The sequence below is a fragment of the Jongsikchunia kroppenstedtii DSM 45133 genome, assembly GCF_000380485.1.
GTDB lineage: Bacteria > Actinomycetota > Actinomycetes > Mycobacteriales > Mycobacteriaceae > Jongsikchunia > Jongsikchunia kroppenstedtii.
Genome location: NZ_AQYG01000050.1, coordinates 171352 through 402037, shown reverse-complemented (window position 1 = coordinate 402037; position 230686 = coordinate 171352). Strand labels below are relative to the sequence as shown.

Sequence of the window (230686 nt, the reverse complement as noted above, 5' to 3'; positions counted from 1 at the left end):
GGAGATGACCGTCACGATCGTCGTCTCCGTGGGTCCGTAGCAGTTGAGGAAACGCCGCCCGGCCGACCACCGATCCACCAGCTCGCGGCCGAAGGATTCGCCGCCGACGGCGAGACACTTCAGGTGCGGCAGCTCGCGCGGCCCGGCCGACGCCAACGCCGCGGGGGTCACGAATGCATGTGTGACGGCGTGCTCGCCGAGGAACTCGACCAGCTCGTCACCGCCGTAGATCGTCGGCGGCGCGATCACCATCGTGGCGCCGGCGTCGAGCGCAAGCAGCAGTTCGAGCATCGCGGCGTCGAAACTCGGCGACGCGAAATGCAAAGTGCGGCTGTCGCTCTCGACTTGGTACCGAGCGGTCTGTGCCGATGCGAACGCCGCCAGACCGCGGTGGCTGACCGCGACGCCCTTCGGCAGGCCGGTGGTTCCGGAGGTGTAGATCACGTACGCGCATGAATCCGGCAGGCGCGGGTTCGCGGGTTCGGTCGAGACGGCGGCCGCCGTGCCCGACAGCTCGTCGGTGCGGACCCACCAGAGATCTCGTGGCCGGGCATCGAAGAGTTCTCCGGTGGTGATGCCCAGTACGGCGCCCGAGTCGGACAGCATGTGTGCGACGCGATCGGCGGGCAACCGCGGGTCGATCGGCAGCATGGCCGCGCCCGCCTTCGCGATCGCCCAGGTGGCGATCACCGACTCGATGGAGCGGTCGATCGCAACCGCGATCACCGATTCGGGCCCGAGGTCATACCCGGCCAGAGCTGCCGCCCAGCGATCGGCGAGTTCGCTTGCGTCCCGGTAGGAGAGCTGACGGTCGCCATCGTCCAGGGCGATGGCGTTCGGTCGGGCGGCGACCGTGTCGTCGATCAGATCGGCGAGGTGCCGCGGCGCCGTCTGTTCGGCCGATCCCGTGCCGTCGCCGGCGAGGCTGTCGATCTGCAGTTCGCCGATCGTGACCGTGGGATCGGCGACGACCTGCTCGGCAAGCGCGACGAACCGGTCGGCGAGGTCGGCGACTCGGCGAGGGCTGAATCGCGAGGTGTCATAGATGAAGCGCGCGACCCCGGAGCGAACGCGCAGCTCCAGGTCGAAACGCGGGCCGCCCGCCTCGACCGGCAGGACTTCCGACTCGATCCCGTCGAGTTCAAGCGCGCCGGTGTCGGCGATGTCGAGATCGTCGACCGTCAACGCGATCTGAAATATCGGATGGCCCCCGGTGCGGGCCGGGCGCAACGCCGCCACGAGCCGCTCGAAGGGCAGGTCGGCGTGTGCCAGGGCCGCTAGGTCGGCATCGCGGACGGTGCTGAGGAGATCGACGAACCGGGCACCGGAAGCGACCGGAGTGCGCAGCGGTACCGAGTTGACGAACATGCCGACGAGTTCGGCCAGCCGGGGGTCACCGCGCCCGGCCACCGGAGTGCCGATGATCAGATCGGATCGGCGCGCGCCGAAATGGGCGGCCGGATCGGCGTGCAGGCGATGCAGCAGTGCGGCCACCATGGCATGGACCGCCATGAACTCGGTGTTGCCCAGGCCGTCGTGGTCGCGCAGCGCGGCACGCAGGGCCGGGTCGAACGGGACCTCTACGAACCCGGCCGTCGGGACCGCCTCCGCCGCGTCGACCACGTCTGCGGCGAGGATCGGGGCGCCGTCGACGCCCTCCAGCTCGGTGTGCCACCACTGCGTGAGCTCGTCGATCCGGCGCTCCGGACCGTCCGCATCCAGGCCGAGTGATGTTGCCTGCCAACGCAGATAGTCCCGATACGACACAGGGAGCGGGCTAGCCTGCGGCTCCCGTCCGCCGCTCAGGTCGGCGTACGCGGAGGCGATATCGCGCGCGAGTGGACCCAGCGACCAGCCGTCCGCGGCAATGTGGTGGATCACGATGGTGAGCCGGTGCTCGACGGGGGCCTCGCCGGCGTTCGCGGGCTCGATGCGATGCAGCCGCGCACGCAGGGGCAAATCGTTCGTCAGGTCGAACGGGGCTGCCGCACACCGGGCGACGGTGTCGGCCCAATCGGCGTCCGCAATGGGCTCCGGGTGCAGGTCGATGCCGTCGAACCCCGAGACATGCTGCGGCGCAATCACGTCCAGTACCGGACGGCCGCTGCGGGCCGGATACCGGGTGCGCAGCGGTTCATGGCGTTCCACCGCGTGGGCGAGCGCGCCGCCGAGAGCCGCTGTGTCGAGATCGCCGCACAGCCGCAGGGCGAACGCGATGTGATAGCCGCCGGCGGCGGAACCGTCGCCACTGTCGTCGAATTGGTTGAGGAACCACAGCTGCTGCTGCGCGGGGCCGGGTTGTACTTCTGCATCCGGCTCGTGGGTCAGGGCGACGAGCGGTTGGTCATCCCCGGCTGCGGATGACAGCCGCGCGAGCGCGACGACGCGGGCATCGTCGAACAGATCGCGGACGGCGATCCGCCGATCGAATCGCTGTTCCAGTCGACCGACGAGTTGCGTTGCCAGCAACGAGTTGCCGCCGAGGTCGAAGAAATCGTGTTCGCGCCCGATGCCGTCGACGTCGATCGCGAGAAGTTCGGCGAAGTCGGCCGCGATCGCTCGCTCGATATCGGTGCGCGGAGCGACATACCCTGCGGGACCGGTCATGTCGGGTTCGGCGGCCGGCAACGCCCGCATATCGACCTTCCCGATCGGAGTCGTCGGTATCCGATCGAGGACGACCACCGCGGACGGGACCAGGTACCGGGGCAGCCGGTCGGCCAGCCGGTCGCGAAGCTCGCCCACCAGGTCGGCGCCGGCCGCGACGCTGTCGGCAGCGGTGATGTAGGAGACCAGCCGGGCCGCCTCGCCGTCACCGTCGACGACGGTGATCACATCGCGCACCGAGTCATCGGTGGCGATGGCGGCGTTCACCTCGCCGAGCTCGATCCGGTGCCCGCGAACCTTCGCCTGGTGGTCCGCACGCCCGCGGAACTCGAGGGTGTGATCGATCCGCCAGCGCACGAGATCGCCTGTGCGGTACATGCGCTCGCCAGGCTCGCCGTACGGGTTGGCGATGAAGCGCTTCGACGTGAGCGGCCGGACTCCGTGATAGCCGCGTGCCAGATGCGGTCCGCTCAGGTACAGCTCACCGATGGCGCCGGGAGCGACCGGTCGCAGGCGTTCGTCGAGCACCATCGCCGACACTCCGCGTATCGGCCGACCGATCGTCACGGTGTCGTGCGGGCTGATGTCCTGCGACATCGTGGCGACCACCGTGGCCTCGGTGGGCCCGTATGCGTTGATCAGGCGCCGCCCGGCGGACCATCGCCGCACTGCCTCCGCATTCGGATGCTCGCCGCCGATGACCAGGGTGCAGAGATCGGGGAGGTCGTCGGGCTCCATGGTGGTGAGCAGCGACGGCGTCAGAAAGGCGTGCGAGACCCGGGCGTTCGCCATCAGGTCCGCGAGCTCGCGCCCGCCGACGACTCCGGGCGGCGCGATGTGCATCGTGGCGGCGGCCCCGACGGCCATCAACATCTCGAGGATCGAGGCGTCGAAGCTTGGCGAGGCCAGATGCAGGGTCGCGCTGTCCGGGGTGAGCCGCAGGCGCGACACCTCTTCGGCCGCGAAATCGCCGAGTCCCCGGTGGCTGACGACCACGCCCTTGGGCACCCCGGTGGTTCCGGAGGTGTAGATGAGATACGCGGGCTGGTCCACAGCAACGGGCAGCCGCCGATCGCGGTCGGTGATCGGCGCGGTGGAGTTGCGTTCCAGCCGGGCCGTCGTCGCCTCGTCGTCGATCACGACGCAGCTCACCGGACCTTCGTCTTCCGGGGACACGTGCGGGCGCGATGCTCGGTCGGTGACCAGCAGCCGCGCGCCGGAGTCGGACAGCATGAACTCGATCCTGGGACGCGGATAGGCCGGATCGACCGGCACCCACGCGGCCCCGGACTTGACGATCGACCACACCGCGATGCTCCAGTCGATCCCGCGTGGAAGGCCGACTGCCACAAAGGCTTCGGGACCGGCGCCGGCCTCGATCAGCAGCCGCGCAAACCGGTTGGTCGCGGCGTCGAACTCGCGGTAGGTCAGCATGCGGCCGGTCTCCGGGCAGACGATTGCCGGTCGGTCCGGGCGGGCCGCGACGGCGGCCGCGAGCAGCTGTTCCAGGTGTTCGACGGGTCGATGGCCCGGTCCGACGGCGGGCACCAGATCCAGGCGTTCATGCGGGGCCAGCACCGACGCGTCGCCGACCGCGACCTCCGGATCGGCACCCACGATCTCACACAGGCGGACCAGCCGAGACGCGAGTGAAGCCACGGTCTCCCTGTCGAAAAGAGCGGTGGTGTAACCGATCTCGATTTCGATGCCGGCATCGGATGGCTCGCGGAAGGTGAACTCGAGATCGAACTTGGCGGTGCCGGTCGGGATCGGCGCAGCCGTCGCGGCGAGGCCCGCGAAGTCCAGGTCGACTCGGGGCGAATTCTCCAGAGCGACAGTCACATCGAAGTAGGGCTGGCCGCTGCCGCTGCGCGGCGGATTGAGCTCACCGACCAGTCGGTCGAACGGCACGTCGGCGTGATCGAAGGCCGCCAGATCCGTCTCCCGAACGCGGCCGAGTAGGTCGGCGAACGACGACCACTTGTCCACTGTCGTGCGCAGGGCGAGCGTGTTGACGAACATTCCGACCATGTGGTCGAGCCGGTCGTCACCTCGCCCGGACACCGGCGTGCCCACCACGATGTCATCGGACTGAGACATGTTGCGCAGCAGCGCCGCCACGGCTGCGTGCAGGACCATGAAGAGGCTCGACCCGCGCTGCTCGGCGAGACGGATCAACTGGTCGGCAGTGTCTGCGGCGATCCGCGTGCGCACCGACGAACCGGAGTGGTCAGACGGGGAGCGCGGGCGGTCATAGGGGAGTTCGATTCCGGCGGGCGCGTCGGCGAGGACTTTCGACCAGTAGTCGATCTGTTGTGCAGCACCGGAATCCGGCTGCTCCAGCCATGCGGCGCGTTCCGCGCTGATCTGGCGATAGCCCGCGGGCAACTCGCTCCAGTGCGGCTCGTCGCCGTCCCGGCGCGCCCGATAGGCGGCCCCGAGATCGTGGGCCAGGGGCGCCAGTGACCACCCGTCGGCGGCGAGATGGTGGATCACCACCACCAGGGTGTGATCGTCGGCGCCGTGACGCAGCAGCTGTGCGCGAATCGGCAGCTCGCGTTCCAGGTCGAAGGGCAGGCGCGCATACTGGCGGACCGCATCGGGGTCGAAGTCGGAGGCGTGCACGGTCGGCAACGCAATGAGGTCGGCCGCCGGCGATTCCACGTGCTGACAGGCGATTCCGGACACCCGGGTCACCCGAGTGCGCAGCGGTTCATGCCGGGCGACGACGTCGGCCAGCGCCGCCCCGAGCGCGACATCATCGAGCTCGCCGAGCAGTCGCACGCTGAACGGCATGGTGTAACTGGTCGCGGTCGTCGAGTCCACTTGCGCGGCAAGCCACAAGCGGTGTTGGGCGGGAGAGAGCGGCACCGGCCCGTCGACGGTGACGGTCGGGGCAGGCGCGGCCTGCGGCATCGCGTCATCGGTGACGCCCAGCCGTCGAAGAGCGTCGACGATAGCGGCGATATCCGTTGCGTCGAAGATCGCTCGGATGCCCAACCGGCAGCCGGTGGCCGCGGACAGCCGCGCCGCGATCCGGGTGGCTGCCAACGAATTCCCGCCGACGTCGAAGAATCCGGCCGACATCGACAACTCGGAGAGTTCGAGTATCGACTGAACGGTCGTGTGTACGAGCTTCTCCAGCGGAGTCTCCGGGTGCACGTGCTGTTCGCAACCGAAGACCGGTTCGGGCAGCGCGCGCCGATCGAGCTTGCCGTTCGCCGTGATCGGCAGTTCGTCGGAGAACATCACGACGGTCGGAATCATGTGTGCCGGAAGCGAGTTGGACAGCTCGGCACGCAGGTCGCGATCGGACAGGCTGCGGTCGCCCGTGACATGACCGATCACGATGGTGTCGGCGACGAGATCGGTGCGCGCCACCGCCGCCGCACCTCGGACCCCGGGGAGGGCGGCCAAAGCGGATTCGATCTCGCCCAGCTCCACCCGCTGTCCCCGGATCTTGATCTGAGTGTCGTCGCGGCCCAGATACTCGAGTTCCCCGTCGGCACGGCGACGCACCAGATCGCCGGTGCGGTAGAGCCGACCGCCCCCACCGCCGGGGTCGGCAATGAATTTTCCGGCGGTGAGGTCGGCCCGCCCGCGGTATCCGCGGGCCAGCTGGATGCCGCCCAGATACAGTTCGCCGACCGCCCCGATCGGCACCGGTGACAGCGACCGATCCAGGACGTGGAGGCGGGTGTTCCAGACCGGACGTCCGATCGGTATCACCGAATCGGTTGGGCGGCAGTCATTATGGAAAGTGACGTCGATGGCGGCCTCGGTCGGGCCGTACAGGTTGTGTACGGCGGCCGAAGTGATCGCCGCCGCCCTGGCGACTGTGCTCGGAGTGAGGGCCTCGCCGCTGGCGAAGATCATCCGAAGCGAGTCGAGCGCGATCGCGGTGGCGTCGTCGGCGGAGAGTACGTCCGCGAAAGCGGACAGCATCGACGGCACGAAATGCGTCGCGGTCACGCCGTGCGTCTCGATGACCTCGCGCAGGTACCAGGGATCGCGGTGGCCGTCGGGGCGTGCCACCACCAGGGTGGCACCGGCGGTCAACGGCCAGAAGTACTCCCACACGGACACGTCGAACGTGCCGGGAGTCTTCTGCAGCACCCGGTCCTCCGGGCTCAGCCCATAGGTCTCCTGCATCCAGCGCAGGCGATTGACGATCGCCCGGTGCGTGATCTGGACACCCTTGGGCCGGCCGGTGGAACCGGAGGTGAACAGCAGGTAGGCGGCCTGATCGGGGTGCGTCGTGAGCGCGCCGGCGAGTGGCGATGCGGCGGCGTCGGATAGCTCCGGCATGGTCGCGGTCACCACGCCCGGCAGCTCGGAATCCGGCTCGACGATGACGAGTGCCGGCCGGGCGGTGTCGAGAATGTGCGCCAGTCGGTCTTCCGGCTCCGCGGCGTCGATGGGTACGAATGCCGCCCCGGCGCGGATCACCGCATGGAGTGCGACGACCTGGTCTGTACCGCGCGGGAGCGCCACTCCGACAACTGATTCCGGCCCGACTCCCCGCGTGCGGAGACCATCTGCGACCGCCGCGGTGCGCTCGCGGAAGTCGGCGTAGCTCAACGGGTGACCGGCCGGGTCGACGATCGCGGTCTTTTCCGGGAAGCGCGCGGCCGCGTCCGTCAGCAGGTCCGTCAGGGTGAGTTCGCGGGAGTCGACCTCCGGTCCGGCTGAAAACTCTTGGAGTGCAGAGAATTCGGCGTCCGAGACAAGTCGGATATCGGCGAGGGAGCGGTCCGGGTCGGCATCGACCAGCCGGGTGAGGAAGTCGATGAGCCGCATGTGATGCATGTCGATCTCGGCGGGATCGTAGACCCGTGGGTTGGCCTCGAGGTCGAGCCGCATCTGCCCGGAGAGTGCGTCGTACACGTTCACCGAGGCGTCCTCGACCGGGCCCGTCGACAGCACATTCAGTTCGCCGCGCAATGCACCGAAGTCGATGTGTTCGAAGAACAGCATCACGTTGACCATCGGTCCGAAGAATCCGCGCCGGCCGGTCATCGAACCCAGGAGATCGGTCGCGATCTCTTCGTGCCGGTATCGCTGATGCCGAACGGCGCCCTTGATCTCGCGGTTGACCGTGCACACCAGGTCGCGGATCGACACGGTCGCGTCAGGTCGGCCGAACGCGGCCCGAATCGGCAGCACGTTCGAGGTCAATCCGGCCGAACTCCGCAGGATCGCCGAGTCGCGGACGGCCACGGGCAGACTGACCATCGCGTCCGGCACGTCGTTCAGCCGGGCGAGATACGCAGCGACGGTCGCCGTGATCACCGACGCCGGGCGGACGCCCAATGCCTCCGCCATCGCCCGGATCCCGGCGGCCACCTCGGTGTCGAGGACCGCCGACCGGACCGTGGCGACGGGTGCGGCGGCGTCGCAGTTGGGCGAGAACGAGGTCGGCTGGGGGCCGGTGGACTCGGAGCAGCCGTCGGTCAGGCGGGCGGCCCAGTACTCCCGATCCTCGGCGAACCGGGAAGAGTCGCGGTAGGCCCGGTCGATCTCCGCGATCTCCGCGATCGTGGCCACCGCGGCACCAGGGACTTCGGTGGCGCCGGTGATGGCGGTGTAGCGCTGCGCGACGCGCACCATCATGTACATCGCCGCGTAGCCGTCGAAGGCCAGGTGATGGCCCCAGCAGTACCAGATGGTGTGGTCCGGACCGAGACGCAGCAGATAGGTCTCCAGCAACGGATCGGCGAACAGGTCCACCGTGCGCGCCCGATGCTCATCGATCCAGGCCAGTGCGGCGGCCCGGGGATCGTCGGCGTCGGAGAAGTCACGCCGACCGAGTTCGATCCGGCGATCGCGGTCCACCAGCACGCGGGGCTCGGTGTCGTCCTCGGGTTTCACCAGCCGCAGCAGCCCGGATTCGGTCTCGTCGGCGGTGTCGGCCACGGCCCGGTCCATCACCGTCGGGTCGACTGCGGCGTGGAACTCGACGAAAGCGGCAACCGACATCGGCACCTCGGGGTCGAGTAGCTGCGCGTAGTAAATACCTCGCTGCGCCGCGGTCAGCGGTAAGGCCGAGGCCTCGGTGGTCGTGAGAGCGACGTCGTACGTGGTCACGCGGTCCTCCTTGCGATCTGCGATATAGGCACTTCGTGTGGGAGGCAGCTGCGGATGGGTCCGGTCAGAATTCCGCGGACAGAATTTCCCGAGAAAGATTTCCCCGGTCGGCCGAGCCAGAAACATGTCCCGTCCAGCGGTATGGTGTCGCGTCGCGCGCGCGAGCAAAAGTTGATAATGAACAGTTATGAGCTATCCGAATCCATTCCGCGACTGGGGAGACTGGGGTTCGAAACGTGTGCTGGACCCACTGACCTGGCTGTGGTCATCGAGTGCGAGCGCTACCAGCTCACTCACGGCGGGGCCGGCCGGCGCCTACCGGGCGCTGCTCAACAAGCTGGGCGATCGGCTGGTCGGCCGGCGCCTCAACATCAATACGGGCTCGGGTGAGATCGCGCTGACCATCACGAAATTCGAGTCCGACTTCGACATGCGTGGCCTGTCGGTCGGACAGCTCAACGAGATCCGTGTCTCGGCATCCGACATATCTTGGAAGGGAACGCATTTCGAGCGGGCGTCGGTGGTCGTGCACAACGTCCACATCAAGCCGACCACGCCGCCGAAACTGATCGCCGCGCCGATCGAGATCGAGGGGGAGACCACCCCGGAGGGACTCGCCGCCCTGCTGCGCGACGCCGCGCCGCGCGTGCAGTCGGATGTGGACGAGAACAGCGTGGCGAGCCTGCAGCTGACGGCCCGCCCGAGTCTGGGACATATCGAGGTGGACGCTCAGACCGATGGGTCGAGCCTGCGGATCAGGCCGCGCGCGGTGGTCGTGCGCAAGACGCGGCTGAGCCTGCCGAAACGTACTCCCGCCTACCGGCTTCCACTACCCACGCTGCCGGGCAAGCTCGAACTGACCTCCGTCGACTTCGGCCCGAATTCGGTGCAGCTCTCGGGCCGGCTGCCCGAGTGGCAGCTCGAGATGCCGCGCCGCCGCATCGACGACGTGATGGACCAATTGAGCGGCGTCGGAAAGAACTTGAACCTGCGCTGGTTCGGCTAGCGGTTCGGCCGGCCGCGGATTCGGGCGCGGTTCCGGATCGTCGGCGCACTCATTTCACGACTGACTTCACGGCCGCACTCACCTCACGACGACGGCCGCCACAGCTTTCGCTGCGGCGGCCGTTCGCCGTTCGGGTCGGTCGACCGGGTTAGGCCGTGCCGGATGCCGCCTTGGGCGTCGCCTTCTTGGCCGCGGCCTTATTCGCGGGCGCCCTCTTCTTCGGCTCCTCGATTTCGTCGGCGGCCGCCGACGTCTCGGCAGCAGCGGCCGGGGTCTCGTCCGTGGCTCCCGGTGCCAGCTTGCCCAGCTCGGCCAGCATCTCGGGGAGATGGTCCGCGATGTCGTACGCCTCTGAGATGTGGTCGGAGCAGGCGAGGACGCAGATCGTCATCTCGTTCTCATAGCTCCAGCCGGTGAAGTTCAGGCCCATCGGGAACACCAGGGGGCCCGTCGAGATCAGCTGTTCGATCGGCGCGCCGCCGAGGTAGAGCTGCTTGGGCCCACGCATGTTGGAGGCGATGAGGCTGAACATCGGGCGCTTGGACACCCGGGCTCCGGCGATCGGCAGCACGCGGGAGTACACCCAGAACAGCGGCCAGTACTCCATCCAGTCGTGCTGCAGCGACTCGTCGCGCTCGGCCTGGACCTCCCGCGCGGTGCGGGTGCCGTCGGCGATCGCCTGCAGCCGCTCGACGGGGTCGGCGATGTGGGTGGCGAACTCGACGTTCCAGCGGGCCACATGATTGCCCCACTCGACCTCGGTGTCCTTGGGGCGCATCGAGACCGGCACGACCGCGGTCAACGCGTCGTCGCTGAGTTTGCCATGGCTCTGCAGGTACTCGCGGAGCGCGCCGGCGCAGAGCGACAGGAAGACGTCGTTCACGGTGACGCCGAAAGCCTTTGCGACCCTCTTGATCTCGTTGACGTCGACGCGCCGGTAGGCGAAGGTCCGGCCGGCCGTCAGCGGGTCGTTGAACGGCATCGCCGGCGCGGTGAACGCCTCGGCATAACCGGGCTTGCCGGACTTCTGGCGCGCGCGGATGACGCTGGTGACATGTGCGGTCCGGCCCAGCAGGCTCGGGAACCTTCCCCAGGAGGTCAGCTGAACGCGACCCACCTGCGGCAACCAGGTGGTGGCGGCCGGCCGCTGCTCGTCCTCCGGCGCCGGGCACGCCGCCGGCAGCGGGGCGTCCGGATCGGCGCTGTAGATGTTCTCCAGCAGGCGCACCGAGGCGCCGCCGTCGGCGACGGCGTGGTGGATCTTGAGCACCAGCGCGACCTTGCCGTCGGCGAGACCCTCGACGTACCAGATCTGCCAGGCCGGACGGTCTCGATCGAGCGGTACCTCGAAGAGTTCACCGATCGTGGCGGCCAGCTGCTCGTCGCCGCCCGGTGCCGCCGCCGTGGTGCGGTGCACGTGATAGTTCATGTCGAGGCGGGGACGCGACACCCACCACGGCCGCCCGACGCCGGCGCGCGGTGACAGCAGCTGCCACTGCATCGGCTCGACCCGCGCGGCCCAGGCCTGCACCACTTCCTTGAAGCGATCGAAGTCGAACGGCTCGCTGACCTTCTTGGGATCGAGCACCACGGCCTTGACCGTGTGCTGCGGTTGGACCGCACTCTCCCATGCCAGGAAGCTGTTGTCTTCGCCCTTTAGCCGACGCATCTTTCCCCCTCGGGTACTTCGTCCACAGGAGAGTGGACCATATGTGATTGAGTTCACTATGCATGGCGCCTGTGAGGTATTCGACGACCCTTCCCGGCTAGTGGGATCGCGCGGACCGAGCCCTGTGGGCGGCTCGTACGGTCTGCTGCCATGAAGGAATCCATTTCGCGGGTGCGCACTGTCCGATGAGCGACTCCGATGCGATGAAGCGCGAGGTCGCCGGGCGGATGACCGAGGCTTTCGCCTCGATCGCCGCCGGTGACGGTGACGCCGCCGATGTTCGGGCCCGACTCAAGGCCAGCCGACGTCCCGCCAAGCCGGTGCCGGTGGCCGGCGTCGAGGACCGGACCATCCCGGGGCCCGCGGGCGAGATCCCGGTGCGCATCTACCGGCCGCGCGGCGCCGAGCAGGGGCCCCAGGGTCTGCCGGTGCTGGTGTACTTCCACGGCGGCGGGTTCGTGCTGTGCGACCTCGACTCGCATGATTCCTGCTGCCGGCGTCTGGCGAATGGTGTTGGCGCGATTGTCATCTCGGTCGACTATCGGCTCGCCCCGGAGCATCCGTTCCCGGCGGCCGTCGAGGACGCCTGGGCGGCGGTCGAGTGGGTGGCTCGCTGCGCGGCCGAGTTCGGCGGCGATCCCGCACAGCTGGTGGTCGCGGGCGACAGCGCAGGCGGCAATCTCACCGCGGTGGTGGCGATGATGGCGCGCGATCGCGGCGGCCCCGCCATCGCCTTCCAGGTGCTCATCTACCCGGTGGTGGACCAGCGTCGCAAGAAGTCGGTGACGTCCAGTCCGCATACCAAGAGCGGGGTGCTCACCGGGTCGCACATGTACTGGTTCACCAAGCAGTACCTCGGCGACAGCGGCGAGAATGCCAACGTGCTGGCGTCGCCGATCGTCGGAGACCTCACCGGTCTGCCTGACGGCCACGTGGTGACCGGCGCCCTCGACCCCCTCTGCGACGAGGGCGAGGAGTACGCCCAGATGCTCGTGGCCGGCGGCGCCCACGTGACGACGCGGCGCTACGACAAGGGATTCCACGGCTTCTTCAATCTCGCCGATCATCTGCCGGAGGCGGAGAAGGCCAACGAGGAAGTGTGTGTTGTCATCCACGACGCGCTGACCGCGAAGGCGTCGGCATGACGGCCTGACCAGAGCAGCATTGATCGGTTCGATCGACCGGACGAACAGATTCAGGATTGAGGGGATCACGGTGTCTGTACCTGCTAGCAACCCGGAATGGACCGGCGGCGACCCGTTGCCGGCGGCACCCACGGGCACCGTGCTGCCACCGCTCACCGCGATGCAGCGATTCCGACTGGCACCGCAGATCGCGCTCGATGACACCGTGCTGGCGATCATGCGCTGGTTCCCGGCGAAGCTGCCGGACGAGGCCACGCCGGAACGTCTCGCTGCCGAAATGGCCGAGGCGGCAGCGCTTTTCCAGGAGCAGGGCTGGCTCGCCGATCCGGTCTCCTATCACCGGACACCGCCGCCGCTGACCGATGACGAGCTGGTCGGCTGGCGCAAGCGACCCGGTCTGTGGGGCCACGAGACGGTCGCGTTCGAGTCTGGTTTCGCGCCGCGTCCCATCGAGCCGGGCGTGAACCGTTGGCGCAACGACAAATACAACGCCACCGTCCCGCTGCGGGTGCTGCGCGGCGATCCGAACGCGCCCTGGGTGGTCTGCCTGCACGGGTTCGGGATGGGATCCTCGCGGCAGGATCTGAGCGCCCTGCGCGCGACCGTCATGCACAAGAAACTCGGGCTGAACGTCGTGCTGCCCACGTCGCCGCTGCACGGCTCGCGCAACGCGAAGGGCGACGGGCAGCTGCTGACGCTGGATCTGTCGGCCATGCTGCACGGCGTCACCCAGGCGGTGTGGGAGATCCGCCGGATCATCGGTTGGATCCGGGCGAATTCCGCCGCTCCGGTGGGCGTCTACGGCGTATCGCTCGGCGGGTTCCTGTCGACGCTGATCTCCGCTCTCGAACCGGTGGACGTCGTCGCCGCGGCGATCCCGTTCGTCGACCCGCTCGGGTTGCTGGAACACCACGGTCCGCCGGACGAGTATCGCGGCGTGATCGCGAGCGCGGACGCGCGGAGCGTCTACCGCGTCATCGCGCCGCTGGTGCTGCCCACCGCTGTCGCCCGCGACCGGCGATCGCTGCTCGCTGCGCGCGCCGACCGGCTGATCCCGCGCCAGCAGTCGGTGGCGCTCGGCGAGGCGTGGCGCGACGGGACGGTGCAGTGGTTCAACAGCGCGCACGCGGGCTTCACCTGGTCGCGAGCGGGCAAGGAGGCGCTCGCCGATCGGCTGCGCGCCACCCTGCTGGCCGGCCCGAACTGATCGTCGCGGCGGTCGGACCGAAGGCGGCAGTGGCGCGTGTCATATCCTGACGCCGACCGACACAGGAACTCCGATGCGACGGGGCAGGGTATGAGCAAGCGTGTGTTTCTCACCGGCGGTGCGGCAGGCATCGGCCGGGCGACCGCAATTCGATTGGTGAACAAGGGTTTCGACGTCATCGTCACCGACGTCGACACCGCCGGGTTGGAAGCGCTCGCCGCCTCGATCGACCCGAATGCGCCGGGCCGGCTGACCATCGACCGCCTCGACGTCACCGATGCCCAGCAGTGGAGCGAGGTGCTCGCCCGGCATTGCCCCGACGGCCGGCTCGACGTGCTGGTCAACAATGCGGGCGTGCTCTGGTCGGGCAAGTTCGAAGAGATCGATATCGCCAAGCATCAGCGCATCGTCCACATCAACGTCACCGGCACCGCCAATGGCTGCCACCAGGCGTTCGCCTACCTGAAGAACACCGAAGGCTCGCAGGTCATCAACCTCTGCTCGGCGTCGGCGCTCTACGGTCAGCCCGAACTGGCCAGCTACTCGGCCTCCAAATTCGCGGTCCGCGGTCTCACCGAGGCGCTGAACCTGGAGTGGCGCCGGCACGGCATCAAGGTGCAGGCGCTGTGGCCGCTGTTCGTTGCGACGGCGATGACCGACGGCATGGACATCGGATCGACCCGGCGCCTCGGCGTCCACCTGACCCCCGACGATGTGGCCAGGGCCGTGGGTTATGCGATCAAGTTCCGCTGGATCCCGGTCCGCGTGCATATCGCGGTCGGTGTGCCGTTCCACATCCTGTCGTGGCTGGGCGCGATCTCGCCGTCGTGGCTCAAGCGCACCTTCGTCTGGGCGGCCACCGGCGTCGGATAGTCGGCCAGCCGGTCGCGGGCGGCCGGATCCAGCCGTGTGCCGCTAGCTTTCCCCGTCGTCATCGGACGCGTCTGCGGTGGGTCGCTCGGCTCGCTGCAGCGTCGCGAGCGCGCGGTGCTCCTGTGCGGTCGCGGCCCGGCGCTGTTCGACTGCGAGTTCCTGCTCCAGCGGCGGGTCGGGACGCAGCAGCCCGCCGCTGCCGGGTCGCCCGGCCGCGCCGAGTTTGTTCATCCGTTTCGGCACCGCGGCGCCCTGATACGGCAGCGGCACCGGGTGGTCGTGGCTGTCTGCGGGGCCGAGCGGCTGGTGTATTTCGATGTATTCACCGTGCGGCCGCCGGGTGATGATCCCGGTCTCGATGCCGTGTTCCAGCGTGGCTCGATCGCTGCGCTGCAGTGCCAGGGCCCAGCGGTATGCGATGAAGTAGACCAGGGGTGGCAGCACCAGACAGCCGATGCGGCCGATCCAGGTCATCGCGTTGAGCGAGACATGGAACTTCAGCGCGATGGTGTCGTTCATGCAGGACAACGTGAGCACCAGATATAGCGCGAGCCCGGCCGCCCCGACTGCGGTGCGCACCGGCACATCGCGGGGTCGCTGTAGAAGATTATGGTGCGCAACGTCTTTCGTGAGCCTCCGTTCGATGAACGGCCAGGCGAACATTGTGGCGAACACCACCGAGATGATCAGCACGCCCCAGAAGACCGCGGGGATCATGTAGGCGTTGCCGAAGTAGACCTCCCAGTCGGGCACGAGCCGCAGCAAACCATCGGTCCACATCAGATAGAAGTCCGGCGGCGCGCCGGCGGATACGTTGGCCGTGCTGTACGGCCCCAGCGCCCACACCGGATTGATCTGGAACAGACCGGCCATCACCGCCAGCACGCCGAACACGATGGCGAAGAAGGCGCCGCTCTTGAGCGCGAACACGGGAACGATCCGCTGGCCCACCACGTTTCGCTCGGTCCGCCCGACGCCGGGGAACTGCGTGTGCTTCTGGTACCAGACCAGGGCGAGGTGCGCGCCGATGAGCGCCAGGATGATTCCGGGAAACAGCAGGATATGGATGATGTAGAGCCGCGGTATCACCACCTGGCCCGGGAAGTCGCCGCCGAACAGCGTCCAATGCAGCCAGGTGCCGATAACGGGGATGCTCATCATGCCTTGGGTCAGCGCCCGTAACCCGGTGCCCGACAAGAGATCATCGGGGAGCGTGTAGCCGGTGAACCCCTCGAACATCGCGAGGATCAGCAGTGTCACGCCGATGAGCCAGTTGGCTTCGCGGGGCCGGCGGAACGCGCCGGTGAAGAATATTCGGAGCATGTGCAAGATGATCGAGGCCGCGAAAAGCAGTGCAGCCCAATGATGTATCTGCCGGATGACCAGGCCGCCGCGGACCTCGAAGCTGATGTCGAGCGCTGATTCGTAGGCCCGGCTCATCGACACGCCGTTGAGCGGTTGATACGCGCCGTGGTACGTGACCTCGGCCATCGACGGGTCGAAGAACAGGCTCAGATAGATGCCGGACAGCAGCAGCACGATGAAGCTGTACAGCGCGATCTCGCCCAGCAGGAACGACCAGTGGCTGGGGAACACCTTGTTGAGCTGTCGCCGCAGCCCGGCCGCGGCGTGGTAGCGCGCGTCGATCTGCGCGGCCTGTCGAGCCATGGTCGGACTCATCGAGACTCCTCTCGATCGGCACTACGGGTGGACGCGGTGGCGCAGGTACCGGCCGGCACGACGTCGAATCACTTTCGCAGCCGGTTGGCCTTGTTGCGGGGCATGGTCGACCAGCTACTGACCGCCGATGCGGAGATCTGGCGATCGACCGATGGTTCGCCCGACACGGCGGAGGAAGCCGCCGAGGCGCTGGCGTCGGCCGCGCGGCGGGCGGCGGACGATCGGACGGCGACCGCGGCCCGGTACGCGTTGTTTCTCGAGGCGATGCATCATCCGGAACTGGCGGACTCCGTCCGGTCGGGCAACGCCCAGGTGCTTGATTGGATGCGGAACCTGTTGTCCGGCTTGGGTATCGGTGAGGACGTGGACGCTGCGGCAGCGCAATCGGTCGCGCTGCTCGACGGCGTGATCGTGCAGTCGGTCGTCCGCGGGCAGGTGATTGACGCGCGCCGCGGCTTCGCGTCGCTGCTGCGCGGCTGGGCGGGCGTGAAATAACCGGCGGCCCAGGATGATGCAGTTCTACGCCGAGATCCATCACGCCTCCTCGATATCGTCGGCGACAGATCTACTACGAGCGATAGTACTCTTCTACTACGGTCGATAGTAGCTGTTTCGCAAAGGATTTCTTCGACCCTGCCGATCGTCGGCGTAGGTTGGGCACATGGCGCCGACTGTTTCCGTCGATATCTGGACCGACATCAACTGTCCGTTCTGCTATCTGGGTAAACGCCGCTTCGAGCAGGCGCTGGAGCAGTTCGAGCACCGCGACGCGGTGCGAGTCACCCACCACTCGTTCGAATTGGACCCGACGCTCGCGCCGGGGCACAGCGCGCAGGTGATCGATTGGATCGCAAGCAAATACGGGATGCCGCGCGAGCAGGCCGAGGCCAACGAGCGCAGCCTCGGGCTGCAGGCGGAAGCGGTCGGGCTCGGGTACGAGGTCGACGGACGCGACTACGGCAACAGCTTCGACATGCATCGGCTGCTGCACCTGGCGCTGGAGAAGGGCAAGCAGGACGCCGTCATCGATGCGCTCTATGCGGCGAATTTCGCTGCGCCGCAACCACTCTTCGGAGATCCTGATCGGTTGATCGCCGTGGTGACCGGGGCCGGGCTCGACGAGTCCGACGTGCGCCGCGTGCTCGATTCGGATGAATACGCCGATGCCGTCCGTGCGGATGAGCAGCGAGCGGCGGAGTTGGGGGCCGGCGGCGTGCCGTTCTTCGTACTGAACAACAAGTACGCGGTCTCCGGTGCGCAGCCGCCGGAATTGTTTGCTCAAGCGCTGCAGCAATGTTGGGACGACGCAGGTTAGTCGGCCGCGGTGCCCGATAATTTCTGATTGTCCGGTCGGGCATCGCATAATGTCCGCATGTCCAGACGTTGGTGGCCGGCCGTCCTGCTGGTCGCGGCATTCACCCTCACGGCGTGCATCGGCCAGGTCAGCCGCAGCGACTTCGACAAGGAGGTCGCCCGGCGCGGAAACGGAATGACCGACGCCCTCGTCGACCAGGCATTCGCCGCCTTCGCCAAGCAGTTCCCCGGCGGCCGGGTCGCCCAGCTCAGCGTCGGAAAGGGCTCGATGTCGGCGGCGGTCCCACTCCCCGGATCGACCGTCGATCTGGACGGCTACCGATTCGACTTCGGTGCGACCTCCTGGCGCCGTACCGCGCCCGTCCGGGTCAGCGGCACCGATGACATCACGGCGGAGCTGTTCGATCCGTTGGCCGTGTCGGGGCTGCGGCACCTGCGATCGCTGGTCGAGACGACGGTGGAGCGGTCGAGTCTGTCGGGCGCGGTGCCGACGAGCGCCTATGTCGACGATGCGGCGACGGCCGAGCGGCACATCCGGGTCACGGTCGACTCGGACCGTGGAAGTTACTCTGCGCAGTTCACGCTGGAGGGGGTGTTCGTCGATGGCGACCGGCACTAAGCGAATGGGTTTCGCGCTCGTGCTCGTGCTGCTGGTGCTCGGGTTCATCGACGCGATGTCGATCTGCATCATGCCGGCGATCTGGCCGGGCGAGCTCAAGCTCACCGCCCCGGTCTTCTGCAGCAAGTCGGAGCTCGGCGGCAGCTACACCCCCTACGCCGTCACCGACACCTATTCCACCGGTGACGGCACGGCCTTCAACTGGACGTTGTATTGCGTTGGGCCGCACGGCGAGACGAAGAACGCCGGCTACGGGCTCCCGATCGGGATGATCTTCCTGGCGCACGGTGTGATCCTGCTGGCCCTGCTCGCCGCCGTTGCGCTGTGGCGGCGCACCCGAACACTGGACCTGTCCCGACTGCGGCGGCGTCGGTCGCCGCAGCCGAAACCGCAGCGGTACTTCGTATTCGACAATCGGCCCAAGGACGACGCTCCCACGGGCGAGCCCTAGGCCGGTTGTCGAGAGCGGCGGTCTAGCGGCCGACCGCCGAGGCGACGCCGTACTTGGCGCGCAGCGCCTTCTTGTCGGGCTTGCCCAGCGCCGTCACCGGGATCTCGTCGGCGATGATGACCTGCTTGGGCGCCTGCACCGATCCCTTGCGCTCCTTGACGGCCGCGGTGACCTCGCTGGTGAGTTTCGCGACCGAGGCGTCGTCGGACGGCGCATCCGGACGCAGCACGACGACGGCCGTGATGGCCTCGCCCCACTTCTCGTCGGGGACGCCGATCACGCCGACCTGCGACACCCATTCATGCTCGGCCACAACGTCTTCCACCTCGCGCGGGAATACGTTGAAGCCGCCGGTGACGATCATGTCCTTGGTGCGGTCGACGATGAACCAGAAGCCGTCCTCGTCAGCGCGGGCGACGTCGCCGGTATGCAGCCAGCCGCCGCCGAAGGTCTCGTCGGTCTGCTCCTCCAGGCCGAGGTATCCGGCCGACAGCAGCGGGCCGGCGACACAGATCTCGCCGGGTTCGCCGGGTGCGACCGGCTGGCCGTCGTCGCCGACGAGCGCGGTGCGCAGGAAGGCCGACGGTCGGCCGCAGCTGGTCAGCCGCTCGGAGGTGTGGTCGGCCTTGCCGAGGTAGCTGATCACCATCGGGGCCTCGGACTGGCCGTAGAACTGCGCGAAGATCGGCCCGAAGCGGTCGATGGCCTCGGCCAGGCGAACCGGATTGATAGCCGCCGCACCGTAATACACGGTCTTGAGCGACGACAGGTCGCGCGTGCGCGAGTCCGGATGATCGAGCAGCGCGTAGATCATCGACGGCACCAGCATCATGGTGGAGATCTTCTGCTCCTCGATGGTGCGCAGCACGTCCGCGGCGTCGAACTTGGGCAGCACCACCATCTCGCCGCCCTTCATCAGGGTGGGCAGGAAGAAGGCGGAGCCGGCGTGCGACAGCGGGGTGCAGGCGAGGAAGCGCGGGTTCTCCGGCCACTCCCACTCGGCGAGCTGGATCTGCGTCATCGTCGCCATCGAGGCGGCGGTGCCGATCACGCCCTTCGGTCGGCCGGTGGTGCCGCCCGTGTAGGTGATCGAGGTGACGTGGTCGGGAGCCAGGTCGGCGACCTGCAGGGGACGCGGCTCGTACTTGGCGGCCTCGGCGATCAGGTCGACGGCCTGACCCGCGAGCGCGTCCGGCACCGGGCCGAGGGTGAGGATCTGGGTGAGGCAGTCGACCTTCTCCAGCAGCGCGGCCGCGCGTTCGACGAACATCGGCACCGGGTCGATGGTCAGGCTGCTGATGCCGGCATCGGCGAGCACGTAGGCGTGGTCGTCGAGCGACCCGAGCGGATGCAGCGCGGTCCGGCGCGCGCCGCTCAGCTGGCCGGCGCCGATGAGCAGCAGCACCTCGGGGCGGTTCAGCGCGAGCAGTGCCGACCCGCTGTCCGGGACGGTCAGCTTCTCCAGCGCCTGGGCGTATTGGCTGATCGAGGCGGCCATCTGCGCACCCGTCAGCGTCACGTCGCCCAGGTGCAGCACCGGTCGCTGGGCGTGCCGGGTGAGCGCCGCCGCGATCATGTGGCCGTTGTGGACGCCGGTGCGCAGCGGGTCGAACGGGGTGGTGGAGGCAATCTCGGTACGAGTGGACGCGGTGCTCATCGGCAGGCCTAACTGAATCAGGGGCAGAACTGGAACATGTTCTAGTTTCGTTTCAGTTCTGCCATTCCCCGGCCGGGGTGTCAAGCCCTGGCGGGCGAGCGCGGCCGCGTCAGGCCCCGCCGCCCTCCAGGATCTCGCGGATGCCTTCGAGATTCAGTTCCATCGCGGCGCGATGTTCGCCGAGGCGGCGTTCCAGAATGCGGGCTTCCTTGTCCGGCATCGTGGCGATCGCCATGCTCAGGCCGGACGGGCCGGGGCCGAGGCGCGCCCATTGCCGCAGGATGACGCCGCCCGTGGCCTCGTCGATCTCGAAGCCCCAGGTCGCGGGCGGTTCCGCGGCGGGATCGCCCTCGATCTGCCAGACGAGCCGGCGCTGCGGTTCGACCTCGACGATGCGGCTGGTGGTCGACCACTCCCCGATATGCGGGTTCTGGTTGTTGCCCTGGAAACGCGCGCCCACGGCGACCTCGGTCGCGCCGTCGAGCCACTGCACCGACTGCAGTTCTGGGGAGTACCGGGCCGGCAGGGTGATGTCGGTGATGAGATCCCACACCGCGGCGGGTGTCGCGTCGATCTTGATCGTGGCTTCGGTGGTCGGGGCATCACGCAGCAACATAGCCTCGAGGTTAGCTGGCGCCAGCGCAGCGACCGGCTGCGTTTGGCGAAGTCCTGCATACAAGAGCGGTAGTGCGGGACTCCGCCAACCTTGCCGGATCGTCCAGCTGATCACCAGCTAACGACCCAGCGCTACAGGAGGCGGAATGAAAGTCGGCGTGATGATCGAGCCCCGGCTGCCCGGCGCGGTCGAGTTCGCCCAGCGCGCGGAACAGGCGGGGGTCGACAGCCTGTGGGCGCCCGAGGTGTGGGGCTACGACGCGCTGACCGGCCTGGCCTACGTGGCGGCGAAGACCTCGTCGATCAAGCTGGGAACCTTTGTGGTGCAGCTGGGTTCGCGCAGTCCGGCACTGCTGGCGACGTCGGCGATGAGTCTGCAGGTGTTGTCCGGCGACCGCTTCCGGCTCGGCATCGGCGTGTCCGGCCCGCAGGTGATGGAGGGCTGGCACGGCGTCCGATTCACCAAACCGATCGCCACGACGCGCGAGACGATCGAGATCGTGCGGACGGTGACCCGCGGCGACCGACTCGTCCACGATGGCCAGGTGTATCAGCTGCCGCTGCCCGACGGGCCCGGTAAAGCGTTGCGCCCCATGATCGTCCCGGGCGAGCTGCCGATCTACGTGGCCGCGATGGGCCCGGCGAATCTGCGACTGACCGGGGCCGCGGCCGACGGCTGGCTGGGCAATACCTTCATGCCGGAAACACCCGAAGTGTTTCTCGACCCCATCGCGGAAGGAGCCCGGGAGGCGGGACGGTCGCTGAGTGATATCGACCTGGTGGCGCCGGTGGCGCTGGAGTTCGCCGATGACGCCGCCGGTGAAAAGGCGTTGGCGCGCAAGCACGCCGCGGGTTACGCGTTCACGATCGGCGCCATGGGCGCCGGCGGGTCGGCGAACTTCTACAACAACGCGTTCACCCGATCCGGGTACGGCGAGGCGATCGCGGAGGTGACCCGCCGCTGGCAGTCCGGCGACAAGGATGCCGCCCGCGCCGCGGTGCCGGACGACATCGGCCGGCGCACCAATCTGCTCGGGACCGACGAGATGATCGCGCGGCGGGTCGGGCTGCATGCCGACGCCGGCATCGGCACGCTGCTGATCAAGCTCGACGGTGACTTCGATGCGCAGCTGGCCGCGCTGCGGCGGCTGCTGGCCATCATCGGCTAGCGGCCGGGCCATTACCTGTCGGGTAATCGACGGGCGGCCGGCACCGGCCGACGATGGGTGCATGGACACCGTGAGCAGAGAGATCGGGAGCAGCGAGGCCGGCGGCAGCGAAGTGGCCGCCCCGCGCTGGCTGCACCGGGTGATGTGTTCGGATCGCGCCTGGTCGGCATCGTTCCTCGGCTGGGGATTCCTGTTCGCGCCGATCGTCATGGTGATCGCGCCGTACCGGCCGCTGGTGATCGCCATGTGGGTGGTGATCGCGATCGCGGCGGTGTGGCTGGCACTCGCCGGGGTGCTGATGGCGACCGGCCTCGCGATGACCCTGCGCTCGGGCCGCGAGCTGCCGGACCACTTCTGGCGCTCGATCATCGACTACCCGGCGGAGACGAGCGCGATCGGCGGGGCGAAGCGCTGGCGCTGAGCCGTTGCGGTTCGATGTGAGCCCCGCGGAGGTCGATTACCCTGCACCCCATGCTTCGCACCGGGATTCGTGGACTCGCCGTACTGCTGAGCGCCGGCGCGCTGGCCTTCGGCGTCGCCGGGTGCGGCGATAGCGGCGGGGGCCATGGGCAGGACGACACCGTCGGTTCGACAACGGCGCCGACGACGTCGGCCCAGCAGCAGACGCCTAGCGAGACCGCCGCGCCGAGCTATGCGGGCCCGACCGATCCGCCCGGCGTGGCCGCCCCGTTCATCGATCATGTGCAGTGGGTGCAGACGCCGCAGGGTCCGAGCCTGCAGGTGGTCCCGACGCCCAACGGGCGTGTGGCGCAGGCGTCCGCCGACATGGGCGAGGCCTGGGGCGAGGTCGTCAAGAAGGACCCGAAGGCGGACACGCCCGGCATGCAGGCCCAGTTCGACTGCCATTGGCGATTCGCGCGGATCGTCCAGCCGAACAAGCCGAGCTGGAATCTGGAGCCCTGGCGCCCGGTGGTCACCGATGACGAGATGATGATGTCGCAGTGCAACCCGGGCGGTCCCGAGATCTGACCGTCAGAGTTCGCGATCGAGTTCGGCGGCCAGGCGGGCCACCAGCTCGGCGGCGGGGCCGGTGGTGACCGCGCGCCAGTTGGTGCCGGCCCACAGGCTGGGGACCGCCGCCGAACCGGCCGCCATCGCGGCCCCGCGCAGGGGTTTCGTCAGATAGTGGATCTCCGGATACCCGGGTGGCGCATCTGCGTGATCGGCCGCGAATTCGTTGGCGAGGCCGCGGGCCGGTCGACCGGAGAACGCCCGTGTCACCACGGTGCCGGGGTACCGGCGATCCAGCAGTGCGGCGCGATGCGGTGCCGAGGTGCCGGCCTCGTCGGTGCACAGGAAGGCGGTGCCCAGTTGTGCGGCGGCGGCGCCGAGCCGGATGGCCGACGCGATCGCCGCTCCGTCCATGATGCCGCCGGCCGCGATCAGCGGAACCGATGTGACGGCGGTGATCTCGGCGAGCAGGACGGCGACCGGAGTCAGCGGCGCGCCGAACGGGTGCGCCGGATCGTCGTCGTGGATGCCGCGATGGCCGCCGGCCTCCGCGCCCTGCACGACCAGCAGATCGGCGCCGACGGCCGCCGCGGCCGTGGCCTCCTCGGCACTGGTCACGGTCACCGCGACGAGTGCGCCGCTGCCGGAGCGGATCGCGTCGACGTCGGCCGCGGTCGGGTTGCCGAAGGTGATGCTGACGGCGGCGGGGCGATGCCGGGCGACCACCTCGACCTTCTGCGCGTAGTCGTCGTCGGACCAGATCGGGTCGCCGAGCGTCGCGCCGAACTCGTCAGCCAGCGGTTGCAGTTGCCGTGCGTAGGCCGCGATGGCCCCGGGATCGCCGGTCTGCCGGGTCGGGTGAAACAGATTGGCGCCGTACGGAACTCCCAGCGCGTCGGCGTGATCCAGGAGTTCATCGAAGGCCGCCGGCGGCAGGTAGCCGCCGGGTACGAACCCGAGTCCGCCGGCCCGGCCCACCGCCTCGACCAGCGCCAGCGTCGACGGCCCGCCGGCCATCGGCGCGGCGATGATCGGTAGCCGCCAGGGAAACGCCCCGCTCACGCGTTGGGGTAGTACGCGTTGCCGGAATACATCGCGTCGCGTTCGCGAGTGCTCACGATTTCAGAGCCGAGCGGCATCAGCGATATCGGGATCATCTTGAAGTTGGCGATTCCGAAGGGGATTCCGATGATCGTCAGGCACAACGCAATTCCGCTGATGATGTGGCCGAAGGCCAGCCAGATGCCCGCGAAGATGACCCAAATGACGTTGCCGATCAGCGACATCGTGCCCGCGTTCGGGTGTCGCACCACTGTGCGGCCGAAGGGCCACAGGGCATAGAGCACGATGCGGAACGACGCGATGCCGAACGGGATGGTGATGATGAGGATGCAACAGATGATGCCGGCGACGATGTAGCCCAGCGCCATCCAGAAGCCGGACAGCACCAGCCAGATGATGTTCAGAATTGTGCGCATGCGTCGATTGTGCTCCCGCGGCCGTTGGCGCGCATCGACAATGACCTACCGTGAGGTCATGAGTACGGTGCGTTCGGCTGCGGGAAAATTGTTCGGCGACAGACTGGTGAAGTTCGGGCTCCAGCGTCCGCTCGCGATGAGTGATCTCACCGCGCGCGACCAGGCTGCGGATCGCCTGTCCGGCAAGAAGATTCTGGTGACCGGCGCGTCGTCGGGGATCGGGGAGGCCGCCGCGATCAAGCTCGCCGACCTCGGCGCGGAGCTCATTCTCGTCGCCCGCACGGCGGAGAACCTGCAGGTGGTGGTCGACCGGATCGCCGCGAGCGGCGGCCGGGCCCACGCGGTGACGGGCGACCTGTCCAGCGAGGACGACATCACCCGGCTGCTCGGCGTGATCACCGCCGAGTACGGGACGCCGGACGTGGTGGTGAACAACGCGGGCCGCAGCATTCGGCGCGGCGTGCTGGACTCGGTCGATCGGCTGCACGATTTCCAGCGGACGATGGCGCTCAACTACTTCGGCCCGGTGCAGCTGACGCTGGGCCTGCTGCCGGGGATGGTCGAGGCCGGGCATGGGCATTTCGTCAACGTGTCCACGTGGGGCGTCCCGGCGGGGTCGATGCCGAAGTTCTCGGCGTACGCCGCGTCCAAGGCGGCGATCTCGGCGTTCGGCCGGTCGATCGCGACCGAGCTGGCCGGCACCGGGGTGGACGTCACCACGGTGTACTTCCCGCTGATCCGCACGCCGATGATCGCGCCGACCGCCGACTACGACTCGCTGCCGGCGCTGTCGTCGGACGAGGCCGCGGACTGGATCGTGCACGCGATCGATCACCGGCCGGTCGACGTGATGCCGCGGTACGCGCGACTACTGCGCGGCGTCGGCGCCGCCGACTCGGGCTGGGCCGACGCTCTCACCGGCCGAACCGCGATCTGACATCCGGCCGGCCGTAGGCTTGAAAGGTGGACTTCACCGGCTTTCCCGCCAGCGCCCTGGACTTCTACGACGACCTCGAGGTCGACAACAGCAAGTCGTTCTGGGAGGCGCACAAGCGTGTGTACGCCGAGCAGGTGCGGGCGCCGATGGAGGCGCTGACCGAGGCGTTGGCCCGAGAATTCGGGGAGGCCAAGATCTTTCGGCCCTACCGCGACGTCCGGTTCGCCAAGGACAAGACGCCGTATAAGACGCATCAGGGCGCGTTCGTCGGTGTCGCGCCGGCGACCGGCTGGTACATCGAGGTGGCCGCCCCGGGCGTCCGGGTGGGCGGCGGCATGTACGAGGCGTCGGGCGAGCGGCTGGCCGCGCTGCGCGAGGCGATGGCCGACGAGAAGCGGGGCAAGAAACTGGCGCAGATCCTGCGCAAGCTGGAGCGCGAAGGCTTCGAGATCGACGGCGAGCGGCTCAAGACCGCACCCCGCGGCTACGAGAAGGACCACCCGCGTATCGAGCTGCTGCGGATGAAGACCGTGCTCGGCATGCGCTCGTACGGCTTCGAGCCGATCATTCACACCCCGGAGCTGCTCGATCAGGTGCGCGCCGATTGGCGCACGCTGCGGCCGCTGGTGAACTGGCTCGGCGACATCGTCGCCTGACGCTGCCGGACCTGCGCGGCGGCCGGTCTCGATGACACTTGTCATACCGGATCGGTGACATCCGACGTTCCCGACCGCCGCCCGCGACGCGCAGGGTGGATGCATGAACGAATTGGGTAATCGCACGAGAAACGACGCCCGGATCACCGCGCAGCCGACGGCCGCCGTCGAGATATCCGGACTCCGCAAGTCGTTCCGGTCGACCGCCGGAGCCGTGGTCGATGCGGTCCGCGGGATCACGCTGACCATCGAGCCGGGCGAGGTGGTGGCGATCCTCGGACCCAACGGTGCGGGCAAGACCACGACCATCGACATGCTGCTCGGGCTGTCGCGGCCGGACTCCGGCTCGGTGCGGTTGTACGGCGTCAGTCCGGAGCAGGCCGCGGCGGCGGGCCGGGTCGCCGCCGTCACCCAGACCGGCGGGCTGCTACCGGATTTCACCGTCAGCGAGTCGGCGCGAATCATCGCCTCGGCGTTCGGCGTGGTGGATCAGGTGCCGGACGCGCTGGCCGCGGCCGGAATCGCCGAGCTGGCGGACCGCAAGGTGTCCAAGTGCTCGGGCGGCGAGCAGCAGCGCCTGAAGTTCGCGCTGGCGCTGCTGCCGGACCCGGATCTGATCGTGCTCGACGAGCCCACCGCCGGAATGGATGTGGGCAGCCGGCGCGATTTCTGGGCGGCGATGCGCCGCGATGCCGAGCGCGGCCGCACGGTGCTGTTCGCCACGCATTACCTTGAGGAGGCCGATGCGTTCGCGGATCGGATCGTGATGATCGCGGACGGCCAGGTGGTCGCCGACGGTGACACCGCGCAGATCCGGGCCCGCGCGTGCGGCCGGGTCGTCTCGGCCGAGATGTCCGAAACCGATTTCAGCGCAGCGCTTTCCGCGGTCCCGGAGATCATGGATGCCGATCGCCGCGGCGGTCGGCACTACTTCACCGTCGCCGACTCGGACGCGCTGGTGCGATTCCTGTTGACCCGCACGCGGGCTCGGGAGATCGAGGTCGTCGCTCGCGGACTCGAGGACGCGTTCATCGCCCTCACCTCCGATGCCCAGGCGTCCGGCGCCCCCAATGTCCAGACCGCGAATTCGCATGTACAGAAGGAACTCTGATGACTGCCCTCACCTCGGCGGCGGCTCCCGCCGCCCACAGCTTCGCCGACTGTCTGCCGCGCGGCTTCAGCCGCACGTACGTCCGCCTCGACATCCGGCGAGTCGCGCGCAACCGCCGCGCCATGATCTTCACGCTGGCGATGCCGACCCTGATGTACGTCGTCTTCGGTGCGAGCCAGAGCTACGGCCACGAGAAGATCGGCAGCGCCAATGCGGCGGCCTACGTGATGATTCACATGGCCATCTACGGCGCGATCCTCGCGACCGCGTCCAACGGGGCCAGCGTCGCGCTCGAACAACAGGCGGGCTGGACCCGCACCCTGCGGCTCACTCCGATGTCGCCGGGCGCCTATGTACTCACCAAAGTCATTGTCGCCCTGTCGATCGCCGCGATGCCGGTGGTGCTCTTGTCGATCGTGGGCACGGCCTCGGGCGCCGACGCGCCGGCCGGGAACTGGATCGCGGCGGTGTTGCTGGGGTGGTTGGGCTCGTCGGTGTTCGCAGCCTTCGGACTGGCCGTGGGATCGGCACTGAGGGCGGAGGCCGCGATGCAGGTGCAGGGCGGTGTGCTCACGCTGCTGGCCTTCGCGGGCAATGTGTTCGTGCCGATGTCCGGCCACATGCTCACCTTCGCGCAGTTCACGCCGATGTACGGGGTGAACGCGCTGGCCACCTATCCGATCACCGGCGGCGCTACGGTACATGGGGACCATGCGTCGTTGCTCATCATCGTGGCCAACGTGCTGGTGTGGGCGGCGATCATGGTCGCCGCGGCCATGTACTTCTTCCGTCGAGGGACTGAACGTCAGTGACAACCGAGCCCAGCGCCACGCAGCGTTGTGTAGCCGAGAACGCCGATCCCGAGCGGGGCGGCGTTCTCGCCGAGTGGCTGCGCGGTGCCTGGCACGACCGGCGGTGGATATTCGCCGCGATCTGGCTCGTCTTTCTGATCTATCCCATTGCCTCCGTGGTCAAGTCGGATCATTCGTTGACCGCGAAGATCATCGGCCTCGTCCTCCTGGGACTCTTCGCGCTGACCTACACCGTCGTCTGCATGATGGCGATGTTCGGGCCCGAGTACGCCGGCCCGCGTCCGCGCCGGGTCGGAGCGTCGTTGCTGGGGACACTGGTCGTGATCGTGGCGGCGCTGGTCCCGGTGCTGCAGCAGGACGTCTTCGGGCTGGCTCCCTATCTGATGGCCTGCGCGGTGTTCGCGGTCCCGAACCTGTTTCGGGACGACGAGTCGACGCGATGGCGAGCCGGGCTCGTCGGCTACGGACTGGTGATCCTCATCGTCGGCTCGGCGTTGGTGATCCCGGAACTCGTGCCCGGTTGGTCGCTGGACAGCGGGACCGTCGCGACCCTGCTCGTCGTCGGCGTGGTGATGCCGGCGATGCGGGCGATGCAGATCCGCGAAACGCAGCGGGAGGAGCTGGCGCGCCGGCAGCGGGCGATCGACGAGCGGATGGCGGTGGTGGCCGAGCGCGAACGGGTGGCCCGGGACGTGCACGACGTGCTCGGACACTCGCTGACGGTGCTGACCGTGAAATCCGAACTGGCGGAGCGATTGGTGGATATCGACTCGGAACGCGCCAAGGCCGAGCTCGCCGACATGCAGCGGATCGCGCGGTCGGCGCTGAGCGAGGTGCGCGCCACGGTCGGCGGGCTGCGCGCGCCGAGCCTGGCCTCCGAACTGCTTGCCGCGCGGACGGCCCTGTCCGCGGCGCAGATCGATCCCGAGCTGCCGGTCGATGTCGAGGTGGTCGACGAAGACATGCAGCCGCTGTTCGCCTGGGTGCTGCGGGAGGCGGTCACGAATGTGGTGCGGCACAGCGGCGCGGCCCACTGCCGGGTCGTGCTGGAACGGCGCCGCATCAGCGTGGTGGACGACGGCAGCGGGTTCACCGGCAGCGTCGGCAACGGGCTGCGCGGCCTGATCGACCGGGTGCACGACGTCGGCGGGCGGCTCGATGTGGGTCCGGGGGAACCGGCCGGCACCCGATTGGTGGTGACCGGATGACCGAATCGATCCGACTACTGCTCGCCGACGAGGTCGTGGCGGCGGCCGCCGAATCGCGGGCGCAGGTTTGCCTGCTGGACATCGAGATGCCGGGCAAGGACGGTATCGCGGTGGCGGCCGACGTGAAAGCCGCGCTGCCACAGGTGCGTTCGCTCATCGTCACGACCTTCGGCCGGCCCGGCTATCTGCGCCGGGCGATCGATGCCGGGGCGTCGGGCTTCGTCGTCAAGGACACGCCGGCCGCCGAGCTGGCCGATGCGGTGCGCCGGGTCCATGCCAGGCTGCGGGTGATCGATCCGACGCTGGCCACCGAATCGTTGACCGACGGCCACAACCCGCTCACCGAGCGGGAGCGCGACGTGCTCCGTGCGGCGCTGTCCGGTGCGACGGTCGCGGTGATCGCCCAGGATGTGCATCTGTCGGCCGGGACGGTCCGCAACTACCTGTCCAGCGCGATCGGTAAGACGGGCGCGAGCACCCGGGCCGAGGCCGCACAGAAGGCGCACCAACGGGGATGGTTGTGATGCCGATCGGCGGCGGCCGCGGCCGAAGTAGCTCGCCCACCGGCTGCGTTTCGGCAGCAGGTCAAGACCTCCGCGCGGGAGGGGCGCCGGGCGAACCCGGGACCTCGGCGGCGGTGCCGGCGTTCCCTGCTAGATCGAGTTCGTAGGTCTGAGGTTGGCTCGCCGACCCCGACCATCGAGACCTGCTCGTCCTGTGGACCGAGGGCTACGCCCGTTCGCTGCTCGACCCCGGCGGACCGTGGGCGGACTTCGCTCGCCGCACCGTCATCGACTGGCTCGATGTTCTCGCCCACTGTCAGCCGGCCGCGTTTCGGCACACTGCCGCCGGCGAGCGGCAACGCACGGCCGTGCTCGCCCTGCTTCGCGGCGCGCTGCTCGATCTGCTCGCCACCGGCGACCGCGTTCGGGTCACCGCTGCGGTGCACGAAGGGGTCGCGGACCTGATCGAGACGGAACCGAAGTCGCGCCGTTGAGCGGCCCGACTCCCTATTCGGCGTCGCGCAGGTGCTGCTCGACGCGGTCAACCTTCGCCGCGAGCTGGCCGTCGTACCCCGGCCGGATATCGGCCTTGACCACCAGCGACACCCGTGGAGCGGTCTGGGCCAGCCGGTCGACGCAGGCCTTGATCACGGCCATTACCTCGTCCCAGTCGCCCTCGATGTTGGTGAACATCGAGTTGGTCTCGCAGGGCAGGCCGGAGGCGCGCACGATGGCCACCGCCTCGGCCACCGCGGCCGATACGCCGCCGTCGGGGCCTTCGTCGGTGCCGCCCATCGGGCTGATCGAGAACGCGGCAATCATGGCACCTCCGGATAGCTCTGGCTGTGCCGTCGAGTATCCGCGCTTTGCAGCTACTGGGCCAGGCTGCGCCCGCCGGACCCGAGCGAGGCCCGGATGAAGCCGGCGGCTTCGGCGATGGCCTGCCCGGCGGCTGTGCTGCCCGCCGACATCAGTTGGAAGACATGCCCCTGTCCGGGCCAGATCCTCAGTGTCACCGGGCCTCCCGCGGCGGTCATTTGCCGCGCCATCTCCCGCGCGTCGGCCGACATCATCTCCAGCTCGCCGGCGTGGATCAGCGTCGGCGGGATCGGCAGGTCGGGCGTGATGGGTATGGTCACTCGTGGATCGCTGTACGCCGCGTCCCCGACGTACCAGCCGACGATGCGTCTGGCCGCGGCCGCGGTGAAGAGCGGATCGCGGCGCACCTTCTCCTGTTCGGCGGACAGCGCGAAGCTCGGGTCGAGCAGCGGCGAGAAGAAGACGAGCGCGGCAGGCGGCGCGATCGAATCGATGTGATTGCAGCGCAACAGATCCAGGCCGAGATGGCCACCTGCGGAATCGCCGCCGACGACGATCGAACCGGGGGCGAACCCGGTCTCGAGCAGCCACCGGAAACCGGCGATCGCATCGTCGCCCGCGGCCGGGCAGTGGTTCTCCGGGCCGAGGCGGTAGCTGACGGCGAACGCGGGCAGACCCGTCAAATCGGAAAGCGTCGCCACCAGGGCGCGATGCGTGGCGGGTGAGCAGACGCTGTAGCCGCTGCCGTGGATGTAGTAGATCGCGCCGGAACCGAGTTCCGCTGCCGCTGAGGGTGATTGGATGCCGCGGGCGGTGAAGTCGGCGGCGACGGACGGGCCGAGCACCCATTCGCCGGGGACGGGGCTCTCTGTGTCCGGCCACCAGCGAGTGCCCGCGGGCACTGACATCGCCCGTGCCATCCCGCGATTCAGCAGCGGTCGCAGGCGTGGGATCGCGGCGCGCGACACCGGACCGAGGGCGGCGACGGCCGTCATTCCGCCCCGGGAGATGATCTCCGCGGCCATGGTCAGTACTCGGGTCGGCAGATCCATCTGCTTCCTCCCTGCCGGCGTCGTTGCCGGCTCTACTACCTCTCTAGCAGAGTCAGCTGCTGGTTCGTGGGACCCGACCCACGGCGCTGTAAAGGTCGCCGCGCGCCACCAGCGCGGTGACGGCGACGAGCGAGACACCGGCGACCGCGAGGATGCCGACGAGGACGAAGAGCTGCATGATCGCCGCCTCGGCCGGGCTCGCGCCGCCGAGCACCATGCCGACGAAGGCGCCGGGGATGGTGACGAGGCCGACGGTCCGGGTCTGGTCGAGGGAGGGGACCAGGGCGGTCGCCGCAGCCTCGCGGCAAACCTCCATGCGCGCCTCGTACTGGACGAACCCCAGTGACAGCGCCGCCTCCACCTCGCCGGCCCGGCCGAGCAGCTCGTCGTTGGCGCGGCGCCCGGTCAACGACGCGGTGTTCATCGCGTTGCCCATCAGGATCCCGGCGGTCGGGATGAGGGCGAGCCCGTTCGCCGGCAGCACTCCGGCCGGGATCAGCACCAGCACGAGCGCGATCGGGGCGGCGCAGACGGCGAGCGCGACGACGCCGATCGCGTGCAGCGTCGGGCGGGTGCGGGTGATCCGCGAGGTGGCGGTGATGGCGGCGATCGCCGCCATTAACACGATGAATCCGGCTGTGGCCCAGAGGTTGTGCACGACCAGGCCGATGATCAGGGCGAGCAGGGCCAGCTGCACGCCGCCGCGGGTGGACGCCCACAGCGCGGCCCAGTGATGACCGGTGCGGCCCAGCCACAGGACCACGGCGGCCGCGATGGCCAGCAGCACGATGGCGACCGCCAGCGCGGGTCCCAGGTGCAGCACGGTGCCCGTGGAATCGGCCGCGATCGGCGATGCGTGACGCACGCACCGACGTTACCGCTCGGCGCTCCCGTTCACCGCCCCTGAAAACCGGACCAGAGCGCCGCATGAACCCGGATATACCGGTCATCGGGTCGCCTCGGTCAGGTTTTCAGGGAATCATCGGTCGGATGAGCGCCAATCCCGATGCCGCCGAAGCGATCGACGCGGTCGGCCATACCGCGCTCGGGGTGGCGCGGGCTCGCGCGACCGAGTCGGCCCGGCCCGATGCCCTGTTCGATGATCCCTATGCCGTCGGCTTCGATCCCGGCGGTTTCGCCGCCGACGCAGGCCGACGTTCTCGGGATCCGGCCGCGGTGCGGCGGATGTACAACTGGATCGTCGCCCGCACAGTGTTCTTGGATGATCTGGTCGCCGGCGCGACCGTCGACCAGATCGTGCTGCTCGGGGCGGGGCTGGACACCCGGGCGCTGCGTCTGCCGCTGTCCGCGGAGACCGTCGTCTATGAGCTCGATCGCCGGCAGCTGTTCGACTACAAGGAGCCGATCCTGGCGGCGGACGGTGGTGGCCGACCTGACCGAGGACTGGCAGAAAGCATTGTGTGACAACGGCTTCGATCCGTCCCGTCCGTCCCTGTGGCTGGCCGAGGGATTGCTGGTCTACCTGGAGGCGGCCGACGCCGAGGCCGTGGTGGACGGCATCGACCGACTCTCCGCCCCGGGTTCGAGCGCCGCCTTCACCACCCGCAATCGTGCCGCGGTCGCGCGGACCTTTACGGCGGACGCCTATGCCGACGTGCGGCGGCTGTGGCGGTCGGCAATCAACGTGCAGGGATACCTCGAGGGGCGCGGCTGGTCGGTCGATGTCACCGATCCGGGTGATGTACTGCGCGAACACGACCGTGGTGAGGCCGCGGCGCAGATCGATCCGGTGATGCCGCCGCAGTTGATGGTTGCGCGCCGATAGGGCGGTTTATCCCGTTTGCCAGGTTTGCCTGTAGGGGCATTTCCGCAGTTCAGGCCTACGATTTCGGAATCCGATTTCGAGTTGGGGCGACTGCATGAGAAAATCTATCGATTGGCTTGGATCAGCGGGACACCCCCGCCGGATCGGGTCAGTTGAGTAGACCGGAAAGCAACGGTGCTGATGGTCCCGACTTCCGCGCACACAGCCCACACTGCGCAGCGGGGGGCATCGGTGTAGCACCTGGCCCCAACTCGTGCCCGGTCACGACCTGTCCGGCGCGCCCGCTGCTTGTGCGCGGTCAGCTGGCTGGGTGCGTCCTCGCGACGCGTTGCAAAAGGTGTGAAGAAATGAAGCAAGCCCCGGGCATGACCGGTCTCTACAACCCGGTTAATGAGCACGATTCCTGTGGTGTGGCCTTTGTGGTCGACATGCACGGTCGTCGCAGCCGCGACTTGGTGGACAAGGCGATCACCGCACTGGTGAACCTCGAGCACCGCGGCGCCGCCGGCGCCGAGCCGAATACCGGCGACGGTGCCGGAATCATGATTCAGGTTCCGGACCGGTTCCTGCGTGAGGTCGTCGACTTCACCCTGCCCGCCGAGGGCAGCTATGCCACCGGCATCGCCTTCCTGCCGCAGGGTTCCGAGGACGCCAAGCAGGCCTGCGCGTCGATCGAGAAGATCGTCGAGTCCGAGGGCCTGACCCTGCTGGGCTGGCGCGATGTCCCGGTCGACGACTCCTCGCTGGGCGCCCTCGCCCGCGACGCGATGCCGAACTTCCGTCAGGTCTTCATCTCCGGTGCCAGCGGCATGGAGCTCGAGCGCAAGGCGTTCGTCGTGCGCAAGCGGGTCGAGACCGAGCTCGGCACCAAGGGCGCCGGCCAGGACGGTCCGGGCCGCGAGACCGCGTACTTCCCGAGCCTGTCCGGCAAGACCTTCGTCTACAAGGGCATGCTGACGACCCCGCAGCTGCGCAGCTTCTACCTGGACCTGCAGGACGACCGGGTCGAGTCGGCGCTGGGCCTGGTGCACTCGCGCTTCTCCACCAACACGTTCCCGTCGTGGCCGCTGGCCCACCCGTTCCGGCGCGTCGCCCACAACGGCGAGATCAACACCGTCACCGGCAACGAGAACTGGATGCGGGCCCGCGAGGCGCTCATCGACACCAGCGTGTTCGGCGAGGGCACCGCGGACAAGATCTTCCCGGTCAACACCAAGGGCGCCTCGGACACCGCGCGTTTCGACGAGGTGCTCGAGCTGCTGCACCTGGGCGGCCGCAGCCTGCCGCATGCCGTGCTGATGATGATCCCCGAAGCGTGGGAGCGGCATGAGAGCATGCCGGACCACCTCAAGGCGTTCTACCAGTACCACTCGACCCTGATGGAGCCGTGGGACGGCCCGGCCTCGGTGGCCTTCACCGACGGCACCGTGGTCGGCGCGGTGCTCGACCGAAATGGTCTGCGCCCCAGCCGTATCTGGGTCACCAAGGACGGACTGGTCGTCATGGCCTCCGAGGTCGGTGTCCTGGGCATCGAGCCGTCGGAGATCGTCAGCCGCGTCCGGCTGCAGCCGGGCAAGATGTTCCTGGTCGACACCGAGCAGGGCCGCATCGTCAGCGACGACGAGATCAAGAACCAGCTCGCGAGCGAGCACCCGTACGCGGAGTGGCTGTCGGAGGGGCTGATCCGGCTCGCCGATCTGCCCGACCGCCCGCACGAGCACATGTCGCACAGCCGGGTCACCCTGCGTCAGCAGGTGTTCGGCTACACCACCGAGGAGCTCAGCGTCCTGGTGACGCCGATGGCGCGCACCGGCGCGGAGGCCATCGGCTCGATGGGTACCGACACCCCGATCGCGGTGCTGTCGAAGCGGCCGCGGATGCTGTTCGACTACTTCTCGCAGCTCTTCGCGCAGGTCACCAACCCGCCGCTGGACGCGATCCGCGAGGAGGTCGTCACCTCGATCGGTACGTCGATCGGCGCCGAGGCGGATCTGCTGAATCCGGGCCCGGAGTCGTGCCACCAGATCGAGCTGACCGGACCGATCCTGGACAACGATGAGCTGGCCAAGCTGATCCATATCAACGCCGACGGCAACCACCCGGAGTACAAGTCCGTGGTGATGCGCGGCCTGTACCCGGTCGCCGACGGCGGTGCGGGACTGCGCAAGGCCATCGACGAGATCCTCACCGAGGTGTCGGCGGCGATCGCCGGCGGCGCCCGGCTGGTCGTGCTGTCCGATCGCGAGTCGGACGAGAACCTGGCGCCGATCCCGTCGCTGCTGCTGACCTCCGCGGTGCACCATCACCTGGTCCGGGAGAAGACCCGCACCCAGGTCGGCCTGCTGGTCGAGGCGGGCGATGCCCGCGAGGTGCACCACATGGCGGCGCTGGTCGGCTTCGGCGCGGCCGCGATCAACCCGTACATGGCGTTCGAGTCGATCGAGGACATGAGCCTGCGCGGCGTGCTCGGCGAGGTCGATTTCGACACCGCGCGCAAGAACTACATCAAGGCGGCCGGCAAGGGCGTGCTGAAGGTGATGTCGAAGATGGGCATCTCCACCATCGCGTCATACACCGGTGCGCAGCTGTTCCAGGTCATCGGCCTGTCGCAGGAGCTCGTCGACGAGTACTTCACCGGTCTGCAGAGCCACCTCGGTGGTGTCGGCCTCGATGAGATCGCGGCCGACGTCGCCGCACGGCATGCGCTGGCGTTCAACGATCGGCCGAGCGAGTGGGCGCACCGCGAGCTCGAGGTCGGCGGCGAGTACCAGTGGCGCCGCGAGGGCGAGTACCACCTGTTCAACCCGGACACGGTCTTCAAGCTGCAGCACTCCACGCGCACCGGTCAGTACGACGTGTTTAAGGAGTACACGAAGCTGGTCGACGACCAGTCGAAGCAGCTGGCGGCCCTGCGCGGCCTGTTCGAGTTCAACTTCGGCGACCGCGACCCGATCCCGATCGAGAAGGTCGAGCCGGCGTCGAAGATCGTCAAGCGGTTCTCGACCGGCGCCATGAGCTTCGGCTCGATCTCGGCGGAGGCGCACGAGACGCTGGCGATCGCGATGAACCGTCTCGGCGGCCGGTCGAACTCCGGTGAGGGCGGCGAGGATCCGAACCGTTTCACCCCGGACGAGAACGGCGACTGGCGCCGCAGTGCCATCAAGCAGGTGGCGTCCGGCCGCTTCGGTGTGACCGCGCACTACCTGAGCAACTGCACCGACATCCAGATCAAGATGGCGCAGGGTGCCAAGCCGGGTGAGGGCGGCCAGCTGCCGCCGCACAAGGTGTACCCGTGGGTCGCCGAGGTCCGTGGCTCGACGCCGGGCGTCGGCCTGATCTCGCCGCCGCCGCACCACGACATCTACTCGATCGAAGACCTGGCGCAGCTGATCCACGACCTGAAGAACGCGAATCCGCAGGCTCGGATTCACGTGAAACTTGTCTCCGAGGTCGGCGTCGGCACGGTCGCCGCGGGTGTCTCCAAGGCGCACGCGGACGTCGTGCTGATCTCCGGTCACGACGGCGGCACCGGCGCGACGCCACTGACGTCCGAGAAGCATGCCGGCGCCCCTTGGGAATTGGGCCTGGCCGAGACGCAGCAGACGCTGCTGCTCAACGGTCTGCGCGACCGCATCGTGGTGCAGGTCGACGGTCAGCTCAAGACCGGCCGCGACGTCGTGGTCGCCGCACTGCTGGGCGCCGAGGAATTCGGTTTCGCCACTGCGCCTTTGGTGGTCTCCGGCTGTGTGATGATGCGCGTGTGCCACCTCGACACCTGCCCGGTGGGTGTGGCCACCCAGAACCCGGTGCTGCGTGAGCGGTTCACCGGCAAGCCGGAGTTCGTCGAGAACTTCTTCATGTTCATCGCCGAGGAAGTGCGAGAGTTGTTGGCGCGCCTGGGCTTCCGCACCCTGCAGGAGGCGGTCGGCCAGATCCAGATGCTCGACACCGGCAAGGCGTTGGCGCACTGGAAGAGCGCGAAGGCCGGCAAGCTCGATCTGTCGCCGATCCTGGCTCAGGTCGAATCGCCGTTCATGAACCAGGACCCGTACTGCTCGGGCACCCAGGATCATGGCCTCGACAAGGCGCTCGATCAGCAGCTGATCGTCGCCAGCCGCGAGGCGATCGACAATCGCGAGCCGGTGCGTTTCAACTCGGACATCACCAACGTGAACCGGACGGTCGGCACCATGCTCGGCCACGAGGTCACCAAGGCACATGGCGCGAATGGCCTGCCGCAGCACACGATCCAGATCGACTTCACCGGATCCGCCGGCAACAGCTTCGGTGCGTTCATGCCCAAGGGCATCACGCTCCGACTCGAAGGCGACGCCAACGACTATGTCGGAAAGGGCCTTTCGGGCGGCGAGATCGTCGTGCGGCCGCCCAAGGACGCCCCGGATGGCTTCGTCGCCGAGGACAACATCATCGCGGGCAATGTGATCGGCTTCGGTGCCACCGGCGGCAAGATCCTGCTGCGCGGCGGTGTCGGCGAGCGGTTCTGCGTCCGTAACTCGGGCGCCACCGCGGTGGTCGAGGGCGTGGGTGACCACGGTTGCGAGTACATGACCGGTGGCCGCGTGGTGGTCCTCGGCAAGACCGGACGCAACTTCGCGGCCGGCATGTCGGGCGGCATCGCCTACGTGTACGACCCGGAGGGGACCTTCGCGGCGAACCTGAACACCGAGCTGGTCGACATGGAGACCATCGATCTCGAGGACGCCGACTTCCTGTGGGCGATCGTGGGCGAGCACGCCAAGGAGACCGAATCGCCGGTGGCCGTGCGCATCCTGGCCGAATGGGCCACCGAACGGCAGAACTTCCGCAAGGTGATGCCGCGGGATTACAAGCGAGTGTTGCTGGCGATCGAGGTCGCCAAGGCCGAGGGCCGCAACGTGGACGAAGCGATCATGGAGGCCGCAAATGGGTGATCAGCGCGGATTTCTGAAGAACACCGAGCGTGAGCTGCCGCAGCGGCGGCCGGTCGACCTGCGGTTGATGGACTGGAAAGAGGTCTACGAGGACTTCGCCCACTCCACGCTGCAGACCCAGGCGAGCCGATGCATGGATTGCGGTATCCCGTTCTGCCACAACGGCTGCCCGCTCGGGAACCTGATCCCCGAGTGGAATGACCTGGTGTACAAGGGCCGCTGGGCCGACGGCATCGAGCGGCTGCACGCGACCAACAACTTCCCGGAGTTCACCGGGCGCCTGTGCCCGGCGCCGTGCGAGGCGTCGTGCGTGCTCGGCATCAACCAGCCGGCCGTGACCATCAAGCAGGTCGAGGTCGAGCTGATCGACAACGCCTTCGACGAGGGCTGGGTCAAGCCGGTCCTGCCGACGGTGAAGACCGGCAAGAAGGTCGCTGTCGTCGGTTCGGGCCCTGCGGGATTGGCTGCGGCACAGCAGCTCACGCGCGCCGGTCATGACGTCACCGTGTTCGAGCGGGCCGACCGAATCGGCGGTCTGCTGCGGTACGGCATCCCCGAATTCAAGATGGAGAAGTCGAATATCGACCGCCGTCTGGAACAGATGGAGGCCGAGGGCACTGTCTTCAAGGCGGGCGTGGACGTCGGCGTCGACATCACCGCCGAGCAGCTGCAGACCGATTTCGACGCGGTGGTGCTGGCCAACGGCGCAACCGCATGGCGCGACCTGCCGGTCCCGGGCCGCGAGCTCGACGGCATTCATCAGGCGATGGAGTTCCTGCCGTGGGCCAACAAGGCCGCGGCCGGCGACGACATCGTGGACGCCGAAGGCCTGCCGCCGCTGCATGCGCGCGGCAAGAAGGTCGTCATCATCGGCGGTGGCGACACCGGCGCCGACTGCCTGGGCACCTCGCTGCGTCAGGGCGCGGAGATCGTGCACCAGTTCGAGATCATGCCGCGTCCGCCGGACGAGCGCGCCGAGTCGACCCCGTGGCCGACCTATCCGCTGATGTACCGCGTGTCCTCGGCGCACGAAGAGGGCGGCGAGCGCGTGTACTCGGTCAATACCGAGGAGTTCGTCGGCGAGAACGGCAAGGTCACGGCGCTCAAGGCGCACGAGGTCAAGTTCGAGGGCGGCCGGTTCAACAAGGTCGAGGGAACCGACTTCGAGATCGAGACCGACCTGGTCCTGCTGGCGATGGGCTTCGTCGGCCCCGAGCGCGCCGGACTGCTGGACGGTCTCGGCGTCGAGTACAACGAGCGCGGCAACGTCAAGCGTGCTGACGACTTCCAGACCACCGTGCCGGGCGTGTTCGTCGCCGGCGACGCGGGTCGGGGTCAGTCGCTGATCGTCTGGGCGATCGCGGAGGGTCGCTCGGCGGCCGCCGGGGTCGACGAGTTCCTGACCGGAACCACCACACTGCCGTCGCCGATCGTGCCGACTCAAGCACCGCAACGGTAGCCGCATTTCCGGCGCCGGCTGTGATCTGCATCCGTCCGGTGGCTGACCTGGTGGTTCCTCGGTAGCCTCAGATCCGATAGGCGGGACCGGCATGCGGTCTCGCACAAGGCATCCCGTGAGACTGAGGAGATCCACAATGTCGTTGCGTCGCGCGCTGGCAGGCCTGGCGATCATGTCCTGTGCCGCAACCGGATTGGGTTTGGCGGCGGGAACCGCCGCCGCCGCGCCCGTACCCGGACCGGGCTGTGCGAGGGTGTTCGTCCTGGCGGTCCCGGGTACCTGGGACAACGGTCCCCGCAACGGCGCGGGCGTGCCCGGCATGCTGTCGCGGGCCACCGCCGGGCTCGGCGCGGGCAAGCACGTGATCGCGGTGAACTACAGCCAGTCCTTCTTTCCGTGGGACAACGGCGGCAAGGTCTACCCGAATTCGAAGGCCCAGGCGATCGATGTCGCCGAACGGTTGGGTGAGCAGGCATTGCAGCGCTGCCCAGGATCGAAGGTGGCGCTGATCGGTTACAGCCAGGGCGCCGACGCGGCCGGCGATCTGGCCGCGCGGATCGGTACCGGGCAGGACCGGATCCGTCCGCAGCAGGTTGCCGGCGTGGTGCTGGTGTCGGATCCGCGGCGCGGTCGCGGCGACCACCTGATCGGTCGGCCCCTCGGCGGCGAAGGCGTGGGCGGGCCGCGCCCGGGTGGCTTCGGCTGGGTGTCGAATCGGGTCAACACCATTTGCGACCCCAACGACATGTACTGCAATACGCCGCCGAACTACTACGTCACCAAGATCGCCGGTGCGCTCGCCGAGGGCGGGCAGAACCCCGCGCTGGCCGCGGGTGTGCTGAACCAGATGATCCTGCAGGGCGGCATCGGCAACGTCACCAATGAGCTGAGCGATGCCAAGGCACGTCAGCAGATCATGGAGTACAACGCGTTCGTCGAGGGTGGTGCGCATACCGACTACGGCGCCTACGAGGTGCGGCCGGGTGTGAGCGCGCTGGCATGGGCGCATGACTACCTGGCCGGGCTGAACTGACCGCTCGGTCGCACTGCCCACTGGTGAACTGCCTGGTCGACCGTCGATCGTTCGAATGATTTCAGCTCATGGTGTGTCGCGGGCTAACCATTGTGAGCGTCGCCACGATGATTTAAGTGGCGGCCCTACTCGCCGGTACATAAACTATCAATAATTGTGTTTGAGATTCTCATCAGGAAGTGATTGCAATGCGGTTGGCCGGTCGCGCGCAGTTAGCGCGTCCCGTCGTGCTCGGCGGCTATCTCTTCGGCACCGGTGGCTACCTCGCACACCGCCGGTTGGCACGCGCCCTGTGCGCGGATCAGGAGCGTCTGGTCACCACCGCCGACCTGGCCCGGTTCAAGAAGTAGCCGATCGTTCACCTGGCGCCGTCGAGGCGCGGTTTCGCGAGGGGGAACGGTAGCGTCTCCCGAATCGAGCGGCCGGTGATCATCATGATCACCCGGTCCACTCCGATCCCCAGTCCGCCTGTGGGCGGCATCGCATGCTCGAGCGCCTGCAGGAAGTCCTCGTCGAGTTCCATCGCCTCCGCATCGCCGCCGGCCGCCAGCAGCGATTGCGCCGTGAGCCGCTTGCGCTGTTCGATCGGGTCGGTCAGCTCGCTGTAGGCGGTGCCCAGCTCGAACCCCCAGGCCACCAGGTCCCACCGCTCGGCGAGCCCCGGGATGGTGCGGTGCTGGCGGGTCAGCGGTGACACCGACACGGGGAAGTCCTGATAGAAGGTCGGACGGGTGGTCTTCGACTCGACCAGATGCTCGTACATCTCCAGGACCAGATGCCCGGCGCCCCAGTCCTGCCGGAACGGGATGCGCGCCGCGGCCGACAGCCGCCGCAGCTCATCGCGCTCGCTGTCGGGCCGCACCTCCTCGCCGAGTGCTTCCGAGACGGCGTCGTGCACGGTCTTGACCGGCCACTCGCCCGAGATGTCCACCGGCTGCAGGCGGCCGTCGAGGTCGGGGCGCAGCACCACCGGCTCGCCATGCGCGGCGGTGGCGGCGGCCTGGATCATCTCTTGGGTGAGGATCCGCATCGTCTGGTAATCACCATGTGCCGCATACGCTTCCAGGCTGGTGAACTCGGGATTGTGGCTGAAGTCGACGCCCTCGTTGCGGAAATTGCGGCCGAGTTCGAAGACCCGCTCGACGCCGCCGACGCAGAGGCGCTTGAGATACAGCTCCGGCGCGATCCGCAGGTAGAGATCCAGGTTGTAGGCGTTGATGTGGGTCAGGAACGGCTGCGCGTTGGCGCCGCCGTGGATGCGCTGCAGGATGGGCGTCTCGACCTCGAGGAAGTCCTGTGCGGCAAGGTGATCGCGCATCGCCTTCACGGCCGCGCTGCGAATGCGCAGGGTCTCGCGCGACGATTCGTTGATCGCCAGGTCGACGTACCGCTGGCGCACCCGCGCCTCCGGGTCGGTGAGACCGCTCCACTTGTCCGGCAGCGGATGCAGGCATTTGCCCAGCATCCGCCAGTCGGTCGCCAGCACCGACTGTTCGCCGCGGCGGCTGCGCCCCATCGTGCCGGTGATCTCGACGAGGTCGCCCAGATCCACGCCGGCCGCGAAATCCGGTGCGTCCGAGGCGATATTCGCGGAGTCGAGCAGCACCTGGATCTCGCCGGACCAGTCGCGGACGACGGCGAAGATGACCTTGCCGAAGTCGCGCAGTCGCAACACCCGTCCCGCGATCCGGACATCGGTGCCGTCGACCGCCTCCGCGGCGGCGACGACCGAATGCGTGGGCGGCCGGGCCGGCGGATAGGGGTCGATGCCGGCGGCGATCAGCTCATCGACCTTGGCCAGCCGCACGCGCACTTGTTCCGGTCGCCGTGGCCCGGCGTCCACGATCGTCTTGTCCCGCGCCAACGACGTGACTAGCGCCGGGACATCCACGCCGGACGGGACGGCGGGCGCCACCCGGCTGCTGCGCGGCGGTCGGCCGAATCGGGGCAGTTTCACGAAGCCCTCGGTGAGCAGCGCGGCCATGCCGACGCGGGGGATGGCCCGCGAGTCCTCGTAGCAGAGGTAGCGCGGGCGCCACTCCGGCAGGAACTTCGCGTTGGACTTGTACAGCGATTCCATCTGGACGTATCGCGACATGAAGGTGAAGGCGCCGTGCATCAGCCGGATCGCCGGTCCGGCGCCGATCTGGTTGCCGTACTCGAAGATCTCGCGGAAGGCGGCGAAGTTCAGCGAGATCTCGGTGATACCGAATTCCTCTGAGCCCTCGGCGAATTCGGTCACCATCAGCTCGACGATGCCGTTGATGGAGCTGCGGTCGCGGCGCATCAGATCCAGCGAGGCGCCCGTCGGCCCCCACGGCACGAAGGACAGCATGCCGACGACATGCTCCTTGTCGGTGCCGGCATGCTGGACGGCCTCGACCAGGATGCAGTCGCCGTCGCGCGGATCGCCGAGGCGGCCCAGCGCCATCGCGAAGCCGCGTTCCTCCTCGGTGTCGCGCCAGTCGTCGGCCCGCTTGATCGCCGCGGCCATCTCCTCGGGCGACAGGTCGCGGTGGCGCCGGATCCGGGTGGTCATGTCGGCGCGGCGGCAGCGCATCACGGCCTGGCGCACCATCCGCATGTCCGGGCCGGAGAGGCTGTAGGCCCGCGCCTTGACGATCGCCTCGTCGCCGATGTTCAGGGTGATGAAGCCGGCGTCGGCGTAGACCTGCGCGCCGGCGGGGCTGACGCCCATCGCGCACGGCTGCCAGCCGTAGCGGTCGGCGACGGCGACCAGCTCGCGCACCGCGGCGCCCCAATGCTTCGGATCGCCGACCGGGTCGCCACCCGCCATGCAGGCCCCGACTTCGACGCGATAGGTGATGGCCGCCAACCCATTCGGCGCGAAGACGACGGCCTTGTCGCGCCGGGTCGAGAAGAACGCCAGCGAATCGTCGTCGCCGTAGCGGGCCACCAGCGCGCGCAGCAGCTCTTCGTCGGTGTCGGTGAGCGAGTTGTTCGACCGCTGCGAGCGCAGCAGCACCAGCGCCGCGGCGATCAGGGCGAGGGCGCCGAGCAGGCCCAGCAGCGAGTTGATGAATCCGTAGGTGTGGCGACCGTCGAAGGTGCGGGTATCGATGGCGGCGAAGGTGACGACGCGGCCGAAGGCGTAGAGGAGTCGTTCGGACGACCGCAGGGTGTGCGGCACCAGCTCGACCAGGCCCCAGCCGATCAGCGTGGCGATCGCGAGACCGCCGGCCAGGACCAGGCCGGCCTGCAGTACCGCCGCCCGTCGCACCTTGGTGTAGAACTGCCGATACGTGGCGATCAGATACAGCAGGACGAAGATCTGAACCGCCAGCCCCACATAGGTATTCGCCTTCTCGGTGAAGCTCAGCGCCGCGCCGTAGTTCTGTTCGGCGATGTAGTCGAACAGGTACAGCGCATTGGACAGGCCGAAGAGGATGACGTAGCCGACGAGCAGCCACCAGGCGATCCGCTTGCGGGCGGACAGCGCGATCGCCACGAAGGCCAGCACCAGTGCCCACGCGAAGCTCGTATCCGGTGCGAGGATGATGTAGTCGTTCAGGTAATCGCGCGGGACCTGCGTCAGATGCCGGAACCCGGCCGACACGCTGGACAGCAGCGAGACGGCCGCGACGATGCCCACGGCCACCGACACCCGGTGCGGTGCGTTCGCGAGCATCCGGCGCAGCCACTGCGGGACACGGTCCGACGCCGAGCGGGCCGCGGGTGCCGCGGCGGCGGGCGCATCCAGCTGAGTCATTGGTCGATTATCGAATATGCCGGGAATCTAGTGTGCGAGGTGATGACATTGCAGGACGTGCCGATCCGGGACGAGTCGATTCGACTGGGGCAGTTTCTCAAGCTGGCCAATCTGATCGACACCGGCGCCGACGCGAAGGCCGTCATCGGCGATGGCGAAGTGCATGTCAACGGCGACACCGAGACCCGTCGGGGTCGGCAGCTGCGGCCCGGCGACGTCGTCGAGATCGGCGGGATGACGGCCAGGGTCGTCGCCGACGCCCCGTAGGGCCCGCCCATCAGCTGTTTCACTCGACAGTAGGGTTGGCGCATGAGCGAGCGTCAGCGAGCGAATCATTCAACACAGCGCGCTTGTGCCTCATGCGCGCACGGAGCGAAGCGAGTACGTGCATGAGCGAGTTGTCTTTCACCGCCACAGCCGATCTGGTCGATGAGATCGGTGCGGACGTCCGCAGTTGCGATACCCAATTCCGGCAGATGGGCGGCCGCACCGAGTTCGTCGGCCGGGTCGTCACCGTCAAGTGCTTCCAGGACAACGCTTTGCTGAAGTCGGTCCTCGGCGAGCCCGGCGAGGGCCGGGTGCTGGTGATCGATGGCGACGGCTCGCTGCATACCGCGCTGGTCGGCGACATCATCGCCGAGCTGGGCCGGTCGAACGGCTGGGCCGGGATCGTCGCGCACGGAGCCGTCCGCGACTCGGCGGTGCTCCGGACCATGGAGATCGGCATCAAGGCGCTCGGCACCAATCCGCGTAAGTCCACCAAGACCGGGGCGGGCGAGCGCGATGTACCGGTCGAGATCGGCGGCATCGTCATCAACCCCGGCGACATTCTCTATAGCGACGATGACGGCATCGTGGTCGTCACCGAGGGCTGACCCCGCGGGGGAATCCGGAGGGGTGTCCTCCACCAATGTGTGAATTTCCGAACTAGAGGAACGCTCGCGTCAGCGGATCCGATACGGCTTTCTGAATCCACTGGAACGCCGCGGTGCCGCGTCACTCCCGAGATACGGCATCCGCGCGTTCCGGTGGGTTCTCCACTGTCAGTTGCTCCGAAGGGACTGCGCGACTGCCGAGACGCGGTCAGGCGTCTGAGTCGGCGTCGATCGTGAGGTCGGCAGTGTCGACGAAGATCAACAGTCCGTCGGCGGTGTGCACGGCCCACCGCTTGGGCCGCTCCAGATGCACCGTATGGGCCTCCGACTCGGTCTCCCGGTTGTCGCCGAAATCGTCGACGATGTGGCCCGCGACCTGGTCGTCGGTACCGGCGAAGACGGTCACGGGCTGGCCCACGGTCGGTTCCGCGGACGCAGACTGCGACGAGGTCGGGGTGAGGGTCTCAGTCATGGGATCGAGCTTTCTGGTCAAGGGGTCGCCCGCAATGGACGACGAACGGACACTACCCGAAAGATCCATCAACATGAACACAATTGGGTGACGCAAACCGTAATGTTCACTAATAAGTTTGACGATCCGGACCAAATGTAAATCAAGACGAACATCGTCGCATCAGGAGCATGACGGCGCTCACATGGCGGCCCTACCGGACTCGGAACCGCTCGCGATACTCGGTCGGGGTGATGCCGAGCGTGCGTCGAAAGGCGCGGGTGAGCGTTGAGGTCGTGCCGAAGCCGCATGCCGTGGCAACACGCGACAGCGTGTCGTCGCCGGCCTCCAGTCGCTGTCGCGCCGCCTCGACCCGAGCCTGCTCGACGTAGGCGGCCGGCGTCATCCCCAGTTCGTTCTTGAAGATCCGGGTGATCTGGCGGTCGGTGACGTGGGTTTGTTCGGCGAGCTCGCCGACCGTGAGCGGGTCGGTCAGGTGCTGCGCGATGTACAGCCGCAGATCATCGATGCGATGGCTCGTCGAGGCCGGCTCGATGGACACGCTGAATTGGCTTTGTCCGCCCGGCCGTTTGACGAACATGACGAGTTGCCGGGCCACGCGCGCGGCGAGCTCAGGTCCGAAGTCGTCGGCGACCAGCGCCAGCGAGAGGTCGAGACAGGCGGTCAGGCCGGCGCCTGTCCAGATGCGGTCGTCGCGGATGAAGATGGGATCGGCGTCGACCGTGATCTGCGGATGGTCGGAGGCCAGCTGCCGTGCGGTGGACCAGTGCGTGGTCGCGCGCTTGCCGTCGAGCAATCCGGCCGCCGCGAGGACGTGCGCTCCGACGCAGACCGAGGCCACCCGCCGGGCGCGTTCGGCGAGCAGTCGGACGCGCTCGACGACGCTCGGGTCGCAGACCGCGGTGACCGTGCGGTCGTCGCCCACCGTCACCGCGCCCGGGACGATCAGGGTGTCGACCGGCGCTCGGCTGACATCGTCGAACGTGACATCGGGCAGTATCCGCACCCCCGCCGATGTGGTGACCGGCGCGAGCGATTCGGCGGCGAGCACGACGCGATAGCCGGTCGGCTCGTCCATCTCGCGCTGCAGCAGCGCAAATACCTCGGGCGGCCCGGTGACGTCGAGCAGGTCGATGCGGTCGAACAGCGCGACGACGATCAGTCGCGATGGATTGGACAAGGGGGCCGCCTCTTATGAATGTCGGTATCTGCATGTTAGGCGTCATTGCGGACATTCGCTGGCGATCATAGCGTCGAAAGCGCACATCACCCGATGACGAGAGGCCTACTCATGACCCGCACGACCCTGCGCGAACTCAACGGATTCGATCCGTCCCCGGCGCTCCTCGCCGATGCGACGCTCATCCTGGTCGACTACCAGAACACCTATACGCGGGGCGTGATGGAGCTCGATGGCTGGAAGCCGGCGCTGACTGCGGCCGCCGAGCTGCTGGGGCGGGCACGCGCGGCCGGGGCGTCGGTCATCCACGTTGTCAACGACGGCGGCGACGGCACGCCGTATGACATCCGCGCCGATATCGGGGCCATTCATCCGGATGTGGCGCCGGCCGGCGGCGAGCCGGTGGTGGTCAAGACCGCACCCAACGGATTCGTGAACACCGACCTCGGCGATCGGGTCGATGCGGCGGGTCATGAGAACGTGATCATCGCCGGCTTCATGACGCATATGTGCGTGACCTTCACCGCCGAGGGCGCGTTCCTGCGCGGCAATCGCCCGACCGTGGTGGCCGACGCATGTGCCACCCGGGCGCTGTCGAGCGCGGCCGGGGACGTATCGGCGGAGAAGCTGCATGCCGGCGCCCTCGCAACGATCGCGGATCTGTACGGCGTGGTGGTCGCGGGGCAGGCGGACCTGACCTGACCCAGACGGCACGGGGTCGCGGGCGCGGTGAGTCCGCTTCGAGCAATCGCTAGACTGCCTACAGCCGCTTTTAGACAGGCCGTCAACAAGCGCTCAAGCCCCAACCCGCGACTCGGAGAGTTATCGATGCCCAAGCCGTCTGCCGCCGTATTCGACCGCCTGCGCGCCCTCGCCGCCATTGACGATCCGTCCGCCCGGGAGAGCCGCCCGGTCCTGGAGGCGTTCTCCGGAACCGAGATGACCACGATCCCGGTCGGCACCGCCGACGACGTGAAGGTCGCCTTCGAGCGGGCCCGCGCGGCGCAGAGCGAGTGGGCGCGCGTCTGGCCCAAGGAGCGGGCCGCGATCCTGCTGCGCTTCGCCGATCTCGTGTACCGCCACCGCAACGAGTTGATCGACGTGGTGCAGGCGGAGACCGGCAAGGCCCGGCACTACGCCCAGGAAGAGGTCCTGGACGTCGCGATGACCGCGCGGCATTACGCCAAGGCCGGTCCGAAGCTGTTGTCGGCCAAGCGGGTTCCCGGCATGATGCCGGTCGCCACCGACACCCGGGTGCGCTACCAGCCCAAGGGCGTCGTCGGCATCATCTCGCCCTGGAACTACCCGATCACGCTGACCGTCTCGGACGCCGTGCCGGCGCTGATGGCGGGCAACGCGGTGGTGCTCAAGCCGGACAGCCAGACGCCGTACTCGGCACTGGTCGCCGCCGAGCTGCTGTACCAGGCGGGGTTGCCCAAGCATCTCTACGCGGTGGTCCCCGGACCGGGATCGGTTGTGGGCCAGGAGATTCTGGCCAACGCCGACTATCTGATGTTCACCGGGTCGTCGGCCACCGGCGCATCGCTCGCCGAGAAGGCGGGCAAGCGGCTCATCGGCTTCTCGGCCGAGCTGGGCGGCAAGAACCCGATGATCGTCACCAAGACCGCCGACATCGACAAGGCGGTCGAGGGTGCGGCGCGCGGCGCGTACTCCAACTCCGGTCAGCTCTGCATCTCGATCGAGCGAATCTACGTGGAGCAGCCGGTCGCCGCCGAGTTCACCGAAAAGTTCGCCAAGCGGGTGCAGAACATGGTGCTGGGCAACACCTATGACTTCACCCCGGAGATGGGTTCGCTGGCCTCGGCCGCTCAGGTCGAGACCGTGCAGGCGCATGTCGACGACGCCGTCGCCAAGGGCGCGACCGTCCTTGCCGGCGGCAAGCGTCGAGAAGACCTGGGCCCCTTCTTCTTCGAGCCGACCGTGCTGTCGAATGTCAGCGAGGAGATGGACTGCTACGCCAACGAGACCTTCGGTCCGCTGGTGTCGATCTATCCGGTCGCCGATGCCGCCGAGGCCATCGCCCGCGCCAACGACACCGAATACGGTTTGAACGCCAGCATTTTCGCCAAGAACTCGGCGGAGGCGCGGCGCATCGCCGCGGAAGTCCGGTCGGGCACGGTGAACATCAACGAGGGCTACGGCGCCGCCTGGGGTTCGACCGCGGCTCCGATGGGCGGCATGGGCATCTCCGGCGTCGGCCGCCGGCACGGCAGCGAGGGCCTGCTCAAGTACACCGAATCGCAGACGATCGCGGCACAGCGCGGGCTCGGCCTGGCCGGCTCGCCGTTGCTGCCGTTCCTGCCCCGGCGCCTCTACGTGCGGCTGGTGCCGTACGTGGTGCGGCTCGTGCGGGTGTTCCCGGGACGGTAGGAGTTCAGGCGCGGCGGTGTCGCCGGCGCCGGATCAGCAGCCACGCGACCACCAGCAGCACGACGCCGGCGATCGCCTCGAGCGGTACCGGATTGATCGGGTCGCGATCGGACAGCGCTGTCGGCTCGACGCGGCGCAGCTGGGTGAAATGCGGCTGGTCCGGGGTGTCATCGGTGTCGTCGTCGGCCGAGATGCTGGCACCGACCAGCGGCGTCGGATCCGGCGGACCGACGGGCTTGCTGGCAGTCATGTGATCCTCCGTCGTCGTCGGCCCGGGTACATATCCATGATGCCCCTTCGGCGCCGCGTCATGCGTCGTGCCGCTGTCGGAGTTGCAGAATTCGCGGCATTCCCAGCGCGGGATGGGTGGGGCTAGGCGGCCGTGGTCGCCAGGGCCGCCGCGAGCCCCAGCACGACGGCCATCAGCAGCGTCTCGAGGACGGCGTGCCGGAGCGACTCGGCCTCGGTCGCCCGGTGGTCGGCGGCCCGCGGCACCCAGCGGCTGCGGTGGCGCCACGCGAGGCCGAGCAGCGCGATGAGGCCGACCAGTTTGGCGACCATCACCCGGCCGTACCCCGTGTCGACGATCGCGCCGACCGAGTCCAATTGCATTACCGCCACGATGATTCCGGACACGGTCAGGGCGCCGACCGCCCAGGGGGCGCGCCGAGAGAAGACGGGCAGCAGACGGGCCCAGTCGCGGCGGCCGCGGGCGACGAGCGCGATGGCGGCGAGCGAACCGCACCACCATGCCGCGGCGAGCGTGTGCACGGCGACGGCCACCGACCCGAAATCGTGCTGGCCGAGATGTCCGGTGACCGGTCCGACGCAGACCCCGACCGCGGTGACGGCGCCGGCGAGTTCGGGCCCGATCTGGATCGAGCGGGCACCGCCGAGCAGCTGGCTCCACGCCCAGAGCGCGGCCAGGACGGCGCATCCGGTGGCGACCAGCGACGGCAGGCCGTTGCCGCTGACGGTGAAGAAATCTGTGGTGCTGACGGCCGTCAACGATCGGTCGGCGCGCTCGGCCACCTCGATCCAGGAGGTGAGGAACGCTGCGATGGCCCACAGCATGGCGCCGATCGCGACGGGCCGGGCGATGGCGGCCGCCGATGCACCGGTCGTCGCCGGCAGCCATGCCAGGCCGAAGACCGCGATCCCGAACGCGACCGCAGCCCCGCCGGTCACCGCGGAGGCCTGCGGGCCGGCCGGGTGGGCGAGTGCCCAGCCCAGCCCGACGCCGAGCAGTGCGGCGGGTACCGCCGACCCGATCAGGACGCGCCAGATGCGTACGCGTGCAACCGGATCGGCGGAACCCGCGGTCATCGCCCTACTTGCGCTTCCGGCCGATCAGGACGGTGCCCGCGAGACCGCCGCCGAACACCAGTACGGCGACGATCGCGAACGGCCACCACGGGACGCCGGACGAGCCCGACTTGCCCGACGACACCTCCGGTCCCGGCGTTCCGGTCCCGGCCTGGGTCAGCGTGAACGACAGCTGACCCTGGACCGGATGTCCGTCGGCCGAGGTGACGCGCCAGTTGATGGTGTACTTCCCGGTCGGCCCGAGCGGGCGCACCGCCACCGACAGGTGGTCGCCGCTGACGTCCGGATCGCCCTGCTGCCAATAGTGCTTCTCATCGGGCCCGACGACATTGAGCACCGCGTAGTCGGACTGGATCGCCTCATTGAAGGTGAGCGTGATCCGTTGCGGGCCGGCGGTCAACGACGCGTTGTTCGCCGGGTCGGAGCCGATCAGGCGCGAATGCGCCGACGCCGGTCCGGCCAGCCCGGTGCCGCCGACCAGCAGCACCAGCAGACCGGCCGCGGCGATCAGGACGCGGCGGATCATGACTTGTCGCCACCCTTCTTCCGGGTCAGCAGGCTGCCGGCCGCGGCGCCCAGTCCGAGCGCGCCGATCACGATGCCGGCACCGCCCAGCCACCGCGCAGTGTCGTCCTGGCTGTCGGCGTGGTCGTTGGATCCGGTCGCCTCGTCGCTGGAGTCGCCGTGGTCGTTCCCGCCGGCGGACTTGGGCGCGAGCTTCACCGTCGGAGCCGGGTGCTCGGGCTCGTCCCCGTTCGCGGGTGTCGGCTGGTTCCAGTCGACGACGGTGCCGTCGGAGTACTTCTGCGCTGACGGCAGCGACATCTCCGGGCTCGACGGCAGCGGTCCGCCCGCGAGCTGGAACTGATCGAACTGGGCGGGCGGGATTCCCGGGGTGCCGGGCGCGGCCGTCCAGACGATCTGGACGACCTCGTCGCTCTGCGGGTCCTTCTGGACGGTGACGTTCCACCCCGGCTTGGCCTGCGGCATAGCGGATTTGAGATGCGGGATGGTGACGGTGAGCTCGGTGGTCGCGGCGTTGGTGTCGGACTCGTTGGGGACGTTCAGCGTGATCACGCCGTAGCCGCCCTGCTTGAGACCGTTGGCCGTGGCGGTCACGTGAGCGCTGGCGGCTCCGGAACCGAACAGGCAGCTGGTGCCCACGGCGGCCGCGGCGACGGAGACGACGCCGACGGTACGGGCACGACGAATGACGGTGTTGTTCAAGGTATTTCTTTTCTGCAGTAGGTGATACCAGCGCGTGGGCCGATCGGTCGCGCGCAGGCTGGCCCGGCGGCCGACGCGGCCGGGTTGGTGATGTCTCACTACTGCGGAAGCGGTGGACCGCGTAAACCGTTGCTGCCGACCAGGTCTCGCCCGGCAAGCGGAGGAAGCGCGGAGACGATCCGCACCGGATGCACGCCGGCGGGTCGCGGCAGGCGGCGCCGGCCGAGTGCCACCAGCACGGCGGTGACGATGTCGTAGAGGCGGTCGGCGGCGACGATCAGCAACGCGCACAACGGGATCGCCAGCGCGTGCAGTATCAGCATCGAGGCGTCGGAGTCATGCGACATGGGCATCTGGCTCGACGACGCCACCGTCAGCAGCAGGTGGTTGACGAGCGCGGCGGCGGTGAGCAGCAGTGCCATCGCGGGGAGCGAGCGCAGGCCACGGGCGATCAGCCCGGCCGCGAGGCCGCTGCCGGCGACGAGCACGATCCCGGCCGAGCCCGGTGCCATGCCGCTCGACAGCGCGTGGGCGGCGACGGCGAGCGTCGGCGTCGTCAGCGCGACGGCACCGGCGGCGACATCGCGATGAGCGCGCAGAGAACGGTTCATGGAACGGGCAGGGTCAGGCGCGCACCCCGCGGCGCGCGAGGAGATCGGCGTCGATCGCCGCCAGCTCGCGGCCGATCGCCTGATGGGCGGCGCGTCGGCGCGGGGCCGGCATCGTCTCGGAGCTCTGGACGGCTTCGCGCAGGTTGGTCAGGCGACCGCGCATCGCGTCGGCGAACGCGGCGGTTTCGGCGTCGGGATTGGTCTCGGTGAGCGTGGTCAGCGAGGTTTCGGTGCGGTCGATCCGCGCGGACAATCGGGCGCCGTATCCGTCGTAGCGCGCGACGTCGGCCGCCGCCAGACCGGAGCGATTGGCCTGGAAGTTGTCGAGCTGCTCGCGAGCGGCGGTGGCGGCGCGGTAGGCGACGGGAACCAGGACCGGCGACACCACCTTGGCCACCGACAGGTAGCGCTTGACGCGCTTGGTGTTCAGCAGGGTGCCGTCGGCGGCGGCCTGGGCGTTGAGCTGTGCGATCTGCAGGTTGGCCTTGTTGGTCTCGGCGGCCACCTTGGCGGCGCGCTTCTCCGACTTGTCCTGGGCTTTGCGGGCCTTGTTGGCCAGCGCGCGCTCCTGCCGCCGCGACTTGCGGAACTGCTTCTTCGCCGCCTGTGCGTCGAGCCGGGCGGCCAGTTCTGCCTTCGCGATCATCGCCTGGGCGTGGGCCTTCTTCTGCTCGGCCTCGACCTTCTTCTGCGCGCGGCTCTTGAACAGCCCCATCTGCCGAACCTCCATCGATGCCATCGGTGCCGCAGCCGGATCGATCCGGCCCGCGTTGCTCGGCCGTCGCAATCCGGCCAAGTCAATCCGGTCACGTGTTGTCACTGTGATGCGGTACAAGCATTGCATAGCGTGTCCGTAGCGGCCTCAGGTGTCGCAAGGTCCAGCGTCGCCGCCCAGCTGCGGACGGAAGGGGAGACTGCGCCCGTGAGTGCCACTGTTCTGGCCGCCCGTGACCTGTCGGGTTGCGAGCATCGCCTCGCGCTCGACCATGGCGTCGCGCCGGGCCAGAGCGGTCCGCCCGCGCCGGTGCCCGATCCGCCGAGCGTCCGGCGGCGCAAGGAGGCCGCGGCCATGCATCGGGCGCGGGTCCGCGAGACGCTGCGGGCGACGTTCGAGCCGGCAGGTTGGGCGACGATCGCCGACGGTCCGGCCGCTGATGCCGCCAAGGAGACGATGGCGGCGATCGAGTCGGGCACCGCATGGATCTGGAACGCGGTCCTGCCGAACGACGCCGGCGGTGGCCGGTCCGGCCGCAGCGAGCTGTTGATGGCGTCAGGTTCGGGATATCTGCCGATCATCGTCGTCAACCATCGGATCAGCACCCCCCGCGGCCCGGTCGTCGACCCGGCGCAGCAGGCCGTCGACGAGCAGCTGCCGGTCACCAGCCCCATCGATGCCTGGGCGCCCGCTCTCGACCCGACCCGCAAGCTGCGGAACTCGCGGCGCGACCAGCTGCGCCTGGCGCATCTGACCCGGATGCTGCAGGACCTCGGGGTGGCCGCGGTAGATCGGGACGCCGAGGCGGACGAGCCGGTGCTGGGCGCGGTGATCGGCCTGGACGCCGACTGCATGGTGGTGATCGATCTCAGCGCGCCCGGTCGTGCCCAGCCGGACTCGCCGTCGGTGCTCGCCGACTACGACGAGCGCTTCGCTCGGGCGCAGCAGGTCGCCGCCGGCGCCGCGCTGACCACCCCGAGCCGGGTGTCCGAATGCCGCAGCTGTCGCTGGTGGGAGCTGTGCGGTCCGGAGTTGGAGGCGCGGCATGACGTCAGCGTGGTGGTGTCGGGCGATCGCGCGGAGGCGCTGCGCGGCATCGGGATCGGGACCATCGATGACCTGGCCGCCTACGGGGGTCCGCCACCGGAGCGGTGGCCGACCCGCGGCGGGCAGGGGCCGCAGGCCGATCTCGACGACACGGTGATCATGGCCCGCGCCTGGCTGGCGAAGGTGCCGCTGGTGCGTCGGGTGCGGACGGTATCGATCCCGCGCGCAGACATCGAGATCGATGTCGACATGGAGAGTTTCGGCGAGGACGGCGCCTATCTGTGGGGCACCCTCCGGACCGACACGACGGCCGGCTCGGCGGCGGACGGCTATCGGCCGTTCGTCACCTGGGATCCGCTGCCCACCGACGACGAGGCGCGGTCGTTCGCCGAGTTCTGGGGCTGGCTGATGACCGAGCGACAGCTGGCGGCCGAATCGGGCAAGACCTTTGCCGCGTACTGCTATTCGCAGCAGGCGGAGAACCGCTGGCTGCTGGGCTCGGCGAAACGGTTCGTCGGGCGGCCGGGGATACCGCCGCTCGCCGAGGTCGAGCGATTCATCGCCTCCGACCAGTGGGTGGACGTCTTCGAATACGTCGGCCTGTCGTTCATCTGCCCGCATGGCAAGGGCCTCAAGCGCATCGCTCCGGCCGCGGGCTTCGCCTGGCGCGACGACGAGGCCGGGGGCGAGGCCTCGATGGACTGGTATCAGCTCGCCGTGGGCATGGCCGACGATGCAGGCATCGCCGCGGAGCCGGACCTCGCGCAGCGCACGCGGCTGCTCGAGTACAACGAAGACGACGTGCAGGCCACCAAGGTCCTGCGCGAATGGATGGATTCAGCTGCGGTGCAGCAGATTCCGTACTTCGAGGACCTCTAGGCCGCTCAGCGTCCGACCGCGCCGCGCAATGCCTCGACGAATGCGCCGCTGCCCAGGAGGGCCAGGGCCCCGAGGATCAGCAGGCCCGCAGGTGCGAGCCCGCGCAGCGCCTCGGCGCCGGAGCAACTCCCGTTGTCGGAGACTCCGAACAGGCAGGTGTGGTCGGTACTCGGCGCGATCTGCAGCGCCTGCGGCTGCGATGCGGGTGCGTGCTGCTGGGCGGTCACCGGCGCCGGCGGGCGCGCCGGATTCGCGTTCGGCGGCGCGGGCGCAGGACGTGGCGCCGGCGCGGAGTGTCCGCCGCCCGGCAGTGCCGCGCCGGTGCCGCCGCCACCGTTCGGTGCGGCGGGTGCGTTCGGGGCTGCCGGGGCGGCCGGCGCGGCCGGCCCGGGATTGCCCGGATTGGGCGCCGCGGGTGGGGGCAGCAGACCGGGCAGGAGGAAGGGCAGCACACCGATGCCGGCCGCGCCGAGACTTCCCGCGCCGAGACTTCCGGCGCCGAGGCTTCCGGCACCCAGACTTCCCGCGCCCAGACTTCCCGCGCCGAGACTTCCGGCACCCAGGCTTCCCGCGCCCGCACCGAGGCTTCCGGTGGCTCCTGCGCCGAGACTGCCGACGCCCGCGCCGAGACTTCCGGCTCCGGCGCCCAGGCTCCCGGCTCCGGCCCCGAGACTTCCGGCTCCAGCCCCGACACTTCCGGCTCCAGCCCCGAGGCTCCCGGAACCGGCCGCGGCGCTGCCGCTTCCCGCGCTCCCGGTTCCGGCGCTCCCGGTTCCGGCGCTGCCGCTACCAACGCTGCCGGCCCCGGCGCTGCCGGTTCCACCGTCCACCGGCGAGGCGGATGCCGCAGAAAAGCCGATCGACGCGGCCGCGAAGGTGATCAACAAAATGGGCAGGAACGCGTATAAAAGATTGCGACGCCGTGCCGCGGCGCGATGCGATGCAACTTGCTTACGCGGTCGGAGTTGCATGTCGTCCTTGTTGTCGGTGCTGGTGGTATCCGCCAAACCCGGAGTTGGGCGCGCGGGAGTACCGCAGTTGTGGGAACCTGCTGTGCAGTCTATGTGAGACGGTCTGTTAGTTGTTGTGCCTTGATTACGACAAAGGTCACCCGTATCATATAGCAAACAGTGTGCGAAGTAGTGAATAGATGCGGGTGTACTTGATCGAATCTGTCGTATATCGGCGGATGTAAGTCGCCAGTCGGGGCGGCACTGTGCTGAAGAGAGTTGGAGCTTATGACGGCGAGTGGTGACATGCCGAGTGACGGACCTACACAGATCGAGCCCGGGCTGTTTGCGCGCCGGCTCGAAGAGCTGTTCCGCACCGTTCCGGGGCCGAACGGCCGCGCATACAGTGCGAAGGCTATCGCGCAGCGGTCCACTGAGTTGGGCTTCCGGCTGGGCGAGTCGTATCTGAGCCAGTTGCGCTCCGGGAAGGCGAAGTCGCCGTCGTTCCGCACCGTCGAGGGCATTTCCGCCGCCTTCGGTGTCGACGTCCACTACTTCCTCGAGGATCGCGCTGCCCAGCGGACGCGCGACGAGATCGACATGATGCGGCTGCAGGCGGACACGAACGTGCAGCTCGCGGCGTTCCGGTTGGCCGGTTTGTCCAGTGATTCGGTCACCGTCGTGAACGAATTGATTAAGGTGTTGCGGGTACAGCAAGGTCTTCCGGCTGATCCGCCGGACCTGGCGGCCGGCGGAACGGCCGACTAGTCCGTCAGCAGGGGGTTTGCGTCATTCGTTCAGAGCGCGCACTCCGCAGCCTCACTCGTAAGGTTCTCGGGTCGTTGGACCTGGACCTTCCGCTGGACGCCGAACAGCTCTGCCAGCGGTTCGGCGAGCAGCGCGGTCGACCGATCAAGCTCATCGCGCATCCGTTGCCGGCGGGTATGCCCAACGGCGTCTGGCTGGTCGCCGAGGATGCGGACTATTTCTTCTATCAGGCCAACACCACTAAACTGCATCGCGATCAGATCGTCATTCACGAGTTCGGCCATTTGATCGCCGGTCATCAGATGATCGGCGAGGGCGGCATGGCTGCGCTCACGGCAGCCGCGGCCGGCGCCGTCGGTGACGAGGATGCTGCTGCCGCGATGCAACGAACCTGCTACGCAGACGAACGTGAATGGGAGGCGGAGATGCTCGCGTCACTCATCGGCGAATGGTCTTCGCGAGCCGAGCAGGGTGTCGGCACCTCGGCCAGCCACCAGGGGCTGCGCGGTCTGCAACGAGTGTTGGGCGGCCATGACGGCTGGTTGTAGGTTGCGCTGATGATCGGATTGATCAACGCGATCGCTCTCGTCCTGTTCGCCGTGGCCCTGTGCTGGCGAATCGATCGCCTGCGCCGTGAAAGTGGTGGGCTCCAGCCCATCGCGATGACCGTGTCGATCACGGCGATCACCCTGGCATTCGTTATCCAGGGATCGAAGGTCAAGCATTCGATCGATCGGCACGTGTTCAACGGCGCTGATCGGGCGCTGTTCTATACGCTGCTCGCGATCGGTGTCGCCGCGCTGATCGTGGTGTTGTTCTTCGGTTCGGCCGAATCGAGTCGGCAACGACGAGCCGGCATGGAGGCGGCGCCGCTGGTGATCGCGGTGGTCGGCCTCAACATCGCAATGCAGTTGACGCCCAGGCAGATACGCACCGTGAGCATCTCCGAATGGTCGGTGCAGAACGTCGGCTTCGCGCTGTTCTTCATCATCGGCGGCTGCTACCTGGTGTACGGCCTCGCGCAATGCGTCCTGTCGCTCTACCGCTATGTGCAGGTGGCAGATGGCTACCTGCGCCACACGCTCGCCGCGATGGCCCTGGGCCTCCTGCTGATCGGGTCGGGTTCGCTGGTGCAGACGGTGTTCGTGCTGTTGTCGGGAACCAGTACCGCCACGGTCCCGACGCTGTTGACGGTCGCGACCTATCTCACCGGCGCCGGCCTGGTCATGTTCTTCGCCGGTGTCATCTACCCGATGGCCCGCGCACGGTGGCTCAAGATGGCCGGCGATCGGCGGCATCGTCGGGACCTGCGAACGCTGGATCCGTTGTGGCGCACGGTGACCGAGACGATCCCCGCCGTCGTGCTGCCCGGCCGCGACGGCGACGACAGCGTCGGTGGCTCGGTCACGCTGCGCTACCAGCGCCGGGTGGTCGAGGTCCGCGATGCCCTCGTCCAGCTGAGCCCCCGTCTCCCCGCCGATTTCGAGCATCATGAGCCGGACGACCAGGTCGACTGGCTGCGTTATGCGCTGAACTACTACCGCGAGCACGGCAAGACCGAAGGCGCGGTGCACGAGGTGTTGCCCGGCGACGGCGAGGGGATCGACGGCGATGCCGCCCCATTGCTGCGGCTGTCGAAGGCGTTGGTCCAGAAGAAGACCGAACCCGTCGACCGCTGATCGGGCCGACGGGTTCGTCTGGTGTCTGGTGTCCGGTGGTTAGTCGGTGATCAGATGGGCGATCGGCAAGGCTGAGGGAGGCACGCGATAGTGCGGTCCTATGCGGGCCGACCGAAAACGCAGCCGATCGTCCATCCGGCGCCGACAAGCTCGTGATCAGCTGGGCGATCCGGCAAGGTTGACTAAGGCCTGCTAAGGCGTCTTTCCTTGCGGGCCTTGGTCATAACGCAGCCGGTCGTTCAGCTGGCGCGAGCTAGCGGGGGGCCATGCGGATGGCGCCGTCCATGCGGATCGTCTCGCCGTTGATGTAGTCGTGGCCGACGATGAATTCGGCCAGCTGCGCGTAGTCGTCCGGCTCGCCGAGGCGGGCCGGGAACGGGACCGACGCCTCGAGGGTCTTCTGGAACTCCTCGGTGATGCCGGCCATCATCGGGGTCTTGATGATTCCGGGCGCGATCGTGTTGACGCGCACGCCGATCCGGGCGAGATCACGCGCGGCGCTGATCGTCATCGCGTGCACGCCGCCCTTGGATGCGGAGTAGGCGATCTGGCCGATCTGGCCCTCGAACGCGGCGACCGATGCGGTGTTGATGATGACGCCGCGCTGGCCGTCGCTGTCGACGGCCTCCTGGCTCTGCATCAGGTTGGCGGCCAACCGCATCACGTTGAACGTGCCGATGAGGTTGATGGTGATGATCTTGGTGAACAGCTCCAGGTCGTGCGGGCCCTCCTTGGTGAGGATGCGTGACGCCCAGCCGACACCGGCGCAGTTGACCGCAACCCGCAGCGGCACACCGGAATCCGCGATCGTCTTGAGCGCCCCGGTCACCTCGTGCTCGCTGGACACATCCGCGGCGATGAGCGTCACGCCGGGGGTGGCGCCGGCCTTGTCGATGCTCGGCTGGAGATCGAGGCCGAAGACGGTGGCGCCGGCGGCGGCGAAACGAGCGGCGGTGGCGGCACCGAGGCCGGAGGCCGCACCGGTGACGAGGACTGCTGAACCTGAAATCTGCATGGCGGTGATCCTAGCCGCCGGGATTCGGCGTCCGTATCGACCGGACTACGGCGCGGGAGTCAGCTTGTCGGGGTCGTTGGTCTTCAGGTCGGTCGCCGGATCGGCGAGGGTATCGACGGCCCGGCGGCGATCGCGGCGAATGACCCAGGTGCCGACCGCGAGGATCGCCACGAGCGCGGTGACGGTGACCGCGATGAGCGGGGCACTCGCCCCCGCCAGCCCTTCGGCCAGGAGCCACGCCGCGAAGATCGCGAACAGGGCGGCGGCTCCGAGTGCGATCGCCCGCTCCGGCAGATGCTTGCCGAGGGTGGCGCCGACGACGATCGCCAGGGCATCGGCGGCGACCATGCCGACCGTGGATCCGATCCACACCCCGGCCCAGTCGTGATCGGCGGCCAGCGTGATGGTCGCGAGCATCGTCTTGTCGCCGAGCTCGGCCAGGAAGAACGACGAGATGACTGCCAACAGAACGGATTTCGAGACCCGGTCGGCGTGGCCGGATTCATCGTCGTCCAGCCGATCGCCGCGCAGTGTCCACAGCGCGAAGATCAGCATGGCGAGGCCGCCGACGATCGCCATGATGTCGCCAGGAATCGACAGACCCATGAAGTGGCCGACCACCACCGACACCAGATGGACGAGCGTGGTGGCGATGGTGATGCCGGCGAGCACCACCCACCAGCGGAACTTCAGGGCATAGGTCATCGCCATCAACTGCGATTTGTCCCCGAGTTCGGCGACGAAGATGACGCCGAAGCTGACGAGGAGGGCGGTGAGCATGCGTCAACGGTAAGCGCCCGCACCGGCTGCTTGCAACTGATAGCGAACCCTATTTGCGCAGGTAGGAGGCCCTATTTTGAGAGTTGGGGCTACCGAAATCGATAGCTGCAGGAGGCGTCGAAAAAGCGGCGGCCACCCGCTCGGGGTGACCGCCGCTTGAGGTTCGCGCGTGGCTGACGTCAGCCGGCGATGATCGTGTTCGACAAAGCCTTGGCGAAGCGCTCCTGCGCATCGGCCCAGTTGACGACGTTCCACCAGGCCTTGACGTAGTCCGGCTTCACGTTCTGGTAGTCGAGGTAGAAGGCGTGCTCCCACATGTCCAGCATGACGATCGGCACGAGGCCGACGGAGGTGTTGCCCGACTGGTCGGTCAGCTGCTGGATGACCAGGTTGCCGCCGATGGTGTCGTAGCCCAGGATGGCCCAGCCACTGCCCTGCAGGGTGGTGGCAGCCGCGGTGAAGTGTGCCTGGAACTTGTCGAAGCTGCCGAACTGGTCGTCGATCGCTGCGGCGAGGTCACCGGTCGGCTTGTCGCCACCGTTGGGCGACAGGTTCTTCCAGAAGATCGAGTGGTTGGTGTGGCCGCCCAGGTGGAACGCGAGGTTCGCCGAGAGCTGGTACACCTTGCCGGCGATGCTGCCGTCCTCACGCGCGGCGGCGAAGTTCTCCAGCGCGGTGTTGGCGCCCTTCACGTAGGTGGCGTGGTGCTTGTCGTGGTGCAGCTCCATGATTCGACCGGAGATGTGCGGCTCCAGCGCGGAGTAGTCGTAATCAAGATCGGGCAGCGTGTATTCAGCCACGGTGTTCCTCTCGCTTATTGCTAGTGGTTATTCGGGGTACATGATGCGCGTACGGTTCCACCCTTGCACTGCGCAATCGCGTTCTGCAACGGGGTCAGACAAACCGGCATCAACCTCGGTTGAGGTCTGCGGGAGCGGCCCGAGCGTCAGCTGAAGACGATGAGAGCGAGCACGACCAGCAGGACCACAACCGATACGGCGCACAGCGGGACGCTGCGGGTACTCGGCTCGGCCGCGGGAACGGACACCGGAATATCGGTCGTGCTGAATCCAACGCGGATGTACTCGTCGGCGTCGGTCGACGCCGTGTTGTTCGGAGCTGCCGTGCGGCGCGCCGCCTGTCGGCTCGTTGCCATTGCGCCTCCTCGGTCGTCTGGCACATCGTGCTCGCCGTGAGTGACACGCGTCACCCTGGCTGTGGTGCACATCATATGCGCTAGCTCACAGTCGGTTGATCTGGGCCCGATCCCAGCCGCCGAATCGGGCGTAGCATGGCCCCATGTCATGGTTTGACCAGCTGGTTTCCGGATCGAAGACGTCAATGATCGCACCCGCCGATGCGCTGCCGGGACGCAGCACTCCGCTTGCCGTGCCGAATAGACATTTCGTGAACGGCAATCCGATCAAACCGCCGTTCCCGGACGGGCTGCACTCGGTGGTGCTCGCCGGCGGCTGCTTCTGGGGCGTCGAGGAGATCTACTGGCAGCTGCCCGGGGTCTACACGACCGCGGTCGGGTACGTCGGGGGCTACACGCCGAATCCGACCTATGAAGAGGTTTGTACGGCCAAGACGGGTCACACCGAATCGGTGCTGGTGGTGTTCGACCCGGAGCAGATCACCTTCGACCAGGTGCTCAAGGTGTTCTGGGAGAACCACGATCCGACACAGGGGATGCGACAGGGCAACGACGTCGGGACCCAGTACCGGTCGGCGATCTTCGTGACCGACCCTGACGATCTGGCCGCCGCCAAGGCATCGGCCGAGCGATTCGCCGCGGTGCTGTCCGCCGAGAAGTATGGCGACATCACCACCGAGATCGACGAGTTGGGCGGTCGGCCGTTCTATTACGCCGAGGACTATCACCAGCAGTACCTGGCGAAGAATCCGAACGGGTATCGCTGCCACGCGTCGACCGGACTCCGCTACCCGGCGGCCGCGGCCGGCTGATGGTTTCGCGAATTATGTTCGCTCACAAGATGAATGGGATGAGCATCTTGGTGCGGTCCCGGTAGGCCGGATACGTGTCCGGGTGTTCGCGCACCATGATCCGCTCCTCGACCTTTCCGCTGTAGACGAAGTAGCAGCCGAGGCCCACCGCGATGACGAGGAGAATGAGGTTCACCGCGATCGCCGTGCCCACCAGTGCCAAGCAGATCCCGGAGTAGATCGGGTTGCGCACCAATCGATATGGGCCCGTGGTCACAAGTTCGTGGTCACGGAGCTTCACGCTCATCGGTGGGCCCCAGTTTCGGCCCAGGTACACCCGGGCCCATACCGCGAACGCCAGCCCGCACACCACCAGCGCGAGGCCGACGGCGCCCTGCAGCACGTTGTCGGCGTCGTGCACACGGCCATGCAGCAGCCGAACGAGCACGAAGCCGACGATGAGGACCCCGGCCCGCATGGCGAGTCCCGAACCGCCGCGCCGACCGCGCTTCGCGGTGAACACCACGCCGAGCCAGCCGGCCCAGAACACGATCCAGATGATGGCCAACGCGAGCCAGATGGATCGCATGTCGTGGACCTCCTCGCCACTATGATCGTCGGGTCCGACCGCCCGACCGCCACAGGAGTTCGATGAGTCCGAGATCGCTCCCGCGTAACTCCGCGGCGCAGCTGTATCGGGCGTTCTCGGACAACGCCGACGGCGACGTCACCCTGCGGCTGCTGAGGTCGCGTCACGCGGTTGTCTACCTGGCCATGATGGCCGCTCGGCTGGGAGATGGCCAGGTCGCGGGCGATCATCTGGCCGCGGGGCTGGAACAGGATCTGCGCGCACTGGCCGAGCATTGGACCACCCGCGGCTGGGAGGTGCCGACGCCCACCGAGCTGTTGGACCGCTGGGTCAAAGAAGGTTTCTGTGCCCGCACGATGGCGCCCGGACATGTCGGCGGCGACGCCGACCATGAGGCTCAGGTTGAGCGTTATCAGCTGACACGCGGGGCGACGCGCGCGATCGCGCAGGTGCAGTCGGTCCGCCAGGACCGCACCGTGGCCACCGAGACCGTGGTGTCGATGATGCTCGACCGGCTCTCCAATATCGCGGTCGCGATCAGCCCGGACGTGGCCGAGCACCTGCGGGATATCGACGAGAAGATCGCCGAGCTGAATCGGCGCCGGGAGCAGCTGGCCGCGGGCGCGCTGCCGACGGTCGACACCCGCGAGGTCCTCGACGACCTGCGCATGGTCACCTCGCTGGCCGAGCGCATGCCGGCCGATATCATCGGCTACGGCGAGAAGATGCGGGAGAACACCCGGATGCTGCTGACCCAGGGGCTGGACGGCAGTGACGGCGGCTACGCCGAGGCCCTCAATCGGATGTTCGACGGGCACGATGCGCTCGCGGAATCGCCGGAGGGGCGGTCGTTCGACGGCTTCTACACGCTGATCGCCGACCATCGGCTGCGCACTCAGCTCGAGGGGCATATCGCGCAGATCGTCTCCGGCATAGCCGATCTCCCCGACGACCTGGCGGACACGCTGACCGGATTCATCGACCGGATGTGGCACGAGGTGCAACTGGTCGACGAGGTGCGCGGGCAGGTGTACCGCCGCATCAACACCTTCGTGAAGGACGGCGACGTCCTGAACTACCGGGCGCTGCGCGCGCAGATCGCCGATGCGCAGAAGGCGGCGGTGGCCGCCTTCGAACATGCGCCGGCGGGTACCGACATGCGCATTCCGGTGCCGATGACCGCCGCGTCGTCGGGTTCGGTTGGGGCGCTGTCGTTTCACGACGGCATCGTGGAACTGCCCGAGGCCGTGGAGGACACCGCCGGAGAGTTCGCGATCGACCCCGCCGACCTGGTCGGCGTCGAATCCATCGACTGGCAGCGCCTCACCGATGCGGTCAACCGCGCCATCGGCTCGGGTGCGGTCGACCTGGCCGCGGCATTGGCGGAGATCGACAGCCCCCGCGCCGGCGACATCATCGGCGTCTGGTCGCTGGCGGCGAAATATGGTGTGGTCTTGGAGGATTCGCCGAAGGTCGCCGTATGGGCGACCACCAGCCGCGGCGTTCGTCAGGTGATGCTGCCCGATTGCCGGTTCACCGAGCCGATTCCGGGTCCGACCGCCAGCGCCGGCCGGACCGCCGTGCACCTGTTCGACGATCTGGAGGAGGTCCGATGACCGAGGTCAACGACGCGGCCGAGGCCGCCGGGCGCGGCGAGTCGGCGACGGCGGTGGACGCGAGCGCGGACGTCGAGGGTGCCGAGCTCTTCGGTGACGACGCCGTGACCGCGCCGCCGGTCGACCTGTCGCACTTCAGCTTCGACCAGGCACCCCCGGCCGGCGAGATTGCCGGCGACGCCGAGCTGCAGCCGCGTTTCGACGGCGACTCCGGGCAGCTGCCGGCGCCGGTCTGCTACGCGCTGCAGGAGCTGATCGCCGCGGCGCACGTGAGCGCCAAGTCGCGCAACTGGCGCACCATCGAGGTGCACGAGGAGATCATCCGGTCGCGGCTGTCGGAGCTGAATCTGCGACTGGAGATCAATCACGAACACCGGTTCGCCTTCACCCGGCAGGTCAGCGAGAACGATCCGCGGCAACGGAATGTGTTGCGCTCGGCCACATTGACGCTCGCGGCGTCGGTGCTGGCGCTGTTCCTGCGGCAGAAATACCTGACGTCGGTGGATGATTCGGCCGTCGTCGAGCGATCCGAGATGATCGATCACATGTTGACCTACAAGCCGGTCAGTGACACCGACGAGGCCGGGTTCATCAAGCGGATCGAGGCGGCGATCAATCAGCTCGAGGGCCGCAAGATCATCCGGCTGATTCCGGGTACCGACCGCTTCCAGGTGTACGGCGTCATCGCGGCGCTGCTGACGCCGGAGCAGGTCGACTCGTATACGGCTGCCTATCAGAAGCTTTCGGGTGATTACGTGGACCCGGAAGTCACCATGATCGACCTGGACGAGACCGCCGCGCCGGAGGCCGCCGCGGCCGCGGAGGATGTCGACGTGCCAGTGGAAGCGACGGCCCATGAGTGAATCCCTCCGCGCGCAGCGCGCAGACAAGCACCGCACGATCAACATCGGCCAGTACCGGCTGACCCGGTTGCAGCTGGTCAACTGGGGAACGTTCCACGGATACAAGGACTATGCGATCGACGAGCGCGGCGTCATGCTGACCGGGCCGTCGGGTTCGGGCAAGTCGTCGATGATGGACGGCCATTCGGTGGTGCTGCTGCCGACGTATGACCAGGTGTTCAACGCGTCGGCGGACCTGACGGCCAAGGGCGCGAAGAAGGCCGCGCGATCGATGGCTGACTACGTGCGCGGCGCGTGGGCCGAGAACGACGACCAGTACCAGCAGTCCCAGGTGCAGTACCTGCGCGGCGACGGTGCGACCTGGTCGGCGATCGCGGCCACCTACGACAACGGCGCCGGCAGCGTCACCACTGCGGTGGCGATCAAGTGGTTCCCGGCGGCCGGCACCGACGGCAGCTCGCTGCGCTCGTGGTACCAGTTGCATACCGGCGAATTCGATCTGCTCGAGCTGAATGGTTGGGCGGAAAGCGGTTTCGACATCCGCCGCTATCGCACGACTCATCCGGACGTCGACTGCTTCGATGTGCAGACGGCGTACTCGGAGGCCTTGCGCCGGCGGGTCGGGATCGGGTCGTCGTCGGCCGCCCTGTCGCTGATGGGCAAGGCCAAGGCGATGAAGAACGTCGGCGAGCTCAATCTCTTCATCCGCACCTACATGCTCGACCGGCCGGAGACCTTCGGCAAGGCCCAGCGGCTGGTCGAGAACTTCACCCAGCTCGACGAGGCGTATCAAGCTGCGGCGCGGGCGCATTCGCAGGAGAAGCTGCTGCGCCCGATCCCCGAGGCGTGGGAGGCGTTCTGCGGCGCCGAGCAGTCGACGACCCGGGCCGGCGCGCTGCTCGGTGCGCCGATGCGGGCGTTCATGCGCGAGCATCGGCTGACCCTGCTGCAGAACCGCCTCGACGAGATCGATGCGGATCGACTGCGTCTGGACAATGAGGTCGCTAACTGGGAGAACCTCGCGGACGAGCGGGAAGAACGGCATTCGTCGCTGCGTGATCAGCTGATCACCGAGAAGGGCGAGCTGACCGCGCTCGAATCGGAGCAGAAGTCGTTCGAGCAGCAGATGACCGCGCGGAACCGGGCGTACGAGCGCTATGCCGCGCTGGTGCATCGTCTCGGCGAGCAGACACCCGAGACGCAGGACGAATTCTCCGCATTGCGCTTGCGGGCACCGGAATTGGGCCGGGCGGCCGACAAGGCGGCCAAGGAGATGGGCGGCAAGGCGCATCTGGCCTTCACCGCGGAGTCCGATGCGCGCCGGAGCTATGAGGCGGTGGTCGAGGAGCTGAAGACCCTCGATGCGCGCCGCTCGCTGCTGCCGCGGGAGTCGCTGATGCAGCGCGACGTCATCGCCAATGCCACCGGAATCCCGTTGGCGGAGTTGCCGTTCGCCGCCGAGCTCATCGATGTGCGGGAGTCGGAGGCGTCGGTGTGGGCGGGCGCGGCTGAACGCATACTGCGCGGACTCGGCATGTCGGTGCTGGTGCCGGCCGATCGGCGTGACACGGTGGCGGAGTTCGTGAACAAGACGAATCTCGGTGGCGTGCTGGAGTACCGGATCTATTCGCCGACGGCGTCGGTGGAGTCCCCGGTGGCGGGCACGCTCGCGGAAAAGGTCGCGGTCGATCTGGAACATCCGGCTGGACGGTGGCTTTCGGGTGTCGTGGCGCGCACCGCCGATCATGTGTGCGTCGATTCGCCGCTGCAACTGAACGACCATGAGGTCGCGGTGACGCCCGCGGGCCTGGTCAAGTCGGGCCGGGACCGCTACCGCAAGGACGATCGGCGCTCGGTGTCCGACCGCACGCACTGGATCCTGGGCTCCAACACCGACGGCAAGCGGGAGGCGCTGGAGGCGTCGCAGGCGGCGCTGCGGCGCAGCTATGAAGAGTGTCGCCAGCGCAGCGCCGACGTCCGAGAGTTGTTGGATGACAATCGCGAACGCGTCAAGGCGGCCGAGGCGCTGGCCGGGTACACGTCCTGGGCCGAGCTCAACCACTGGTCGTCGCGGCGAGATGCCGAGGAGCTGAACCGCCGGATCGGACTGGTCCGCGAGGGCCGGGTCGATCTGGCCGATCTCGAGGAGCAGGTGGAGCTGGCGCGCACCGACTGGCGGGAGGCCGTCGCCCGGGTCGGCGCGTTGAACGATCAGCTCAAGCACATCGGCTCCGACTGGGACCGCTGGTTCGCCGAGTTCGAGCAGGTGAAGGCGGACGGCGCGAAGCTCGACGACGATGACCGGGATTATCTGGGAGGGATCCTCACGCAGGTACTGACCGACTCCGGCAAGGTGCTGACGCTCGACACCTACGGAGAGGTCCGCGCAGACCTCCGTGGTGCGCTGGAAAGCATTCAGGGCAAGGCGAATACCGAACGCGACGCCGCCGAGAGCCGCATCCTGCGGGCCGCGGACGCATTCCTGCGGGAGTGGCCGGAGGCGGGCACCGACCTATCGGCGACGGTCGACGCGGCGCCGGATTTCGTGACGCTGCATCAGAATCTGGTCGAACACGGGCTCGCGTCCACCGAGGGCCGATTCCGGCGACTCATCACCACGGATATCAGCCATTCGGTATCGAATCTGTACAAAGAGATCTCCGATACCAACCGGCGTATCTCCCAGGGCATCTCGGATGTGAACGTCGGCCTGGAGCGGGTCGACTTCAACGAGGGCACCTATCTGCAGATCGCCGCGGTGCACAATCCGACCGACGAGTCGGCGCAGTTCGGCAAGATCGTCGACGCGATGATCCGGGATGCGCCGGCCGCCAAGTCCGGCGACTCGGCGGTGCTGGCCCGCCAGTTCTATCGCATCCGGGATCTGGTGGCGCGCTTCACCGGAACCGACGCCGACAACCGGCGCTGGAGCGACAACGTGCTCGACGTCCGCAACAGCTACACCTTCTACGGCAAGGAGCTGGCCCGCGGCGCCGGCCTCGACGCGGCGCCGGTGCACACCTACCGCAACACCGCGACGAACTCCGGTGGCGAGCAGGAGAAGCTGGTCGCGTTCTGTCTGGCCGCGGCGCTGAGCTTCTCGCTCAGCCACGGGGTGGATTCGGTTGATTCGCAAGGTAACCGCGTCCATCACGACGAACTCGACCACCGGCCGCGGTTCGCCCCGCTGATGCTCGACGAGGCGTTCAGCAAGTCGGACGAGACGTTCAGCTCGCAGTCGCTGCAGGCCTTCGAGCAGTTCGGATTCCAGCTGATCATCGCGGCGCCGATCCGCATGGTCGGCATTGTTGAGCCGTTCATCGGCCAGGTGATCCTGGTGGACAAGAAGACCGACAAGGGCGGTGCGCGCTCGGACGCGCGGGCCGCGACGTTCGGCGAACTGGCCGAGGCACAGCGAGGCTGATTCGTGGCGGAAGGAATCGCTGGGGCGCAGCGCATCTCGATGCAGCAGTGGAATCGGACGCTGCTGCAGCGGCAGCATCTGCTGGCGCGGGCCGACGAGGACGCCATCGAAGTAGTCGACCGATCCGTCGGCCTGCAGGCCCAGGATCCACAGGCGCCGCACTACGCGCTGGCCGCGCGGATCGTCGACTATGACCCGGCCGAGGTCGATGAGCTGCTCGCCGGGCGCGAGGTGGTGCGGATGGCGAGCCTGCGCGGCACCGTGTTCCTGATGGATGCCGAGGACTCGCGCTGGATTCGGCCGGCCGTGCAGCCGGTCCTCGATCGGAGTGTGCGCAGCAATCATGTGCGCAAGCTGGTGACGGCGCAGCCAGAGGAGATCGTCGAGCACGCGCGGCAGCTGCTTTCGGGCGCGGAACTGTCGGTGAAAGAGCTGGGCGCCGCGCTGAGCGAACGCTGGCCCGACGAGTCGAGGGAGGGCCTGGTCGCCGTCGCTCGCTGCGGGCTGCTGCTGGTGCAGACGCCGCCGCGGGGTCTGTGGGGCCGCAGCGGCGGCGTGCAGTATGCGCTGCTCGACGACTGGGCCGGTTCGGTCGAGCCGGCGATTACCGGCACCGAGGCGGTGCAGGAGCTGATCCGCCTATATCTCAGGGGTTTTGGGCCGGCGAGTGCGGCCGGGGTCCAGACCTGGTGTGGACTGACCGGGCTGCGCCCGACTCTCGACGCGATGGTCGACGACTGGGAGCTGCAGACCTATGAGAGCCCGGACGGCGTGACGCTCTATGACCTGGAGGGGCTGAGCCTGGCCGACGGCGACGAACCGGCGCCACCCCGGCTGCTGGCGCCGTTCGACAATCTCGTTGTGGCGCAGGCGGATCGGGACCGGGTGATGGATGACGAGGTCTACCGGGCGCTGCAGACCCCGAACGGGTTGTCTCCCGGGTTCCTGCTGGTGGACGGGCGCGTCGTCGGCTCCTGGAAGCCGCAGCGGGACAAGGGCTCGCTGACCGTCGAGACCGACTATCTGCTGCCGTCATCGGTCGCGAACAAGAAGGCGGTCGACGGCGAGATCGAACGTCTTGTCGGCCTGCTGTCGGCCGGATAGGCTTGCGGCAGCGCTGGTCGCATAGCCACCCGAGTCGTCATGGCGCCACGCCCGGCAGCACGGCGTCAGCTACCGCGACGCGCTCGCCGCAGTTCGGCGTCGGGGAACCGGTGCCGAACGGACCGACGAGTTCGCGCGGCGAGTCCTGATCGAGGCGATCGAAGGCTGCGGGATCGGTCATTGGGCGGAGATCGGCGAGTGGGATGGCGCGGTGGCCGCGCCTGACCGCGCGACCTGAGAATGACCGTGGCCCAGACAACCGGGCAGGCATACGTAAAGGGTTGCCGCCCTTAATCGTTCGCCGGCGAGATCAGTGCTCCATAAGTCCAGCCGGAGATTTCGGATACGCGGCCACGCCAGTAGGTACCCGGTAGCTGTGCCTCGCCGGCCGGCGACCACACCCGGGCGTCCCGCAAGTGGATATAGACGGGGTCCGCGGCGTCGTTGCTGGTCGGGTACATACCCGACCAGTCATCGAACGCTGTCGCGAACGCAACTGCCGTCGCGTCGTTCTGGGGGATGTCGTCGCGGATCGATTCGAAGAACGCCTTGCCGGACACCACTGTTCCGGCGACAACCATCCCGGACAGGTGCAGGGTGATGCCGAACTCGATTCCGGCGTTGTTGGCCAGTCGGATAAGGGTCTGGAGTACCCAATCCGGTTCCGAGCTGTTCACTGTCGGGGCAGGTGCCGCGGCAGCGGGCGTAGTGGTGTCGTCAGCATGTTCGGACATAGAGACCTCCTCGTAGAGCGCTTGTCGTGTCGGCACAGTCCGCTACTCGCCCGACAACAACTTGCCGGTGCGGGGATTGCGATGGGTGATGCAGTACTCCCGGCCCATCGGATCAGCCATCACCGTCCAGTGCGGATAGTGCTTGACGACGATGGCGCCCCAGCCTTCGTGCCGCGTCACCTCATCCTCCGGATGTGTGCTCGCCAGGTCCAGGTGAGCGCCGATCTGGCCGGTCTCGACGCGCTGCAGGAGCAGGCGGAGCGTGATGTTGTTCGGATGATCGAGGCGACGGAATCCCGGCTCCCCGGCATCGTTCGCGGGCCACTGCGTCAGATCGGCCCAGAACGCGGTCTCGGTGTCGTAGGCGTGCCCGGGCACGTCGATGACCAGCTGGTCGATGATGCTGATGGTGTCGCCGGGCCAACGGATGGGCCGTGAACGCTCGTCCTGGCCATGCCATTCGGCCAGGCAGAAGGCGAATCCGGCGGGCGAGCGGAGGACCGCCAGGTCGGCGGTCGAGGTCTGCAGCTGCGCGCCGAGCTCCTGGGCGCGCGCGACGGCCGTGTCGAAGTCGTCGACGTGAAGATCCAGATGCACCCCGCCGGGGCCGTCCTGAACGCGCTGAACCATCAGGTGCGGGTCGCCGTTGAAGGGTTCCAGCGAGGCGAACTCGTTGTTCGGCCCGTAGGGCGGCGAGACGGTGCTGCCGGCGATCGCTCGCCAGAAAGTCACCTCGGTGCTGAACTGGTCGGCCGGGAAGTCCAGGAGAGCGCTGAGCCATCGGACTGCCATGCCCGCAAGTCTGGCACAGCCCTCAAAGGCGCCTCGCAGCATTCTTCAAGCGACCGAGGAGCCGACCGGCGAAGTTTGACAATGGACATTTCTATGAAGCACCGATCACCGATTGCAAAAAAGTGAGCTGCGTCACGATACGGCTGAGATGTGACTGTGAGTATCAGGCAACCCGAGCCGCAGAGTTATCCACAGATTGGTGGATATTCCCAGACGAACCGCCATCGGTGGGGTATTCGGCCTGTGGATGAGCCTGTGGAAACTGTGGACAAAGATGGACATTCTCGAATCTGAGCCACATGGTCAGTGACGGGCGTCACACGAATAGTGAACGATGCCCGAAGACGTTTTTCTATAGCAAAGTGATCGGCTTGTGGTGTAGATGTCGCGGCATCGTGAAGCGCGGTGGATAACTTGTGGATAACTTCGGTCGAGAAACGAACCGGCTGACCGACAACCCGACGGCCTTTCGCGTGGAACACTTAATGTATGCCGAACTCTGTGCCAGTCGATCAGTTGCCGGACGACTTCACCGCTGTCACTGATCGCGTCCTCCTTGACGTACGTGAAGACGACGAATGGGCGTCCGGACATGTCCCCGGGGCGCTGCACATTCCCCTGGGGGAGGTCCCGGCCCGGCTCGAGGAGATCGACCCGGACGCCGAACTCTATGTCATCTGTCATGGCGGCGGCCGCTCCGAGCGGGTGGTCCGCTATCTGGAGCAGGTCGGGTATGAGGGCGCGAATGTCGACGGCGGCATGATCGCCTGGATCGGCGCCTCCCGGACCGTCGTCACCGGGGCGTAGCGGGCGCTGTGAAGGACTACTGCCCCCACTGCCGCATCCAGGCGCCGCATCAGGACGGCCGTCCCGGCTGTCCGCGCTGCGGCGGCGCGTTGCTGTTGATCGGCGACGACGGCCGGGTCGTGCGCCCAGCCCCCGCCCCGGCCCCGCCCATCCCGCCGCGACCGGTCCCGGGCCCGCAGGTGCCGATGCCGGCCCGCGGCCCGATCCCGGTGATGCCGCCGCCTCCGCAACCGGCACCCGCTCGAGTGGCGCCCGCCCCGCCTCGACCACGGACCGGAGTGCCTCAGCAGCGTCGGCGCTTCGCCGTGCGCTGGATCGCGAGCCGCCCGCCGGAGGCGCGTCCGGAACCTCGTCGACCGCGGCGACCGGCCGCCGGCGCGACGCCGAGGTATACCGAGATTCCGCGTTGGGGGCTGACCCAGACATTCGAGCCCGCCGCACCGATGGCGCTCGCCGACCGGTTCCGTGCCGGCGAGCTCACGGCGATTCGCGTCGTCACCCGCCGGGTGCTGTGGGTGCTGGCCGGAGTGATGGGGGCGGCCGCCCTGACGGAGTTCTGGCTCTACGGCCTGCTGGTCTATAACCGCAGCAGCCCCGTCGGGGTCAGCTCCACTGTGGCGCAATGGTTTGCGGTGATCTTCGGCGCCTTGTCGGTGCTCGTGGTGGTGGCTGCGGCGATCGCCGTCGCCATCTGGCTGATCGCGCAGCGCGACGAGTCGTACCGGGCCGACGGTATGCGGGATCCGCGATCGGGTGCCCAATTGCTGATCGGCACGGTCGTACCAGTGGTGAACTGGTTCTGGCCGATGGCCTTCGCCCGAGAGCTGATCGACCGTCGGCCGGACCTGCCTGCCGACCGTGCGCGCCGACTGGTGTTCATCGGCGGCGGCGCGTGGGTGTTCCTCAACCTGTGGGCCATCGCCACCGTCACGATTCGCGTCAATGCGGATTCGCTGCAGTGGCAGGCGAATTCGGTGCTGATGACGGCCCTGTGCGACCTCGCCGTCGCAGGGATGGCGCTGCTGCTGGCGGAAGCCGTGCGCCGGCTGGCCGACGAAAAAGAGCAGGCGCAGCCAACGAAGCGCTGGCTGGTCGCCGCATGAACGGAGACCCGACGCCCGATCCCGGCCCCGATGAATCGGCCGGCGTGCGGCGTCGGGGCGGCCCGGGAGTGGTGGCCCACCGCGGCGCCTCGGCCGCATTGCCCGAGCACACGCTGGCCGCCTACGAGCTGGCGATCGAGCAGGGCGCGGACGGTCTGGAATGCGACGTCCGACTGACGAAGGACCAGCAGCTGGTCTGCGTGCACGACCGGACGATCGACCGCACCTCGACCGGAACCGGCGTGGTGAGCGAGATGACGTTGGCGCAGCTGCGCGAATTCGATTTCGGTAGTTGGCATTCGGCGGAAGTCTCGGCGCCGGTGCTGACGCTGGCCGAGTTGTTGACGCTGACGCTGGATCAGAAGCGCCGGCCCATCCGGCTGTTCATCGAGACCAAGCATCCGGTGCGGCAGGGCGGGCTGGTCGAGCAGCTGCTGCTCGCCGAGCTGCATCGCTTCGGGGTGGCCCAGCCGCCGTCGGCCGATCACAGCCGGGCAGTCGTGATCTCGTTCTCCACCTCGGGCGTGTGGCGCATCCGCCGCAACGCGCCGATGCTGCCGACCGTGCTTCTCGGCGACACCGCGCGATTGTTCGGTGGCAGCGCGGCGACGGCCGTCGGCGCGACCGGGATCGGACCGTCGATCGCGACCCTGCGCGAGCACCCCGATCTGGTCGACCGGGCGGCGGCGGCCGGCCGGGAGACCTACTGCTGGACGGTCGACGAGGCCGACGACGTGAGCCTGTGCACCGAACTGGGCGTCGGCTGGATCGCCACGAACCACCCGGATCGGGTGTACGCCCTGCTCAACCCGCCGGCCATCGGCGCCTGACCGGGCGGCACCGCCGGGCGGGAGCTGGGGCACGAACCGTGCGCGCATCCGCGTGTAACTTCTAGCGAATGGGAAAGAAGAGCAAGCGCGGCAGTGGACCCCGCCCGGGATCGAATCGGGCCGAGCGGATCGCCGAGCGCCGGGCGCGGGCCGAGCAGAGCGCGGCCCCGGCGCCGCGGCCGTTCGCCGGGCTGGCCGCCGAATGCGACCTGGTCGCGCTGCAGTCGTTCGTCCCGTCGGCGATCGCCGAGCTGCCGGACGCGCTCGACGGCCGCCGCATGCGGCTGGTGACTGTGCTGCCCGGCGCGGTGCCCGCCGTGGTCCGCGATGCCGACGGTTCGGTGCTGGGATCGGTTGCGCTGCAATACCAACCGGAGCCCGAGGACCTGGGGACCGCGTTGGCCGGGGCGATCGCCTGGGCGAGCAGCACCGACTCCGGTTCGGTTCTGGAGCGGTCGGACGATGCACCGGCCGCCGTGCTGACGGAAGTGCTCGATCCGGCTGCCGCGCTCGACATCGTCGTGCACGACGACTTCGACTGGTGGCTGGCGGACGGCGCCGAATCGAACCCGCAGCTGGAGCAGGTGATTGCGCAGGCGCGGGAGGCGATCATGCCGACCGCCAGGATCGCCGTGGACGCGCCGGGCGCACCCTGGTGGGTCGACGCCGGCGACCGCGCGCATCTGCGCTGGGTGCGACCCGAATCCGAAGACGACATGATGGTGGCGCTCGCGCGACTGTCCGCCGCGGGCGAGCTCACGCTGGGCGACGGATCGAAGTTCGCCGGATCGTTCCGCACTCACGGACTGCTGGTCCCGGTCTTCGACCTGGACAACGACATGCACCCGGACGAGTGGCAGGCGCCGGTCAGTGCGTTCGCTGCGCGACTGGCCGACGCCCTCGCCGACACGTCCGAACTGACTGCCGCACAACGCCGTTCACGCGACGGAATACGCGGAAGGCAGGTAACCCTCCGCTAGCCGGGCCCAGTTGCCGCCTGCCTGCGTTATCGGTCGGTCGACATAGCTTCGCTATTGTCGACCTCCCTCTGCCTTGGCACGCGACAACTGGATCTCCGGCTAGAGCCCCAGGGCTGCTAGAGATTGCAGGACTTCTAGAGGTTTCCGCCGGCTGCTGGTGGGGCTGTGGCGTCGTTCTTGGAGCCGGCCGGCGCGTTGATCTCGCGCGCGACGAAGTTCTCCAGATCGAACAGGTTGCCCTTGGAGCGCTCGGCGACCGTCTGCAGCGTGGTGATGTTGGCGACCTCCTCGACCTGCTCCTTGAGGAACCACTGCATGAACTGCTCGCCGAGGTAGTCGCCTTCGTCGCGGGCCGTCTTGGCGAGTGCGACGATCTGCTCGGTGACCTGCTGCTCCTGCTTGAGCGCCAGCTCGATCGGTCCGCGGTAGTCCTCGAACGAGGCCTCCGGTTGATCGATGCCGGGCAACTCCACCGAGATGTCGCGGTCGAGGAAGTACTGCACGATCATCATCGCGTGGTTGCGCTCTTCCACGGACTGCTTGTAGAAGTGCGCCGCGAGTTGTGGCAGATCCTCGTTGTCGTAGTAGGCGCCGAGGGCGATGTATTGCTGCGACGCCTGGAACTCATGACGGATCTGGTCATGCAGCAACTGATGGAACTTGGAACGGGGCGGTTGAGCAACCATGAAGGTAATCGTAGGACTCGATTGACCGTTATGCACCCAAGTGGAGGCTAACTGAAGAAAGCCTAACTTACTGCGCCGCCGGTGTTTTCGATCATTCCGGCCGGGATCTTCTGGTCGTGCGCGATGAGGTTGAAGAACTCAGTTGTGTTGTCTCCCCACGCAAGTGAGCTCCCGGCGTCGGTCTCCTCAGGGCCTGCGGTCGGCGCCGTGGTGGTGACCGGATTGCTGCGCAGCGCCCACGCCAGTCCGAGCAGATTCCAGATGTGGTCGTGCTTGTCGACCGTCAGTGTGCCCACCGCGCCGTTGGTGAACGGGATGATCCGGAACGGATTGAGGAGCGTCGACCAGCTGGTCGCCTTCGACATCAATGCGGATAGGAACTTCCGCTGGTTCACGACGCGGCCGAGATCCTGGTTGGCGAACGTGTGCCGACTGCGCACGAAGCCGAGGGCCTCCTTGCCGTTCAGCTTCTGGCAGCCCGGCTTCAGATTGATGCCGGCGGCCGGGTCGTCGATCGGCTGCGTGAGGCACATGTCGACGCCGCCGACCGCGTTGACCAGCTTGTCGAACCCGGCGAACCCGATCTCGGCGTAGTGATCGATATGCACCTTGGTGTTGGTCTCGATGGTCTGCACGAGCAGGTTCGGGCCGCCGTTGTTGAACGCGGCGTTGATCTTGTCCTGACCCTGCCCCGGGATCGGCACGTACAGGTCGCGCGGGATGGAGACGATCATCGCTTTGCCGCTGCGCGGGATGTGCATCAGCATGATGGTGTCGGTGCGCGCGCCGTCGCTGTCTCCGGTGGCGAGTTGCTCCTTCTGCGCCTCGGTGAGCCCGGCACGCGAATCAGTGCCCACCACAAGCCAATTGGTGCCCGGGGTGTCGCCGATGCGGCCCGCATACGAGGACAGCGCGTCGACCCGATGCAGCTTGCTGTCGTAGTAGAAGAACAGCCCGACGGCGACCAGCACCAGTACCAGGATCAGTACGAGCAGCGTCCGGAAGATCGGGAAGCGCTTGCGTCCGGGCCTGCGGCGGAAGCGGGATCCGCCCGGGGTCGGGGGAGCCGGTGGTGGTCCGCCCCGGCGCGACCCACCGCCCTGATAGCCGGGTTGCGGGCTGCGGGGCTGGTTCGCTCCGCGCGGGTACTCATAGCCGGGGCCGCGCGGACCGCCCGGCGGAATCGGCTGCGGCTGCTGCGGTGGTGCATAGCCGGCCGCCGGGCCGGCCGAGCGCCCCGGGGGCGGCGGTGGCGGTCCGGCCCGGCGGGTGTCTTCCGGCCGGGTGGTCTGCGACCAGGCGCGCTGCGCGTCACCCGGCGGCGGGCCCTGCGCGACCCGACGCGTCGGCACGTTCGGCCCGGGTCCCGGCGGGGCGCCAGGAGCGGGTCGACCGCGGCGCGGATCGCCGGGCGGCGGCTGGTCGACGGGGGGCATGAGATCCGACACTAGCCGAGCCAGCCGAGATGCGGCTTGAGCAGCGCATAACCGATGAATGCGACGCAATCGATGGTCGCGTGGCCGATCACCAGCGGCCAGATGCGGGCGGTGCGCTGGAAGTACCGGCCGTAGACCAGGCCCATCACGACATTGCCGAGTCCGCCGCCGAAGCCCTGGTACAGGTGGTAGCCGCCGCGCAGGATGGCCGCGGCCACCAGCGACCGGTTCTCACGCCAGTCGAGTTGTCGGAGCCGGGTGATCAGCCAGCAGACGACGAGTAGCTCCTCGGCCGCGGCGTTGGCCACCGCGGATACGAGCAGCACCGGCAGTCGCCACCAGGTGTCGGTGAGGTCGGACGGCACGACCTGCGCGTTGATGTTCAATGCCCGCGCCGCGACGTAGAGCCCCAGACCGGGCAGGCCGATGAGCGCCGCGAGCGTGAGCCCGGCGGGCACCTCCGACCGGGTGCGCAGCCGCCGGATGCCGAGCAGTGACAGCGGAATCTCGCTGCGCCACAGCAGATATACCGCCAGCGCGGCGATCGCGAAGAGGTGGACCGCCGACAGCAGCTGACTCAGCGCATCGATCACGCCGATCGTGCTGACCGACTCGTTGAGCGCGACCCGCTGACCGGCGATGCCGCCCGCCCGCAGCTGCGACTCGATCAGCGACAGCAACGAGCTGAGCGCCGACAGTCCGAAGGTCAGCAGCAGGACGATCGCGATCTCGATACCGATCGCCCGGCGCTGTCGCGGGTCGGTGACGACGGCGATCTGTGAGCCGGGCGAGCGCAGCCAATCGGTGACCCCGGAAAGGCGGGGGATCGAGCGGCTGCGGGAGGTCACCCGACGATCGTAGGAGTCGGCCGGGTCGCGCAAGTGGTTGTTATCTGTGCGTCAGCAGGCGCAGCGCCTGCGAGAGCTCGACGACGTCGTTGACCGGACGGTGGAATTCGAGGCGCGCATCGCTGTCTCCGGCGGGTCCCTCGATCCGCAGGTCGATGCCGCCGCGGTCGAGCCCGAGCGGCCGCACCCGGCCGGTGCGGGATTCCTCGGGCAGCTGCCGGGCCAGCTCGCCGACCAGATCGGCGTGGTCGGCGTCCAGGTGTGCCAGCCAGCCCGTCTCGTACGACCAGAACGGATCCGGTCCGGCGGCGGCGAGCTCGGCCGGGGTGACCAGCGAGGCGCCGCCGCGTCCGGCGACGACCACCGAGGAGAGGTTCAGTCGCACCAGGCTGTAGCCGTGTCCGAGGTCGAGCAGGCCGTCATGCGGATGCTCGGTGGCGATCTCGAGGGCCAGGTCGCGCTGCAGTTCGGCGGGCACGCAGTGCAGGGTGCCGCGCAGCCAGATCAGCGCCCGCACTGGCTCGCGCAGCTCGACCGGGGCCACGTCGGCCACCTCGACCATGGCCGGGATCCCCGAGCGGGCGATCTCCGGGTCGGCGGACTCCTGGGCGGCCAGCGCGGCGTGGCAGGAGTCGGGGGTGACGATGAACGCCTGCTCGTCGTACAGGTGAATGACACCCGCCGGAACGGGCGGGCAATCGCCGGTGCCGGCCGTGGTGGAGTCGAACGCGAGCGTGGCATCACCCGCGCGACGGCACGCCGAGTGCACCATCTCGGCGAACCGTCGACTGTGCGCATGGGTGTGCGTTGCGTGGACAGGGTGCATCGCGGGGACCTCCGGGATCGACTGCAAGGTTAAGCAAGGTAACCCTAACCTAACATCAATTGGCGACCTGTCAGCCGGTTTGGTGCACTACTGTTTGAAACCGTGCCGACCACCGCAGATACCGCAACAACCGCGCGGGACGGATTGGTAGTCGCCTACTTCGGACCGCAGGCCACGTTCACCGAGATGGCCCTGGACCGGATGCTCGCCGATCCGCCTCAGGCGCTCGCCGGTCGGTCGGTGACCAAGCTCAGTTGCAATTCGCCGCAGCACGCGATCGCCGCGGTTCGCGACGGCCGCGCGGACTACGCGTGTGTGCCCATCGAGAGCTCGGTCGAAGGCTCGATTCCGCGGACCCTCGATGCGCTGGTGGCCGGGTCGCGGGTGCAGATCTTCGCCGAGATCGGGTTGGACGTGGCCTTCACCGTCGCCGCCCGCGAATCGGCGCCGATGGACGGCGTCCGGACCCTGGCCGCGTTCCCGGTGGCGGCCGCCCAGGTGCGCGAATCGGTCGAGCGGCTGCTGCCCAACGCCGAATTCGTCACGGCGTCGTCGAATTCGGGTGCGGCCGTGATGGTCGCCGAGGGCGCCGCGGATGCCGCGGTGACGACGGCGGCGGCCGCGCAGCTGCACGGTCTGGTGACGCTGGCCGACTCGGTGGCCGACATCGACGACGCGCGCACCCGGTTCGTGTTGATCGGTCGGCCGGCGCCGCCGCCCGCTCGCACCGGCGCCGACTGCACGTCGGTGGTGTTCGACCTGTCGAACGTGCCGGGATCGCTGATGCGGGCGATGGACGAATTCGCCTCGCGCGGAATCGATCTCACTCGTATCGAATCGCGGCCGCGACGCGGCGCGATCGGTCGCTACTACTTCTACATCGATGCGGTCGGCCACCTCGACGACGCGGCCGTCGCCGAAGCGCTGGGCGCGCTGCATCGGCATGCGGCGGAGCTGCGATACCTGGGATCGTGGCCGGCCGAACGTGCAACGGGGAGCGCGCCGCCGGATCACGCGGCGAGCGACGAATGGCTGTCACGGGTGCGGGCAGGTCGGGGCTGATGCAGGAAGGGTGGAAGTGATTGTCCGGCAAGCTGATCCTGGTCCGTCACGGTGAGACCACGTCGAATGTGATCAAGCGCCTGGACACCGCGCTGCCGGGCGCCAGTCTGACCGATTTCGGTGCGCGGCAAGCGGTTCGCTTCGGTCTCGAACGACGATTGATGTCACCGGCGGCGCTGTATTCATCGGTCGCCCGACGGGCCCGACAGACGGCCGACCTGATCGGATCGACCTGGGGCATCGATGCCGACGTGGTCCACGGAGTCCACGAGGTCCAGGTCGGTCCGAGCCTGGAGGACGCCAACGACCGGGACGCGCACGCGGCATTCGGCGAAGTCATCCGGAAGTGGGTGGAAGGCGATGTCGAGGCGAGACTTCCTGGCGGAGAATCGCTTTCCGATGTGCATGCTCGCTACCTGCCGGTGATCGACGAACTCGCGGAGCGGCACCTGGTGGGCTCGAGCGGCGCCGAGGTGTATCTGGTCAGTCACGGTGCGGTGATGCGGATGATCGCGTCCCGGCTGACCGGGCTGACCATGGACTTCGGTGAGCGCGAACGGCTGTCGAATACCGGCACCATCGAGCTCGAGTACGCCGACGACGGCAGCTGGAACTGCCTGGTGTGGGGCAACCTCACGCCGCCGTTCGAACCGGCGACGGATATCGAGGAGACCCCCGCGGAAGAAATCGACCCCATGGGCTGACGCCGACTCGGAGTTGGCGATCAGATGGGCGAGCGGCCAGGCAGAAGGGGGCCCGGGATAGTGCAGTGCTATCCGGGCCGACTGATAACGCAGCCGGTCGTTCATCTGGCGCCAATTCAGCCCCAGCCGTTTTGATGGAGCCACTCGTCGGAGATGCCGAAGTGGTGCGCGATTTCGTGGACGACGGTGATCGTCACCTCGTCGGCCACCTGCTCCGTGCTGTCGCACATCTGCAGGATCGGGTCCCGGTAGATCGTGATCGTGTCCGGCAGCACGGCGGCGTAGTCGCTGGTGCGTTCGGTGAGCGCCACCCCGTGGTACAGGCCGAGCAGGTCGGGGTCGTGGGGATCGCTGGGTTCGATCAGCACCACGACATTCGACATCGCGTCGGTCAGCTCGGGCGGGATCGCATCCAGGGCGTCCCCCACGAGGTACTCGAATTCCTTGTCGGACAGCTGAACCGGCATCGGGTGTGTGTATGCGTTCGGTGATCAGCCCGGCAACGGAGCCTGGGTGTGCATCGGATTGCTGGTGACGCCCGGCGGCATCGGGACCGCCGGATTGAGCTCGCGGCCCGGCGGCGCCGTTGACGGCGGCACCGGCACCCGGCCGTTGATCAGCAGCAGGCCTTTGGCGGAATTCACCAGGGTGGCAAAGCCTTTGCCGTCGGGCAGGGCGACATAGCAGGAGACCTTGCGGGCGCCGGTGGCCCAGGTCGGCTCCGGGATGGTGGTCCACTGGACGTTGAGGGTCGTCTGCTTGAGGCGGTCCCTGTCGCCGAGGTAGGTATCGGTGAGGCCGGGGCAGGTCTGCTTCAGATAGTCCTGCTGCGCGGCCTCCGGCGGCCACGGAGCGTTGGCGCCGCCGAACTTCACGCCGAGATCGACCTGCGCGGTCACCTCCAGGGCGTGCGGTTCGGTGCAGTCCTTCACCGGTTCGGTCGCCTGCTTGGTGGTCGGGTCGATGCCGAGGCAGGTGCCGGCAGGCCACTGCTGCGACTGATCGAGGTCGGCGACGTTGCCGGTGAACAAGCCCGGATTCTCGCCGCGGAGCTGGACGCCGCAGTAGACGTCGCGGACGTCGGCGTTCCATTCGGCCTCGTTCGGATACAGCAGACCGACGACGAACCGGCCGTACTGCTGGTCGAGCGTTTTGCCGAGGTATTGATTGACCATCGCGGGGCAGGCCTGGTCGCGCAGCTGGGTCAGCTGCTCGGGCGTCGGCCGGTCGGCCTTCTTGTCGAACCAGCCCGCCTGCTCGGGTGGCAGGGTCTTGGTATCGATCGCGCCGGCCACCTCGAATCGGTGCGGGCTGGCGCAGGCGACCCGGCTGCGGTCATTGGAGTTGACATCAGGCCAGGTCAGGCAGTCGCCGCGCTTCGCGGTGGCGAAATCGTCGCGCTGCTCGGGATGCTGGTCGGACCCGATGAAGGTGCGGTCGACGGCGCCGGCGTCCTTGAAACCCCCGAGTGCGGCGACGATCGCGGCCGCGACGACGGCGCCGATGACGACAGCCGCGAGTGCGATGCGGATGGATCGGGCCGCCAGAACTGAATGGGCTCTCACCGTGCCCATAATGCCCGCCCGGGCCGTCGATGTGCCGACACCCCGCCAAATGCAGGGGCTTAGTAGTGTTTGGCGAGTGATTGACCTGAAGATCGTCCGCGAAGACCCGGAGCTGGTACGGACCAGCCAGCGCACCCGCGGCGAGGATCCGGCCCTGGTGGATGCGCTGCTGGCGGCGGATGCCGCGCGGCGAGCTGCGGTGCTGGAGGCCGACACCGCGCGGGCCGAGCAGAAGGCACTCGGCAAGCAGGTGGGCAAGGCCAGCGCCGAGGAGCGTCCGGCGCTCCTCGAGCGCGGCAAGGAACTCGCGGAGAAGGTGAAGATCGCGCATGCCGCGCAGACGGCGGCCGATGCCGAGCTGGACACCGCGCACCGGGCGATCAGCAACATCGTGCAGGCGGGTGCGCCCGCGGGCGGCGAGGACGACTACGTCGTGCTCGAACATGTCGGTACCCCGCCCGCCATCGACAACCCGAAGGATCATCTCGAACTAGGGGAGGCCCTCGGTCTGATCGACATGGAGCGCGGCGCCAAGGTCTCCGGCTCGCGCTTCTACTTCCTCACCGGCAACGGCGCGATGCTGCAGCTGGGCCTGCTGCAGCTGGCCGCACAGACGGCGGTGCGCAACGGCTTCACGATGATGATCCCACCGGTACTGGTGCGCCCGGAGGTCATGGGCGGTACCGGATTCCTCGGCCAGCACTCGGCGGAGGTCTACCATCTCGCCGACGACGACCTGTATCTCGTTGGTACGTCCGAGGTTCCGCTCGCCGGCTATCACATGGACGAGATCATCGAGCTGCAGTCCGGGCCGAAGCGCTACGCCGGCTGGTCGAGCTGCTTCCGCCGCGAGGCCGGCAGCTATGGCAAGGACACCCGCGGCATCATCCGGGTGCACCAGTTCGACAAGGTCGAGGCCTTCGTCTACTGCACGCCCGACGAGGCCGACGCCGAACACAAGCGATTGCTCGGCTGGCAGCAGGAGATGCTGGCGGCGATCGAGGTGCCGTATCGGGTGATCGACGTCGCCGGCGGCGATCTCGGATCGTCGGCGGCCCGCAAATTCGACTGCGAGGCATGGATTCCCACGCAGGACACCTACCGCGAGCTGACGTCGACGTCGAACTGCACCACGTTCCAGGCGCGCCGGCTGTCGGTGCGTTACCGGGCCGAGAACGGCAAGCCGGCGATCGCCGCGACGCTGAACGGCACCCTGGGCACCACGCGCTGGATCGCCGCGATCCTGGAGAACCACCAGCAACCCGACGGCAGCGTCCGCGTTCCCGCCGCGCTTGTGCCGTTCCTGGGCACCGAAGTCCTCGAGCCGCGCTGACGGCGGCGAGATGACACGGGGATAAGGCGGACATCGGGATGATCTGGGGGATCCTCACCGCCGTCGCCGCCAGCCTGGCGTACGGGACCTCGTCGGTTATGCAGGCCTACGGCGCCCGCACGTCGAAGTCGGCGGCGCTGGCCCGGGGCGAGGACGGCCTGGAAACCGGCAGCGGCGCACCCAGTCTGCGCTCGACGCTGCTCGCCGTCCTGACGGTGCCCTTCATCGTGGGCACCGTGCTCGACGTCGGGGGATTCGCCGGCAACGCGGTCTCGGCGCGACTGGCGCCGCTGTTCCTCTCCCAGACGATCATCAGCGCCAACCTGATCGTGACCGCGGTGCTCGGCATCTTCGTGCTGCAGATCCATCTGAAGAGCCGCGACTGGATCGCGATCACCACGGTCATTGTGGCGTTGTGCGCCTTGGGGATCGCCTCGAAGAGCGAGGGCACTGACCGCGGCTCGGACGCGTTCCACTGGGGCCTGCTGATCGCCGCGGTGCTGCTGTTCGGGGCGTCGATCGTCGCGATGCAGTGGCTGGGATCGAAGGCCGCGGTGTTCTGCGGCCTGGCGGCCGGCGTGCTGTTCGGCGCGGTGGCGATCGCAGTGCGGGTGATGCACGGCATCGACCCGTTCGACCTGGGCCAGCTGCTGACAGATCCGGCGACCTACGCGCTCGTCATCGCCGGCTGCGGTGGCTTCTACATGCATACCGTTGCCCTGCAACTGGGTTCGGTGAACGGCGCGACGGCGGCGCTGGTTGCGGGCGAGACGGTCGTGCCGGGGATCATCGGCGTGATCGCATTGGGGGACAAGGCGGTTCCCGGGCTGGAATGGCTGGCGATCGTCGGCTTCGTGCTGGCGGTCGTGGGTGCAGTCGCGGTCGCCGTGTTCGGTGCCGCAGAGCCCGAAGTCGAAACTGCGCGCTGAGCGTGCGGCCATCCGCCATCGGCGGTTCAGATCTCGCCTGGTGCGCGGTTTCAGCGCAGCGGCAGACCCGCTTCGAGGAACTTCAGCGCCTGCGAACGCCGTGCGTGGTCGGTCGACGTGTTGAGGCCGGAACCCATCATCGCTCCGACCACTGCGCCGGCGGTTACCCGCACCTCGAAGTCGTCGGCCGTCCGACCGGTTCGTTCGGCGAGCAGTGAGGCGAGCATTTCGATGGTGCGCTCGAGTTCGGAGAAGAGGGCGGAGCGCAACTCGGGGACGGTGAACAGCAGTTGCTGGCGTGTGACGTCGGTGGTCCAGTCGTCGTCGGCGACCTGTTGAAATGCATCATCGAGGGCAACCCGCACCGCCATCAGCGGCGGCATGTCGTCGGGTTGCGCGCGGATCGCCGCGACGAGGATCTCGTCGAGGTCGTCGGCGATCACGAGCATCTCTTTGGACGGGAAGTATCGAAAGAAAGTACGGGGTGAGATGTCGGCGGCGGCAGCGATATCGTCGACCGTCGTCTGCGAATACCCCTTATCGGTAAAGAGTTTCATCGCCCGCCGGCGGATTTTGTCACGAGTCCTACGCTTCTTGCTTTCGCGGAGTCCGCAGCCGGGGTCAGTTTCTGACATGCACCGATTCTGACTCATCGATGTCCGCATCGGGGTCGGCCGCCGACAACGTGACTGGTTCGTCGTCGGGGCGGGCCGGGCGACGCAGCATCAGTGGGCCGCCGACGGCCGCGAGCAGGCACACGGCTGCGCACACCCAGAGCATGGATGACATACCGTGCGCGAACGCCGTCTGCACGGTGTGGATCATGTCGCCCGACCCGCTGCGGTGGGCGACCGCCATACCCGGTCCGACGCCGTCGGTGATCGGCGGACGTCGGTATTGACCCAGGTCGGCGCGGTATCCGGCGATCATCACCGATCCGCAGATCGCGACGCCGATCGTGCCGCCGGCCTGGCGCATCGCCTGGATCAGCCCGGATCCGACGCCCGCCTTCTGCACGTCCAGCGCGTTCATCGCGACGTTCATGGTCGTCGGCATGGTGATGCCGAAGCCGAATCCGATGACGGCCAGCCAGGTCGCGATCACGCCGTAGGAGGTGCCGGCGTCGGTGAAGGTGCCGACCACCAGACCGATGGTGACCAGGCCGTAGCCGATGCCGGTCGCGATTCCCGCCGAGGTCCGCTCGATGAGCTTCTCTACGATCCGGGTGGCGACCACCATTCCGCCGATCATCGGCAGCAGCCGCAGGCCCGTCTCCAGCGCGCTGTGCCCCTGAACCGACTGGTAGAGCAGGGGCAGCGTGAACATCACGCCGAACAACGCGAAGTTGACCACTGTGGCGAGGGTGACGCCGCCGGTGAAACTGCGGTTGCGGAACAGCGTCAGATCGATCAGCGGGTGCGCGGCCCGGCGCTGCCATGCGATGAAGACGGCGAGCAGCACGACCGCGCCGGCGACGGCAGACAATCCGGTGGCGTTCGTCCAGCTCTTGTTGCCGAGCTGGATGAAGCCGTACGTGAGTGCGGCCAGACCGCCCGACGACAGCAGGACGCCGAGCAGATCGATGGGCCGCGGTTCGTCCGAGCGTGACTCGGGAACCAGCAGGGCCACGGCGATGATTCCGGCGATGATCATCGGAACGTTGATCAAGAACACCGATCCCCACCAGAAGTGCTCGAGCAGCCAGCCGCCGATGATCGGACCGAGCGGCATCCCGAGACCCATCGCGGTGATCCAGATGGTCATCGCCCGGGTGCGCGCGGCGGGTTCCGGAAACAGGATCGGCAGGACGGCCATCGACAGCGGCATCATGGCCGCGGCACCGACGCCCAGTACGGCTCGCGCCGCGATCAGGTTCCCGGCATCGGGCGCGAATGCGCACCAGGCCGACGCGGCGCCGAACACGACGAGCGCGGCGAGCAGTACTCGTTTGCGGCCGAGGCGGTCGCCCAGCGCGCCGGCGGGAAGCAGTAGCGCGGCGAGGACCAGCGTGTACGCCGTGCTGAACCATTGCAGCTGGGCGTTGGACGCGTGGAGATCACCCGACAGCGTGGGTAACGCGACGATGAGGACCGTGGTGTCCAGGCCGATGGTGAGCATCGCGAAGGCGATGGCAGCCAGTGCAAACCAACTGCGTCGGGTGTGAGCCGTTGTTTCCATAAGTGACAGACTGTGCCATATGGCAGAGACTGTCAACAGCTGACCGGCGGTATGCCCGGTATGCGTCGTTACGTTGTCCTCGGCGGCGCATTTGTCCGGGTGAGCCGTTGCTCGTGCAGTGATGGCGGGTGGTTGAGTGCTCGTCCCGGTATCGGTATCAGGAGTGCTCGCTCAGCGCGGCCCGAGTACGCGCCTGGACCGCGAGGCCGGCCGCGATCATCGGCTCGGTCGACCGCAGGCTGCGACACAACACGAAAGCGCCTTCGAGGCTCGTCAGGCAGCTTAGGGCCAGGCTGCGGCAGACGTCGTCGGGCAGCCCGGTCTGGCCGAACCACTGCGTCAGCCCGTCGATCCAGCTCGAGAAGACCGTCTCGGTGGCGCTGCGGAGCCGCTCGTTGGTGCTGGCCACCTCCAGTGCGATGGTTTCGATGGAGCAGGCTTCGGCGTAGTCCGTCTCCTCGAGAAGCCTTGCTGCCGAGTTGAATACATCGGGAATCTCGGCCGGGATGTCGGTGACGTCGGCCAGCTGCTGCCCGACGAACAGGCCGTAGCGGACGCCTTCGGCATGGATGACCTCCTCGCTGATCTGCTCCTTGCCGCCGGGGAAGTGGTGATAGATCGAACCGAATGGCGCCCCGGCCGCGGCGGCGATCTGCTTGAGGCCGGTCGCGGCCATGCCCTGCCGTCGGTACAGCTCGGCCGTCGCATCGAGGATGCGGGCACGGGTGTCGTTGGCCATCGGATCCTCCCTTGCCTGCGCTGTGCTTCCAGCGTAGCGTCAAACTCACTAGAACGTTCTACCTAGTGGAGGAAACATGCCGCGTGTGGAACTCCCGGCCGGGCCGATCGACTATCTGGATACGGGCGGCGACGGGCCGGTGCTGGTGTTCGGCCACGGCTTGCTGATGAACGAAACCCAGTGGCGCAAGGTGATTCCGCTGCTCGACGGGTACCGCTGCATCGCCCCCACGCTGCCGCTCGGCGCGCATCGTCAGCCCATGAAGCCGGATGTCGATCTCACGCATCGGGGAATCGCCAGGATCATCGCAGACTTCCTCGTGGCCCTCGATCTGACCGACGTCACGCTGGTCCTCAACGATTGGGGCGGTGGACAATTCATGATCTCCGACGGCCGCGCGGAGCGGCTGGGCCGGCTGGTGCTGGCCTCATGCGAAGCGTTCGACAACTTTCCGCCGAAGCCGGCCCGGCCGGGCGCGGCGCTATGCCGGTTGCCCGGCGGTACCCGACTTTTCATGCGGCTGATGGGAACGAGCTTCGTCCGGCATGGCGATCAGGGCTACGGCGGACTGAGCAAGACGCGGATCCCCGACGAGATCATGGACGACTGGTTCGGCCCGGCCACGCGCGATGTCGACATCCGCCGGGATCTACGGAAGTTCGCGACCGGAACACCTCCGCGAAAGATCTTGCTGAAGTGGGCTTCTCGGCTCTCGACGTTCGACAAGCCGGTGCTGGTGATGTGGGCGACCGAGGATCGCATGATGCCGCTGGAGCATGCGCATCGGCTGGCGGACGTCTTTTCCGACGCTCGCCTGGTGCTGATCGACGATTCCCGGACGTTGATCCCGGAGGATCAGCCGGAGCAGTTCGCCTCCGCTGTGCGGGATTTCGTGCCAGCCTGAGAGCGGGAGTTGCAACGCTCGTCAGTCGCTGCACGGCTGCGGACACTCGGCAGCGGAAGCTGTGAGCGGGCCACCAGAATGCGGCTGACCGGGGTGCGCATGATCAGGTCGGTGAGCAGTATCGAGAGCGTCAACACGACGAGCACGAGCACCGTCGTCCGAGACGCCGATGACCGAAAAATGCTGTCCTCAAGCGCTTTCAAGAACCCGAAACGCGCGAGGAGGTCCAGGATCAGCGGATGCACGGCGAATACGCCGAATGCCCGCGGCGTCGCGTAGGTGACCACGCGGCCCGTGAGGCCGCGGCCGGCCCCGCGGTGATCATTCCACGCCATGGCCAACAGCCACAGCAGTACCAGACCGCTGAGCAGCCACGGCAGGGTTGCCGGGTTCCACGGTGTATTCGATTGCAGCGGCACGGTTCCCGGTGAGGTGGCATACAGGTACGCCATCACCGAAAAGGTGGTGCCCACGGCGGCCACTGCCACGAGGGGCAGTACATGGGCTCGGAGCCATCGATCCACTCTCGCGTGGTGATATGCGGCCAGCGCACCGATCGCGATGAACCACGCATACATGGGCAGTGTCTTCCATGCGTTGTCGTAGACGGTCGTCCACACTTGCCCCTGCGGGCGGGGCAGATATTGGTAAACCACGAACATGATCATCTGGATCACCGCGGCCGCGCTGAGCACCCACCAGTGGTGGCCCTCGGTACGCCGCAACAGGCCCATCAACATCGGAAAGATCAAGTAGATCTGCATCGAGATCAACAGGAAGTACAGCTGGTACTTGCCGTCGCCGGTCACGATGTTGACGCCGAGCGTCCGGAAGAATTCGGCGACCGATGAGGATGAGTCACCTTGCAGCACAATGTCATTGATGCTGTAGATCAGCGTCCACGTCAGGTATGGCCACAGCACCAGACCAAACCTTCGGCGCCAGAACGGCCTCGCCGAGGTCGCCCGTCCCCGCATACTCGTGACGAGTACGAAGAGGGTCACGGCGACAAATCCGTAGCGGGTCAGGTGACACAGCGTGCCCACCAGATTGGCCGAACGCACGACGTCGGGGGTGGTGTTGATGTAGTCGACGCTGTGCGCCACCACCACGAACGTGAACAGCACCACGCGAACGAAGTCCGCGGTATGTGTGCGAGTGGGGCTTCGCGGATTGCGAGTATCGGCGAGCGGGTCGGGACTGCTCGCGGTCACCTCCTCCAGGACTGTGAAACCTGGTTCGGCGACCCGCTCCCGCACTATGCCTCCTCTGATGTCCGCCGGTGATGCTGCCCGTTTCGCGCCGAAGTCTATGACTGATTTCTGGCAATCCGATGACAGTCGGCTGTGGCGGCAATACGGGCCAAGCGCGCAAGACGTCGTCCTACTGCTGACGAGCCGTACTGCTGACGACGATCAGTACTCGGCGTCGCGGGCGGTCGTGTCACAGCTCGCGAGGTCATCGAGCTGGGCCGTGAGTTTGGCGCGGATGCGATCGACCGCCGCCGATCCCAATGGAAGCCGCAGCGGGGACGCCGGGTCGTCGACGGCGGCGAGGATGGCGCGCGCGGCCTTGTCGGGGTCGCCGGGCTGGTGACCGTCCTGGTCGGCGAATCGCTCACGGAGCCGGCCGGCCGGAGTCTGGGCGTAGGCGTCCAGTCGATCGGCATAGTGGATGGAGCGGCCGGCGAACGCGGTGCGGAATGGGCCGGGCTCGACGATGGTGACGCGGATGCCCCAGGGCGCGACTTCGCCCGCCAGCGCCTCCGACAGTCCTTCGAGGGCAAATTTGCTCGCGGCGTATGCGGCGTGGCCGGGGTTGCCGACGACGCCGCCCACCGACGACAGCTGGACCACATGGCCGCCGCGCTGGTCGCGCATGTGCGGCAGCACGGCCCGGGTCATCCGTACCGCCCCGAACAGATTGACGTCCAGCACCTGTCGCAGATCGCCGTCGGAGAGCTCTTCGACCGCTCCGACCAACCCGTGACCCGCGCTGTTGACCAGCACATCGACCCGCCCGTGCGTACGGATGGTGTGCTCGACCGCGGCATCGACGGTGCCCTGATCGCGCACGTCGACCCGCAGCACGGCGGCGAAGTCGTCGGCGATCGCGGCGGTGTCGCGTGCCGTCGCGACCACGATGTCCGCCTGCCCCGCACGGCCCCGTGCCTGCACCGCGCCGGCCACGGCCCGTCCTAGTCCGCTGCTCGCACCGGTCACCAGCCAAATTTTCGCCACGATCAGACTCCTGCTTACAAATATCTTGATAGTCAAGTAAATCTATCTTGATTATCAAGTAATATGCAAGCCATGGAATCCCGCGGACCCCGTGACTCGGTCGACAGAGACCTGCCGACCTGGACCTGGCCGATGGTGGATGTCGATCCCGAGGTCGAGGCGGCGCGCCAGCGGATCGGTCGGCTTGCGCGCACGTTCACCCGCGCGCTCGGGGAGGTCGCGAAGCAGGAGGGGCTGAGCACGGCGGACTGGGAGACGCTGTCGGCCATCGTCCGGGCGGAGGGACGGTGCACCCCGACCGTGCTGATGCGGACCCTTCAACTCACGTCGGGGACGGTCAGCACCCGCCTGAACCGCCTGCTCGATGCGGGCCTGGCGACCGTGCTCGCGGACGCCGATGATGGCCGATCCCGGCCGATCGCGGTCACCGACGAGGGATTCGCGCGCTGGCAGCAGGCGACGGCCGCCCGCACTCGATCGGAGCGGGAGATCTTCGCCGTGCTCTCGGCTGAACAGGTCGGAACCCTCAATGACCTTCTCTCCCTGGTTCTTGCCCGTTGCGAGGCCGATCTGGGAGAGGCGGGACGGCACGACCTGATCGGTGGTCAGGCGCCCCGGTAAAGGATGCGGTAGCGCGCGACCTCGTTCGGCGTGTTGTCGGGCAGCACCGGCGAATGGTGATGCTTGCGCGCCAGCGTCGTCATGATGGTGGCCGCGGTCGTGAAGCAGACGAACGTGACGATGCCCGCGGTGACCGCCTGCGCCACGTAGCCGCTGCCCCAGGACACCAGCCACAGCAGGGCTGACGCGAAACCGACGAGCACGAGCAGATAGGCCACCAGGCTCATGGGGTGGTTGCCGTGACTCTCGTGGTGAATCCGGCTGTCGTGATGCACATGCATTTCGAACCTCCTGTCCGGCACTTTCATGCTACGACCAGGTGACTTGGCTCACAATCACGAGTTGGGAGCAGTCTGGATCAGCCGTTCAGTATCAGCAGAGTCGACGTGGCGCTCGCCGCCAGCCGGCCGGCGCCGTCGTGGACGGTCGCGGTGACCGTGCCGGTGGTGCGGCCGCGATGCTGCACCTCGGCGCGGATCGTGACCGTGCCCGAGCCGGGCCGGATCGCCCGGATGTAGCGGCAGCTCAGGTCGAGCGTCGTGAAGTTCTCCTGGTCGATGGTGGTGAGCAGCGCGGTGCCCAGGGCCGAGTCGATCACCGCGGCGATCACGCCGCCCTGCATGCCGCCCGCCCGATTCGTCAGGAATTCGTGCGGTTCCATCTGGAACTCGACCCAGCCCGACCCGGCCGCGGTCAGTCGGTAGTCCATCGTCGCCGACGTGGGGGTATTCGGTACTTCGCCGGTGATCAGCGCCTGCACGTACTCCAAACCGGTGCGCCCGGCCCTTGATGTGCGCTCATCCGACGGATCGATCCAGCTGTAGGTGCGAATGCGATCGGTCATAGCTGGGAAGCCTAGTGACCTGGGTCGCGTGAAATACTGGGTCCCCGCCGTGATCGGGCTCGCCAGAACCCCGATCAGACGGCTTTGTGGACGACCCCCGCAAGTCCACGGAGTGGGATTTCGGCAACAGTACTCGCGCGTAACCATGCACCTTCGTCAGCATGGTCTCGCACGTCACCGTCGCAGGCCCCCGGAACCCGGTGGGCGGACGGTGCATACGACCAGAAGAATCGAGACGATGATGTTCACTCGCATCGCAATCGTGAACCGCGGCGAGGCCGCGATGAGGCTCATCAATGCGGTCCGCGGCCTGTCCGCCGAGACCGGCGAGCGGATCGAGGTGATCGCGCTCCACTCGAACGTCGACCGCAACGCGACCTTCGTGCGCGAAGCCGACATCACCTACGACCTCGGACCGGCCGTCGACCGGCCATACCTGAACCTGCAGCTGCTGGAGACCGCGCTGCGCGAAACCGGCGCGGAGGCGGCCTGGGTCGGGTGGGGATTCGTCGCCGAGGACCCGGCGTTCGCGGAGTTGTGCGATCGCATCGGCGTGACCTTCATCGGTCCGTCGGCCGACGCGATGCGCAAGCTGGGCGACAAGATCGGCGCGAAGATCATCGCCGAGGAAGTCGGCGTGCCGGTCGCTCCGTGGAGCCGTGGCGCGGTGGAGACCGTCGACGACGCGGTTGCGGCCGCCGCCGAGATCGGCTACCCGCTGATGCTGAAGGCGACCGCCGGCGGCGGTGGCCGCGGCATCCGCGTCATCACCAACGACGCCGACCTGCGCGAGGCCTACGAGCTGACGCGCAACGAGGCCGAACGCGCCTTCGGCAGCGGCGTCGTCTTCCTGGAGCGCCTGGTCACCGGTGCCCGCCACGTCGAGGTGCAGGTCATCGCTGACGGCCAGGGCACGGCATGGGCGCTGGGTGTGCGCGACTGCTCGGTGCAGCGACGCAACCAGAAGGTCATCGAGGAGTCGGCGTCGCCGGTGCTGCCGGCCGAGCAGGTGGCGAACCTGAAGGCGTCGGCTGAGCGGCTGGCCGTCGCGGTCGGCTATTGCGGCGCCGCGACCGTCGAGTTCCTGTACCACCCCGGCGAGGATCTGCTCGCCTTCCTCGAGGTCAACACCCGACTGCAGGTCGAGCACCCGATCACCGAGATCACCACCGGCTTCGATCTGGTCCGTGCGCAGCTGCAGGTCGCCTCCGGCATCCCGCTGACCGGTTCGACGCCGGTCGAGCGCGGGCATGCCGTGGAGGCGCGGCTCAACGCCGAAGACCCCGACCGCGACTTCGCGCCGGCTCCCGGCCGGATCGCCCGGCTGGATCTGCCGGCCGGCCCCGGCATCCGCGTCGATACCGGTGTGAGCGAGGGCGATTCGATTCCCGCCGACTTCGACTCGATGATCGCGAAGATCATCGCCTACGGCAGCAACCGCGACGAGGCATTGGGCCGACTGCGCCGCGCCATGGCCCAGACCCGGGTCATCATCGAGGGCGGTTCGACCAACAAGAGCTTCGTGCTCGACCTGCTCGATCAGCCGGAGGTCATCGACGGCAGCGCCGACACCGGCTGGATCGACCGGGTCCGCGGCGAGGGTCGGCTTGTCGCCCAACGGCATTCGGCGGTGGCACTGGTGGCCGCGGCGATCGATGCCTACGAAGAAGAAGAGTCGGTGGAGCGGCAGCGCCTGCTGTCGACCGCGTCCGGCGGCCGCCCGCAGGTGCAGCATCGGAGTGGTACCCCGGTGGATCTGAAGCTGCGCGGGGTCGCCTACCGCGTGCGCGTGGCCCGGATCGGCGCCCATCGGTTCCGCGTCGGCGTGGAGGCCGGCGGCCAGACCCACGCCGCCGACGTCGATCTGGAGCGTTTCGATGAGCATGCTGCGCAGATCGTCCTCAACGGCGTGCGGTACCGCCTGATCACCGATACCCACGGCACGGTGCACCTCGTCGACGTCGACGGCGTGACCCACCGAGTGAGCCGCGACGAGGGCGGCGTGGTGCGTTCGCCCGCACCGGCGCTGGTCGTCGCGACGCCGCTGGAGGTCGGTGCCGAGGTCGAGGCCGGGGCGCCCGTCCTGGTGCTCGAGAGCATGAAGATGGAGACGGTGCTCCGGGCACCGACGCGGTCCCGGCTCAAGGAATGTCTGGTGTCGGTCGGCACCCAGGTCGAGACCGGTGCACCGCTGATGCGGTTGGAGCCGATCGCCGACGACGACGCGGATGGCGCCGTCGAAACGGTCGACGAGGTGGAGCTCGATCTGCCGGCCGCGCCGAGCGACGTCGCCGTCGCCGAACGCATCGTCCGCGGGCAGGAGAACCTGCGCAGCCAGCTCCTCGGCTACGACGTCGACCCGCTCGACAGCGCGCGACTGCTCAACGACTATCTCGCCGCCCGCCGCGAGGCGACGGACACCGAGGCACTGCTGGCCGGCGAGGTCGAACTGTTGACCGTGTTCGCCGACCTCGCCGAGCTGAGTCAGAATCGCCTGTCGGACTACGACTCCGGCGAGCACGTGCACAGCGCCCGCGAGAATCTGCACACATATCTGCAGAGCCTCGACGTCGAACGCGACGGCCTGCCCGAGTCGTTCCACGCCCAGCTCGGCAAGGCGCTCGCGCACTACGGGATCACCGAACTGGATCGCACCCCCGAGCTGGAGGCCGCGGTATTCCGCATCTTCCTCTCGCTGCAGAATGCCGATCAGTCGCGTGCGGTGATCATCGCGCTGCTGCGCGAGCTGCTGCGCGGACCGACGCCGCCCGCCGAGCTGCGCGAGCCGGTCGGTCCGGCGGTCGAGCACCTGGCGGCGGCCGCCCAGCTGCGATTCCCGGCGATCGCGGATCTGTCGCGGGGCCTGCTCTACTCGTGGTTCGGCCAGCAGCTGGTCCACGAGAACCGGTCGCGGGTGTACCTCGACGTGGGCGAGCATCTCAAGTATCTCGACGCCCACCCGGACGCCGCCGACCGCGACGAGCATGTCGCGCAGGTGGTGGGCAGCACCGAGCCGCTGGTCCGGCTGCTCGGGCAGCGGATGGTCGACGGCGTCGCCGACAACACCGCCATGCTCGAGGTGCTCACCCGCCGCTACTACGGCAACAAGGGCCTCACCGGGGTCCGTACCGCGCAGGCTGCCGGCACCACATTCGTCATCGCCGAACGCGACGGGGCGAGCCTGATCTCGGCGGCCGTCGGCCTCGACGAGTTGGGAGCGGCCATCGACGGCCTGGGCGAGCTGGCTCGGGACGCGTCATCGATCGACGCCGACATCTACCTGAGCTGGGAGGATCAGCCGGACGACTTCGACGTGATCGTCGATACGCTGCACGAGATCGTCGCGGCCCGGTCGCTGCCCACCCAGGTGCACCGCATCACCACCACGGTCGCCGGCGCGCACGGCGCAATGATGCACCACCACTTCACCTTCCGGCCGTCTGCGACCGGCATGGTCGAGGAGCGGCTGATCCGCGGACTGCACCCGTATATCGCCCAGCGGATGCGGATGGAGCGGCTGCGCAAGTTCGACCTGACGCGCCTGCCGTCGTCGGACGACGAAGAGGTGTACCTGTTCCGCGCGGTGGCGAAGGAGAACACGGCCGACGACCGGCTGATCGCCTTCGCGCAGGTCCGTGATCTCAGCGCGCTGCGCGAGCCCGATGGCCGACTGCTGACGATCCCGAGCGCCGAGACCGCACTGGCCTCGTGCGTCGACTCGATCCGGCGCGCGCGCCGCGCCGGCAATCGCGGCTCGGCCACCAACCGCATCATCATCTACGTGTGGCCGCCGCTCGAGGCCGCCCGCGCCGACCTGGATCGGATCGCCGACTACATCCGGGCCATCACGGCCGGGGTCGGCATCGAAGAGGTCGAGGTGATCGCCCGGCGTCGCAACCGCACGACCGGCGAACTCGACAAGGTGTCGCTGCGGTTCGCGGCCAACGCGACCGGCGGCTTCGACGTGCAGGTCGGGGTGCCGTCCGACGACCCGATCGAACCGATCGACGCCTACCGGCAGAAGGTGCTGCGGGCCTCGCGCCGCGGCACCGTCTACCCGTACGAGTTGGCCGCGCTCCTCGGCGACTTCCGTGAGTACGATCTCGACGCCGAGCAGCGGCTGGTGCCGGTCGATCGGGATCGCGGCCTGAACTCCGCGGCGATCGTCGCCGGCGTGGTGACCACGGCCACCGACAAGTATCCGGAGGGCATCACCCGCGTGGTGCTGCTCGGTGATCCGACGAAATCGCTTGGCGCCCTGGCGGAACCGGAATGCGCGCGAGTGGTCGGCGCGATCGACCTCGCCGAACGCCTGGGGGTTCCGCTGGAGTGGTACGCGCTCTCGTCCGGCGCCCGTATCTCGATGGACTCCGGCACCGAGAACATGGACTGGATCGCCCTGGCGCTCAAGCGAATCGTCGAATTCACCCAGGCCGGTGGCGAGATCAACATCGTGGTCGCCGGGATCAACGTCGGCGGGCAGCCGTACTGGAATGCCGAGGCGACGATGCTGATGCACACCAAGGGCATCCTGGTGATGACCCCGGATTCGGCGATGGTGCTGACCGGCAAGCAGTCGCTGGACTTCTCCGGCGGCGTGTCGGCCGAGGACAACTTCGGCATCGGCGGCTACGACCGCGTGATGGGGCCGAACGGCCAGGCGCAGTACTGGGCGCCGAACCTGGGTGCCGCGCGGGATGTGCTGATGTCGCACTACGACCACACCTATGTGGTGCCCGGTGAGCGGACGCCGCGTCGTGCGGTGACGGCCGACCCGGCGGACCGCGACGTGTCGGACTTCCCGCACGAGCTCGCGGGCAGCGACTTCACCACCGTCGGGCAGATCTTCTCGGCCGAGTTCAACCCGGATCGCAAGAAGCCCTTCGATATTCGTACCGTGATGCGCGCGCTGGCCGACCAGGATCATCCGGTCCGCGAGCGGTGGGCGGGCATGGCCGACGCGGAGACCGCGGTGGTCGCCGACGTGCACGTGGGCGGAATCCCGGTGTGCCTGCTCGGCATCGAGTCCCGTGAGGTGCAGCGCCGCGGCTACTCACCGACCGACGGGCCGGACACGTACACCGCGGGCACGCTGTTCCCGCAGTCGTCGAAGAAGGCTGCCCGGGCGATCAACGTCGCCAGCGGCAACCGGCCGCTGGTGGTGCTCGCCAACCTGTCCGGGTTCGACGGCTCACCCGAGTCGCTGCGCAAGCTGCAGCTGGAGTACGGCGCCGAAATCGGCCGCGCCATCGTCAATTTCGATGGGCCGATCGTGTTCTGTGTGATCTCGCGCTACCACGGCGGTGCGTTCGTGGTGTTCTCGAAGGCGTTGAACCCGAACATGACGGTGCTCGCCATCGACGGGTCGTTCGCCTCGGTGCTCGGCGGCGCGCCGGCCGCTGCGGTCGTGTTCGCCGGCGATGTGGCCAAGCGCATCGACGCCGACCCGCGGGTGCAGGAATTGCAGGCGCGGCTGGTCGATCTCACCGGAACCGAGCGCTCGACGCTGTCGGCGGAGCTGGACGATCTCCGGCAGTCGGTGCGGGCGGAGAAGATCAGCGAGATCGCGGCGGAATTCGATGCGGTGCACAGCATCCGCCGCGCCGTCGAGGTCGGTTCGGTCGACGCGGTGATCCGCGCGGACGAGTTGCGCCCGCGGATCATCGGCGCCATCGAGACCCATCCCGCGTGGGCCCCGGGCAGCATGGATCGCGCTGGAAACATATGAAATACGGGCCGTTGAGGGGGGGGGGGGGGACCTCCTCGACGGCCCGTATTCGTCAGGGTCTCAGTGGTCGAGCTTGGTCGACCTGAGCTCGTGGCCCTTGGAGGTCAGGCAGCGGCCGCTGGGTAGATCCCACTGCCAGCCATGCAGATTGCAGGTGAGCTTGTCTCCCTCGACGACACCGAACTTGGTGAGGTCGGCCTTGAGATGCGGGCAACGGCGCTGGATCTCCCAGCCGTCCTTCTCGATGACCGCGGTGTCGTCATGCGCCTCGGCGAACCAGCCGTCCGCGTAGGCGATGCGCTCGTCGGTGAGGCATTTGAAGAACGTGTAGAGGAACTCGTTGTATCCGCCGATCCGCCAGGTGGTGAAGCGCGTCGACAGGAAGATCGTGTTGACCCAGTCCGGCTCGTCGTCGCGCAGCACGGTGCGCACCAGCTCCTTGGCGATCCGGAAGCCGTAGCGGTACTTGCCGTCGCCCTCTTCTCGTTCGCGCACAACGCGATTCGGGAAATCGAGGACGACGGTCTCGTCTCCCATCACCAGGCCGACCGGGTAGCCGATGCCGTCGCAGATCAGATCGCTCTGCTTCATGATCGGCTCGAACTTGTCGCGCAGCGGACTGAGCAGCGGCTCGCCCTCGGCGGGCGCCCAGGTTGCCTTGTCGGCCGCGATGATCGGCGCGAACTTCTGCGCCATCTTCTCGATATAGGCGGCCTTGTCGCCGAAGATCTCGTCGGGCGCGATCGGGTGGCTCAGCTCATGCAGCTCGGCGCCGGTCAAGGAGGCGGTCGAGCCGGGGATCATCATCAGGCCGCGGTGCTTCTCGCCGGTATCGGTGCCGTGCTCGCGCATCTGATCAAGGAAAGTCACCTGGTCCGGGAAGATGTTGCCCGGATCGTCGTGGTCGTCGTTGAGGTAGCGGAGCTCGTCGTCGAGGAAGACCGGCGGGCCGGCCGACGGCACCACCCAGGTGGCGTCGACAGCCTCGATGAACGCCCGCGCCCGGTCCATGCCGCGCTGGCGCTTCTGGGCGCCGAAGTTCGACTTGGTGCGCTTGGGGATGTCGTAGACCATCGGGTACCAGATGGCGCCCGAGTACTGCAGCAGATGGATGTCGACGCGGCCGAACTCCTCGGTGATGACGTCGAGGTCGATCGGCCGGGCGTCGTTCATGTTGAAGACGACGGTCTCGCCGTCGTCGACGATCAGGCCGCTGTCGCCGATCGGTCCGTCGGCCGGCGCGCGCAGGGCGATGATCATGATGTCGAGGTCGCCCGCCTGTCGCGGCGCCTGCGAATCGACGATCTCACCGCCGCGGATCCGATGCTTCGTGGAATCCGTGGTCTCGATGAATTTGTGGAAGCCGAGTGCCTCCAGCTCGCGCTGCAGGTCCGGCACCGGGTAGTCCGGCAGCAGGACGATCGCGTCCTTGTTGATGTACTCCGCCAGGTGCGCGGCGTCGAAATGGTCGCGGTGCAGATGCGACACGTAGAGGTAGTCGCAGTCGCCGAGGGTCTTCCAGTCGAGTTCGGAGTTGTCCGGGAATGGCACCCAGGACGCGAAGTAGGCGGGGTTGACCCAGGGGTCGCACAGGATGGAGCCTGCCGCGGTCTGGATATGGAAACCGGCGTGGCCGACGCTGGTGACCTGCACGCGCTGCCCCTCTCTGATCGAGCGTGGGTCTGATGACGACCCGAGTATGTCGAACAACCAGGGTAACGGCCGCTCCGTTCGAGCCGCTCAGGGCAAGGTTACGGTCCCGTAGGTTGTGGGGCGGGCGCCCGCCGAACGGGCTAGAGTTTGCGGCTATGGAACCGGTCTACGACACCGTCATCGCCGCCGCCCGCACGCTGTGGTTCGCCGAAGGACTCAAGTTCACGCTGACCGGCGAGCAGCATGTGCCCAAGACCGGCGGGGGCGTCGTCGCCATCAACCACACCGGCTACCTCGACTTCACCTACGCCGGGCTGCCGGCCTTCAAGGCGCACAACCGCAAGGTGCGCTTCATGGCGAAGAAGGAAGTCTTCGACAACACCTGGACCGGACCGATCATGCGGTCCCTGCGCCACATCCCGGTCGACCGGGAGGCGGGTGCCGAAAGCTATCGGGCGGCGGTCGATTACCTCAAGCGCGGCGAGCTTGTGGGCGTTTATCCGGAGGCGACGATCAGCCGCAGCTTCGAGATCAAGGAGTTCAAGAGCGGCGCCGCGCGGATGGCGATCGAGTCGGGAACGCCGATCATCCCGACGGTGATCTGGGGCGCGCAGCGGGTGTGGACCAAGGGGCATCCGCGCAACATCGGGCGCAGCAACATCCCGATCCACATCGGCGTCTGCGAGCCGCTGGAACCGAATGGCGACCCCGTCGCGCTGACGCAGAAGCTGCACGACGTGATGTCGGCCAAACTGCTGGAACTGCAGGACGGCTACCCGGAGCACCCGGCCGGCGCGTACTGGGTCCCGGCTCGCCTCGGTGGCAGCGCGCCGACGTTGGAGGAGGCGACTCGGCTCGACGACGAGGAGAAGGCGGCGCGGGTCGCCAAGCGCTCCGATCGAAACGGCGGGCCCGAGTCGAGCTAGGCGATCATGACGGCATGGCACGGCACCGACCAGCGAGTGCGGCTCCGCGGACCGCTCGATAGTCTCTGAGCATGGAACCGGTCTATCGAGTTCTGGTGGTCATCGCGCACACGCTGCTCGCGGTGATCGGCGTGCGTCCGCGGGTTGAGAACGCAGATCGGTTGCCGGCCACCGGCGGTGCGGTGCTCGCCGCCAATCACACGGCGTATCTCGACTTCATCGGCGTCGGGCTGGCCGGCCGCGCCGCGGGCCGGTTCGTGCGGTTCATGCTGAAGGCCGAGGCGGCGAAGATGCCGATCATGCGGTTCCTGGTCCGGCAGTGCAAGGCCGTGCCGGTCGACCGGTTCGCCGGCGCCGATGCGTATGCGGCTGCGGTGCAGTCGCTTTCGGACGGCGAGGTCGTCGGCGTCTACCCGGAGGCGACGATCAGCCGCAGCTTCGAGATCAAGAAGCTCAAGTCCGGCGCGGCCCGGATGGCGCTCGAGGCGAACGTGCCGATCGTCCCGGTGATCGTCTGGGGCATGCAGCGCAAGTGGACCAAGGGGCAACCCCGCCATCTGCGCTATAGCCGGACGCCGATGCTGGTGCGGCTCGGCGACGCCATCGCGCCGACCGGAGATGCCGAATCGCTGACGGCCCAGCTGCGTACTCGGATGCAGGATCTGCTGGAGCAGGTGCAACTCGAATACGGCACCGAGCCCGCGGGCGCCCCGTGGTTGCCGGTGCGGCTCGGCGGCAGCGCGCCCACACTGGCCGAGGCCGACAAGCTGGACGCGGACGAGCTGGCCGCCAAGGCGGCAGCGCGTGCCGAGAAGGCCAAATAGGTTGCCAGACACCGGATTCGGGCCACCCAACCTGATCGTCTGCGATATCGACGGAACCCTGGTCGGCGACGACAACTTGATCGGGCCGATGACGCGGGCGGCGCTGGAACGCGCCCTCGCCGCCGGGGCCGTCGTGGTGCCGGCCACCGGGCGACCACCGCGGTGGCTCGCGGAGATCATCGACCAACTGCCTCCGCTGCCGTATGCGGTGTGCGCGAACGGCGCTGTGCTGTACGACGTCTCGCAGGATCGGATCCTCCATTCCACGACACTCGATGCGCCGACCCTCGCGTGGCTCGCCGGCCTGGCCCATGAACAGCTGCCGGGCTGCGGCCTGGCCGCCGAGCGGGCCGGAAACAGTGCGCACGATGCGGCGACCGCGCCGTTCGTCGCAACCACCGACTATCGGCATGCCTGGCTCAATCCCGATCACGTCGAGCTGTCCGAGCGGGACCTGATCTCGCAGCCGGCGGTGAAGATGCTGGTGCGCTGCCCGGGGATGCCGAGCGCCGAAATGGCGGAACGGATGCGGCCCCTCGTCGGGACCGTCGCCGACCTGACGTATTCGACCGACAACGGGCTCATCGAGCTGGCCGCGCCCGGGGTCAGCAAGGCCGCCGGACTGCAGACCCTCGCCGGTCTCGCCGCCCTGCCCACCGATTCGGTGATCGCGTTCGGCGACATGCCGAACGATGTCGCGATGCTGCAGTGGGCCGACTACGGGGTCGCGATGGGCGATGCGCACCCGGAGGCCAAGGCGGCGGCGCAGGAGGTCACCACCACGGTCGGCGACGACGGAGTTGGCCGCATCCTGTCCCGCTGGTTCTGAGTCGCCGACTGGCGGAGATGACTAGCGGGCTGGGACGGTGGGTGCCGCAGGCGGGGCCGGAGCGGCCTGCGGCGCCGGGACCGGTGCTGCTGCCGGCGCCGGAGCGACCGGGGCTGCCGGGGCCGGCGATGAGGCCGGCGGGTTCTTCAGGTTCTTCTGCAGCTCGTTCAGGTAGGTCTGCACCACCTGGCTGACGATGCCGGTGCTGGTGTTGAAGATCAGCTTGCCGAACTGGAACGTCTGGCTCACCAGGTTGCCGGTGATCGTCTCGCCGCCGGTCGGCAGGCCCAGCGGGCTGTTCTGGAATCCCAGTGCCGCCCAGGCCTTCTCGATCAGACCCCAGATCACCTGCGCGCCGGTCGTGGCCGACCAGTAGATCAGCCCGTTCTGGAAGTTGGCGTAGGTGGCCTTGCCGTCCGGGGTGACGGTCTCGGCCGACAGCGCGCGGCCCAGCTGGCCATTGGACCCGCCCAGCTCGACCCACTTGGCGGCGATCGCGCCCACATCGGAGGGCGTGAGCACGGGGCCGCTCGGGGTGCCGGGGCCCTGCGCGTCCGGCGCCGGGGGAACCGCGCCGGTGGTGGTCGCCGGGCTGGTGCCGCTGGAGCTCGGCAGCGAAGAGTTGTTGTCCACCAGGTTGTTCTGGGTGCCGGAGTCGGGATCGGTCGGGCTCGGCTGCATCGGCAGCGTCAGCTTGCCGGCCGCCACCTGGCGGATCTGATCGAGCGCCTCGTAGCCGTAGTTGCCGGGGCAGTCGGTCTCGTCGTAGTCGCGGTGGCCGGAGATCATCGGCTTGGTCACCGTCTCGCCGGCGGCGTACTGACTGCCGTCGAACCCCTGGGAGACAAGGGTTGCCGTGCCGGTCGGGTTGAGTCCTGCCAGCCCGAGCCGCCAGCCCAGGTAGCGGCCGGTCGACTCGATCTGCGAGGGCGTCGGCGGCACGTCGTTGAGGTTGCCCAGCATCACCACGCCGACGGTGTCCGGGTTGAATCCGCCGGTATGCGTGCCCTCGACGTTCTTGTCGAGTCCGCCGAAAGCGCCCTCGAAGATCTGGCCGTACTTGTCGACGATGGCGTTGTAGCCGATGTCGCACCAGTCGAGAGTCTGTGCATGGTAGGCGTAGATGCCGCGCACGATCTCCGCGGACTGGGCGGGGGTGTAGTCGTTGCTGCCGGCCGAGTGGTGCACGACCGCGGCCTTGAGCTGCGGATCGTAGGTCGGCTGCGAGCAGCGCATCGATTCGTCGGCGCCCCACTGCTCACGGCTGATGATCGGCGGCTTGCCGCCCTGGGCTCCGGAGCTGCCGAGCAGGCTGTCGCCGGGCGAGGTGCCGGGCGCGATCAGGATCGCCTTGAGGGTGTTGACCACGGTCTGCAGGGCGCCGGTGCCCGGCGCGGGCGCGCCGCTGGTCGGAGCAGGTGCGCCGGCGGCCGGGGGAGCCGGGGCGGCCGGCGGTGCGGCATTCGCGGACGGGGCCGGGGGAACGGCCGGTGGCTCCTGGCGGGCGGTGAATGCCTGCTGCCTGATCTGGCCGGGCGCGACGCTGACCGTCGGCGGCGAGCTGGTCGGCCGTGAGCTGGTCGGTGCCGGCAGCACGGGGGCGTTCGGCGTGGTCGACGGGACGGCGTTGCCGGTCGCCGGGCCGGGAGCCGCGGGCTTCACCGGCTCGGCCTGGCCGTTCTTGGTCACCGCGACCTGCACCGCGTTGGTGTTGCCGACCCAGATCGGCTCGGTGCCCTGCACGCCGGCGCGATGGGTCGCGTTGCCGTCGGTGCCGTCGGTCGAGAACCACTGTCCCCATTGGCCGTTCGGCTGCTTGGCACGGATGTAGGCGGTGGTGTCGGTGAGGCCGTCCCAGGTGAGCGCGACCATCGAGAACGGCTTGGACTGGGTGATCTCCTTGATCGCCGCGTCCGTCGCACCGGCAGGCAGGTTCGGCGAACCGGCGGCCGGCGTGGGCGATGGAGCGGCGGGCGCGGCCGGGGCCGGCGTCTCGGTCGAGGGCGTGGTCGACGGCAGCAGGCCGGGCGGGATCAGTCCCGGCGGAACCTGAATCGGGATGTCCGGCAACTGGATTCCGGAGACGTCGATCGGCGGCAGCGTCACGCCGGCCTGTGCGAGACCGGAGCGGACCAGATCGAGGGCCATGGTCGGAAGCTGGTTGAGGCTGACACTGTTGATGACCGTCTTGGTCGGAGCCACCGCGCCGGGTGCCTGATGGTTGACGGCATTGTTCGGCGCCTCGCCCACGAGGACGGCGAGCGGGCTGGCGATCACGACGGCTGCGACGGAACCGATCGCCAGCGAGGTCCGCGGCGATCGATAGAGGGGTCGAGCGGTCCGCTTGCGCACGGTGTCTCCTTCGTCGGTGTTCAGTCGATCCGGTCGATCCGTCGGCGCCCCGAAATGGGTACGCCGAGCGGGTCCGGCCGGTGGTCGACTTCCCCTTCGACACCGTCGTCGCAGGTACGGGGCCGATAGGCGACCCGTCCGACAGCGACGCAGACGTCCACATGGTGTCCGGTTCGGGGGGCGAAGTCCACGACCGCCTGCGGCGTTTCGTGAAACTGGTGATGCAGTTGTTGTCTATGAGGTCCTGCGACGAGCCGAATGCGGGTTCGCCAGGAGCTGAATCGGATATTCACGGCAAGTACCGGAGGAAGCCTCCGGACCGGCGTAGCGTCGTTGGCATGCGCGTACCCATCACTCTGGACCTGCACGTCGGCAACTTCACCTACCCGGACACCACCGAACCGGACGAGATCTTCGAGAAGCTCGTGGCGATGGCCACGACCTGTGAGGCGTCGGGATTCAGCTCGATGTCCCTGATGGACCATCTGCATCAGATTCCCGGAGTCGGCACCCCGGAGAAGTGGATGTTCGAGGGGTCGACGATGCTCGCGGCGCTGGCCGCGCGGACCGAGACCCTCACCTTCGGACTGCTCGTCGGGTCGGTCACCTATCGCAATCCGGCGCTGGCCGCCAAGATCACCACGACGGTCGACATCATCTCGAAGGGCCGGGTCTGGCATGGGCTGGGCGCGGGCTGGTTCGAGGCCGAGCACAATGCCTACGGCTTCGACTTCCCGCCGCTCAAGACCCGCTTCGAAATGCTCGAAGAGGCGCTGCAGATCAGCAAGCTGATGTTCCGCGGGGACGCCGGAACCTCGGGAAGCTTTGCCGGACAGCACTTCCGGATCGACGAGCCGTACAACAACCCGAAGCCGATCCGCGGCGATATCCCCATCCTGATCGGCGGATCGGGCGAGAAGAAGACGCTCCGGCTGGTCGCCCAGTACGGCGACGGCTGCAACTTCTTCGGCGACGTCGATCAGTGCACGCACCTGCTCGGCGTGCTGCGCGAGCATTGCGACCGGCAGGGCCGCGACTTCGACGAGATCACCAAGACGGCGATGGCGCGCGTGATCGTCACCGACACGGAGGCGCAGGCGCAGCAGTGGCGCGAGCGCTTGCTGGAGATGGGAACGCCGCAGGCGCTCGTGGATTCGGCCTTGATCGGCCCGGAGAGCGTCGTGATCGAGAAGGCCGAGGCTCTGCGTGCCGTCGGTATCGAGGGGCTGACCGTGGTCGGGCCGCTGGCGCACGACCTCGAGCAGCTGAAGCGGGTCGGCGGCGTGCTCGGGCCGGTGTTCGGCGACGCCGCGAATCTCTAAGTTTCCTCTCCGATTCGCGAACTTTCGTTAAGTCCGGGACCTAATCTCTGGGGTGTGTAACGCGGCCGGTCACGGGCGCGACGTCGGGGGTAGATGGGATCGGGGAGGCTTGACGAAGTGGGCGCATTGCGGCGTGCACGCTGCGGCGGTGCGCGGGCCGACGGGGGATCGGCGGACGCGTGGTGAACGAGGACGGGACGCCGAGGATTCGCGTGGCCGTCATCGATGATCACTCGGTCATCCACGACGGCATCGCGGTGTGGTGTGCGACGGAAGAGCCGCAGATGGCGATGATCGGCGGATACCTGTCCGTCGGCGAATTCGAGGCCTCGGCGCCCGCCCCCGACGTCGTCGTCTTCGAGCTGCAGAACGGCGCCGCGGAACCCTATTTCGACGGCATCAGTCGGTTGTGCGACAGCGGATTTCGCGTGATCGTGTTCTCGCAGCACACCGACAGCTCGATCGTGCTGCGCTGTCTGGATCGTGGTGCGGTGACCTATCTGTCGAAGTCCGAGGGCCGTGAACATCTGACCGCGGCGATCCACGCGGCCGCCGCCGACCAGCCCTACCTGTCACCGACCATGGCGAAGGCGATGACCAACGACGAGTCGGCCGAACGCCCGTCGTTGTCGGCGCGGGAACGGCAGGTGCTGATCAGCTGGTTCCAGACGGAATCGAAAGAGCTGGTGGCGAATCGGCTCTTCATCACCGTCGGCACGGTCAACACCCATCTCAAGCGGATCCGCGCCAAGTACGCCGCGGCGGGGCGGCCGGCATCGACCAAGGCCTCGCTGGTCGCGCGGGCGATTCAGGACGGGCTCATCTCGCCGTCCGAACTGTGAGCCCGCACCGCGCTGGACCCTGGGGCGACGCGTATCTGGTCGATGGGTGATGCCGTGGGCGTACCTGTCAGTGGTCGCGCCCCGGAGTTGAGGGGAAAGTCGGCAGGTTGTCGGATTTGTGACCGGGTTGTAATCGTGCGTGCTTGGCGCTTGCCACAAAGGTTTACTACCGTCACTCCAGTAACATTCGTAAGACTGCTGGTGGGACGCGGCCCCGGCGGGGAAGGACCATCTCGATGGCCCAGAAGGCACGTCGGCTGCTGCGAAAGGTGCCCGGCCTCTATACGTTCCGTCCGATCGACGGCCGATCCGACCTGCCGCGCGGGCGGCGGGTCGTGGCGGCAACCGCCGCTGCCGCGCTGGTCATCGGCGGGGCAGTGGTGCTGGCGAACCCGGGCATCGTGCGTCAGCACGTCACGTTGACCGCCGGCGGCGAGATCGTCCTCAAGGGCCATGGCAACGGGCACGGCCGCGGGATGGGCCAGTACGGCGCGCTCGGGTACGCCAAGAAGGGCTGGAGCGCGGCGCAGATCGTGTCGCATTTCTATGGCGGGACCACGCCGGGCAATGCCTCGAATCAGACGGTCACCGTCACGCTGACCGGTCAGCACAGCGCCAGCGTCTATTCGACGGCGCCCATGAAGGTCGGGCCCGTGACCACCGCACCCGGCCAGGCCGTGTCGATCAACGGCAACACCGCGACCATCACGTCGGGCTGCGGCGGCGGTGGCGGACAAACCGTTGCCGCGCACGAGGTTTCGCCGGTGAATCCGGCCCCCAACCTCCCGGTCGACCAGCTCCTCAAGTTCTGCGGATCCAACGCGCCGTACCGCGGCTCGATCGGTACCGCCGACGGCAAGGTGGTCAACACCGTGCAGATCGACGACTACGTGCGCGGGGTGGTGCCGAAGGAGAGCATTCCTGCCTGGGCCGACCAGGGCGGCGCGGCCGCGCTGCAGGCGCAGGCCATCGTCGCTCGCAGCTATGCGCTGGCGTCGGTCAGACTGAACAAACCCGTTGATGACACCCAGAATTCGCAGGTGTACGGCGGCGCCGCCGGCGAGGACCCGCGGACCAATGCCGCGGTGCAGGAGACGGCAGGACAGATCCTGCTGAAGGGTGGGCAGCCGGCCTTCACCGAATTCTCCTCGTCCACCGGCGGATACACCGACGGCCGTGACTTCCCGGCCGTGGTCGACGATGGCGACACCATCTCGCCGTTCCACAACTGGACGGCCACCATCCCGGCGTCGGCCGTGGCGTCGGCATTCGGGCTGGGGTCGCTCACGTCGATGACCGTCACCCAGGCGAACGGCCTGGGACCGGAGAATGGCCGCGCGATCCAGGTGACCCTGGTGGGGTCCGGCCAGACGGTGCAGGCGAAGGCCGACGATGTGCGCACCAAGCTCGGCCTCAAGTCGAATTGGTTTGCGGTGGAGGGTCAGACGACGAAGCCGCAGATCGTCGCCCCGCCGGCCGGCGTGGGCGCGGCGAATCCGATGACGGACCTCACGCAATCGATCCCGGGATTGGGATCGCTGTCTGGCGGATCCGACCCGATCAGCTCGATCATGCAGACGGCGTTGAGCGCGATCGGCGGCAAGTACACGGATCTCGGTGGTGTCACCGGGGCGCTGGGTGAGGCCATCGGTCCGTTGATCTCGCTGCTGCAGGGGCAGGCGGCCATGCAGCAGTACAAGAACGGCAACATCTACTACTCGCCGGCGACCGGCGCGCAGGCGTTGACGGGGGTCTCCCTGCAGAGCTTCATCGCCCAAGGGGCGCAAGCGGTTCTGGGCCTGCCGACCCGGGACTCCCTCGGCACCCCGGCCGGTGCGCAGGTGCCCGATCAGCCGTTGATCGCACCGTTCCAGAACGGCACGCTGTCGATCGACCCGGCGACCGGGGCATCCACGCGGGCCGGCTGAGGTCCGCCAGGTGGGCCGGGGGCCTTATCCGGAGCCGCGAATCTCGCTAGGTTGGACCCATGAAATCTGGAGACCGCGCGCCCGACTTCGAACTTCCCGACCAGAGCGGGCAACCGCGACGACTGTCGACCATGTTGGCCGACGGCCCGGTCGTGCTGTTCTTCTACCCGGCGGCGTTCACGCCCGGCTGCACCAAAGAGGCCTGCCACTTCCGCGACCTCGCGAGCGAGTTCGCCGCGGCGGGTGTGCAGCGGCTCGGCGTCAGCCGGGACGACGTGTCCAAGCAGCATGACTGGACCGACAAGCACTCCTTCGACTATCCGCTGCTCGCCGATGTCGATGGGGCCGTCGCCACCGCGTACGGCGTCGCGCGCGGTTCGCTGCTCGGCAAGTTCATGCCGACCAAGCGCACCACCTTCGCGATCCGCGCCGACGGCACGATCGCCCAGGTGATCGCCTCGGAGATCAACATGGACACGCACGCCGATCAGGCGCTGGCGGCGCTGCGCGGCTGAGCCGGGCTAGCGCCGGGCGCGCACCCGGTCGACGGCGCGGTTCCACAGCAGCACCGTCGTCGCCTGCAACGCGGCCGGATTGAACGAGTCCTTGGCGAGGTACGCGGTCGCAGTCGCCTTCGTTGTCGCCGAGGCCTTCGATGAGTGCCCGGAGTCGAACGGCGGCTGCGGGTCGTATTCGAGCGCGAGCTGAATGGCCTTCGCCTTGGATTCGCCGACGATCTGTCCGGCGAGCCAGAGCGCGAGATCGAGGCCGGCCGATACCCCGGCCGCGGTGACGATGTGGTCGCCGGCGTCGACGATCCGTTCATCGCCTACGGCGGTGACGTCGAATGTCTTCAGCAGGGGCAGCGCGATCCAATGCGAGGTGGCGCGCCGCCCGTCGAGAATCCCGGCGGCGGCCAGCAGCAGCGATCCGGTGCACACCGATGTCGTCCAGGTCGATGTGCGATGCGCATTGCGAAGCCATTCCAGGAGCGCCTCGTCCCGGGTGCATTCCATCGTGCCCTGGCCGCCGGGGATGAGGATCAGGTCGGGCGAGGGGGTTTCGGCGAAGGTATGGGTGGCGCCCACCAGCAGCACCCCGGAGTCGGCGGCGACCGGTCCGGTCTCGTGCCACACGAACCGGACCTCGGCGCCGGGCAGGTTGCGCAGCACCTCGTAGGGCCCGATGAAGTCGAGCGCGGTGTAGCGGGGATAGAGAACGATCGCGATCTGCATTGCTGCCTCCTTGGTCAGGCGAACGTCTTGCGGAAATGATCCGGCGAAACTCCCACTCGCCGAACGAAATTGCGCCGCATCGTCTCCGCGGTGCCGAATCCGCAGCGGGCGGCGATGGTGGTGACCGTGTCGTCGGTCTCGGTCAGCTGCCGCCGCGCGGCGTCGGTTCGGATGCGTTCGACATAGGCGCCGGGCGATTCGCCGACCTCGGCGGTGAACAACCGGGTGAAGTGCCGCGGGCTCATCGCCGCATGCCGGGCGAGGTCGGAAACGCTGTGCGCGGCACCGGGTTCGGCCTCGATGAGTTCCTGCACCGAGCGGATCGGCCGGCGCCTGGCACGCGGCATCCAGACCGGCGGGGCGAACTGCGTCTGACCACCGGGCCGACGCAGGTACATCACCAGCCAGCGGGCGACGGATTGCGCGATCTCGGTGCCGAAGTCGTCCTCGACCAGAGCCAGCGACAGATCGATGCCGGCCGTCACCCCGGCCGCGGTCCAGACTCGCTCGGAGCTGCGGACGAAGATCGGCTCGGGGTCGACGGTGATCCGGGGGTAGTCGTCGGCCAGCTGCTTGGCCGACGCCCAGTGGGTGGTGGCGGTGCAGCCGTCGAGCAGCCCGGCCTCGGCGGCGAGAAATGCGCCGCTGCATACGCTCACCACCCGGTTCGCCCGCTCGGCGGCCGCGCGGATCCAGTCGATCGTGGCGCGGTCGGTCCGGGCCTGCTCGAAGCCCATGCCGCCGGGCAGCAGGACCGTGTCGATCGGTGACGTCGTCGGATCGGGCAGCGGCTTCGAGACGAACTCGAGGCCGGTCAGGGTGGCGACCGCGGCCCCGTCCGCCGACGCCAGCAGCGGGGCGTACCCGTCGCCGTGGCCGCGGCTCGCCAGCAGCAGCGTCGCGGCGCCGAACACGTCGAACGGCCCGACGACGTCCAGGGCCTGAACGCCCTGGTAACCGAGGAGGACGACGTTTCGCATCATGCAATTCAGTCTGGGAGACCGGCCCGATGGCGTCTACGCCATCGGGCCCACAGATCAGGACACGTCAGAGATCGGCGAGGCGACGTTCGCCCAGCGGGGTGGCGACCACGCTGCGTGGAGTGGTGCCGCGGACTATCCAGCCGGCATCGAACATCGTCGTGGCGATCGCGGTGCCCAGCGGGCCGGAGAGATGGTGCGCCTGCTCGGTCCAGTCGACGCAGTAGGTCAGTGCCACTCCCGGTCGCAGAAGACGTTGCGGCAGCCCGAATTCGGCCAGCTGGTCGGCGCCGTCTGCGGTGAGCCGGTAGTCGGTCGAGCTGCCCGGCGCCGACAGCCGGTCGCCGGTGTCGGGGTGAAAGCGGCCGTCACCGCCGATGATCCAGCCGCGCGTCAGCATGCTCCGGAATAGGTCGACGCCCAGCCGTCCGGCGAGGTGGCGGTAGCAGGTGCGGCCGGTGCGCAGCGCCCGGGCCCGGGTGTGCTGGCGCAACGAGGTGATCGGGCGCTGCGGTGCGAGGCCGGCGAGCGCCTCGAGGACGGCCTCGACGTGCGGCGTAGCCAGGCGGTAGTAGCGGTTGCGGCCGTGTTGTTCGACGTCGACCAGGCTCTGCTTCAGCAGCACCGACAGGTGGTTGCTCACGGTCGACGCGGACACGCCCGCCTCGGCGGCCAGCCGCCCGGCCGGCAGGGCGCGTCCATCGCAGAGCGCCATCAGCACCCGGATCCGCCGCGGATCGGCGAACGCCGATGCCACGCCGGCCAAGTCCGGGTCGGCGGACGGATGCGGGTCATTGTCGACCATGTCCCCGATCCTAGGTCGGATTCGTTTCGACGAGGGTCGAAGTATATCCGGGTGACCCTGGTGCCGTGACCGAAGGAGACACCGCCGCATCCGCCGGACTGCCGAGGACGCTGTTCGCAGCGCTCTGCGCCGGCTACTTCTTGATCCTGTTGGACGTCACGGTGGTGAACGTCGCGCTGCCCGCCATCGGCCACGACCTGTCGGTGTCGGGAACGCGACTGGCGTGGGTGGTGGATGCCTACGCGGTGCCGCTTGCGGCGCTCCTGCTGCCTGCCGGGGCATTGGGAGATCGCCTGGGGCACAAACGCATCGTCCTGCTCGGCCTGGTCGGCTTCGGTGTCTCCTCGATCGGCTGTGCGCTGGCGCAGACCATCGAGGCACTCGCGCTGGCTCGGGCGGTCCAGGGCGCAGCCGCGGCGGTGATGCTGCCCGGCACGCTGGCGCTGATCGCCCAGTCGGCGGCTGACGACGAGGTGCGGGCGCGCCGGGTGGCGCTGTGGGCGGCCCTCGGCGGGCTGGCGCTGCCGGCGGGTCCGTTGCTCGGGGGACTGCTGGTCTCGGGGCCCGGATGGCCATCGGTGTTCTGGTTGAACGTCCCGGTCATCGCGATCGCTCTGGCGATCCTGGTACGACTCCCGTCCCGCGATGCGGCGAGCTCATCCGCGGGCGTGGACTGGCTCGGCGCCGGGCTGCTCACAGTGACGGTCGGCGCAACGGTTTTCGCAGTGCTGGAGGGCGCGGCGTCGGTGCCGATCGGAGTGGTCGCCGGGGTGGCGGCAGTGGTGGCCGGAACAGCATTGGTGCGGCAGCAACGCGGGGCGGCGGCGCCGCTGCTCGCGGTACCGCGAGCGGAGCGTCGGGGCCTGGTGATCGCGAGCGGCGTCGCGGGCCTGATGAATCTCTGCATGGTCGGGTCGTTGTTCGTGCTGACCCAGGTGCTGCAGGTGAGTCACGGCCTGCGACCGTGGTCGGCCGGGCTGATGCTGCTGCCGGCGATGGTGCCGTTGCCACTGCTGGGCCCGGTGGCCGGCCGGATCAGCGTCCGAATCGGCGCGTGGCGCACGTCCGCGATCGGGTTGGCGCTAGCCGCAACAGGTTTCGCCGGATTATGTGCGGCGGTCCCGCATCGGCAGTTCGTGGAACTGGGTCTGGCGCTGATGATCTGGGGCTGCGGGGTCGGGATCCTGACCCCGGCCATCGTGGCGGTCGCACTCGGCGCCGCGCGGTCGACGCCCGGGTCCGCATCAGGTGCGAGCAACACGGCCCGCCAGATCGGCGGCGCGCTCGGGGTGGCGGTGATGGCGGCCGCCGCCGGGCCGGCCGGTGCCCGGGCATTCCTCGCGCATGTGCAGCTGTCGTTGGCCGTATGCGGCATCGCGTTCGCGATCGCAGCGGCCGGGCTGCTGCGGGTGGACCGTAATCGATGAGATTTCCGAGAGCGCCCGGACCGGCCTGCGATCGTCTCCAAAGGCGTTGCGACGCAGCTAATACCGGAGCGATCGGGACTGGTCAGGGCATTTCGCGTCTCACGCGGGTAGCGCGCGTACCAGGGCGGCCAGGGTCTGCCACCGGCGATGGCGGTGACGGAACATGGCCCGTACGAACAGCCCGGTGAGCCATCCGGTCACGCCGCCGTCGATCTCGATCTCGTCGGTGTAGCGACACGAGTCGGCGCCGACCGGCTCGAATGTGAGTCGGTGGTTCCAGGTGTGCACAGGCCCGCCGTGCTCGCGGGTGTAGATCTCGTTCTCGTCGAGGCGGACCACCTCGATCTCGTGTGTCCAGCTGGGAATGACGCCCAGCCACCGAACGCGGCCGCGTGCTCGAAAGCCCGGCTCTACCGCGGTTCCCGGCTCGGGCGCCTCATCCATCGCGAAGGACAGCACCGGCGCGAGAACGAAAAGCATGACCTCAGGCACGGCCGCGAGCGCGCGAGCTCGGTGCGCGGAAAGCGGCAACTCCGTACTAATGGAAACGATAGTCATCACCAAAAACTACGCGACGTTTTGCCCGAGTGCAGCTGGAACGCGGCGTCGTCGACATCAAGATCGACTTCATCGTCTCCGGACTCGAACATCGGTGGCCGGAGATCTGAGCCGTCGACCGTGACATCGGTCATCGCCGCGGCGTCGCTGGTCGTCGCGCCGACGGTGCTAGAACGGACTCGTGAAATTGAGATCGACGGTGTGGCGCTGGCTGGCCATCGGGACCGTTGCCGTCACCGCCGCGGGGCTGACCGCGATCTCGATCAGTGCGCCGACCGGGAATCCGACATTCTCGAATGTGCTCAAGCCCGGGATCGCGTACGTGAGCCTCGGCGACAGCTATGCCGCCGGCGCGGGTATCGACCCACAGGTACCCGGCGTCGACCCGCAGTGCGCGCAGTCGTCGAGCAACTACGCCCATCTGATCGCGACCGTGCAGCGCTACAAGCTGACCGATGTCAGCTGCGCCAGCGCCAAGACCAGCGACCTGACCGACGCCCAGCGGACGGACCTCAAGCCGCAGATCGATGCGCTCGATCCGAACACGACGCTGGTGACGCTGCTGATCGGCGGGGACAACGGCAACATCTTCAGCGAAACGCTCAAGAACTGTCTCGAGGCCGCGGCCAAGCGCCTGTGGTTCGGGACCCCGTGCAAGAACGCGTACGGCGACTCGATCGCCGACGAGATCCATCAGCAGACGTATCCGGGCATCCTCGCCGCCTATCAGCTGGTGCGAAAGACGTTGCCACGGGCCGTGATCGCGGTGCTGAACTATCCGTGGATCCTGCCGGCGAAGTCGGAGGCCTGCCCCGAGTTGCCGTTGGCGCCGGGAGATATCCCGTACGCGCGCTCGATCCAGGCGGCGCTCAACGACGACATCGCGAAGGCGGCGGCACAGGCGAAGGTGACCCTGGTCGATGTCGCGGCGGCATCGGTCGGCCACGACGTCTGCCGATCGAAGAAAGACCGATGGATCGAGCCGCTGCTCCAGCTGAAGCTGAGCATCCCGGACTTTCCGGTGCACCCCAATGCGGCCGGTGAGCGCGGGATGGCCGCGGCGGTGCGGTCGACGCTCGGATTGACTGTTCCGGCAAACAGCTGAGCCGGGCCGACGACAAGTGCTAGACATGATCCTCATGTACATGGGTTCAATAGCGCGTCGCTCGATCGTTCTTCTCGCTTCCGCCCTTGCGGCCGCCGGTCTGGTGGTCGGTGCGGGGCAGGCCGCAGCCGCACCGCCGAGTCCGGGGTCCGAGTATGTGAATCTCGGTGACAGCTACTCCGCCGGCAGCGGCGTCAACCCGGTCGTGCCCGGCACCTATCCGCTCTGCGGCCAGTCGGAGAACAATGCCGCGCACGTGCTCGCCCGGTCGGCCGGCCTCCGGCTGACCGATATCAGCTGCGGCGGTGCCAAGACGAGCGACTTCTTTGCGCCGCAGTTCCCGGGACTGCGGCCGCAGCTGTCCGCGCTGAGCCCGCGGACCAAGCTGGTGACGCTGATGATCGGCGGCAACGACGAGAACGTCTTCGGACAGACCGTCGCGCAATGCGTCGCGGCGGGCGCCACCACCGGCTTCACCGGCCACCCGTGCCAGGACCGCTACGGCAACTCGATCGCCGACACGGTCAACAGTCAGACCTATCCGAACCTGGTCAACGCCTACCGCGCGGTGCGCGCGCATGCGCCGAACGCGACCGTCGCGGTGATCAACTACCCGACGATCCTGCCGAACAAGGTGCAGGGCTGCCCCGGATTCCCGGTTGCGCCGGGCGACGTGCCGTACACCTACAGCCTGCAGAAGACCCTGAACGATGCGATCGCCCGGGCGGCCAAGACGGTCGGCTTCACCGTGGTCGATGCCGCGTCCGCCTCGGTCGGCCACGATTCCTGCCAGCCGGTCGGGACGCGGTGGGTCGAGCCGCTGATCACCGATCAGCAGCTGGTGCCGGTGCACCCCAACGCCCTGGGCGAGCGGCAGATGGCGATGCTGGCCGGCAAGGCGCTCGGCCTGAAGTAGGACGGGCCCTGAAAACCTGACTGGACGGGCCTCATGACCTCCCCACAGGGTTATGTCAGCGCTCCAGTCAGGTTTTCAGTGTGGATGTGGGGGCTCAGCCGGGCGCCAGCACCGGGATGCCGAGGTCGGCGGAGGGTCGCCGCATCACCGGTTTGCGGACCTGCACGAATCGGTTTGGAGCGTGCTCTCAGATACCCTGAACCCCCGTGACCGCCAACTCAGCGCCCTATGACCTGTTGATCGTCGGCTCGGGCTTCTTCGGATTGACGATCGCCGAGCGTGCCGCCTCCCAGCTGGGCAAACGTGTCCTGATCGTGGAGCGCCGCCACCACATCGGCGGCAACGCCTACTCCGAGGCCGAGCCGCAGACCGGTATCGAGGTGCACCAGTACGGGGCCCACCTGTTCCACACCTCCAATAAGAAGGTGTGGGACTACGTCACACAGTTCACCGAGTTCACCGGCTACCAGCACCGCGTGTTCGCGATGCACAAGGGCCAGGCCTACCAGTTCCCGATGGGGCTGGGGCTGGTGTCGCAGTTCTTCGGGCGGTACTTCACGCCCGACGAGGCGCGCAAGCTGATCGCCGAGCAGTCCAGCGAGATCGAGACCGCCGAGGCGTCGAACCTCGAGGAGAAGGCCATCAGCCTGATCGGCCGGCCGCTGTACGAGGCCTTCGTCAAGGACTACACCGCCAAGCAGTGGCAGACCGATCCCAAGAACCTGCCCGCGGCCAACATCGCCCGGCTCCCGGTCCGCTACACCTTCGACAACCGCTACTTCAACGACACCTACGAGGGCCTGCCGGTCGACGGCTACACCACGTGGCTCGAGAACATGGCCGCCCACGAGAACATCGAGGTCCGGCTGAACACGGACTGGTTCGACGTCCGCGACGAGCTGGTCGCGCAGTGTCCGGACGCGCCGGTCGTCTACACCGGCCCGCTGGATCGCTACTTCGACTACAGCGAGGGCGAACTCGGCTGGCGCACCCTCGATTTCGAGACCGAGGTACTAGAGACGGGTGACTTCCAGGGCACCCCGGTGATGAACTACAACGATGCGGACGTGCCGTACACCCGTATCCACGAGTTCCGGCACTTCCACTCCGAGCGGGAGTATCCGGCCGACAAGACCGTGATCATGCGGGAGTTCAGCCGCTTCGCCGAGAGCGGCGACGAGCCGTACTACCCGATCAACACCCCGGACGACCGCGACATGCTGACGCGCTACCGGGAGCTCGCCAAGGCCGAAACTGCCTCCAAGAAGGTGCTTTTCGGCGGCCGGCTGGGCACCTACAAGTACTTGGACATGCACATGGCCATCGCCTCGGCGTTGACCATGTTCGAGAACACGCTGGCGCCGCACTGGAATTCGGGTGCGGTGCTCAAGGAGAGTGACGAGTGACCCAGGTGACTGAACCCGCCGCCCCCGCACCCGAGGTGCCCGCCTCGGAACGTGCAAAGACCCTGCTGCAACGCGTCATCCTGCCGCGGCCGGGCGAGCCGATCGACGTGCGTTCGCTCTACCTGGTGGAGTCGGACAACAACGCGCGGCGGGCACATGCTCCTACCCGGACCACCCTGTCGGTGGGCGCCGAGTCGGAAATCAGCTTCGAGGCCTACTTCAACGCGTTCGCGGCGTCGTACTGGCGGCGCTGGACGGTGCTGGAATCGGTGGTGCTGCGGGTCGAGGTGACCGGCTCGTGCCGCGTCGACGTCTATCGCTCGAAGATCGACGGCTCGCGCATCGCCGTCGCCGGCGACCTGGTCGAGATCGACGAGACCGGGCGCGGCGCAATCGAATTCGAGGTCGACCTGGGCCCGTTCGAGGACGGCGGCTGGATCTGGTTCGACCTGACGACCGACACCGACGTGGAGATCCGGTCGGCCGGCTGGTACGCGCCGATCGACGCGCCGGCCGGGCCGGACAGCAAGCGGATCACCGTGGGCATCCCGACCTTCAACCGGCCGGGCGACGCCGTCGCCGCGCTGGTGGCGCTGACGTCGGATCCGTTGGTGGACAGCGTGATCGACGCCGTGATCATGCCCGACCAGGGCACCAAGCTGGTCAAGGACGAGCCGGGATACACCGAAGCCGCTGCGGCCCTGGGTGATCGGTTCCATCTGTTCAAGCAGGGCAACCTCGGCGGCTCCGGCGGCTACTCGCGCATCATGTACGAGGCGCTGCGCCTGACCGACAGCCCGTACGTGCTGTACATGGACGACGACATCCAGATCGAGCCGGACTCGATCCTGCGGGCGCTGGCGTTCTCGCGCTTCGCCAAGACGCCGATGCTGGTCGGCGGCCAGATGCTGAACCTGCAGGACCGCAGCCATCTGCACTGCATGGGCGAGGTCATCAACCGCCACAACTTCATGTGGACCGCGGCGCCGTTCGTCGAATACGACCACAACTTCGCGAAGTACCCACTGCGCGATCGCGACAACTCCAAGAACCTGCACCGGCGCATCGACGTCGAGGGCAACGGCTGGTGGACCTGCATGATCCCGCGCGCGTGCGCGGAGGAGATCGGCCTGCCGATGCCGCTGTTCATCAAGTGGGACGACTGGGAGTACGCGCTGCGGGCCGGCAAGGCCGGCTACCCGACCGCGACCGTCCCGGGAATCGCCATCTGGCACATGGCCTGGAGCGACAAGGACGACGCCATCGACTGGCAGGCGTACTTCCACCTGCGTAACCGGCTGGTGGTCGCGTCGATCCATCATGACGGACCGCTGGCCGGCATCCTGTCCTCGATGCGCAAGGCGACCGCGAAACACCTGCTGTGCCTGGAGTATTCGACCGTCGCGATCCAGAACGAGGCGATCCGGGACTTCCTGGAAGGGCCGGAGCACATTCGCGATCTGCTGCCCACGGCACTGCCGAAGATCGCCGAGATGCGCAAGCAGTTCCCGGACGCGGTTGTCCTCAAGTCGGCCACCGAGCTGCCCCGAACCTCCGGTGAGGCAACGCATCTGGGTGTCAACGAGCCGACGAATCCGCTGAGCAAGCTGCGCGCGCTGGCGTCGGCGGTGTGGAACAACGCCACCCCGGCCGATCCGCGGCATTACGAGGTGCCCCAGGCGAACTACCCGCCGGTCGAGGCGCGCTGGTTCTCCCTCGGCCGGGTCGACGGTGTCACCGTCACCACCGCCGACGGCCGCGGCGTGGTCTACCGCCAGCGCGATCGCGACAAGATGATCGCCCTGGCCAAGGAGACCTACGAACTGCACAAGCGGCTGCAGGCGGAGTTCGAGGGCGCCAAGGCCCGCTACCGGGCGGCCCTGCCCGAGCTGACCAGCGTCGAAGGGTGGAGCCGTGTCTTTGAAGAGCAGTGACACGGCTGCATCGGGCGACGAACCGCGCCCGGTGACCACCCCCGAATCGTCCGTGCTGGTCGCCGTGCAGAAGGTGGCGCGCAACGACGCCACGGTGCGCGCCGCCCGCGGTATGTCGCATTTCGGCGAGCATTCGCTGGGCTGGCTGGCCATCGCCGGTACCGGCGCGGTCCTCACCCGCAATGACCCGGACCGGCAGCGCAAGTGGATCCTGGCCGGCGTCGGCGCCTTCGGCGCGCATGCCGCGTCGGTCATCATCAAGCGGGTCGTGCGTCGTCCGCGCCCGACCGATCCGCGGGTGATCGTCGGCGTCGGCACGCCCAGCAAATTGAGCTTTCCGTCGTCGCATGCCACGTCGACCACGGCCGCGGCGATCCTGATCGGCCAGGCCGCGGGCCTGCCGAAGGGGGCGCTGCCGGCCGCGATCGTGCCGCCGATGCTGCTGTCGCGCCTGGTTCTCGGCGTGCATTACCCGACCGACGTACTCGCCGGGGCCGCTATCGGTGCGGCGAGTGCGGCTGCGGTGACAACGGGTGACAAACTGATTCGTCGAATGACGCGCCGGGGATCCGGCCGCGCCCGCAGTCGGGCGATCACGGTAGGAGTGAAATGAGCGAGGAGCCGATCGAGCCTGACGAGGTCCGCGGCCCGCCGAAGAGTCTGGCGAGCGGTCTGGTGAAGGCGATCCGCCCGCGGCAGTGGGTGAAGAACGTCCTGGTGCTGGCGGCGCCCGTGGCGGCCGGCGAGATCGGGCACTGGGATGTGCTGTGGCGCAGCGCGGTCGCCTTCGTCGCGTTCTGCCTGGTGGCGTCAAGCATCTACCTGGTCAACGACGCCCGCGACGTCGAGGCCGACCGCAATCACCCGACCAAGCGTTTCCGGCCGATCGCCGCCGGCGTGGTGCCGGTGAACCTGGCCTATGCGCTGGCGGTCGTGTTCGCGGCCGCCGCCATCGGCATCTCGTTCATCGCCAACTGGCAGCTGGCGGTGGCGATCAGCGTCTACCTGGTGATTCAGCTGGGCTACTGCTTCGGCCTCAAGCATCAGCCGGTCATCGATATCTGCATCGTTTCGTCCGGATTCCTGCTGCGGGCGATCGCCGGTGGCGTCGCCGCCGAGCTGCCCAATGGCCTGTCGCAGTGGTTCCTGCTGGTGATGGCCTTCGGCTCGCTGTTCATGGCGGCCGGCAAGCGCTATGCCGAGCTGCAGCTGGCCGAGCGTACGGGCGCCAAGATCCGCAAGTCGCTCGAGTACTACACGACGACCTACCTGCGCTTCGTCTGGACGCTGTCGGCCACGGCGCTCGTCATCTGTTACGGCATGTGGGCCTTCGACAAGGAAAGCGGCCACGACACGAACGTGTGGTTCGCCCTGTCGATGGTGCCGGTGACCGTCGCCATCCTGCGATACGCCGTCGACGTCGACGGCGGCCAGGCGGGCGAGCCGGAGGAGATCGCCCTCGGCGACCGCGTACTCCAGGTGCTCGCCGTGACCTGGTTAGTATTCGTGGGTGTCGCGGTATATGCCTACTGAACGGTCGGGTTCTGGTCGCGCTGGTTGGGTCACCGTAGGCCGCTTCTCGGTGCCGGGCCCTGCTGCCGCCAGCTTCTCGATCAGCGCCCTTGTCGTCGCGATCATGTTCGCGATCGGCGGCTGGCAGCGTCGCTGGATCGCCGACGACGGCCTCATCGTCCTGCGGACGGTGCGCAACCTGTTGGCCGGCAACGGCCCGGTGTTCAACAAGGGCGAGCGGGTGGAGGCCAACACCTCCACCGCGTGGACGTACCTGATCTGGTTCTGGTCCTGGGTCACCCAGGGGCAGACCGAATACGTGGTGCTCTGGCTGGCGCTGACGCTCTCGGTGACGGCGCTGCCGATCGCGATGTACGGCACCTATCGGCTGCTGAACCGCGGCCGCAATTTCAATCCGGGGTGGACGCTGGTCCTGCCGCTCGGCGCGGTCATCTACATCGCGCTGCCGCCGGCCCGCGACTTCGCGACCAGCGGCCTCGAGGTCTCGCTGTGCCTGTTCTGGATCGCGGTGCTCTGGTGCCAGCTGGTCGCCTGGAGCCAGCGTGATCGCACCGTGCGATCCGGACTCGGGTACTGGACCGCAATGCTGGCGCTGGCGTTCAACGCCGGGCTGTCGCCGCTGATCCGGCCGGAACTCACGATATTCGGCGGCCTGGTGCTGCTGATGGTGTTCTGCACCGAGATGAGCTGGCGGATGCGGGTCGCATTCGTCGCGGTCGCCGCGGCGCTGCCCGTCGGTTACGAGATCTTCCGCATGGGCTACTACGGCCTGCTGGTGCCCAACACGGCGATCGCCAAGGACGCCAACGGTGCCAAGTGGAGCGAGGGTTTTCGCTACCTGGCCAACATGTTCGGCCCCTATGTGCTGCTGCTGCCGCTGATCCTGGCGGTCATCGCGGCCGCGGTGGTCTGGCGCGGTTGGGGGACCCGAAAGTCCGACGCGGCCCCGGCCGCCGGCGAGTCGCTGCCGTCGGTCGATTGGCGGGCCCGATTGCAGAACTTCCGCGAGTGGCTGCAGTCGCCGCCGGCCGTCGTCACCCTGGTCCTCCTCTGCGGCCTCATCGAGGCCCTGTACTGGCTGCGCCAGGGCGGCGACTTCATGCATGCGCGAGTCCTGTTGGCGCCCTTGTTCATTCTGCTGCTGCCGGTGATGGTCATTCCGATCGCCGTCCCTCAGGAGCAGGAACAGCGCCGCAAGGTGGTCGGCTGGGCCGGTGGCGCGGCGATGGGCGTCATCTGGATCGCCACGATGATCTGGGCGCTGGTCACCGCGCAGTCCCCGGGCCTGCATAACGGCGACGAGATCGGCCGCGCCGGCATCGTCGACGAGCGCCGGTTCTACATCGCGAATCTGGCCAACCCGCACCCGATCACCGCGGCCGACTACGCGAACTATGGCCGGATGCCGGAGATGATCGAGGACATTGATCAGTACAAGGACCACGGCGGCGTGCTGCTGCCCGGCCCCGACTTCGATCATTGGTTCTACGCACCGCCGTCGCCCAACGCCGCGCACAAGGAGCTGACGGTCTACTTCCTGAATCTGGGTATGACGAGCATGAACGCGCCGCTGGATGTTCGGGTGGTCGACCAGATGGGGCTGGCGTATCCGCTGGCGGCGCACAGCCAGCGCCTCACCGACGGCCGCATCGGGCACGACAAGGACATGGCGCCGGAGTGGGTGGTGGCCGAGTCGCAGGTCGATCCGACCAAGATGCCCGGATATCTGCGGCCGGACTGGTATGTCTGGGCGCGGGATTCGCTGCGCTGCACCAAGACCCAGCAGCTGCTGGCGTCGTACCAGGGGCCGATGAATCTGACCAAGTTCCGGCACAACCTGCGGCAGGCGTACGAGTTCACCAAGTACCGGATCGATCGCGATCCCCAGTACGAAGTACTCCGCTGCAAGCCTCCCGGAGCCAGCTGAACGACCGGCTGCGTTATCAGGAGCTCCGCAGGGGAAGGCGCCTGGCGGAGCTCCTTCTGTCTTGCCGCTCGTCCAGCTGATCTCCGGGTGGACCGAGGAGCGACGACGGGCTTGGTACGCGACATCTCGATTGAGCGACAGTTGATCATCGCCTCCGCCACAGTTGCGCCCCAGTAGTGCTTTTTAGTCACACCAGTCACTAGCGTCACACTTCGTGTTGATCAATCTGCGTCCGGGGCGGCTGCTCCGGATGAAACGCGTGACCGCTTCCGTCGCCGCCGTGGCGCTGTCGCTCGGCATTGGGGTGGCCTCGGGCACCGGTGCCGCGTCGGCCCTGCAGCTGAGCACCTGGTTCGTGCCGAGCTGCGGCATGCCGAGCATGAGTGGCGGGCCCGCGGGCTCGGTCAAGGTGCGGGTGTGGAGCCGACCGGGCAACGCCAAGACGGTGGTCCTGCTCGACGGCCTGCGGGCGACCAACGACATGAGCGGCTGGGAGCACAACACCAACGTCGGTCTGCTGGCCGATCACGGCGTGAACGTGGTCGAGCCGGTCGGCGGCCTGGCCAGCTTCTACAGCGACTGGGATGCGCCGAGCAATCTGAACAATCAGCGCTACCGCTATATGTGGAACTGCGTCATCACGCGGTCGCTGGTCAACACCATGGATGCGATGGGCCTGCGCGGCCCGTCCGGCCACTACGCGATCATGGGCATCTCGATGGGCGGCAACGCCGCGATGGTCATCGCCGCCAACAACCCGCGCAATTTCGACCGCGCCGGTTCGATGTCGGGCTTCCTGAATCTGTCCGCGCCCGGCATGCGGGAGGCGATCCGCATCGCGCTGCTCGATGCGGGCATCGAGGCCGGCGTCGGGCCCTTCAACTCGGACTCGATGTGGGGCCCGCCGTGGAGCACCCGCTGGCTCGACAACGACCCCTTCGTCCAGATCAACAAGTTCCGCGGGAAGAAGATATTCATCGGCGCCGGCAGCGGGGTGCCAGGTCAGTACGACAACGTGCTGGCGAATCCGATGCTGTTGCTGCAGGGTGTGCCGCTGGAAGTGCTGTCGCTGGCGCAGACGCGGGTGTTCCAGGCGCAGGCCGCGATCAACCGGGTCCCGGTGATGACCGACTTCCCGCCGACCGGCACGCACTCCTGGCCGTACTGGCAGAAGATGATGTGGGACGCGCTCGCCTGGGGCTTCTTCAAGTGAGTGACCTATGTCCCCAACGATCATTATTGTCTCAGAAAGGTAACGCCGGTCTACCGGTGTAGCGATAGTCCCTCTGTACCGAAAACCGCAGGTCACGCCGCAAATACGGGGTGTGAGGATGGTCACAGGTTTTGTGAGAATCGGCTGAGTCGCATAGGCTCCCAACGATCCTCTGGGTGGCCACTGCTGCTGATGCGCGGGTGAATTTCGATCCTGCCGCCGAGGTAATAGAAGGAGATTAAGAACGATGCGTCTGCGCAATCGTCGGGCTAATGGCCGCCACGGTATGGCGGCCAAGGTCGTGACCCTGGTCGCGGCACTTGCGACCACCATGGGTCTCGCCGCCGCTGTCGGAAGCGGCTCGGCCAGTGCCTTCCCCAGCCCCCGCCCCAACAAGATCGGCTGGGTCAACGCCTGCGGCATGCCGGGTTCGATCCAGGTTCGCGCCTGGACGCGGCCGGGCAACCGGAAGACAGTGGTCCTCCTGGACGGTCTGCGCGCGCAGAACGACTTCAACGGCTGGGAGATCAACACCAACGTCCAGAACATGGTGAACTACGGCGTCAACGTCGTGGAGCCGGTCGGCGGCTACGAGAGCTGGTACTCCGACTGGAACGCCCCGGACAACTTCTCCGGTCAGAAGTTCCGCTACATGTGGAACTGTGTCATCACCCGGTCGCTCGTCGGCTGGATGGACGGCCAGGGTTTGCGTGGCCCGTCGGGCCGGTACGCCATCATGGGCCTGTCGATGGGTGGCAACGCGGCACTGGTCATCGGTGCCAACAACCAGAACAGCTTCGACCGCGCCGGTTCGCTGTCGGGATACCTGAACCTGTCGGCGCCGGGCATGCGTGAGGCCATCCGGCTCTCGATGATCTTCCCGATCATCGACGGCGGTACGCCGGCGATGAACTCCGATGCCATGTGGGGCCCGCCGTGGAGCACCCGCTGGCTCGACAACGATCCGTTCGTGCAGATCAACAAGATGCACACGCTGAAGAAGGTCTACGTCTCGGCGGGCATGGGTCCGCTGCGCGGCGACGACAACTTCTGGGCCAACCCGATGACCCTGATCCAGGGCACCCCGCTGGAGCTGCTGGCTCAGGCGCAGGGACGGTCGTTCCAGGTTCAGGCGCTGATCAACCGCGTCCCGATCCAGACGTACTTCCCGCTGACGGGTGCGCACACCTGGAACAACTGGCAGGACTCGATGTGGAACGCCCTGCGTACGGGATTCTTCAACTGATCTGCCGTTAAGCAACGCGGAAAATGCCCGCCCCCTCGTGCGAGGGGGCGGGCATTTTCGTGTCCGTGGAATCGATCAAGGGCCAGTCACTGGCGTAACAACATTCACACAAATCTCATAAGTAACAGCGTGGCAACCACACTTTCGCCGCCCGGACCGGTAAACACAAGCTCGCAATGGTGCGCAAATGTGTCCGTGGGGCGGACACCTGGCGGGTGGACACCCGGCCGGATGTAGACCGAAGGCCCGAGGGGCCGCAATGGAGAAGGACAGTGGGATGCGTCGCAGGACAGTTACCCGAGGACTGACGGCAATCGCAGTGACTGCCGGTCTGGTGATCGGCGTGCCCGGCCTTGCGGCGGGCGCACCCCCGGCACCCAAGCCCGCGCCGGCGGCCCCGGCGCCGGGCGCCAAGCCGGCACCCAACGCGCTGCCGGCCCCGGCCGCCGTCAACCCCGTTCCAGGGGTCTCGATCACCAAGACCTTCTGGTACAGCGACCGCCGAGTGGCGCTCTGGGTGCACTCGCCGGCGATGGGCACGGACATCCAGGTGCAGCTGCTGCTGGCACGCGACTGGAACTCCAACCCGACCGCCAAGTTCCCGGTCCTCTACATGCTCGACGGCCTGCGCGCGCAGGACAACGAGAACGGCTGGACGATCAACACCAACGCCGAGAACTTCTACAAGGACAAAGACGTCAACGTCATGCTGCCGGTCGGCGGCCAGTCGAGCTTCTACACCGACTGGGAGAAGCCGGACAACGGCAAGCACTACATGTGGGAGACCTTCCTCATGAAGGAACTGCCGCCGGTGCTGGAGAACCAATGGCGCTCGACGAATGTCCGTGGCATCGAAGGACTCTCGATGGGCGGCTCGTCGGCGATGATGCTCGCCGGGCGCAACCCGGGCTTCTTCAAGTTCGCCGCGTCGTTCTCCGGCATCCTGCAACTCAGCAGCTTCGGCATGCCGCAGGCGGTGCAGTTCGCGATGAACGACGCCGGCGGCTACGACTCCGGCAAGATGTTCGGCCCGCCGAGCGATCCCAACTGGGCGGCGCATGACCCGTATCTGCTGGCACCGAAGCTCAAGGGCACGAGTCTCTACATCTCGTCCGGCAACGGTCTGCTCGGTCAGTACGACACGCCGTCGACGATCCCCGGCCTGGCGACCAACTACGCCGGCGTCGGGCTGGAAGTGTTGGCGCGCACCACGACTCAGCAATTCGCGACCAAGCTGAACCAGATCGGCGTGCCCGCGCAGGCGGTGTTCCGGCCGTCCGGCACGCATACCTGGCCGTACTGGCAGTTCGAGATGAGCCAGGCGTGGCCGCAGGCCGCGGCCGCCCTGGGCCTGTCCGCGGATCGGCCGAAATGCGGGATCGGCGGCGCGATCGCGCCGGTCGCGAAGGCGCACAAGGAGCTGGGCGAGTGCCTGACGCCGGAGTACTCGGTGCCGGGCGGCATCGCGCAGGACTTCCGCGGCGGCCGGATCATCTGGTCGCCGGGCACCGGCGCCAAGGTGGTCGGCGGTGCGATCGGCGGCGCCTACGTCGCTGCCGGCGGTCCCGGTGGCGAGCTGGGCTTCCCGACGAGCGACGAGCTGGTCGCGCCCGACGGCAAGGGGCGGTTCAACCGCTTCCAGAAGGGCAACATCTACTGGACCGCCTTCGGCGGCGCACATGAGGTCGGGGGCGCGATCCTCGCGGCCTGGGGTCGGCAGGGATACGAGCGCGGCCCGCTGGGCTACCCCCTCGGTGACGAGATCAGCACCCCGAACGGCAAGGGCAAGGTGCAGGGCTTCCAGAACGGCGCGTACTACTGGAGCCCGGCGACCGGCGCGCACGGCGTGCAGGGCGCGATCTTCAAGAAGTTCGGCGCGGTCGGCTACGAGGGCAGCTGGCTCGGCTTCCCGACCTCGGACGAGATCTCGCTGGCCCGCGGCGGCAAGCTGACCCGGTTCGACGGCGGCAACATCTATTGGACGCCGCAGCGCGGCGCCTTCGCGATCCCGCAGGGCCCGATCTTCGACGCCTGGGGACGCACCGGATACGAGAACGGCAAGCTGGGCTACCCGATCAGCGATCAGTTCCAGACGTCGGGCGGCTACCAGGTCAACTTCGAGAACGGCACGCTGCAGGCGATCAACGGCGGCGTCACGGGCACCGGCGCCGGGGCGCAGATTCCGGCGGCGGCTCAGGCACCCGCGCCGGCAGCGCCGGCTCCCGCTCCCGCAGCCTCGCCGGCCCCGGGCGCATCCCCGGCCCCGGGCGCATCCGCGACGGCTCCGCTCCCGGCGCAGGTCCCGGCCCCGGCGGCGTCGCTGCCCCCGCAGAGTCCGGCTCCGGCCGCGAACGAGGCGGTCCCGCCCGCCGCAGCGCCGTCTGCCGCGGCCGCGCCGACGACCGTCGCCCCGGCTCCCGCACCTGCCGACATGGGGCCGGCCGACGGCTGATCGTGCTGGTCGGCGCAGGTTTGGGCACTTCCTAAGGGGTCTCCTTAGAGACCTTCGGTACCGTGTGACTCCGTTACGCACAGGGCCGGGATCATTCGGGCGGAAGGAACGTAATGAAGCGAAACACGATGGTGATGGCCGTCGTTGCGGGTGCCGCGGCACTGACATTGGCGGCGTGCGGCGATTCGTCGACGGCCAGCGGGCCGACCACCACCAAGACGTCGATGAGCACCACCACGCCGCCGAACATGACCGGCAACCCGACCGAGTCCACCGCGACCAACCCGACCACCAGCCCGGGCCTCCCGTCGACCGCACCGAACGCGTCCGGCACCGTCCCCGAGGGCTTCCCGGGCGGCACCTCACCGCAGTCCGCGCCGACCGACCCGAAGACCAAGGCCTTGCTGGACGAGCTGCACAAGCAGAACGTCGGGCTCGACGACACGTTGGCGCCCGGACTCGCCCAGTACGTGTGCCAGGCGCAGGGCAAGATGCCGCCGGACCAGATGCGCACCTTCGTGCTCGCGGTCGTCGGATCCGGCATGACCGGTCAGGATGCCGCCGCCAACGCCAAGGCGGACAAGTTCATCCAGATCGCCAAGTCGACCTACTGCTGAGCGGCCGGTTTCGATGAACGCCCGTACCCGCGGGGCCCGGCAGCGCAAGCGCGGCCGCACCCCATTCGTGCTCGGTGCGCTCGCGCTCGTGGCGGTCGTGCTGGTCGTCATCGTCGTGATCTTCGCGATCAACAACCGGGCGCCCAAGCAGCGACAGCCCCATCCCACGCCGTCCCCGGCGCGGCCGACCGCCCAGCCGGCCGACTGCCCCGATGTGCAGACGATCGTCATCCCGGGCACCTGGGAGTCGGCGGCGAACGACAGCCCGACGCAGCCGCACGCCAACCCGAATTCGCTGCTGCTGCAGGTGTCGCGGCCGCTGTCGGCCGCCGAGCCCGCCGCCCGCAACGATGTCTACACGGTCCCGTATGTCGCGCAGTTCCGGAATCCGCTGGACCCCAAGACGTTCAACCAGGCCACCTACGACGAGTCGCGGGCGCAGGGAACCAAGCGGGCGAAGGACAAGATCACCGAGGTCAACGAGCATTGCCCGCTGACGAGCTACCTGATCATCGGATTCTCGCAGGGCGCGGTGATCGGCGGCGACATCGCCAGCGACATCGCCAACGGCCGCGGACCGGTCGACCCGGACCTGGTCCTGGGCGTCGGCCTGATCGCGGACGGTCGCCGGGACGCGTCGCAGGTGCAGAACATCGGGCCGAACCCGCCCGGAGTGGGTGCCGAACGCGCGGTGCAGGGGCTGCCGATGCCGGGGATCACGATGACCGGGACCCGCTCGGGCGGCTTCGGTGTGCTCGCCGACAAAGTCGAGTCGATCTGTGCGCCAGGCGACCTTATCTGTGACGCGCCCACGATCGGAAATCTTTTCGATGCCGCAAACAAACTTGTCGCGGCCATCAACAATCCGGTCCATGCGATGTACGGGACGACCAAGTATTGGCAGCTCAACGGCCAGACGGCGACCCAGTGGATGGCCGATTGGGCGGAGCGAACGGTGGCCGCCGCACCACGGCCGCCGCACAACTGATCTTTACGTCACCGAATCCCGACCCTTTGCGACATTGAATGTCGGGCGGGCTACGCCGGACGACTACGGAATCGTGAGGTCGGGCCGGTAGTATGTGGCAGGTTTGGGGTGCTTATCCGCCTGCCCGGACAACGCAGTCGCATCCCGCGGTCGGGCGCGATGCTCGACTGCGATCGTGAGCAGCGCGGAAACGGCAACCCGCCGAATGACGATGTAAGCCCAGTGGGAGTGTGTGAATGAACGACGAGGTGGACCAGTTTCTCGATGAGAACGGCAACATCTTCTTCAACGAGGAAGCCACGCTGGTCGACTACGTGGAACGTAACGTCGTGGAGCAGGCCGACACCTTGGCCTACCGGTTCATCGACTTCTCCCGGGAGCGCGACGGCGAATACATCGACCTGACCTGGTCCCAGTTCGGCAAGCGGGCCCGCGCGATCGCGGCGCGCCTGCAGCAGGTGACCAAGCCCGGCGATCGGGTCGCGATCCTGGCCCCGCAGTCGCTCGAGTACGTGATCGGCTTCTTCGGCGCGCTCTACGCCGGCAACGTGGCCGTCCCGCTGTTCTCGCCGGACGAGCCGGGTCACACCGACCGGCTGCATGCTGTCCTCGGCGACTGCAAGCCGACCGCGATCCTGACCTCCAGCAAGTCGGCCGAGGCGGTCCGCGACTTCTTCAAGCCGCTGCCGGCCAAGGAACGTCCCCGCGTCATCGCGGTCGACGCCGTCCCGGACTCGGTGGGCGACACCTGGCGCAAGCCCACGCCGCATCGTCACGAGGTGGCCTACCTGCAGTACACGTCGGGTTCGACCCGCGTTCCGGCCGGCGTGAAGATCACCTTCGAGTCGGTGGCCGCCAACGCGCTGCAGATGTTCGACGCCATCGAGCTGAACCACAATTCGCGCGGCGTCACCTGGCTGCCGATGTTCCACGACATGGGTCTGCTGATCGTGATCCTTCCGGCGCTCGGCGGCCGGTTCGTGACGATCATGAGCCCGGCCGCGTTCGTGCGCCGCCCGGGCCGGTGGATCAAGGAGCTCGCGGCGCAGGCAGACGGCGCCGAGACCTTCGCCGCCGCCCCGAACTTCGCCTTCGAGCATGCCGCGGCCCGCGGTCTGCCCAAGGACGGCGAAGAGCTCGACCTGTCGAACGTGGTCGGCCTGATCAACGGTAGCGAGCCGGTGACCGTCAGCTCGATGGACAAGTTCAACGCGGCGTTCGCGCCGTACGGACTGGCCAAGACCGCGATCAAGCCGTGCTACGGCATGGCCGAGGCCACGCTGTTCGTGTCGGCCACCGCGCGCGAGAACGCCGCGAAGATCGTCTACGTCGATCGCGCCGAGCTCAATGCCGGCCGAATGGTGTTGGTGGACAAGGACGCTCCGGGTGCGGTCGCGCAGGTCTCCTGCGGCCAGGTGTCGATCAGCCAGTGGGGCGTGATCGTCGATGCGGAGTCCGGTGCCGAGCAGCCCGACGGTCATGTCGGCGAAATCTGGTTGCACGGAATCAATCTGGGCCACGGCTACTGGAACAAGCCCGAAGAATCGGTCGAAACCTTTGAGAACAAGCTGGTTTCGCGGCTGCCCGAGGGCAGCCACGCCGAGGGCGTGCCCGAGGACGGCATCTGGATGCGCACCGGCGACTACGGCGTCTGGCTCGACGGCGAGCTGTACATCACCGGTCGCGTCAAGGATCTGGTGATCGTCGACGGCCGCAACCACTACCCGCAGGACCTGGAGTTCAGCGCGCAGGAATCGAGCACCGCGCTGCGGCCGGGGTACGTGGCCGCATTCGCGGTTCCCGCGAACGAGCTGCCGGCCGTGGTGTTCGAGAACTCGGCCAGCGGCCTGTCGTTCGACGCCGACGACTCGTCCGAGCAGCTGGTGATCGTCGCCGAGCGCAGCATGGGCAAGCGGGTCGACGCGCAGGAGGTCGCCGACATCGTCCGCGCGGCCGTCGCGCAGCGGCACGGCGTGATGGTCCGCGACGTCCTGATGGTCCCGGCCGGCTCGATCCCGCGTACCTCCAGCGGCAAGATCGCCCGGCGCGCGTGCAAAGCCGCGTACATCGACGGAACTCTGCGTGGCGGCTACACGCAGACGGCGTTCCCGGACGCCGACGCCAATTCCGTGAACTGAACTCGACTCAAGAAAATTGTGTCCGCAAGGTCTGGAAGTAGATGTCTGAACTGAACACCGACGACGCAAACCCTGCCGACACTGTCAGCACTGCTGGAGCGGCCCCGGCCGGGACGGCGGGGGAGACCGCCGGTGACCTCACGGTGGCCGAACTCCGAGACTGGATGCGGGCGTGGGTGTCTACGGCCACGGGCCTGCCCGAGGATCAGATCTCGGACGACCGGCCGATGGACGAGTTCGGCCTGTCGTCGCGCGACGCCGTGAGCCTGGCGGCCGACGTCGAGGACAAGACCGGCGTGGTGCTGACCGCGACCGTGGCGTTCGCGCATCCGACCATCGCGTCGCTGGCCAAGCGCATCATCGAGGGCGACCCGGATGCGGGCGACGACGACTCGGATGACGCGCAGTTTCAGCGCGAGCGCGGCCCCGAGGACGACATCGCGGTGGTGGGGCTGTCCACCCGCTTCCCGAAGGCCGGCGAGACCCCCGAGTCCACCTGGGACTTCCTGATTTCCGGGGGCGACGGCATCTCGGACCTGCCCGACGATCGCTGGACCGAGTTCAAGGCCGACCCGCGTCTGAAGGAGATCCTGGACGCCGCGAACACCCGCGGCGGCTACCTCGATGACGTGAAGGGTTTCGACGCCGACTTCTTCCAGATGTCGCCGCGCGAGGCCGAGATGGTCGACCCGCAGCAGCGCCTGGCTCTCGAATTGACCTGGGAGGCACTGGAACACGCGCACATCCCGCCGAGCGACCTGGCCGGCGAGCAGGTCGGCGTGTTCATCGGCACCTCCACCAACGACTACCAGCTGCTGGCCGTCGCCGATCCGGAGTCCAACGGCGACACCGCGGCCTACGGCCTCACCGGCACCGCGACGTCGATCATCGCCAACCGGGTCTCGTACTACTTCGACTTCCACGGCCCGTCGGTCGCGATGGACACCGCATGCTCGTCGTCGCTGGTGGCCGTGCACCAGGCAGTGCGCAGCCTGCGCAGCGGCGAATCCGACGTGGCGCTGGCCGGCGGCGTCAACATGCTGCTGACCCCGGCCGCCTCGCTCGGCTTCGATTCGATCGGCGCGGTCGCGAAAGACGGCCACATCAAGGCGTTCTCGTCCGATGCCGACGGCATGGTGCGCGCCGAGGGCGGCGGCCTGCTGGTGCTCAAGCGCCTGAGCGACGCCCGCCGCGACGGCGACACGGTGCTGGCCGTGGTCGCGGGTTCGGCGGTCAACTCCGACGGCCGCTCCAACGGCCTTCCGGCGCCCAACCCCGAAGCTCAGGTCAGCGTCCTCAAGTCCGCCTACAGCGACGCGGCGATCCATCCCCGCGACGTCGACTACGTGGACGCGCACGGCACCGGCACCCCGATCGGCGATCCGATCGAGGCCGACGCGCTCGGCCGGGTGGTCGGCCGCGGCCGCGCCGCGGATAAGCCGCTGCTGCTGGGCTCGGCGAAGACCAACTTCGGCCACATCGAATCCGGTGCCGGCGCGGCGGGTCTGGCGAAGGCGATCCTCGCGATAGGCAAGGGCCAGATCCCGCCGTCGCTCAACTACGCCGGGCCCAACCCGTACATCCAGTTCGACGCCAACCACCTCAAGGTGGTCACCGAGCCGACCGAGTTCCCCGAGTATTCGGGAACCAAGGTCGTCGGCGTGTCGGGCTTCGGCTTCGGCGGTACCAACGCGCACGTCGTGCTGCGTGAGGTCACGGCGGCCGATCTGGCCGACCCCGATGCCGAGCCGGCCGCGAAGATCGAAGCCCCGCAGGTCGATTCGGCCGATGCGGATGCCGACGATGACGACGAGGAATTCCTCACCGATGCCGAGCGGGCCGCCATGGGGGCGTTCGCGGCGGCCAAGACCGAGTCGGAAACGGTTGTCGCCGAGGAGGATCCGACCAAGGACTTCGCCCCGTGCAAGGCCGAGGGCAGCGTCATCCCGCTGGTCGTCAGCGGCTTCATCGCGCCGCGCCGCCGCAAGGCGGCCGAGCAGCTGGCCGACTGGCTCGAGACCGAGGAAGGCCGCGCCACCCCGCTGGTGGACGTGGGCCGCGCGCTGGCGCATCGCAATCACGGCCGCACCCGGTCGGTCGTCATGGCCCGCACCCACGAGGATGCGGTCGCCGGGCTGCGCGCCATCGCGGAGAAGAAGAACCATCCGCTGGTGTTCTCGTCGAACTCCCCGGACCCGGCTTCCGCGGTGTGGATCCTGTCGGGCTTCGGCACCCAGCATCGCAAGATGGGCAAGCAGCTCTACACCGAGAACCCGGTGTTCGCCGCCGCGGTCGACCGGGTCGACGCGATCGTTCAGGAAGAACTCGGCTACTCGATGGTCGAGCAGTTCCTGGACGACGAGGTCGCCTACGGCATCGAGACCGCCCAGGTCGGCATCTATGTCATCCAGATCGGCCTCATCGAGCTGCTGCGTCATCACGGCGCAGAGCCCGGCGTGGTCATCGGCCACTCGATGGGCGAGGCGGCCGGCGCCTACCTGACCGGCGGCCTGTCGCTGGAGGACGCGACGCTGCTGATCTGCCACCGCTCCCGCCTGATGGGTGAGGGCGACGCCATGCTCAGCGGCGACGACATCAAGCCGATGGCGCTGGTCGAGTACAGCGCCGAGGACATCACCACGGTCCTCGCCGACTACCCGGACCTGGAGATCTGCGTCTATGCGGCGCCGACCCACACAGTCGTCGGCGGCCCGGTCGCGCAGATCGACGCGGTCGTGGCGCGGGCGGAAGCCGAGGGCAAACTCGGTCGCAAGCTGAACACCAAGGGCGCCAGCCACACCTCGCAGATGGAGCCGCTGCTCGGCGAATTCGCCTACGAAATCGGCGGTATCGAGCCGAAGAAGCTCGAAGTCGGCTTCTACAGCTCGGTCGACAAGGAGACCTTCTACCGCCCGGGCGACGGGCCGGTGCACACGGTCGACTACTTCACCAAGGGTTTGCGGCACAGCGTCTGGTTCTCGCAGGCGATCACCAAGTCGGTCGAGAACGGTCACACGACCTTCCTCGAGCTGTCGCCGAATCCGGGCGTGCTGATCTCCGTCGCGGCCGTCACCTTCGGCGCCGGCGTGCAGAACGCCGAGCTCATCGAGACTCTGCGCCGCAAGGAGGACGAGAGCTACGGCATCGTCAACGCGCTGATGAAGCTGTACCTGCACGGTCACCCGGTGAACGTCGGCTCGCTGTTCGGCGCTGGCGACTACGCCGACATCCCGCGCACCGCGTTCGAGCGGAAGCCGTTGTGGCTCACCGTGAATCTGGCGTCCGGCGGCGGCTCCGGCAAGTTGCCGGGCTCGCACGTCGCGCTGCCGGACGGCCGCCACGTGTGGGAGGTCAACGCCACGGCGGCGCCCGATCTGCAGGCGTTGGTGTCTGCCGCGGCGGCGTCGGTGCTGACGAATGTCGTGCTGACCGGCTTCGAGCATCGCGGAAGCGGTGCTGCCGCAACGCGATACACGACCACGCTGACCCCGCATCCGGGCGGCGCGTCGATCCAGGTGCACGCGCAGACCGAAGGTGGATTCGTTCCGCTGGCGGATGCCGTGGTCACCGCGGGCGGTGCGGCCCCGACGCTGCCGGTTCCGGCCGCGGCCCCCGTCGAGGAGACTCCGGTTGCCGCAGTCGACGACGAGGATGACGAATCCGTCGGCGGCCGATGGGATCCGGCGAGCGGCGAGAGCGTCGAGGATCGCCTGGCGTCGATCATCGCCGAGTCGATGGGCTACGAGGCGGAGGATCTGCCGCGTGAGGTCCCGCTGATCGATCTGGGCCTGGACTCGCTCATGGGCATGCGCATCAAGAACCGTGCCGAGTACGAATTCGACATCCCGCCCATGCAGCTGCAGGTGCTGCGGGACGCGAACATGCTGGACGTCGTCAAGTTCATCACCTATGCGGTGGAGCACCGCGACCAGGTGGCGGCGCTGGCCGAGCATCAGTCCGCCGAGGGCGGCGAGCTCGACACCGCTGCGCTGGGCGAGATGATCGACGCGGCCAACGCCGAGAAGGATGTTGCGGCCGCCGAGTCGGCACCTGTCGCCGAAACGGCAGCACCGGCCGAAACAAGCGCACCGGCCGCGGAGCCGAACGCGCCCGCCGAGCCCGCCAAACCGGCGGACATCACCGATGCCGCCGCGATCGCGGCCGCGGCGAGTGCCGATGTGCCGCCGCGGGATGCGGCGGAGCGACTGACCTTCGGCGTGTGGGCGGTCATCACCGGCAAATCGGCCGGCGGCATCTTCAACCCGTTGCCCGAACTCGACGACGACACCGCCGCGAAGCTCGCGCAGCGCCTCACCGAGCGGGCTCGCTCGGGCGAGGAAGGCGGCGACGACAAGGGCGAGATCACCGTCGAACAGGTCAAGTCCGCCACCGACATCGAGCAGCTTGCCGAGCATGTGCGGGGCGTGCTCGAGGATGGCAGCGTCGACGGATTCGTACGCACGCTGCGCGGTGTCGAGGGCGCCACGCGGCCGCCGCTGCTGCTGTTCCACCCGGCCGGCGGCTCGACGATGGCGTATGAGGCGCTCCTCAAGCGGCTGCCCGCGGATCAGCCGGTGATCGGCTTCGACCGTGTCGAGGGCAGCCTCGAAGAGCGCGTCGACCAGTATCTGCCGAAGCTGAAAGAGGTTGCCCCGCACGGTCCGTACGTGCTGGGCGGCTGGTCCATCGGCGGCGCGCTGGCCTTGGGCTGCGCGCATCGCCTGCGGGAGCAGGGCGAGGAGGTGGCGCTGCTGGCGCTCATCGACCTGGTCCTGCCGAAGGACACCTCCCCGGAAACGCGGGAGCAGAAGGCCGCCCGCCTGACGCGGTGGTACGAGTTCGCCAAGCGCACCTACAACCTGGGCGACGTGCCGTTCCCGATCGAGCTGTTCATCGACCAGGACGACGAGGGTCAGTTCCGCGTCATCATGGATCTGATGAAGGTCTCCGGCATCAAGATCCCGGGCGGCATCATCGAGCATCAGCGGACGTCGTTCCTCGACAACCGGATGGTCGACACCGTGACTCCGCTGCCGTACGACGGCGACGTGGTGCTGTACCGCGCCGACCGGATGCATGACGGCGCAATCGAATTGGACCCGCGATGGGCCGACGTGGCCGAGGACGGCGGCTGGACGCAGTACATGCCGCACCTGGACCAGGTGCATATCGGCGGCGACCATCTGCAGATCGTCGACGAACCTTATATTTCAAAGGTCGGTGCTGATCTCACCCGCCGGCTCGACGACATCGCAGCCCGAGGAAAGTAGGCCATGGATACCACTGCGGCGAAGCTGGCAGACCTCCGCGAAAAGCTGGAGGTGGCAAAGGAACCGGGCGGTGAGGCGGCGATCGCCAAGCGTGCCAGGAAGGGCATCCCGTCGCCCCGCGAGCGGCTCGACATGCTGTTCGACAAGGGCACCTTCGTCGAGATCGGCCAGCTGGCCAAGATGCCGGGCGCCGCGAACTCCGGCTACGGCGACGGTGTGGTCACCGGACACGGCCTGGTGAATGGCCGCCCGGTGGCGGCGTTTTCGCACGATCAGACCGTTTTCGGCGGCACGGTCGGCGAGATGTTCGGCCGCAAGGTGTCGGTGCTGATGGAGTGGGCGGCCAAGGTCGGCTGCCCGATGGTCGGCATCAATGACTCCGCCGGCGCCCGCATCCAGGACGCGGTCACCTCGCTGGCCTGGTACGCGGAGATGGGCCGGCGCAACGAGCTGCTGAGCGGTATGGCGCCGCAGGTGTCGGTGATTCTCGGCAAGTGCGCCGGCGGCGCGGTCTATACCCCGGCCAATACCGACATTCTGGTCGGCGTCAAGGACCAGAGCTACATGTTCGTCACCGGCCCCGATGTGCTGCAGCAGATGACCGGCGAGGCCATCAGCGCGGAAGATCTTGGCGGCGTTCACAACCAGGCGATGTGGGGCAATATCCACCACGTCGCCGAGGACGAGAAGGCGGCGTTCGAGTGGGTGCGCGACTACCTGCAGTACATGCCGTCGACCTGTCACGAGAAGCCGCCGGTGATCAATCCGGGGCTGGAGCCTGAGGTCACCGAATCGGACCTGTCGCTCGATACGTTCATGCCCGACAACGACAATGCCGGGTACGACATGCACGACCTTCTGCTCCGCATTTTCGATGACGGTGCATTCCATGAGATCGGCGAGCTGTTCGCGCCCAACATCATCACCGGCTTCGCCCGGATCGACGGCAATTCCGTCGGAGTGGTGGCCAATCAGCCTGCGGTGATGTCCGGTGTGATCGATACTGACAGCTCCGAGAAGGCGACCCGGTTCGTCCGGATGTGCAACGCGTACAACATTCCGCTGATCTTCGTCGTCGATACGCCCGGCATTCTGCCGGGCTATGCCGAGGAGTCGAAGGCGACCATTCGGCGTAGCGGCAAGTTCCTGTTCGCCTATGTCGAGGCCGAGGTTCCGAAGATCACCGTCGTCGTGCGCAAGGCGTATGGCGGCGCGTACGCGGTGATGGGCTGCAAGCAGCTCGGCGCCGACATCAACTTCGCGTGGCCGACCGCCAAGATCGCGGTCATGGGCGCCGAGTCGGCGGCGGCGGTGCTCACCAAGCGCCAGGTCGAGGGCAAGTCGCCGGCCGAGGCGGCGAAGATCCGTCAGGACTTCGTCGACTTCTACAACGTGATGATGGCGACGCCGTATCTGGCGGCCGAGCGGGGCTACATCGATGCGGTCATCGAGCCGTCGTCGACCCGCCTGCAGCTGCGCAAGGCACTGCGCCAGCTCAAGGACAAGCAGCTCCTCAGCACGCCGCGCCGCATCAAGCTGATGGGCATCTAGCCAGCGCCGGACCACGCTCGAGCCGCAACGCTCGGCCCCCGTTTGATGCTCGTGCCCCGATTCACACCAGGGCGCCGCCGCTGAACGGTGGCCGGAATCGTGTGAGCCGGGCCATTTCGCTCACGCTGGTTGCAACCGCGGTGCGCGCAAACCTGGTCGCGCTGCGGCGCATCGGGTTACCTGGCAGCACCTGATCACGTGACCGAAAGGTGTTAGCGGTGCCGGAGAGCGCGTCCTTCCATTGGTTCCTGCCCACATACGGGGACTCCCGCAATCTGATGGCGGGCGGGCACGGCGCGTTCATGTCGGGCGATCGGCCCGCCACGCTCAAGTACCTCAAGCAGCTGGCCGCCGCGGCCGAGGCGAATCATTTCGACGCGGTCCTGACGCCCACCGGGCTGTGGTGCGAGGACGCCTGGCTGACGACCGCGATGCTGGTCGACGCCACCGAGACCCTGCGGTTCCTGGTCGCGGCGCGCCCCGGACTCGTCAGCCCGACCGTGACCGCGCAGATGGCGGCGACCTTCCAGTGGCAGTCCGAGGGGCGGCTTGCGCTGAACATCGTCACCGGTGGTGACTCGGCCGAGCAGCGCGCGTTCGGTGATCACCTGGACAAGGCGCAGCGGTACGCGCGAGCCGGCGAATTCCTGCATGTGTTCCGGGAGCTGTCGGCACCCGATCCCTCGCCCGTGACCTACAAGGGCGAGTACATCGATGTCGAATCGGCTGTGTTGCAGCGCTATCCGGACCCGGCGGCGCCGATCTTCTTCGGTGGCAGCTCGGCCGAGGCGCTTCCCGTCGCGGCGCGTTACGCCGACACGTATCTCACCTGGGGCGAGCCGCCGGCGCAGGCCGCGGGCAAGATCGACAAGGTGCGGTCGCTGGCCGTCGACCACGGCCGCGTGCTCGACTACGGCGTTCGGCTGCATGTGATTTCGCGGGATACCGAGGAGCAGGCGTGGGCCGAGGCCAATCGCCTGCTGGGTGCCCTGGATCCGGAGGTGGTGCGCCGGGCGCAGGAGACGCTGGCACGCAGCGAGTCCGAAGGACAGCGGCTGATGCGTGAACTGCACGGCGGCGGTGCGGAATTCGCCGCCGGAGTGGACGCGCGGGCGTTCGAGATCTACCCGAACCTGTGGAGCGGGGTCGGCCTGGTGCGCGGCGGTGCCGGTACCGCGCTCGTGGGTTCGCATGACCAGGTCGCGAACCTGATCGGCGAGTACGTGAACGCCGGCTTCTCGCACTTCATCCTGTCGGGGTACCCGCATCTGGAGGAGGCCTACCACTTCGGTGAGGGCGTTCGGCCGCGGCTGGCGGCCAAGGGCATCACCGCGAATGACCTCTCGCACAACGATCATGCGGGCGGTGCCTTCCTTCCGGACCTCACCAGCTACACCGAGCCGGCCGCCGACCTTCGCCAGCCGACCGCGTCCTAGTTCACCGCCGATTTCGGAGGATCCCCAAGATGACAACCGAGTCCATCGCCGATCAGATCAAATTCGCCTACTGGGTGCCGAACGTCTCCGGCGGTCTGGTCACCAGCACGATCGAGCAGCGCACCGGCTGGGATTTCGAGTACAACAAGCGACTGGCGCGCACGGCCGAGAACAACGGTTTCGAGTACGCGCTGTCGCAGGTGCGGTACATGGCTTCCTACGGCGCCGAGTATCAGCACGAGTCGACGTCGTTCAGCCTCGCGCTGCTCGGGGCGACCGAACGGCTGAAGGTCATCGCCGCCATCCACCCGGGGCTGTGGCACCCGGCGGTACTCGCCAAGTTCGGCGCCACCGCCGATCATCTATCGAACGGCCGGTTCGCCATCAACGTCGTATCCGGTTGGTTCGCCGACGAATTCAAGGCACTCGGCGAGCCGTGGCTGGAGCATGACGAGCGCTACCGGCGCAGCGGCGAGTTCCTGGAGGCGATCCGGAAGATCTGGACCGAGGACCACGTGAACTACGCGGGCGACTTCTACCGGATCCGAGACTTCAGCCTGAAGCCCAAGCCGCTGAACACCCCGCAGCGGCCGAACCCGGAGCTGTTCCAGGGCGGCAACTCCAGTGCGGCCCGGCGCAATGGCGGCAGGTACGCCGACTGGTACTTCTCCAACGGCAAGGACTTCGACGGCGTCACGGAGCAGCTCGATGATCTGCGTGCGGTCGCGCGGGAGAACGATCGTGAGGTGAAGTTCGGACTCAACGGCTTCATCATCGCCCGCGACACCGAGGCCGAGGCGCACGACACCCTCCGGGAGATCATCGAGAAGGCGAACAAGCCTGCGGTGGAAGGTTTTCGGGACGCCGTGCAGCAGGCGGGCAATTCGACCAAGGACGGTCGCGGCATGTGGGCCGACTCGACGTTCGAGGATCTGGTGCAGTACAACGACGGATTCCGCACCAAGCTGATCGGCACGCCGGAGCAGGTGGCCGAGCGGATCGTCGCGTACAAGCGACTCGGCGTCGACCTGATCCTCGGTGGCTTCCTGCACTTCCAGGAGGAGATCGAGCACTTCGGTGCGAAAGTGCTTCCGCTGGTTCGCGAACTCGAGGCCGCCGAGGAACTGGTCGCGTCATGACCGCGGTGCAGCTGCGGCGGCGCGCGGCGCTCGACATCCCGGCGACGGCCGCGGCGGCGATCGCGACCGCCCGCGAGCTGGCCGCGGAGTTCGGGCCGGGCGCGGCGGCGCGCGACGCCGACCGCCGGCTGCCCTTCGAGCAGGTGGCGCGAATGCGCGAGTCGGGACTGCTGGCCATCGGCATCCCGACCGACGACGGCGGACCCGGCCTGCCGCCCAGCGTGATCGCGCAGACGACGGCGATCATCGCGGCGGCCGATCCGAATATCGCGCAGATTCCGCACAGTCACTACGTGTATCTGGGTCTGGTGCGGCTGGCGGCCCTGCCGCCGTTGCGGCGCAGGATCTTCGACGGCGTCCTGGCCGGTGGGCAGGTCGCCAACGCGCAGACCGAGCGCGGTCGGAAGACCGCCGCCGACGTCGCGACCACGCTGCGCCGCGACGGTGCCGGATACCGCCTCGACGGCGCCAAGTTCTATTGCACCGGTTCGCTGTTCGCCGACACCCTGGCCGTGCTGGCCCAGCTCGACGACCCGTTCGATGGGGGCGAGCCGGGCCAGTATGTGGCCTTCATCCCCGCCGATGCGCCGGGCGTGCAGATCGCCGATGATTGGGATGCGTTGGGGCAGCGGACGACCGCGAGCGGCACCATCACCTTCGACGGTGTCGCGGTGCCGGCCGATGCGATTGCGCCGCGGGCCCTGGCTACCAGCTGCCCGACGGGCTACGGCGCTGTCGCGCAGCTGCTGCATGCCGCGATCGACACCGGCATCGGCCGGGGTGCGCTGGCGGCGGCGGCCGAGTTCGTCAAGACCAAGAGTCGCCCGTGGTTCGAGGCCGGCGTCGACCGCGCGGTGGATGATCCCTTGCTGGTGCAGCGATTCGGCGAGCTGTCGGTGACCGTCACCGCGGCCGAAGCCGCGCTCACCGCGGCCGGCGTACAGGTCGACCAGGCCGTCGCCCGGCCCTGTGCCGAGAACGCGGCCGAGGCGTCGCTTGCGGTGGCGGCGGCCAAGATCCTGGCCGACCGGGCCGCCACCGAGGTGCCGTCGGCGTTGTTCGAGGTCGGCGGGACGCGGGCGGCTGGGGCCGGCAACGGACTCGACCATTTCCTGCGCAACGGCCGCACCCACACGCTGCACGATCCGGTGCGCTGGAAGTACCAGCATCTGGGCCGCGCGCTGCTGCGCGACGAGCTTCCGCCGCTGCACAGCGCACTCTGACGAGTGCCGTCACCGGCCCGTCGGATTTTGCCGGATTAACGTCCGACTGAGCCGATCTCTACCGATCGGCCGCCGATCGGAGCAGGATCGACCCTCGTGAATGTCCAACGGGCCAGCTGGCCGCCGTTCCTGCGGTTGCCCAGCAGCTACCCGCCCATGCTTCGTGCCCTGTCCATTCGCGTCGCCGCGCTCCTGTTGTTCCTGCTGGTGTGGTGGGTGATCACGGCCGCCAAATGGGTCGACCCGCTGTTCCTGCCGACCCCGCGGTCGGTCTGGGACGCCTTCTACCGCGCCAACACCTGGCACCAGGTGGCGCCCGGCGTGCCACGCGAGGTGCTCGGCGAACAGAACTACTTCCTGTGGGAGCACCTGATCGCGAGCCTGCAGCGGATCGTCGCCGGCGTCGGCCTGGCGATCATCGTCGGTCCGCCGCTGGGCTTCCTGATGGGCACGGTGCGGCCGGTCGCGATCGTCATCGAGCCGTACCTGAACTTCCTGCGGGCGCTGCCGCCGCTGGGCTACATCGGTCTGCTGATCGTGTGGTTCGGCATCGGCGACTCGTCGAAGATCTGGCTGCTCTTCCTCGCCGCCTTCCCGGCCATCACCATCGCCACGTTGAGCGGCGTGCAGGAGGTCAAGGAGGCGCAGATCAATGCCGCACGGGCACTGGGCGCTTCGCAGCTGCATGTGGTCACCCACGTGGTGCTGCCGGCGTCGACGCCCGCGGTGATCAACGGCATCCGCCTCGCCGTCGGCTTCGCCTGGACGACCGTGGTCGCGGCGGAACTGAACAACGGCATCCCGGGTATCGGCGGGCTGGCCTTCTACGCCGGTCAGCAGACCAACACCCCGCTGACGATCGCCTGCATCATCGTCATCGGCATCACCGCGCTGGCGCTGGACGCCATCATCAAGTATGTGGGCCAGCTGGCGGCCCCGTGGCAGGGGAAGGCATGAGAGGCAAGCACTTTCGACGGGCCTCGGGTCTCGTGGCCGAAATCCGCGCCACTAATGTGGATCCGCGCCGGCTGCAACCGGCGCGAATCTACGAAACCGGCGCGGATTTGCCGCCCGGGCCGCGCAGGCTGGGGCGGACGGCAACGGCCGTGCTGATGCTCGCCGTGGTGGCGCTCATGGCCTCGGGCTGCATCGTGAAATCCGGTCGGGCCGAGCAGAGTCGGTCGATCGGGGAGAAGGTCGCCTGCCCGATCGCCCCGGATCCGAGCATCCACACGTCGGTGCGGATCGGCTACCAGGACATCCCGAACGGCGACCTGATCGTCAAGGACACATCGGTGCTGAAGACGTGCCTCCCGAACGCGAAGCTCACCTGGAGCAAGTTCGCGTCCGGCGGCGATGTGCTGCAGGGATTCAAGGCGCGCAGCCTCGATCTGGCGCTGCTCGGCTCGGCGCCCGCGTCGCGCGCGCTGTCCGCGCCGCTCGACATCGACATGAAGGTCATCTGGATCCAGGACGTGATCGGCAAGGCTGAATCGCTGGTCGTGCATGACCCGTCGATCACGACGCTGGATCAGTTGAAGGGCAAGAAGATCGCGGTGCCGTTCGCCAGCACGTCGCACTTCTCGCTGCTGACCGCGCTGAACCAGGCCGGTATCACCGATCAGGTGACGATCATGAACACGCAGCCGGACGCGATGCTGGCCGCCTGGGGCAACGGCATCGATGCCGCCTGGGTGTGGGATCCGGTGCTGTCCAAGCTCAAACAGAACGGTCACGTGATCGACGATTCGAGTGTCACCGCGAACCAGGGGGCGCCGACCTTCGACCTGGCCGGGGCGCGCAGCGATTTCGTCGCGCAGAACGGACCGTTCCTCAAATATTGGACGACGGTCGAGGATTGGGCGGTCCACATGATCAACACCGACCCGCAGCAGGCGGCCGAGCATATCGCCGCGCAGCTGAGCATCTCGCCGGCGCTCGTCGTCCCGCAGCTGGCCGGGTACCAGTATCTGTCGGCCAAGGACCAGTTGGGCGACAAGTACTTCGGCACCGGGGCCGGGCTACCCGGCCTCGCGGCGGCGCTGCTGAGCACCGCGTCCTTCCTGCACAGTACCGCCGACGGCGGGGGCACGACGGTGTCACCGGCCCAGACCTATGCCGGCGCACTGTATTCCGATGCCCTGAAGGAGGTGGGATCGTGAGCACGTCCGTTCCTGTGCATGCCGTCGAGCAGATCGTCCTGGACGGATTGTCCAAGACCTATGCGTCGTCGGACGGCGAGGTCATCGCGCTGTCGCCGACGTCGCTGACGATCGAGCCCGGCGAATTCGTCGCGGTCGTCGGACCGTCGGGCTGCGGCAAGACCACGCTGCTGCAGACGGTGGCCGGATTCGTCACGCCGACAACCGGTTCGGTCACGGTCGGCGGGACCCCGGTGGCGGGGCCGAATCCCGATCGTGGCGTGGTGTTCCAATCGCCGACGCTGTATCCGTGGCTGAGCGTGCGCGGGAACGTCGAGTTCGGCCCGCGGGCGCGCGGCGAGAAGCGGGCCGCGCGCAAGGCGCGCGCGCTGGAGGCGCTGGATCTGGTGGGGCTCAAGGATTTCGCCGACAAGCGGCCCTACGAGCTGTCCGGCGGCATGCAGCAGCGCGCCCAGATCGCCCGGGTGTTCGTCAACAATCCCAGAATCGTCCTGATGGACGAGCCGTACAGCGCGCTGGACCCGTTCACCCGCGAACAGCTGCAGGTGCAGCTGCTGGAACTCTGGCAGCGCGAACGCAAGACCATCGTCTTCGTCACTCACTCGGTCGAGGAGGCGCTGTTTCTCTCGACCCGGGTCATCGTGATGAGCGCCCGCCCGGGCCGTGTGATCGCCGACCGGAAGGTCGAGCTGCCGGGTGACGATCAGCCCGGCGTGCGGTCGCTGGAGGTGCTCGGCACCCCGGAGCTCGCGGCGCAGAAGGCCGAACTGGCCCGGCTGATCCTGGAGGCGCACGGCTGACGGCGACCGGGTCATCTCGGCAATCTCCTGACGGCCGGGCGATCGCTCGATAGGTTCGAGGGGTCGCTGGCGAAGGGGAAGACATGGCGCAGCAGTCGATCGGGTTGGGTCTGGGATTCGAAGATCCGGAGATCTCCCTTGCCCGGCAGGACAATTGGAACTCGCATCTGGCGCGGCATGCCGAGAACAAGCCGGACGAACCGGCCCTGACCTACGGCGATCGGGTCCAGACCTGGCAACAGGCCCATGATCGGGTGCACGCGCTGGCGGATGCGCTGCACCGGCGCGGGGTCGGTGCCGGCGACCGGGTTCTGGTGCTCATGCTCAATCGGCCCGAGTACATCGAATCGGCGCTGGCGATCACCGCGATCGGCGCAATCGTCGTCACCGTGAACTTCCGGCTGACCCCGGCCGAGATGGAGTACCAGGCCACCGACTGCGGGGCGAAGGCCGTGATCACCGAACGCGCGCTGCAGACGCTCGCGACCGCGGTGAGTGCCACGGTGCCGGAGCTCTCGTTGGTCGTCGTGCTGGACGGAGAGCCCGGCGACGGCGTGCTGGACTACGACGAGCTGATCGCCGAGTCGGGCGACCCGCATCCGCCGACGCCGCTGACCGCCGAGACCCCGGCCGTCATCATGTACACCTCCGGCACCACCGGCCGACCCAAGGGCGCGGTGCTCAGCCACGGCAACCTGCTCAGCCAATGCGTGACCGTGCTGCGCGCGGCGAAGGAACGCCGCGACGACAACATCGCGATGGCCGTGCCGCCGATGTTCCATGTGGCCGGCCTCGCCGGCGTGGCGGGGAACATGTTCGCGGGCATCCCGACGGTCATTTACGACGCCGGCTCGTTCGACCCGGGTGCGCTGCTGGATCAGCTTGCCGCAGAGAAGGTTACGTCGATCTTCCTGGTCCCGGCGATGTGGCAGGCCGTGTGCGCCGAGCAGCTGCGGCAGCCGCGCGAGGTGGTGCTGCGGACCATGAGCTGGGGCGCCGCGCCCGCGACGCCGTCGCTGCTGCGCACCATGGCCGAGACGTTCCCGGAGGCGGAGACCGTCGCGGCCTTCGGCCAGACGGAGATGAGCCCGGTCACCTGCTTGCTGCTCGGCGAGGACGCGATCCGCAAGATCGGCTCGGTCGGCAAGCCGGTCCCGGCGATCAGCTACCGCATCGTCGATCCGCTGATGGAGGACGTGCCGGTCGGCGAGGTCGGCGAGATCGTTTACCGCGGGCCGAACATGATGCTCGGCTACTGGAACAAGCCGGAGGAGACCAAGAAGGCCTTCGCGGGCGGCTGGTTCCATTCCGGCGACCTGGTCCGCGAGGACGAGGACGGCTTCCTCTGGGTGGTCGACCGCAGCAAGGACATGATCATCACCGGCGGCGAGAATGTCTACAGCGCCGAGGTCGAGGCGGCGGTCGCCGACCATGAGGCGATCGTGGATGTCGCCGTCTACGGCCGTCCCGACGACAAATGGGGTGAGGCGGTGGTCGCGGCCGTCGTCGCCCGGCCCGATGCGCCGCGGCCGACGGTCGATGAGCTGCGAGACTTTTTGGGGGACAAGCTTGCTCGGTACAAGCACCCGACGGTGCTGCGCTGGCTCGACGAGCTGCCGCGCAACACCAGCGGCAAGGTGCTCAAGACCTCGCTGCGCAACACCGACGACTAGCGGCGCAATCCTTGTGAGAGGGCGGGATCAGCCCGCAGCGGCGAGACGCGTGCGTACCTCGGTGGGGGTGACGACGCGGCGAACGGCCGGCTCGGAGCGCCGATAGTGGGCCTGCAGTACGGCGTCGGTCATCGGCAGCGGCGTGCGGATGAGGCGGTGCATCAGGCCCGGTGACCTGCCGACACGCATCGCCATTCTGGTCGCCGCGCGGGCCGAGGCGTCGAGCGCACGCGGCTGATCGAAGCGGCCTTCGACGCGCATCCAGGTCGGCAGGGTCGCGATGGTCGCGGGTGCCATGGCCCGGCTCATCGCCCAGAACTGCGGGGACGCGTGTTCGAGATCCGTGCGGAGCAGGTAGTGCATGGCGCGTTCGGCGTGCTCCGACGAGCGCAGCGTGGGCCGCATCGCGGCGAAATAGTCATGCACCTCGGCGCGGCTCGTGGGGACGTCCGCGACGCGGCAGGTCTGCAGCTCGGCGGCCACGACGCATTCGCGCCAGTACTGCGCCTCCTCCGCCGCGCTGAGCTTGCCCGGCCCGTACATCTCGTAGCACTTGAGTACCGAATGCCAGCCGGTCACGTGAATCCAGAGCTGGGAGTCGGGATTGTTTGCGCTGTAGCGCTTTCCGGTGACCGGGTCGACGCCGGTGATCCGGGCATGGACCTTCTTGAGCAGCTCTGCGGATTCGATCGCCGTGCGCCCGTCGCAGGTCGCGACGATGAGGAAGTAGGCGAGGGTGCCGTCGAGCCGGCCCCGGGGATCGGTGTAGATGCCCGCGGCGTCGGCCACCGCGGCCGCCAGATGCGGATCGAAATGTTCGAGGACGACCGAGCGCTGGAAGCCCAGTAGCGCGGTCGGCGACGTCCACACCTTCCAGGTCGGCGAGCCGGGGCCGAAGAAGCCGTAGTCCTCGCGGTCGTCGGGGTTGCCGAACGGGAACCGGACGGCTACGTCGCGGTCGGGAGTGTTCGCCATGCGTCACCTCGCGTCGGTCGGGTCAGAGTCACCGCCGCCGGGCGATGAATTGAACACCACCGTACATTAAGGCCTGTCAGCCGACCAGCCTGGCCGCGATCTGCTGCGCGAACTCCGTCAATCGGTCGGTCGTGAATCGCTGACGGTCGCCGATCGCCAGGCGGCCGAGCATCTCGCCGGTCGAGATCATCAGATGCGCCAGCAGCTCGGTGTCCATGTCGGGCAGCACCGTGGGGCTGGCGTCCAGCAGCTGCCGGGTCGCGGTGATCAGGCCGCCGCGGGCCGAGCGGAGTTCGTTGCGGTACTCGGTCGGCGCCGTGTCCGGCGCCGTGAGGATCAGCCGCCACCGCACCGGATGCCGCAGCACCTCGGTGACGAAACTGCTGATGGTGGCCCCGAATCGATCCCCCGCATTCATGTCGCTGACCTGGTCGGGGATGGCCGCGCGCACCTGGTGGATGCCGGCCGCATGCTCGCGTGCCAGCAGCGAGGAGACCAGCTCGGTCCGCGACCGGAACACCGAGTAGACGACCGTCTTGGCGACCCCGGCCTCCGCGGCCACGGCCTCCATGGACAGGTCGGCCAGCGATCGCTTCGCCACCACCGTCAACGCCGCGTCGAGCACCTGTTCGCGGCGCTGCGCCGGCGACATCCGTGGTGAGTATCGACGGCGGGTGGGCGGAGTGGTGGGAGACGCCATTGCAGCATCATAGTCCGGTTCGAATACAACGTAGCCGTTGCATTGTGTTCGCGCGGATTGCTACGGTCTCGTTGTTTTCGATACCAAGCCCCGAGGTGATCACACATGACCGATCTGCTGCTCGACCCCGTGCGATGGGACTTCGGCCAGTTCGACGACCGGACCGCGAAACTGCTGCGGGCCACCGTCGACTGGTTCGAAAAGCGTGGGAAGGCCACGCTCACCAGCGACTACCACCGCAAGGTCTACTACCACGACTTCCTGGACTTCGCGGCTCGCGAAAAGCTGTTCGCCACCTTGTTGACGCCGGCGGCCCACGCCGGAGGTAATCCCGACAAGCGTTGGGACACGGCCCGGGTCGCGGCGTTGTCGGAGATCCTGGGCTTCTACGGCCTCAACTACTGGTACCCGTGGCAGGTGACCGTCCTAGGCTTGGCGCCGGTGTGGCAGAGCGACAACGAGTCCGCCAAGGCCGATGCCGCGGCGGCGTTGGAGGCGGGAGCCGTTGCGGCGTTCGGGCTTTCGGAGAAGGAGCACGGCGCCGACATCTACTCGACGGACATGGTGCTGCGGCCGGACGGAAACGGCGGCTACCTGGCGACCGGTTCCAAGTACTACATCGGCAACGGCAACTGCGCCGAGATCGTGTCGGTGTTCGGTCGGATCGAGGGCGTGGACGGCGCCGACGGGTACGTCTTCTTCCGCGCCGACGCGAATCATCCGAACTATCGCGTCGTGAAGAACATCGTCCCGTCGCAGATGTATGTCGCCGAGTTTGCGCTGGAGGATTACCCGGTCGGGGACGAGGACATCCTGCACCGCGGCGCGGCGGCGTTCTCGGCGGCGCTGAACACCGTCAATATCGGAAAGTTCAATCTCTGCTTCGGCGGTGTCGGGCTGGCGACGCACGCCCTGTACGAGTCGATCACGCACACCCATCGCCGAATCCTGTTCGGCCGCCCCGTGACCGACTTCCCGCACATCCGGAGCGGGTTCGTCGAGGCGTACACGAGGCTGATTGCGATGCGGTTGTTCTCCAGCCGGGCGATCGACTACTTCCGGTCGGCGACCCCGGATGACTGCCGCTACCTGCTGTTCAACCCGGTGACCAAGATGAAGGTCACCACCGAGGCGCAGCGCGTGGTCACCGTGCTAGCGGACATCGTGGCGGCCAAGGGGTTCGAGGCCGACACCTTCGTGCCAATCGCGAAGGTCGACGTCGACGGGCTGCCGAAGCTCGAGGGCACGGTCGCGGTGAATCTGGCGCTGATCCTCAAGTTCATGCCCAACTACCTGTTGGCGCCGACCGAGGTACCGGCGATCGGTACCCGAGAGGATGCCGCCGACGATGAGTTCCTCTTCCGGCAGGGCGAGGCCCGGGGGCTCTCGAAAGTCCGGTTCGGGCAGTGGCGGGACGCCTACCGGCAGCGCGCGGATCTGCCGAATGTGGCGCTGTTCACCTCTCTCGCGGAATCATTTGCGGGGCTGGCCGAATCGGGCGACGCCACCGGTGCGGACATGGACGTTCAGCTGACCATCGGCGAGCTGTTCACGCTGATCGTCTACGGCGGTCTGATCCTCGAGCAGGCGGAGGTCGTCGGGCTCGACGACGATCTGGTCGACGGCATCTTCGAGACGCTGATCCGCGACTTCAGCGCCGAGGCCGTCACCCTGCTCGGCAAGGCCGGCGCCAGTGACGCCCAGGTGCGGTGGGCTGACGAGGTGGTGGCTCGGCCGGTCATCGACGCGGCCCGCACCGATCGGGTCTGGCAAGCGGTCGCCGAACTGTGCGGCCGTTACGAGATGGCGGACTAGCGCACCGAATTCGCGCCAGAAATACAGATCCGCGCCGGCTACAGCCGGCGCGGATCTGCATATGCGGCGCGGATCTCCCGCGGTCCGCGGGCGGTGAACCTAGTAGGACACCGACCGGATCGGACCCGGGGTCCACAGACCGGAGCGGTTCTCGGTGCCCATCTCCAACTCGGCCGGCGGGGCCGGCTGGATCTCCGTGAACCGTTGCAGGCCACCCCAATCCAGGCCCCAGTCGTTCTTCAGGTAGCCCGGGATGAGCGTCGACGTCAGCATCGAATCGGTGACGCCGAGCGGTCCGCCGAACTTGCCGGACTGCCAGCGTTGCGAGTTGAAGTACGTGCCGAGCGTGTCGGGCATGATGCGCCACTTCGGCACCTCGGTCAGCCCGTAGCGGTACTGCATCGGCCGCTGGCACGGGAATTCGAACGCCGCCTCCCAGTCGATCAGCACCGGATCGGTATGTCCGACAAGCTGATCCAGGGTGACCATCGGCGTCATCCGCGGCGGGGTGATGGCCACCCAGTCGTTGGATCCGCCCGAGGTGTCCTTCACGACCACGCGAACGACGGTGGCGTTCCGCGGTGCCTTGTCCATCGGGAACCGCAGGTTGCGCCAGAACGGCCCGCCGGTGGCGTCGTACGGATCGATGAACCCGACCGGCGTGACATTGCCTGCGGCGTCGACCGCGCCGAACTGCAGGCGCACCTGCGGGCCGCCGTACGTGACGCCCTGGGCGCTCGCCGCCTGCACCGAGCCTGCCACCGACATGGTGATCAGCGGGGTGTCGGACGAGCGTCGGTTCATCGCGTACCAGTCGCTGGTCAGCGATGCCGATCCGCCGGGCGCGCCGAAGCTGCCCAGGACGGGTGTGGTCTTCGGATTCAGGCCGAACGGCAGCTGCACCGTCGAGCCGTTCACGCCCGCGTTCTCGCCGCCCGCCGCGGTGGCTGAACCGCCGGTGGTGCCGGGACTGCTGGTGGTGCCCGAACTGCTGGTGGCGACGGGGCCACCGGTGCCGGCGGCCGCTGCCGACGAGTCGGAGTCGTTGCTTCCCGTGACGCCAGGGGCGCTCGAACCGTCGCTGTTGATCGTCGGGTCGATACTCGTTCCGCCCTTGACGCCGTTCGGCGAGAATCCGACCGCATCGTTTCCGGCGAGCGTGTCCCCGGGGGAGACATTGCGCTGTCCGGCAACGCGTGCGGCGCTGAGGATTCCGGTGTTCGGATCGGGCTCGACGATCACCCGGTCGGCGAGCGAGCACTTGTCACCCTTGAGCGCGGACACATTGGAATTCAGCCATGACCAGCTGTGCCGCTGGTGGACATCGGCCTTGAGCATGGTCAGCAGCTCGAAGGCGATCATCAAGCCGGCGACGACCGGGATCGGCGATGCCTTGAACGGCAACCGCTTTCCCCACACCGGCCCGGTGGCGACAGCCTCGCCCGCATAATCGTCCCGGAAGTGCTGCCACAGGCCGAGCGCGGTGAACACCAACGCGGCGGCCAGGGCGAGCCAGTACAGCCTGACGCCGGCCAGCACCGGCGGCTGGTTCCACCAGGGCACGCCCCAGGCGCCGGCGAACCAGTAGTTGTTCGCACCGGAGAATGCGATGGCCGCGACGTACAGGCACGCCGCGATCACAAAGGAGCGGTTGCGGCGGCGACGCATCAGCGCGGGCATCCCCATCGCGGCCGCAACGCCGGCCACCGCGGCCAGGATGCCGGCGAAGACACCGAAGTGATGGCTCCACTTGGTCGGCGTGAACGCCAACACGAACATCGTGCCGGGCACGGTCGCGCACAGGCGCCACACGGGACCGCGGGCGATGCCCACCGGGTGGCGACGCTTGAGCATCACGGCGATCACGATCGCGACGGCCAGCAGGCCCAGCAGGATGCCGAAGCGCCGCGAGAGCGCGCCGTCCTGCGACGGGCCGAGCAGGTAGTAGTAGCGGATCGGCTCGACCCACCACTTTTCGTTCGGGCCGACCGCGCCGGACACCTTGGTGGCGACCAGGTCGGTGGCCACGCCCTGATCGGCGAATACCTCGTAGAGTACGGCGAAACCGGCCGCGAGGATCGGTGCCAGCAGCGGCAGCAGGCCGTCCCGCTTGCTTCGCTTGACCAGGATCTTGACGATCTGCCGGATGCCGACGACCAGCGCCAGCACCGCCATCAGGCCGTTGGGCGCCAGCGCGAGTGTGAACGCGGCGAACAGGATGCCGAACGCCAGCGGCAGCAGTCGCCGGGTGGCGATGGCCCGGTCGACCGAGCACCAGGTGAGCAGCGCGCCCAGGGCGATTGCACCCTCGGGACGCAGACCGTTGTTGAACGGCAGCCAGATCGCCAGCAGCACACCGGCGGCGGCCCAGTAGGCGGCGGTGCTGTGGCGCACCGCATGGCCCAGACGCGGCAGGACCGCTCGGGACAGCAGCCACCAGCAGAGCACGCCCATCAGCAGCGCGGGCAGCCGCATGAACGGCTGGGCGTCGGTGATGCGGGTCATCATGCCGATGAACTGCATGTGCCAGCCCATCGGATCCTGTGGGACGCCGAAGTAGCGGAAGTAGTTGGGCACGTAGCCCGATGCCTGCGCGACGCGGCCGTTGATGTAGTTGTAGCCGTCGTCGGAGGTGTTGGTGCCGATCAGCCACCAGAGCCCGAAGACGCCGATGACCACCAGATCGAGAGGCTTGACCCGCCACCACCCGGCGGGCAGCAGCCGTCGATGCCTGCGGCCGTCCCGGTTGTCCAGGATGCCCAGGCAGACCAGCGAACAGATCACCATCAGGATGCCGAAGACCATGGCGGCGAACTTGAGCGTAGTCGGCGTGCTGATGAAGCGAGTGTCGATCACCGAGTGGAACGAAATGCCCGCCGTGTTAGTGGAATCCGGCAGATCGGTGTAGATGCCCACGACCTGCGGCCGCATGTTCGGATCGCCGATCGCCGCCGTGAACTTGCCGTCGTCGGGCGTCATCTGGCTGTCGGGGACGCCGGTGACCTTGGCCGTGATGCCCTTGGTGTCGGCCGCCACGCTGATTGCACATGACGGATTCGACTGCAGGGCATGCCGGTTGGCGTCGAGGAGCATGATGTCGCGGTCGGTGACCTGGATGCGGTCGTCGGTGGCCTTGACGAACAGGCCGTGCGCGCTGGCCCCGGCCCCGCCGCTGGGGATCGTGGACAGCAGCACGCCGCCGTCGGCGGGCAGCTCGGCCGCGGCCGAACAGGGGATCGACAAGTTCATGTCGATCGGCACGAACGACACCATCGGCGCCGAGACGTCGGAGACCCGGCTCTGCTGCGGCCAATTCAGTTCTGCCGTGGTCTGTTTGATCGGCAGCAGCGGTGTCATCAGCGCCAGCAGCAGGCCGAGCACACCGGTGATGACCGAGGCCCACCTGACGTTGCGATAGTCGGGTCCGTATAGCGACCGGATACGGCGCATCACTCCGCTGTCGTTGATGCGGTCGCGGAGCCCCCCGCTCTGGAGGTCCTGGTCACCCGGGGTCTGTTTCACAGCCTGCCTATCCATTTTGAGCCACCACCCAGATGCCGCCGGCACGATGCCAGCCCCATACCGAGCGTTCGCCGGTCATGATGTGCGCAGAGGGCGCGTCGGGAACGACGGGTGTGAGCTTCTCCAGCTCGCCCCAGTCCGCGTACAGATCGCCTTGCAGGTACGACGACATGGTGTCGGCGTTGGTCAGCGCCTCGTAGGTGCCGAGCGGGCCGCCGCCGTTCGCGGCCATCCACGACTTCGACTGGGACACAGCACGAATCCGGTCCGGAAGGATCCGGAACTGCGGAATCTCGTCGACCCCGTTGGTGCTGGTCACCGGACGCTGGCAGGGGAACTGGTCGCCGACGGTGAAGTCGATCAGCGATGGCGTGGTGCCGACCACCTGCTGCAGGGTATGCAGCTTCGGAATGCGTGGCGGGGTGAACGCCAGCCACTGTCCCGGATCGAGATTCGCGTCATCGGCGACGATCCGCATCGCGGTCGCGCGCGGCGGGACCAGGTTCATCGGCACCCGCAGATTGCGCCACGGCCGATTCGGTCGCGTCGAGTCGCCCGGATCGATCGGAGCGATGCGCGTGCCCACCGGAACGAATTGGCCGCCGTCCATCCGGCCGAACTCGACCCGCAGCAGCTGCCCGTACTGGGTGAACTGCTCGTTGTCGGTCGACATGATCGAGCCGGCTGCGGTGATCGCGATGAGCGGAGATCCCTTGCGGGCCGCGGCATCCGGCAGCTGGTACCAGTCGGTCACCACGTGGGCGTCGCCGGTGTTGAATCCGTAGCTGCCGAGCACCGGGGTGCGGGCCGGATCGAGCCCGAACGGCAACGAGGCCGTGGAGCCGTTGACGCCGGTCGGTCCGTTGCCGCCGAGCGTTCCGGCTGCGCCGCCCGCGATCGAGTACTGCGCAGTCGGGCTGGAGGCGACGTTCATCTGTCCCGGCTTGGCCGAACCGAGGTCCGGGCTCAGGTCGCCGGCGACGCCGTTCGGTGTGAAGCCGACGGCCGGGGTACCGCCGCCGGCGGGGTTGCCCTTGCCGGCGAGTGCGTCGGAGATGCTGATACCGGCGGCCGGAACCAGCTGTCCGGCGTTGGAATCCGGCTCGACCAGGACCCGGTCGGCCATCGCGCAGGAATCGCCGCCGAGTGCCTTCAGGTTGCCGCGCAGCACCGTGTACGAGTCAGAGCGGCTGGCCGCGGCCTTCACGAACAGCAGCAGCTCGGCGACGACCAGGATGCCGGCGATGATGGCGATCGGAGAGGGGGCCAGGAACAGGCGACGACGGTCGGCCTTGCTGAGCGCGCCGTCATCGGCCGGCGAGGCGTGCGCGAGGCCCTTGTTCTTCACGTAGTCCATCCGCAGGTGCTGCCAGACGCCGAAGGCGCCGACGAGCACGGCCAGCGCCAGCAGCGGCGTCGACACCGCGGTGCCGCCGAGCGACGGGGCCTTGTCGTACCAGGAGATTCCGAGCTCGCGGGCCCACGGCCAGGCATTGATGCCGGCGGTCGAGGCGGCGAGCGCGAAGAGCAGGGCGCTGATGAACAGCGTCAGATTGCGGACCGAGGTGCGGGAGACCTCGGCGACCGCGACGGCCGCCACTGCGGCGAGGGCCGCGGCGATGCCGGCGAAGACACCGAACTGGATCGTCCACTTGGTCGGGGTGAACTGCAGCAGCAGCATCGTGATGAACACAGTGCTCACGCCGCGCCACACCGGGCCGGGATCGATGCCGGGAATCCGCTTGCGACGCAGCATGATCGCCGCGACCGCGAGGAGTGCTGCCAGCAGGATCAGGACCGGCACCCGGCGGGTCAGCGCGCCCTCGGAGTTCGGCACGGTGATGAAGTAGTAGCGGACGAATTCCTGGTACCAGTGATCGGTCGGGCCGACGTTCCAGCGCACCCGTGCGGCCTCGATGACCGTCATGAGCGTCTGATCGCGGAACACGATCACCGACACCACCGACGCCGCGGCGATCACCGGAATCAGCAGCGCGCCGAGCTCGATGAGGCGGGTGCCCCCGCTGGCCGCACTGTCGACGTTGCTGCGGCGCACCAGGACCCGCAGCATCGCGGCCGAACCGGCGACCAGCATCGCGATCGCGATCACGCCATGCGGGGCAAGTGCCAGGGTCAGGGCCGCGACGAAGGCGGCGAACGCGGCGGGCAGCATGCGCCGGGTGGCGATGGCCTGCTCGACGCCCCACCAGGTGAGCAGCGAGCCCAGGATGATCATCGACTCGCTGCGCAGGCCGCTGGCGAACGCCATCCAGAAGGCGGTGAACACCGTGGCGGCCGACCAGACGGCCCAGACGGACGCGCCCGGCAGCCGCTGCGACAGGGTGCGACTGCCGCCGCGTACCGCAGGGCCGATGCGCGGCAGGATCACCCGCGACAGCACGAACCACGAGATCAGGCCCGCGACCAGTGACGGAATCCGCATCCAGATCCCGGCCGCCGAGACATGCGACCAGTCGGCCAGGAAGGTGTAGTACCAGTCGAACGGCGCCTCGGGAACGCCGAAGAACCGGTAGTAGTCCAGGAGATAGCCGGCATGCGCGCTGCCGCGGCCCATGTTCAGCACGTAGCCGTCGTCGGGCGTGCCGGCGCCGAGGAAGTGCCAGACGACAAGGACGGCGGTCACCGCGATGTCGGCCGGGCGCGGCCACAGCAGGCGCTTCCAGTCGCGCCGTCCGACGCGGCGATGGTAGCCGCCCTGCCAGTCGAGCAGCGCCAGCGCGGCGAGGGAGACGAGGACGGCGAGGACGCCGAGCACCATTGCGAGAATCTTGGCCACCGACGGCGTGCTGTCGAAGCGGGTGTCGATCTCGATGTGAGCGGTCAGGCCGGCGTTGTCGACCGCGCGCACGACGTCCGGGGTGAGGGTGGTGAAGACGCCGTCGACCTGCGGCCTCGACTGGGCGCCGGCGTTGCCGGCGCGGATCACGCTGGTGGTGCCGCCGGCGATGCCGCGCAGTTCGGCGTGCACCCCGTGCAGATCGGCGGTCACCAGCAGCGCCTTGCAATGCTGCAGCTCGGCGTGGGTGGTCGTCAGCAGCGGCGTGCCCCGGGAGGTGATGCTGACGCCGGGGCCGTTCGGGTCGCGCGGACCGTTCGCGGCCGCGCCGCCGCCGGCCGCGATCACGAGCCCCTTCTGCATCACGGTGTAGCTGCTGGTCGGCACCGTGGAGAAGATCAGGGCGTTCGGCTGGGCCGTCGCCATCGTCGCGCACGGGATGCGGACCGTTACCGACTGCGCCGTCTGCTGCGTGAGCGGCGCCGTGACCGACGCCGTCGGGCCGGACAGCGGCTGGGAGCGCGGCCAATCGACCGACGCGGTGTGTTCCTTCACCGGCAGCAGCGGGGTGATGCCGCAGAGGACGATTCCGAGAATGCCGGAGACCACCGCGACTATGCGCAGGGTGCGTCCGGTCGGGACGACGGGCTTGAGAGCCGCGAACAGGGAAGAGGACACCGACACGACCAACGATGTTATGCGACGAACCTGGCTGCTCTACGTCGACTGCACCCGTGTGCCAGCGTGCATTGATGCCGGTCTGGCAAACCGGACCGGCTCGTCGGGTCAGTCGCGGATCGGTGCCGGGCGCCACAGCCCGGATCGCGTCGCCTCGCCCAGCTCCAGATCGGCCAGCGTGGTGGTCTGATACGGCACCAGGCGCTGCAGGGTGCCCCACTCGCGTCCGGCGTCGTTCTGCAGGTAGCTGGGGATCGTCGTGGCCTTCAGTGAGACGTCCTGCCAGCCGACCGGGCCGCCGCCCGACGCGTCCATCCAAGCCGTGACCGCGGCGGACAGATCCGAACCGGGTGTGATCCGCCACATCGGCAGCTCGGCGACGCCGTCGCGGTGGTTGAACGGCCGCTGGCACGGGAAGGCCAGTCCGGACGTCCAGTCGATCTGCACCGGGTCGGTGCGCCCGACCAGGCTCTCCAGCGTCTGCAGGTGCGGCACCCGCGGGGGCGTGACCACGATGAACGAGTCCGTGCCCAGGTTGTTGTCGACCGCGGCGATCCGGACGGCCGTCGCATCCGCGGGCAGCGAGCTGCGGTAGATGCGCAGGTTGCGCCACGACGGCGACGGTCCGGGGTCGATCATCTGGACCGAACCGGCCAGCCGGAAATCGGCGTCGGTGGTGCCGGTGCCGGTGGCGTATTCCAGGTGCACCGACGAGCTCTCGAACCGGCCGGCGGCCGCGAGGGAGATCAGGCTCTGCCCGGGCTCCTTGGGTGGCAGCCGGAACCAGGACGACCGCAGCCGGGCCGGCGCTTGGTCGGCGGAGGAGTAGCTGCCCATCACCGGGGTGGTCTTCGGGTCGAGGCCGAACGGCAGCTTCGCGCGGCTGCCGTTGACGCCCGGCTGGACCAGCTCGCCGCCGCCGGTGCCGGCGCCGTTCGAGTTGAGCACGTCCGGGTTCTCGTTCGCGGCGCCCGCAAGCACACCGAGCGAGTCCGCGGACGCGGGGGAGGACAACGACTTCGGCAGGCCGTTGGGGTCGAAGCCGACCGTGCCGAACGAGTCCGCATCGCCTGGTGCCGGCGTCGCCGGTCCCGACAGCGCGGTCGTCAGCGGGGCCGAAACCGGTTGCAGCATGCCGGCATTCGGGTCGGGCTCGACCAGCACCTTGTCGGCCATCTGGCAGATATCGCCGCGCAGCGAGGCCAGATTGGCCGCCGGCACCGAGTAGGTGCCGCTCTGGTGGATGGCGCCGAAGATCACCGTGATCAGCTGGAAGGCCACGACGATCGCGGCGATGACGGCCAGCGGGGCGCCCCGCAGCTGCTGCCACCAGCGCTCGCGCTTGACGGTCTCGACCGAGTCCGGATGCCGGAACGGCTCCCGGAAGTGATGCCAGCCGGCGATCAGCAGCGCGATCGCCGAGCCGCCGAGCAGCATGCTGGCCACCCGGATGCCGCCGATGGTCACCTGATTGCCCGACCAGGGCACGCCCCAGTTGGAGACGAAGTAATAGGAGTTGGTGCCGGCGAAGGCGAACGCCGCCACCGCCAGCAGCAGGGCGACAGCCAGTGTGCGGTTGCGCCGGGCCTGCATTGCGTTGGCCCCGATGGCGATCGCCGCGATCGCGGCCAACGCCGGCGCCAACCCGGCGAACACGCCGATATGGTGGGTGAACTTGGTCGGGATGAACATCAGGAAGATCAACGACGCGAAGATGATCGACACGATGCGGCGGGTCGGCCCGACCGCCGTGCCGGGGATGCGGCCCTTCCGCATCAGCATGGCGCCGACGATGACGATGCCCGCGAGCATCGCCAGGGTCGCGAACCGGCGACCGATCGAGCCGTCCGCCGACTGGTTGAACAACGAGTCGTACATGGAGATCTCGTCCCACCACGGCAGCGACGGGCCGAGTTTCTGCTTCATCTTGGTGGAGTCGAGGAAGGCCGCGAAGGTAAGGCTGTTGAAGATCACCGGGATCACCAGCGTGCCGGCCGCGATCACCGGCGCGATCACCGCGACCAGACTGATTCGGTAACTGCGCCTGCGGTCTTCGAGCGGGGCGATGTCGGCGAGCACATGGGCGCGGCGGTTGATGGCCAGCATCATCGGCCGCGCGCCGGCGATGATCGCCGCGGCGCTCATCACGCCGGTCGGGCCGGCGGCGACGCTGAACGCGCCGAGAATGCAGGCCACCGCGGCGGGCAGAACCCGGCCGGTCGCGATCGCGCGTTCCACCGAGCACCAGGTGAGCAGCGCGCCGAGGCAGATGATCGGTTCCGGACGCAGGCCGTTGTTGAACGGCAGCCAGGCGGCGATGAACACCAGCGCGGCCGTCCACGGCACCAGACGCTGGCTGGCGGCGCGACCGAGTCGGGGCAGCACCTCGTGAGACAGGATGAGCCACACCATGATTCCGCACAGCAGGGCGGGGATTCGGACGAACGGGCTGGCCGTGGTGATCTCGGAGAGCAGGCCGAACGACCGGTAGTACCAGCCGAACGGCGTCTCCGGCGCGGCGTACCAGCGGTAGTAGTCAGCCATGTAGCCCGAGTGCTTGGCGGCGCGGGCCATGTTCAGGATGTAGCCGTCGTCAGAGGTGTTGCCGCCGATGAAATGCCAATAGATCAGCGTGATGATGACGAAGGCGTCGCGCGGGTTCAGGCGCCACCAGCGGGCCGGGAAGATGCGGCGGTGGCGGCGGCCGTCGGTGGCGTCGAGGCGATACAGCGCGATCAGCGAGATCAGCGTGAGGATGATGCCGACGATGATCGCGGTCCACCGCAGTGCGGTTGGCGTGGTCGTGTACCGGTCGTCGATGGTGGCGTGCACCGACATTCCGGGCATCGCGGCCGCCGGGCCGGTCAGATCGGTGAAGATGCCGGTGACCTGGGGGCGCTGATCGCCCTGGGTGTGGTCGTTGTCGGCGGTCGAGCCGGTCAGCGGGCCGCCCGTGGTCGGATCGGTCATCCCGACGAAGGTCGCCTTGACCTCCGAGTGCGTGGCGCTGACGTCGATCGAGCTGCAGTGCTGCGCGTCGATGTCGGTCAGGGTGGCGCTGACGATGGCGGTGTTGCGCACCACCACCTCGATCGAGCGCTTGTCGGCCGGGTCGGTGGGGGCGCCGGTCTCCCGGATGAAGAGCCCGCGCTCGACGGCCTTGCTGGCCTGCTTCGGCGTCGTGGACAGCAGTACCGACGGGTTGTTGAAGACCGCCTCGGTGCGCGTCTGGTCGGCGGTGACGGGCTGCGTCGGGACCCGGTTCAGGGCGTCGATCGCCGAACACGGCACCGACGCCGTCAGCTCGACCGGGACGTAGGACACCAGCGGCGCTTGGACGGAGTTGAGCTGTCCCTGCTGCGGCCAGTTCAGCTGCGCGGTGGTCTGGGTGACCGGGAGCAGTGGCGTCGCGATCGCGAGGATGGCGCCGAGGAGACCGGTGACGATCGCGATGATTCTCGCGGTGCGGACACGTTGAGAGGGGCCGCCCTGCTGCACAGACACAAGGTCAGATGTTAAACCGCGCTCACAGCAGGACCTACAGTAGGCAAATGACCTCATCGCTGCTGGTGCTCAACGGCCCCAATCTGAACACGCTGGGCCTGCGGCAGCCGGAGATCTACGGACACGACACGCTGGCCGACGTGGAGGCGCGGGCGCGGGCCGCCGCCGACGCGGTCGGGCTGACCGCCGATTGCCGTCAGACCAACCACGAGGGCGAGGCGATCGACTGGCTGCATGCCGCGCGCGGACAGGTCGCCGGCATCGTCATCAACCCCGGCGGCTGGACGCACACCTCGGTCGCATTGGCCGACGCCCTGGTGATTCCGGAGGTCCCGATCATCGAGGTGCACCTCAGCAATGTGTACGCCCGGGAATCGTTCCGGCACGTGTCATATGTGTCGCCGATCGCCGCCGCAGTGATCTCGGGCTGCGGAATCGACGGCTACGAGTTCGCGGTGCGCAGGCTGGCCCGGCTGATCGCCTGACCTATTTGCCCAGTTCACCGCCCGTCTGACGGGAAGCCGGGAATTGTCTGACGGCGTACTCCGCTATTATCGTTCGGGCCCTTAAGCAGATTTATCCGCGACGGGCAGTGGAGGTGACGATGTCCGAGACGACGACCCGGCCAGGGAACCCTGGTGACGACGCGTCGGTTCTCGACGCCGCCCTTCCCTCGAGTGAGATCGATGCCGTCGAGCTGAACGCGTCGCTGCCGTGGCACGTGCGGGTGATGCGGTATCTGGCGCAGCCGCGCTGGTGGCTGGAGATCATCCTGCTGGGCTCGCTGTACGCCGTGTACTCGGCGATCCGCAACATGGTCGGCGAGGTCACCAACGAGGCGTTCGCCAACGGTCGCGCGATCTACGACCTCGAGAAGCGCTGGAACATCGCGCTCGAGGAACCATTGAACGGCTGGGTGCATCACACCGCGTGGGTCGCCGACCCGTCGGCGGTCGAGTACGCCTCGCTGCATTTCATCGTGACCCCGGCTGTGCTGATCTGGCTGATGCTGCGCCGCAAGGCGGTGTACCGCCGGGTCAGCAGCATCCTGATCGTCTGCACCGCGCTCGCGCTCATCGGCTTCTACATGATGCCCACCGCGCCGCCGCGGCTGCTGGACACGCACTTCCCGCACATGACCGGCCGTTTCTACGACATCATGGCCGAGACCGGCTCGTGGGGCTGGTGGCCGGAGAGCGGCGCTCCGGGGTCGACGGCTGTCTCCAACCAGTACGCCGCCATGCCATCGCTGCACTGCGCGTGGGCGACCTGGTGCGGCATCGCGATCTTCCTGTACGCCCGCCGCTGGTGGGTGCGGACGCTCGGCGTCCTCTATCCGTTCACCACGTACTTCGTCGTGATGGCCACTGGTAACCACTACCTGCTCGACGTGATCGCCGGGCTGGGCACGCTGGCCGCCGCCGCGCTGATCGTCTACACGCCGCTCTGGATAGCGCGCTGGCGGCGTGGCTCCCGGAACTCGCTCGACGCCCCCGAATCGCTCGACGAGCCGACAGTAGTAGCCGGCGGATGACCGTCGCGGCGCTGAGCGCCCCGCGATGGCGGCGTGCGCTTCCGGCTGCACCATTGATCGCGGCCGTGGTGGCGACCGTCGCCATCTGGATCGCGCATCCGGCGCTCGGTGATCTGCAAGCGGCCATCGCCCGCGAACAGGCCGCCGAGTCCGGTGTCGGACTGGGGTACTGGTTCAGCTGGTACGGCGGCCTCGCCCCGGGCAGCTACTCGCTGATCGTTCCGACGCTGTCGTCCTGGTTCGGCTCGCTGACCTTGCTATGTCTGTCGACGATCCTCGTCGCGGCTGCCGCCTATCCGTTGTCGCGTGGCGGCACCCATCCGGCGCTGCTGTCCTGGACCGTGGCGATCGCGGCCGTGCTCAACCTGATGTCCGGGCGGGTGACGTTCGCCGTCGGCGCGCTGATCGCGATCGTGGGACTGCTTGCGCTGCAACGGGGTATGACCGGGGTCGCGCTCGTGCTGGTCGCGGTCAGCGGCCTGGCGAGTCCGTTGGCGCCGGCCTTCGTGGGCCTGGTGACGGTGCCGTTTGCGGCGGGTCATTCGCCGCGGGCGCGGGTCGCCTGGCAGGTGCTGATCGGTGCGGCACTGGGTGTGCTCATCCCGTTCGTCCTCTTCGGCGCGCCTGGGGCACAGGGCTTTCCGGCGACGACGCTGTTCTGGGTGATCCTGATCGGCGTGTGCGCGGCGTTCGTGCTGACCGATTCGCCGGTGCGCTGGATCATGCCGCTGGCACTGGCGTCGGCGCTGGTCATCTTCGCGATTCCGAACGGCGTCGGGTCCAACCTTGCTCGGTTCTTCTGCCTGATCGTGCCCGCACTGTGCTTCCAGTTCTCGCGGCGGTCGTGGAAGGTCATCCTCATCGCCCTGATCCCGGCGATCGTCTACGCGTCCTTCGTGGCCATCGCCGACCAGGTCGCCGTCGCCAACGCCGACGGGTCCGACGAGGCATACCAACCGCTGCGCACCGAGCTGCTCACCAAGCCGGACTTGATGAACAACCGCGTCGAGCTGGTGGACGCCGGAACCCACGCGGGTTCGCATGCCCTGGGTGATCGGGTTCAGTTGGCCCGGGGCTGGGAGAACCAGTCGGACAACGAGTACAACGAGATCTTCTATGCGAAGAACGCGCTGACGGCCGAGTCGTATCGAGACTGGTTGGCGGACAATTCGGTTGCCTATATCGCCGTGGCCGACGAGCCGCTGCGCCAGAACAAGGCCGAAGCCGCGCTCGCCAAGTCGGGCCTGCCGTATCTTTCGGAGGTCTGGCACAACGACGACTGGGTGCTGTACCGGGTGGCCGACCCGAAACCCATCGTGCCCGCACCGCTGAAGCTGCTGGAGGCGACGCCGAGGCAGGTGACGATGTACGTGCCCGACACCGCATCGCATCTATTGAAGTACCGCTGGGGTCGCTATCTGGTCGCCCGATCGAGCACCGACAACTCGGTGGCCGCGTGTATCACCAAGACGCCCGACGGCTGGATCACGTTGCGCGCCTTGATGCCCGGGAACTACACCCTGTCGGGTCAGGTCACGCTGCCGGGCGTGCTCTCCGAGCAGCCCTCGGGCTGTAACAAATAGCAAGAGCTCGCCGAGTGGACACTCACGTTCGCCGAGTGGACACTCAGGTGTGCCGAGTGGACACTCAGGTGCGCCGAGTGGACACTCAGGTGCGCCGAGTGGACGCAATACTCGGGACGACTGCCCGAGTCCATACTTCACGAATTGCAATGGCGGCCAGCGTGATCAGCATCGTGAACGCGATCATTGCGTAAGTCGATGGGGCACCCCAGTTGTCGGTGGAGGTGGCATGCCAGACTGCGTAGCTCGTGTAGGTCGGCGGTTGCTGCACGGCGCCGGCGCTAATGAGCAATTCCGGTATCAGTCCTTGACAAGTCCTCCGTCGACGACAAGGTTTTGTCCCGTGATCGCGCGCGACCACGGTGAGGCGAAGAACAAAACTGCGTCCGCGAACTCGGCGGGAGTGGTCACTGTCTGCAGCGGTGTGCTGGCAGCGATTGCGTCGAACACCTCTTTCGGAGTGGCGGCGCTCGCGTCGGTGGTGCGCAACAGCCCTCCGCTGACCATGTTCACGGTGACCCCATGCGGTCCGAGGTCGGCGGCAAAGGTACGTGTGAGCGACAGCAGCGCCGCTTTGGCCGCGGTGTAGTCGTGGTAAGGCACCACTGGGTTCTGGAAAAGGTTGGTACCTATATTGATTACCCGACCGGAGCCAGCTTGATTGAAACCGGGAAGTGCCCTCTGGATGGTGTGGAGTGATCCCTGCACCGCACTGGAGAACTGTTCGTGGAACGTGGTGTAGCCAATCACGTCCGCTTTCGCGCGGGCATCGCCGTTGAACGAGAAGCTGGCCAGAGCGTTGTTGACGACGGTGGATATCGGGGCGCCGAAGGCCTCCGTCGCGGTCGTGAAGAGCGCGTCGACTTGAGCGCGGTCGCGCACGTCGGCTCGCACCGCTATTGCTTGTGCGGGATAGGTACCGGCGATCTCCGCAGCGGTCTCCGCGCTGGTTAGGTAGTCGATCACGACGCGCGCTCCCTCGCGAAGGAATGCTTCAGTGACTGCGCGGCCCAGTCCGCGGGCGCCCCCGGTGACCAGGACGACCTGTTCGGAGATGTCTGTGGCAGGTCCCCGAAATTAGGTCCGGGCGGTCGTAGAGCCGTTTGAATGAATCTTCAGTCGATCTCGCACGTCACAGGGTGGTGCCGGTGCGTGCATCCGGCAGCGTACTCGGCCGGAGTTTTGTAGCCCAGCGATGAATACCGGTGCCGATGGTTGTGGTCGTCCTTGAAGTCCTCGATCGCGACCCGCGCCTCCAGCAGCGTCGGCCAGTGGTTTCGGTTCAAGCATTCATCACGCAGTCGGTTGTTGAAGGATTCGATGAACCCGTTGTTCCACGGCGTGCCTGGCGGAATGTACGAGATACCGACTGTGCCAGAACAGAAGTCCCGCAATGCATCTGAGATGAACTCCGGGCCGTTGTCCATCCGCAGCACGTCCGGCGGGCCACCCCACAACGCGAACACCTTGTCCAACTCGTCGGTGAGACGACGGGCCGGGATCGAGCGGTCCACGATGTTCAGCAGCGACTGCCTCGTGTGCTCATCGACCATCGACGCGATCTTCACCTTCCGACCATCGTTAGTCGAGTCGAACTGAAAGTCCAATGCCCACACCATCTTCGGTGCATCCGCTGCCATGACCGGGATCGTGGAGACGCCGGCCCGTTTGCGTCGCGGCGCCCGGGCTACCTGCAGCCCTTCGTCGACCCACAGCCGGTGCACCTTCTTCTTGTTGATCGCCATTCCTTGGTCGAACCGCAGATGCGCCCAGGCCCGCCGGAACCCGTGCCGCGGATTCTTCCGGGCGTACCGGCGCAGCTGTGCTCGCAGATCAGCGTCCGGATCGGCCGGCGTCTGGGCCTGCAGCGGCCGCCGGTACGCAGAACGTGAGAGCCCAACAACCTTGCACGCCAACCGCTCCGACATACCCAACTTCTCGGTGAGCATGCCGATGGCGGCGCGTTTGGCCGTTGGGCTCAGAATTTTCCCTTCGCGATCTCACGCAGTGCGTCCTTTTCCAGCTCCGCATCGGCCAGCAGCCGCTTCAGGCGGGAATTCTGATCGCGCAGTTCCTTGAGCTCTTTCGCGGCGTCGACGTCCATCCCGCCGTGAGAGCGGCGCCAGTTGTACAACGTCTGCGTTGAGACCTCCAACGCCGCCGCGATCTCCTCAGTGCCCTTGCCCTCGGCCGCCAACTCGTCCGACCGCCGCAGCTTGCGCACAATGTCCTCCGCCGAATGCCGCTTCCGTCCAGCCATAGTCGTCAATTGTCCTCACCGCCCCTGACCAGGGCATCAGGACCCCACGATCACCCGGACCGAATTATTGGGAACATGCCAACGTAGTCTCCGTCGAGTTTCTTGCCGGGCTGGGAGGGCACGGTGATGAGAAAGGCTCCGACGGCGCGCGCAGCCGCCACGCCGGTTGATGAGTCCTCCAGTGCGACACCAGTGTCAGGGTTCGCATCGAGTAGCGCGAAGGCTTTCGTATACAGCTGCGGGTCGGGCTTGGGATGGTCGACTTCGTCAGCCGCGACCGACACCGTGAAGAAATCGTCGAAACCCGACGATTTCAGTGCGGCGGTGAGCATCGCGCGGGGACTGTTCGTGGCTATCGCGATCGGCACTCGGTCTCCCACGAGCTCGAGCATGCGACGAGCGCCGGGCATGGGTTCTGCGCCCGCGGCCAGCTCGGCTTCAACGCGGGGCATCAGCTCGGCCTGCAACTGCGGACCGATACCGGGACGCCCGAAGTAGTCGGCCATGTTGTCGCAGGCTGCGGCGAGCGTCCGGCCGATCAACAGGTCCTTCTCCTGAGCTCCAAACCCGAATCCGTAGTCGGCGAACAGCGATGCTTCCGCGCGCGACCAACAGGTTTCGGTATCGAGCAATAGCCCATCGCAGTCGAAGACGATTGCACTCACAGATCGCGGCAAACTCACCCCGCGAGAGTATCGGGCTAGTCGTCGCCGGTCACGCGGTCGCGAAGCTGCGAGGGTGACTCGTCGAAGCGTCGGGAAATTGCGGGAAAGGTGTCGATGACCGCGGATTGCCGAGGTTCAGAGCTGGGCGATGGCGGCCGCGACGCTGCCGCGATGGATCGGCCCGTGGCCCGGGATCAACACCGTCGCATCGAGACTCGAGAAATTCGTCAGAGCGGCATGCGCGGCGGCTGCGTCGTGGTGGAACGGGTCGGGCAGCAGCTGCGGCCCGGTCCCGCGCGACGATGTCGGGTGTGCGGTGATCAGCGCATCGCCGGAGATCAGGATCTCGCCGTCGGCCGCCAGAAATGAACTGTGACCGTCGGTGTGCCCGTGGGTGGCAACCGGTTTCGGCGCGCCCGGCAGGTCCAGCGGCTGGTCGCCGGCGAACGTGACGGGGTCGGCGACATGCTGGTGGCCCAGCGCACCGAGACGCACGACGGTCGCCAGCCACGGCAGGGTCCCGCGCCGCGGCAGCAGCCGGCAGATGCCCACCGGACTGATCTGCTCGTCGACATCACCGCGGGCGTGCGCAGCCTCGATTTCGTCAAGGTAAATCGAGAATCCGTGACGCTTCGCCACGATGGCCAGGCCGCCGAGATGGTCGACATGCGCGTGAGTGAGCAACGCGCCCTGCACATCACCCATCGACCGGCCGATCCGTGCGATCGATTCTTCGACGTCGTCCGCGTTGCCGGGATAGCCGCCGTCGATCAGCGTCAGGTCGTCGCCGTCCTGCAGCATCACCCAGTTGGCCGGTCCGCACTGCACGAGATGCGTCGCCGACCGTCCCGCGCCGGGCAGCGTGTCGATCGTGATCGGATGCGCCACAGCTACTTCCGGACGATCAGCACGAACGGGCCGAACGTGGTCTTGGTGAACTGCGGATCGTCGAACAGCGACGTCGGGAAAGTCACGGTGTAACGCTTCACGTTCGGATCATTCGGGTAGACGTCCTTGGCGAGCTGCATCGTGTAACCGTCCGCCGACTGCCGGAACAGGAAGACGTTCGGCGGCGTCCAGCGCGCGACGTTCAACTGATGCAGCAGATCCTGCGACGACGTCGCCTTCGACCAGCGTTCGATGGCCGCGGCCCGAAGGTCGTACTGGGCCAGCGGGTTCGAGTAGTGCGACGTGATGCCCTGGAATCCCCAGTACGGGTACAGCGACAGGAATCCGCCGTCGGTCGTCAGCACCACCGACTCGTGCCGCGGCCGATGCGTCTGCATCAGGATCTCGCGGTCGATCTTCGGGAAGTAGGCCTCGGCCCCGGGTTCGCGGTCGTCCGCGCGGACGCCGTAGCCGTCGGTGTCGGTGTAGGCCAGCGTGATCTCGTCGTTCAGATGCGCCGGAATGCCCTGGGCGACCGCGATGGCGGCGGCCGCCCCGAGGGCGCCGATCAGCAGGCGCATGTCACCCGCGCGGGCGACCGCGGCGACGGCGAGCTCGGCGAAGCCGAAGACCCCGGCGGCGCCCAGGATCGCGATGATCAGTGGCTCCAACCGGAAGGCCAGCAGCGTGCTGCCGCCGGCGGTGGCGACCATCGACAGGATGCAGAACAGGTAGCAGGCCACCAGCGTGATGCCCAGGGCCAGGGCGACGCTCCGCTGCCGGAAACGCAGGATCAGCCAACAGAATCCGACGAACGTCAGCGCGCCGACCAGCGACCAGTGGAACATCGGCAGCGGCAGGGTCGAGCCGCGCGCCGGGAGGTAGTGCTCGGCGGTTCCGCCGCTGGACGCGCTGCCGCGCATCCGGTGCCACAGGTACGGGGCCCACACGGCCAGCGCCAGGACGCCGGATACGGCCGCCATGCCGATCAATCGCAGCGCTATCCGGGTGAGCTGCCGTTTGCGCCCGAGGTTCTCGATCGCCTTGTTGGACAGACTGATCCATGCCTGGATGGCCAGATACACCGCCATCAGCACCGCGGCCATCGCGAACAGGCCGGTGAACAGTGTGTAGAAGCATGCGCTGACGCCGAGGAACAGCCCGGACGCCACGATCGCGGGGATCGATCCGCTGCGCAGGCCGTGCAGCATGACAATCAGCATCGGCACGCCGACCAGGATCAGGCAGGCGCCGTAGGGCTCGTCGCCGGCCTGCATGATCGTCAGCGTGGTGACCGCCAGCCCGGCCGCGATGGCCCGGTCGGTCCGCAGCATCCGGATCCACAGCGCCATACCGATGGTCGCGGCGACCGCGAGCGAGATGATCGACCAGGGCTTGAAAGCCTCCCACCCGGGCTGACCGGTGAAGCTGGCGTAGCGACCACCGAGCCAGAACCAGCCGGCCGGGTAGTACGGCGGCAGGCCCTTGTAGGTCATGTCCTGCAGATGCCAGCTGTCGGTGAGCCGCGTGAGGTACTCGGTGCGGAACTGCTGGTCGACCGAGATGCCCCAGAGATAGAGCTTCGTCGCGCCCAGCGGCATCCCGAGGGTCACCGTGGTGAAGCCCGAGATTCCCAGCCAGGCAAGGGGGTTGACGGCCTTGGGATACCGGCCGGTGCGGTGCAGCACCACCGCGAGCAGCAGTATCGCGATCGCGACGACCTGCCCGGCCGTGGTCAGCGCGTAGCTGACGTTGGATGACGGGAACGCCGGCCAATGAACGGACTTGATGACCTTCAGTCCGACGGCCGAGACGATCGCGGCCACCGCGCCGGCCGCGATCAGCATGACAGCGTGCCACCGCCACCCGGAAAGAAACGGGCGGCGGCCTGTGCCGGTGGTGCCGGGCGGAGCGGCGGTCGCGGTCGTCATCCGTCGATTAGACAGGCAGACGCCGGAAGAGCGGCCGCGGGACATGCCGCAGGCCCATCATCACGAAGCGGAACGGCGGCGGCGCCCAGACGATTTCCTTGCCCTTGGCGGCGGCCTGCACGGCGAGCTCGGCGACCGTCTCCTTGTCGACGGTCAGCGGAGCCTCGTCGACGTGAGCGGAGAACCGGGTGCGCACCTGGCCGGGGCGGATCACGGTGACGCCCGCGCCGAACTCGCGCAGGGCGTCGCCCAGGCCGAGGAAGAAGCCGTCGAGGCCGGCCTTGCCGGAGCCGTAGACGAAGTTGGAGCGGCGCACGCGCTCGCCGGCGACCGAGCTCATCGCGATGATCCGGCCGTGGCCCTGCGCCTTGAGCTTCTGCCCGACCAGGACGCCGACGCTGACCGACGCCGTGTAGTTGATCTCGGAGGCCTTGACCGCCAAAGCCTGGTTCTGCCAGAGCTTTTCGGCATCGGCGTCGAAACCGAAGGCGACGATGGTGACGTCGACATCACCGTGGCTGAAGGCCTCGTCGATGACCTTCGGGTGCGAATCGGTTGCGAGCGCGTCGAAGTCGATGCGGATGACCTCGGAGGCGCCGGCCGACTTCATCGTCTCGACCGCGCCGTCGCCGGCGGGGTCGCCGGGGATGGTGGCCAGGATGACCTTCATCGGCCCCTTCTTGAGGTACTCGGCGCAGATGGCCAGGCCGATCTCGGAGCTGCCGCCCAGCAGCAGCAGGGTCTTCGGGACGCCGACGGCGTTGATCATGAATCGTCCTCTATTGGTTGATGATTGAAGTTGTCAGTCGAGCTCGAGACGGCGCGCCATGTCTGAGACGAAGACGTTGTTCGGGTCGATCGCCGTGCGCACGGCCTTCCACTCGTCGAGCTGCGGGTACATCTTGGCGAAGTTCTCGGCGGTGGTCCGCGAGTCCTTGGCGGTGTACAGCCGGCCGCCCATCTCCATGACCCGCTGGTCCATGTCGGTGAGGAACTCGTGCAGGCCGCGCTTGATCGGGAAGTCGAGGCAGACGTTCCAGCCCTTGAACGGGAAGCTCAGCGGCGCCTGGTTGCCGTCGCCGAACAGCTTGATCACGTTGAGGAAGCTGACATGTCCGGACGCCTGGATGTGGCTGATCAGCTTCTTGAACTCGTCCTCGTTGCCGGTCGGCACGATGAACTGGTACTGCGCGAAGCCGCCGCCGCGCCCGTAGGCGTTGTTCCAGCCGCCGAACACGTCGAGCATGTGATAGAACGCCGGCAGCGACTTGATGAGCCCGGTCTTGTTGGCGCCCATGCGGTAGTACGCCTCGCCGATCACCTGGAAGCTGAGCTTGTTCATCACGCTCACCGGGAAGATATCCGGGAAGGTGATGAGCGGCTTGTAGTCGAACTTCAGCGGATCCTTCTGGAACTTCTCCGGCAGCTCGTCGTACTTGGCGAGGTTGCCGCGACTGAACGAACCGCGACCGAGTTTCGGTGCGGGACTGATGGAATCGAACCAGCCCGATGCGTATTCGTAGCCGTCTTCGAAACCGTCCTGCAGGTGCAGGTCGATGGTCTCGTCGAGGCTGTTGGTGGTGGCCAGGTCCGCGACGAAGTACGCGCTCTCGGTGCGCTTCATCTGGATCTTGGCGCGCAGCACGATGCCGGTGAGGCCGATGCCGGCGACGGTCGCCCAGAACAGGCTGCCGTCCTTGTCGTCGGGCGAGCCGCCCGGCTTGAGCGTCAGGACGCGACCGTCGGCGACCAGGAGCGCGATCTCCAGCACGTGCTGACCGAAGGTGCCCTGGCTGTGGTGGTTCTTGCCGTGGATGTCGTGCGCGATCGCGCCGCCCACGGTGACCTGACGGGTACCCGGCAGCACCGGCACCCACAGGCCGAACGGCAGCGCCGCCGCCATCAGCGCGTCGAGCGAGACGCCGGCATCGACGTCGACGATCCCGGTCTCGTCGTCGATCGAATGGATACGCCGCAGGCGCGTCATATCGATCGTGAGCCCGCCGACGTTCTGCGCGGACTCGTTGTACGAGCTTCCGAGGCCGCGGGCGATCACGCCGCGCTTGAGGTAGTCGGGCTTGTCGGCGTTGTCGTCGGCGACCTGCGCGACGGCCTTCGCGATCAGGTCGACGTCGGGGGTCGACAGCACATGCCCGTTGATCGGCGTGGTGCGGCTGAAGCCGACCAATCGACGGGTCTCGATAGGCAGATCATGTGAGGTAGACATCGGCAGTCAGGTTACCGGCTGGGCAGCGGCGGGCCGAAAACTCGACCGTTCTGCCCGAATGCCCTAGCGCATGATCGATTGCAGGAATGCGGTGGCATCGTTCGTCGCCGCGTACACCGTCCCGCTGTGATCGGTCGGGTACAGATGCAGCTGCAGCGGCTGGTGGTTGGCCGTCAGCGCGGCGGCCAGCGACAACGCCGACGGTGCCGGGACGTCGATGTCCGTCAGGCCCTGCCCCAGGAAGATCGGCCGGTCATAGCCGTTGTCCGGGGTGCCCATGTACTCCTTGAGCTGGCCGTATGCGTTCGGAATCGAGCTGATCGGCTTGACGAACATGGCCCGCAGATCGCGGCCGTCCATCTCCTTGGAGAACTCGTCGTAGCAGAGGGTCTCGGCCTGGTCGGCCAGCTGGCGACCGAGCGGGCTGAGAATCGAGTTCACGTTCAGGTCCGGTCGGGCGTCGCGGAAGCCGGCGACGATGTACATCGCATACGTGGTCAGTCCCGTGGGCAATTTCACCGGCGGGAACGTCGGCCCGCCCAGCGACACGATCGTCTCGATGTTGGCCGGGGTCCCGGTCGCGACCACGCCGCGGTAGTCGAGCCCGTAGCCGCGGCTGAACTCGGTGGCGTAGCGCGCCCCGTTCATCGCGGCGCCGGCCCCCTGCGACTGGCCGACGAGCGCCCAGCGGTTGGACAGCGGCTTGCCGAGCTGGCGTGCGGCGCGCACCGAGTCGACCAGGTTGTGCGCCTCGACCTTGCCGTTGAGGTAGCTCATCAGCCCCGGTGTGCCCAGGCCGGCGTAGTCGGTGCCGACCACGGCGTAGCCCTGGTCGAGCCAGTGGCCGAGATAGGTCTGCTGCCGTGCGGCCGCGGGCTGTGCCGACGGGGTGCACTGGTCGCCGAGCCCGACCGTGCCGTGCGCCCAGGCGATCACCGGCCAGCCGCCCTTGGGAGGCGTGCCCTTCGGCAGGAACACCTCGGCGGTGCTGGTGGCGTGCGGACCGTGCTGGTTGGACGTCGAATACAGGAACCGATATGCCGAGGCCGCGGCGTTCACCCACAGCGGGCGGGCCAGCGGCACCTGCTCGATCAGGGTGCCCGGCGCCGCCGGGATCGGCCCGCTGTAATTGGTGACATTCATGCCCGACCAGTTCGGTGCGGGGGTGGCGGCGGCAGGGCCTGCGAAGGAGAATCCGGCAATCAGGGCGACGCTTGCGGCGACCAGCCCCCGACGAGCAATCGTGGTACGCATCACAACACTGTAAAGGCTGGTCAATTCGCTAGAGTGGCCCGGTGTCGAACGCCCCCTCCGCGGATGCGGATCCGTCTATGAAGCCGGTCGCGCAGCCGTCGCTGACGCTGTGGACGAAGATCTATCGCTTCGTCGCGGTCGGCGCGTTCTCCGGCGTCATCGACTTCGGATTGACCCTGCTGCTGCAGACCGTCGCGAACTGGGATCCGTGGCCGGCCAAGGCCGTCGGCTGGGTGTGCGGAACGATCACCGCCTACCTGATCAACCGCCGCTGGACCTTCCAGGCCGAGCACTCCACCAAGCGGTTCCTCGCGGTGATGGGCCTGTACGTGGTGACGTTCTCGGTGCAGACCGGCATCTACACCGGCATCCTGGCCTGGCTGGGCGAGACGCCGCTGAACGACGCGATCGCGTACGTGATCGCCCAGGGCACGGCCACCGTCATCAACTTCATCGTGCAGCACCTGGTGATCTTCAAGATCGAAGAGCAGGAACACGAGCACGAGGCGCCCGCGCCGCAGTAGCGCTGCTCAAACCGTGCCATATAGCGAGGGGCCGAGGACGTATACGTCCTCGGCCCCTCGCTATATGGCACGGTTTGAGCGACGTCAGCCGTTGACCTTCGCGATGACGTCGTCGGCGAACCGGTTCAGATTGTCGATCTTCGTCTGCAGCGGCTCCGGGTCGTCGCCCATGATGTACGGCAGGCGGAAGCCGACGATCACATCGGTGACGCCCTTGTCCTCCAACCGCTTACAGCCGTCCGCCGTGTAGGCATCGATCGAGATCACGTGGATCTCGAACGGCTTGTCGGCGACGCCCTCGGCCTTGCGGATCTCCTGCAGCCGGTCGATCAGCCGGTCGAGCTCCTCCGGCTGCGATCCGCCGTGCATCCAGCCGTCGCCGCGGATCGCGGCGCGCTTGAGGGCGAGGTCCGCGTGCCCGCCGACCAGTAGCGGGATCGGCTGCGTCGGAACCGGGTTGATCTTGATCTTGGCGATGTCATAGAACTCGCCGTGGAACTCGAAGTACTCGCCGCTGGTGCCCTCGCCCGGGGCTGTGAGGCCTCTGATGATGTCCATGCACTCGTCCATGCGCTTGCCGCGCCGCTTGAAGTCGACACCCATGATGTCGTAGTCCTCGGGCCACGGGCTGGTGCCGACGCCGAGGCCGAGGCGGTTGTTCGTCAGGTAGGCGATCGACGCGGCCTGCTTGGCGACCAGCACCGGCGGACGGATCGGCAGCTTGAGGACGAACGGGTTGAACCGGATCTTGCTGGTGACCGCGCCCAAGGCGGCGACCTGGATGAACGTCTCGATGAACGCCTTGCCGTCGAGGAACTCGCGGTTGCCGTCCTCGGTGTACGGATAGGTCGCGTCGGACTCCTCCGGGTAGGCGACGCTGTCGGGGATGGTGAATCCCTCGTAGCCGGCCGCCTCGGCGGCCTGCGCCAATGGGGCGTAGTACGACGGGTTGGTCATCGCTTCGGCAAATGTGAAACGCACAGAACCTCCTAGGTGGACTTCTCTCAATTAGTAGAACACGTTCTAGTTCGACCGTCATCCGGCTTCGGCGAACCGCCGCCCTGCGGCTGGTCGGACACCGACCATGTATGTCCGGTCGGTAATGTTTGTCCGCGTGACGTGGACGATGGTTCAGCGAATCCCATTCACCGGCCCTTTGCCACGAATCGACGAGCGGATGTACGCGGTCGGCCCCGAAAGCCAGATCCGCCGTCGACGAGATGGCATCGATCTGGAGCCCGGTGTCACTGTCAGCACCAATGCCTACTTCGGCCGGTTCGCGGCGGCGTTCTGGCAGCGCTACACCGATGTCAAGCAGGTCCGGCTCGAACTCGACTACAACTGCGGCGGCAACGGCCGGCTGCGCGTCAAGCTGCAGGCGTCGGACATCTCCGGTCGGCCCAGGCCGCTGGATGTGCTGACGGTCGAGGGCAGCGGCACGCTGACGACCGATCTCGCCATCGATCGTTACCTCGACGGCGGCGCGATCTGGCTCGAGCTGGAATGCGGCGGCGAGTCGGCGTCGGTCGACAACGTGCGCTGGTCGATCGACCGCACCGAACCCATTCGGCCGTCGTCGGTGGTCATCTGCACGCACAACCGTCCCGATGACTGCGTCACCACCGTGACCGCGCTGGCGTCCGATCCGGTGGCGATGGAATGGATCGACGCGGTGTACGTGGTCGACCAGGGCGACCAGCGCGTCGCCGATGCGGCGGGCTTCCCCGAGGTCGAGAAGCTGGTCGGCGACAAGCTGCACTATCTCAATCAGCTGAACCTCGGCGGCGCCGGCGGATTCACCCGGGGCATCTACGAGGTACTGCGCGCCGACACCGGCAGCAACGTCATCGTGATGGACGACGACATCGTCTGCGAACCCGAATCGGTGTTGCGGCAGAACGCATTCGCGAACTTCACGACGCAGCCGGTGCTGGTCGGCGCGCAGATGCTGCTGCTCTCGGAGACCTATCGATTGCACATGGGCGGCGAGTGGGAGGCGCTGGACGCCATCAAGGCCGGTGTGCCGAGCGCGTTCACCAAGAACGGTCCGAGCATGCTGGAGGAGAACCAGGACGCTAGGTTCGACGCCGGTTGGAACGGCTGGTGGACCTGCCTGCTGCCGGCCGAGACCGTCCATAAGCAGGGGCTATCGCTGCCGATGTTCTTCCAGTGGGACGACATCGAATACGGCATCCGGGCCCGACGGTCGGGCTTCCCGACCGTGACGCTGCCGAATGCCGGTGTGTGGCATGCGGATTTCCATCTGAAGGACTACGACCACTGGTCGCGCTACTTCAGCATTCGCAACGGACTCATCGTGTCGTCGATCTACGGGCAGTTCGACGGCAAGGTGATCGGCAACGAGCTATTCCGCAACATCCTCGAGCACATCGTCGCCATGCAGTACGGACTGGCGGCGACGTTGCTGCTGGCGGTCGAAGACTTCCTGGCCGGTCCGGACGGCCTGCACGACGGCGGTCAGGCCAAGCTTGCCGAGCTCAGCGAGCTGCGCGCGAAGTACCCGGATACCGTCATGCGTCCGGCTGATGTCATTGGCGCGCAGGAGGACCCGAATCTGCGGATCGATGTGCCGACGACGATGGTGGACGAGACCAAGCTCGGCCGGGTACGCACCAAGCGGGCGGTCAATCAGTACCTGGGTCGCGTGCAGCGACGGCCGGTCAGCATGCCCGCGCACTTCGCGCGCTGGTGGCATGTGTCGCTGTTCGATCGGGTCGTGGTGACCGACGCTTCGCAAGGTTCGGTGCGGATCCGCCAGCGAGACAAGGATACTGCGGTGGAGCTGACGCGTCGGCTGCTGGCCGTGCGCAAGGAGGTCCGGCGGCGGGCCCCCGAGATGAAGAAGGTCTATACCGAGGCGCTGCCTGGCCTGACGAGCGTCGAGAACTGGCGCCGCCTCTGGCAGCTCGACGGCTAGAGACTTGCGTCAGCGGCTGAAGTGTTCGGCCCGGCCGCGCTTGTGCAGCTTCAGCCATTCGCGGAAGCCCGACCAATCCCGTTGCTGCACCAGAAAATACCAGCCGAACCGGGCGTACTCCTGGGGGAGCAGCCGGCGCATGCCGGGCTGATTCATCAGGTAGCCGCGGTTGCGGTAGGTGAAGAACCGCTTGGTTTCGTTGTCCGGGTACTGGGTGTGCATCCGGCCGCCGAGGATCGGCTTGAACTCGTCCGAGCCGTCCGGGTGCAGGTAGGCCGTGGTCAGGCAGGTGCCGAACTTCAATTCGGACCGGACCAGCCGCCGATGCATCTCGACCTCGTCGCCGCGGACGAAGAGGCGAAGGTCCGGAACGCCCACGGTGTCCAGGGCTTTCGCGGAGAACAGGGCGCCGTTCATCAGTGACGCGATATTCGGCAGCAGCGTCTCGGTCTCGCCGTCGACAAACAGTTCGGAGCGGCGGCGGCGCCAGACGACGCCGCGGCGCAGCGGGAAGGCGAGCAGGTCGGGGTCGTTGATGTTGCAGACCACCGGCGAGACCTCGTCGAGCTGATGGTTCGCGGCGCAATCGAGCAGCGTCGCCAGTACGTCGGGGCCGTCCGGGGTGCCGTCGTCGTCGGCGCACCAGATCCAGTCGGCACCGTGCGCGAGCGCGGTCAGCATGCCCAGCGCGAATCCGCCGGCCCCGCCGAGGTTGTGCTGCGACGGCACGTAGGTGGTCGGGACCGGCTGCGCAGCAACCAGTTCGGCCACCTCGGCCTCGTTGCCGTTGTCCACCACGATCAGCTCGTCGACCGGCCGCGACTGGTTCGACAGGACCTTCAACGACCGCGACAGCAACTCGAGGCGTCGATGCGTGACGACGACCGCGATGACCCGAGATTCAGGCGCCATCGCCGGACTTCTCCGTTGCGCCGGACTTTTCGGCGCCCTCTTCCGCGGCGATCTCCTGGAGGATACGGTGGACATGGGCGCCGGCGTCCGGTCCCTCGTAGGCCGTCACGACCTCTTCGATGCCGCCGTCCATCTTGATCGCACCGTGGTCGATCCACAGGGCCCGGTCGCACAGCTGCGCCAGGAACTCGTTGGAGTGGCTGGCGAAGACCAGGATGCCGGAGCGCTTCACCAGATCCTGCAGTCGGATTCGAGCCTTCTTCATGAAGTCCGCGTCGACCGCGCCGATGCCCTCGTCGAGGATCAGGATCTCGGGATCGATGCTGGTGACCACGCCCAGGGAGACGCGGACGCGCATGCCGGTGGAGTAGGTGCGCAGCGGCATCTTCAGGTAGTCGCCCAGCTCGGTGAACTCGGCGATCTCGTCGACCCGCTTGAGCATCTCGCGCCGCGACATGCCCAGGAACATGCCGCGGATGAGGATGTTCTCGTAACCGGAGATCTCCGGGTCCATGCCGACGCCGAGATCGAAGACCGGGGCGACGCGACCGTTGATCTTGCAGGCGCCGCGGGTGGGCTCGTAGATCCCGGACAGCAGTCGCAGCAGGGTCGACTTGCCGGCGCCGTTGTGGCCGACCAGTCCGACGCGGTCGCCGTGCTCCAGATGCAGGTTGATGTTCTTGAGGGCCTCGACCACAACGACATTCGAGTCGTTCGCGCCGATGGTGCCGCCGGCCTTGCCGAGGACGGCCTTCTTCAGCGACCGGGTCTTGGCGTCGAAGATGGGGAAGTCGACCCCGGCATCCCAGGCGTCTACTCGAACGTCAGACATTGCGGATCACACCCAGTAGGCCACGCGGGCCCGGTAGTTGCGGAGGATGAACATGGCGGCCGCGCAACCGACTGCGGTGCAGCCGATCACGATCGCCCAGTGATAGAAGGCGATCGACTGGCCCATCAGCGGGCCGCGGGTGACATCCAGGTAGTGCAGCGCGGGGTTGAGCTCGACCAGCTTCACGCGCGCCGAGTTGCCGTTGCCGTTCTTCTTCAGCGAATCGGTGGTCCAGATGATCGGCGTCATGAAGAACACCAGCTGCACCAGCGTGTTCAGCAGCTGGCTGATGTCGCGGAAGCGGGTCGACAGGATGCCGAACACCACGGTCATCCAGGCGACGTTCATCGCGAGCAGGAACATGCCCGGGAACACCAGGATCATGGTCCAGTTGATCGGCTGGGGGTAGATGATCAGGATCGCGATGTAGATCGGCACGTTGTGCAGCAGGATGATCGACTGCCGCCAGACCAGACGGTAGACGTGCACCGACAGCGGCGCCGGGATCTGCTTGAGCAGACCGTCATTGCTCGCGAAGACGTCGGCGCCTTCTTTGATGCCGTCCGCGAGGAAGTTCCAGAAGATGAAGCCGAGGAGCAGGTGCGGCAGGAACGTCTTGAGATCCATGTGGAACAGCTCGGAGTAGAGCAGTCCCATGGCGACCGAGGTGACCGCGGTTGCCAGCGTGATCCACAGCGGACCGAGCAGGGATCGGCGGTAGCGCTGCTTGATGTCCTGCCAGCCGAGGTGCAGCCACAGCTCGTGATTGCGGTATCCGGCGACCAGATCCCCCCAGGCGCGGCGGTAGCTGCGTGAATCGGTGACCGCCGGTGGCGGCGGGCCACTTGGCTGGTCGGTGAGATCGGTGACGGACACGAGAGAGCAGACTACCGGGCGTTTGTAACGGGGTGCCTGCTCAGGCGAGCGGCCAGGTGCCGCTGGTCACAGGTACTGGCCGGTGCCGGGGCCGCCCGGACCGTGGCCGGGCGCATGGCCCGACGGCGGGAGCTGGCCCTGGCGCATCTGCTCGAGCTGGGCGCGGGCCGACATCTGCTGGGCGAACAGCGCCGTCTGAATGCCGTGGAACAGGCCTTCCAGCCAGCCGACCAGCTGCGCCTGGGCGATCCGGAGCTCCGCGTCGGACGGGGTCGAATCGTCGGTGAACGGCAGCGCGAGACGTTCGAGCTCCTCACGCAGCTCGGGTGCCAGGCCGTCCTCGAGCTCGCGGATCGACGACTGGTGGATCTCTTTGAGCCGGCTGCGGCTGGCGTCATCGAGAGGAGCGGCGCGAACCTCCTCGAGGAGCTGCTTGATCATCGTGCCGATCCGCATCACCTTCGCCGGCTGCTCGACCATGTCGGTGACGCTGGAGCCGCCGCCGCTCCCCGCGGAGTCGTCGTCCGGCCCGATCAGAATGACCTGCTCGTCACCGGAATTTGCCTGCCCGCCCGACGGCGGTCCACCGAATGCTCCAGAAGCCATGGTGCACAGCCTAGCGGCGTACCGGACACGTGCGGGGGGTCACAGGTCACCGGCTATTCTGACAGCCATGGCTTATGACGTCGCTCGGGTTCGGGGCTTGTTCCCGTCCCTCGGTGACGGCTGGATCCACCTGGAACCGCAGGCCGGAATGCAGATTCCGGACTCGGTGGCCACCACGGTGTCCAAGGCTTTCCGCGGGCTGGTGTCCTCGCCCGGCGGCGTGTATCCGGCGGCGCAGCAGACGGCCAAGATCGTCCAGGCGGCGCGGGCGGCGATCGGCGACCTGCTCGGCAGCGATCCCCGGGGCGTGGTTCTGGGCGGATCGCGCGGCGAGCTGCTGGGTGTCCTCGCCGAGGCGATGGGTCGGCGGCTCGGGCTCGGTCGCGAGGTGATCGTCAGCCGGCTGGATGACGAGGCCAACATTGCGCCGTGGATTCGCACCGCCGACCTGTACGGGGCGTCGGTGAAGTGGGTCGAGGTCGACATCGAGGACGGGCAGCTGCCCGCATGGCAGTTCGCGCAGCTGGTCACTCCGGCGACCAGCGTGCTCGCGGTGACACTGGCATCGTCGGTGATCGGCACCATGATCGACGTGAAGGCCGCCGCCGACGCGGTGCATTCGGTCGGCGGGCTGCTGGTGCTCGATGCGACCAGTGCGGCGCCGTACGTCGGGCTCGACATCGAAGACCTGCATGCCGACGTGGTCGTCGTGTCGGCGGAGCGCTGGGGCGGTCCGCGGGCGGCCGCGATGGCGTTCAAGGACCCGGGCCTGATCGAGCGGTTGCGGCCGATGTCGCTGGACCCGACGGCTCGCGGGCCGGAGCGCCTCGAGGTGGAGACCCATCAGCATGCGATGTTGGCGGGCGTCGTCGCTTCGGTGGAGTACCTGGCCGGCTTGGACGAGGCCGCGGCCGGTACGCGTCGGGAGCGGCTGGTGCAGTCGATCGACGCGATGGCCGACTACGAGCAGCGACTGCTGTACTACCTGATCAACTCACTGGAGCAGCTGAACTCGGTGCGGGTCATCGGCCGGGCGCCGGTGCGGGTGCCGACGGTCAGTTTCACGGTCGCCGACATTCCGGGTGACAAGGTGGTCCGGCGGTTGGCCGACAACGGGATCTGTGCGCTTGCCGACATTCCGTCGCGGCTGTTGAGCGGGCTCGGGGTGCACGACGTCGGCGGCGCCGTGACGATCGGGCTGGGGCCGTACTCGACGCCGTATGAGGTCGACCAATTGGTCCGCGCGTTGGGTTCGCTCGGCTGACGCTGCCGATCAGATCGTCAGCAGGACCTTGCCGCTGGAATCGGCCGACTCCAGGAATCGATGGGCCTCGGCGGCATCTTCCAGTGGGAATGCCTGTCCGACAATCGGTTTGATGGCGCCGGACTCGATCAGCGGCCACGTCACCTCGCGCACTCGGCTGATGATCGACGCCTTCTGGTCCAGTGGCCGGCCCCGCAGATTGGTCGCGGCGAAGGTGCCGCGTTTGCGCAGCAGGTCGTTGATGTTGATCTCGGCGACGACGCCGCCCTGCAGGCCGATCGTCACCAGACGACCGTCGACGGCCAGGGCAGAGATGTTGTGCGACAGGTACTTCGCCCCGATGATGTCGAGGATCACGTCGACCCGGTCCTTGAGAACCTCTCCGAACTCCTGGGTCCGGTAGTTGATCAGGATGTCGGCGCCCAGTTCGCCGCACAGATCGAGCTTCGCGTCCGAACCGGCGGTGACGGCGACCGTGGCGCCGAGGGCCTTGGCGAATTGAATTGCGTGCGTGCCGATTCCGCTGGAGCCGCCGTGGATCAGGACGGTCTCGCCCGGCGACAGGTGGGCGGTCATCATCAGGTTCGACAGCACGGTCGCCGACACCTCGGGGAGCCCGGCCGCCTCGGTGATCGCCACTCCGGCGGGCACCGGAAGAACCTGGACCGCCGGCACATTCACGTACTCCGCATAGCCGCCGCCGGTCAGCAGCGCGCAGACCAGATCGCCCGCCGCGAAGCCGGTCACATCGTCGGCGACGTGCTGCACGATCCCGGAGACCTCCAGGCCCAGAATGTCGCTGGCGCCGGGCGGCGGCGGATAGAAGCCCATGCGCTGCATGACATCGGCCCGGTTGAGGCCGGCCGCGACGACCTTGATGAGGACCTCGCCGGGTCCGGCCGAGGGGGTCGGGCGTTCCTCCACCCGCAGGTTCTCGGGTCCGCCGGGCTGGGCCACCGTGATCGCGCGCATGGGTCCAGTATCCTCACTGTCACTGGAAACGTGGCAGAGCGGCCGAATGCACTCGCCTTGAAAGCGAGCGTGGGTAAAACCACCGGGGGTTCAAATCCCTCCGTTTCCGCCAGACGCCCCTCCCTGCTGGTGCAGGTGAGGGGCGTTTCTAGTTGGTATTGGAAGTCCGCTGACCACTCTCTGCCCACATTTTGCCCACGTTGGCCGCTGACGCAGCCTTATTGAGCGCGACGCCCACAGCATCGAGATCGTCGTCGAACAGGTCCGCGTAGGTATCCAATGTCATTGCCGCGGAGGCATGTCCGAGCATCCGTTGCAGAGCCTTCACGTTCACGCCCGCTGAGACGGCCAGAGACGCCGCTGTGTGCCGCAAATCGTGGATCGGTGACCCGAGGTACCCCGGAGCGTTTCAAGGCCATAGCGAACCACGTGGTGTGCCCGGTGGGCCGCAGCAGATGACCGCCGCTGCCGTTGTCGAACACGAGATCGTCGCGCCCCTTGCCGGCGCACTGGGCCGCCAGCTCGAACACGACGAACTCGGGGATAGGCACCGAGCGGGACTCGTGGCTCTTGGGCGTGCCGACGTGAACCTTCTGGCCGACCTGGACCGCGTTCTCGGTGACCGTCAGACGCTTGCGCGGCAGATCGAGGTGTTTGACCCGCAGACCGATCGCCTCACCCCACCGGATGCCTGTGTAGGCGAGCAGGAGGACCAGGACGCGGCGCTGGCCTGCCTCGTCGGCGAGCTGGCCGACTTGCTCGTGCGTGAGGTAGGTCCGCGGCTTGCGTTTCTTACGCGGCAGATTCTCCGGTGTCCGAGCCGGGTTCGCGGCCAGCCGACGAGCCTTCACCGCGGAGTCGAGAATGCCGGCCAGCACCCCGTACGCCCGCAGCACGACCGTCGCGCCCGAGCCCTTCTTGCTCACCGTGCCGTCTGGCTCGGTGATCGTGCGGCCCATGTCCGCGATCCAGCGCTCTACCTGATCGAGGTCGATATCAGCGATCCGCTTGTTTCCCCAGCGGGGCTGCACGTGCTTGTCCCACGCGGTTTCGAGTGGCCGGTATGCCGATGGCTTGAGATCGGACTCTTTGCGCGCCAACCATTCCGGCGCCAGTTCGCCGACGGTGATCAGGCCGAGCTTCGGTGCCACGTATGTGCCGGACATCTTCTCGACCTCGACCGTGTTCGCGAACGCCTCGGCATCGCGCTTGGTCTTGAAGCCGCGCTTGTCGGTCTGCCGATGATCAGGCATCCGATACCGAACGCGGTAGCGCAGACCAGCCTTGGTCGAGTACTTCTCAATCGTTGCCATCGACCGCCGCCCTCAACTCAGCCTTTAGTGCGCGTAGCACTTGCCCCTTCTTCTGCGCATTGGCGTGGGGCCCAGCGATCCGGTCTCGTTCTGTCTCGACCGCGTGTCCCCACAAGGCGACGGAGGCCGTCACCACCATGTGGCGGGGTTGGCCGAGGTCGCGAGCTATCCGATCGGTTGCGGTGCCGGCTGCGCGCTCGGCGGCCTCGACGTCAGCGAGTGCAACGTCTGGAAATCGAACTGCGGCCTTGCGGATAGCGGCTAGTCCATCCGATGCGGACTGTCGGATCTCATCCGCGGTGTACACGTCGCCCGCGCTTGCCTCCACGGGACCGCCTCCAAGTATTCGACGTAGCTTGTCTGCCGAAAATGTAAGTGTTGCAGTAATTTCCATGCGATCGACATCATTGGGGACTAGGTCGACGAGAGTTAGCACCGTGTTGGTGGCGGCGCCGTATGCAGCCGCCGCGGCGATGAGTGTTCCGAGTGCGGGAGCAACCCGACCGCCTTCGAAATCGCCTACGCGAGACTCGGACCATCGGAGTCCGACAGACCGCGCTTCGCGCGCCACCGAATCCAGCGTTGTGCCGTGGCCTGTCCGGTGCTTCTTGGCGGCGGCGCCGACGGCCGACGCGAGTGAAACGGAGTCCATGCGGGACACGCTACTGGATTTTCAGTTGCTTGACACTTCTATCGGCATGTGATTCGCTCATATCAACCTACTGGAAATCACGTAGGTTGATTGAAAGGATGGATCACATGCCCAACCATCAAGGGACAGCCGCACAAGTGTCGTCCTATGGCACCCCAGAGCAGGTGGCCGAAATGCTGCACACCACAACGGGTTCCCTCGCTCAGGATCGGTACCTGAGCAAGGGGATTCCGTACGTCAAACACGGCCGGCGCGTGCTCTACGCCTGGTCCGATGTCTACGCGTACCTCGATGCGAACACCGTTACACCGGGCGGATCTGATGCGGCCTGACTACGCCGCGATGGAATCTGCTGCGGATCTCGGCCTCGGCTATCCGCCCGACGACGACACCGACGATTTGGTCGGTGCAAACAAGACGACCCCGGAGGTTGCCGCCTCCGAGGCCGTCTTGTCCAACCCCACTCACCAAATGACAGAAGGAAGAACAATGACAACTGTACCTACCCCGGCCGACCTCATCACCGTCCGCACGGGCGTGAGCACGAACGTCTCAGGGAAGAAAATCTTCGCCGACGCCTACCTCCTGCCTGGAGCTGGTGAAGGCGCATTCGTGCAGATCTGCCACGAGTCCCAGATGGCTGACGGCGAACTGCACGAGACCGGCGATGACCCGATGCGTCCCGATCAGGCAGATCGGCTCGCAGCCGCGCTCTCTCGGGCCGCAGCAGCAGCGCGCAGCCTCGACCATGACGAGGCGCATCCCGGCGAGCAGAACAGGGCTGGCCAGGCGCATCGCCTGCCCCATGACCTCGCCGACTTCGCCGCCGCTCTCAGCTATGTGCCAGAGCTGCCCGAGGAGGCGGGCGAGTACGTCGAAAACGTCGACTCGACGTGGATTGCAGACGTGATCGCACCCGGTAGCGATGACACACCCTCGCCGCACATGCACGTCGGTGTCGAGCGGTTCGGCAACAACCAGCCCGAATTTGACGCGCCGGTCCTGACGTACGAAATCAGCGTGGTGTTCGGACGCCAGGGTGAAGCGCTGCACCTGACGCCAGAGGCCGCGATCGAGATGGGCCGCCACCTTCTGGAGGCTGCCGCGTGGGCGACCCGCGATCGCGCACGGCACACCGACTGGATGCTCCGCAGTGGTGGTGAGTCCGAATGATCTGGATCGCAACGTTTCTCATCATCGCAGGCGTCAGCTGCATCGGCCTCGGGATCGCCTCGTACACACCCGAGCCGGAGCCGATCGAGATCGACCGAGGCAGGTGGGTCGATGAGTAAGACGAGCCGCGTCATCTTCAACCCGACCGACGACGAACTACTCGAAATCCTCAGGGACGCCGGGTATCGGGTCAGTGTCCCGTGTCGCCGCTGCGGCCATCCGCTGACAGCCGATCACTCGGTTGATCGTCGTCTGGGCCCCTCGTGTGCACGTCGGGAGGCGGCGTGATCGAGGAACCGATCAGGTGGAATCCGGTTGCCGCATTCGTGCGGCGCCGGGTTCTATCCGTCGCACCGATCGCCGGCAGCGTCGAGTGGATAGAGCTACTCGACGACGACCCGGCCAAGCTGTCCGGGCTGATCGTGGCAGGCAGCTGGTGGGCGCTCGAAACCGAACTCGCTCAACGCGACCAACGCGAATGGGCGCTGAAACAGACTGCTCTCGATGTTGCTGCACAACAAGATTGGTCCGCCGTCGCCAAGCGACTCCGTGACCGGGATGAGTTCTACGAATCTCACCCTCATCTTCGACGAAAGGCCGCCTGATGGCAGACAACACCTACGAGCGCGTGCTGTCACTGCGCCCGGCAACAAATATCCATGACGATGTACCCACATGGGCGTGGGAGTACGACGGAAAGGGCCGTATCGCGTTGGGCACCTTGGCTATCTACGCCGGCCGCCCTGGTGCCGGAAAGTCGACTCGCGCCCGCCAGGACGCCGCGAACTACAGCAGAGGCACGGTCGCCGGCTGCTGGCTCGGTCAGCCGCAGAATGTCGCATGGATCGGCTCCGAGGAGTCGGTGACCTATATCGGCAAGCCTGGGCTGCGCGCTGCCGGTGCCGACATGTCGCGGATCTACTTCCCCGAGGTCACCCTCGACGGTCAGGCCGTGCGATTCCTATCAGCGCACGACATGGACGAGCTCGCCAGCTTGCTGGTTGCCCACAAAATCACCGTCGTGGTGGTCGACCCGCTGATGTCGACGATCGGGTCTAAGACGGACATCAACCGCAACAACGAAGTACGCAACCTCGTCGAACCGTGGGCCCAGCTCGCGGAGAAGATCAACGGCATCGTCATCGGCGTCGCGCACCTGAACAAGTCCGGCAACGGCGACGTGGTGGCCGGCATCAACGGTTCGAGTGCATTCGGTGAAGTCGCCCGTGCGGTGTTCGGGTTCGCCAAGGACCCCGACTCCGACGACGGCGACCGCATCATGTCGCAGGAGAAGAATTCCATCGGCGACGAGGATCTCGCAATCACCTACCGGATCGAGCCGGTGACCGTCACAACCGATTCGGGTCGCAGCGCCGAGGTCGGTCGATTCGTCCTCGTCGGCAACTCCGACCGAACCGTCGGCGATGTACTCCGATCGGCCGGCATGGCACCACCCAAGTCGTCGCAGGATCACGACGAGATTGATTCGTGGCTGCGCTCAATGCTCTCGTGCGGCCCGGTCCTTGCCTCCGAGATCTTCACGGCCGCCGATGCGGCCGGGTACTCGAAGGACAAAGCGAAACGATCGAAGTCGCGGATCGGCGCCGAGGCGAGCAGGCCAGTCAATCCCGGCCCGTGGTGGTGGTCGATACCGACGAGTGAAACGGAGGATCGACCTTCCTCGTCGGTTCGGGAGCCGGATCTGACGGCCCTCCGAGCAGGGAGCAGAGAGCGGGCAGGGAGTACTACACCTGAGAGCCTGCTCCCTGCTCCCTGTGAGGTCAGAGCCGGTTTTCAGGGAGCAGGGAGCAGAGCGCAGGAGTGTGGTGAAAACCCGCGCTCTGTGCCAACCCCGCTCGCCGCCATGCGCCAGCACCATTCGGTGAACCCGCCGCGGAAACGGAGGCGTACCCGCGCCGGACGGCCCGTCGACACCACCGGACGGGAAGCATCGTGACCCGCCACAAGGGCGCCGATGCCGATGGCTGGATCGCTCTCGTCGGCCAGATCCTCGCCGGTGTGCCGCTGCTGCCCGGCGCCGCGTGCCTCGGCCGGTCGGAGTTGTTCGACGAACCCGAGCCCGACGACGAGCCCGCGCTGATCAGCTACCGGCATCGCGCCGCCGAGAAGATCTGCGCCACCTGCCCGGCCCGTGCGGCGTGCACCGAGTGGACCGCCACCACCAAACGATCGACAGTCGCCGGTCATCTTCCCGGCCGCGGACAACCGTCACCAGCCCGCAAAGCCCGACCCCGAAAGCGAGACGCAGCATGACACCCACACACCCAACAATGGACGACCCGAACATCAATCGCCGCCGTGCCGCGCAGCTGCTGCGGGCCAACCTCACCGGCTCTGACAGTGATGTGTCCGAGCTGCTCGATGCCGCATGGTCCGACGGCCAAGAAGTCGCGCTGGTCGGCATCATCGCCGAGCTGGTTTCCGGCATGTCCGAGCAACTGATCATCAACGCCGGCAGTGTCGAATCGGCGATCAAGACCTGCGACATGGTGCTGCTCGACCTCGCGCTCGGTGGCGACGATGACTGACGACGACCCCGCGGACACGAGCGTCGGCGGGCCGGAACTACGACGGGCGTGGCATCGCGGGCAGTGGATCGAGGTGCCGGCCGAGACCGCGCCGGAGTGGGATGGCGATGTGTGGCACGACGATCCGCCACGCTGACACCTCACGACGCCGCGTATTTGCCGTCAGCCTCCAGTAAAATCAGCCCCAGAGCTTGTGAAGGCCAGCGTCCAGGGAACCGTCGCCAGCGTCGTACGACAACTGGTAGGCCACGCCCAACACGTCCGTCTCGCAACTCATCTCAAAGACCAGGCTCAGGCCAGGCTCGAAGGGAACCGTCCCGCACTTAGGGGCCACGCCCGCCGGCCCCGTCTCCCCGGCAACTCACATCAAGTGCTGCAACTATGCGCATTTGTTCACCCGCCCAACGTGATTCACACACAGGGGGCAATCCGAATGGGAGAACCAACCATGAGTATTCGAAAGAAGAACCTTCGTGAAGCGGCGCAGGCGGCCTGCGCTACCGCCCGCGAGATCGCGGAGAAAGCGCAGGCCGAGAACCGCAACTTCACCACTGATGAGAAGGCCGCGTACGACGAGGCCATGCAACGCGCCCGCGACCTCACCGACCAGCTCAAAGCGGTCACTGCCGACGAAGAGGTGCTAGCCAATGCGCGCGCCCTCGCTGACGAGGTAGGCCCGGCCATCAAGGACGGTGACCTCATCGCTGCCGCGAAGTCCGGTCACCTCGGCCTCACCGGCCGCCGCGCCAAGAGCCTCGCCCGCAACATCGCGGACAACGCACTACGCCCGGTCACCATCACCGGACCCGATGGCCTGCGCGCCAAGTCGGTGATCGCGTCCGGCTCGCACTCGACGTCGATGCCGATGGCCGACACGATCGGCGAGATGGGCAAGCCACCGCAGTCGCTGCTCGATGTTCTCATCGCGCAGACAGTGGCGAGTCCGGCGTATTCGTACCTGCGTCAGACAACCCGCACCAACAACGCCGCCACGGTCGCCGAGGGCGCCACCAAGCCGACCTCGGTGTACACACTCACCAGCACCGACGCCCGACTGCGGGTGATCGCGCACCTGTCCGAACAGGTTCCGTCCTACACACTTTCGGACAATGCTGCGGTGCAGCGGTTCGTCGAGGACGAGTTGCTGTTCGGCCTGCGGACCGCCGTCGAGGCCCAGGTCGTCAACGGCGACGGCAGCGGGGAGAACCTGACCGGCATCTGCGGAACCTCGGGCATCCAGTCCCAGGCATTCGCCACCGACATCCTCACCTCGGTGCGCAAGGGCATCACCAAGCTCGAAGCCACCGGCTACACACCCGGCGTACTCGCGGTGTCGGCCGGCGACTGGGAAGCGCTCGAGTTGCTCACCGCAACCAGCGGTGCCACCGACGTGCGTGGTGTCCCGGTCGATGCCGTTGCCCGCCGCCTGTGGGGAGTGCAGACCGTGGTCTGCGGGTCACTGCCGGCCAAGACCGCACTGATGCTCGACCTCTCGGCGGTCACCGTCGACAGTGATGGCGTGATCGACACCCGCTGGTCCGATGCAGTGTCCGACGACTTCCAGAAGAACTACGTGCGTGCACGTACCGAGGGACGCTTCGGACTCAGCGTGTACAAGCCGATGGGAGTCGTGAAGATCGCCACCGCCTCGGCCTAACAAGACCGGCCGGGCCTTCAACTGCGCCCGGCCCCTCGGCTAGCTCCCTCTGAAAGTTGTCTCCTCCTGGGCCAGAGGGATCGAACCGAGACACGCAGCCCCCTCGACCGTCCATCACCGGGCCATCGAGGGGGCTGCCGTCGTTTAGCGGGCCCACGACGCACCCTCAGAGCTCTGTGTGTGCAAGCGTCGACTCACCTGCGAGTCGCCCAATCAGTCAGTCGCACGCGATCCGAACCCCCTGGTCTGACCCAGGCCGGTAGGGGGTGCAGATCTCAACCACCAGCGCCAAAACGCGACTCCGTGGTGAGTCGCCGTTTATCCCTCCGGCGTTTTTTCCACCACCGCAAGATGGCCGAAATTCCTCAATTCTCAGGTTCGTGATGCATTATTGGCGCATGACTGCTGCGCGGTGCACCGACGACATCGATCCGATCCGGGCGATGAGTGAGGCGGGCGTTCTGTACGAGCGCTATCTCGACATCGCTTCGACGAACATCGCCGCGGTGCAAGAGCAGCCCGAGTTCATCGCGCCGCGTCCGGCACCGATGACGTTGACCTTCACTTCGTAGTGCCAGCGTGGGATGAGCTCCTACGCGAGGCCGACAGTCGCCCAGAGCAGGAGCGGGGCGCCTGGATGCAATCCGCGTTGAACACCGCACTTGCCGAGATTGGGACCTTGCGCGGCGGCCGTAACGTGATTTTGTTCGCGTCCGCGTTCCTTCAGAAACCGGACATTCCGGGCACCTACTTGATGATTAACAACGAGGACATCAACGGCCTCATGAGCGTGATCTACAAGATGGATTGCTCGAAAGGGTTGACCCTGATCCTTCACACCCCCGGTGGCGTGACTACCGCGGCGGAGTCGGTTGTGTCTTACGTCCGAACGAAATTCACGGATGTCGAGGTGATCGTGCCGACGTTTGCGATGTCAGCAGGCACGATGATCTGCCTTTCGGCGGATCGACTGATCATGGGTCGGCAAAGTCAGCTCGGACCGATCGACCCGCAGATGAGTGTGGGCGGTGGCCGCAGCATGTCCGCTCGCGCAATCACTGAGCAGTTCGACCGAGCCAAACGAGAAATCCTCGAAGACGTTGGTACGGCGCATGTTTGGGCGCCAATCATGCAGAGCCACGGACCTGCGCTGCTGCAAGAGGCGCAGAACGCGTTGGACTACTCCGAGCGAATGGTTGCACGGTGGCTGACCAAGGGAATGTTCCGTGAGATGGGTAGTGATGCGGAGTCCAAGGGAAAAGCAGTCGCCCACCACTTCAATGACGCTAGCGAGCATAAGAGCCACGGCCGGCGCATCGACCGCGACGAGGCTCGCCAACAGGGAGTGACGGTTGAAGATCTCGAAGACAACCAGTCTTTGCAAGAGCAAGTCCTCACGGCCTACCACCTCATGACGATCATCTTCACGCAGACACCTGCCGTAAAGCTGCTTTGGAGTGATGCAGGACGGCTATGGCAGAAGGCCTGGACCGGGTCACAAACGTAAGCGCCGTTGCAGCACCGAGTGACGCCCCACCTCTGCCCACATTTTGCCCACACTTGCCCTCGAAATCGGGTGATCAGTCCTGAATCACACTGATGTGGTTCAGCAGTTCAGAGCAGTATCAGCCGTCCGAGCAGAGGGTGAAATTGGGTTCAAATCCCTCCGTTTCCGCCAACTTTGCGACGCGAATCCAACACGCCACCGCACTTCCCGCACCGATCAGGTGTCGGAAGTGCGGTGGGGTGTTGGATCTGCGCCGGTCGTCGCGCGGTCGATCTCCGCCTTGATCTCGGCTTTGAGTTTGCGGCTGACCTGTCCGCGCTTCTGGGCGTTGGCGTCGGTACCCGCGAGCTTGTCGCGCTGCGCGCTGAAGGTGTGGCCCCACAGCTGCGCCGAGTACCCGGCCAGGTCGGCCTCGCTGACGCCGAGCCCGCGAGCGAGCCTGCTCTCGGGTTCTCCGGATTCGCGCAGGACGGCGCGGATGGTGTCGGCCGACAGCGGCGGTCCCGTGTAGTCGGCCAGCAGCCGGCGATCCCGGTCCGCGTCGATCGCGTCGTCGGCCGGCAGGTCCGCCGGCTTGCCCGCGAAGGCATCTACGACGGCCGAGGCGGGCAGCTGGATCCTGCCGATCTCCGTGTAGCCGTCGTGCCGAAGCAGGTCGGCTACGAGAACCGTCCGGCCGAGCAGGTTCGACAGCCCGTGCGCCACGGTGAAAAGCGTTGCGACTGTGGGTGAGACGCGTCCGAGTTCCAGCTCGGACACCCGCGACGTGGGCCACGGTCCGAACTCGCGCAACGCCTTCGACAGAGCGTCGCCCGTGTGACCCGCACCGGTGCGCATCCGGCGGACGTTGTCGCCCACGATCTGGCCGAGAGGTGTTACCGAAACCATGCCCGCAACGTTACCGGAATTTTCGGGGCTTGATCCCGAGCCTCGGGTCAGTTGCGTTTGATGATCGCGGTGATGCCGAGGCCCACCATGACGATGCCGAGCACGATCGTGCCGATCAGTCCGGATCCGGCGTCGATGTGCCCGCCGTAGCCGGAGATCTCGTCGTTCCGGTTGCTCAGGTCGCCCAGGTCGGCCAGCCCGACGATGGTGATGAGCAGGCCCATGATCGTGCCGACGATGCCGGCGGCGAGGTGGACTCCCGCCGACCGCCTGGTGTCCGCGCTGATCACCGCGACGATTCCGGCGATGACCGCCATCGCCAGGGTGATCCAGCCGTCTTTGCCGTCGTCGGTGCCGTGCACCGAGACCTCGGCGCCGAGAACGGTTGCGGTGGCCCAGGGCAGGAACGCACAGATGACCACGAGAACCGACGTCGCGGCAATGAGCCAGCGGATGACCGCCACGGCCTGCGACGGCGGCGTTGGCGGGGCGTAGGGCTGGTACGGGCTGCCGGCGAGGTAGGAACCAGGCGGTGGTCCGTACTGGTTGCCGACGTAGGGGTACGGGTTTCCGGGATACCCGCCGGGTGCGTTCGGGATCGGTCCGACGGCTCCGGGCGGCAGCGGTGCGTATCCGGGCGGCGAATACGGCTGCGTGCCATACGGATCCGGGTACGGCGGTGCCGGCGGCGCAGCGCTCGCGGGATCCGGCGATGGCGCCGGCGTCCATCCCTCCGGGATGGCGTCCTCGGGGTCGGGACCGGTCGGCGGTTGTGTCATGGTCAAACTCTAGTCTGCAATGTCTGATTGTCGATGCGGTGCGGCAGGAGTCAGGGCAGGACGTCCCGGTGCGCGGAGAGGTCGGCCAGAATGATGGACGTGCCCAGCCCTCGCGACATCGTGCGCAACGACGCGCTGACCGGCCTGCGCGCCGTCGCAGCGCTGGCGGTGTGCGGGACGCATGCGGCGTTCTGGACGGGCCGCTACACGGACGACTTCGCGGGCCGCTTCTTCGGCCGCCTGGAGGTCGGCGTCGCGATCTTCTTCGTGCTGTCCGGCTTCCTGCTGTTCCGGCCCTGGGTGCGCTCGCTGCGTACGGGTGCCGGAAGTCCTTCGACAGCACGGTATTTCCGGCACCGGGCGCTGCGCATCCTGCCGGCGTACTGGCTGACGGTGCTCGTCGTCTATCTCATCTATCGCTGGCGCGAGGACCCGTCGCCGTCCGGCCATGGGGCCACGGCATTGCTGCGTAATCTGACCCTGACGCAGACGTACGGCATCGGGAATCTGCACACCGGGCTGACGCAGATGTGGAGCCTCGTCGTTGAGGTCGGCTTCTATCTGGTGCTGCCGCCACTCGCTTGGGTCATCTGCGTGGTCGCCTGCCGCGGACAGTGGCGGCCCGAGTGGATCATCGTCTGGGTCGTGGCGTTCGCCGCGGTCACGCCGCTGTGGGTGGCGTACTCGCACTCGCCGTCCGCCGATCCGACGTCGCGGCTGTGGCCGCCGGAGTTCGCGATCTGGTTCGCGGCCGGGATGCTGCTGGCGGTGCTGGCCGAACTCGATGTGCGATGGCCCGGCGCCATCGCGGTGGTGGTCGCCCTCGCAGCGTTCGTGATCGCCTGCACGTCGATCGCAGGGGAGCCGACGATCGCCCCGGCGAGCGCCTTCGCGACCGACGCGAAGGCGCTGCTGTACGCCATCGTCGGAGCGGGCCTGGTGGGCGGCGCGGCGTTGGCGCCGACGTCGTTGCCGGCCCGATTGCTGAGCCTGCGACCGGTGGTGTGGCTCGGCGAGATCTCCTATGAGCTCTTCCTCGTGCACGTGATGGTGCTCGAACTGGTGATGAGCCTGCTCGGGTATCGCCTGTTCAGCGGGTCGACGACGGCGGCGTTCCTGGTCACGGTGGTGATCAGCATCCCGATCGCCTGGATACTGCATCAGATCACATACCGCTGGTGGCGACGCGTGTCGTCGTCCTCCGGTAAAAATGAGGGGATCGCCGCGATTCCCCGTCGCCGCGATGTGTTGTCCGCAGGCCGCCCCGCTGCAGGCCAGGAACCAGGAGAAGTGCGTGTCAGCAACATCCAGCGCACCACCGATTGAGCTGTGGACGCGTGAATGCCGGCTGCCCGGCCCGCAGCCGGAGCTGTCGGATGCCGCCGCCTTCCTGATCGCCGCCGGGCACACCGCAGAGGCCTCGCGCGCGGTACTGGTCCGTCGCGTCACCCTGGGGATGCCGATCCCCAGCATCGGCGGGTTCGGCGAACTGCGTCGCATCGATCGCGAGGCGGCCTTCGTCGATCGGCGCCTGCAGGGCGATCGTCTGCATCCGGTCGCGGTCCAGTTGCTGCGGGCGCGCGCCGCGCACCTGGCCCGTCGTCGTGCGGCGATCGCGCGAGTGTTGATCGGCGCCAACTCGTCGTACGCCAGCGGCGGCAAGATCACCCGCAAGCAGCGCAAAGAAGGCCTGCACCTGGACGAGGCCGAGCGTCAGCGGCTCTTCGACGGGCTGGCGCAGACGCCGTCACCGAACCCGACAACCATCTCCGGATGGGTGAGTTCGCTGGTGATGCAACGGTTCTCGGCCCACGACTCCGGAGAGACCCGGTTCGCGGACCGTTACGAGACCCTGCTGTATCTGGCCGGACAGATGTACGACCGCGTCTGGCAATCACCGTCGTGGCAGTCCGAGTACTTCGCCGTGCAGCGCGGCCAGGTCGATCTGCCGGTCGAGCTGGCGGCGATCGCGGCTGACGTGATCGCCCTGCGGTCGGTGACCGCGGAGATCGTCCGCATCGAGCGCACGACGTCGGCCGCCGACGTGACCACCCGCCACCAGCAGGATCAGCGGCGACGGGCGCTGATCCCGGTGTGGGATCAGCTGGTCGAGCGGGTGCGGTCGCTGGCGACCATGGCCGACGTCCTGGCCTCCGCCGACCGGGAGCTGGCGCTGGTCAACGAGGTGAATCGCGGCGGCACGCTGGATCAGCGGATCGACGGGCTCGTCGCTCGCCTTGGCGATCATGGGCATTCGCTCGATGCCACCGACCGGGTCGGCTATCAGCTGCAGGCGGGTGAGGAGCACCTGCGGGCATACCGAGAGATGCTGCAGGGCAACATCGTCAGCCTCTCGACGGCTCGTCCTGAGCTCGCCCTACCCGAGTTCAATCCCGCATCCAGTTCTTCAGATACGCCTTCTGCTGATCAGTGAGACGCTGCAACCTCTCGGCCGCAATGTCCACGACGGCGAGCTGCGTGCTCGCGACCGTCGCCGCCTTGGAACCGGGATCAGCTGTGGCCGAACGCACTTCGTAGCCGATGGTGAAGTCGACCGAACGCACCTGCTTGATCCACATGCCGACCTGCAGCGGGGTGTCCTCGTGGCGTAGCTGCCCCTGATAGCGGACCTCGACGTTAACGATCATCGAACTCTTGATCAACGGCTGGAAGACCGTGAGATCCTCGCTGCCCTCGACATGCTCGGTTCCGGCGCTCAGCAGCCACTCGATGCGGGCCTCTTCTAGGACGGTCACCATACGAGCGTGGTTGATGTGACCAAAAGCATCCATATCCGACCAGCGCACCGGAACTTGAGCGACGAATGCAAAACCGTTGTCGTCCAAAGCAGTTGACACGCCTGATCCTTCGCCTTCGTCGGTCGGTGGTTTGTGGACTATTCAATCTGGCAACGACACTATTCGACGGGGCTCGCTCAAGTGTCGCCGGCCGCGCATTACCAGTAGCCTAGGCCCGACGAACATCAAACCGGCAACACCGATGACGCTGCCGTGTGATCGAAGACAAAAGGAAACTGGCCGTGATACCGAATCGACTGAAGATCGCGGGCGCTGCTGCCGTGGCGTCGATCCTGGCGGCCGTGACGGTCGGCACGGGCATCGCCGCGGCGCAGCCGGGTCGACCGACGCCTGCGGGAGCCGTCATCACCAAGACGGTCAAGGTCAACGACCACCGCTACCAGCTGACGGTGAAGTCGCCCGCCATGGGCGAGGACGTTCACCTGACCGTGCTCAGCCCGGCTGGCTCGTCTCCGCGCGCGACGCTCTACATGCTCGACGGCGCGGGCGCCGATCAGCCGGTCAGCGACTGGATGACCAAGGGCGGCGCAGGGCCGTTCTTCGCGGGCAAGAACGTCAACGTCGTGCTGCCTGCGGGCGGCGGATCGACGTTCTACACCGACTGGCAGGCGCCTGATCCGCGCTACGGCAAGCCGATGTGGGAGACCTTCCTCACCGCCGAGCTGCCCCCGCTGATCAACAAGACGTTCCATGGCGACGGCCGCAACGCGATCGCCGGCCTGTCGATGGGTGCGCAGGCCGCGCTCGCGCTGACCGCGCGCCATCCCAACCTGTACAACGGCGTCGCCTCGCTCAGCGGTTGCCCGGCCGTCAGCAGCCCGGTCAACGAGGGCTATGTGACCGGCACCGTCGCCAAGGACGGCGGAATCTCCGTCAACATGTGGGGCCCGTTCGGGTCGCCCGGCTGGGCGGCGCACGATCCGAGCCTGATGGTGGACCGCTTCCGCGGCAAGAACATCTACATCTACTCCGGCAGCGGCATCCCGGCGTTCGACGACTTCTACACGCCGCTCGAACCAGGCCAGAGCCGGCAGGCGCAGCTGGCTGCCGGCGCCGCGCTCGAAGCCGGCGCGGAGAGTTGCTCGCGGCAGTTCTCGGTGCGGCTGATGCTCGCGCAGATCCCGGCCACCACCGACTACCCGCTGGTCGGATTGCACAGCTGGTCGTACTGGAAGGCGGCGCTGCCCAACGCGTGGGCCGCGCTGGCTCCGGGCCTGTGGTGACGCGCCCCTAGCGCGCCGCAACCGGCGACGAGAGTTACTGAGCCGCTTGCCATTCCCGGGCGAAACCGAGGAAGCGATCGTTCTCGTCGGCGTGGGTGACGGTCACCCGCACCCCATCGCCGTCGAAGGGGCGCACGATGATTCCGGCGTTGGTGCTGGCCTGCGAGAAGGGCACGGCGGCGGCGCCGAGGTCGAGCCAGATGAAGTTCGCCTGCGAATCCGGAACGCGGTAGCCCGCCGACCGGAGCTCGGCCGTGACCCGGTGGCGCTCAAGCGCGACCTCGTCGGTGCGGGCCCGTAGTTCGTCGCCGGCGGCCAGGGATGCGATCGCCGCTGCCTGGGCGACGCTGCTGACGCTGAACGGCACGTGGACCTTGGTCAGCGCCTCGATGATGATCGGATCGCCGACAGCATAGCCGACGCGGAGCCCGGCCAGCCCGTAGGCCTTCGAAAAGGTGCGCAGCACAACGAGGTTGGGGTACTTGCCGAGAAGCTCTACGGCGTCGTATCGCTGCGCCTCGTCGGGCCGCATGTATTCGATGTACGCCTCGTCGAGGGCGACCAGGACGTGCGGCGGCACCCGGTCGAGGAAGTCGATCAGCTCTGTCGCGGTGACGACGGTCCCGGTCGGGTTGTTGGGGTTGCAGACGAAGATGACCCGAGTGCGCTCGGTGATGGCGTCGGCCATCGCGGTGAGGTCATGGGTCTGGTCGCGCAGCGGAACCATGATCGGCGTCGCGCCGACGATCATGGTCGAGATCGGATAGCACTCGAAGGAGCGCCACGCGAAGAGCACCTCGTCACCCGGGCCGCTGGTGATGCTGATCAGGTTCTGGCACAGCGTCACCGAGCCGCAGCCGGTCTTGACGTGTTCCGGCGGCACCCCGAGATGCTTGCCGAGGTGCTCGGTCAGCTCGACCATCGCGTTGTCCGGGTAACGATTCGCCGTCGCCGCGGCTGCCGCGATCGCCTGCTGCACCGACGCCAGCGGTGGATCGACGACCTCGTTGCTGGCGAGCTTGAGCGCGCCGGGGAACGTCTTGCCGGGCACATATGCAGGCAGATCATCGAGGTCGGGGCGCAGGTAGACGGTCACAAACGACAAGCGTAGGCGGTCGCCGCACGGTTCAGTCTTCGGGCGGCGTCATCGCTCATCGCGTTAAGAACATGATCGGACGCTATTGAAATACGAACGATCGTGCGCTTAACTCGACGCCATGAGAGCGATCGACAAAACAGCAGGAAACCTGGCTCTGGTGGCCGCGTGTTGCGCGGTCTTCGTGGGGTTTCTGGACACAACGATCACGAATCTGGCGGTGCCCTCGGTGGCATCGGAATTCGACGTCGGGGCGGGCACCGCGACGTGGCTCGCCACTTCTTACGTGATTCCCTTCGCCGCGTTGCTGGCCCCGGCCGGTGCACTCGCCGACGCCGTCGGACGCGCACGGCTGTTCCTGGTGGGGGTGGCGGTATTCACGCTGTGCTCGCTACTGATCGCGGTGGCCCCGACGTTCGGGCTGGTACTCGGTGCGCGGGCGGCGCAGGGCGTGGGCGCGGCGCTGATGACGCCGGCATCGCTGGCGCTGATTCTCGGCACCGTCGCGATCGAACGCCGACGCGCCGCCATCGGCCTGTGGAGTGCGTCGGGCGCGTTGGCCGCGGCGGTCGGCCCGGCGCTCGGCGGGTTGGTGGTGGAAGTCTCCGACTGGCGGGTGCTGTTCTGCCTGAACGTGCCCATCGGCCTGTGGGCGCTCGCCGCCGCCCGGCGATTGCGTGCCGCGGATTCCGAGTCGCGGCGATGGCCGGATCTGCTGGGTGGGATGCTGCTGGCGGTCGCCATCGGATCCCTCGTGTACGCCGTGACCGAGGGGCCCGAAAAGGGTTGGGACTCAGCGCAGATCATCGCCTTCTTCGGGCTGTCCGGCACCGCGCTGGCCGCGGCGCTCTGGCGGTCGAGGGTGCATCGCTTGCCGGCGCTGCGTCTGGATCTGCTTCGCAATCGGTCCTTCGCCGTGGCCGCCGGACTATCGGCGGCATACGGAATGAGCCTGTTCACCACCATGCTGCTCGGCGTGATGTTCCTGGTGAACGTCTGGGGCTACTCGACGCTGGCCGCTGGATTCGCGATGACGCCGGCCGCGTTGATGACGGCGGTCGTCGGCGTCGGGGTGAGCCGGCTGGGGGCCACGATCCCGCCGCGCCGGATGATCGCGATCGGCGGCGTGGTGCTGGCTGCGGTGATCGCGCTCCTGGCAGCGCTCGTCTCGTCCACTGCGCAGCTATGGGCACTGTGGCTGCCGGCGGGGATCGTCATGGGCATCGGCGTCGGCTTGATCACCGTGGGGATCTCGACCGTCGGCACGCTTGCGGCACCGCCGAGCGACTTTGCGGCGGCAACCGGTCTGTTGATGGCTGCGCGACAGGTCGGCGGCGCCCTGGGGATCGCGATCCTTGCGGCCATGCTCTCCGAGGTCACGGCGACGACCGCCGAACGGCCCTACGCGGCGATCTACTGGTTCGCGGCCGCGGTAACCGCGTTGGTGGCCGTCGGCGCACTGCTGTTGCGTGCCGCGCCGCCGATTTCACCGGGCGCCGAGAGTTCTACGAAAGTTGTTGCAAATCAAGGGAGTGAACGATGAATGAAGCGACTATGCCGGCGAGCTGGGACCAGTTCGCGCTCGAGGCGGCCGATCCGTATTGCATCGATTTCGATGAGGCCGTCGAGCGACTGCGGCCGCTCGGCTGGAAGCGGTTGGCGATCCTCGGCGACAGCGTGACGGCCGGGGTGCGCGAGCCGCGGCCCGGCTATTGGGACGCATCGTTCGCGGATCGGTTGCGGTTGGCGCTGGCCGCGGCGACCACCGATTTCGAGGCCGTGAATCTGGCGACCCCGTTTCTCAGGGCGCGCGAGATCCGCGAGCAGCAGGTGGCGGCAGCGGTCGCGTTCGAACCCGACGTCGTACTCATCACGGCGGGAGGGAACGACGCGTTCCTGCCATTCGATTCGTGGGCGCTGCGGGACGACCTGACTATGCTGCTCGGCCCGCTCGCGGCAGCCGGTGCTCGAGTGCTGACGGTCGGCCTGTTCGATCTGCCGCGGTCTGGTCTGGTTCCGGCGGAACATGCGGGTGCGATGGCCGCCCGGTTCGATGAGCTGGACGATCTCACCGCGGCGATCACAGCAGACCTCGGCGGCATCCATATCGACACGCATCGGCACCCGCTCGGTGCCGACCCCGATATCTATTCGTCCGATCGGATCCATGGCAACGCTCGCGGGCACGCTGTCGCCTTCGCAGCGATCGTCGACACGATCGCGCCGCGCGTCGAGGCAACGCGATGAAATACCGTCCTTCTGATCGGCATCGCCGATCGATCGGCCGCTAAGCTCTTGGTGTGGCAGGACGGGCGTCAATGCAATCCGCACTTCAGACACGACAGAACGTGATCAAGGCCGCGGCGGACCTCGCGTCTGTCGAGGGACTGGATGCTGTGACGATCGGTCGGCTGGCAAGCCTTGTGGGTATGAGCAAGTCGGGGGTCATCGGGCAATTTCGCAACAAGGAGACCCTGCAGCTGGAGACGATCGATGCGGTCTTCGATGGTTTTCGGGTGCGGGTCTGGGAGCCGGTCAAGCGGTTTCCCCGCGGGTTGCCGCGACTGGTCGAGGCGTGTCGGGCGTGGGTGGAGTACGCGGGCGACCCCGGTTTCCCGGGGGGCTGCCTGATGACTCAGGTGACCTACGACTACGACGCCCGGACCGGAGCGGTGCACGACCGGCTGATCGGCGAGCGGAACCGGTGGCGCGAGACGTTGCGCTCGGACATCCGGACGGCAATCGACGCCGGCGATCTCCCGGAGTCGACCGATGTCGAGACGACGGTGTACGTCCTCGAATCGCTCGTCGCGTTCATCACGCCGGCGCGGCTTCTTCATGGAGACGAGGATGCGCCGGCCCGCGCGATCAGCAGCATGCTTCGCGTCCTCGGCGTGGAGAAATAGCCCGCGCACACCACGGGTCGCGGTTCGTCGCCTGCTCAGGGTCCTGCGCCGTAGGTGGTAGCCGGTTTGCTCGGCACCCGGGCGGCTGTGTACTGTTTGCGTTCGGCAGTTCATGAAGAACTCCACCAGGAGGCGTGCCAGAGCGGCCGAATGGGACTCACTGCTAATGAGTTGTTCCGCTTAAAACGGGACCGGAGGTTCAAATCCTCTCGCCTCCGCCAGTGCACCGAACCTGGTGTGCCACAATTGAATAAAGCAATGCGCTCGTAGCTCAACGGATAGAGCATCTGACTACGGATCAGAAGGTTAGGGGTTCGAATCCTCTCGGGCGCACAAAAGAATCCCTCTCATCAGCATAAACGGTGAGAGGGATTCTTCTTTTGGCATCAGCCTCGCCGGTGCGCGAGCAGGAAGCCGATGACCGCGCGATCGAGCGTCGGCCCGTTGATGGTCACCCCACCGGGTCCGGTGGGGTGATCGGCGCCGAGGACGGTCGCGTACACGACCTCGGACCGCCCGTGGCCGTACCGCTGGATGTCGGTCGAATACCGATCGGCGCCGTCGGCCGGCACCAGTCGCGTCGACCACGGCCGCGCACCCGCGATGCCGTTCGCGCCCAGCGCAGCCGACAATGCCACCTGGCCGAGGACGGGCGGCGTCACGCTGTCGCGGTCGCCCTGCACCAAGAACGTCGGGAGCGGGGCGCCATGCCGAGCGACCCGGATCGCCGCGCCCGTCGGGTCGGCCATGAACGGGACCCCGGCGATGGCCGCCATGCCGGCGAACAGCTCCGGGTACAACGCGGCGACGTCCTGGGCCATCGCGCCGCCGGCGGAATGCCCGACGACGTACACCCGCGCGGGATCGACGTGTAGTTCCCGCGACGATCGCCGGACGATATCGGCGACGATCGACGATTCGCCCTGTCCGCGAACAACGTTCGCAGGATTGAGGATCTGCCAGGTGCCGTGGTCGATCGCCAGCGATTGCATCGGGGCAACCACCGCGAACCCCTGTCGATCGGCTTCGGTCAGCAGGGTGCTGGATCGCCGTAGACCGTGATAGTCGCCGCGCGGGACGGCACTCGCGCCGTGCAGCCATACGATCAGCGGCCGCCCCGGAGCCCAGTTGCGGGGCACGTAGGTCTGAAAACTTCTGGTGCCGACGGCATTCGTGAGGGTGGAGGTGCTGATCTGTCCCGGCGTAGACGCCGTTGGCGGCGGCGCGGCGGACGCCGATCCCCACCCGGCCGCGGCAAGGCAGGTAATCGTCAGGACGAGAACTAGCAGGCGACTACGCACGGGTTTCCCTTCATTCAATACGAAAAGGTATTGAATCCTGATGCGTGGGCTCTGTCAACGGCTGCGAACCGGCGGAGGCAGAATGGGCGGATGCCAGAGCGTCCACGTGTGCGGCGACCGTCGCCGACGCGGCATCGCGTCGATACGCGTAAACGGCTGCTCGACTCGGCGTTCGACGTGTTCGTCGCGCAGGGTTTCGGACGCGCCCGGATCGATGACGTCTGCCGCGCGGCGGGATACACGAAAGGCGCGTTCTACTCGAACTTTTCGTCGCTGGAGGAGCTGTTCTTCGCGCTCTACGACCAGCAGTCCGCGTACGGCGCCGACTTCACCGTCGACGCGATCAGTGCCGCGCAACCGGCGACCGCCCGCGAACTCGTCGTGCAATGGGCCGAAAACGTCGTCATCGACCGCGATTGGCTCCTGATCAATACCGACTTCGTCTCCTACGCGGCCCGGCATCCGGACGTCGCCGCTGATCTCGCCGAGCATCGCCGCGTTCTCCGGCAACAGGTGACCGATCGCCTGGCCGCGGCGATCACGGCGCTGGAGATCGCGCTACCGGAGAGTCTTCCGACCGCCGGCGACCTGGCCCGCGCGATCGTGACCGTCTACGACGGCGTCATCTATCAGCTGCTGCTGGACATGGACGAGGCGACGGTGCGCCGGCACTTCATCGACCTGATCACCGCGTTGGCCTTTCCCACGGGCTGACGGCCGAATCGCCGCGGCGGGTCGGCGTGGTCAGCCGACCTACGACTTGACCGCGGCCGGTGGACTCCATTCTCCCGACAGGATGGCCGGATCAGGCCAATAGGCCCTCAGGTAGAGGGTGAATTCCTCCGATGGCGCCGGCAGCCAGTTGGTCGCGGCGTCGGTGTCCGTCGGTGCAGAGCCGCCGACCGTGAGCGTGAGTGATCCGTCGGCGTTGTAGTGGAGGTCCTGGTTCTTGGTGCCGAGAGAGAACCGATCGAGCTCGTTGGGGTGGAAGAAGTGGTGCTTGTTGTAGACGGTGAGTGACCAGAAGCCGCGCACCGGCGGCAGCTCGCCGGCAGGGAAGGTGACTGTGTACTCGTTGGAGCCGTGCAGCCGTGCACCGGACTCGTCGAGATCCAGGTAGTAGTAGACGGTTTCGTTGGGGGTGTTGACGAAGATGTTTGATTTGCCGATGGCGGTACGCGACAGGTAGTCGGTACCGAATGCTGCGTCGTTGCGCTGGGTGGTCCAACGGTGGTCGACCGGGATGCCGATGTTGCGGAACTCGAAAAGCTCCTTCACGACTTGGTCGGTATCGATTGCGGTCTGCCGCAATGCGGCAGCGATCTCCGGGTCGCGCTCGGCGGCCGTAACGACTGTGCGGAACCATGTGTACAACGCTTCTTCGCCGGGGAGTGCCGGAACCTCGTCCAGCACTTGGCCGAACACGTCGAAGTACTGCTCAGGTTTCACCCACTGGGTTTCACTCTGGCCGGAGGTGCCCTCGCCCCCACCGAAGCTCGGCACCGCGGACCAGTCCACGATCTTGGCGGTGCCATCGAATTCCGACAGTGGATACACGCTGATCCGATCGACGATTGGGGCGATGGCTGCGCGGTCGGCCGCGGTGTCATCCATGAATACCCGTGGGATCACGATGCCGATTCGGGTGTCGTACCTGAAGACGCCGGTGATCCCTTCTGGCACATCGCCATCCCAGGATTGATGTGCAAGCAGGTAGAAGCCGGGACTGGTGCCGTACATCGCGCCCAGTTCGACGAACGAGTCGGTGCGCTGGTCGACGACTTGATACACCCAGAATCGGTCACCGAAATCGGGCACTTGGACGATCGACGGCCCACGCTCCGCGTCGAGGACACCGAATCCGTAGGTGACGTCCTGGTTGGGGCAGGCGACCACTCGCTCCTCGGGCCTGATGTAGTCGCGGAGCATTCCGATGCTGCCCGGCGGCCCGGCGGGAACGATGCCCGCCAGCAGACCAGGCTCCGGTAGCTGTTCCATCAGCGTGAGCCGGTTGTGCATGTTGACCAGCGACCAGCCCCACAGATAGGCGGTACTGCCGAGCGTCCGCGCATATTCCGCGGTCATCTTGGCCGGACCCAGTGTGCTGCCGGTTGACATCAGCGCCCCCGAGTAGTCGTCCTAGAGCTCATTTGCTCAGTCCGACGTTACGAAGAGTCGCGGATGAATCAATCACCCTTTCGGGATGAACACCCCACACGCGCCTTCGGCGATTTCGACGCCTGATCGGCGACAGGTGCGACGCGGTCAGACCACGGACGCGGTGAGCCCCGGGATCACGCTGATCACGGCCGGCGGGCGCGGCGACTGGTCGCGCAGCACCGTCACGGTGGCGACGACGAGGCCCGATCCGGTGGCAGCGGTGCCGACCGAGTGCAGCCGTAGCTGCGGTACGTCCGGTGAGACCAGGTCGTACGGCCGCAGGGTGACGTCGCCGGTCTTGCCGCTGAGTACGTTGCGCCACGACACCACTACGGAGATGCCGTGCCACGCCGGTGAGTACGGCGGCGGGTTGCTGATCGTATAGGTGAGGGCCGGCGGCGGTGGCGGGTAGATCAGGATCGACGGAGCCTGGTTCGCGGTGACGGTGACCGGCGTGACGGTGCCGCCGGTGGTGGGAATGCTGAAGGTCAGGACATCCCGCGTGGGCGCGAAGCCGGGCGACGCGTTTGCGATCGCTGCCGGGGTGACGGCGAGCGCGGCGACGGTGGCCGCGGCGGCGAACAGTCGGGTCAGACGCATGAACAACCTCGAATCGGACGAATCGGTGATGCCGTCCTCACCGTACGCCTGCGATCCCGAGCCGGCCGCGTGCCCGACGGTTCAGATAACTGTGGCTGTCACGCGCTGGCGCGCAATAATTGTCGTCTGACGCCGCCACAGCCACAGTTATCCGCCGCAAGAACTAGCGTAGCGCGTCGGCCACCCGCTCCAACGCCGCCACGCGGCTGCCCTTCACCAGCACCGCATCACCCGCGCCGACAACCCCGACCGCGGCGACCGCCGCATCGATCCCGTCGACATGCGTCGCCTCTGATCCGTAGGCCGGCGTATCGACGGCGATCACGCGGATGCCCAATTCGGTTGCCAGATCGGTGATCTGGGCGTGCTCCTGATCGCCGTCGGCGCCGAGCTCGGCCATCACGCCCAGCACGGCGATCCGCCGCTCGGCCGGCAGCGCGGCCAGCGAACGCAGCGCCGCGGCCATCGACGTGGGGTTGGCGTTGTAGGCGTCGTTGAGGACGGCGGCCCCGGATTCGGTGCGGCGCAATTCCATTCGCAGCGCCGAGATCGAGGCGCCGGACAGTCCGGCGACGATCGCGTCCAGCGGCAGCCCGAGCCCGCCGGCGACCGCGACCGCGGCGAGTGCATTGCCCACCTGATGCTCGCCGCGCACGCCGAGCGTCACCGCTCGCTCGCCCCACGGCGTCCGCAGCTCGAAGGACGCCCGGAGCTCGGAGTCCACCGAGACATTCGCGGCCGTCACGTCCGCCGGCTTTTCGATGCCGTAGGTCAGCACGGGCGCGACCGACCGGGATGCCATGGCCGCGACCCGCGGGTCGTCGGCGTTCAGCACGGCCAGTCCATCGGCCGGCAGCGATTCGATCAGCTCGCCCTTCGCCTGCGCGACCGCCTCGATGCTGCCGAAGTTCTCCAGGTGCACGCCGGCGACGCGGGTGACGACGCCGACGGTCGGGCGGGCGATGGCACACAGGTCGGCGACATGGCCGACGCCGCGCGCGCCCATCTCGACGACGACAGCCTCGGTGTCGTCCGGGGCATTGAGCAGGGTGAGCGGCAGGCCGAGCTCGTTGTTGAACGACCGCTCGTTGGCGGCGGTGCGCAACGTGGTCGACAGCACCGCGGCCAGCAGGTCCTTGGTCGACGTCTTGCCGACCGAGCCCGTCACGCCGACCACCGGGCCGGTCAGTCGGCTGCGTCCGCCCGAACCGAGTGCCGACAGGGCTGCGGCCGTATCGGCGACCGCGATGGCCGTGCCGCCGGCGTCCGCGCCGCTCGACGTCAGATACGCCCCGGCGCCGGCCTCGAGAGCTGCGGGAATGAACTCGTGGCCGTCGCGCGCGGCGACGATCGGCACGAACAACTGCCCGGCGCCGACCGATCGGGAATCGATGCTCGCGCCCTCGATCGAGGCGGCCGCATCGCCGCTGAGTACCTGGCCGCCGACCGCCGTCGCGATGTCCGAAACTGTCCACTGCATGAGGTCAAACGCTACCGGTGCGGCGGCGGACACAGTTGGCGGAGCCATGGGTCGGCAACTGGGCCGACGCTGCGTAAGGTCGTGGCCGTGGCAGATCCCAAAAGCACCCTTCGTCTCGTCGTTCTCTACGGCGGACAGTCGGCCGAGCACGAGGTGTCGTGTGTGACCGCCGCCCACGTGATCGCCGCCGCGGATCCGGAGCGCTACCGGATCGAGCCGATCGGCATCACCAAGTCGGGGAAGTGGCTGCGCAGCGATCAGACCGCGGCCGCGCTCGACGCGGGCGAACAGCTGCCGGGATCGCTGGAGGTCGCGGGCACCGAGGTGGTGCCGACGACCCTGCTCTCCTTCGACTCCGCCACCCCGACCGTCGTCCTGCCGCTGCTGCACGGCACCTTCGGCGAGGACGGCACGGTACAGGGTCTGCTCGATCTGTCCGGCGTTCCATACGTCGGTTCCGGGGTGCTGAGCTCGGCGCTCGCCATGGACAAGGCGATGGCGAAAGTGGTTGCCGCACAGCTCGGTATCCCGCAGTGCAAGTGGCTGGAATACCGATCGGGGTCGGACGAGCGGGGAGCGATCGCCGGGCGGGTCGGCGACGAGCTCGGGTACCCGGTGTTCGTGAAGCCGGCGAATATGGGTTCGTCCGTCGGCATCAGCAAGGTGATCGACGGGGCCGCGCTGGACGCCGCGATCGATGAGGCGTTGCGCTACGACGATGTCGTCGTGATCGAGGAGGGTGTCGACGGCCGCGAGATCGAGGTGGCGGTGCTCGGCAACGACGTCCCGAAGGCCTCGGTCCCCGGCGAGATCCTGCCCGGTGCCGACTTCTACGACTACGAGGACAAGTACGTCACGGGCGCCGCGAAGCTGCAGATTCCGGCCGAGCTGTCGGACGCCGACGGCGACGAGGTGCGGCGACTCGCGGTCGCGGCGTTCTCGGCCTATCGCTGCACCGGCCTGGCCCGCGTCGACTTCTTCTTCGAGGAGGGCGGCCGCGGCTGGCTGCTGAACGAGGTCAACACGATGCCCGGATTCACGCCCGGATCGATGTACCCGAAGATGTGGGAGGCCACCGGCCTGGCGTACCGCGACCTGGTCGACCGGCTCGTCGACCTCGCGCTGGAACGTCATCGCCGCAGGTCGACGCTGTCCGTCGAACGCTGACGTCGGTCAATCGGACGGATCGCGTTCGTCAGAGTCGGCGGAACCCAATACCCTGGCATCGATAATCGGCGCACCGCCTCGGTCAGCCGAACACTGACACCGACCGGCCGACGGCCGGGAACCTTCAGGAGGGTCCATGGGGCCGGGAAATTGGCCGCAGCAGCCGGGCGATCCGAATCAGCAGGGTCAGCCGAACGGCGACGTTCCGGAGGGTGGCCAGCCGGTCGATCCGGCCGCGTACGACCAGACCGCGATGTATGACCCCAACGCCACTCCGGGTGCTTACCCGCAGGGCGGTGCCTACGGCGGCTACCAGGATCCCTATCAGCAGGATCCGTACCAGCAGAACCCCTATCAGCAGCCGGGCCAGTACGCGCAGAATCCCTACCAGCAGGGCCAGTACCAGCAGCCCGATCCATACGCACAGGGTCCCGATCCGTACGCGCAGAGTCAGGCGGGCGGTCAGGGCGGCTGGGGCGACCCCGGCACCGGCTGGAATCCGGCGGGCGGCTACCCGCCGCCGCCGAACGGTCCGGCATATGGCGCCCCGGGCTACGGCGGGCCGGGCGGTCAGCCGCCGAAGAAGAACACCGGACTGATCGTCGGCGCGATCATCGTGGTCGTCGCGCTGGTGATCGGCGGCATCGTCGCCGCGGTCACGCTCACCGGCAACGACAAGAGCGATAAGACGGCGTCGCCGTCCACGACGACCACCGCCCTGTCGCAGACTGACGAGAGCACGACCGACGAGTCGACCACGGACGACAGCCCGACCAGCGAGACCGACGAGTTCTCGCGGCAGCAGAACAGCGGCGAGGACATCACGCTGTCGGCCGACGGCAAGCTGTTCGCGATCGTCGTCTCGGACGCGTCCGGTGTGCGCACCATCAACACGCCGAGCACGCCGTGGACCGAGACCTTCAGCCCGGGGACCAAGACCTACTTCGCGGTGAACCCGATCATCGATCCGTCGGCCGGTGGCACCGCCACATGCAAGATCACGCAGGGCAGCAAGACGCTCGCCAGCGATAGCGGCACGACGGCCCGCTGCTCGGTGTTCTTGCAATGACCGGCGCCGGGCCCACCGATCCGAACGATCCGTTCGGCCAGACCAGACCGCAGCACCCGCAGCAGCCGGGTGCCGGTCAGCCTGGACCGGTGCCACCCGGAGAACAGCCGAATCCGCCGCAACCGGGCCAGCCCCAACCCGGCCCGCCGCAGCCCGGTCCGCCGCAATCGGGCCCGCCGCAACAGAATCCGCCGACTCGCAGCTTCGACCCGATCGAGGGCGAGCAGTACCCCTATTCGGTGCCGATCCCGGCCGCCGATGATTACTACGGCTCCCAGTCGGCGTACGGCGAGGAGCAGAACTACGGCTACGGCACGGCCTACAGCCAGCAGCAGCCCGGTCCGGCCGCCGCCGGACCGGCGGGTCCGCCGACGTCGCGACCCCGCACGGGTCGATGGATCGCGATCGCGCTGGCGATCGTCGTGGCGCTGGCCGTGATCATCGGCGCGGTGGTATTCGCCACCAGGGGGAATGACAGTTCGTCCTCGTCGGCGGCGAGCTCGACCACCACCATGGCGGCCCCGACCAGCACCACGTCGACGACGATCAGCAGTTCGGCGCCGTCGAGCAGCAATCCCAACGGCCCGGAGGTGACCTACGAGGTCACGGGGGGACCACTGATGGTCACCTACTTCGGCAACGGGGGACTACGGACGGTCACCGCCCCGCCGTCGCCGTGGACCGTGACGGTGACGCTCCGCAACGGATTTGCCTCGGTCACAGCGATTTCCAAGGGATCGCCGGTCACCTGCACCATCAGGCGGGGAGACACGGTGCTCACCACGCAGACGTCCGCGGCGATCGCGCTCTGCACCGCGAGCGGGATACCCAACTAGCGTCGCGACATCTCGCGGCGGATGGGTCGATACTGAAGGGCATGACGCATCCGCACGCCGGCCGTGATGACCTTGCACTCTCCTTCGGCAAGGAAGCCGCGACCTATGACCGAGCCCGCCCGCGCTACCCGCAGGAGGCGGTCGATGCCGCGATACCCGCGTCGGCCGTCGATGTGGTGGACGTCGGTGCCGGCACCGGCATCCTGACGCGGGCGCTCCTCACACCCGAGCGCGTGGTCACTGCGATCGACCCGGATTCGGCCATGCTGCAGCAGTTCTCGCGGAGCCTCCCCGAGGTGACGGCGAAAGTCGGCACCGCCGAACAGCTTCCGTTGCCCGACGCCTCGGCGGACGCGATTGTCTTCGGCCAGTCCTGGCACTGGGTGGACGTCCCGGCGGCGAGCGCGGAGGCCGCCCGGGTGCTGCGGCCCGGCGGCACCATCGGGCTGATCTGGAACATCCGCGACGAGGGAACACCGTGGGTGCGGGAGCTGAGCGACCTGATCGGGCGGACCGGCGCCGAACTGCTGATCTTCGGCGACGGTCCACAGGCCGCCGCGCCGTTCGGGCCGCTGTCGCTCAGTGAGTTTCGCTGGACGCGGGAGTTGACGGTCGACGAGCTGGTCGACAACGTCGCCTCGCGGAGCACGATGATCACCGCGACCGACGACCGCCGCCAGGAGGTCTTGGCGCAGGTCCGGTCGCTGGCGACGCAGCGCGCCGACACCGACGGCGTGCATCTGACGATGCCGTACGTGACCTACGTCTTCACCGCCGCGACACCCGCCTGAGCGGTCTCGCGAATAGAGTCAGCCCGCGTGGTAACCCTGACATGGGTGATTCCGGGTGTTCTACTGGGCGGGTGCAGATGCCCTGGCCGCGCGCATACCGGCGGCGTCGGATGTTCTTGGCGGCGCTCTCCCTGCTTCTGGTGATGCTGCCGGTCACCGCATGTTTCGATCCGCTCGACCGGGCCGGATCGCGCGACCCGAATCCGTCGCATGTGGTGGTCGGATCCGGCACATTCCCGGAGTCGCAGATCATCGGCCAGATCTACATCGATGTGCTGCGGGACAACGGGTTCACCGTGTCGGATCGGCTCAACTCGGGTACCCGTGAGCGGTACATTCCCGCGCTGCGGGCGGGCGATATCGATCTGGTGCCCGACTACGTCGGCAATCTGCTGCAGTATCTGGCCAAGAGCGCCAAGGGAATCGATTCGGGACGCGTCGATCAGCTGCGGTCATTGACCGCGTTGCCGGACATCGAGGCCGCGTTGCCGCAAGTGCTGGGAACCGACCTGGTCACGTATACGCCGGCGCCCGGCTCGAATTCGGACAGCGTGACCGTCACACGGTCGACCGCTGATCAGCACCACCTGGTGTCGATCGGCGACCTCGGTCGACTCTCGCAGACCCAGACCGTCAGCTTGATGGCGAACAGTGAATTCGCGACGCGTCCGGTCGGCCTACCGGGTCTGCTGGATACCTATGGGCTGAAGGTCGATTTCCGGCCGAACAACGACAGTGGCGGCCCGGCGACCCAGAAGGAGTTGCTGAGCGGCAGGGTGACCGCCGCGGACATCTACACCACCACGCCGTTGTTGCTGCAGACGGACAAGGTCGTGGTCCTCGACGATCCGAAGCACAACTTTCCGGCCAACAACGTGGTGCCGGTGCTGGCGAAAGACAAGGACTCGCCGCGGTTGCGGAGGGTGTTGGACGCGGTGTCGGCGAAACTCACGCTGCAGCAGCTGCAGTCTCTCAACGACATGGTGTCGGGTTCACGCAAGATCGAAATCGAAGATGCCGCAAAGCGCTGGGTGCAGGCACAGGGATTGAATCGGGGGCTCCGTTGAAAGCCGCCGAGGGAGTGAGAGATTCGATGATCAGTTTCGAGTCCGTGACCAAGCGATTTCCCGATGGCACCACGGCTGTCGATGATCTGACCCTGGCGATCGAGGAGGGCTCGTTCACCGCCTTCGTCGGGCCATCGGGCTGCGGGAAGACCACCTCGATGCGCATGATCAACCGGATGATCGACGCCACCACGGGTGTCGTCCGGGTCGGCGGTGAGGATGTGCGCGCGATCAACGCGGTCGGTCTGCGTCGGGGTATCGGCTATGTCATCCAGTCGGCGGGGCTGATGCCCCATCAGCGGGTCGTCGACAACATCGCGACCGTGCCGGTGCTGCAGGGGGTTTCACGCAAGAAGGCACGCCTGGCGGCCGTGGAGCTGCTGGAACGGGTCGGGTTGGACCAGCGACTCGCGACCCGATACCCGGCCCAGCTGTCCGGCGGGCAGCAGCAGCGCGTCGGCGTCGCTCGAGCGCTGGCCGCCGACCCGAAGATCCTGCTGATGGACGAGCCGTTCAGTGCAGTTGATCCGGTCGTCCGCGAAGATCTGCAGAACGAAATGCTGCGTCTGCAAAGCGAATTGCGCAAGACCATCGTCTTCGTCACGCACGACATCGACGAGGCGGTGAAACTGGCCGACCGCGTCGCGGTCTTCGGTGCGGGTGGTCGATTGCAGCAGTACGACACACCGGAGAAGCTGCTGGCCGCGCCGGCCAATGACTTCGTCGCCGGATTCATCGGGCGCGACCGCGGATATCGGTTGCTGCAGTTCGGTTCCGGAACACAAGTCCGGATGCATCCGCTGGAGCCGATCGTCGAGGAACAGATCGATGGCCTGGCCCTGGACGCCGATGACGACTGGCGGTTGGTGCTGCGCGACGGCGAGCCCTTCGGATGGGTGGATGCCGGAGGCGTGGCGGCACATCGGGACGGTCGCGATCTCTACGACAGCTGCAGCGCCGGCGGGTCCCTGTTCAATCGTGGCGGCACCCTGCGGCAGGCGCTGGACGCCGCATTGTCGTCGCCGTCGGGACTGGGCGTCGTGGTCGACGCGGACGGCCGGGTCGTGGGCGGGGTGCGGGCCGCCGACGTATTGGAAGTCTTTGAGCAACAACGCCGAAGCAGTGTCGAGCAGCCGGAGACCGGCTCGTGAACTATCTTCTGAACCACTTCGACAAGGTGTGGAGCCTGACGCTCGAGCATCTGCGGTTGTCCATGATTCCGATCGCGATCGCATTGGTGATCGCGATTCCGTTGGGGCTGATCGTGTATCGGTCGACCGTCGCCCGACGGATCACCATGGTCGTGGGGTCGGTGATCTTCACGATCCCGTCGATCGCGCTGTTCATCGTGATGCCGTCGTTGATCAACACCCGGATCCTGTCCGACTACAACGTGATCGTCGCGCTCGCGTTGTACGCGACGGCGCTGCTGGTGCGGTCGGTTCCGGAAGCCCTCGACGCCGTGCCTCGAGCATCCGTCGACGCGGCCTCCGCAATCGGGTATCGGCCGATTCAGCGAATACTGAGAATTGAACTGCCGCTGTCGGTTCCGGTGCTGATGTCGACAATCCGGGTGGTGTCGGTGACCAACATCTCGATGGTGTCGGTGGGCTCGGTGATCGGCTTCGGCGGGCTGGGCAAGCTGTTCACCGAGGGTTACAGCCGCGACTATCCCCAGGAAATCGTCGCCGGCATCATCGCGGTGGTGGTCCTGGCGCTGGTCATCGATCTCATCCTGGTGGTGATCGGTCGGCTGGTCACGCCGTGGACGCGGGCCGCACGGCCACCGGGACTGATGCACCGGGCCCTGCACCGGACGGCGAAGGTCGGTGCGGCGTGAGCAACATCTTTTCGGAGACGGTCTCGTACCTCACGACAGCGGCCAACTGGACCGGCACGGAAACCAGCGACGGCCTGCTCGTCGAGATCGGTCAGCATCTGGAATACACCTTCTACGCGGTCGGGCTCGCCGCGCTGGTCGCGATCCCGGTCGGGCTGTTGATCGGCCACACCGGCCGCGGCGAGGTGGTCGTGGTCGGGCTGGTGAACGTGCTGCGGTCGCTGCCCACGCTGGGATTGCTCCTGCTGTTCGTGCTGTGGATGGGGCTGGGACTCGCGCCCACGATCTACGCGCTCGCCCTGCTTGCGGTGCCGCCGCTGTTGGCCGGCACCTATGCGGGCGTCGCCAACGTGGACCGGACGGTCGTCGACGCTTCCCGGGCGATGGGGCTGACGCCGGTGCAGGTGCTCCTGCGGGTCGAGCTGCCCAACGCGATCCCGCTGTTACTGGGCGGCGTCCGCAACGCGGTGCTGCAGGTGGTCGCGACGGCGGCGGTGGCGGCCTACGCGGGACTGGGAGGACTCGGCCGGCCGATCTTCGACGGCCTGGCCACCTACGATTACGCGCCGATGATCGCGGGCTCGATCCTGGTGACGCTGTTGGCGCTGTTCTTGGATGGGCTGCTGGCCGGCGCCGTGTGGGCATCCGCGCCGGGGACTGGTCGAATGCGCCGGGTCTTCGAGCGAACCGCCCCCGGCGGGCTGCTGTCCATCGCCGGTACCGCGGAACCGGTCCGCGGTGCGGTAGAGCACACGGGGTCTGGTCGCTTACCGTAAGGCGGTGACCACCGAACCGGAAGTGCCCGATGCGTCCCCGGCATTTCGCGGGATGCTCACGTGGCGCGGTTGCGACGGCGACCGCCTGGAGCAAGTCCGCCTGCTGGTGAACGATCAGCGGATCAAGGCCTACGGCCGGGTGATCGGCGCCGCGACCGCCGACCATGAGGCGTTCAGCGCCTCCTACGACCTGGTCACCGACGATGCGGGGGTCACCCGGCGATTCTCGGTGCACCTGCTGCGCGAGTCGGGGGAGACGCAGATCTCGGTCAGCCGCGACACCGAGGGCAACTGGCTGGTGCAGACGCCGCGGGGTACCGAGCGCGGCAGCTACGGCGGCGCCGAGGACGTCGAGCTGGCGCTGAGTCCGTTCTTCAACTCCCTGCCGATCCGCCGGCTGGCGCTCGCGCAGGCCACGGCGCCGGTCGACGTTCCGGTGGTCTATCTGTATCTGCCGGGTGGCACGGCGAATGCCGAGACGCTGCGATATCAGGCGACCGGCGATGGATCGGTGGGGGTGTCGTCGCCGTTGGGCGCATCGACGCTGTCGGTCGACGAGCACGGGTTCGTGCGCGACTACCAGGGCCTCGCCGACCGGCTGTAGTCCGCGGCGGCCCTGAAACCCTGACCAGAGCGCCGATTCATCGCCGTATCCGGGTTCATGTGCCGCTCTGGTCAGGGTTTCAGGGCGTCAGCCCGTCCAGACCTCGCCGCGCTTGCCCGCGGCCCGCAGCGCCGCTTCCCAGCCGGGCTCGCCGATCGTCACGCCCTCGATCGGCCGCGACTCGAAGCTCTCGTAGTGCTTTCGCGCCCGATGCCCGTCGGCGACCAGGGTGTGCACAGTTCCGTTGTCGCGCAGCTCGTCCCGCGCCTGGACGAGGCGATCGATGGTTTCGCTCAGCGCGCTGAGCAGCGCGCTGGAGTTCGCCTCGAGCATCGCCTGCTGCACCCGGGGCGCGGTTCCGGCGACCCGGGTTCCGTCGCGGAACGAGCCGGCGGCCAGCCGGGTGGCCAGGTCACCGTCGGCGATGCCGACCGCTGCGGTGACGGCGGCCGTCAGATGCGGCAGATGCGAGATGCCGGCAACGGCCCGGTCGTGATCGTCACTTCCGGCCGGGACCACCCGGGCGCCGACACCCTGGGCCAGCTCGACCACCTGCGTCCAGACCTGGGGATCTGTTCCGTCGTCGGCGGCGACCACCCAGATCGCATCCCAGAACAGTGCGGGATCGGTTGCTTGCCAGCCGGATTCGGCGGTCCCGGCCATCGGGTGGCCGCCCACGAACCGCGCGGACAGTCCATGCGCCCGGACCCGGTCGGCGACCAAGCCTTTGACGCTGACGACGTCGGTCAACGCGCACGTCGGAGCGTGTTCGGCGACGGCCGACAGCATCTCGTCGAGCGTGGTCGCGGGCGTGGCCAGCACGATCAGCGCGTCGTCGGCGGCGGCCCGGCGCAGAGTGGCCGGCAGATCGGTGGACGCGTCGAAACCGGCGGCGGTGGCGGCATCGACCGTTGCGGCCGACCGGTTGTATCCGAAGGCATGCGTATGCGGGCTGATCGCCCGCAGCAGCGAGCCGCCGATCAGCCCCAGGCCGAGGATGCACACCGGAGTTTCCATATACCAACTGTTTCACAGCCACGCATGGCCTCTGGCCTGCGCCGGGGATCTGCCTGCGCCGAGGATCGGCTGGACGATCCGGCCAGAAGGGGATCAGCTCTGCCGTTGCACTTGTTGCAGGTGAGCACTTGGGATTGTTCGGGCGCGCGGCTACGGTTGCGGGATGGCCGCAGGAGCGCAGGACGACGGACTGGACGGATTCGGCATCGCCGTGGTGCGCGAAGACGCCAAGTGGACGTTGACCCCGATGGATCGCGAGGTTCTCGACGACCTCGCGACCGCCGAGCGCGCGCTGTTGGATATGCGAAGCGCCGGAGCGGTATTCGGGCTGTTCGATATCGACGACGAGTTCTTCGTCGTGGTGCGGCCGGCGCCGGCGGGCACCCGACTGATGCTGTCGGACGCCACCGCCGGGATCGACTACGACATCGCCGCCGACACGCTCGAGCGGCTGAATATCGATGTGCCGGACATCGATCCCGATGAACTCGCCGACGTCGAGCCGTGGCCCGAGGGCGATCTCGGGGTGCTGGCGGACCTGGGGCTGGAGGAGTCGGTGATGAGCGTGATCATCGGTGACACCGATCTGTATGCCGACGAGCAGATCGGGATGATCGCGGCCCGGCTCGGCTTCGCCGATGAGCTCGCGGCCGTCTTGGACAAGCTCGGCCACTGACCGCATGCGCGCCGGGGCCTCCGACGAGGAGCTGATCCGTGCGGCCCTGGCGGCCGCGGAATCGGCTGGGACGGAGGATGTCCCGGTCGGCGCGGTGATCTACGACAGCGAGGGTGTCGAGCTGGCGCGCGCGGCCAACGCGCGGGAGGCCACCGGCGACCCGACCGCGCATGCCGAGGTCCTTGCGATCCGCGAGGCGGCGCGCCGCTACGGCGACGGCTGGCGGCTCGAGGGCTGCACCTTGGCGGTGACACTCGAGCCGTGCACGATGTGCGCGGGCGCCATCTCATTGGCCCGGATCGAGCGCGTGGTGTTCGGCGCGTGGGAGCCGAAGACGGGGGCGGTCGGCTCGCTATGGGATGTGTTGCGCGATCGGCGGCTCACGCATCGACCGCAGGTGCGCGGCGGCGTCCTGGAGGACGAATGCGCCGCCCGGCTCCGCGACTTCTTCGCAGAAAACCGGCCTTGAACTGCTGATTAATGGATGGCGGCGGCACTACGGTACAGTCTTGCGCGGTGGCGTGTCCGAGCGGCCGAAGGTGCAGCACTCGAAATGCTGTGTACGGTAACCCCGTACCGCGGGTTCAAATCCCGCCGCCACCGCCAAATGGCCTCCTAGCTGATTACAGGTAGGGGGCCATTTTCATATTCGCTCCCGACTGGGCTGCCAGGGTGTTCTCAGGGCGCAAGATCGGGGCAGATCTGGGGGTGTTCCCCGATCCGTTGGTAGGCCCGCTAACCATACGGTTTCGGTCATGTCTCGCCGGGAGAGTTACTGCGTCAGGAATCCGAAGGTGTCAGAACCTTTGGTGCACTTGGCCAATACGCCGGCGATCTGCGACGGGCCGCAGTCCCAGCCCTTGACCTTCTGGTCGGTGCCCTGGGACATCAGCGGACCGAAGGCGCCTGCGACCGCCATCGCGTCGGAGCACCCGACGTGGCTGCCCGGGAAGATGACGACCTGCAGCGCGCCGTCCGGGCCGCGGGTCTGGCCGCACTTCTTGCCGGAGATCGTCGGTTCGGCCTTGTCGGAGGGCACCGAGGTGGCGGCCGGCAGGTTCGGGCCGCCGACGACGGGTGCGTTGCTATTCGAGGACGGCGTCACGACGGCGGCCGACGATGACGAGTCGGCGGATGACGATGACGACGAACTGCTGCATCCGGCGACGACGGACATCACCGCAGCCGCACCGATCGAGGCGGTCACCAGACTTCGAGCCATATTGCGCATGGCTAATCACGGTAGCCGAGCGGCCGCGACAGAGAGTGAAAGCCGCCTGACAGATAGTCGCGGAATAGTCCTTCCTGTGAGCGCTGACACCCCATCCACCAGCCGAGACGGAAAACACAATGCTGCAGTGTGCTGAAAAATTGCAGAGTCATGCAACGTTTGGAAGTCTGGCTTTCGTGATCGTTGAAGGACTGCGTGAGGCGAAGAAGGCCGCGACCCGGCGCGCGCTCGCGTCGGCCGTGGTGCACCTCGCGGCCCGCGACGGACTCGACAGGGTGACCGCCGAGGACATCGCGGCCGAGGCGAATGTTTCGGTACGGACATACCACAACTACTTCGCGTCCAAGGAGGATGCGCTGCAGTTCTATATGGCCGAGGTCATGGCGGAGCTGCTCGAGCGGCTGCAGGGTTCGGACCCGGCGCTGCCGCTCAACAAAGCGATCTGGGATGCCCTGATCGACGTCTGCTGCGACAGCGCGGGCGCGCCCACCCCGGCGACCATGCTGCTGCGGCTCTTCGACACCGAACCGCGCGTGCACTCGGTCTCGTCCGCCCAGCAGATGGAGGAATGCCGGCAGCAGTTCGAGGAGTACTTCGAGCGACGCTGCCCGGATGTCGACCCGCTCTACTGCTGGCTGGTGCTGACCAGCGGGGTCGGCGCGGTCCGGCTGGCCGTCGAGCTGTGGACCGAAGGCGCCACCGGCGGCCGCACCCTGCGGGAAACCATCGAGGTCTCCGTCCGTCAGCTCGACGCCGGATTCGACGCACCGGTGCTGCGCATGGCTTGATCACGCCACCCGACAGAACCTGAAAAGCCAAGTAACACAACGAGAAATACCTCACAACAAAAGCCCCGAGGAGAGGATGGCCATGGCCACGTATTTGTATCGGATCGGAAAGTGGGCCTTTCGGCACCGCTTTGCGGTCGCCGCGGGGTGGATCGCCGCGCTGATTCTGGTCGGCACACTGGCGGCGACCATCTCGAAGCCGTCCAGCGAGGCGTTCTCGATTCCGGGCGTCAGCTCCGAGAAGGCGCAGAACCTGATGAAGGAGCGCTTCCCCGGATCGAAGGACTTCGGTTCGGACACGTCGGCGCGCTACGTCTTCCAGGCGCCGGCCGGGCACACGCTCGACGAGCCGCAGTACCGCGCGGCGATCGGCGACACCATCGCGAACATCAACGGCCTGCCGAAGGTCGAGAAGTTCAGTGCGAGTGGACAACCGGACGCCGCCGGCTCGGCCGTCAAGGATCCGATGAATCCGCAGACGCAGGCCGACAACGCGCGGCTCGGTCAGGCGGAGTCGGCGCGCCTCGGGGAGGATCCGGCGCAGCAGCGGGCGATCGCCGACGCGACCGCCACGATCAGCCCGGACCGGACCACCGCCTACTTCGAGGCCGGATTCGACTACAAGCACTCCGCTGACGTCACCAAGAGCGAGCAGAAGCAGATCAAGGATGCCGCGGCCCCGATGAAGTCGGCCGGCATGCGCGTCGAATACAGCGGCAGCGCAATCAGTTCCAACGATGGCGGCGGCAGCTCGGAGATGATCGGTATCGCCGTGGCGGCGATCGTCATGATCATCACGTTCGGCTCGATGATCGCGTTCGGCATGCCGATCGTCACCGCGCTGATCGGTGTCGGCATCGGCATCACCGGTGTCACCGCGATGAGCGCCTTCACCGACATCAGTTCGGACACCTCGATGTTGGCGACGATGATCGGCCTCGCGGTCGGCATCGACTACTCGCTCTTCATCCTGTCCCGGTATCGACACGAATACGCCGTCACGGGCAACCGCGAAGAAGCCGCCGGCCGGGCGGTCGGCACGTCGGGCTCGGCGGTGGTGTTCGCCGGCATGACGGTGATCATCGCGCTCGCCGCGCTGTCGATCGTCAACATTCCGTTCGTCACCAAGATGGGCTTGGCCGCGGCCGCCACGGTGTTCATCGCCGTGTTGATCGCGCTGACGATGACGCCGGCACTGCTGGGCATCCTGAAGAGCAAGGCGTTCGCCGGCCGCATCAAGTTCCTCAACCCGCCGGACGCCGGTGGACCGGAGGAGTATGCGGCGGGCAAGTCCGAGCGCGACTCGAACGGATTCCGCTGGGTCCGCACGGTGGTCAAGCATCCGGTGGCGCCGCTGATCGGCGGCGTGGTTCTCCTTGCGCTGCTGGCGATTCCGATCGGCGGGCTCAAGCTGGCCCTGCCCAACGACGGCACCGGCGACCCGAAGACCACGCAGCGCCAGGCATACGACCTGGTGGGTGACAACTTCGGCAAGGGCCAGAACGGTCCGATCACGCTCATCGTCGACGGCAGCGGGATCACCAACCCGGACCCCGCGGTGCAGAACCAGCAGCGTGCGGCCGCCTACAACAAGGTGATGGACACGATCCGGCAGCTGCCGGACGTCGCGCCCACCGCCGACGGCAAGACCGGGTATGTGATGGCCGCGAAGGACAGCGCCGCCAACGCGGCCGACCGGGGAGCCACCCCGATCGGCGGGCAGGAGCAGTTCATCAAGGCCGTGATGTCGGGGACCGCCCCGGCGGCGACCTTGTCGACCGTTCCGGTCGGCGACACGCTGCAGATCAACGTCGTCCCGATCTCCGGACCGGGTGAAAAGGCGACCGAGAATCTGGTCCACGCGATCCGCGCATCCGAAGGCGCCCTCCACGATCAGACCGGCGTCAGCTACGGCGTCACCGGCCAGACCCCGATCGAGCTGGACGTGTCGTCGCGGCTGTCCGATGCACTGATTCCGTACCTGATGATCGTCGTCGGCCTGGCCTTCGTGCTGCTGATGATCGTGTTCCGGTCGGTGCTGGTGCCGCTGACCGCGGCCCTGGGCTTCCTGCTCAGCGTGCTGGCGGCGTTCGGCACGACGGTGGCGATCTTCCAGGAAGGCCACCTCGGTCTGATCGGCAATCCGCAGCCGATCGTCAGCTTCCTGCCGATCATGCTGATCGGCCTGGTGTTCGGGCTGGCGATGGATTACCAGGTGTTCCTGGTGACCCGAATGCGCGAGGAATACGTGCACGGCGCCGACGCGAAAACCGCAGTGGTGCAGGGCTTCCGGCATGGCGCCCGGGTGGTCGCGGCGGCCGCGACCATCATGATCAGCGTGTTCGCCGGCTTCATGCTGCAGGACGCGGTGTTCATCAAGGCGATGGGCTTCGCCCTGGCGTTCGCGGTGCTGCTCGACGCGTTCGTGGTCCGCATGATGATCATTCCGGCGGTGCTGTCGTTGCTGGGTGATCGGGCCTGGAAGCTGCCGAGCTGGCTCGACCGGATCCTGCCGAATGTCGACGTCGAGGGCGAGAAGCTGCGCAAGCACATCGAAGCCCGGGACGCGGCGGCGGCCGAGCCCGAGCTGGTCGGTTCACAGCGGTAGCGAGCGCTGCTCAAACCGTGGGTATACCGGGGTCCCGTGGACGATACGTCCACGGGACCCCGTATTTCCCACGGTTTGAGTCGGCTTGGGACAATCTGCCGGTGAGCGACTTCGAGATCGGGTCCACCCTGGCGGGCACCCGCGGCCGCGCCGGCACCATCACGACACCGCACGGCGTGATCGCGACCCCGGCCTTTGTGCCGGTCGGGACCAAGGCGACCGTCAAGACCGTGCTGCCGGAATCGGTGAAAGACCTTGGTGCGCAGGCGGTGCTGGCCAACGCCTACCACCTGTACCTGCAGCCGGGTCCGCAGATCGTCGATCAGGCAGGCGGGCTCGGAAAGTTCATGAACTGGCCGGGGCCGACGTTCACCGACAGCGGCGGATTCCAGGTGATGTCGCTGGGAGCCGGGTTCAAGAAGGTCATCTCTATGGATGTCTCCGGCCAGGAGGACGACGACCGGATCGCCGAGGGCAAGGAGCGTCTGTCCCGGGTCGACGACGACGGCGTCACCTTCAAGTCGCATCTGGACGGATCGAAGCACCGATTCACCCCCGAGGTGTCGATGCAGATCCAGCATCAGCTGGGCGCCGACATCATCTTCGCGTTCGACGAACTGACCACGCTGATGAATACGCGCGGCTATCAGGAGAATTCGCTCGAGCGCACCCGGCTGTGGGCCATCCGCTGCCTGGCCGAACACAACCGGCTCAGCGCCGAGCGCACCCACCGGCCGCCGCAGGCGCTGTGGGGCGTCATCCAGGGCGCACAGTATGAGGACCTGCGCCGCAAGGCCGCTCGCGACCTGAGCGCGCTCGACCTGGCCGACCGGGAGAACGGCGGCCGCGGCTTCGCCGGCTACGGCATCGGCGGCGCGTTGGAAAAGGCGAATCTGGGAACGATCGTGGGCTGGGTCAATGAGGAGCTCCCCGAGAACCGGGCCAAGCATCTGCTGGGGATCAGCGAGCCGGACGACATCTTCGTCGCGATCGAGAACGGCATCGACACCTTCGACTGCGTGTCACCGTCGCGGGTGGCGCGCAACGGCGCGATCTATTCGCTGGACGGGCGGTACAACGTGACCAACAGCCGCTATCGCGCCGACTTCGGGCCGCTCGATCCCGAAATGCAGAACTACACAACGCAATACAGCCGGGCCTACATTCATCACCTGTTCAAGGCGAAGGAGGGACTGGCGGCGACGCTTTGCACCATCCATAACGAGCACTTCATCGTCAGCCTGGTCGACAAGGCGCGTCAGGCGATCGTCGACGGCACCTATGCCGACTTCAAGGCCGAGTTCCTCGGCCGGTACTACGCGGGATCGAAGTAGGCCCGCCCTCCGGCGGGGCCGGAGAGCGGGCCGTTACCCGCGTAGTGGTAACGCGTCGGGTCAGGAGACCTTGAGGACCTGCGAGTCGGCCAGCTTGTCGTGGAACCCGCGCTTCTCGGGATCGCTGTTGATCGTCACAGCGCCGATGATGAACATGATGAACCCGATGATCGGGATGTAGAGCACGATATTGCGCTTGAACGAGTCGTTGAACGTCAGCAGCTGACCCGTTCTGTACTGCACGGTCTTCATGCCGAGCCACTTGTGGCCGAACGTCTGACCGCTGTTGGACTCCATGTACGCGTAGTACGAGGTGATGATCAGCGGCTGCACGATCAGGTCGAGCAGCCAAATGACGACGCCGGTGCCGCCGTTGTCGACCGCCGCCCCGATCAGCACGTTGAAGATGATCGCCAGCGGGATGCCGATGATCAGTCCGTCGATCAGGCGGGCGCCGAACCGAGTCCCGAGGGTGGCCGGCTGCGCGTAACCGGGTGCCGGGGCGTAGCCGGCGTCGTAGCTGCCGGGCGGCGGCGGGAAGCCACCCGGGGGCGGCGGGTAGGCGCCGGGCTGCTGGTAGCCGTACTGCTGATTCGGATCCTGGCCGGGCTGGCCGTACGCGGGCGGCGTCTGGCCGTAGGCGGGCGGCGTCTGGCCGTAAGCCGGGGGCGGCGGTGGTGCCTGCCCGTAGTCGGGTGCCTGCCCGGGCTGCTCGGGGTTCTGATCGCCGGGCGGCGGGGTCGGTGCGCTCATGAGGTCCTCTGGGTCGTCGGCTGCTGGCGCCGCGTGGAATGACCGGGCCGAGTGTAGTGGAGTGAACGTCGATGAACAGGACGAAGCGGTCAGGCGAAGACCGTGTCGATATCGATCAGCCAGGGCTTTTGCGGGAGTGCGGCGGGATCGAAATCGGCGAGCAGGTCGGCCGTCGACTCCCGAGCCGGCAGGCCGAGCGATGCGGCCAGAACCGATACCACCCGGCCGACGGGCCAGCGGCGGTCGGCCAACTCCGGCAGGGTGATCGCGCCGTCGCGTTTGGCCAGCCGGATGCCGTCGGTGTTGAGGATCATCGGGACATGCGCGTAGGTCGGCACGGGATGACCGAGCAGGCTCGCGAGATACGCCTGCCGCGGCGCGGAGCTGAGCAGGTCATCCCCGCGGACCACCTGATCCACCTGCTGGTGGGCGTCATCGACGACCACCGCGAGGTTGTAGGCCGGGGTGCCGTCGCCGCGGCGGAGCACGAAGTCGTCGACCGCGCCGGTGTACGCCCCGTGGAACTGGTCGTGCACGGTGAACGTGGTTGCCTCGGCGCGGAGCCGGATCGCCGGGGGACGACCGCCGGCCGCCTTGGCAGCGCGTTCGGCGTCGGTCAGGCCGCGGCAGGTGCCGGGGTATGCGCCGTCGGGCGCCGACTGCTGATGCGGCGCGCTCGCTGCCTCGAGGATTTCCCTTCGGGTGCAATAGCATTCGTAGGTCAGTCCGCGGCCGCGCAGATCATCGATGATGTCGTCGTAGGCGCCGCCACGGGCGGACTGATGGAGCACCGGCAGGTCCCAGTCGATGCCGATCGCCGCCAGGTCGGCGAGCTGGGTGTCCTCGGCGCCGCGGGCGACCCGATCCAGATCCTCGAACCGGAGCAGGAAGCCGCGGCCACTGCTGCGCGCCAGCAGCCAGGCAAGCATCGCGGTACGCAGATTGCCGATATGCAATCGCCCCGACGGTGAGGGCGCGTACCTGCCATTCACCTGGTCAGCCTAACGATCCGGGCACGGCGGTGGATTGTTGCTGTCCGCGCTGGGGCCAGATGCCAAGATGGACGACGTGGATTTGCCCGTGATGCCTCCGGTGTCGCCGATGCTTGCCAAGGCGGCGACCGTGGTCCCGTCGTCCGATGGGGTGCAGTGGTCGCATGAGCCGAAGTGGGATGGCTTTCGGGCGTTGATTTTTCGGGACGGCGACGAGGTCGTCATCGGCTCCCGCAACGGCAAGGAGCTGGGCCGATACTTCCCCGAGCTGATTGAGGCGGTCCGCGACGAGCTGCCACCGCGGGTGGTGCTCGACGGAGAGATCGCCGTCGAGAAGTCGATCAACGGGGTGCGCCGGCTCGACTGGGACTCGCTGAGCCAGCGCATCCATCCGGCCGAGTCGCGGGTGAAGATGCTCGCCGAGCAGACGCCGGCGATGTTCATCGGGTTCGACGCGCTGGCCCTCGGTGACCGCGATCTGATGTCGGAGCCGTTGTCGGTCCGCCGCGGCGCGCTGCTGGAGGCCGTCCCCGGCGCCGGCCGCTGCCGGGTCAGCCGGGTGACCACCGACGCGATGACGGCCATCGACTGGTTCACCCAGTTCGAGGGGGCGGGGCTGGACGGTGTCGTCAGCAAGCGGCTCGACGGGCACTATCTGCCGGGCAAGCGTGAGATGGTCAAGGTCAAGCACAAGCGCACCGCGGACTGCGTGATCATCGGCTACCGAATCCACAAGAGCGGCACCGGGCTCGGCTCGATGCTGCTCGGGCTGTACCGCGATGGCGAGCTGCGGATGGTCGGTGGATCGAGTGCCTTCTCCGACGCCAAACGGATTGAGCTGCAACAGCAATTGGAGCAGTTGCGGGTCGATCCGGACCACGTCGCCGAGGGGGAGCCGAGCCGGTGGAAGGAGAAGGGGTCGGCGCAGTGGATCCCGATCCGGCCGGAGCTGGTGGCCGAGTTCGGCTACGACCAGATGGAGGGTGACCGGTTCCGGCACACGGTGAAGTTTCAGCGCTGGCGGCCCGACCGGGACCCGGAGTCATGCGGCTACGAGCAACTCGAGGTGCCCCTGACGTATGACGTCCACGACGTCTTGGAGGCATGACAAAGTGGCATCACGATCACCGGCCGAGGAGCTGGATGTCGACGGCATCGCCGTGCGAATGTCCAACCCGGACAAGATCTATTTCCCGCAACTCGGGGAGAGCGGCGGGCGCAAACGCGACCTCGTCGGGTACTACCGCACCGTGGCCCTGCAGGGGGCGCTGCTCGACGCGCTGCGCGATCGGCCGACCTTCCTGCAGCGGTTCCCGGACGGCATCGAGGGCGAGGAGATCTACCAGAAGCGGGTTGCCGCAAAACGACCCGACCATGTGCAGTCCACCACGGTGACCTTTCCGTCCGGCCGTACCGCCGACGCGATCCGCACCACGTGCGCCGCCGACATAGTGTGGGCGGCGAATCTGGGGACCGTCACCTTTCACCCGTGGCCGACCATCGCGCCCGACAACGAACATCCCGACCAGCTGCGCATCGACCTCGATCCCCAGCCCGGTACCGACCTCGGCGACGCCAAACGCGTTGCACTGCAGGTGCTGCGACCGCTCCTCGATGAGCTGGGCATGATGGGCTTCCCGAAGACCTCCGGCGGTCGCGGGCTGCATGTCTATGTTCCGATCGAGCAGAAGTGGGACTTCATCCAGACCCGGCGGGCTGTCATTGCGCTGGCCCGCGAGCTGGAACGGCGCGACCCGACTGGCGTGACCACCTCATGGTGGAAAGAGGAACGAGGCGAGCGCATCTTCATCGACTTCAATCAGAACGCGCGCGACCGGACGATGGCGGCGCCGTACTCGGTGCGCCGCACTCCGGCCGCCACTGTGTCAACGCCGGTGTCGTGGGATGAGCTCGCCGATGTGGAGGTCGAGGACTTCACCATGGCCACCGTGCCGGCGCTGCTGGAGCGGCGCGGAGACCCGATGGCCGACATGGCATCTCATCGGACCGGCCTGGAGCCGCTGCTGGAGATGGTCGCCCGGGACGAGGCCGACGGCCTCGGTGACATGCCGTATCCGCCCAGCTATCCGAAGATGCCCGGTGAACCCAAGCGGGTGCAGCCGAGCCGCGCCCGCCCCGACCCGGAACCAGACGCCTGAATCATGGGGAGATTCGGGGGTGCATTCGGAAAGCTGCTGACGGATGCGATCAAACAGCGCCGGTGGCTGTTCACCGGGGTGATGGTGGCGCAGGTCGTGGCGATGATCGCGGGCCTGGTGCAGCCGACGCTCAACTCGCTGATCATCGACAACGGTGTTGTCGCGGGGGACATCCCGTATGTCGAGCGGGTCGGCGCCGTGATGTTCGCGGTCGCCGTGGTGAACTTCGTCGGCTCGATGGCGGCGGTCGCGCTGGGGTCGCGCCTGTCGACCGGCGTGGCCAAGGATCTGCGGTCGCGGCTCTATCGACATTCGATGACGTTGTCGGCCAATCAGTTCCACCGGCTGGGCACTTCCAGCATGATGACGCGGACGATGCAGGACGTGACCGTGACCCAGCAGTCGGTGTTCATGGTGAACACGGTTGCGGCCACGGGCCCGCTCATCACGATCGGCGCGATCGTGATGTCGCTGCGGATGTCGGTACGCATGTCGCCGGTGATCGCGGTGGCGGCCATTCTGATGGCGATCGTGGTCGGGATATTCATCGCCCGCATCACGCCGCTCGCGGTGCAATCGCGGCAGGCGGTCGACGGGCTCAATCATTCCTTGCGGGAGCAGCTTTCCGGCACCCAGGTGATCCGCGCGTTCGGCCGGGAGAAGCTGGTGTCGGCGCGATTCGCCGAGTCGAACGAGCGACTCACTGCGCTCATGCGACGGGTCGGGGCGTTGCAGGCGCTGCTGATGCCGGTGGTGCTGGTCGTCGCGAACCTGACAATGGTGGTGACGAACCTGGTGGGCGCCAAGCTGATCGACAGCGGGCACCTGACGATCGGTGAGCTGACCGCGTTCTCGGGATATCTGGTGCAGGTCGTCGGCGGTGTGACGATGCTGATGGCGGCCGCCGCCGTGATCCCGCAGGCGCAGGCGAGCGCCAGTCGGATCGCCGACGTGCTGGAGACCGACACCGACACGGTGTCCGGGCCGGCCGGCAACCGACCGACCTTCGCGGCCCCGATCGAATTCGTCGGTGCCACGGTGCAATACCCGGGTGCCGAACTCGCCGCCGTGTCGGACGTCAGCTTCACCTGTGCGGCCGGTGAGGTGACAGTCGTGGTCGGCGGTACGGCGAGCGGCAAGTCGACGCTGTTGGCGCTGCTGCCGCGGCTGGTGGATCCGACCGCCGGCGCGGTCCGGGCGGGCGGCGTCGATCTGCGCAGCTGGTCGATGCCCGACCTGCGGGAGCGGATCTCCTATGTGAGCCAGGACGGTTCGCTGATCTCCGGAACGGTGGCCGGCAATCTGCGGCTCGCGGCCAAGGACGCCTCCGACGACGATCTGTGGTCGGCGCTGGAGGTGACCGCGGCTGCCGACTTCGTCCGCGAGCGCGGCGGACTGACGGCCGAGGTCGGCCAGGCCGGAGGCAATTTCTCCGGCGGTCAACGACAGCGGCTGGCGTTGGCCCGGGCGGTGCTGCGCGGACCGCAGGTGTATGTCATCGACGACGGATTCTCCGCAATGGATCCGCGCACCGCGACCAGCGTGCTGAAGAACCTGCGAGGAGCGGCGTCCGAGTCGACCATCATCGTTGCGGCACAACAGATCACCATGGCCCGGGTGGCCGATCGGATAGCGGTCGTCGACGGCGGGCGGCTGGTGGCGACGGGCGACCATCTGTGGCTGCTGGATCGATGCCGCCCGTACCGGGAGATGGTCGAAGCGCAGTCGGGGGTCGTCCGATGAGCGCGTGGGGCCGGGTCGGCGGACTCGTCGGTCGCGATCGGCGACTGTGGTTCGCGTTGGTGCTGTCGGTGATGTCGACCATCGCGACGGTGATCGTCCCGTTGGTGCTCGCAAAGATGACGAACGTCATCTTCTCCGGAATTCTCGGAAAGATGTTCAACGGCAACGAGACCCGCGCCGAGCTGGTCGCGCGGCTGCGGGCAGAGGGGCACGGGTCCATCGCGAACCTGGTGAACACCAGCGGCGCGCTGCCGGGGCATGGCATCGACTGGCCACTCCTGTGGAAGCTGGCAGCGGTGTCCGCGGTGCTGTATCTGCTCGGGTCGGCCGGCCGCGCAGGATCGGGTCTGATTCTGAACGGTGTTGTCCAGCAGGCGGTTCAACGGCTGCGGACCCGCGTGAATGCCAAGCTGCATCGGCTGCCGATCGACGAGTTCACCGGCGCGCGCCGCGGCGAGGTGCTGTCCGCGGCCACCAACGACATCGACAACCTGTCGGGCGTCATCGGGCCGCTGTTCGTGCAGCTGCCGGTCATCGTCCTCACCGTGCTTGCGATATCCGTTGCGCTACTGCTGGTCTCGCCGCTGTTCGGCGGAATCGTGCTGGCCGGCATCCCGGTAGCCGCGGTGGCGATCTTCCTGATCGTGCGGCGGGCGACGCCGCATCTGCGGCGGCAGTGGCAGACGACGGCCGAACTGTCCGGGCACGTCGAGGACGCGTATTCGGCGCGCAGCACCATCGTGGCCTACGGCGCCACCGAATCGGTGGCCGCCGAGTTCGACGTGCTGAACGATCGGCTGCGGCACGCCTCCCGCAGCGGGCAGACCTGGAGCGGCGCCATGTCGCCGACGCTCACGCTGTGCAACGCGTTGATATTCGTCGTCGTCGCGGTGGTCGGCGCCTTCCGGATGCTGGACGGGGCGATCACGCTGGGCGCGCTGCAGGCGGTGGTGCTGTTTGCCAGCCAGCTGTCCACGCCGCTCAGCGATCTGTCCGGCGTAGCGTCCCGGGTGCAGTCGGGCCTGGTGTCGCTGGGTCGGGTGACCGACTTCCTCAGCCGGCCCGACGAGGCCGCGCCGGCCGTCGACGATCCGCCGGTCGAGGTGGCGGCACGACATGTCTCGCCGCCGGAGATCACCTTCGAGAACCTGGTGTTCGGCTACGGCCGTCCGACCGAGGGCGATGAGTCCGAGGGCGCGGTGTTGCGGGACTTCTCGTTGACGGTGCAGCCCGGCCACACCATCGCGCTCGTCGGCGAGACCGGCGCGGGCAAGACGACGATCACCGCGCTGCTGCAGCGGTTCCACGATCCCTGGTCGGGCCGGATCCTCATCGACGGCGTCGACATCGCCGGCCAGACCCGGTCGGAGGTGCGCAGTCAGATGGCCGTGGTGACGCAGGAGCCATGGCTGATGTCCGGGACCGCCGAGGAGAACATCGCGTTCGGTGCCGACGGAGCCCACCCGCAGGACCTGAGCCAGATCGCCGAGATCCTCGACCGGGTGCCCGGATCGACGGTGTTGACCGGCGACGGTGCGGGTGTCAGCGCTGGCGAGCGACAGCTGATCACGGTGGCGCGCGCGCTCGCCGCCCGGCCACGCATCCTCATCCTCGATGAGGCCACCAGCGCCGCGGACCCGCGATCGGAGCTGCTGATCCAGCGCGGGCTGTCGGCGCTGCGTGACACGACGACGACGATCGTCGTCACGCACCGGATGTCGACGCTCGCCGCGGCCGACGAGGTTGCCGTGCTCGCCGACGGTCAGATCGTTCAGCGTGGGACACTGCGAGAGCTGCTCAATACTCGCGGACATTTTTCGGCGATCCACGGAGCCGGTGTCAGTGGATAGATATGCCCCTGACCTGGGTCGGATGACCCAGTACGTCTCCGCCGCGCTTTACAGTTGCCCAACAATTGAGCAACAGACCTTTCGCGACGGTAGTGAGTGCGGTTACTGTTCTGCCAACGTGTGACTTGAAGAACCCAAACGCTGGGTTCGAATTTTTTGACAGGAGTTGTTCATGAAGCTACGTCCGATCGGGGCGCTAATCGGGGCGACGGTGGTCAGTACCGTCCTCGGAAGCGCCGGTGTGGCCGCACCGGCGCTGGCTGCTCCGCAAGGGGGCACCCAGATCGTCTCGACCACGTCGACGGGTCCGACGTCCATGTCGGTCATCGTCCACTCGGCGTCGATGAACAGGGACATCCCCCTGTCGGTCCTGAAGCCGAAGGACACCAGCAAGCCGCGCGGCGTCTTCTACCTGCTCAACGGGGCCGGTGGCGGCGAGGACAGCGCCAACTGGTTCGCCAATACCGACATCATCAACTTCTTCGCGCAGAAGAACGTGTGGGTGGTCGTGCCGGAGAAGGGCATCTACAGCTACTACACCGACTGGGAGAAGACCGACCCGAAGCTCGGCATCTACAAGTGGTCGACGTTCCTCGGCGAAGAGCTGCCGCCGGCGTTCAACGCGAAGTTCAAGACCTCGGGCAAGAACATCCTCGCCGGCATCTCCACGTCGGCCACCTCGGTGCTGAACCTGGCGATCGAGTACCCGAAGCTGTTCAGTGCGGTCGGCGCCTACAGCGGCTGCGCGTCGACGTCGACACCGGAGGGGCAGACCTACGTCCGTCTGGTCGTCGAGGGCCGCGGCGGCACGAAGGCCACCAACATGTGGGGGCCATACAACAGCGCCGGCTGGGTCGACCACGACCCGGTGGTGAATGCGGCCAAGCTCCGCGGCACCCGCCTGTACCTGTCGGCGGGCACCGGCCTGCCCGGCCCGCATGACTCGCCGAACCAGTTCCAGAGCGTCGATGACTACATCGACCGGGTCGCGCTCGGCGGCGGCATCGAGGCGGCGACCCGCATCTGCACCCAGAACCTGGCGCAGCGTCTCGCGGACCTGAAGATCCCGGCCACCGTCGATTTCCCGGCTGTCGGTACCCACTCGTGGGGCTACTGGCAGGACGAGCTGCACAAGTCGTGGCCGATCCTCTCGCGGGGGATCGTCGGCTGATCAGCGCCGGCTGACGCCATAAGTCACTCGAACGACCCCGTCGACCATGTCGGCGGGGTCGTCCGCCGTCTGCGGGGCGGTCAACAGGGCCCGATGTGGGTCAATTGCCCCAGATACTTTTTATATTGTCCGACCCAGGTTGAACTTTTTTAACATCACAGTTAGGTTACTCTGCGAGGCACATCACAGGGACGGCGCGCGGGCCGGTCGGGGGGCCTCTCGTCGGCCGGCACTTCGCCTGTCGGCTCCACCCAAAACGAAAGGTACGAATCCATGCGTGGATCCATCAGCACCGCCACCACCTCGATCGAGCAGATCATCCAGGGCGTCAACGGCCTGGCAAGCATCTTCGGTGGCGACAGTGGCAGCAGCAGCGGCGGCTCGGGCAGCGCCGCCTGATTCTGCGCCTAACGCTTCAAACGACCCCGTCGGTATCGGCGGGGTCGTTTGCTGTCTGGAGTCCAGAATTCGCACCATGATGAGTAGTTCCTTCTGTTCCGGTTGCCGCAAT

General features: G+C 67.6%; 201 protein-coding genes, 4 tRNA genes and 2 pseudogenes (1 of these 207 cut by a window edge). 127 read left to right on the top strand and 80 right to left on the bottom strand.

Annotated features, from left to right (window positions below):
- Nucleotides 1-8694 carry the 5' portion of a non-ribosomal peptide synthetase gene (locus tag G341_RS0117870; protein WP_018180537.1) on the bottom strand. It extends 4881 nt beyond the left edge of the window, so only the first 8694 of its 13575 coding nucleotides appear in the window; its start codon is at nt 8692-8694; its stop codon lies beyond the left edge, outside the window.
- A 187-nt stretch (nt 8695-8881) separates the two neighbouring features.
- Here G341_RS0117870 and G341_RS0117865 point away from each other — a divergent pair, with 187 nt between their 5' ends.
- On the top strand, nt 8882-9700 hold the full coding sequence (locus G341_RS0117865; protein ID WP_018180536.1) for an LmeA family phospholipid-binding protein: 819 nt from the start codon (nt 8882-8884) through the stop codon (nt 9698-9700).
- 148 nt (nt 9701-9848) lie between these two features.
- On the opposite strand, the gene G341_RS0117860 is transcribed toward G341_RS0117865, so the two are convergent.
- On the bottom strand, nt 9849-11369 hold the full coding sequence (locus G341_RS0117860; RefSeq protein WP_018180535.1) for a wax ester/triacylglycerol synthase family O-acyltransferase: 1521 nt from the start codon (nt 11367-11369) through the stop codon (nt 9849-9851).
- Between the two features lie 185 nt (nt 11370-11554).
- On the opposite strand from G341_RS0117860, the gene G341_RS0117855 reads away from it, so the two are divergent.
- The 3 genes from G341_RS0117855 (at nt 11555) to G341_RS0117845 (ending at nt 14594) form a co-directional block, all read left to right on the top strand.
- Nucleotides 11555-12514, top strand: a complete 960-nt coding sequence (locus G341_RS0117855) for an alpha/beta hydrolase (RefSeq protein ID WP_155827037.1) — start codon at nt 11555-11557, stop codon at nt 12512-12514.
- Nucleotides 12515-12584: 70 nt separating this feature from the next.
- On the top strand, nt 12585-13721 hold the full coding sequence (locus tag G341_RS0117850) for an alpha/beta fold hydrolase (RefSeq protein ID WP_245557046.1): 1137 nt from the start codon (nt 12585-12587) through the stop codon (nt 13719-13721).
- A gap of 90 nt (nt 13722-13811) precedes the next feature.
- On the top strand, nt 13812-14594 hold the full coding sequence (locus G341_RS0117845; protein WP_018180532.1) for an SDR family oxidoreductase: 783 nt from the start codon (nt 13812-13814) through the stop codon (nt 14592-14594).
- A gap of 42 nt (nt 14595-14636) precedes the next feature.
- On the opposite strand, the gene qcrB is transcribed toward G341_RS0117845, so the two are convergent.
- Nucleotides 14637-16274, bottom strand: a complete 1638-nt coding sequence (gene qcrB / locus G341_RS22470; RefSeq protein ID WP_018180531.1) for a cytochrome bc1 complex cytochrome b subunit — start codon at nt 16272-16274, stop codon at nt 14637-14639.
- A 36-nt stretch (nt 16275-16310) separates the two neighbouring features.
- Here qcrB and G341_RS22465 point away from each other — a divergent pair, with 36 nt between their 5' ends.
- The 4 genes from G341_RS22465 to G341_RS23170 all read left to right on the top strand — a co-directional run bounded on the left by G341_RS22465 (nt 16311) and on the right by G341_RS23170 (nt 18658).
- A complete protein-coding gene (locus G341_RS22465) occupies nt 16311-16769 on the top strand; it encodes a TetR/AcrR family transcriptional regulator (RefSeq protein WP_155827036.1) in 459 nt (152 codons plus the stop codon).
- A 166-nt stretch (nt 16770-16935) separates the two neighbouring features.
- The gene (locus G341_RS0117830) at nt 16936-17589 is read left to right on the top strand and encodes a DsbA family oxidoreductase (RefSeq protein WP_018180529.1); all 654 of its coding nucleotides are present in this window, start codon (nt 16936-16938) and stop codon (nt 17587-17589) included.
- Between the two features lie 57 nt (nt 17590-17646).
- Entirely contained in the window at nt 17647-18207 is a 561-nt protein-coding gene (locus G341_RS0117825; protein WP_018180528.1) for a hypothetical protein, read from the top strand.
- A complete protein-coding gene (locus G341_RS23170) occupies nt 18191-18658 on the top strand; it encodes a hypothetical protein (RefSeq protein WP_155827035.1) in 468 nt (155 codons plus the stop codon). Before G341_RS0117825 ends, G341_RS23170 begins: the two co-directional genes overlap by 17 nt.
- Before the next feature lie 22 nt (nt 18659-18680).
- Here the strand turns inward: G341_RS23170 and fadD8 are convergent, their stop codons facing one another.
- Both fadD8 and G341_RS0117810 read right to left on the bottom strand, forming a co-directional pair.
- Nucleotides 18681-20315 (bottom strand): fatty-acid--CoA ligase FadD8, encoded by a 1635-nt coding sequence (gene fadD8 / locus G341_RS0117815; RefSeq protein WP_018180526.1) that lies wholly within the window; start codon nt 20313-20315, stop codon nt 18681-18683.
- 109 nt (nt 20316-20424) lie between these two features.
- On the bottom strand, nt 20425-20931 hold the full coding sequence (locus G341_RS0117810) for an SRPBCC family protein (protein ID WP_018180525.1): 507 nt from the start codon (nt 20929-20931) through the stop codon (nt 20425-20427).
- A gap of 145 nt (nt 20932-21076) precedes the next feature.
- Here G341_RS0117810 and G341_RS0117805 point away from each other — a divergent pair, with 145 nt between their 5' ends.
- The 3 genes from G341_RS0117805 (at nt 21077) to G341_RS0117795 (ending at nt 23089) form a co-directional block, all read left to right on the top strand.
- Nucleotides 21077-22099, top strand: a complete 1023-nt coding sequence (locus G341_RS0117805; RefSeq protein WP_018180524.1) for an LLM class flavin-dependent oxidoreductase — start codon at nt 21077-21079, stop codon at nt 22097-22099.
- 61 nt (nt 22100-22160) lie between these two features.
- Entirely contained in the window at nt 22161-22520 is a 360-nt protein-coding gene (locus G341_RS22455) for a hypothetical protein (RefSeq protein ID WP_018180523.1), read from the top strand.
- Nucleotides 22521-22570: 50 nt separating this feature from the next.
- Nucleotides 22571-23089: a DUF2599 domain-containing protein gene (locus tag G341_RS0117795; RefSeq protein ID WP_018180522.1), complete on the top strand. Its 519-nt coding sequence runs from the start codon at nt 22571-22573 to the stop codon at nt 23087-23089.
- 3 nt (nt 23090-23092) lie between these two features.
- Here the strand turns inward: G341_RS0117795 and G341_RS0117790 are convergent, their stop codons facing one another.
- Nucleotides 23093-24133 carry an NAD(P)H-dependent flavin oxidoreductase gene (locus G341_RS0117790; protein WP_026303840.1) on the bottom strand — a complete coding sequence of 347 codons (1041 nt, stop codon included), beginning with the start codon at nt 24131-24133 and terminating at the stop codon, nt 23093-23095.
- Nucleotides 24130-24549, bottom strand: coding sequence for a YccF domain-containing protein (locus G341_RS0117785; protein ID WP_018180520.1), 420 nt, complete (start codon nt 24547-24549; stop codon nt 24130-24132). The genes G341_RS0117790 and G341_RS0117785 overlap by 4 nt, the downstream gene beginning before the upstream one ends.
- Nucleotides 24550-24607: 58 nt before the next feature.
- Between G341_RS0117785 and G341_RS0117780 the strand changes: the two genes are divergently transcribed.
- The 7 genes from G341_RS0117780 to G341_RS24320 all read left to right on the top strand — a co-directional run bounded on the left by G341_RS0117780 (nt 24608) and on the right by G341_RS24320 (nt 30270).
- Nucleotides 24608-25486, top strand: a complete 879-nt coding sequence (locus G341_RS0117780; protein ID WP_051092874.1) for an SDR family NAD(P)-dependent oxidoreductase — start codon at nt 24608-24610, stop codon at nt 25484-25486.
- Nucleotides 25487-25512: 26 nt separating this feature from the next.
- The gene (locus G341_RS0117775; RefSeq protein ID WP_018180518.1) at nt 25513-26142 is read left to right on the top strand and encodes a DUF2461 domain-containing protein; all 630 of its coding nucleotides are present in this window, start codon (nt 25513-25515) and stop codon (nt 26140-26142) included.
- Nucleotides 26143-26245: 103 nt separating this feature from the next.
- Complete coding sequence (locus tag G341_RS0117770) at nt 26246-27253, top strand: ABC transporter ATP-binding protein (RefSeq protein ID WP_018180517.1); 1008 nt, start codon at nt 26246-26248, stop codon at nt 27251-27253.
- Nucleotides 27253-28065, top strand: coding sequence for an ABC transporter permease (locus tag G341_RS0117765; RefSeq protein ID WP_018180516.1), 813 nt, complete (start codon nt 27253-27255; stop codon nt 28063-28065). The genes G341_RS0117770 and G341_RS0117765 overlap by 1 nt, the downstream gene beginning before the upstream one ends.
- Entirely contained in the window at nt 28062-29273 is a 1212-nt protein-coding gene (locus G341_RS0117760; protein ID WP_018180515.1) for a sensor histidine kinase, read from the top strand. Before G341_RS0117765 ends, G341_RS0117760 begins: the two co-directional genes overlap by 4 nt.
- Complete coding sequence (locus tag G341_RS0117755) at nt 29270-29797, top strand: response regulator transcription factor (protein WP_018180514.1); 528 nt, start codon at nt 29270-29272, stop codon at nt 29795-29797. Before G341_RS0117760 ends, G341_RS0117755 begins: the two co-directional genes overlap by 4 nt.
- Before the next feature lie 347 nt (nt 29798-30144).
- Complete coding sequence (locus tag G341_RS24320; protein WP_018180513.1) at nt 30145-30270, top strand: hypothetical protein; 126 nt, start codon at nt 30145-30147, stop codon at nt 30268-30270.
- 13 nt (nt 30271-30283) lie between these two features.
- Here the strand turns inward: G341_RS24320 and G341_RS0117745 are convergent, their stop codons facing one another.
- The 3 genes from G341_RS0117745 to G341_RS0117735 are packed head-to-tail and all read right to left on the bottom strand — an operon-like array spanning nt 30284 to nt 32512.
- Nucleotides 30284-30598 carry a thiamine-binding protein gene (locus tag G341_RS0117745; protein ID WP_018180512.1) on the bottom strand — a complete coding sequence of 105 codons (315 nt, stop codon included), beginning with the start codon at nt 30596-30598 and terminating at the stop codon, nt 30284-30286.
- A 50-nt stretch (nt 30599-30648) separates the two neighbouring features.
- Nucleotides 30649-31647, bottom strand: coding sequence for an alpha/beta hydrolase (locus G341_RS22445; RefSeq protein WP_018180511.1), 999 nt, complete (start codon nt 31645-31647; stop codon nt 30649-30651).
- Between the two features lie 52 nt (nt 31648-31699).
- Nucleotides 31700-32512 (bottom strand): ABC transporter permease, encoded by an 813-nt coding sequence (locus G341_RS0117735; RefSeq protein WP_018180510.1) that lies wholly within the window; start codon nt 32510-32512, stop codon nt 31700-31702.
- On the opposite strand from G341_RS0117735, the pseudogene G341_RS24435 reads away from it, so the two are divergent.
- The 5 genes and pseudogenes from G341_RS24435 to G341_RS23860 all read left to right on the top strand — a co-directional run bounded on the left by G341_RS24435 (nt 32500) and on the right by G341_RS23860 (nt 41206).
- Nucleotides 32500-33433: pseudogene (locus G341_RS24435) on the top strand (SAM-dependent methyltransferase). The gene G341_RS0117735 and the pseudogene G341_RS24435 overlap by 13 nt on opposite strands.
- A 347-nt stretch (nt 33434-33780) precedes the next feature.
- On the top strand, nt 33781-38364 hold the full coding sequence (gltB, locus tag G341_RS0117725; protein WP_026303838.1) for a glutamate synthase large subunit: 4584 nt from the start codon (nt 33781-33783) through the stop codon (nt 38362-38364).
- Nucleotides 38357-39823 (top strand): glutamate synthase subunit beta, encoded by a 1467-nt coding sequence (locus G341_RS0117720; RefSeq protein ID WP_018180507.1) that lies wholly within the window; start codon nt 38357-38359, stop codon nt 39821-39823. The genes gltB and G341_RS0117720 overlap by 8 nt, the downstream gene beginning before the upstream one ends.
- 142 nt (nt 39824-39965) lie before the next feature.
- Nucleotides 39966-40856: a cutinase family protein gene (locus G341_RS0117715; RefSeq protein ID WP_026303837.1), complete on the top strand. Its 891-nt coding sequence runs from the start codon at nt 39966-39968 to the stop codon at nt 40854-40856.
- Nucleotides 40857-41044: 188 nt separating this feature from the next.
- On the top strand, nt 41045-41206 hold the full coding sequence (locus tag G341_RS23860) for a hypothetical protein (protein WP_155827034.1): 162 nt from the start codon (nt 41045-41047) through the stop codon (nt 41204-41206).
- An 8-nt stretch (nt 41207-41214) separates the two neighbouring features.
- On the opposite strand, the gene lysX is transcribed toward G341_RS23860, so the two are convergent.
- Nucleotides 41215-44586: a bifunctional lysylphosphatidylglycerol synthetase/lysine--tRNA ligase LysX gene (lysX, locus tag G341_RS0117705; protein WP_018180504.1), complete on the bottom strand. Its 3372-nt coding sequence runs from the start codon at nt 44584-44586 to the stop codon at nt 41215-41217.
- A gap of 42 nt (nt 44587-44628) precedes the next feature.
- On the opposite strand from lysX, the gene G341_RS0117700 reads away from it, so the two are divergent.
- Both G341_RS0117700 and rraA read left to right on the top strand, forming a co-directional pair.
- Nucleotides 44629-44853: an RNA-binding S4 domain-containing protein gene (locus tag G341_RS0117700; RefSeq protein ID WP_026303836.1), complete on the top strand. Its 225-nt coding sequence runs from the start codon at nt 44629-44631 to the stop codon at nt 44851-44853.
- A 122-nt stretch (nt 44854-44975) separates the two neighbouring features.
- The gene (gene rraA, locus G341_RS0117695) at nt 44976-45461 is read left to right on the top strand and encodes a ribonuclease E activity regulator RraA (RefSeq protein WP_018180502.1); all 486 of its coding nucleotides are present in this window, start codon (nt 44976-44978) and stop codon (nt 45459-45461) included.
- Nucleotides 45462-45669: 208 nt separating this feature from the next.
- Here the strand turns inward: rraA and G341_RS22435 are convergent, their stop codons facing one another.
- On the bottom strand, nt 45670-45933 hold the full coding sequence (locus G341_RS22435; RefSeq protein WP_018180501.1) for a hypothetical protein: 264 nt from the start codon (nt 45931-45933) through the stop codon (nt 45670-45672).
- 193 nt (nt 45934-46126) lie between these two features.
- Nucleotides 46127-47113, bottom strand: a complete 987-nt coding sequence (locus G341_RS0117685) for a GlxA family transcriptional regulator (protein WP_018180500.1) — start codon at nt 47111-47113, stop codon at nt 46127-46129.
- A 111-nt stretch (nt 47114-47224) separates the two neighbouring features.
- On the opposite strand from G341_RS0117685, the gene G341_RS0117680 reads away from it, so the two are divergent.
- Complete coding sequence (locus G341_RS0117680) at nt 47225-47815, top strand: cysteine hydrolase family protein (protein ID WP_018180499.1); 591 nt, start codon at nt 47225-47227, stop codon at nt 47813-47815.
- 126 nt (nt 47816-47941) lie between these two features.
- Nucleotides 47942-49504, top strand: coding sequence for a succinic semialdehyde dehydrogenase (locus G341_RS0117675; RefSeq protein WP_018180498.1), 1563 nt, complete (start codon nt 47942-47944; stop codon nt 49502-49504).
- Between the two features lie 4 nt (nt 49505-49508).
- Here the strand turns inward: G341_RS0117675 and G341_RS0117670 are convergent, their stop codons facing one another.
- From G341_RS0117670 to G341_RS0117645, 6 genes are all read right to left on the bottom strand, one after another.
- Entirely contained in the window at nt 49509-49754 is a 246-nt protein-coding gene (locus G341_RS0117670; protein ID WP_018180497.1) for a hypothetical protein, read from the bottom strand.
- A 122-nt stretch (nt 49755-49876) separates the two neighbouring features.
- Nucleotides 49877-50830 (bottom strand): CopD family protein, encoded by a 954-nt coding sequence (locus G341_RS0117665; RefSeq protein ID WP_018180496.1) that lies wholly within the window; start codon nt 50828-50830, stop codon nt 49877-49879.
- Between the two features lie 4 nt (nt 50831-50834).
- Nucleotides 50835-51356, bottom strand: coding sequence for a copper resistance CopC family protein (locus tag G341_RS0117660; RefSeq protein ID WP_018180495.1), 522 nt, complete (start codon nt 51354-51356; stop codon nt 50835-50837).
- Complete coding sequence (locus G341_RS0117655) at nt 51353-52057, bottom strand: YcnI family copper-binding membrane protein (RefSeq protein WP_018180494.1); 705 nt, start codon at nt 52055-52057, stop codon at nt 51353-51355. The genes G341_RS0117660 and G341_RS0117655 overlap by 4 nt, the downstream gene beginning before the upstream one ends.
- A 98-nt stretch (nt 52058-52155) precedes the next feature.
- Nucleotides 52156-52668: a hypothetical protein gene (locus G341_RS22430; protein WP_018180493.1), complete on the bottom strand. Its 513-nt coding sequence runs from the start codon at nt 52666-52668 to the stop codon at nt 52156-52158.
- A 13-nt stretch (nt 52669-52681) separates the two neighbouring features.
- The gene (locus G341_RS0117645) at nt 52682-53464 is read right to left on the bottom strand and encodes a DUF6474 family protein (protein WP_245557045.1); all 783 of its coding nucleotides are present in this window, start codon (nt 53462-53464) and stop codon (nt 52682-52684) included.
- A 126-nt stretch (nt 53465-53590) separates the two neighbouring features.
- Between G341_RS0117645 and G341_RS0117640 the strand changes: the two genes are divergently transcribed.
- Nucleotides 53591-55309: a TM0106 family RecB-like putative nuclease gene (locus G341_RS0117640; protein WP_018180491.1), complete on the top strand. Its 1719-nt coding sequence runs from the start codon at nt 53591-53593 to the stop codon at nt 55307-55309.
- Nucleotides 55310-55314: 5 nt separating this feature from the next.
- Here G341_RS0117640 and G341_RS23855 read toward each other — a convergent pair whose 3' ends face one another.
- The gene (locus tag G341_RS23855; protein ID WP_155827032.1) at nt 55315-56316 is read right to left on the bottom strand and encodes a hypothetical protein; all 1002 of its coding nucleotides are present in this window, start codon (nt 56314-56316) and stop codon (nt 55315-55317) included.
- A gap of 231 nt (nt 56317-56547) precedes the next feature.
- On the opposite strand from G341_RS23855, the gene G341_RS0117630 reads away from it, so the two are divergent.
- From G341_RS0117630 to G341_RS0117620, 3 genes are read left to right on the top strand one after another with little or no spacing between them, the layout of a single operon-like run.
- Nucleotides 56548-57027, top strand: a complete 480-nt coding sequence (locus tag G341_RS0117630; RefSeq protein ID WP_051092860.1) for a helix-turn-helix domain-containing protein — start codon at nt 56548-56550, stop codon at nt 57025-57027.
- 23 nt (nt 57028-57050) lie between these two features.
- A complete protein-coding gene (locus G341_RS0117625; protein WP_026303831.1) occupies nt 57051-57575 on the top strand; it encodes a hypothetical protein in 525 nt (174 codons plus the stop codon).
- 9 nt (nt 57576-57584) lie between these two features.
- Nucleotides 57585-58706, top strand: a complete 1122-nt coding sequence (locus G341_RS0117620; RefSeq protein WP_018180488.1) for an MAB_1171c family putative transporter — start codon at nt 57585-57587, stop codon at nt 58704-58706.
- A gap of 253 nt (nt 58707-58959) precedes the next feature.
- Here the strand turns inward: G341_RS0117620 and G341_RS0117615 are convergent, their stop codons facing one another.
- The 4 genes from G341_RS0117615 to G341_RS0117600 form a co-directional block, all read right to left on the bottom strand.
- Nucleotides 58960-59721 carry an SDR family NAD(P)-dependent oxidoreductase gene (locus G341_RS0117615; protein WP_018180487.1) on the bottom strand — a complete coding sequence of 254 codons (762 nt, stop codon included), beginning with the start codon at nt 59719-59721 and terminating at the stop codon, nt 58960-58962.
- 45 nt (nt 59722-59766) lie between these two features.
- On the bottom strand, nt 59767-60501 hold the full coding sequence (locus G341_RS0117610; protein ID WP_018180486.1) for a TMEM165/GDT1 family protein: 735 nt from the start codon (nt 60499-60501) through the stop codon (nt 59767-59769).
- A 179-nt stretch (nt 60502-60680) separates the two neighbouring features.
- On the bottom strand, nt 60681-61301 hold the full coding sequence (locus tag G341_RS0117605) for a superoxide dismutase (RefSeq protein WP_018180485.1): 621 nt from the start codon (nt 61299-61301) through the stop codon (nt 60681-60683).
- Nucleotides 61302-61447: 146 nt separating this feature from the next.
- Complete coding sequence (locus G341_RS0117600; protein WP_018180484.1) at nt 61448-61657, bottom strand: hypothetical protein; 210 nt, start codon at nt 61655-61657, stop codon at nt 61448-61450.
- Between the two features lie 143 nt (nt 61658-61800).
- On the opposite strand from G341_RS0117600, the gene msrA reads away from it, so the two are divergent.
- Nucleotides 61801-62469, top strand: coding sequence for a peptide-methionine (S)-S-oxide reductase MsrA (gene msrA / locus G341_RS0117595; RefSeq protein WP_026303830.1), 669 nt, complete (start codon nt 61801-61803; stop codon nt 62467-62469).
- Nucleotides 62470-62491: 22 nt separating this feature from the next.
- On the opposite strand, the gene G341_RS23155 is transcribed toward msrA, so the two are convergent.
- Nucleotides 62492-63037: a methyltransferase family protein gene (locus G341_RS23155; RefSeq protein WP_018180482.1), complete on the bottom strand. Its 546-nt coding sequence runs from the start codon at nt 63035-63037 to the stop codon at nt 62492-62494.
- Nucleotides 63038-63099: 62 nt separating this feature from the next.
- On the opposite strand from G341_RS23155, the gene G341_RS0117585 reads away from it, so the two are divergent.
- From G341_RS0117585 to G341_RS0117570, 4 genes are read left to right on the top strand one after another with little or no spacing between them, the layout of a single operon-like run.
- Nucleotides 63100-64653: a DUF3375 family protein gene (locus tag G341_RS0117585; protein WP_018180481.1), complete on the top strand. Its 1554-nt coding sequence runs from the start codon at nt 63100-63102 to the stop codon at nt 64651-64653.
- Nucleotides 64650-65516, top strand: a complete 867-nt coding sequence (locus G341_RS0117580; RefSeq protein WP_018180480.1) for a DUF4194 domain-containing protein — start codon at nt 64650-64652, stop codon at nt 65514-65516. The genes G341_RS0117585 and G341_RS0117580 overlap by 4 nt, the downstream gene beginning before the upstream one ends.
- Nucleotides 65509-68940, top strand: coding sequence for an ATP-binding protein (locus G341_RS0117575; RefSeq protein WP_018180479.1), 3432 nt, complete (start codon nt 65509-65511; stop codon nt 68938-68940). Before G341_RS0117580 ends, G341_RS0117575 begins: the two co-directional genes overlap by 8 nt.
- Before the next feature lie 3 nt (nt 68941-68943).
- The gene (locus G341_RS0117570) at nt 68944-70044 is read left to right on the top strand and encodes a winged helix DNA-binding domain-containing protein (protein WP_245557044.1); all 1101 of its coding nucleotides are present in this window, start codon (nt 68944-68946) and stop codon (nt 70042-70044) included.
- A 37-nt stretch (nt 70045-70081) separates the two neighbouring features.
- Here the strand turns inward: G341_RS0117570 and G341_RS23850 are convergent, their stop codons facing one another.
- The 3 genes from G341_RS23850 to G341_RS0117555 all read right to left on the bottom strand — a co-directional run bounded on the left by G341_RS23850 (nt 70082) and on the right by G341_RS0117555 (nt 71570).
- Nucleotides 70082-70225: a hypothetical protein gene (locus G341_RS23850; protein WP_018180477.1), complete on the bottom strand. Its 144-nt coding sequence runs from the start codon at nt 70223-70225 to the stop codon at nt 70082-70084.
- Between the two features lie 109 nt (nt 70226-70334).
- Complete coding sequence (locus G341_RS0117560; protein WP_155827029.1) at nt 70335-70778, bottom strand: hypothetical protein; 444 nt, start codon at nt 70776-70778, stop codon at nt 70335-70337.
- A gap of 42 nt (nt 70779-70820) precedes the next feature.
- Nucleotides 70821-71570 carry a VOC family protein gene (locus G341_RS0117555; protein WP_018180475.1) on the bottom strand — a complete coding sequence of 250 codons (750 nt, stop codon included), beginning with the start codon at nt 71568-71570 and terminating at the stop codon, nt 70821-70823.
- A 489-nt stretch (nt 71571-72059) separates the two neighbouring features.
- Here G341_RS0117555 and G341_RS0117550 point away from each other — a divergent pair, with 489 nt between their 5' ends.
- From G341_RS0117550 to G341_RS0117535, 4 genes are all read left to right on the top strand, one after another.
- Entirely contained in the window at nt 72060-72377 is a 318-nt protein-coding gene (locus G341_RS0117550; RefSeq protein WP_018180474.1) for a rhodanese-like domain-containing protein, read from the top strand.
- 278 nt (nt 72378-72655) lie between these two features.
- Nucleotides 72656-73480 carry a DUF4328 domain-containing protein gene (locus tag G341_RS0117545; protein ID WP_162140723.1) on the top strand — a complete coding sequence of 275 codons (825 nt, stop codon included), beginning with the start codon at nt 72656-72658 and terminating at the stop codon, nt 73478-73480.
- On the top strand, nt 73477-74310 hold the full coding sequence (locus G341_RS0117540) for a glycerophosphodiester phosphodiesterase (RefSeq protein WP_018180472.1): 834 nt from the start codon (nt 73477-73479) through the stop codon (nt 74308-74310). The genes G341_RS0117545 and G341_RS0117540 overlap by 4 nt, the downstream gene beginning before the upstream one ends.
- 68 nt (nt 74311-74378) lie before the next feature.
- Nucleotides 74379-75290, top strand: coding sequence for a DUF5926 family protein (locus G341_RS0117535; protein ID WP_018180471.1), 912 nt, complete (start codon nt 74379-74381; stop codon nt 75288-75290).
- Nucleotides 75291-75424: 134 nt separating this feature from the next.
- Here G341_RS0117535 and G341_RS0117530 read toward each other — a convergent pair whose 3' ends face one another.
- The 4 genes from G341_RS0117530 to G341_RS0117515 form a co-directional block, all read right to left on the bottom strand.
- Complete coding sequence (locus G341_RS0117530; protein WP_018180470.1) at nt 75425-75976, bottom strand: ferritin; 552 nt, start codon at nt 75974-75976, stop codon at nt 75425-75427.
- Nucleotides 75977-76038: 62 nt separating this feature from the next.
- Nucleotides 76039-77412, bottom strand: coding sequence for an LCP family glycopolymer transferase (locus tag G341_RS0117525; RefSeq protein ID WP_081622605.1), 1374 nt, complete (start codon nt 77410-77412; stop codon nt 76039-76041).
- 11 nt (nt 77413-77423) lie between these two features.
- Complete coding sequence (locus tag G341_RS0117520; protein ID WP_043451923.1) at nt 77424-78239, bottom strand: CPBP family intramembrane glutamic endopeptidase; 816 nt, start codon at nt 78237-78239, stop codon at nt 77424-77426.
- 61 nt (nt 78240-78300) lie between these two features.
- Nucleotides 78301-79086 carry a DUF2470 domain-containing protein gene (locus tag G341_RS0117515; RefSeq protein ID WP_026303826.1) on the bottom strand — a complete coding sequence of 262 codons (786 nt, stop codon included), beginning with the start codon at nt 79084-79086 and terminating at the stop codon, nt 78301-78303.
- A gap of 102 nt (nt 79087-79188) precedes the next feature.
- Here G341_RS0117515 and pheA point away from each other — a divergent pair, with 102 nt between their 5' ends.
- The gene (pheA, locus tag G341_RS0117510; RefSeq protein ID WP_018180466.1) at nt 79189-80148 is read left to right on the top strand and encodes a prephenate dehydratase; all 960 of its coding nucleotides are present in this window, start codon (nt 79189-79191) and stop codon (nt 80146-80148) included.
- Nucleotides 80149-80168: 20 nt separating this feature from the next.
- Nucleotides 80169-80852: a histidine phosphatase family protein gene (locus G341_RS0117505; RefSeq protein ID WP_018180465.1), complete on the top strand. Its 684-nt coding sequence runs from the start codon at nt 80169-80171 to the stop codon at nt 80850-80852.
- Nucleotides 80853-80968: 116 nt separating this feature from the next.
- Here G341_RS0117505 and G341_RS0117500 read toward each other — a convergent pair whose 3' ends face one another.
- The gene (locus G341_RS0117500; RefSeq protein WP_018180464.1) at nt 80969-81319 is read right to left on the bottom strand and encodes a metallopeptidase family protein; all 351 of its coding nucleotides are present in this window, start codon (nt 81317-81319) and stop codon (nt 80969-80971) included.
- 24 nt (nt 81320-81343) lie between these two features.
- Nucleotides 81344-82417, bottom strand: a complete 1074-nt coding sequence (locus G341_RS0117495; RefSeq protein WP_162140722.1) for a septum formation family protein — start codon at nt 82415-82417, stop codon at nt 81344-81346.
- 76 nt (nt 82418-82493) lie between these two features.
- Between G341_RS0117495 and serS the strand changes: the two genes are divergently transcribed.
- Together serS and G341_RS0117485 are read left to right on the top strand one after the other, a co-directional pair.
- The gene (serS, locus tag G341_RS0117490) at nt 82494-83750 is read left to right on the top strand and encodes a serine--tRNA ligase (RefSeq protein ID WP_018180462.1); all 1257 of its coding nucleotides are present in this window, start codon (nt 82494-82496) and stop codon (nt 83748-83750) included.
- 38 nt (nt 83751-83788) lie between these two features.
- Complete coding sequence (locus G341_RS0117485; protein ID WP_018180461.1) at nt 83789-84679, top strand: hypothetical protein; 891 nt, start codon at nt 83789-83791, stop codon at nt 84677-84679.
- Nucleotides 84680-84729: 50 nt separating this feature from the next.
- Here G341_RS0117485 and G341_RS0117480 read toward each other — a convergent pair whose 3' ends face one another.
- The 3 genes from G341_RS0117480 to G341_RS0117470 all read right to left on the bottom strand — a co-directional run bounded on the left by G341_RS0117480 (nt 84730) and on the right by G341_RS0117470 (nt 87596).
- Nucleotides 84730-85344: an acyl-CoA-like ligand-binding transcription factor gene (locus tag G341_RS0117480; protein ID WP_245557043.1), complete on the bottom strand. Its 615-nt coding sequence runs from the start codon at nt 85342-85344 to the stop codon at nt 84730-84732.
- Nucleotides 85301-86857 (bottom strand): MFS transporter, encoded by a 1557-nt coding sequence (locus tag G341_RS0117475; RefSeq protein ID WP_018180459.1) that lies wholly within the window; start codon nt 86855-86857, stop codon nt 85301-85303. Before G341_RS0117475 ends, G341_RS0117480 begins: the two co-directional genes overlap by 44 nt.
- A gap of 157 nt (nt 86858-87014) precedes the next feature.
- On the bottom strand, nt 87015-87596 hold the full coding sequence (locus G341_RS0117470; protein ID WP_018180458.1) for a TetR/AcrR family transcriptional regulator: 582 nt from the start codon (nt 87594-87596) through the stop codon (nt 87015-87017).
- Between the two features lie 76 nt (nt 87597-87672).
- Between G341_RS0117470 and G341_RS0117465 the strand changes: the two genes are divergently transcribed.
- A complete protein-coding gene (locus G341_RS0117465) occupies nt 87673-88500 on the top strand; it encodes an alpha/beta fold hydrolase (RefSeq protein WP_018180457.1) in 828 nt (275 codons plus the stop codon).
- Here G341_RS0117465 and G341_RS0117460 read toward each other — a convergent pair.
- Nucleotides 88452-89759 carry an acyltransferase gene (locus G341_RS0117460; protein WP_245557042.1) on the bottom strand — a complete coding sequence of 436 codons (1308 nt, stop codon included), beginning with the start codon at nt 89757-89759 and terminating at the stop codon, nt 88452-88454. The two genes, G341_RS0117465 and G341_RS0117460, sit on opposite strands and share 49 nt — an antisense overlap.
- A gap of 156 nt (nt 89760-89915) precedes the next feature.
- A complete protein-coding gene (locus G341_RS0117455) occupies nt 89916-90740 on the bottom strand; it encodes an SDR family NAD(P)-dependent oxidoreductase (protein WP_026303823.1) in 825 nt (274 codons plus the stop codon).
- A gap of 72 nt (nt 90741-90812) precedes the next feature.
- Here G341_RS0117455 and G341_RS0117450 point away from each other — a divergent pair, with 72 nt between their 5' ends.
- On the top strand, nt 90813-91361 hold the full coding sequence (locus G341_RS0117450; RefSeq protein WP_018180454.1) for a MarR family winged helix-turn-helix transcriptional regulator: 549 nt from the start codon (nt 90813-90815) through the stop codon (nt 91359-91361).
- On the opposite strand, the gene G341_RS0117445 is transcribed toward G341_RS0117450, so the two are convergent.
- Together G341_RS0117445 and G341_RS0117440 are read right to left on the bottom strand one after the other, a co-directional pair.
- Nucleotides 91346-91642: a hypothetical protein gene (locus G341_RS0117445; RefSeq protein ID WP_018180453.1), complete on the bottom strand. Its 297-nt coding sequence runs from the start codon at nt 91640-91642 to the stop codon at nt 91346-91348. The genes G341_RS0117450 and G341_RS0117445 overlap by 16 nt on opposite strands.
- Before the next feature lie 77 nt (nt 91643-91719).
- Nucleotides 91720-92205 carry a PaaI family thioesterase gene (locus G341_RS0117440; RefSeq protein WP_018180452.1) on the bottom strand — a complete coding sequence of 162 codons (486 nt, stop codon included), beginning with the start codon at nt 92203-92205 and terminating at the stop codon, nt 91720-91722.
- Between the two features lie 241 nt (nt 92206-92446).
- Between G341_RS0117440 and G341_RS0117435 the strand changes: the two genes are divergently transcribed.
- The gene (locus G341_RS0117435; RefSeq protein ID WP_026303822.1) at nt 92447-97933 is read left to right on the top strand and encodes an ATP-binding protein; all 5487 of its coding nucleotides are present in this window, start codon (nt 92447-92449) and stop codon (nt 97931-97933) included.
- Between the two features lie 60 nt (nt 97934-97993).
- Here G341_RS0117435 and G341_RS0117430 read toward each other — a convergent pair whose 3' ends face one another.
- Nucleotides 97994-99586, bottom strand: a complete 1593-nt coding sequence (locus G341_RS0117430) for a Rieske 2Fe-2S domain-containing protein (protein WP_018180450.1) — start codon at nt 99584-99586, stop codon at nt 97994-97996.
- A 155-nt stretch (nt 99587-99741) separates the two neighbouring features.
- On the opposite strand from G341_RS0117430, the gene G341_RS0117425 reads away from it, so the two are divergent.
- The 3 genes from G341_RS0117425 (at nt 99742) to G341_RS0117415 (ending at nt 102165) form a co-directional block, all read left to right on the top strand.
- Nucleotides 99742-100512 (top strand): lysophospholipid acyltransferase family protein, encoded by a 771-nt coding sequence (locus tag G341_RS0117425; RefSeq protein WP_018180449.1) that lies wholly within the window; start codon nt 99742-99744, stop codon nt 100510-100512.
- A 71-nt stretch (nt 100513-100583) separates the two neighbouring features.
- On the top strand, nt 100584-101336 hold the full coding sequence (locus tag G341_RS0117420; protein WP_018180448.1) for a lysophospholipid acyltransferase family protein: 753 nt from the start codon (nt 100584-100586) through the stop codon (nt 101334-101336).
- 1 nt (nt 101337) lies between these two features.
- Nucleotides 101338-102165 carry an HAD family hydrolase gene (locus G341_RS0117415; RefSeq protein ID WP_018180447.1) on the top strand — a complete coding sequence of 276 codons (828 nt, stop codon included), beginning with the start codon at nt 101338-101340 and terminating at the stop codon, nt 102163-102165.
- Between the two features lie 21 nt (nt 102166-102186).
- Here the strand turns inward: G341_RS0117415 and G341_RS23930 are convergent, their stop codons facing one another.
- Nucleotides 102187-104517 carry an N-acetylmuramoyl-L-alanine amidase gene (locus tag G341_RS23930; protein WP_018180446.1) on the bottom strand — a complete coding sequence of 777 codons (2331 nt, stop codon included), beginning with the start codon at nt 104515-104517 and terminating at the stop codon, nt 102187-102189.
- Between the two features lie 338 nt (nt 104518-104855).
- Here G341_RS23930 and G341_RS0117405 point away from each other — a divergent pair, with 338 nt between their 5' ends.
- From G341_RS0117405 to G341_RS0117390, 4 genes are all read left to right on the top strand, one after another.
- Complete coding sequence (locus G341_RS0117405) at nt 104856-105839, top strand: LLM class F420-dependent oxidoreductase (protein WP_018180445.1); 984 nt, start codon at nt 104856-104858, stop codon at nt 105837-105839.
- A gap of 179 nt (nt 105840-106018) precedes the next feature.
- Nucleotides 106019-106681 (top strand): DNA-binding response regulator, encoded by a 663-nt coding sequence (locus tag G341_RS0117400; RefSeq protein WP_018180444.1) that lies wholly within the window; start codon nt 106019-106021, stop codon nt 106679-106681.
- Nucleotides 106682-106917: 236 nt separating this feature from the next.
- Nucleotides 106918-108609 carry a SpoIID/LytB domain-containing protein gene (locus G341_RS0117395; RefSeq protein ID WP_018180443.1) on the top strand — a complete coding sequence of 564 codons (1692 nt, stop codon included), beginning with the start codon at nt 106918-106920 and terminating at the stop codon, nt 108607-108609.
- Between the two features lie 59 nt (nt 108610-108668).
- A complete protein-coding gene (locus G341_RS0117390) occupies nt 108669-109124 on the top strand; it encodes a peroxiredoxin (protein WP_026303821.1) in 456 nt (151 codons plus the stop codon).
- Between the two features lie 6 nt (nt 109125-109130).
- On the opposite strand, the gene G341_RS0117385 is transcribed toward G341_RS0117390, so the two are convergent.
- The 3 genes from G341_RS0117385 to G341_RS0117375 form a co-directional block, all read right to left on the bottom strand.
- Entirely contained in the window at nt 109131-109844 is a 714-nt protein-coding gene (locus tag G341_RS0117385) for a DJ-1/PfpI family protein (RefSeq protein WP_018180441.1), read from the bottom strand.
- Nucleotides 109845-109858: 14 nt separating this feature from the next.
- Nucleotides 109859-110827 carry a GlxA family transcriptional regulator gene (locus G341_RS0117380; protein ID WP_018180440.1) on the bottom strand — a complete coding sequence of 323 codons (969 nt, stop codon included), beginning with the start codon at nt 110825-110827 and terminating at the stop codon, nt 109859-109861.
- Between the two features lie 64 nt (nt 110828-110891).
- On the bottom strand, nt 110892-111629 hold the full coding sequence (locus G341_RS0117375; RefSeq protein ID WP_018180439.1) for an ArsR/SmtB family transcription factor: 738 nt from the start codon (nt 111627-111629) through the stop codon (nt 110892-110894).
- A gap of 65 nt (nt 111630-111694) precedes the next feature.
- Here G341_RS0117375 and G341_RS0117370 point away from each other — a divergent pair, with 65 nt between their 5' ends.
- Nucleotides 111695-113056, top strand: coding sequence for an MFS transporter (locus G341_RS0117370; protein WP_018180438.1), 1362 nt, complete (start codon nt 111695-111697; stop codon nt 113054-113056).
- Between the two features lie 99 nt (nt 113057-113155).
- On the opposite strand, the gene G341_RS0117365 is transcribed toward G341_RS0117370, so the two are convergent.
- Nucleotides 113156-113614: an SRPBCC family protein gene (locus G341_RS0117365; protein ID WP_043451810.1), complete on the bottom strand. Its 459-nt coding sequence runs from the start codon at nt 113612-113614 to the stop codon at nt 113156-113158.
- A 181-nt stretch (nt 113615-113795) separates the two neighbouring features.
- On the opposite strand from G341_RS0117365, the gene G341_RS0117355 reads away from it, so the two are divergent.
- From G341_RS0117355 to G341_RS0117250, 22 genes are all read left to right on the top strand, one after another.
- Nucleotides 113796-114719, top strand: coding sequence for an SGNH/GDSL hydrolase family protein (locus tag G341_RS0117355; protein WP_245557040.1), 924 nt, complete (start codon nt 113796-113798; stop codon nt 114717-114719).
- Nucleotides 114720-114753: 34 nt separating this feature from the next.
- Complete coding sequence (locus G341_RS0117350; RefSeq protein ID WP_026303818.1) at nt 114754-115635, top strand: SGNH/GDSL hydrolase family protein; 882 nt, start codon at nt 114754-114756, stop codon at nt 115633-115635.
- A 206-nt stretch (nt 115636-115841) separates the two neighbouring features.
- Complete coding sequence (glf, locus tag G341_RS0117345) at nt 115842-117041, top strand: UDP-galactopyranose mutase (protein ID WP_018180434.1); 1200 nt, start codon at nt 115842-115844, stop codon at nt 117039-117041.
- A complete protein-coding gene (locus tag G341_RS0117340; protein WP_081622587.1) occupies nt 117038-118975 on the top strand; it encodes a glycosyltransferase in 1938 nt (645 codons plus the stop codon). The genes glf and G341_RS0117340 overlap by 4 nt, the downstream gene beginning before the upstream one ends.
- Nucleotides 118956-119588, top strand: coding sequence for a phosphatase PAP2 family protein (locus G341_RS0117335; RefSeq protein ID WP_245557038.1), 633 nt, complete (start codon nt 118956-118958; stop codon nt 119586-119588). The genes G341_RS0117340 and G341_RS0117335 overlap by 20 nt, the downstream gene beginning before the upstream one ends.
- Nucleotides 119585-120508 (top strand): decaprenyl-phosphate phosphoribosyltransferase, encoded by a 924-nt coding sequence (locus G341_RS0117330; protein ID WP_018180431.1) that lies wholly within the window; start codon nt 119585-119587, stop codon nt 120506-120508. The genes G341_RS0117335 and G341_RS0117330 overlap by 4 nt, the downstream gene beginning before the upstream one ends.
- A gap of 49 nt (nt 120509-120557) precedes the next feature.
- Nucleotides 120558-122435 (top strand): arabinofuranosyltransferase AftB family protein, encoded by a 1878-nt coding sequence (locus tag G341_RS0117325; RefSeq protein WP_018180430.1) that lies wholly within the window; start codon nt 120558-120560, stop codon nt 122433-122435.
- Nucleotides 122436-122685: 250 nt separating this feature from the next.
- Nucleotides 122686-123648 (top strand): alpha/beta hydrolase, encoded by a 963-nt coding sequence (locus G341_RS0117320; protein ID WP_018180429.1) that lies wholly within the window; start codon nt 122686-122688, stop codon nt 123646-123648.
- A gap of 286 nt (nt 123649-123934) precedes the next feature.
- On the top strand, nt 123935-124894 hold the full coding sequence (locus G341_RS0117315) for an alpha/beta hydrolase (protein ID WP_018180428.1): 960 nt from the start codon (nt 123935-123937) through the stop codon (nt 124892-124894).
- Between the two features lie 319 nt (nt 124895-125213).
- On the top strand, nt 125214-127346 hold the full coding sequence (locus tag G341_RS0117310; RefSeq protein WP_018180427.1) for an alpha/beta hydrolase-fold protein: 2133 nt from the start codon (nt 125214-125216) through the stop codon (nt 127344-127346).
- Nucleotides 127347-127459: 113 nt separating this feature from the next.
- A complete protein-coding gene (locus G341_RS0117305; protein WP_026303815.1) occupies nt 127460-127963 on the top strand; it encodes a hypothetical protein in 504 nt (167 codons plus the stop codon).
- Nucleotides 127964-127976: 13 nt separating this feature from the next.
- Nucleotides 127977-128951, top strand: coding sequence for a cutinase family protein (locus G341_RS0117300; protein WP_018180424.1), 975 nt, complete (start codon nt 127977-127979; stop codon nt 128949-128951).
- Between the two features lie 236 nt (nt 128952-129187).
- On the top strand, nt 129188-131089 hold the full coding sequence (fadD32, locus tag G341_RS0117295) for a long-chain-fatty-acid--AMP ligase FadD32 (protein WP_018180423.1): 1902 nt from the start codon (nt 129188-129190) through the stop codon (nt 131087-131089).
- Nucleotides 131090-131130: 41 nt separating this feature from the next.
- Nucleotides 131131-136359, top strand: a complete 5229-nt coding sequence (gene pks13 / locus G341_RS0117290) for a polyketide synthase Pks13 (RefSeq protein ID WP_018180422.1) — start codon at nt 131131-131133, stop codon at nt 136357-136359.
- A gap of 3 nt (nt 136360-136362) precedes the next feature.
- Nucleotides 136363-137910, top strand: coding sequence for an acyl-CoA carboxylase subunit beta (locus G341_RS0117285; protein WP_018180421.1), 1548 nt, complete (start codon nt 136363-136365; stop codon nt 137908-137910).
- A gap of 278 nt (nt 137911-138188) precedes the next feature.
- Entirely contained in the window at nt 138189-139346 is a 1158-nt protein-coding gene (locus G341_RS0117280; protein ID WP_051092870.1) for an LLM class flavin-dependent oxidoreductase, read from the top strand.
- A 29-nt stretch (nt 139347-139375) separates the two neighbouring features.
- On the top strand, nt 139376-140485 hold the full coding sequence (sfnG, locus tag G341_RS0117275) for a dimethylsulfone monooxygenase SfnG (protein WP_018180419.1): 1110 nt from the start codon (nt 139376-139378) through the stop codon (nt 140483-140485).
- The gene (locus G341_RS0117270; RefSeq protein WP_018180418.1) at nt 140482-141708 is read left to right on the top strand and encodes an SfnB family sulfur acquisition oxidoreductase; all 1227 of its coding nucleotides are present in this window, start codon (nt 140482-140484) and stop codon (nt 141706-141708) included. The genes sfnG and G341_RS0117270 overlap by 4 nt, the downstream gene beginning before the upstream one ends.
- 96 nt (nt 141709-141804) lie before the next feature.
- Nucleotides 141805-142665, top strand: coding sequence for an ABC transporter permease (locus tag G341_RS0117265; protein ID WP_018180417.1), 861 nt, complete (start codon nt 141805-141807; stop codon nt 142663-142665).
- Nucleotides 142662-143870, top strand: coding sequence for a taurine ABC transporter substrate-binding protein (locus tag G341_RS0117260; RefSeq protein ID WP_245557037.1), 1209 nt, complete (start codon nt 142662-142664; stop codon nt 143868-143870). Before G341_RS0117265 ends, G341_RS0117260 begins: the two co-directional genes overlap by 4 nt.
- The gene (locus tag G341_RS0117255) at nt 143867-144670 is read left to right on the top strand and encodes an ABC transporter ATP-binding protein (protein WP_018180415.1); all 804 of its coding nucleotides are present in this window, start codon (nt 143867-143869) and stop codon (nt 144668-144670) included. The genes G341_RS0117260 and G341_RS0117255 overlap by 4 nt, the downstream gene beginning before the upstream one ends.
- A gap of 83 nt (nt 144671-144753) precedes the next feature.
- Nucleotides 144754-146343, top strand: coding sequence for a long-chain-fatty-acid--CoA ligase (locus G341_RS0117250; RefSeq protein ID WP_018180414.1), 1590 nt, complete (start codon nt 144754-144756; stop codon nt 146341-146343).
- A 27-nt stretch (nt 146344-146370) separates the two neighbouring features.
- Here the strand turns inward: G341_RS0117250 and G341_RS0117245 are convergent, their stop codons facing one another.
- Together G341_RS0117245 and G341_RS0117240 are read right to left on the bottom strand one after the other, a co-directional pair.
- Nucleotides 146371-147318, bottom strand: coding sequence for an oxygenase MpaB family protein (locus tag G341_RS0117245; RefSeq protein ID WP_018180413.1), 948 nt, complete (start codon nt 147316-147318; stop codon nt 146371-146373).
- Nucleotides 147319-147394: 76 nt separating this feature from the next.
- Nucleotides 147395-148018: a TetR/AcrR family transcriptional regulator gene (locus tag G341_RS0117240; RefSeq protein ID WP_026303813.1), complete on the bottom strand. Its 624-nt coding sequence runs from the start codon at nt 148016-148018 to the stop codon at nt 147395-147397.
- A gap of 105 nt (nt 148019-148123) precedes the next feature.
- Here G341_RS0117240 and G341_RS0117235 point away from each other — a divergent pair, with 105 nt between their 5' ends.
- On the top strand, nt 148124-149833 hold the full coding sequence (locus tag G341_RS0117235) for an acyl-CoA dehydrogenase family protein (protein ID WP_018180411.1): 1710 nt from the start codon (nt 148124-148126) through the stop codon (nt 149831-149833).
- Between the two features lie 99 nt (nt 149834-149932).
- On the opposite strand, the gene G341_RS0117230 is transcribed toward G341_RS0117235, so the two are convergent.
- The 3 genes from G341_RS0117230 to G341_RS0117220 form a co-directional block, all read right to left on the bottom strand.
- Nucleotides 149933-153283, bottom strand: coding sequence for an arabinosyltransferase domain-containing protein (locus tag G341_RS0117230; RefSeq protein WP_051092868.1), 3351 nt, complete (start codon nt 153281-153283; stop codon nt 149933-149935).
- A 79-nt stretch (nt 153284-153362) separates the two neighbouring features.
- Complete coding sequence (locus G341_RS0117225; RefSeq protein ID WP_245557036.1) at nt 153363-156830, bottom strand: arabinosyltransferase domain-containing protein; 3468 nt, start codon at nt 156828-156830, stop codon at nt 153363-153365.
- A gap of 108 nt (nt 156831-156938) precedes the next feature.
- Nucleotides 156939-160328, bottom strand: coding sequence for an arabinosyltransferase domain-containing protein (locus G341_RS0117220; RefSeq protein WP_018180408.1), 3390 nt, complete (start codon nt 160326-160328; stop codon nt 156939-156941).
- A 53-nt stretch (nt 160329-160381) separates the two neighbouring features.
- Here G341_RS0117220 and aroQ point away from each other — a divergent pair, with 53 nt between their 5' ends.
- The 3 genes from aroQ to G341_RS0117205 all read left to right on the top strand — a co-directional run bounded on the left by aroQ (nt 160382) and on the right by G341_RS0117205 (nt 163451).
- Nucleotides 160382-160819, top strand: a complete 438-nt coding sequence (aroQ, locus tag G341_RS0117215; RefSeq protein WP_018180407.1) for a type II 3-dehydroquinate dehydratase — start codon at nt 160382-160384, stop codon at nt 160817-160819.
- A 119-nt stretch (nt 160820-160938) separates the two neighbouring features.
- Nucleotides 160939-161868, top strand: coding sequence for a phosphatase PAP2 family protein (locus tag G341_RS0117210; RefSeq protein ID WP_155827028.1), 930 nt, complete (start codon nt 160939-160941; stop codon nt 161866-161868).
- Complete coding sequence (locus tag G341_RS0117205; RefSeq protein WP_018180405.1) at nt 161865-163451, top strand: hypothetical protein; 1587 nt, start codon at nt 161865-161867, stop codon at nt 163449-163451. The genes G341_RS0117210 and G341_RS0117205 overlap by 4 nt, the downstream gene beginning before the upstream one ends.
- Nucleotides 163452-163751: 300 nt before the next feature.
- Here the strand turns inward: G341_RS0117205 and G341_RS0117200 are convergent, their stop codons facing one another.
- The 8 genes from G341_RS0117200 to G341_RS0117160 form a co-directional block, all read right to left on the bottom strand.
- Nucleotides 163752-164507 carry a 3-oxoacyl-ACP reductase gene (locus tag G341_RS0117200; protein ID WP_026303811.1) on the bottom strand — a complete coding sequence of 252 codons (756 nt, stop codon included), beginning with the start codon at nt 164505-164507 and terminating at the stop codon, nt 163752-163754.
- Nucleotides 164508-164566: 59 nt separating this feature from the next.
- Nucleotides 164567-165711 (bottom strand): IS3 family transposase gene (locus tag G341_RS0117195; RefSeq protein WP_155827027.1). Its coding sequence is split into 2 segments (ribosomal slippage): nt 164567-165444 and nt 165444-165711, totalling 1146 coding nucleotides; the frame shifts between segments, so codons are not numbered across the junction.
- A 50-nt stretch (nt 165712-165761) separates the two neighbouring features.
- Nucleotides 165762-166376, bottom strand: a complete 615-nt coding sequence (locus G341_RS22410; protein ID WP_245557048.1) for an HAD family hydrolase — start codon at nt 166374-166376, stop codon at nt 165762-165764.
- A gap of 135 nt (nt 166377-166511) precedes the next feature.
- Nucleotides 166512-167264, bottom strand: coding sequence for an MBL fold metallo-hydrolase (locus G341_RS0117180; protein ID WP_018180400.1), 753 nt, complete (start codon nt 167262-167264; stop codon nt 166512-166514).
- Nucleotides 167265-167266: 2 nt separating this feature from the next.
- Entirely contained in the window at nt 167267-169195 is a 1929-nt protein-coding gene (locus tag G341_RS0117175; protein WP_018180399.1) for a galactan 5-O-arabinofuranosyltransferase, read from the bottom strand.
- Between the two features lie 7 nt (nt 169196-169202).
- Nucleotides 169203-169964 carry a decaprenylphospho-beta-D-erythro-pentofuranosid-2-ulose 2-reductase gene (dprE2, locus tag G341_RS0117170; protein WP_018180398.1) on the bottom strand — a complete coding sequence of 254 codons (762 nt, stop codon included), beginning with the start codon at nt 169962-169964 and terminating at the stop codon, nt 169203-169205.
- 33 nt (nt 169965-169997) lie between these two features.
- Complete coding sequence (dprE1, locus tag G341_RS0117165) at nt 169998-171422, bottom strand: decaprenylphosphoryl-beta-D-ribose oxidase (RefSeq protein WP_026303809.1); 1425 nt, start codon at nt 171420-171422, stop codon at nt 169998-170000.
- 63 nt (nt 171423-171485) lie between these two features.
- Entirely contained in the window at nt 171486-172676 is a 1191-nt protein-coding gene (locus tag G341_RS0117160; protein WP_018180396.1) for a lipase family protein, read from the bottom strand.
- Nucleotides 172677-172717: 41 nt separating this feature from the next.
- Between G341_RS0117160 and G341_RS0117155 the strand changes: the two genes are divergently transcribed.
- Nucleotides 172718-173200 (top strand): GtrA family protein, encoded by a 483-nt coding sequence (locus G341_RS0117155; RefSeq protein ID WP_245557034.1) that lies wholly within the window; start codon nt 172718-172720, stop codon nt 173198-173200.
- 84 nt (nt 173201-173284) lie between these two features.
- Here the strand turns inward: G341_RS0117155 and G341_RS0117150 are convergent, their stop codons facing one another.
- Nucleotides 173285-174181, bottom strand: coding sequence for a TIGR03619 family F420-dependent LLM class oxidoreductase (locus G341_RS0117150; protein ID WP_026303808.1), 897 nt, complete (start codon nt 174179-174181; stop codon nt 173285-173287).
- Nucleotides 174182-174314: 133 nt separating this feature from the next.
- Between G341_RS0117150 and G341_RS0117145 the strand changes: the two genes are divergently transcribed.
- A complete protein-coding gene (locus G341_RS0117145; protein ID WP_245557033.1) occupies nt 174315-176138 on the top strand; it encodes a glycosyltransferase in 1824 nt (607 codons plus the stop codon).
- A gap of 9 nt (nt 176139-176147) precedes the next feature.
- Here G341_RS0117145 and glfT1 read toward each other — a convergent pair whose 3' ends face one another.
- The 4 genes from glfT1 to G341_RS0117125 all read right to left on the bottom strand — a co-directional run bounded on the left by glfT1 (nt 176148) and on the right by G341_RS0117125 (nt 179364).
- The gene (glfT1, locus tag G341_RS0117140) at nt 176148-177050 is read right to left on the bottom strand and encodes a galactofuranosyltransferase GlfT1 (RefSeq protein ID WP_018180392.1); all 903 of its coding nucleotides are present in this window, start codon (nt 177048-177050) and stop codon (nt 176148-176150) included.
- Nucleotides 177040-177882 (bottom strand): galactan export ABC transporter ATP-binding subunit Wzt/RfbE, encoded by an 843-nt coding sequence (gene wzt, locus G341_RS0117135; protein WP_018180391.1) that lies wholly within the window; start codon nt 177880-177882, stop codon nt 177040-177042. The genes glfT1 and wzt overlap by 11 nt, the downstream gene beginning before the upstream one ends.
- A 6-nt stretch (nt 177883-177888) precedes the next feature.
- A complete protein-coding gene (gene wzm / locus G341_RS0117130; RefSeq protein ID WP_018180390.1) occupies nt 177889-178758 on the bottom strand; it encodes a galactan export ABC transporter permease subunit Wzm/RfbD in 870 nt (289 codons plus the stop codon).
- Between the two features lie 66 nt (nt 178759-178824).
- Nucleotides 178825-179364 carry a bacterial proteasome activator family protein gene (locus G341_RS0117125; RefSeq protein ID WP_018180389.1) on the bottom strand — a complete coding sequence of 180 codons (540 nt, stop codon included), beginning with the start codon at nt 179362-179364 and terminating at the stop codon, nt 178825-178827.
- A gap of 67 nt (nt 179365-179431) precedes the next feature.
- On the opposite strand from G341_RS0117125, the gene G341_RS0117120 reads away from it, so the two are divergent.
- Complete coding sequence (locus tag G341_RS0117120; protein ID WP_026303806.1) at nt 179432-180628, top strand: cysteine desulfurase-like protein; 1197 nt, start codon at nt 179432-179434, stop codon at nt 180626-180628.
- 9 nt (nt 180629-180637) lie between these two features.
- On the opposite strand, the gene G341_RS0117115 is transcribed toward G341_RS0117120, so the two are convergent.
- Complete coding sequence (locus G341_RS0117115) at nt 180638-181600, bottom strand: NAD(P)H-quinone oxidoreductase (protein ID WP_018180387.1); 963 nt, start codon at nt 181598-181600, stop codon at nt 180638-180640.
- A 24-nt stretch (nt 181601-181624) separates the two neighbouring features.
- On the opposite strand from G341_RS0117115, the gene G341_RS0117110 reads away from it, so the two are divergent.
- Nucleotides 181625-181712 (top strand) — tRNA-Ser (locus G341_RS0117110).
- A gap of 36 nt (nt 181713-181748) precedes the next feature.
- Here G341_RS0117110 and G341_RS22405 read toward each other — a convergent pair.
- Both G341_RS22405 and G341_RS23840 read right to left on the bottom strand, forming a co-directional pair.
- Nucleotides 181749-182913 (bottom strand): annotated as a pseudogene (locus tag G341_RS22405) (tyrosine-type recombinase/integrase).
- Complete coding sequence (locus G341_RS23840; RefSeq protein ID WP_043451806.1) at nt 182900-183565, bottom strand: hypothetical protein; 666 nt, start codon at nt 183563-183565, stop codon at nt 182900-182902. The pseudogene G341_RS22405 and the gene G341_RS23840 overlap by 14 nt, the downstream one beginning before the upstream one ends.
- Before the next feature lie 98 nt (nt 183566-183663).
- On the opposite strand from G341_RS23840, the gene G341_RS0117095 reads away from it, so the two are divergent.
- From G341_RS0117095 to G341_RS22385, 12 genes are all read left to right on the top strand, one after another.
- Nucleotides 183664-183897: a helix-turn-helix domain-containing protein gene (locus tag G341_RS0117095; RefSeq protein WP_018180384.1), complete on the top strand. Its 234-nt coding sequence runs from the start codon at nt 183664-183666 to the stop codon at nt 183895-183897.
- A complete protein-coding gene (locus G341_RS0117090) occupies nt 183887-184738 on the top strand; it encodes a hypothetical protein (RefSeq protein ID WP_018180383.1) in 852 nt (283 codons plus the stop codon). Before G341_RS0117095 ends, G341_RS0117090 begins: the two co-directional genes overlap by 11 nt.
- A complete protein-coding gene (locus G341_RS24315; protein WP_018180382.1) occupies nt 184735-184857 on the top strand; it encodes a hypothetical protein in 123 nt (40 codons plus the stop codon). The genes G341_RS0117090 and G341_RS24315 overlap by 4 nt, the downstream gene beginning before the upstream one ends.
- Nucleotides 184850-185026, top strand: a complete 177-nt coding sequence (locus G341_RS24430; protein WP_222836609.1) for a DUF6011 domain-containing protein — start codon at nt 184850-184852, stop codon at nt 185024-185026. The genes G341_RS24315 and G341_RS24430 overlap by 8 nt, the downstream gene beginning before the upstream one ends.
- Nucleotides 185023-185343, top strand: coding sequence for a DUF2742 domain-containing protein (locus G341_RS22400; RefSeq protein ID WP_018180381.1), 321 nt, complete (start codon nt 185023-185025; stop codon nt 185341-185343). Before G341_RS24430 ends, G341_RS22400 begins: the two co-directional genes overlap by 4 nt.
- Nucleotides 185343-186695, top strand: a complete 1353-nt coding sequence (locus G341_RS0117075) for an AAA family ATPase (protein ID WP_018180380.1) — start codon at nt 185343-185345, stop codon at nt 186693-186695. The genes G341_RS22400 and G341_RS0117075 overlap by 1 nt, the downstream gene beginning before the upstream one ends.
- Nucleotides 186692-187012 (top strand): hypothetical protein, encoded by a 321-nt coding sequence (locus tag G341_RS23140; protein WP_018180379.1) that lies wholly within the window; start codon nt 186692-186694, stop codon nt 187010-187012. The genes G341_RS0117075 and G341_RS23140 overlap by 4 nt, the downstream gene beginning before the upstream one ends.
- Nucleotides 187009-187287, top strand: coding sequence for a hypothetical protein (locus G341_RS0117065; protein ID WP_155827025.1), 279 nt, complete (start codon nt 187009-187011; stop codon nt 187285-187287). Before G341_RS23140 ends, G341_RS0117065 begins: the two co-directional genes overlap by 4 nt.
- The gene (locus tag G341_RS23835; protein WP_018180377.1) at nt 187280-187423 is read left to right on the top strand and encodes a hypothetical protein; all 144 of its coding nucleotides are present in this window, start codon (nt 187280-187282) and stop codon (nt 187421-187423) included. The genes G341_RS0117065 and G341_RS23835 overlap by 8 nt, the downstream gene beginning before the upstream one ends.
- A 312-nt stretch (nt 187424-187735) precedes the next feature.
- Entirely contained in the window at nt 187736-188944 is a 1209-nt protein-coding gene (locus G341_RS22390; RefSeq protein ID WP_018180375.1) for a phage major capsid protein, read from the top strand.
- Nucleotides 188945-189342: 398 nt separating this feature from the next.
- The gene (locus G341_RS0117045) at nt 189343-189516 is read left to right on the top strand and encodes a hypothetical protein (protein ID WP_155827024.1); all 174 of its coding nucleotides are present in this window, start codon (nt 189343-189345) and stop codon (nt 189514-189516) included.
- 65 nt (nt 189517-189581) lie between these two features.
- A complete protein-coding gene (locus G341_RS22385) occupies nt 189582-190451 on the top strand; it encodes an SDH family Clp fold serine proteinase (RefSeq protein ID WP_155827023.1) in 870 nt (289 codons plus the stop codon).
- Between the two features lie 216 nt (nt 190452-190667).
- Here G341_RS22385 and G341_RS0117035 read toward each other — a convergent pair whose 3' ends face one another.
- Both G341_RS0117035 and G341_RS23135 read right to left on the bottom strand, forming a co-directional pair.
- Nucleotides 190668-191339 carry a helix-turn-helix transcriptional regulator gene (locus G341_RS0117035; protein ID WP_043451804.1) on the bottom strand — a complete coding sequence of 224 codons (672 nt, stop codon included), beginning with the start codon at nt 191337-191339 and terminating at the stop codon, nt 190668-190670.
- A gap of 47 nt (nt 191340-191386) precedes the next feature.
- On the bottom strand, nt 191387-192118 hold the full coding sequence (locus G341_RS23135; protein ID WP_018180371.1) for a DUF3824 domain-containing protein: 732 nt from the start codon (nt 192116-192118) through the stop codon (nt 191387-191389).
- A 90-nt stretch (nt 192119-192208) separates the two neighbouring features.
- Between G341_RS23135 and G341_RS0117025 the strand changes: the two genes are divergently transcribed.
- Nucleotides 192209-193444 carry an acyltransferase family protein gene (locus G341_RS0117025; RefSeq protein ID WP_018180370.1) on the top strand — a complete coding sequence of 412 codons (1236 nt, stop codon included), beginning with the start codon at nt 192209-192211 and terminating at the stop codon, nt 193442-193444.
- Nucleotides 193413-194552: a hypothetical protein gene (locus G341_RS22375; RefSeq protein WP_018180369.1), complete on the top strand. Its 1140-nt coding sequence runs from the start codon at nt 193413-193415 to the stop codon at nt 194550-194552. Before G341_RS0117025 ends, G341_RS22375 begins: the two co-directional genes overlap by 32 nt.
- Here G341_RS22375 and G341_RS0117015 read toward each other — a convergent pair.
- On the bottom strand, nt 194506-194976 hold the full coding sequence (locus G341_RS0117015; RefSeq protein WP_043451802.1) for an acyl-CoA thioesterase: 471 nt from the start codon (nt 194974-194976) through the stop codon (nt 194506-194508). The genes G341_RS22375 and G341_RS0117015 overlap by 47 nt on opposite strands.
- Nucleotides 194977-195158: 182 nt before the next feature.
- Here G341_RS0117015 and G341_RS0117010 point away from each other — a divergent pair, with 182 nt between their 5' ends.
- The gene (locus G341_RS0117010; RefSeq protein ID WP_245557031.1) at nt 195159-196160 is read left to right on the top strand and encodes an alpha/beta hydrolase; all 1002 of its coding nucleotides are present in this window, start codon (nt 195159-195161) and stop codon (nt 196158-196160) included.
- Between the two features lie 34 nt (nt 196161-196194).
- Here the strand turns inward: G341_RS0117010 and hisC are convergent, their stop codons facing one another.
- Nucleotides 196195-197256 (bottom strand): histidinol-phosphate transaminase, encoded by a 1062-nt coding sequence (hisC, locus tag G341_RS0117005; protein ID WP_018180366.1) that lies wholly within the window; start codon nt 197254-197256, stop codon nt 196195-196197.
- 121 nt (nt 197257-197377) lie between these two features.
- Here hisC and G341_RS22370 point away from each other — a divergent pair, with 121 nt between their 5' ends.
- The 5 genes from G341_RS22370 (at nt 197378) to G341_RS0116980 (ending at nt 200495) form a co-directional block, all read left to right on the top strand.
- Nucleotides 197378-198799, top strand: coding sequence for an MFS transporter (locus G341_RS22370; protein ID WP_081622582.1), 1422 nt, complete (start codon nt 197378-197380; stop codon nt 198797-198799).
- On the top strand, nt 198796-199503 hold the full coding sequence (locus tag G341_RS0116995) for an SGNH/GDSL hydrolase family protein (protein WP_222836608.1): 708 nt from the start codon (nt 198796-198798) through the stop codon (nt 199501-199503). Before G341_RS22370 ends, G341_RS0116995 begins: the two co-directional genes overlap by 4 nt.
- Nucleotides 199504-199574: 71 nt before the next feature.
- The gene (locus tag G341_RS0116990) at nt 199575-200162 is read left to right on the top strand and encodes a TetR/AcrR family transcriptional regulator (RefSeq protein WP_018180363.1); all 588 of its coding nucleotides are present in this window, start codon (nt 199575-199577) and stop codon (nt 200160-200162) included.
- Between the two features lie 128 nt (nt 200163-200290).
- A tRNA-Ser gene (locus G341_RS0116985) sits at nt 200291-200383 on the top strand.
- 39 nt (nt 200384-200422) lie between these two features.
- Nucleotides 200423-200495 (top strand) — tRNA-Arg (locus G341_RS0116980).
- Nucleotides 200496-200548: 53 nt separating this feature from the next.
- On the opposite strand, the gene G341_RS0116975 is transcribed toward G341_RS0116980, so the two are convergent.
- Nucleotides 200549-201463 carry a CE1 family esterase gene (locus tag G341_RS0116975; protein WP_245557030.1) on the bottom strand — a complete coding sequence of 305 codons (915 nt, stop codon included), beginning with the start codon at nt 201461-201463 and terminating at the stop codon, nt 200549-200551.
- A gap of 90 nt (nt 201464-201553) precedes the next feature.
- Here G341_RS0116975 and G341_RS0116970 point away from each other — a divergent pair, with 90 nt between their 5' ends.
- Complete coding sequence (locus tag G341_RS0116970; protein WP_043451800.1) at nt 201554-202177, top strand: TetR/AcrR family transcriptional regulator; 624 nt, start codon at nt 201554-201556, stop codon at nt 202175-202177.
- Nucleotides 202178-202216: 39 nt separating this feature from the next.
- Here the strand turns inward: G341_RS0116970 and G341_RS0116965 are convergent, their stop codons facing one another.
- The 3 genes from G341_RS0116965 to G341_RS0116955 form a co-directional block, all read right to left on the bottom strand.
- Nucleotides 202217-203581, bottom strand: coding sequence for a DUF1214 domain-containing protein (locus tag G341_RS0116965; protein ID WP_018180360.1), 1365 nt, complete (start codon nt 203579-203581; stop codon nt 202217-202219).
- Nucleotides 203582-203728: 147 nt separating this feature from the next.
- Nucleotides 203729-204223 carry a hypothetical protein gene (locus G341_RS0116960; protein ID WP_018180359.1) on the bottom strand — a complete coding sequence of 165 codons (495 nt, stop codon included), beginning with the start codon at nt 204221-204223 and terminating at the stop codon, nt 203729-203731.
- Nucleotides 204224-204386: 163 nt separating this feature from the next.
- Nucleotides 204387-205703 carry a UDP-N-acetylmuramoyl-tripeptide--D-alanyl-D-alanine ligase gene (locus G341_RS0116955; protein ID WP_018180358.1) on the bottom strand — a complete coding sequence of 439 codons (1317 nt, stop codon included), beginning with the start codon at nt 205701-205703 and terminating at the stop codon, nt 204387-204389.
- 87 nt (nt 205704-205790) lie between these two features.
- Between G341_RS0116955 and G341_RS0116950 the strand changes: the two genes are divergently transcribed.
- The 9 genes from G341_RS0116950 (at nt 205791) to G341_RS0116910 (ending at nt 213853) form a co-directional block, all read left to right on the top strand.
- On the top strand, nt 205791-206870 hold the full coding sequence (locus tag G341_RS0116950; RefSeq protein ID WP_026303797.1) for a D-alanine--D-alanine ligase family protein: 1080 nt from the start codon (nt 205791-205793) through the stop codon (nt 206868-206870).
- 136 nt (nt 206871-207006) lie between these two features.
- A complete protein-coding gene (locus G341_RS23130; RefSeq protein ID WP_018180356.1) occupies nt 207007-207939 on the top strand; it encodes a hypothetical protein in 933 nt (310 codons plus the stop codon).
- Entirely contained in the window at nt 207936-208775 is an 840-nt protein-coding gene (locus G341_RS0116940; RefSeq protein ID WP_018180355.1) for a hypothetical protein, read from the top strand. Before G341_RS23130 ends, G341_RS0116940 begins: the two co-directional genes overlap by 4 nt.
- A 41-nt stretch (nt 208776-208816) precedes the next feature.
- Entirely contained in the window at nt 208817-209566 is a 750-nt protein-coding gene (locus G341_RS0116935) for a class I SAM-dependent methyltransferase (protein WP_018180354.1), read from the top strand.
- 77 nt (nt 209567-209643) lie between these two features.
- Nucleotides 209644-210633, top strand: a complete 990-nt coding sequence (locus G341_RS0116930; RefSeq protein ID WP_026303796.1) for an ABC transporter substrate-binding protein — start codon at nt 209644-209646, stop codon at nt 210631-210633.
- Nucleotides 210634-210659: 26 nt separating this feature from the next.
- The gene (locus G341_RS0116925) at nt 210660-211784 is read left to right on the top strand and encodes an ABC transporter ATP-binding protein (RefSeq protein WP_018180352.1); all 1125 of its coding nucleotides are present in this window, start codon (nt 210660-210662) and stop codon (nt 211782-211784) included.
- Complete coding sequence (locus G341_RS0116920) at nt 211781-212473, top strand: ABC transporter permease (protein WP_018180351.1); 693 nt, start codon at nt 211781-211783, stop codon at nt 212471-212473. The genes G341_RS0116925 and G341_RS0116920 overlap by 4 nt, the downstream gene beginning before the upstream one ends.
- The gene (locus G341_RS0116915) at nt 212470-213249 is read left to right on the top strand and encodes an ABC transporter permease (protein ID WP_018180350.1); all 780 of its coding nucleotides are present in this window, start codon (nt 212470-212472) and stop codon (nt 213247-213249) included. Before G341_RS0116920 ends, G341_RS0116915 begins: the two co-directional genes overlap by 4 nt.
- A gap of 52 nt (nt 213250-213301) precedes the next feature.
- A complete protein-coding gene (locus tag G341_RS0116910) occupies nt 213302-213853 on the top strand; it encodes a putative glycolipid-binding domain-containing protein (protein WP_051092867.1) in 552 nt (183 codons plus the stop codon).
- Between the two features lie 87 nt (nt 213854-213940).
- Here the strand turns inward: G341_RS0116910 and G341_RS0116905 are convergent, their stop codons facing one another.
- Nucleotides 213941-214870, bottom strand: a complete 930-nt coding sequence (locus tag G341_RS0116905; RefSeq protein WP_026303795.1) for a prephenate dehydrogenase — start codon at nt 214868-214870, stop codon at nt 213941-213943.
- Nucleotides 214871-215033: 163 nt separating this feature from the next.
- Here G341_RS0116905 and G341_RS0116900 point away from each other — a divergent pair, with 163 nt between their 5' ends.
- The 3 genes from G341_RS0116900 to G341_RS0116890 all read left to right on the top strand — a co-directional run bounded on the left by G341_RS0116900 (nt 215034) and on the right by G341_RS0116890 (nt 216152).
- Nucleotides 215034-215546: a tRNA adenosine deaminase-associated protein gene (locus G341_RS0116900; protein WP_018180347.1), complete on the top strand. Its 513-nt coding sequence runs from the start codon at nt 215034-215036 to the stop codon at nt 215544-215546.
- Between the two features lie 4 nt (nt 215547-215550).
- The gene (locus tag G341_RS0116895) at nt 215551-216015 is read left to right on the top strand and encodes a nucleoside deaminase (protein WP_018180346.1); all 465 of its coding nucleotides are present in this window, start codon (nt 215551-215553) and stop codon (nt 216013-216015) included.
- A gap of 46 nt (nt 216016-216061) precedes the next feature.
- Nucleotides 216062-216152: transfer RNA gene (locus G341_RS0116890), tRNA-Ser, on the top strand.
- A gap of 166 nt (nt 216153-216318) precedes the next feature.
- On the opposite strand, the gene G341_RS0116885 is transcribed toward G341_RS0116890, so the two are convergent.
- Nucleotides 216319-216777 carry a hypothetical protein gene (locus G341_RS0116885; protein WP_026303794.1) on the bottom strand — a complete coding sequence of 153 codons (459 nt, stop codon included), beginning with the start codon at nt 216775-216777 and terminating at the stop codon, nt 216319-216321.
- A gap of 176 nt (nt 216778-216953) precedes the next feature.
- Here G341_RS0116885 and G341_RS0116880 point away from each other — a divergent pair, with 176 nt between their 5' ends.
- The 3 genes from G341_RS0116880 to tgt all read left to right on the top strand — a co-directional run bounded on the left by G341_RS0116880 (nt 216954) and on the right by tgt (nt 221507).
- Entirely contained in the window at nt 216954-217565 is a 612-nt protein-coding gene (locus G341_RS0116880; protein WP_018180344.1) for a TetR/AcrR family transcriptional regulator, read from the top strand.
- Nucleotides 217566-217647: 82 nt separating this feature from the next.
- Nucleotides 217648-220173 carry an MMPL family transporter gene (locus tag G341_RS24195; RefSeq protein WP_026303792.1) on the top strand — a complete coding sequence of 842 codons (2526 nt, stop codon included), beginning with the start codon at nt 217648-217650 and terminating at the stop codon, nt 220171-220173.
- A 101-nt stretch (nt 220174-220274) separates the two neighbouring features.
- Nucleotides 220275-221507 carry a tRNA guanosine(34) transglycosylase Tgt gene (gene tgt / locus G341_RS0116870; RefSeq protein WP_018180342.1) on the top strand — a complete coding sequence of 411 codons (1233 nt, stop codon included), beginning with the start codon at nt 220275-220277 and terminating at the stop codon, nt 221505-221507.
- Between the two features lie 60 nt (nt 221508-221567).
- Here tgt and G341_RS23125 read toward each other — a convergent pair whose 3' ends face one another.
- Entirely contained in the window at nt 221568-222260 is a 693-nt protein-coding gene (locus tag G341_RS23125; RefSeq protein WP_018180341.1) for an RDD family protein, read from the bottom strand.
- An 89-nt stretch (nt 222261-222349) separates the two neighbouring features.
- Entirely contained in the window at nt 222350-223252 is a 903-nt protein-coding gene (gluQRS, locus tag G341_RS0116860; protein WP_026303790.1) for a tRNA glutamyl-Q(34) synthetase GluQRS, read from the bottom strand.
- A 76-nt stretch (nt 223253-223328) separates the two neighbouring features.
- Between gluQRS and G341_RS0116855 the strand changes: the two genes are divergently transcribed.
- The 6 genes from G341_RS0116855 (at nt 223329) to G341_RS24310 (ending at nt 230574) form a co-directional block, all read left to right on the top strand.
- Nucleotides 223329-224360, top strand: a complete 1032-nt coding sequence (locus G341_RS0116855; RefSeq protein ID WP_026303789.1) for an ATP-dependent DNA ligase — start codon at nt 223329-223331, stop codon at nt 224358-224360.
- A 4-nt stretch (nt 224361-224364) separates the two neighbouring features.
- On the top strand, nt 224365-225411 hold the full coding sequence (ligD, locus tag G341_RS0116850) for a non-homologous end-joining DNA ligase (RefSeq protein ID WP_018180338.1): 1047 nt from the start codon (nt 224365-224367) through the stop codon (nt 225409-225411).
- A 3-nt stretch (nt 225412-225414) separates the two neighbouring features.
- On the top strand, nt 225415-227154 hold the full coding sequence (locus G341_RS0116845; protein ID WP_018180337.1) for an ABC transporter ATP-binding protein: 1740 nt from the start codon (nt 225415-225417) through the stop codon (nt 227152-227154).
- Nucleotides 227151-229004, top strand: a complete 1854-nt coding sequence (locus tag G341_RS0116840; RefSeq protein ID WP_018180336.1) for an ABC transporter ATP-binding protein — start codon at nt 227151-227153, stop codon at nt 229002-229004. Before G341_RS0116845 ends, G341_RS0116840 begins: the two co-directional genes overlap by 4 nt.
- A gap of 172 nt (nt 229005-229176) precedes the next feature.
- A complete protein-coding gene (locus G341_RS0116835; protein WP_018180335.1) occupies nt 229177-230175 on the top strand; it encodes an alpha/beta hydrolase in 999 nt (332 codons plus the stop codon).
- Nucleotides 230176-230448: 273 nt separating this feature from the next.
- Entirely contained in the window at nt 230449-230574 is a 126-nt protein-coding gene (locus tag G341_RS24310; protein WP_018180334.1) for a hypothetical protein, read from the top strand.
- The last annotated feature ends 112 nt before the right edge of the window (nt 230575-230686 follow it).

Excerpts from the sequence above, each read along its gene's own strand:
- G341_RS0117675 (WP_018180498.1), top strand. The coding sequence starts at position 47,942 with ATGCCCAAGCCGTCTGCCGCCGTATTCGACCGCCTGCGCGCCCTCGCC.
- G341_RS0116960 (WP_018180359.1), bottom strand. The coding sequence starts at position 204,223 with ATGCGTCTGACCCGACTGTTCGCCGCCGCGGCCACCGTCGCCGCGCTC.
- G341_RS0117525 (WP_081622605.1), bottom strand. The coding sequence starts at position 77,412 with ATGCCCCCCGTCGACCAGCCGCCGCCCGGCGATCCGCGCCGCGGTCGA.
- lysX (WP_018180504.1), bottom strand. The coding sequence starts at position 44,586 with ATGACTCAGCTGGATGCGCCCGCCGCCGCGGCACCCGCGGCCCGCTCG.
- G341_RS22385 (WP_155827023.1), top strand. The coding sequence starts at position 189,582 with ATGCAATCCGCGTTGAACACCGCACTTGCCGAGATTGGGACCTTGCGC.
- G341_RS0117065 (WP_155827025.1), top strand. The coding sequence starts at position 187,009 with ATGACACCCACACACCCAACAATGGACGACCCGAACATCAATCGCCGC.
- G341_RS0117580 (WP_018180480.1), top strand. The coding sequence starts at position 64,650 with ATGACCGAGGTCAACGACGCGGCCGAGGCCGCCGGGCGCGGCGAGTCG.
- G341_RS0117300 (WP_018180424.1), top strand. The coding sequence starts at position 127,977 with ATGAACGCCCGTACCCGCGGGGCCCGGCAGCGCAAGCGCGGCCGCACC.
- G341_RS0116995 (WP_222836608.1), top strand. The coding sequence starts at position 198,796 with ATGAATGAAGCGACTATGCCGGCGAGCTGGGACCAGTTCGCGCTCGAG.
- G341_RS0117480 (WP_245557043.1), bottom strand. The coding sequence starts at position 85,344 with ATGCGGACATCGATGAGTCAGAATCGGTGCATGTCAGAAACTGACCCC.
- G341_RS0117045 (WP_155827024.1), top strand. The coding sequence starts at position 189,343 with ATGACTGCTGCGCGGTGCACCGACGACATCGATCCGATCCGGGCGATG.
- G341_RS0117720 (WP_018180507.1), top strand. The coding sequence starts at position 38,357 with ATGGGTGATCAGCGCGGATTTCTGAAGAACACCGAGCGTGAGCTGCCG.
- G341_RS0117615 (WP_018180487.1), bottom strand. The coding sequence starts at position 59,721 with ATGCAGATTTCAGGTTCAGCAGTCCTCGTCACCGGTGCGGCCTCCGGC.
- G341_RS23840 (WP_043451806.1), bottom strand. The coding sequence starts at position 183,565 with ATGGACTCCGTTTCACTCGCGTCGGCCGTCGGCGCCGCCGCCAAGAAG.
- G341_RS0116835 (WP_018180335.1), top strand. The coding sequence starts at position 229,177 with ATGAAGCTACGTCCGATCGGGGCGCTAATCGGGGCGACGGTGGTCAGT.
- G341_RS22435 (WP_018180501.1), bottom strand. The coding sequence starts at position 45,933 with ATGACTGAGACCCTCACCCCGACCTCGTCGCAGTCTGCGTCCGCGGAA.
- G341_RS0117395 (WP_018180443.1), top strand. The coding sequence starts at position 106,918 with ATGGCCCAGAAGGCACGTCGGCTGCTGCGAAAGGTGCCCGGCCTCTAT.
- G341_RS23135 (WP_018180371.1), bottom strand. The coding sequence starts at position 192,118 with ATGACACAACCGCCGACCGGTCCCGACCCCGAGGACGCCATCCCGGAG.
- G341_RS0117440 (WP_018180452.1), bottom strand. The coding sequence starts at position 92,205 with ATGACCGATCGCATTCGCACCTACAGCTGGATCGATCCGTCGGATGAG.
- G341_RS0117250 (WP_018180414.1), top strand. The coding sequence starts at position 144,754 with ATGGCGCAGCAGTCGATCGGGTTGGGTCTGGGATTCGAAGATCCGGAG.
- rraA (WP_018180502.1), top strand. The coding sequence starts at position 44,976 with ATGAGCGAGTTGTCTTTCACCGCCACAGCCGATCTGGTCGATGAGATC.
- G341_RS0117330 (WP_018180431.1), top strand. The coding sequence starts at position 119,585 with ATGAGCGAGGAGCCGATCGAGCCTGACGAGGTCCGCGGCCCGCCGAAG.
- G341_RS0117470 (WP_018180458.1), bottom strand. The coding sequence starts at position 87,596 with ATGGCCAACGACACCCGTGCCCGCATCCTCGATGCGACGGCCGAGCTG.
- G341_RS0117825 (WP_018180528.1), top strand. The coding sequence starts at position 17,647 with ATGTCCAGACGTTGGTGGCCGGCCGTCCTGCTGGTCGCGGCATTCACC.
- G341_RS0116885 (WP_026303794.1), bottom strand. The coding sequence starts at position 216,777 with ATGCGCAATATGGCTCGAAGTCTGGTGACCGCCTCGATCGGTGCGGCT.
- G341_RS0117610 (WP_018180486.1), bottom strand. The coding sequence starts at position 60,501 with ATGCTCACCGCCCTCCTCGTCAGCTTCGGCGTCATCTTCGTCGCCGAA.
- G341_RS0116940 (WP_018180355.1), top strand. The coding sequence starts at position 207,936 with ATGACCGGCGCCGGGCCCACCGATCCGAACGATCCGTTCGGCCAGACC.
- G341_RS0117485 (WP_018180461.1), top strand. The coding sequence starts at position 83,789 with ATGATCTGGGGGATCCTCACCGCCGTCGCCGCCAGCCTGGCGTACGGG.
- G341_RS0117620 (WP_018180488.1), top strand. The coding sequence starts at position 57,585 with ATGATCGGATTGATCAACGCGATCGCTCTCGTCCTGTTCGCCGTGGCC.
- G341_RS0116905 (WP_026303795.1), bottom strand. The coding sequence starts at position 214,870 with ATGGAAACTCCGGTGTGCATCCTCGGCCTGGGGCTGATCGGCGGCTCG.
- G341_RS0117805 (WP_018180524.1), top strand. The coding sequence starts at position 21,077 with ATGAAAGTCGGCGTGATGATCGAGCCCCGGCTGCCCGGCGCGGTCGAG.
- G341_RS0117630 (WP_051092860.1), top strand. The coding sequence starts at position 56,548 with ATGACGGCGAGTGGTGACATGCCGAGTGACGGACCTACACAGATCGAG.
- G341_RS0117780 (WP_051092874.1), top strand. The coding sequence starts at position 24,608 with ATGAGTACGGTGCGTTCGGCTGCGGGAAAATTGTTCGGCGACAGACTG.
- G341_RS0117530 (WP_018180470.1), bottom strand. The coding sequence starts at position 75,976 with ATGGTTGCTCAACCGCCCCGTTCCAAGTTCCATCAGTTGCTGCATGAC.
- G341_RS0117235 (WP_018180411.1), top strand. The coding sequence starts at position 148,124 with ATGACCGATCTGCTGCTCGACCCCGTGCGATGGGACTTCGGCCAGTTC.
- G341_RS0117550 (WP_018180474.1), top strand. The coding sequence starts at position 72,060 with ATGCCGAACTCTGTGCCAGTCGATCAGTTGCCGGACGACTTCACCGCT.
- G341_RS0117830 (WP_018180529.1), top strand. The coding sequence starts at position 16,936 with ATGGCGCCGACTGTTTCCGTCGATATCTGGACCGACATCAACTGTCCG.
- G341_RS0117500 (WP_018180464.1), bottom strand. The coding sequence starts at position 81,319 with ATGCCGGTTCAGCTGTCCGACAAGGAATTCGAGTACCTCGTGGGGGAC.
- G341_RS0116935 (WP_018180354.1), top strand. The coding sequence starts at position 208,817 with ATGACGCATCCGCACGCCGGCCGTGATGACCTTGCACTCTCCTTCGGC.
- G341_RS0117445 (WP_018180453.1), bottom strand. The coding sequence starts at position 91,642 with ATGCATGTGCATCACGACAGCCGGATTCACCACGAGAGTCACGGCAAC.
- G341_RS0117755 (WP_018180514.1), top strand. The coding sequence starts at position 29,270 with ATGACCGAATCGATCCGACTACTGCTCGCCGACGAGGTCGTGGCGGCG.
- G341_RS0117175 (WP_018180399.1), bottom strand. The coding sequence starts at position 169,195 with ATGACGACCGCGACCGCCGCTCCGCCCGGCACCACCGGCACAGGCCGC.
- sfnG (WP_018180419.1), top strand. The coding sequence starts at position 139,376 with ATGACAACCGAGTCCATCGCCGATCAGATCAAATTCGCCTACTGGGTG.
- G341_RS0116955 (WP_018180358.1), bottom strand. The coding sequence starts at position 205,703 with ATGCAGTGGACAGTTTCGGACATCGCGACGGCGGTCGGCGGCCAGGTA.
- fadD8 (WP_018180526.1), bottom strand. The coding sequence starts at position 20,315 with ATGAGCACCGCGTCCACTCGTACCGAGATTGCCTCCACCACCCCGTTC.
- G341_RS23155 (WP_018180482.1), bottom strand. The coding sequence starts at position 63,037 with ATGCGATCCATCTGGCTCGCGTTGGCCATCATCTGGATCGTGTTCTGG.
- G341_RS0116965 (WP_018180360.1), bottom strand. The coding sequence starts at position 203,581 with ATGTCAACCGGCAGCACACTGGGTCCGGCCAAGATGACCGCGGAATAT.
- G341_RS24195 (WP_026303792.1), top strand. The coding sequence starts at position 217,648 with ATGGCCACGTATTTGTATCGGATCGGAAAGTGGGCCTTTCGGCACCGC.
- G341_RS0117420 (WP_018180448.1), top strand. The coding sequence starts at position 100,584 with ATGGAACCGGTCTATCGAGTTCTGGTGGTCATCGCGCACACGCTGCTC.
- G341_RS0117380 (WP_018180440.1), bottom strand. The coding sequence starts at position 110,827 with ATGATGCGAAACGTCGTCCTCCTCGGTTACCAGGGCGTTCAGGCCCTG.
- G341_RS0117785 (WP_018180520.1), bottom strand. The coding sequence starts at position 24,549 with ATGCGCACAATTCTGAACATCATCTGGCTGGTGCTGTCCGGCTTCTGG.
- G341_RS0117210 (WP_155827028.1), top strand. The coding sequence starts at position 160,939 with ATGTCCGAGACGACGACCCGGCCAGGGAACCCTGGTGACGACGCGTCG.
- G341_RS0117305 (WP_026303815.1), top strand. The coding sequence starts at position 127,460 with ATGAAGCGAAACACGATGGTGATGGCCGTCGTTGCGGGTGCCGCGGCA.
- qcrB (WP_018180531.1), bottom strand. The coding sequence starts at position 16,274 with ATGAGTCCGACCATGGCTCGACAGGCCGCGCAGATCGACGCGCGCTAC.
- G341_RS0117585 (WP_018180481.1), top strand. The coding sequence starts at position 63,100 with ATGAGTCCGAGATCGCTCCCGCGTAACTCCGCGGCGCAGCTGTATCGG.
- glfT1 (WP_018180392.1), bottom strand. The coding sequence starts at position 177,050 with ATGGCGCCTGAATCTCGGGTCATCGCGGTCGTCGTCACGCATCGACGC.
- G341_RS0117665 (WP_018180496.1), bottom strand. The coding sequence starts at position 50,830 with ATGACCGCGGGTTCCGCCGATCCGGTTGCACGCGTACGCATCTGGCGC.
- G341_RS0117285 (WP_018180421.1), top strand. The coding sequence starts at position 136,363 with ATGGATACCACTGCGGCGAAGCTGGCAGACCTCCGCGAAAAGCTGGAG.
- G341_RS0117575 (WP_018180479.1), top strand. The coding sequence starts at position 65,509 with ATGAGTGAATCCCTCCGCGCGCAGCGCGCAGACAAGCACCGCACGATC.
- G341_RS0117745 (WP_018180512.1), bottom strand. The coding sequence starts at position 30,598 with ATGATTGCCGCGTTCTCGATCAGCCCGATGGGCGGCACCGACGAAGGC.
- G341_RS0117660 (WP_018180495.1), bottom strand. The coding sequence starts at position 51,356 with ATGATCCGCCGCGTCCTGATCGCCGCGGCCGGTCTGCTGGTGCTGCTG.
- G341_RS22430 (WP_018180493.1), bottom strand. The coding sequence starts at position 52,668 with ATGAACCGTTCTCTGCGCGCTCATCGCGATGTCGCCGCCGGTGCCGTC.
- G341_RS0117315 (WP_018180428.1), top strand. The coding sequence starts at position 123,935 with ATGGCGGCCAAGGTCGTGACCCTGGTCGCGGCACTTGCGACCACCATG.
- G341_RS0117375 (WP_018180439.1), bottom strand. The coding sequence starts at position 111,629 with ATGGTCGACAATGACCCGCATCCGTCCGCCGACCCGGACTTGGCCGGC.
- G341_RS0117765 (WP_018180516.1), top strand. The coding sequence starts at position 27,253 with ATGACTGCCCTCACCTCGGCGGCGGCTCCCGCCGCCCACAGCTTCGCC.
- G341_RS0117230 (WP_051092868.1), bottom strand. The coding sequence starts at position 153,283 with ATGCGCCGTATCCGGTCGCTATACGGACCCGACTATCGCAACGTCAGG.
- G341_RS23170 (WP_155827035.1), top strand. The coding sequence starts at position 18,191 with ATGGCGACCGGCACTAAGCGAATGGGTTTCGCGCTCGTGCTCGTGCTG.
- G341_RS0117855 (WP_155827037.1), top strand. The coding sequence starts at position 11,555 with ATGAGCGACTCCGATGCGATGAAGCGCGAGGTCGCCGGGCGGATGACC.
- G341_RS0117160 (WP_018180396.1), bottom strand. The coding sequence starts at position 172,676 with ATGCGTACCACGATTGCTCGTCGGGGGCTGGTCGCCGCAAGCGTCGCC.
- G341_RS0117385 (WP_018180441.1), bottom strand. The coding sequence starts at position 109,844 with ATGCAGATCGCGATCGTTCTCTATCCCCGCTACACCGCGCTCGACTTC.
- G341_RS24315 (WP_018180382.1), top strand. The coding sequence starts at position 184,735 with ATGATCTGGATCGCAACGTTTCTCATCATCGCAGGCGTCAGCTGCATC.
- G341_RS0117320 (WP_018180429.1), top strand. The coding sequence starts at position 122,686 with ATGAAACGCGTGACCGCTTCCGTCGCCGCCGTGGCGCTGTCGCTCGGC.
- G341_RS0116930 (WP_026303796.1), top strand. The coding sequence starts at position 209,644 with ATGCCCTGGCCGCGCGCATACCGGCGGCGTCGGATGTTCTTGGCGGCG.
- G341_RS0116900 (WP_018180347.1), top strand. The coding sequence starts at position 215,034 with ATGGCCGCAGGAGCGCAGGACGACGGACTGGACGGATTCGGCATCGCC.
- G341_RS0117475 (WP_018180459.1), bottom strand. The coding sequence starts at position 86,857 with ATGGAAACAACGGCTCACACCCGACGCAGTTGGTTTGCACTGGCTGCC.
- G341_RS0117540 (WP_018180472.1), top strand. The coding sequence starts at position 73,477 with ATGAACGGAGACCCGACGCCCGATCCCGGCCCCGATGAATCGGCCGGC.
- G341_RS0117280 (WP_051092870.1), top strand. The coding sequence starts at position 138,189 with ATGGCGGGCGGGCACGGCGCGTTCATGTCGGGCGATCGGCCCGCCACG.
- G341_RS0117260 (WP_245557037.1), top strand. The coding sequence starts at position 142,662 with ATGAGAGGCAAGCACTTTCGACGGGCCTCGGGTCTCGTGGCCGAAATC.
- G341_RS0117390 (WP_026303821.1), top strand. The coding sequence starts at position 108,669 with ATGAAATCTGGAGACCGCGCGCCCGACTTCGAACTTCCCGACCAGAGC.
- G341_RS0116845 (WP_018180337.1), top strand. The coding sequence starts at position 225,415 with ATGGGGAGATTCGGGGGTGCATTCGGAAAGCTGCTGACGGATGCGATC.
- dprE2 (WP_018180398.1), bottom strand. The coding sequence starts at position 169,964 with ATGATCAACGCCGTCGGCGTCCCGAAGACCCTGCTGCTGCTGGGCGGC.
- G341_RS0117700 (WP_026303836.1), top strand. The coding sequence starts at position 44,629 with ATGACATTGCAGGACGTGCCGATCCGGGACGAGTCGATTCGACTGGGG.
- G341_RS23850 (WP_018180477.1), bottom strand. The coding sequence starts at position 70,225 with ATGACCGATCCCGCAGCCTTCGATCGCCTCGATCAGGACTCGCCGCGC.
- G341_RS0117425 (WP_018180449.1), top strand. The coding sequence starts at position 99,742 with ATGGAACCGGTCTACGACACCGTCATCGCCGCCGCCCGCACGCTGTGG.
- msrA (WP_026303830.1), top strand. The coding sequence starts at position 61,801 with ATGTCATGGTTTGACCAGCTGGTTTCCGGATCGAAGACGTCAATGATC.
- G341_RS0117350 (WP_026303818.1), top strand. The coding sequence starts at position 114,754 with ATGTACATGGGTTCAATAGCGCGTCGCTCGATCGTTCTTCTCGCTTCC.
- G341_RS0117090 (WP_018180383.1), top strand. The coding sequence starts at position 183,887 with ATGCGGCCTGACTACGCCGCGATGGAATCTGCTGCGGATCTCGGCCTC.
- G341_RS0116970 (WP_043451800.1), top strand. The coding sequence starts at position 201,554 with ATGCCAGAGCGTCCACGTGTGCGGCGACCGTCGCCGACGCGGCATCGC.
- G341_RS0117270 (WP_018180418.1), top strand. The coding sequence starts at position 140,482 with ATGACCGCGGTGCAGCTGCGGCGGCGCGCGGCGCTCGACATCCCGGCG.
- G341_RS0117670 (WP_018180497.1), bottom strand. The coding sequence starts at position 49,754 with ATGACTGCCAGCAAGCCCGTCGGTCCGCCGGATCCGACGCCGCTGGTC.
- pks13 (WP_018180422.1), top strand. The coding sequence starts at position 131,131 with ATGTCTGAACTGAACACCGACGACGCAAACCCTGCCGACACTGTCAGC.
- fadD32 (WP_018180423.1), top strand. The coding sequence starts at position 129,188 with ATGAACGACGAGGTGGACCAGTTTCTCGATGAGAACGGCAACATCTTC.
- G341_RS0117025 (WP_018180370.1), top strand. The coding sequence starts at position 192,209 with ATGATGGACGTGCCCAGCCCTCGCGACATCGTGCGCAACGACGCGCTG.
- G341_RS0117120 (WP_026303806.1), top strand. The coding sequence starts at position 179,432 with ATGGCTTATGACGTCGCTCGGGTTCGGGGCTTGTTCCCGTCCCTCGGT.
- aroQ (WP_018180407.1), top strand. The coding sequence starts at position 160,382 with ATGACCTCATCGCTGCTGGTGCTCAACGGCCCCAATCTGAACACGCTG.
- G341_RS0117095 (WP_018180384.1), top strand. The coding sequence starts at position 183,664 with ATGGATCACATGCCCAACCATCAAGGGACAGCCGCACAAGTGTCGTCC.
- G341_RS0117555 (WP_018180475.1), bottom strand. The coding sequence starts at position 71,570 with ATGGCAGTCCGATGGCTCAGCGCTCTCCTGGACTTCCCGGCCGACCAG.
- G341_RS0117450 (WP_018180454.1), top strand. The coding sequence starts at position 90,813 with ATGGAATCCCGCGGACCCCGTGACTCGGTCGACAGAGACCTGCCGACC.
- G341_RS0117845 (WP_018180532.1), top strand. The coding sequence starts at position 13,812 with ATGAGCAAGCGTGTGTTTCTCACCGGCGGTGCGGCAGGCATCGGCCGG.
- G341_RS24430 (WP_222836609.1), top strand. The coding sequence starts at position 184,850 with ATGAGTAAGACGAGCCGCGTCATCTTCAACCCGACCGACGACGAACTA.
- G341_RS0117865 (WP_018180536.1), top strand. The coding sequence starts at position 8,882 with ATGAGCTATCCGAATCCATTCCGCGACTGGGGAGACTGGGGTTCGAAA.
- G341_RS0117560 (WP_155827029.1), bottom strand. The coding sequence starts at position 70,778 with ATGTCCGAACATGCTGACGACACCACTACGCCCGCTGCCGCGGCACCT.
- G341_RS22455 (WP_018180523.1), top strand. The coding sequence starts at position 22,161 with ATGGACACCGTGAGCAGAGAGATCGGGAGCAGCGAGGCCGGCGGCAGC.
- G341_RS0117035 (WP_043451804.1), bottom strand. The coding sequence starts at position 191,339 with ATGGTTTCGGTAACACCTCTCGGCCAGATCGTGGGCGACAACGTCCGC.
- G341_RS0116895 (WP_018180346.1), top strand. The coding sequence starts at position 215,551 with ATGCGCGCCGGGGCCTCCGACGAGGAGCTGATCCGTGCGGCCCTGGCG.
- G341_RS0117515 (WP_026303826.1), bottom strand. The coding sequence starts at position 79,086 with ATGCACCCTGTCCACGCAACGCACACCCATGCGCACAGTCGACGGTTC.
- G341_RS0117365 (WP_043451810.1), bottom strand. The coding sequence starts at position 113,614 with ATGACTATCGTTTCCATTAGTACGGAGTTGCCGCTTTCCGCGCACCGA.
- G341_RS0117535 (WP_018180471.1), top strand. The coding sequence starts at position 74,379 with ATGGGAAAGAAGAGCAAGCGCGGCAGTGGACCCCGCCCGGGATCGAAT.
- G341_RS23125 (WP_018180341.1), bottom strand. The coding sequence starts at position 222,260 with ATGAGCGCACCGACCCCGCCGCCCGGCGATCAGAACCCCGAGCAGCCC.
- G341_RS0117600 (WP_018180484.1), bottom strand. The coding sequence starts at position 61,657 with ATGGCAACGAGCCGACAGGCGGCGCGCCGCACGGCAGCTCCGAACAAC.
- G341_RS0116925 (WP_018180352.1), top strand. The coding sequence starts at position 210,660 with ATGATCAGTTTCGAGTCCGTGACCAAGCGATTTCCCGATGGCACCACG.
- G341_RS0117405 (WP_018180445.1), top strand. The coding sequence starts at position 104,856 with ATGCGCGTACCCATCACTCTGGACCTGCACGTCGGCAACTTCACCTAC.
- G341_RS0117245 (WP_018180413.1), bottom strand. The coding sequence starts at position 147,318 with ATGGCGAACACTCCCGACCGCGACGTAGCCGTCCGGTTCCCGTTCGGC.
- G341_RS0117240 (WP_026303813.1), bottom strand. The coding sequence starts at position 148,018 with ATGGCGTCTCCCACCACTCCGCCCACCCGCCGTCGATACTCACCACGG.
- G341_RS22370 (WP_081622582.1), top strand. The coding sequence starts at position 197,378 with ATGAGAGCGATCGACAAAACAGCAGGAAACCTGGCTCTGGTGGCCGCG.
- dprE1 (WP_026303809.1), bottom strand. The coding sequence starts at position 171,422 with ATGTCTACCTCACATGATCTGCCTATCGAGACCCGTCGATTGGTCGGC.
- G341_RS0117115 (WP_018180387.1), bottom strand. The coding sequence starts at position 181,600 with ATGCGCGCGATCACGGTGGCCCAGCCCGGCGGACCCGAGAACCTGCGG.
- G341_RS0117435 (WP_026303822.1), top strand. The coding sequence starts at position 92,447 with ATGTTCACTCGCATCGCAATCGTGAACCGCGGCGAGGCCGCGATGAGG.
- G341_RS0117125 (WP_018180389.1), bottom strand. The coding sequence starts at position 179,364 with ATGGCTTCTGGAGCATTCGGTGGACCGCCGTCGGGCGGGCAGGCAAAT.
- gltB (WP_026303838.1), top strand. The coding sequence starts at position 33,781 with ATGAAGCAAGCCCCGGGCATGACCGGTCTCTACAACCCGGTTAATGAG.
- G341_RS0117465 (WP_018180457.1), top strand. The coding sequence starts at position 87,673 with ATGCCGCGTGTGGAACTCCCGGCCGGGCCGATCGACTATCTGGATACG.
- G341_RS0116910 (WP_051092867.1), top strand. The coding sequence starts at position 213,302 with ATGCTCACGTGGCGCGGTTGCGACGGCGACCGCCTGGAGCAAGTCCGC.
- G341_RS24310 (WP_018180334.1), top strand. The coding sequence starts at position 230,449 with ATGCGTGGATCCATCAGCACCGCCACCACCTCGATCGAGCAGATCATC.
- G341_RS22445 (WP_018180511.1), bottom strand. The coding sequence starts at position 31,647 with ATGGATCTGCCGACCCGAGTACTGACCATGGCCGCGGAGATCATCTCC.
- G341_RS0117075 (WP_018180380.1), top strand. The coding sequence starts at position 185,343 with ATGGCAGACAACACCTACGAGCGCGTGCTGTCACTGCGCCCGGCAACA.
- G341_RS0117810 (WP_018180525.1), bottom strand. The coding sequence starts at position 20,931 with ATGTTGCTGCGTGATGCCCCGACCACCGAAGCCACGATCAAGATCGAC.
- G341_RS0117770 (WP_018180517.1), top strand. The coding sequence starts at position 26,246 with ATGAACGAATTGGGTAATCGCACGAGAAACGACGCCCGGATCACCGCG.
- G341_RS0116990 (WP_018180363.1), top strand. The coding sequence starts at position 199,575 with ATGCAATCCGCACTTCAGACACGACAGAACGTGATCAAGGCCGCGGCG.
- G341_RS0117860 (WP_018180535.1), bottom strand. The coding sequence starts at position 11,369 with ATGCGTCGGCTAAAGGGCGAAGACAACAGCTTCCTGGCATGGGAGAGT.
- G341_RS23835 (WP_018180377.1), top strand. The coding sequence starts at position 187,280 with ATGACTGACGACGACCCCGCGGACACGAGCGTCGGCGGGCCGGAACTA.
- G341_RS23130 (WP_018180356.1), top strand. The coding sequence starts at position 207,007 with ATGGGGCCGGGAAATTGGCCGCAGCAGCCGGGCGATCCGAATCAGCAG.
- wzt (WP_018180391.1), bottom strand. The coding sequence starts at position 177,882 with ATGTCTGACGTTCGAGTAGACGCCTGGGATGCCGGGGTCGACTTCCCC.
- G341_RS0116840 (WP_018180336.1), top strand. The coding sequence starts at position 227,151 with ATGAGCGCGTGGGGCCGGGTCGGCGGACTCGTCGGTCGCGATCGGCGA.
- G341_RS22390 (WP_018180375.1), top strand. The coding sequence starts at position 187,736 with ATGAGTATTCGAAAGAAGAACCTTCGTGAAGCGGCGCAGGCGGCCTGC.
- G341_RS0117795 (WP_018180522.1), top strand. The coding sequence starts at position 22,571 with ATGCTTCGCACCGGGATTCGTGGACTCGCCGTACTGCTGAGCGCCGGC.
- G341_RS0117205 (WP_018180405.1), top strand. The coding sequence starts at position 161,865 with ATGACCGTCGCGGCGCTGAGCGCCCCGCGATGGCGGCGTGCGCTTCCG.
- G341_RS0117680 (WP_018180499.1), top strand. The coding sequence starts at position 47,225 with ATGACCCGCACGACCCTGCGCGAACTCAACGGATTCGATCCGTCCCCG.
- G341_RS23860 (WP_155827034.1), top strand. The coding sequence starts at position 41,045 with ATGCGGTTGGCCGGTCGCGCGCAGTTAGCGCGTCCCGTCGTGCTCGGC.